At 46.0% G+C, this 230,686-nt stretch carries 238 protein-coding genes, 1 tRNA gene, 1 other RNA gene, 1 pseudogene and 1 riboswitch (2 of these 242 cut by a window edge); of the genes and pseudogenes, 165 read left to right on the forward strand and 76 right to left on the reverse strand.

Going from position 1 to position 230,686, the window contains the following annotated elements; genetic code table 11:
* The 3 genes in view from A8O14_RS03325 to A8O14_RS03335 are tightly spaced (at most 54 nt apart) and all read left to right on the forward strand, a layout consistent with a single transcriptional unit that may run on beyond the window.
* Positions 1–5, forward strand: partial view of a fumarylacetoacetate hydrolase family protein gene (locus A8O14_RS03325; protein ID WP_068948219.1) — the end only. Its footprint begins 925 nt before the window's first position; only the last 5 of its 930 coding nucleotides appear in the window; its start codon lies beyond the left edge, outside the window; the stop codon is at positions 3–5.
* 3 nt (positions 6–8) lie between these two features.
* On the forward strand, positions 9–959 hold the full coding sequence (locus A8O14_RS03330) for a Bug family tripartite tricarboxylate transporter substrate binding protein (RefSeq protein WP_082913084.1): 951 nt from the start codon (positions 9–11) through the stop codon (positions 957–959).
* Positions 960–1,013: 54 nt separating this feature from the next.
* Positions 1,014–2,162, forward strand: coding sequence for an aminotransferase class V-fold PLP-dependent enzyme (locus A8O14_RS03335; RefSeq protein ID WP_068948220.1), 1,149 nt, complete (start codon positions 1,014–1,016; stop codon positions 2,160–2,162).
* 79 nt (positions 2,163–2,241) lie between these two features.
* Here the strand turns inward: A8O14_RS03335 and A8O14_RS03340 are convergent, their stop codons facing one another.
* Positions 2,242–2,871: an FABP family protein gene (locus A8O14_RS03340; protein ID WP_068948221.1), complete on the reverse strand. Its 630-nt coding sequence runs from the start codon at positions 2,869–2,871 to the stop codon at positions 2,242–2,244.
* A gap of 81 nt (positions 2,872–2,952) precedes the next feature.
* On the opposite strand from A8O14_RS03340, the gene A8O14_RS03345 reads away from it, so the two are divergent.
* Positions 2,953–3,228 carry a protein tyrosine phosphatase gene (locus A8O14_RS03345; RefSeq protein WP_068948222.1) on the forward strand — a complete coding sequence of 92 codons (276 nt, stop codon included), beginning with the start codon at positions 2,953–2,955 and terminating at the stop codon, positions 3,226–3,228.
* 25 nt (positions 3,229–3,253) lie between these two features.
* Here A8O14_RS03345 and A8O14_RS03350 read toward each other — a convergent pair whose 3' ends face one another.
* Both A8O14_RS03350 and A8O14_RS03355 read right to left on the reverse strand, forming a co-directional pair.
* On the reverse strand, positions 3,254–4,231 hold the full coding sequence (locus A8O14_RS03350; RefSeq protein WP_068948223.1) for a DMT family transporter: 978 nt from the start codon (positions 4,229–4,231) through the stop codon (positions 3,254–3,256).
* Between the two features lie 6 nt (positions 4,232–4,237).
* Entirely contained in the window at positions 4,238–5,131 is an 894-nt protein-coding gene (locus A8O14_RS03355; protein WP_068948224.1) for an NAD(P)H-hydrate dehydratase, read from the reverse strand.
* 64 nt (positions 5,132–5,195) lie between these two features.
* Between A8O14_RS03355 and A8O14_RS03360 the strand changes: the two genes are divergently transcribed.
* Positions 5,196–6,611 carry an MBL fold metallo-hydrolase RNA specificity domain-containing protein gene (locus A8O14_RS03360; protein WP_068948225.1) on the forward strand — a complete coding sequence of 472 codons (1,416 nt, stop codon included), beginning with the start codon at positions 5,196–5,198 and terminating at the stop codon, positions 6,609–6,611.
* A 5-nt stretch (positions 6,612–6,616) separates the two neighbouring features.
* Here the strand turns inward: A8O14_RS03360 and A8O14_RS03365 are convergent, their stop codons facing one another.
* Positions 6,617–7,354, reverse strand: a complete 738-nt coding sequence (locus tag A8O14_RS03365) for an ABC transporter substrate-binding protein (protein ID WP_068948226.1) — start codon at positions 7,352–7,354, stop codon at positions 6,617–6,619.
* 126 nt (positions 7,355–7,480) lie between these two features.
* Positions 7,481–7,705: a hypothetical protein gene (locus tag A8O14_RS03370; protein ID WP_068948227.1), complete on the reverse strand. Its 225-nt coding sequence runs from the start codon at positions 7,703–7,705 to the stop codon at positions 7,481–7,483.
* Positions 7,706–7,875: 170 nt separating this feature from the next.
* Between A8O14_RS03370 and A8O14_RS03375 the strand changes: the two genes are divergently transcribed.
* From A8O14_RS03375 to A8O14_RS03385, 3 genes are read left to right on the forward strand one after another with little or no spacing between them, the layout of a single operon-like run.
* Complete coding sequence (locus tag A8O14_RS03375) at positions 7,876–8,733, forward strand: LOG family protein (protein ID WP_068948228.1); 858 nt, start codon at positions 7,876–7,878, stop codon at positions 8,731–8,733.
* A 47-nt stretch (positions 8,734–8,780) separates the two neighbouring features.
* Positions 8,781–9,293 (forward strand): hypothetical protein, encoded by a 513-nt coding sequence (locus A8O14_RS03380; RefSeq protein WP_068948229.1) that lies wholly within the window; start codon positions 8,781–8,783, stop codon positions 9,291–9,293.
* Positions 9,294–9,296: 3 nt separating this feature from the next.
* A complete protein-coding gene (locus A8O14_RS03385) occupies positions 9,297–10,514 on the forward strand; it encodes a BaiN/RdsA family NAD(P)/FAD-dependent oxidoreductase (protein ID WP_068948230.1) in 1,218 nt (405 codons plus the stop codon).
* 18 nt (positions 10,515–10,532) lie between these two features.
* Here the strand turns inward: A8O14_RS03385 and A8O14_RS03390 are convergent, their stop codons facing one another.
* A complete protein-coding gene (locus tag A8O14_RS03390; protein ID WP_068948231.1) occupies positions 10,533–11,300 on the reverse strand; it encodes a TerC family protein in 768 nt (255 codons plus the stop codon).
* A 63-nt stretch (positions 11,301–11,363) separates the two neighbouring features.
* Here A8O14_RS03390 and A8O14_RS03395 point away from each other — a divergent pair, with 63 nt between their 5' ends.
* Positions 11,364–12,341: a Bug family tripartite tricarboxylate transporter substrate binding protein gene (locus A8O14_RS03395; RefSeq protein WP_068948232.1), complete on the forward strand. Its 978-nt coding sequence runs from the start codon at positions 11,364–11,366 to the stop codon at positions 12,339–12,341.
* 2 nt (positions 12,342–12,343) lie between these two features.
* Here A8O14_RS03395 and A8O14_RS03400 read toward each other — a convergent pair whose 3' ends face one another.
* Positions 12,344–12,733, reverse strand: a complete 390-nt coding sequence (locus A8O14_RS03400; RefSeq protein WP_068948233.1) for a group II truncated hemoglobin — start codon at positions 12,731–12,733, stop codon at positions 12,344–12,346.
* A gap of 116 nt (positions 12,734–12,849) precedes the next feature.
* Between A8O14_RS03400 and A8O14_RS03405 the strand changes: the two genes are divergently transcribed.
* Positions 12,850–13,377: a hypothetical protein gene (locus A8O14_RS03405; protein WP_068948234.1), complete on the forward strand. Its 528-nt coding sequence runs from the start codon at positions 12,850–12,852 to the stop codon at positions 13,375–13,377.
* 50 nt (positions 13,378–13,427) lie between these two features.
* Here A8O14_RS03405 and A8O14_RS03410 read toward each other — a convergent pair whose 3' ends face one another.
* Together A8O14_RS03410 and A8O14_RS11695 are read right to left on the reverse strand one after the other, a co-directional pair.
* Positions 13,428–13,649: a TIGR02450 family Trp-rich protein gene (locus A8O14_RS03410; RefSeq protein WP_068948235.1), complete on the reverse strand. Its 222-nt coding sequence runs from the start codon at positions 13,647–13,649 to the stop codon at positions 13,428–13,430.
* Between the two features lie 15 nt (positions 13,650–13,664).
* A complete protein-coding gene (locus A8O14_RS11695; RefSeq protein WP_145915329.1) occupies positions 13,665–13,982 on the reverse strand; it encodes a hypothetical protein in 318 nt (105 codons plus the stop codon).
* Between the two features lie 112 nt (positions 13,983–14,094).
* Here A8O14_RS11695 and A8O14_RS03420 point away from each other — a divergent pair, with 112 nt between their 5' ends.
* Complete coding sequence (locus tag A8O14_RS03420) at positions 14,095–15,144, forward strand: fumarylacetoacetate hydrolase family protein (protein ID WP_068948237.1); 1,050 nt, start codon at positions 14,095–14,097, stop codon at positions 15,142–15,144.
* Between the two features lie 42 nt (positions 15,145–15,186).
* Here the strand turns inward: A8O14_RS03420 and A8O14_RS03425 are convergent, their stop codons facing one another.
* Positions 15,187–16,776, reverse strand: coding sequence for a rhodanese homology domain-containing protein (locus tag A8O14_RS03425; protein WP_068948238.1), 1,590 nt, complete (start codon positions 16,774–16,776; stop codon positions 15,187–15,189).
* A 28-nt stretch (positions 16,777–16,804) separates the two neighbouring features.
* Positions 16,805–17,758 (reverse strand): Bug family tripartite tricarboxylate transporter substrate binding protein, encoded by a 954-nt coding sequence (locus tag A8O14_RS03430; protein WP_068948239.1) that lies wholly within the window; start codon positions 17,756–17,758, stop codon positions 16,805–16,807.
* Positions 17,759–17,949: 191 nt separating this feature from the next.
* Here A8O14_RS03430 and A8O14_RS03435 point away from each other — a divergent pair, with 191 nt between their 5' ends.
* Positions 17,950–18,138, forward strand: a complete 189-nt coding sequence (locus A8O14_RS03435; RefSeq protein WP_028819023.1) for a hypothetical protein — start codon at positions 17,950–17,952, stop codon at positions 18,136–18,138.
* Positions 18,139–18,189: 51 nt separating this feature from the next.
* On the opposite strand, the gene A8O14_RS03440 is transcribed toward A8O14_RS03435, so the two are convergent.
* The gene (locus A8O14_RS03440) at positions 18,190–18,483 is read right to left on the reverse strand and encodes a DUF1330 domain-containing protein (RefSeq protein ID WP_068948240.1); all 294 of its coding nucleotides are present in this window, start codon (positions 18,481–18,483) and stop codon (positions 18,190–18,192) included.
* Between the two features lie 56 nt (positions 18,484–18,539).
* On the opposite strand from A8O14_RS03440, the gene A8O14_RS03445 reads away from it, so the two are divergent.
* Both A8O14_RS03445 and mmsB read left to right on the forward strand, forming a co-directional pair.
* A complete protein-coding gene (locus A8O14_RS03445) occupies positions 18,540–18,818 on the forward strand; it encodes a cupin domain-containing protein (RefSeq protein WP_068948241.1) in 279 nt (92 codons plus the stop codon).
* A gap of 11 nt (positions 18,819–18,829) precedes the next feature.
* Positions 18,830–19,708, forward strand: a complete 879-nt coding sequence (mmsB, locus tag A8O14_RS03450) for a 3-hydroxyisobutyrate dehydrogenase (protein ID WP_068948242.1) — start codon at positions 18,830–18,832, stop codon at positions 19,706–19,708.
* A gap of 5 nt (positions 19,709–19,713) precedes the next feature.
* On the opposite strand, the gene selD is transcribed toward mmsB, so the two are convergent.
* The 7 genes from selD to A8O14_RS03485 form a co-directional block, all read right to left on the reverse strand.
* Positions 19,714–20,784 carry a selenide, water dikinase SelD gene (gene selD, locus A8O14_RS03455; RefSeq protein ID WP_068948243.1) on the reverse strand — a complete coding sequence of 357 codons (1,071 nt, stop codon included), beginning with the start codon at positions 20,782–20,784 and terminating at the stop codon, positions 19,714–19,716.
* 28 nt (positions 20,785–20,812) lie between these two features.
* Positions 20,813–21,355: a TlpA family protein disulfide reductase gene (locus A8O14_RS03460; RefSeq protein ID WP_068948244.1), complete on the reverse strand. Its 543-nt coding sequence runs from the start codon at positions 21,353–21,355 to the stop codon at positions 20,813–20,815.
* Positions 21,356–21,382: 27 nt separating this feature from the next.
* Entirely contained in the window at positions 21,383–22,492 is a 1,110-nt protein-coding gene (locus tag A8O14_RS03465) for a transglutaminase-like domain-containing protein (protein WP_068948245.1), read from the reverse strand.
* Between the two features lie 51 nt (positions 22,493–22,543).
* A complete protein-coding gene (locus A8O14_RS03470; RefSeq protein WP_068948246.1) occupies positions 22,544–23,833 on the reverse strand; it encodes a DEAD/DEAH box helicase in 1,290 nt (429 codons plus the stop codon).
* 140 nt (positions 23,834–23,973) lie between these two features.
* Positions 23,974–24,555, reverse strand: a complete 582-nt coding sequence (locus A8O14_RS03475; protein ID WP_068948247.1) for a cysteine dioxygenase family protein — start codon at positions 24,553–24,555, stop codon at positions 23,974–23,976.
* A gap of 20 nt (positions 24,556–24,575) precedes the next feature.
* Positions 24,576–25,007 (reverse strand): YbgC/FadM family acyl-CoA thioesterase, encoded by a 432-nt coding sequence (locus tag A8O14_RS03480; RefSeq protein ID WP_068948248.1) that lies wholly within the window; start codon positions 25,005–25,007, stop codon positions 24,576–24,578.
* A 3-nt stretch (positions 25,008–25,010) separates the two neighbouring features.
* A complete protein-coding gene (locus tag A8O14_RS03485) occupies positions 25,011–25,460 on the reverse strand; it encodes a GNAT family N-acetyltransferase (RefSeq protein ID WP_082913087.1) in 450 nt (149 codons plus the stop codon).
* Between the two features lie 167 nt (positions 25,461–25,627).
* Between A8O14_RS03485 and A8O14_RS03490 the strand changes: the two genes are divergently transcribed.
* Positions 25,628–26,209 carry a hypothetical protein gene (locus tag A8O14_RS03490; RefSeq protein ID WP_068948249.1) on the forward strand — a complete coding sequence of 194 codons (582 nt, stop codon included), beginning with the start codon at positions 25,628–25,630 and terminating at the stop codon, positions 26,207–26,209.
* 79 nt (positions 26,210–26,288) lie between these two features.
* On the opposite strand, the gene A8O14_RS03495 is transcribed toward A8O14_RS03490, so the two are convergent.
* On the reverse strand, positions 26,289–27,113 hold the full coding sequence (locus tag A8O14_RS03495; RefSeq protein WP_068948250.1) for a substrate-binding domain-containing protein: 825 nt from the start codon (positions 27,111–27,113) through the stop codon (positions 26,289–26,291).
* 75 nt (positions 27,114–27,188) lie between these two features.
* Between A8O14_RS03495 and A8O14_RS03500 the strand changes: the two genes are divergently transcribed.
* Both A8O14_RS03500 and modA read left to right on the forward strand, forming a co-directional pair.
* Positions 27,189–28,205, forward strand: a complete 1,017-nt coding sequence (locus A8O14_RS03500; RefSeq protein ID WP_068948251.1) for a substrate-binding domain-containing protein — start codon at positions 27,189–27,191, stop codon at positions 28,203–28,205.
* Between the two features lie 34 nt (positions 28,206–28,239).
* Complete coding sequence (gene modA / locus A8O14_RS03505) at positions 28,240–28,995, forward strand: molybdate ABC transporter substrate-binding protein (protein WP_068948252.1); 756 nt, start codon at positions 28,240–28,242, stop codon at positions 28,993–28,995.
* 3 nt (positions 28,996–28,998) lie between these two features.
* Here modA and A8O14_RS11970 read toward each other — a convergent pair whose 3' ends face one another.
* The 5 genes from A8O14_RS11970 to A8O14_RS11990 form a co-directional block, all read right to left on the reverse strand.
* Positions 28,999–29,133, reverse strand: coding sequence for a hypothetical protein (locus tag A8O14_RS11970; protein WP_262500567.1), 135 nt, complete (start codon positions 29,131–29,133; stop codon positions 28,999–29,001).
* Positions 29,134–29,379: 246 nt separating this feature from the next.
* Positions 29,380–30,666 carry an IS110 family RNA-guided transposase gene (locus tag A8O14_RS03510; RefSeq protein WP_068948253.1) on the reverse strand — a complete coding sequence of 429 codons (1,287 nt, stop codon included), beginning with the start codon at positions 30,664–30,666 and terminating at the stop codon, positions 29,380–29,382.
* 61 nt (positions 30,667–30,727) lie between these two features.
* Positions 30,728–31,216, reverse strand: a complete 489-nt coding sequence (locus A8O14_RS03515) for an FMN-binding negative transcriptional regulator (RefSeq protein ID WP_068948254.1) — start codon at positions 31,214–31,216, stop codon at positions 30,728–30,730.
* 45 nt (positions 31,217–31,261) lie between these two features.
* Positions 31,262–31,915: a carbohydrate porin gene (locus tag A8O14_RS11985; RefSeq protein ID WP_082913088.1), complete on the reverse strand. Its 654-nt coding sequence runs from the start codon at positions 31,913–31,915 to the stop codon at positions 31,262–31,264.
* A gap of 33 nt (positions 31,916–31,948) precedes the next feature.
* Positions 31,949–32,710, reverse strand: coding sequence for a carbohydrate porin (locus A8O14_RS11990; RefSeq protein ID WP_145915330.1), 762 nt, complete (start codon positions 32,708–32,710; stop codon positions 31,949–31,951).
* Between the two features lie 102 nt (positions 32,711–32,812).
* On the opposite strand from A8O14_RS11990, the gene A8O14_RS03525 reads away from it, so the two are divergent.
* Together A8O14_RS03525 and feoB are read left to right on the forward strand one after the other, a co-directional pair.
* Positions 32,813–33,058, forward strand: coding sequence for a FeoA family protein (locus tag A8O14_RS03525; protein ID WP_068948255.1), 246 nt, complete (start codon positions 32,813–32,815; stop codon positions 33,056–33,058).
* Positions 33,051–34,964 (forward strand): ferrous iron transporter B, encoded by a 1,914-nt coding sequence (feoB, locus tag A8O14_RS03530; protein ID WP_068948256.1) that lies wholly within the window; start codon positions 33,051–33,053, stop codon positions 34,962–34,964. The genes A8O14_RS03525 and feoB overlap by 8 nt, the downstream gene beginning before the upstream one ends.
* Positions 34,965–35,021: 57 nt before the next feature.
* On the opposite strand, the gene A8O14_RS03535 is transcribed toward feoB, so the two are convergent.
* Complete coding sequence (locus A8O14_RS03535; RefSeq protein ID WP_068948257.1) at positions 35,022–35,909, reverse strand: fumarylacetoacetate hydrolase family protein; 888 nt, start codon at positions 35,907–35,909, stop codon at positions 35,022–35,024.
* A gap of 110 nt (positions 35,910–36,019) precedes the next feature.
* Here A8O14_RS03535 and A8O14_RS03540 point away from each other — a divergent pair, with 110 nt between their 5' ends.
* The 4 genes from A8O14_RS03540 (at position 36,020) to A8O14_RS03555 (ending at position 39,745) form a co-directional block, all read left to right on the forward strand.
* Entirely contained in the window at positions 36,020–37,006 is a 987-nt protein-coding gene (locus A8O14_RS03540) for a Bug family tripartite tricarboxylate transporter substrate binding protein (protein WP_068948258.1), read from the forward strand.
* Complete coding sequence (locus A8O14_RS03545) at positions 37,003–37,803, forward strand: class II aldolase/adducin family protein (RefSeq protein ID WP_082913090.1); 801 nt, start codon at positions 37,003–37,005, stop codon at positions 37,801–37,803. Before A8O14_RS03540 ends, A8O14_RS03545 begins: the two co-directional genes overlap by 4 nt.
* 19 nt (positions 37,804–37,822) lie before the next feature.
* Positions 37,823–38,644: a hypothetical protein gene (locus A8O14_RS03550; protein ID WP_082913091.1), complete on the forward strand. Its 822-nt coding sequence runs from the start codon at positions 37,823–37,825 to the stop codon at positions 38,642–38,644.
* A 111-nt stretch (positions 38,645–38,755) separates the two neighbouring features.
* On the forward strand, positions 38,756–39,745 hold the full coding sequence (locus A8O14_RS03555; RefSeq protein WP_068948259.1) for a Bug family tripartite tricarboxylate transporter substrate binding protein: 990 nt from the start codon (positions 38,756–38,758) through the stop codon (positions 39,743–39,745).
* A gap of 101 nt (positions 39,746–39,846) precedes the next feature.
* On the opposite strand, the gene A8O14_RS03560 is transcribed toward A8O14_RS03555, so the two are convergent.
* Positions 39,847–40,845: a Bug family tripartite tricarboxylate transporter substrate binding protein gene (locus A8O14_RS03560; RefSeq protein WP_068948260.1), complete on the reverse strand. Its 999-nt coding sequence runs from the start codon at positions 40,843–40,845 to the stop codon at positions 39,847–39,849.
* Between the two features lie 105 nt (positions 40,846–40,950).
* Between A8O14_RS03560 and A8O14_RS03565 the strand changes: the two genes are divergently transcribed.
* The 8 genes from A8O14_RS03565 to A8O14_RS03595 all read left to right on the forward strand — a co-directional run bounded on the left by A8O14_RS03565 (position 40,951) and on the right by A8O14_RS03595 (position 46,010).
* Complete coding sequence (locus A8O14_RS03565; RefSeq protein ID WP_068949690.1) at positions 40,951–41,241, forward strand: SemiSWEET transporter; 291 nt, start codon at positions 40,951–40,953, stop codon at positions 41,239–41,241.
* Between the two features lie 20 nt (positions 41,242–41,261).
* Positions 41,262–41,954, forward strand: coding sequence for a fumarylacetoacetate hydrolase family protein (locus tag A8O14_RS03570; protein WP_068948261.1), 693 nt, complete (start codon positions 41,262–41,264; stop codon positions 41,952–41,954).
* A 24-nt stretch (positions 41,955–41,978) separates the two neighbouring features.
* Positions 41,979–43,031 carry an alpha/beta fold hydrolase gene (locus A8O14_RS03575; protein WP_068948262.1) on the forward strand — a complete coding sequence of 351 codons (1,053 nt, stop codon included), beginning with the start codon at positions 41,979–41,981 and terminating at the stop codon, positions 43,029–43,031.
* Between the two features lie 113 nt (positions 43,032–43,144).
* Positions 43,145–43,303: a DUF5993 family protein gene (locus tag A8O14_RS11740; protein ID WP_161484806.1), complete on the forward strand. Its 159-nt coding sequence runs from the start codon at positions 43,145–43,147 to the stop codon at positions 43,301–43,303.
* Positions 43,304–43,308: 5 nt separating this feature from the next.
* Positions 43,309–43,872 (forward strand): disulfide bond formation protein B, encoded by a 564-nt coding sequence (locus A8O14_RS03580; protein ID WP_068948263.1) that lies wholly within the window; start codon positions 43,309–43,311, stop codon positions 43,870–43,872.
* Positions 43,873–44,919 carry a Bug family tripartite tricarboxylate transporter substrate binding protein gene (locus A8O14_RS03585; RefSeq protein ID WP_228385104.1) on the forward strand — a complete coding sequence of 349 codons (1,047 nt, stop codon included), beginning with the start codon at positions 43,873–43,875 and terminating at the stop codon, positions 44,917–44,919.
* A 146-nt stretch (positions 44,920–45,065) separates the two neighbouring features.
* Positions 45,066–45,524, forward strand: a complete 459-nt coding sequence (locus tag A8O14_RS03590) for a hypothetical protein (protein ID WP_216217801.1) — start codon at positions 45,066–45,068, stop codon at positions 45,522–45,524.
* Positions 45,525–45,548: 24 nt separating this feature from the next.
* Positions 45,549–46,010 carry a glycine zipper family protein gene (locus tag A8O14_RS03595; RefSeq protein WP_068948264.1) on the forward strand — a complete coding sequence of 154 codons (462 nt, stop codon included), beginning with the start codon at positions 45,549–45,551 and terminating at the stop codon, positions 46,008–46,010.
* Positions 46,011–46,026: 16 nt separating this feature from the next.
* Here A8O14_RS03595 and A8O14_RS03600 read toward each other — a convergent pair whose 3' ends face one another.
* From A8O14_RS03600 to trxA, 5 genes are all read right to left on the reverse strand, one after another.
* The gene (locus tag A8O14_RS03600) at positions 46,027–47,418 is read right to left on the reverse strand and encodes an MATE family efflux transporter (protein ID WP_068948265.1); all 1,392 of its coding nucleotides are present in this window, start codon (positions 47,416–47,418) and stop codon (positions 46,027–46,029) included.
* A gap of 3 nt (positions 47,419–47,421) precedes the next feature.
* Positions 47,422–49,140 (reverse strand): ArnT family glycosyltransferase, encoded by a 1,719-nt coding sequence (locus A8O14_RS03605; protein ID WP_068948266.1) that lies wholly within the window; start codon positions 49,138–49,140, stop codon positions 47,422–47,424.
* A 100-nt stretch (positions 49,141–49,240) separates the two neighbouring features.
* Entirely contained in the window at positions 49,241–49,588 is a 348-nt protein-coding gene (locus A8O14_RS03610; protein ID WP_068948267.1) for a type B 50S ribosomal protein L31, read from the reverse strand.
* A gap of 175 nt (positions 49,589–49,763) precedes the next feature.
* Complete coding sequence (gene rho, locus A8O14_RS03615; protein ID WP_068948268.1) at positions 49,764–51,026, reverse strand: transcription termination factor Rho; 1,263 nt, start codon at positions 51,024–51,026, stop codon at positions 49,764–49,766.
* Between the two features lie 276 nt (positions 51,027–51,302).
* Positions 51,303–51,629 carry a thioredoxin TrxA gene (trxA, locus tag A8O14_RS03625; RefSeq protein ID WP_068948270.1) on the reverse strand — a complete coding sequence of 109 codons (327 nt, stop codon included), beginning with the start codon at positions 51,627–51,629 and terminating at the stop codon, positions 51,303–51,305.
* A 110-nt stretch (positions 51,630–51,739) separates the two neighbouring features.
* Between trxA and A8O14_RS03630 the strand changes: the two genes are divergently transcribed.
* Both A8O14_RS03630 and A8O14_RS03635 read left to right on the forward strand, forming a co-directional pair.
* Positions 51,740–54,709, forward strand: a complete 2,970-nt coding sequence (locus A8O14_RS03630; RefSeq protein WP_068948271.1) for a PD-(D/E)XK nuclease family protein — start codon at positions 51,740–51,742, stop codon at positions 54,707–54,709.
* Positions 54,706–58,248, forward strand: a complete 3,543-nt coding sequence (locus A8O14_RS03635) for a UvrD-helicase domain-containing protein (protein WP_228385105.1) — start codon at positions 54,706–54,708, stop codon at positions 58,246–58,248. Before A8O14_RS03630 ends, A8O14_RS03635 begins: the two co-directional genes overlap by 4 nt.
* Positions 58,249–58,267: 19 nt before the next feature.
* Here the strand turns inward: A8O14_RS03635 and A8O14_RS03640 are convergent, their stop codons facing one another.
* Positions 58,268–58,576, reverse strand: a complete 309-nt coding sequence (locus tag A8O14_RS03640) for a helix-turn-helix domain-containing protein (RefSeq protein WP_068948272.1) — start codon at positions 58,574–58,576, stop codon at positions 58,268–58,270.
* Positions 58,573–58,896: a type II toxin-antitoxin system RelE/ParE family toxin gene (locus tag A8O14_RS03645; protein WP_068948273.1), complete on the reverse strand. Its 324-nt coding sequence runs from the start codon at positions 58,894–58,896 to the stop codon at positions 58,573–58,575. Before A8O14_RS03645 ends, A8O14_RS03640 begins: the two co-directional genes overlap by 4 nt.
* 169 nt (positions 58,897–59,065) lie before the next feature.
* On the opposite strand from A8O14_RS03645, the gene A8O14_RS03650 reads away from it, so the two are divergent.
* Positions 59,066–59,884: a tetratricopeptide repeat protein gene (locus A8O14_RS03650; protein ID WP_068948274.1), complete on the forward strand. Its 819-nt coding sequence runs from the start codon at positions 59,066–59,068 to the stop codon at positions 59,882–59,884.
* Between the two features lie 54 nt (positions 59,885–59,938).
* Positions 59,939–60,442, forward strand: coding sequence for a DUF1993 domain-containing protein (locus A8O14_RS03655; protein WP_068948275.1), 504 nt, complete (start codon positions 59,939–59,941; stop codon positions 60,440–60,442).
* Positions 60,443–60,652: 210 nt separating this feature from the next.
* Here the strand turns inward: A8O14_RS03655 and A8O14_RS03660 are convergent, their stop codons facing one another.
* Together A8O14_RS03660 and A8O14_RS03665 are read right to left on the reverse strand one after the other, a co-directional pair.
* On the reverse strand, positions 60,653–61,603 hold the full coding sequence (locus A8O14_RS03660) for a Bug family tripartite tricarboxylate transporter substrate binding protein (RefSeq protein ID WP_068948276.1): 951 nt from the start codon (positions 61,601–61,603) through the stop codon (positions 60,653–60,655).
* Positions 61,600–62,667, reverse strand: a complete 1,068-nt coding sequence (locus tag A8O14_RS03665; protein ID WP_068948277.1) for a tartrate dehydrogenase — start codon at positions 62,665–62,667, stop codon at positions 61,600–61,602. Before A8O14_RS03665 ends, A8O14_RS03660 begins: the two co-directional genes overlap by 4 nt.
* A 217-nt stretch (positions 62,668–62,884) precedes the next feature.
* Here A8O14_RS03665 and A8O14_RS03670 point away from each other — a divergent pair, with 217 nt between their 5' ends.
* The 4 genes from A8O14_RS03670 (at position 62,885) to A8O14_RS03680 (ending at position 66,074) form a co-directional block, all read left to right on the forward strand.
* Positions 62,885–63,388, forward strand: coding sequence for a LexA family protein (locus A8O14_RS03670; protein WP_082913092.1), 504 nt, complete (start codon positions 62,885–62,887; stop codon positions 63,386–63,388).
* Positions 63,385–64,677, forward strand: a complete 1,293-nt coding sequence (locus tag A8O14_RS03675) for a Y-family DNA polymerase (RefSeq protein WP_068948278.1) — start codon at positions 63,385–63,387, stop codon at positions 64,675–64,677. Before A8O14_RS03670 ends, A8O14_RS03675 begins: the two co-directional genes overlap by 4 nt.
* Positions 64,678–64,820: 143 nt before the next feature.
* Positions 64,821–64,964, forward strand: coding sequence for a hypothetical protein (locus A8O14_RS11855; protein ID WP_191904669.1), 144 nt, complete (start codon positions 64,821–64,823; stop codon positions 64,962–64,964).
* A 129-nt stretch (positions 64,965–65,093) separates the two neighbouring features.
* Positions 65,094–66,074 (forward strand): Bug family tripartite tricarboxylate transporter substrate binding protein, encoded by a 981-nt coding sequence (locus tag A8O14_RS03680; protein WP_068948279.1) that lies wholly within the window; start codon positions 65,094–65,096, stop codon positions 66,072–66,074.
* A gap of 57 nt (positions 66,075–66,131) precedes the next feature.
* On the opposite strand, the gene A8O14_RS03685 is transcribed toward A8O14_RS03680, so the two are convergent.
* The 3 genes from A8O14_RS03685 to garD are packed head-to-tail and all read right to left on the reverse strand — an operon-like array spanning position 66,132 to position 69,748.
* Entirely contained in the window at positions 66,132–67,739 is a 1,608-nt protein-coding gene (locus tag A8O14_RS03685) for an MFS transporter (protein ID WP_068948280.1), read from the reverse strand.
* 46 nt (positions 67,740–67,785) lie between these two features.
* A complete protein-coding gene (locus A8O14_RS03690) occupies positions 67,786–68,193 on the reverse strand; it encodes a GlcG/HbpS family heme-binding protein (RefSeq protein WP_068948281.1) in 408 nt (135 codons plus the stop codon).
* A gap of 7 nt (positions 68,194–68,200) precedes the next feature.
* Positions 68,201–69,748: a galactarate dehydratase gene (garD, locus tag A8O14_RS03695; protein WP_068948282.1), complete on the reverse strand. Its 1,548-nt coding sequence runs from the start codon at positions 69,746–69,748 to the stop codon at positions 68,201–68,203.
* Between the two features lie 89 nt (positions 69,749–69,837).
* Here garD and A8O14_RS03700 point away from each other — a divergent pair, with 89 nt between their 5' ends.
* The 22 genes from A8O14_RS03700 to A8O14_RS03805 all read left to right on the forward strand — a co-directional run bounded on the left by A8O14_RS03700 (position 69,838) and on the right by A8O14_RS03805 (position 90,829).
* The gene (locus A8O14_RS03700; RefSeq protein WP_068948283.1) at positions 69,838–70,863 is read left to right on the forward strand and encodes a LacI family DNA-binding transcriptional regulator; all 1,026 of its coding nucleotides are present in this window, start codon (positions 69,838–69,840) and stop codon (positions 70,861–70,863) included.
* 117 nt (positions 70,864–70,980) lie between these two features.
* Positions 70,981–71,892 (forward strand): 5-dehydro-4-deoxyglucarate dehydratase, encoded by a 912-nt coding sequence (gene kdgD / locus A8O14_RS03705; protein WP_068948284.1) that lies wholly within the window; start codon positions 70,981–70,983, stop codon positions 71,890–71,892.
* 15 nt (positions 71,893–71,907) lie between these two features.
* Positions 71,908–72,663, forward strand: a complete 756-nt coding sequence (locus tag A8O14_RS03710; protein WP_068948285.1) for an SDR family oxidoreductase — start codon at positions 71,908–71,910, stop codon at positions 72,661–72,663.
* A 9-nt stretch (positions 72,664–72,672) separates the two neighbouring features.
* Complete coding sequence (locus A8O14_RS03715) at positions 72,673–73,626, forward strand: 2-hydroxyacid dehydrogenase (protein WP_068948286.1); 954 nt, start codon at positions 72,673–72,675, stop codon at positions 73,624–73,626.
* Between the two features lie 14 nt (positions 73,627–73,640).
* The gene (locus A8O14_RS03720) at positions 73,641–74,588 is read left to right on the forward strand and encodes a Bug family tripartite tricarboxylate transporter substrate binding protein (protein WP_068948287.1); all 948 of its coding nucleotides are present in this window, start codon (positions 73,641–73,643) and stop codon (positions 74,586–74,588) included.
* 9 nt (positions 74,589–74,597) lie between these two features.
* On the forward strand, positions 74,598–75,563 hold the full coding sequence (locus A8O14_RS03725) for a Bug family tripartite tricarboxylate transporter substrate binding protein (RefSeq protein ID WP_068948288.1): 966 nt from the start codon (positions 74,598–74,600) through the stop codon (positions 75,561–75,563).
* Between the two features lie 18 nt (positions 75,564–75,581).
* Positions 75,582–76,916, forward strand: coding sequence for a glucarate dehydratase (gudD, locus tag A8O14_RS03730; protein ID WP_068948289.1), 1,335 nt, complete (start codon positions 75,582–75,584; stop codon positions 76,914–76,916).
* Between the two features lie 48 nt (positions 76,917–76,964).
* The gene (locus tag A8O14_RS03735) at positions 76,965–78,530 is read left to right on the forward strand and encodes an aldehyde dehydrogenase (NADP(+)) (RefSeq protein WP_068948290.1); all 1,566 of its coding nucleotides are present in this window, start codon (positions 76,965–76,967) and stop codon (positions 78,528–78,530) included.
* Between the two features lie 19 nt (positions 78,531–78,549).
* Complete coding sequence (locus tag A8O14_RS03740) at positions 78,550–79,524, forward strand: Bug family tripartite tricarboxylate transporter substrate binding protein (protein ID WP_068948291.1); 975 nt, start codon at positions 78,550–78,552, stop codon at positions 79,522–79,524.
* Positions 79,525–79,557: 33 nt separating this feature from the next.
* Entirely contained in the window at positions 79,558–80,541 is a 984-nt protein-coding gene (locus A8O14_RS03745; RefSeq protein ID WP_068948292.1) for a Bug family tripartite tricarboxylate transporter substrate binding protein, read from the forward strand.
* 263 nt (positions 80,542–80,804) lie between these two features.
* Positions 80,805–81,956, forward strand: coding sequence for a branched-chain amino acid ABC transporter substrate-binding protein (locus A8O14_RS03750; protein ID WP_082913093.1), 1,152 nt, complete (start codon positions 80,805–80,807; stop codon positions 81,954–81,956).
* Positions 81,957–81,998: 42 nt separating this feature from the next.
* Entirely contained in the window at positions 81,999–82,931 is a 933-nt protein-coding gene (locus A8O14_RS03755; protein ID WP_068948293.1) for a branched-chain amino acid ABC transporter permease, read from the forward strand.
* 2 nt (positions 82,932–82,933) lie between these two features.
* Entirely contained in the window at positions 82,934–84,076 is a 1,143-nt protein-coding gene (locus A8O14_RS03760) for a branched-chain amino acid ABC transporter permease (RefSeq protein WP_068948294.1), read from the forward strand.
* On the forward strand, positions 84,073–84,870 hold the full coding sequence (locus A8O14_RS03765; protein WP_228385106.1) for an ABC transporter ATP-binding protein: 798 nt from the start codon (positions 84,073–84,075) through the stop codon (positions 84,868–84,870). Before A8O14_RS03760 ends, A8O14_RS03765 begins: the two co-directional genes overlap by 4 nt.
* Positions 84,871–84,872: 2 nt before the next feature.
* Positions 84,873–85,580, forward strand: coding sequence for an ABC transporter ATP-binding protein (locus A8O14_RS03770; RefSeq protein ID WP_068948295.1), 708 nt, complete (start codon positions 84,873–84,875; stop codon positions 85,578–85,580).
* A 44-nt stretch (positions 85,581–85,624) separates the two neighbouring features.
* On the forward strand, positions 85,625–86,773 hold the full coding sequence (locus A8O14_RS03775; RefSeq protein ID WP_082913094.1) for a M20 family metallopeptidase: 1,149 nt from the start codon (positions 85,625–85,627) through the stop codon (positions 86,771–86,773).
* 2 nt (positions 86,774–86,775) lie between these two features.
* Entirely contained in the window at positions 86,776–88,101 is a 1,326-nt protein-coding gene (locus A8O14_RS03780) for an amidase (RefSeq protein WP_068949698.1), read from the forward strand.
* Between the two features lie 48 nt (positions 88,102–88,149).
* Positions 88,150–88,262, forward strand: a riboswitch (SAM-I-IV-variant riboswitch).
* A 123-nt stretch (positions 88,263–88,385) separates the two neighbouring features.
* Positions 88,386–88,748 (forward strand): hypothetical protein, encoded by a 363-nt coding sequence (locus A8O14_RS03785; protein ID WP_068948296.1) that lies wholly within the window; start codon positions 88,386–88,388, stop codon positions 88,746–88,748.
* A gap of 95 nt (positions 88,749–88,843) precedes the next feature.
* Positions 88,844–89,197 (forward strand): hypothetical protein, encoded by a 354-nt coding sequence (locus A8O14_RS03790; protein WP_068948297.1) that lies wholly within the window; start codon positions 88,844–88,846, stop codon positions 89,195–89,197.
* Entirely contained in the window at positions 89,198–89,911 is a 714-nt protein-coding gene (locus A8O14_RS03795; RefSeq protein ID WP_068948298.1) for a DUF3293 domain-containing protein, read from the forward strand.
* On the forward strand, positions 89,908–90,399 hold the full coding sequence (locus A8O14_RS03800; protein ID WP_068948299.1) for an HD domain-containing protein: 492 nt from the start codon (positions 89,908–89,910) through the stop codon (positions 90,397–90,399). The genes A8O14_RS03795 and A8O14_RS03800 overlap by 4 nt, the downstream gene beginning before the upstream one ends.
* Positions 90,392–90,829 carry a hypothetical protein gene (locus A8O14_RS03805; protein WP_068948300.1) on the forward strand — a complete coding sequence of 146 codons (438 nt, stop codon included), beginning with the start codon at positions 90,392–90,394 and terminating at the stop codon, positions 90,827–90,829. Before A8O14_RS03800 ends, A8O14_RS03805 begins: the two co-directional genes overlap by 8 nt.
* On the opposite strand, the gene A8O14_RS03810 is transcribed toward A8O14_RS03805, so the two are convergent.
* Positions 90,807–91,109, reverse strand: a complete 303-nt coding sequence (locus tag A8O14_RS03810; RefSeq protein WP_068948301.1) for a HigA family addiction module antitoxin — start codon at positions 91,107–91,109, stop codon at positions 90,807–90,809. The genes A8O14_RS03805 and A8O14_RS03810 overlap by 23 nt on opposite strands.
* A 4-nt stretch (positions 91,110–91,113) precedes the next feature.
* A complete protein-coding gene (locus A8O14_RS03815) occupies positions 91,114–91,389 on the reverse strand; it encodes a type II toxin-antitoxin system RelE/ParE family toxin (protein WP_068948302.1) in 276 nt (91 codons plus the stop codon).
* Between the two features lie 95 nt (positions 91,390–91,484).
* Here A8O14_RS03815 and A8O14_RS03820 point away from each other — a divergent pair, with 95 nt between their 5' ends.
* The 4 genes from A8O14_RS03820 to A8O14_RS11910 all read left to right on the forward strand — a co-directional run bounded on the left by A8O14_RS03820 (position 91,485) and on the right by A8O14_RS11910 (position 94,397).
* Positions 91,485–92,051 carry an SRPBCC family protein gene (locus tag A8O14_RS03820; protein WP_068948303.1) on the forward strand — a complete coding sequence of 189 codons (567 nt, stop codon included), beginning with the start codon at positions 91,485–91,487 and terminating at the stop codon, positions 92,049–92,051.
* Positions 92,052–92,095: 44 nt separating this feature from the next.
* A complete protein-coding gene (locus A8O14_RS03825) occupies positions 92,096–93,085 on the forward strand; it encodes a sulfurtransferase (RefSeq protein WP_068948304.1) in 990 nt (329 codons plus the stop codon).
* A gap of 363 nt (positions 93,086–93,448) precedes the next feature.
* Complete coding sequence (locus A8O14_RS03830) at positions 93,449–94,078, forward strand: nucleotidyltransferase domain-containing protein (RefSeq protein WP_068948305.1); 630 nt, start codon at positions 93,449–93,451, stop codon at positions 94,076–94,078.
* Positions 94,079–94,202: 124 nt separating this feature from the next.
* Entirely contained in the window at positions 94,203–94,397 is a 195-nt protein-coding gene (locus A8O14_RS11910) for a hypothetical protein (RefSeq protein ID WP_216217800.1), read from the forward strand.
* A gap of 186 nt (positions 94,398–94,583) precedes the next feature.
* Here A8O14_RS11910 and ffs read toward each other — a convergent pair.
* Positions 94,584–94,682, reverse strand: an RNA gene (ffs, locus tag A8O14_RS03840) — signal recognition particle sRNA small type.
* 32 nt (positions 94,683–94,714) lie between these two features.
* On the opposite strand from ffs, the gene dnaX reads away from it, so the two are divergent.
* The 15 genes and pseudogenes from dnaX to A8O14_RS03915 all read left to right on the forward strand — a co-directional run bounded on the left by dnaX (position 94,715) and on the right by A8O14_RS03915 (position 110,869).
* Entirely contained in the window at positions 94,715–96,409 is a 1,695-nt protein-coding gene (dnaX, locus tag A8O14_RS03845; protein WP_068948306.1) for a DNA polymerase III subunit gamma/tau, read from the forward strand.
* An 87-nt stretch (positions 96,410–96,496) separates the two neighbouring features.
* Positions 96,497–96,820, forward strand: a complete 324-nt coding sequence (locus A8O14_RS03850; protein WP_068948308.1) for a YbaB/EbfC family nucleoid-associated protein — start codon at positions 96,497–96,499, stop codon at positions 96,818–96,820.
* A gap of 19 nt (positions 96,821–96,839) precedes the next feature.
* A complete protein-coding gene (gene recR, locus A8O14_RS03855) occupies positions 96,840–97,454 on the forward strand; it encodes a recombination mediator RecR (RefSeq protein WP_068948309.1) in 615 nt (204 codons plus the stop codon).
* 71 nt (positions 97,455–97,525) lie between these two features.
* Positions 97,526–97,822, forward strand: a complete 297-nt coding sequence (locus A8O14_RS03860; protein ID WP_228385124.1) for a ParD-like family protein — start codon at positions 97,526–97,528, stop codon at positions 97,820–97,822.
* A complete protein-coding gene (locus A8O14_RS03865; RefSeq protein WP_068948311.1) occupies positions 97,819–98,091 on the forward strand; it encodes a type II toxin-antitoxin system RelE/ParE family toxin in 273 nt (90 codons plus the stop codon). The genes A8O14_RS03860 and A8O14_RS03865 overlap by 4 nt, the downstream gene beginning before the upstream one ends.
* 219 nt (positions 98,092–98,310) lie before the next feature.
* On the forward strand, positions 98,311–99,726 hold the full coding sequence (locus A8O14_RS03870; protein ID WP_068948313.1) for a carbohydrate porin: 1,416 nt from the start codon (positions 98,311–98,313) through the stop codon (positions 99,724–99,726).
* Between the two features lie 183 nt (positions 99,727–99,909).
* Positions 99,910–101,412, forward strand: coding sequence for a TolC family protein (locus A8O14_RS03875; protein WP_068948314.1), 1,503 nt, complete (start codon positions 99,910–99,912; stop codon positions 101,410–101,412).
* A gap of 9 nt (positions 101,413–101,421) precedes the next feature.
* Positions 101,422–102,681: an efflux RND transporter periplasmic adaptor subunit gene (locus A8O14_RS03880; protein WP_082913095.1), complete on the forward strand. Its 1,260-nt coding sequence runs from the start codon at positions 101,422–101,424 to the stop codon at positions 102,679–102,681.
* Positions 102,682–105,759 carry an efflux RND transporter permease subunit gene (locus tag A8O14_RS03885; RefSeq protein WP_068948315.1) on the forward strand — a complete coding sequence of 1,026 codons (3,078 nt, stop codon included), beginning with the start codon at positions 102,682–102,684 and terminating at the stop codon, positions 105,757–105,759. It begins immediately after the preceding gene.
* A gap of 2 nt (positions 105,760–105,761) precedes the next feature.
* On the forward strand, positions 105,762–106,553 hold the full coding sequence (gene surE / locus A8O14_RS03890) for a 5'/3'-nucleotidase SurE (protein ID WP_068948317.1): 792 nt from the start codon (positions 105,762–105,764) through the stop codon (positions 106,551–106,553).
* 29 nt (positions 106,554–106,582) lie between these two features.
* A pseudogene (locus tag A8O14_RS03895) lies at positions 106,583–107,206 on the forward strand (protein-L-isoaspartate(D-aspartate) O-methyltransferase); the annotation flags it as partial.
* A complete protein-coding gene (locus A8O14_RS03900; RefSeq protein WP_068948320.1) occupies positions 107,203–107,994 on the forward strand; it encodes a peptidoglycan DD-metalloendopeptidase family protein in 792 nt (263 codons plus the stop codon). The pseudogene A8O14_RS03895 and the gene A8O14_RS03900, both read left to right, overlap by 4 nt.
* A 24-nt stretch (positions 107,995–108,018) precedes the next feature.
* Complete coding sequence (locus tag A8O14_RS03905; protein WP_068948322.1) at positions 108,019–108,840, forward strand: 3'-5' exonuclease; 822 nt, start codon at positions 108,019–108,021, stop codon at positions 108,838–108,840.
* Positions 108,833–110,260: a 23S rRNA (uracil(1939)-C(5))-methyltransferase RlmD gene (rlmD, locus tag A8O14_RS03910; protein ID WP_068948324.1), complete on the forward strand. Its 1,428-nt coding sequence runs from the start codon at positions 108,833–108,835 to the stop codon at positions 110,258–110,260. The genes A8O14_RS03905 and rlmD overlap by 8 nt, the downstream gene beginning before the upstream one ends.
* 54 nt (positions 110,261–110,314) lie before the next feature.
* Positions 110,315–110,869, forward strand: a complete 555-nt coding sequence (locus tag A8O14_RS03915; protein WP_068948325.1) for an outer membrane protein — start codon at positions 110,315–110,317, stop codon at positions 110,867–110,869.
* A gap of 365 nt (positions 110,870–111,234) precedes the next feature.
* Here the strand turns inward: A8O14_RS03915 and A8O14_RS03920 are convergent, their stop codons facing one another.
* Positions 111,235–111,936 carry a Bax inhibitor-1 family protein gene (locus A8O14_RS03920; protein WP_068949701.1) on the reverse strand — a complete coding sequence of 234 codons (702 nt, stop codon included), beginning with the start codon at positions 111,934–111,936 and terminating at the stop codon, positions 111,235–111,237.
* Positions 111,937–112,196: 260 nt separating this feature from the next.
* Between A8O14_RS03920 and ndk the strand changes: the two genes are divergently transcribed.
* The 15 genes from ndk (at position 112,197) to A8O14_RS03995 (ending at position 129,170) form a co-directional block, all read left to right on the forward strand.
* Positions 112,197–112,622: a nucleoside-diphosphate kinase gene (gene ndk, locus A8O14_RS03925; RefSeq protein WP_068948326.1), complete on the forward strand. Its 426-nt coding sequence runs from the start codon at positions 112,197–112,199 to the stop codon at positions 112,620–112,622.
* A gap of 31 nt (positions 112,623–112,653) precedes the next feature.
* Positions 112,654–113,862: a 23S rRNA (adenine(2503)-C(2))-methyltransferase RlmN gene (gene rlmN, locus A8O14_RS03930; protein ID WP_071608667.1), complete on the forward strand. Its 1,209-nt coding sequence runs from the start codon at positions 112,654–112,656 to the stop codon at positions 113,860–113,862.
* Positions 113,863–113,872: 10 nt separating this feature from the next.
* Positions 113,873–115,141: a flavodoxin-dependent (E)-4-hydroxy-3-methylbut-2-enyl-diphosphate synthase gene (gene ispG / locus A8O14_RS03935; RefSeq protein WP_068948328.1), complete on the forward strand. Its 1,269-nt coding sequence runs from the start codon at positions 113,873–113,875 to the stop codon at positions 115,139–115,141.
* A gap of 30 nt (positions 115,142–115,171) precedes the next feature.
* Positions 115,172–116,506: a histidine--tRNA ligase gene (hisS, locus tag A8O14_RS03940; RefSeq protein WP_068948330.1), complete on the forward strand. Its 1,335-nt coding sequence runs from the start codon at positions 115,172–115,174 to the stop codon at positions 116,504–116,506.
* A 71-nt stretch (positions 116,507–116,577) separates the two neighbouring features.
* Entirely contained in the window at positions 116,578–117,237 is a 660-nt protein-coding gene (locus A8O14_RS03945) for a YfgM family protein (protein WP_068948332.1), read from the forward strand.
* Positions 117,237–118,391, forward strand: a complete 1,155-nt coding sequence (gene bamB, locus A8O14_RS03950; protein WP_068948334.1) for an outer membrane protein assembly factor BamB — start codon at positions 117,237–117,239, stop codon at positions 118,389–118,391. The genes A8O14_RS03945 and bamB overlap by 1 nt, the downstream gene beginning before the upstream one ends.
* Complete coding sequence (gene der, locus A8O14_RS03955) at positions 118,388–119,752, forward strand: ribosome biogenesis GTPase Der (protein WP_068948335.1); 1,365 nt, start codon at positions 118,388–118,390, stop codon at positions 119,750–119,752. Before bamB ends, der begins: the two co-directional genes overlap by 4 nt.
* 141 nt (positions 119,753–119,893) lie before the next feature.
* Positions 119,894–120,142: an RNA chaperone Hfq gene (gene hfq / locus A8O14_RS03960; RefSeq protein ID WP_068948337.1), complete on the forward strand. Its 249-nt coding sequence runs from the start codon at positions 119,894–119,896 to the stop codon at positions 120,140–120,142.
* Positions 120,135–121,376, forward strand: a complete 1,242-nt coding sequence (gene hflX, locus A8O14_RS03965; RefSeq protein WP_255531366.1) for a GTPase HflX — start codon at positions 120,135–120,137, stop codon at positions 121,374–121,376. Before hfq ends, hflX begins: the two co-directional genes overlap by 8 nt.
* The gene (hflK, locus tag A8O14_RS03970; RefSeq protein ID WP_068948339.1) at positions 121,366–122,877 is read left to right on the forward strand and encodes an FtsH protease activity modulator HflK; all 1,512 of its coding nucleotides are present in this window, start codon (positions 121,366–121,368) and stop codon (positions 122,875–122,877) included. The genes hflX and hflK overlap by 11 nt, the downstream gene beginning before the upstream one ends.
* Positions 122,877–123,746: a protease modulator HflC gene (gene hflC, locus A8O14_RS03975; protein WP_068948340.1), complete on the forward strand. Its 870-nt coding sequence runs from the start codon at positions 122,877–122,879 to the stop codon at positions 123,744–123,746. The genes hflK and hflC overlap by 1 nt, the downstream gene beginning before the upstream one ends.
* A 20-nt stretch (positions 123,747–123,766) precedes the next feature.
* Positions 123,767–124,927, forward strand: coding sequence for an ATP phosphoribosyltransferase regulatory subunit (locus A8O14_RS03980; RefSeq protein WP_068948341.1), 1,161 nt, complete (start codon positions 123,767–123,769; stop codon positions 124,925–124,927).
* A gap of 40 nt (positions 124,928–124,967) precedes the next feature.
* Positions 124,968–126,308: an adenylosuccinate synthase gene (locus A8O14_RS03985; RefSeq protein ID WP_068948342.1), complete on the forward strand. Its 1,341-nt coding sequence runs from the start codon at positions 124,968–124,970 to the stop codon at positions 126,306–126,308.
* Positions 126,309–126,373: 65 nt separating this feature from the next.
* Entirely contained in the window at positions 126,374–128,590 is a 2,217-nt protein-coding gene (locus A8O14_RS03990; protein WP_068948343.1) for a malate synthase G, read from the forward strand.
* A 76-nt stretch (positions 128,591–128,666) separates the two neighbouring features.
* Entirely contained in the window at positions 128,667–129,170 is a 504-nt protein-coding gene (locus A8O14_RS03995) for a hypothetical protein (protein ID WP_068948344.1), read from the forward strand.
* Here A8O14_RS03995 and A8O14_RS04000 read toward each other — a convergent pair.
* Positions 129,167–129,670, reverse strand: a complete 504-nt coding sequence (locus tag A8O14_RS04000) for a hypothetical protein (RefSeq protein ID WP_068948345.1) — start codon at positions 129,668–129,670, stop codon at positions 129,167–129,169. The genes A8O14_RS03995 and A8O14_RS04000 overlap by 4 nt on opposite strands.
* Positions 129,671–129,751: 81 nt before the next feature.
* On the opposite strand from A8O14_RS04000, the gene A8O14_RS04005 reads away from it, so the two are divergent.
* From A8O14_RS04005 to A8O14_RS04025, 5 genes are read left to right on the forward strand one after another with little or no spacing between them, the layout of a single operon-like run.
* A complete protein-coding gene (locus A8O14_RS04005) occupies positions 129,752–130,990 on the forward strand; it encodes an MFS transporter (protein WP_068948346.1) in 1,239 nt (412 codons plus the stop codon).
* 35 nt (positions 130,991–131,025) lie between these two features.
* Entirely contained in the window at positions 131,026–131,709 is a 684-nt protein-coding gene (locus A8O14_RS04010) for a dienelactone hydrolase family protein (protein ID WP_068948347.1), read from the forward strand.
* A 23-nt stretch (positions 131,710–131,732) separates the two neighbouring features.
* Positions 131,733–132,230, forward strand: a complete 498-nt coding sequence (locus A8O14_RS04015) for a hypothetical protein (protein WP_068948348.1) — start codon at positions 131,733–131,735, stop codon at positions 132,228–132,230.
* Between the two features lie 9 nt (positions 132,231–132,239).
* Entirely contained in the window at positions 132,240–132,965 is a 726-nt protein-coding gene (locus A8O14_RS04020) for an AzlC family ABC transporter permease (protein ID WP_068948349.1), read from the forward strand.
* Positions 132,965–133,303 (forward strand): AzlD domain-containing protein, encoded by a 339-nt coding sequence (locus A8O14_RS04025; RefSeq protein ID WP_068948350.1) that lies wholly within the window; start codon positions 132,965–132,967, stop codon positions 133,301–133,303. The genes A8O14_RS04020 and A8O14_RS04025 overlap by 1 nt, the downstream gene beginning before the upstream one ends.
* A 59-nt stretch (positions 133,304–133,362) precedes the next feature.
* Here the strand turns inward: A8O14_RS04025 and A8O14_RS04030 are convergent.
* A tRNA-Leu gene (locus A8O14_RS04030) sits at positions 133,363–133,449 on the reverse strand.
* A 157-nt stretch (positions 133,450–133,606) separates the two neighbouring features.
* Here A8O14_RS04030 and rnr point away from each other — a divergent pair.
* From rnr to A8O14_RS04045, 3 genes are read left to right on the forward strand one after another with little or no spacing between them, the layout of a single operon-like run.
* Positions 133,607–135,988, forward strand: a complete 2,382-nt coding sequence (gene rnr, locus A8O14_RS04035) for a ribonuclease R (protein ID WP_068948351.1) — start codon at positions 133,607–133,609, stop codon at positions 135,986–135,988.
* Between the two features lie 36 nt (positions 135,989–136,024).
* The gene (gene rlmB / locus A8O14_RS04040; protein ID WP_068948352.1) at positions 136,025–136,780 is read left to right on the forward strand and encodes a 23S rRNA (guanosine(2251)-2'-O)-methyltransferase RlmB; all 756 of its coding nucleotides are present in this window, start codon (positions 136,025–136,027) and stop codon (positions 136,778–136,780) included.
* A gap of 39 nt (positions 136,781–136,819) precedes the next feature.
* Positions 136,820–137,005 (forward strand): YgaP family membrane protein, encoded by a 186-nt coding sequence (locus tag A8O14_RS04045; RefSeq protein ID WP_068948353.1) that lies wholly within the window; start codon positions 136,820–136,822, stop codon positions 137,003–137,005.
* 20 nt (positions 137,006–137,025) lie between these two features.
* Here the strand turns inward: A8O14_RS04045 and tal are convergent, their stop codons facing one another.
* Positions 137,026–138,003, reverse strand: a complete 978-nt coding sequence (gene tal, locus A8O14_RS04050) for a transaldolase (protein WP_068948354.1) — start codon at positions 138,001–138,003, stop codon at positions 137,026–137,028.
* Between the two features lie 103 nt (positions 138,004–138,106).
* Here tal and rpiA point away from each other — a divergent pair, with 103 nt between their 5' ends.
* Positions 138,107–138,817 carry a ribose-5-phosphate isomerase RpiA gene (gene rpiA / locus A8O14_RS04055; RefSeq protein ID WP_068948355.1) on the forward strand — a complete coding sequence of 237 codons (711 nt, stop codon included), beginning with the start codon at positions 138,107–138,109 and terminating at the stop codon, positions 138,815–138,817.
* Positions 138,818–139,129: 312 nt separating this feature from the next.
* On the opposite strand, the gene A8O14_RS04060 is transcribed toward rpiA, so the two are convergent.
* Positions 139,130–139,402, reverse strand: a complete 273-nt coding sequence (locus A8O14_RS04060; protein ID WP_062308940.1) for an oxidative damage protection protein — start codon at positions 139,400–139,402, stop codon at positions 139,130–139,132.
* A 32-nt stretch (positions 139,403–139,434) separates the two neighbouring features.
* Entirely contained in the window at positions 139,435–140,799 is a 1,365-nt protein-coding gene (gene argA, locus A8O14_RS04065) for an amino-acid N-acetyltransferase (RefSeq protein WP_068948356.1), read from the reverse strand.
* Positions 140,800–140,864: 65 nt separating this feature from the next.
* Here argA and hrpA point away from each other — a divergent pair, with 65 nt between their 5' ends.
* From hrpA to A8O14_RS04120, 11 genes are all read left to right on the forward strand, one after another.
* Positions 140,865–144,854, forward strand: a complete 3,990-nt coding sequence (hrpA, locus tag A8O14_RS04070) for an ATP-dependent RNA helicase HrpA (protein ID WP_082913097.1) — start codon at positions 140,865–140,867, stop codon at positions 144,852–144,854.
* A 71-nt stretch (positions 144,855–144,925) separates the two neighbouring features.
* A complete protein-coding gene (locus A8O14_RS04075; RefSeq protein WP_082913098.1) occupies positions 144,926–145,939 on the forward strand; it encodes a YVTN family beta-propeller repeat protein in 1,014 nt (337 codons plus the stop codon).
* Between the two features lie 22 nt (positions 145,940–145,961).
* Entirely contained in the window at positions 145,962–146,759 is a 798-nt protein-coding gene (locus tag A8O14_RS04080) for a polysaccharide deacetylase family protein (RefSeq protein WP_068948358.1), read from the forward strand.
* A gap of 3 nt (positions 146,760–146,762) precedes the next feature.
* The gene (locus A8O14_RS04085; protein WP_068948359.1) at positions 146,763–147,734 is read left to right on the forward strand and encodes a sterol desaturase family protein; all 972 of its coding nucleotides are present in this window, start codon (positions 146,763–146,765) and stop codon (positions 147,732–147,734) included.
* Between the two features lie 30 nt (positions 147,735–147,764).
* Positions 147,765–148,637, forward strand: a complete 873-nt coding sequence (locus A8O14_RS04090; protein WP_068948360.1) for an EI24 domain-containing protein — start codon at positions 147,765–147,767, stop codon at positions 148,635–148,637.
* Entirely contained in the window at positions 148,627–149,499 is an 873-nt protein-coding gene (locus A8O14_RS04095) for a competence/damage-inducible protein A (protein WP_228385108.1), read from the forward strand. The genes A8O14_RS04090 and A8O14_RS04095 overlap by 11 nt, the downstream gene beginning before the upstream one ends.
* 206 nt (positions 149,500–149,705) lie before the next feature.
* Positions 149,706–151,121, forward strand: coding sequence for a type I glutamate--ammonia ligase (gene glnA / locus A8O14_RS04100; protein ID WP_068948361.1), 1,416 nt, complete (start codon positions 149,706–149,708; stop codon positions 151,119–151,121).
* Positions 151,122–151,147: 26 nt separating this feature from the next.
* Complete coding sequence (glnL, locus tag A8O14_RS04105; protein ID WP_370623033.1) at positions 151,148–152,269, forward strand: nitrogen regulation protein NR(II); 1,122 nt, start codon at positions 151,148–151,150, stop codon at positions 152,267–152,269.
* The gene (gene ntrC, locus A8O14_RS04110; protein WP_068948363.1) at positions 152,266–153,717 is read left to right on the forward strand and encodes a nitrogen regulation protein NR(I); all 1,452 of its coding nucleotides are present in this window, start codon (positions 152,266–152,268) and stop codon (positions 153,715–153,717) included. The genes glnL and ntrC overlap by 4 nt, the downstream gene beginning before the upstream one ends.
* Complete coding sequence (gene xth, locus A8O14_RS04115) at positions 153,710–154,558, forward strand: exodeoxyribonuclease III (protein WP_191904670.1); 849 nt, start codon at positions 153,710–153,712, stop codon at positions 154,556–154,558. The genes ntrC and xth overlap by 8 nt, the downstream gene beginning before the upstream one ends.
* A gap of 28 nt (positions 154,559–154,586) precedes the next feature.
* Positions 154,587–155,192: a glutathione S-transferase gene (locus A8O14_RS04120; RefSeq protein WP_228385125.1), complete on the forward strand. Its 606-nt coding sequence runs from the start codon at positions 154,587–154,589 to the stop codon at positions 155,190–155,192.
* Between the two features lie 19 nt (positions 155,193–155,211).
* On the opposite strand, the gene A8O14_RS04125 is transcribed toward A8O14_RS04120, so the two are convergent.
* The 4 genes from A8O14_RS04125 to A8O14_RS04140 are packed head-to-tail and all read right to left on the reverse strand — an operon-like array spanning position 155,212 to position 161,443.
* Positions 155,212–157,347 (reverse strand): M3 family metallopeptidase, encoded by a 2,136-nt coding sequence (locus tag A8O14_RS04125; protein ID WP_068948365.1) that lies wholly within the window; start codon positions 157,345–157,347, stop codon positions 155,212–155,214.
* Positions 157,348–157,365: 18 nt separating this feature from the next.
* Entirely contained in the window at positions 157,366–158,220 is an 855-nt protein-coding gene (gene folD / locus A8O14_RS04130; RefSeq protein ID WP_068948366.1) for a bifunctional methylenetetrahydrofolate dehydrogenase/methenyltetrahydrofolate cyclohydrolase FolD, read from the reverse strand.
* 22 nt (positions 158,221–158,242) lie between these two features.
* On the reverse strand, positions 158,243–158,890 hold the full coding sequence (locus A8O14_RS04135; RefSeq protein WP_068948367.1) for a response regulator transcription factor: 648 nt from the start codon (positions 158,888–158,890) through the stop codon (positions 158,243–158,245).
* A gap of 36 nt (positions 158,891–158,926) precedes the next feature.
* Positions 158,927–161,443 carry a PAS domain-containing sensor histidine kinase gene (locus A8O14_RS04140; protein ID WP_068948368.1) on the reverse strand — a complete coding sequence of 839 codons (2,517 nt, stop codon included), beginning with the start codon at positions 161,441–161,443 and terminating at the stop codon, positions 158,927–158,929.
* Between the two features lie 222 nt (positions 161,444–161,665).
* Between A8O14_RS04140 and aceE the strand changes: the two genes are divergently transcribed.
* From aceE to lpdA, 3 genes are read left to right on the forward strand one after another with little or no spacing between them, the layout of a single operon-like run.
* Positions 161,666–164,362 (forward strand): pyruvate dehydrogenase (acetyl-transferring), homodimeric type, encoded by a 2,697-nt coding sequence (gene aceE / locus A8O14_RS04145; RefSeq protein ID WP_068948369.1) that lies wholly within the window; start codon positions 161,666–161,668, stop codon positions 164,360–164,362.
* Positions 164,363–164,376: 14 nt separating this feature from the next.
* A complete protein-coding gene (gene aceF / locus A8O14_RS04150) occupies positions 164,377–165,993 on the forward strand; it encodes a dihydrolipoyllysine-residue acetyltransferase (protein ID WP_068948370.1) in 1,617 nt (538 codons plus the stop codon).
* 9 nt (positions 165,994–166,002) lie between these two features.
* Positions 166,003–167,790 carry a dihydrolipoyl dehydrogenase gene (gene lpdA, locus A8O14_RS04155; RefSeq protein ID WP_068948371.1) on the forward strand — a complete coding sequence of 596 codons (1,788 nt, stop codon included), beginning with the start codon at positions 166,003–166,005 and terminating at the stop codon, positions 167,788–167,790.
* Positions 167,791–167,877: 87 nt separating this feature from the next.
* On the opposite strand, the gene A8O14_RS04160 is transcribed toward lpdA, so the two are convergent.
* Complete coding sequence (locus tag A8O14_RS04160; protein ID WP_068948372.1) at positions 167,878–168,252, reverse strand: hypothetical protein; 375 nt, start codon at positions 168,250–168,252, stop codon at positions 167,878–167,880.
* 228 nt (positions 168,253–168,480) lie between these two features.
* Between A8O14_RS04160 and A8O14_RS04165 the strand changes: the two genes are divergently transcribed.
* From A8O14_RS04165 to A8O14_RS04185, 5 genes are all read left to right on the forward strand, one after another.
* Entirely contained in the window at positions 168,481–169,146 is a 666-nt protein-coding gene (locus A8O14_RS04165; RefSeq protein ID WP_068948373.1) for an RraA family protein, read from the forward strand.
* Positions 169,143–170,093, forward strand: coding sequence for a Bug family tripartite tricarboxylate transporter substrate binding protein (locus A8O14_RS04170; RefSeq protein WP_068948374.1), 951 nt, complete (start codon positions 169,143–169,145; stop codon positions 170,091–170,093). Before A8O14_RS04165 ends, A8O14_RS04170 begins: the two co-directional genes overlap by 4 nt.
* Positions 170,094–170,098: 5 nt before the next feature.
* Positions 170,099–171,064: a tripartite tricarboxylate transporter substrate binding protein gene (locus A8O14_RS04175; RefSeq protein WP_068948375.1), complete on the forward strand. Its 966-nt coding sequence runs from the start codon at positions 170,099–170,101 to the stop codon at positions 171,062–171,064.
* Between the two features lie 124 nt (positions 171,065–171,188).
* Positions 171,189–171,857 (forward strand): transporter substrate-binding domain-containing protein, encoded by a 669-nt coding sequence (locus A8O14_RS04180; protein ID WP_068948376.1) that lies wholly within the window; start codon positions 171,189–171,191, stop codon positions 171,855–171,857.
* 20 nt (positions 171,858–171,877) lie between these two features.
* Complete coding sequence (locus tag A8O14_RS04185; protein ID WP_068948377.1) at positions 171,878–172,897, forward strand: amidohydrolase family protein; 1,020 nt, start codon at positions 171,878–171,880, stop codon at positions 172,895–172,897.
* Positions 172,898–172,959: 62 nt separating this feature from the next.
* Here the strand turns inward: A8O14_RS04185 and A8O14_RS04190 are convergent, their stop codons facing one another.
* A complete protein-coding gene (locus A8O14_RS04190; protein WP_068948378.1) occupies positions 172,960–173,514 on the reverse strand; it encodes a phasin family protein in 555 nt (184 codons plus the stop codon).
* Positions 173,515–173,726: 212 nt separating this feature from the next.
* Here A8O14_RS04190 and A8O14_RS04195 point away from each other — a divergent pair, with 212 nt between their 5' ends.
* Positions 173,727–174,614, forward strand: a complete 888-nt coding sequence (locus A8O14_RS04195; protein ID WP_068948379.1) for a DMT family transporter — start codon at positions 173,727–173,729, stop codon at positions 174,612–174,614.
* A gap of 119 nt (positions 174,615–174,733) precedes the next feature.
* Complete coding sequence (locus A8O14_RS04200) at positions 174,734–175,738, forward strand: serine hydrolase (RefSeq protein ID WP_068948380.1); 1,005 nt, start codon at positions 174,734–174,736, stop codon at positions 175,736–175,738.
* 10 nt (positions 175,739–175,748) lie between these two features.
* On the opposite strand, the gene A8O14_RS04205 is transcribed toward A8O14_RS04200, so the two are convergent.
* The 13 genes from A8O14_RS04205 to A8O14_RS04265 form a co-directional block, all read right to left on the reverse strand.
* On the reverse strand, positions 175,749–176,573 hold the full coding sequence (locus tag A8O14_RS04205; protein WP_068948381.1) for an IclR family transcriptional regulator: 825 nt from the start codon (positions 176,571–176,573) through the stop codon (positions 175,749–175,751).
* 121 nt (positions 176,574–176,694) lie between these two features.
* The gene (locus tag A8O14_RS04210; protein WP_068948382.1) at positions 176,695–177,729 is read right to left on the reverse strand and encodes a quinone-dependent dihydroorotate dehydrogenase; all 1,035 of its coding nucleotides are present in this window, start codon (positions 177,727–177,729) and stop codon (positions 176,695–176,697) included.
* A gap of 9 nt (positions 177,730–177,738) precedes the next feature.
* A complete protein-coding gene (locus A8O14_RS04215) occupies positions 177,739–178,485 on the reverse strand; it encodes an arginyltransferase (protein ID WP_068948383.1) in 747 nt (248 codons plus the stop codon).
* Complete coding sequence (aat, locus tag A8O14_RS04220) at positions 178,482–179,219, reverse strand: leucyl/phenylalanyl-tRNA--protein transferase (RefSeq protein WP_068948384.1); 738 nt, start codon at positions 179,217–179,219, stop codon at positions 178,482–178,484. The genes A8O14_RS04215 and aat overlap by 4 nt, the downstream gene beginning before the upstream one ends.
* Positions 179,220–179,228: 9 nt before the next feature.
* Positions 179,229–179,783 carry an NUDIX hydrolase gene (locus A8O14_RS04225; RefSeq protein WP_068948385.1) on the reverse strand — a complete coding sequence of 185 codons (555 nt, stop codon included), beginning with the start codon at positions 179,781–179,783 and terminating at the stop codon, positions 179,229–179,231.
* Between the two features lie 9 nt (positions 179,784–179,792).
* On the reverse strand, positions 179,793–181,616 hold the full coding sequence (locus A8O14_RS04230; protein WP_068948386.1) for a bifunctional chorismate-binding protein/class IV aminotransferase: 1,824 nt from the start codon (positions 181,614–181,616) through the stop codon (positions 179,793–179,795).
* A 14-nt stretch (positions 181,617–181,630) separates the two neighbouring features.
* Positions 181,631–182,206 (reverse strand): peptidylprolyl isomerase, encoded by a 576-nt coding sequence (locus tag A8O14_RS04235; protein ID WP_068948387.1) that lies wholly within the window; start codon positions 182,204–182,206, stop codon positions 181,631–181,633.
* A gap of 40 nt (positions 182,207–182,246) precedes the next feature.
* A complete protein-coding gene (locus A8O14_RS04240) occupies positions 182,247–182,876 on the reverse strand; it encodes a 2-hydroxychromene-2-carboxylate isomerase (RefSeq protein ID WP_068948388.1) in 630 nt (209 codons plus the stop codon).
* A gap of 18 nt (positions 182,877–182,894) precedes the next feature.
* Positions 182,895–184,208, reverse strand: a complete 1,314-nt coding sequence (locus tag A8O14_RS04245) for a replication-associated recombination protein A (RefSeq protein WP_068948389.1) — start codon at positions 184,206–184,208, stop codon at positions 182,895–182,897.
* A 4-nt stretch (positions 184,209–184,212) separates the two neighbouring features.
* Positions 184,213–184,704: a DUF3429 domain-containing protein gene (locus tag A8O14_RS04250; protein WP_068948390.1), complete on the reverse strand. Its 492-nt coding sequence runs from the start codon at positions 184,702–184,704 to the stop codon at positions 184,213–184,215.
* A gap of 34 nt (positions 184,705–184,738) precedes the next feature.
* Complete coding sequence (locus tag A8O14_RS04255) at positions 184,739–185,593, reverse strand: 3-hydroxybutyryl-CoA dehydrogenase (protein ID WP_068948391.1); 855 nt, start codon at positions 185,591–185,593, stop codon at positions 184,739–184,741.
* Position 185,594: 1 nt separating this feature from the next.
* Entirely contained in the window at positions 185,595–186,302 is a 708-nt protein-coding gene (locus A8O14_RS04260) for a glutathione binding-like protein (protein WP_068949707.1), read from the reverse strand.
* 47 nt (positions 186,303–186,349) lie between these two features.
* Positions 186,350–187,546, reverse strand: a complete 1,197-nt coding sequence (locus A8O14_RS04265; protein WP_068948392.1) for a pyridoxal phosphate-dependent aminotransferase — start codon at positions 187,544–187,546, stop codon at positions 186,350–186,352.
* Positions 187,547–187,643: 97 nt separating this feature from the next.
* Between A8O14_RS04265 and yaaA the strand changes: the two genes are divergently transcribed.
* Positions 187,644–188,420, forward strand: a complete 777-nt coding sequence (gene yaaA, locus A8O14_RS04270; RefSeq protein ID WP_068948393.1) for a peroxide stress protein YaaA — start codon at positions 187,644–187,646, stop codon at positions 188,418–188,420.
* A complete protein-coding gene (locus tag A8O14_RS04275) occupies positions 188,420–189,631 on the forward strand; it encodes a DUF2863 family protein (RefSeq protein WP_068948394.1) in 1,212 nt (403 codons plus the stop codon). Before yaaA ends, A8O14_RS04275 begins: the two co-directional genes overlap by 1 nt.
* Before the next feature lie 67 nt (positions 189,632–189,698).
* Here A8O14_RS04275 and A8O14_RS04280 read toward each other — a convergent pair whose 3' ends face one another.
* Complete coding sequence (locus tag A8O14_RS04280) at positions 189,699–190,076, reverse strand: hypothetical protein (RefSeq protein WP_068948395.1); 378 nt, start codon at positions 190,074–190,076, stop codon at positions 189,699–189,701.
* A 17-nt stretch (positions 190,077–190,093) separates the two neighbouring features.
* A complete protein-coding gene (locus A8O14_RS04285; protein WP_068948396.1) occupies positions 190,094–191,083 on the reverse strand; it encodes a malate dehydrogenase in 990 nt (329 codons plus the stop codon).
* Positions 191,084–191,241: 158 nt separating this feature from the next.
* Here A8O14_RS04285 and A8O14_RS04290 point away from each other — a divergent pair, with 158 nt between their 5' ends.
* The 24 genes from A8O14_RS04290 (at position 191,242) to A8O14_RS04405 (ending at position 213,771) form a co-directional block, all read left to right on the forward strand.
* The gene (locus A8O14_RS04290) at positions 191,242–191,979 is read left to right on the forward strand and encodes a GntR family transcriptional regulator (protein ID WP_068948397.1); all 738 of its coding nucleotides are present in this window, start codon (positions 191,242–191,244) and stop codon (positions 191,977–191,979) included.
* A gap of 131 nt (positions 191,980–192,110) precedes the next feature.
* Complete coding sequence (gene sdhC / locus A8O14_RS04295; protein WP_068948398.1) at positions 192,111–192,530, forward strand: succinate dehydrogenase, cytochrome b556 subunit; 420 nt, start codon at positions 192,111–192,113, stop codon at positions 192,528–192,530.
* A 24-nt stretch (positions 192,531–192,554) separates the two neighbouring features.
* Positions 192,555–192,920, forward strand: coding sequence for a succinate dehydrogenase, hydrophobic membrane anchor protein (sdhD, locus tag A8O14_RS04300; RefSeq protein ID WP_068948399.1), 366 nt, complete (start codon positions 192,555–192,557; stop codon positions 192,918–192,920).
* 4 nt (positions 192,921–192,924) lie between these two features.
* Complete coding sequence (sdhA, locus tag A8O14_RS04305; RefSeq protein ID WP_068948400.1) at positions 192,925–194,703, forward strand: succinate dehydrogenase flavoprotein subunit; 1,779 nt, start codon at positions 192,925–192,927, stop codon at positions 194,701–194,703.
* Positions 194,704–194,719: 16 nt separating this feature from the next.
* Positions 194,720–195,424, forward strand: coding sequence for a succinate dehydrogenase iron-sulfur subunit (locus A8O14_RS04310; protein ID WP_068948401.1), 705 nt, complete (start codon positions 194,720–194,722; stop codon positions 195,422–195,424).
* A complete protein-coding gene (locus tag A8O14_RS04315; RefSeq protein WP_068948402.1) occupies positions 195,421–195,690 on the forward strand; it encodes a succinate dehydrogenase assembly factor 2 in 270 nt (89 codons plus the stop codon). Before A8O14_RS04310 ends, A8O14_RS04315 begins: the two co-directional genes overlap by 4 nt.
* An 82-nt stretch (positions 195,691–195,772) precedes the next feature.
* Complete coding sequence (gene gltA / locus A8O14_RS04320) at positions 195,773–197,086, forward strand: citrate synthase (RefSeq protein WP_068948403.1); 1,314 nt, start codon at positions 195,773–195,775, stop codon at positions 197,084–197,086.
* Between the two features lie 17 nt (positions 197,087–197,103).
* Positions 197,104–198,513 (forward strand): 3-isopropylmalate dehydratase large subunit, encoded by a 1,410-nt coding sequence (leuC, locus tag A8O14_RS04325; protein WP_068948404.1) that lies wholly within the window; start codon positions 197,104–197,106, stop codon positions 198,511–198,513.
* 11 nt (positions 198,514–198,524) lie between these two features.
* Positions 198,525–198,734 carry a hypothetical protein gene (locus A8O14_RS04330; RefSeq protein ID WP_068948405.1) on the forward strand — a complete coding sequence of 70 codons (210 nt, stop codon included), beginning with the start codon at positions 198,525–198,527 and terminating at the stop codon, positions 198,732–198,734.
* Between the two features lie 32 nt (positions 198,735–198,766).
* Positions 198,767–199,414, forward strand: coding sequence for a 3-isopropylmalate dehydratase small subunit (gene leuD / locus A8O14_RS04335; RefSeq protein WP_068948406.1), 648 nt, complete (start codon positions 198,767–198,769; stop codon positions 199,412–199,414).
* Between the two features lie 23 nt (positions 199,415–199,437).
* A complete protein-coding gene (gene leuB, locus A8O14_RS04340; RefSeq protein WP_068948407.1) occupies positions 199,438–200,508 on the forward strand; it encodes a 3-isopropylmalate dehydrogenase in 1,071 nt (356 codons plus the stop codon).
* Between the two features lie 46 nt (positions 200,509–200,554).
* Complete coding sequence (asd, locus tag A8O14_RS04345; protein ID WP_068948408.1) at positions 200,555–201,712, forward strand: aspartate-semialdehyde dehydrogenase; 1,158 nt, start codon at positions 200,555–200,557, stop codon at positions 201,710–201,712.
* A 9-nt stretch (positions 201,713–201,721) separates the two neighbouring features.
* Entirely contained in the window at positions 201,722–203,110 is a 1,389-nt protein-coding gene (locus A8O14_RS04350) for a FimV/HubP family polar landmark protein (RefSeq protein ID WP_068948409.1), read from the forward strand.
* A gap of 9 nt (positions 203,111–203,119) precedes the next feature.
* Complete coding sequence (gene truA / locus A8O14_RS04355; protein WP_068948410.1) at positions 203,120–203,947, forward strand: tRNA pseudouridine(38-40) synthase TruA; 828 nt, start codon at positions 203,120–203,122, stop codon at positions 203,945–203,947.
* A 23-nt stretch (positions 203,948–203,970) separates the two neighbouring features.
* On the forward strand, positions 203,971–204,648 hold the full coding sequence (locus tag A8O14_RS04360) for a phosphoribosylanthranilate isomerase (RefSeq protein ID WP_068948411.1): 678 nt from the start codon (positions 203,971–203,973) through the stop codon (positions 204,646–204,648).
* Positions 204,649–204,678: 30 nt separating this feature from the next.
* Complete coding sequence (trpB, locus tag A8O14_RS04365; protein ID WP_068948412.1) at positions 204,679–205,872, forward strand: tryptophan synthase subunit beta; 1,194 nt, start codon at positions 204,679–204,681, stop codon at positions 205,870–205,872.
* Positions 205,873–205,919: 47 nt separating this feature from the next.
* Positions 205,920–206,717, forward strand: coding sequence for a tryptophan synthase subunit alpha (gene trpA, locus A8O14_RS04370; protein WP_068948413.1), 798 nt, complete (start codon positions 205,920–205,922; stop codon positions 206,715–206,717).
* A 5-nt stretch (positions 206,718–206,722) separates the two neighbouring features.
* Positions 206,723–207,610, forward strand: a complete 888-nt coding sequence (accD, locus tag A8O14_RS04375; RefSeq protein ID WP_068948414.1) for an acetyl-CoA carboxylase, carboxyltransferase subunit beta — start codon at positions 206,723–206,725, stop codon at positions 207,608–207,610.
* Positions 207,611–207,614: 4 nt separating this feature from the next.
* A complete protein-coding gene (folC, locus tag A8O14_RS04380; RefSeq protein ID WP_191904671.1) occupies positions 207,615–208,940 on the forward strand; it encodes a bifunctional tetrahydrofolate synthase/dihydrofolate synthase in 1,326 nt (441 codons plus the stop codon).
* A 3-nt stretch (positions 208,941–208,943) separates the two neighbouring features.
* Positions 208,944–209,747, forward strand: coding sequence for an SPOR domain-containing protein (locus A8O14_RS04385; protein WP_068948415.1), 804 nt, complete (start codon positions 208,944–208,946; stop codon positions 209,745–209,747).
* Complete coding sequence (locus tag A8O14_RS04390) at positions 209,747–210,313, forward strand: CvpA family protein (RefSeq protein ID WP_068948416.1); 567 nt, start codon at positions 209,747–209,749, stop codon at positions 210,311–210,313. The genes A8O14_RS04385 and A8O14_RS04390 overlap by 1 nt, the downstream gene beginning before the upstream one ends.
* Positions 210,314–210,317: 4 nt before the next feature.
* Positions 210,318–211,856: an amidophosphoribosyltransferase gene (gene purF / locus A8O14_RS04395; RefSeq protein WP_068948417.1), complete on the forward strand. Its 1,539-nt coding sequence runs from the start codon at positions 210,318–210,320 to the stop codon at positions 211,854–211,856.
* Positions 211,857–211,916: 60 nt separating this feature from the next.
* A complete protein-coding gene (locus A8O14_RS04400; protein WP_068948418.1) occupies positions 211,917–213,125 on the forward strand; it encodes an O-succinylhomoserine sulfhydrylase in 1,209 nt (402 codons plus the stop codon).
* Positions 213,126–213,147: 22 nt separating this feature from the next.
* Positions 213,148–213,771 (forward strand): class I SAM-dependent methyltransferase, encoded by a 624-nt coding sequence (locus tag A8O14_RS04405; protein WP_068949709.1) that lies wholly within the window; start codon positions 213,148–213,150, stop codon positions 213,769–213,771.
* A gap of 24 nt (positions 213,772–213,795) precedes the next feature.
* Here the strand turns inward: A8O14_RS04405 and A8O14_RS04410 are convergent, their stop codons facing one another.
* Positions 213,796–214,902 (reverse strand): ABC transporter ATP-binding protein, encoded by a 1,107-nt coding sequence (locus tag A8O14_RS04410; RefSeq protein ID WP_068948419.1) that lies wholly within the window; start codon positions 214,900–214,902, stop codon positions 213,796–213,798.
* A complete protein-coding gene (modB, locus tag A8O14_RS04415; protein WP_068948420.1) occupies positions 214,902–215,558 on the reverse strand; it encodes a molybdate ABC transporter permease subunit in 657 nt (218 codons plus the stop codon). Before modB ends, A8O14_RS04410 begins: the two co-directional genes overlap by 1 nt.
* 164 nt (positions 215,559–215,722) lie before the next feature.
* On the opposite strand from modB, the gene soxY reads away from it, so the two are divergent.
* The 12 genes from soxY to mnmH all read left to right on the forward strand — a co-directional run bounded on the left by soxY (position 215,723) and on the right by mnmH (position 224,196).
* Positions 215,723–216,175 carry a thiosulfate oxidation carrier protein SoxY gene (gene soxY / locus A8O14_RS04420; RefSeq protein WP_068948421.1) on the forward strand — a complete coding sequence of 151 codons (453 nt, stop codon included), beginning with the start codon at positions 215,723–215,725 and terminating at the stop codon, positions 216,173–216,175.
* A 67-nt stretch (positions 216,176–216,242) separates the two neighbouring features.
* On the forward strand, positions 216,243–216,551 hold the full coding sequence (gene soxZ / locus A8O14_RS04425; protein ID WP_068948422.1) for a thiosulfate oxidation carrier complex protein SoxZ: 309 nt from the start codon (positions 216,243–216,245) through the stop codon (positions 216,549–216,551).
* A gap of 4 nt (positions 216,552–216,555) precedes the next feature.
* Positions 216,556–217,368 (forward strand): sulfur oxidation c-type cytochrome SoxA, encoded by an 813-nt coding sequence (soxA, locus tag A8O14_RS04430; protein ID WP_068948423.1) that lies wholly within the window; start codon positions 216,556–216,558, stop codon positions 217,366–217,368.
* Positions 217,369–217,378: 10 nt separating this feature from the next.
* Positions 217,379–217,996, forward strand: a complete 618-nt coding sequence (soxX, locus tag A8O14_RS04435; protein WP_068948424.1) for a sulfur oxidation c-type cytochrome SoxX — start codon at positions 217,379–217,381, stop codon at positions 217,994–217,996.
* Between the two features lie 9 nt (positions 217,997–218,005).
* On the forward strand, positions 218,006–219,739 hold the full coding sequence (gene soxB / locus A8O14_RS04440; protein WP_068948425.1) for a thiosulfohydrolase SoxB: 1,734 nt from the start codon (positions 218,006–218,008) through the stop codon (positions 219,737–219,739).
* Between the two features lie 31 nt (positions 219,740–219,770).
* Entirely contained in the window at positions 219,771–220,214 is a 444-nt protein-coding gene (locus A8O14_RS04445; protein ID WP_068949710.1) for a DsrE family protein, read from the forward strand.
* 30 nt (positions 220,215–220,244) lie between these two features.
* Positions 220,245–221,366: a YeeE/YedE family protein gene (locus A8O14_RS04450; protein ID WP_068948426.1), complete on the forward strand. Its 1,122-nt coding sequence runs from the start codon at positions 220,245–220,247 to the stop codon at positions 221,364–221,366.
* A gap of 17 nt (positions 221,367–221,383) precedes the next feature.
* Positions 221,384–221,821 (forward strand): YeeE/YedE family protein, encoded by a 438-nt coding sequence (locus A8O14_RS04455; protein WP_068948427.1) that lies wholly within the window; start codon positions 221,384–221,386, stop codon positions 221,819–221,821.
* Between the two features lies 1 nt (position 221,822).
* Entirely contained in the window at positions 221,823–222,260 is a 438-nt protein-coding gene (locus tag A8O14_RS04460) for a DUF6691 family protein (protein ID WP_068948428.1), read from the forward strand.
* Between the two features lie 71 nt (positions 222,261–222,331).
* Positions 222,332–222,676 (forward strand): TIGR01244 family sulfur transferase, encoded by a 345-nt coding sequence (locus tag A8O14_RS04465; RefSeq protein WP_068948429.1) that lies wholly within the window; start codon positions 222,332–222,334, stop codon positions 222,674–222,676.
* 20 nt (positions 222,677–222,696) lie between these two features.
* Positions 222,697–223,116: an acyl-CoA thioesterase gene (locus A8O14_RS04470; protein WP_068948430.1), complete on the forward strand. Its 420-nt coding sequence runs from the start codon at positions 222,697–222,699 to the stop codon at positions 223,114–223,116.
* A gap of 6 nt (positions 223,117–223,122) precedes the next feature.
* On the forward strand, positions 223,123–224,196 hold the full coding sequence (gene mnmH, locus A8O14_RS04475; protein WP_068948431.1) for a tRNA 2-selenouridine(34) synthase MnmH: 1,074 nt from the start codon (positions 223,123–223,125) through the stop codon (positions 224,194–224,196).
* Between the two features lies 1 nt (position 224,197).
* On the opposite strand, the gene A8O14_RS04480 is transcribed toward mnmH, so the two are convergent.
* Complete coding sequence (locus A8O14_RS04480) at positions 224,198–225,376, reverse strand: acyl-CoA dehydrogenase (RefSeq protein WP_068948432.1); 1,179 nt, start codon at positions 225,374–225,376, stop codon at positions 224,198–224,200.
* A gap of 95 nt (positions 225,377–225,471) precedes the next feature.
* Here A8O14_RS04480 and A8O14_RS04485 point away from each other — a divergent pair, with 95 nt between their 5' ends.
* Both A8O14_RS04485 and A8O14_RS04490 read left to right on the forward strand, forming a co-directional pair.
* Complete coding sequence (locus tag A8O14_RS04485; protein ID WP_068948433.1) at positions 225,472–226,182, forward strand: queuosine precursor transporter; 711 nt, start codon at positions 225,472–225,474, stop codon at positions 226,180–226,182.
* Positions 226,183–226,292: 110 nt separating this feature from the next.
* Positions 226,293–227,900 carry an ABC-F family ATPase gene (locus A8O14_RS04490; RefSeq protein WP_071608669.1) on the forward strand — a complete coding sequence of 536 codons (1,608 nt, stop codon included), beginning with the start codon at positions 226,293–226,295 and terminating at the stop codon, positions 227,898–227,900.
* 44 nt (positions 227,901–227,944) lie between these two features.
* Here A8O14_RS04490 and A8O14_RS04495 read toward each other — a convergent pair whose 3' ends face one another.
* The 4 genes in view from A8O14_RS04495 to A8O14_RS04510 are tightly spaced (at most 3 nt apart) and all read right to left on the reverse strand, a layout consistent with a single transcriptional unit that may run on beyond the window.
* Positions 227,945–228,211 (reverse strand): DUF1289 domain-containing protein, encoded by a 267-nt coding sequence (locus tag A8O14_RS04495; RefSeq protein WP_191904672.1) that lies wholly within the window; start codon positions 228,209–228,211, stop codon positions 227,945–227,947.
* A complete protein-coding gene (locus A8O14_RS04500) occupies positions 228,208–229,380 on the reverse strand; it encodes a GNAT family N-acetyltransferase (protein ID WP_068948435.1) in 1,173 nt (390 codons plus the stop codon). The genes A8O14_RS04495 and A8O14_RS04500 overlap by 4 nt, the downstream gene beginning before the upstream one ends.
* A gap of 2 nt (positions 229,381–229,382) precedes the next feature.
* Positions 229,383–229,769 (reverse strand): lactoylglutathione lyase, encoded by a 387-nt coding sequence (gene gloA / locus A8O14_RS04505; RefSeq protein WP_068948436.1) that lies wholly within the window; start codon positions 229,767–229,769, stop codon positions 229,383–229,385.
* 3 nt (positions 229,770–229,772) lie between these two features.
* A protein-coding gene (locus tag A8O14_RS04510) for an electron transfer flavoprotein-ubiquinone oxidoreductase (RefSeq protein WP_099092302.1) crosses the window boundary here: on the reverse strand, positions 229,773–230,686 show its 3' portion. It continues 757 nt past the right edge of the window; the window shows 914 of its 1,671 coding nt (coding positions 758–1,671); the start codon falls outside the window, past its right edge — the gene reads right to left on this strand; the stop codon is at positions 229,773–229,775.

Raw genomic sequence — 230,686 nt, forward strand, 5'->3', positions numbered from 1 at the left:
AGTAAAAAATGATGAAGCGGATTTGGCGATGGGTATTAATCTTGCTGTATTGCGCGATTCTTGTGCCCTGCATAGCTAACGCAGCTGATATTTATCCATCTAAGCCGATTAAAGTGATTGTGCCGTTTCCACCAGGCGGTGGGGCAGACACCTTAATTCGTTTGATTGCACCAACGGTTGGCGAGTTGTGGAAGCAGTCAATTGTTATTGAAAATCGACCAGGTGCAAGTGGCTTAATTGGCGCTGACTTAGTTGCGCAGTCCCCGGCTGATGGATATACCTTGTTGATGGGTTCTACAGCAGCTGTCACGGAAAAAAATGTGACACAGTTTTCACCAGTGGCTTTAGTCTCAGCCTCGCCATATGTAGTCACTGTGAATTCAGCGTTGAATATCAGCTCCGTCAAATCCTTGATTGCTTATGCAAATGCAAATCCTGGAAAGTTACGCTACGGCTCCTCTGGCCCGGGTTCAGCATCGCATCTTGCTGGAGAATTATTTGCATCGATGGCGGGGGTGACATTGCTGCATGTTCCATATAAAGGAACGGGGCAGGCCTTAACGGATTTGTTGGCAGGACACATTGATTTAATGTTTGCGCCAGCGCAAACCGTGATGCCTCAAATTGAATCTGGAAAATTATTGGCTCTAGCGCAAACAGGGGCTAAGCGTTCAGAAGCATTGCCTAATATTTCAACTGTTTCTGAGGCTGGGTTGCCGGGTTATAACGCAGTAGGTTGGTTTGGATTATTTGCACCCGCCAATACCCCAAAACCAGTAGTGCAAAAGATTAATCAGACCGTCATGTTTGTATTGGGCCAAGAAAGAATTCGCAAGGCAATGTTGGAGCGGGGGAGTGACCCTGCTAGCGGTAGTGCTGAGGAATTTGCTGCTTTTTTGCGTCTAGATCAGTCAAAATGGGCCAAATTGGTCAAGGACAAAAAGGTTGCGGTGCAATAAATGCTTAAATCGGTATCATTTAGGGCTAATCACTGAAATTCCCAGGAAATCACTATGCCAGGCTTACTTCCCAATGTTGATCCAGATGGATTGTTAGAGTTCTCGGTTGTTTACACCGACCGATCTTTAAATCACATGTCTGAAGAGTTCAAACGTGTGATGGTGGATATCTCTAGCGTTCTCAAAGATGCGTATAACGCGAGCTCCGCCGTCATCGTTCCTGGTAGTGGCACTTTCGGTATGGAAGCGGTTGCCCGTCAGTTTGCTAGCAAGCAAAAGTGCTTGGTACTGCGTAATGGCTGGTTCAGTTACCGTTGGACCCAAATTTTTGATTTAGACCATATCTCTGAGGATGTCACCGTCATCAAAGGTCGTCAGCTAGAAAATTCTGCGCAAGGTGTTTTTGCCCCTGCGCCGATTGAAGAAGTCGTGGCTTTTATTAAGAAAGAAAAGCCAGCAGTTGTATTTGCTCCTCACGTAGAAACATCGGCTGGCATCATCTTGCCTGATGATTACCTCAAAGCAGTTGGTGAAGCAGTTCGCTCTGTCAATGGTTTATTTGTTCTTGATTGCATTGCTTCAGGCGCAATGTGGGTTGATATGAAAGCATGCAACGTAGATGTGCTAATCACTGCCCCGCAAAAAGGCTGGAGCAGTTCTCCATGCTGCGCTTTGATCGCCTTGGGTGACAGGGCTCGTGAGCGCATTGATGCAACTCAAAGCAGTAGCTTCTCGATGGACTTGAAGAAGTGGTTGCAAATCATGGAAGCCTACGAAAAAGGTGGGCATGTGTATCACACCACTATGCCTACTGATGCGCTCAAGATTTTGCGCAACGTCATGAAAGAAACTCAGTCTCTTGGTTTTGCTGCTCTCAAAGCTAAACAGGTTGAGCTTGGCACTAAAGTGCGTGAGCTACTTGTTTCTAAAGGCTATCACTCAGTTTCTGCAAAGGGCTTCCAGGCTCCTGGCGTGGTTGTGAGCTACACCAAAGATCCAGATATCCAGTCTGGCAAAAAGTTTATTGCTCTTGGATTGCAAACTGCTGCTGGAGTACCTTTGCAGTGCGATGAGAGACCAGACTTCCGTACATTCCGCATTGGTTTGTTTGGTTTAGAGAAATTGGGCCATGTAGATCGCACCGTTGGTCATCTGGCTGCTGCACTAGAGAAAATTACTGAGGCAGAAGCACAGCCTGCGTAATGCGGTATTAGAAAAACTAAAGGCCATCGAATGATGGCCTTTTTTATTGCCCGGAGAATGTCATTGCCTAGTGAATGCCTTATCGGGCCAGTGGATTTGGAGTCGCTTCACTTATCTTATGTAGCCTGTTGTTATCTACGTGATGAAATAGCTCCGCCTGATCTTTAATCTTCATCACGGTATCTTGTTCATAAGACCAGGTGCCATCATCATGAATATTTACCTGAATGCGAAACTCTACCGTTCTAAAAGCGTAATCTAAAAATGGATTCGATGAGATGCCTGAACATCGATCGTCTTCTTTGGCAATCAATTCAAACTGCCGTGCGTTTGGGATTGCTTTACCCGAAGCCATCGTAATCATTCCGCGTGGAATAGAGAGGGTATGAATAATGCTACCAGTGGCGGGCTCCCATAGCCAATAGCCAACTTGGTCATGATAGGTTTTGACTTGGTCAGGCTTGGTGATATGAGTGTGGTACCTCAAGCCATAAAAGAGTTGAGGCCCATTAGTCTGCGGGTCAATTGGCTGAAGTTCCATGCGCTCTACATAGGCTTGTTTACGGGGGCCATCTGCTTTTGGTTTGACGTCTAAACCACGGACGCCTTCCCAAATCCCCGCCATACCTGTGAGGGGGCCAAGATTGTTGAGGGTATCCACCGAGTAGCCCTGGGGCTCGGTGAAGATATCACTTGGAAAATCACTCATGGCTTACCTTATAAAAATGAAGCATTTATGTCAGATTTTTGAGTATTATTAAATTATCCACAAACCTTCATGGAGAATTGCATGATTTCTCGTATCGCTCGCCTCAGCCTAGTAATGCTTATTTCAGTAACGATTGGTCTATCACCAATCTCTGTAATGGCTGCTGATCCTGCTCCTGCCCCAGCTGCCGCCCCGGCACCAGCTCCAGTAGCTGCGCCAGCACCTGCTGCAGTACCTACCGATAAGGCAGCTGCTAAGAAGGCAAAGAAACAAGCAAAGAAGGAAAAGAAAGCTGAGAAAAAAGCCAAGAAGAAATCAAAGAAAAAAGCTAAAGCTACAGAGCCAGCAGCTCAGTAAGCTTTAATCGATTTCACTTGACCCCTCAGTTGAGGGGCTCAACTTCATCAAAGTCATCTGATTTTTTAAAGTCTGGTGACTTTTTTCTTGGGGCATCATTACGTACTAGCAACCACATGGCAGCCATGACGAGAGCCATCCCAGAAATTTGCATCCAAGTAATTGGCTCAGACAAAATAAAGTAGCCCAGAAAAATAGTGGATACCGGACCTAATATGCCTGCTTGTGCTACCAGTGGAGAGCCAATGCGATTGATGGCAATCATGATTAGCAGCATCGGAATCACTGTGCACAAACTTGCATTGAGAAGGCTGAGCCAGTAGACCTGAGTGGACTGTTCCAATACTGCGCTAGGGTTGTAAAGGGAGGACTGAATCACGCTCAATACTGCAGAAGCAGAGCTGGCATAGACCACGAGACGGACGCTACCAATACGCTTGACCATCTCGCCTGAATCAATCATATAGACGGCGTAACTACATGCGCTGCCAAAGACTAGCAGCATCCCCAACCAAGCATGGATACCAGTCGAGCTCGCATCTTGGATGAATACGACAAATACACCGAGGTATCCGACCACCAGTGCATACCACTGCATCCGCGAAATATTTTTATTTAAAGCAAAGTAGGAGATGAGTAGAACAATTGTTGGGGTGAGATAGAGAACGATGCGCTCCAATCCAACCGAGATGTATTGGAGTCCCAGAAAATCAATATAGCTTGATAAAAAATAACCCAAGAAGCCAAGGAAAAAGAGCTTTCCACGATCAAGCCAAGTAATGGGGTTCATCGGCTTTCTGCGAGACTCCCACCAGTAGACGCCCCAGAACATTGGAAGAGCCATTAACATGCGCAAAGCTAATAACGTTTCTGCATTGGCGCCATATCCAAAAGCCAGCTTGACTAAAACGGCTTTACCCGAAAAAAGCATAGAGCCTATTCCGGCTATCAAAATGCCATAGAGATAAGGTCGGTGATGATGTGCTGCGCTAACAGATTGCATACCGTTTTATAACAGCTTATTAAGTAGGCGTCTCATTTCAAGGATGGTCTCTGAGGGGGTGAGCCCAATAGGACCAACCCCTTTTTGAACCAGGCTATCTGCGGCCATGGCATGGAGTTGAACGGCGATGCAGCCAGCATCCCAGAGATCAAGGTGATGACGTACGCCTTGGGCTGCAATAGCTGTAATGCTACCGGTTAGTACATCCCCCATGCCGCCTGTACCCATTCCGGGATTGCCTGCTTCACATTGAACAGCAGAGTGTAGCGGCCCTGCAATTAAAGTGTGCTGGCCTTTGAGAACAATAATCGACTGTGTGAGGGCGACTAAGTTTTGGAGTGACTGTGAACGGTCTGCTTGAATCTGCGCAGTCGTAGATTTTAATAATCTAGCGGCTTCCCCTGGGTGGGGTGTCAGAATACTTTGACCGGGAAACTGTTGATTGCGCTTTTGTAGTGCATTTAGCAAATCGCCTGAGTCTGCAATCAGATTTAAAGCATCAGCATCAATGATGAGTGGCGCTCTAGGATAGTTTAAGGATGCGATTAGCCATTCAATTGCTAATGCAGAATGACCTAATCCTGGGCCGATCGCAATGACATCAGGCTGACTTTGATTTAATGCTTTTACTGCATCTTCTTTTGCTAGACGAATCATGAGCTCTGCTTGCTCACTATCTGCATGAGCTGATGCGGGGTCAAGCATGTCTATGATGGTCCATCCAGCACCAAGGTAAAGACAAGCTTTGCCAGCAAGTAGTAGAGCACCCGCCATCCCAGGGGCGCCGCCAATTAAGATAGCTTTACCAGCATCACCCTTGTGCTCAGACGGCGCGCGCTTGAGCCGCTCGACTATGTCAGGGGAGTGAAGTACATCTAGCTTGGTAGGTAATGCAGGCATATCAATAGTATCGCTCTGAATCGATGGGGCTTGAGATCATTTTAAGAGAGAGTATGCTCAAGTCATGAAGATTCAATTTCTTGGTGCTGCAGGTGAAGTGACCGGATCCCGACATTCGGTGGTGGTTCATTCGGCTGGAAGGACTCGGCATTTTATGGTGGACTATGGAATGTTCCAAGGAGGGCGTGAGGCCACAAATAAAAACTTAGAGCCTTTACCATTCGCCCCAAAAGATTTGGATTTTATTGTTTTGACGCATGCTCATATTGATCATAGCGGTCTCTTGCCACGTTTGTGTGCACAGGGATTTAAGGGTCCGATCTATTGCACCAAAGCCAGTTATGAGTTACTCAATATTCTGTTGCCAGACAGTGCGCATTTGCAGTTTGCCGATCTTGAGCGGGCAGAACGAAAAGCCAAGCAAGGCAAGTGGCATGGAGAGATGCCGATTGCCTTGTACTCTCGAGAAGAGGTGGAGATGACGCTGACGCAATTTGAGCCCCTTGAATACGGTCAAGTGCTTGAACTTGCACCTGGCATTACTTTGGAGTTTCGCAATGCTGGACATATATTGGGCTCGGCAATTGCGGTAATGGATATTCAAGAGGATGGCGCACAGAAAAAACGCTGTGTCTTTTCAGGAGATATCGGCATGAAAGGTAAGGTGCTTATGCCTGACCCTGATTTAATTTCGCAAGCTGATGTAGTGGTGGTGGAGTCTACTTATGGCGATCGTTTGCATCGCAGCTTAAGCGAGACCGAGGATGAGTTAGTAGAAGTAATCACTTCAACAATGAAGGCCCAAGGTAATGTCATCATTCCTGCATTTGCCGTAGGGCGTACTCAAGAGATTATTTTCTTGCTCATTGACTTGGTGAGAAAGGGCCGTCTTCCGCATTTGGCTATTTGGGTTGACTCTCCGATGGCAACTGCAGCTACCCATTTAACAGAGCGTTACTTCGCCCAACTAGATGTACAAACCCAATCCACCTTTGATTGGTACAAAAATAATCCTAGCGCTGTAGATCTCCGCTTTATTGCAGATGTTGAAGAATCTAAAGCACTCAATAAGATTAAGGGTGGTGCGATCATTATTTCAGCGAGTGGTATGTGTGATGCCGGCAGAATCATTCATCACCTCGCCAACAATTTACCGCGATCCCAAAACGCTATCGTCATAACAGGCTTTCAGGCTTATGGAAGTTTAGGTAGGCGCTTGGTGGATAAGGTGCAAAAGGTAAGGTTGTTTGGTGAGGATGTGCCAGTTAAAGCATCGGTCCATACCATTGGTGGTTTATCGGCCCATGCCGATCAAGCAGGTTTATTGGATTGGTTGCGCGGCTTTCAGTCACCCCCAAAAACCGCCTTCGTAGTTCATGGTGAGCCGGAGTCAGCTTCTGTATTTGCCGAATGTATTCGGGAAGATCTCGGCTGGAACAATGTGATCATTCCTGAGCGCATGCATACTTATGACTGCTAGTTAAATTACTCAGCGACTTTGGCACCCTCAATCTTGTGGCGTTGCATCGCTTGGGCTACAAAACCAGATTGCTTTAATTGGGTAATCACCTCACTTAAGTAGGCATTTGTTTTTTCATATTGAGGTCTTGCTTTCGGAATGCCAATCGCTTGATTGATTACCATAAAGCGCCCTGGCAACATCCGCAAACCATCATACCGTTTGGCATCACTCTCTAACTGTTGCTTCACGCCAGCGGCTACATTGCCTTTGCCTGACATGAAATCATCTATTACCGCTTGAGAACTTGCCGCTCTCAATAGGGTGGCATGTTTGATTTCTCGTGTAAGGTAGAGATCATAGGCGCTACCTTTGCCAACGACGATTTCGTTACTAGCCACATCAACCTGCTCATTATTTTGAATGGGGGAGTTCGCTTTAACCATATAAGCACCTTCAATCTGGATATACGCTGGGGTATAGCTGATATCAGCACCTCTGACTGGATCGATCGCCACAAAAACCAGATCAATTTCACCTGTCTTAACAGCATCAACAGTATTGCCCGCACTTTTAAAGGGAATAAGTTTGATAGGCAGACCAATTCGTTTGCCGATCTCGTTAGCAATATCAATTGTTACACCCTGAGGTTGATGGGTGATGGAATCTTCATTTGCTAAGACGGGGTTGCCTAAATTAATGCCAACACGAAGAGTGCCTGTTGGAGCAAAAGAGGAAATCATTGCAGGGTCAATAGTTTTCATGGGGCGAGAAGTCTGGCTATAGCTAGATTGGGAAATACACAGTATTGCGAGGAGAAAGAGGATCTTCTTCATGAAGCGAGGATAAAAAAACCGCGGCGAACCGCGGTTTTACTTGCTGTCAAATAATTACTTCTTTGCATCAGCCGCAGGAGCTGCTGCAGGTGCAACTGGAGCAGCTGCAGGTGCAACTGGAGCAGCTGCAGGTGCATCTTTCTTGGCTTCTTCAACGTGAGTTGCTTCGGCACCATGTTTTTCGCCGCTCATATCAACGTTGCCGTCGCCCTTGAGGAGTAAATAGGCAGTGGCACCAATTAATACTAGTACCATAATGATGATTGAACGATTGCTCATGGATTTTCCTTCGGTTTAGTTGAAATTCTGCCAATATTAACCCTACTTAAGTCCCCAGTAAATCCTCGCAAGCCCTAGTGCTCCATTCTCTCCATAAAACTAGGTATTAATACTGAGGTTAAAGGTATAAAGGATAAGATGAAAACACATAGATGTTTTAAGGTGTCAATATGAGTCCTAAGCTCCCAACAAATAATGCACAGACAATTACTGAGTTTTTAAATCTTCATAAAACTCAGATGGCTGAGGATGATTCAGCAGACTCTTATAAATTTGCATTTGATGATGAAGCATTTCTCTCTCGTCGAGAAACTATCGGGATTCGTTTTGAGCTGGAGCTATTAAAGCCTGAAATTCTTCTAAAAGAGCATGGTATCGAGCATACTATTACCGTGTTTGGTTCTACTCGCTTCATCAGTCGCGAGCGCGCAGAAGTTCAAGTAAGGGATGCGAAGACTTCAGGGGAGTCGGAAGCTGCTAAGAAGGCATTACTGCATAGTCAGTACTATGAGTCAGCTAGAGAGTTTGGATCCTTAGTGGCTCAGTACAATACAACGCAAAAGCAAGCGGCTGATAAATTACATATCTGTACTGGTGGTGGCCCTGGAATTATGGAAGCAGCTAACAGGGGAGCATTTGAGTCGGGCGATAAAACGATTGGTTTTAATATTAGCCTGCCAAGGGAGCAACACCCCAATCCTTATATTAGTCCAGGCTTGAGTTTTCGCTTTCATTACTTTGCCTTGCGCAAGATGCATTTCATGTTACGAGCAAGAGCGATCGTCGCTTACCCCGGTGGCTTTGGATCTTTTGATGAGCTGTTTGAGGTATTGACCTTAATACAAACTAAGAAGGTAGTGTGTATACCAGTCATCTTGGTTGGCAAGACTTTTTGGAATGAGATGGTCAACTTTAATCAGATGGTGCAATTTGGCGTGATCGATGAGGCTGATATGAAATCAATTCATTTTGTCGAGACTGCCCAGGAAGCCTGGAAAGTTATCCAAGAGTGGTATCAATTGGCTTAGATCTGCCCCTGTCAAAGTAAAATGGCTAAAAGACTATTTATCTATCCATGAATCCGACTCAAGCTAATATCGCTACCGCCCTAGATTTGCCAGGCTACCTCGTAGGTGGCGCCATGTTATTGATAGTCATGATCTTTCATGGCGTTTTGTTGCTGCAGATTGCAAAGCGCTATGAAGTAAAAACTTACTTAGATCTAGCTGAGAAGAAATATCCTGCAGTAGCGCTCTGTTTTTATGCCAGCGTATTTTGTTTATTTCTCACACACATTGCTGAAATTCTGATTTGGGGTATTGCGCTCTTTGTATTGAAACTTATTCCAGGATTGGGTCAAAGCATTCTATTTAGTGGCAGCACCTATACTGCAATGGGTTTTATGAATGACATTCTTCCCGATGGCTGGAAAATGTTAGCAGTCATTATTGCTTTCTCAGGCATGTTCTCTTTTGCTTGGACTGCCTCCGTCATGATTTCAATGACCAAGAATTTTCGTCAAGCCTACACCAAGCTGCATATGAAAAAACTCAATATCTCTTCTGAGATCATTGACCGTTTTGAGTAGGCAATGAGCAAGGCTTGGGATGCCATTGTTGTTGGTGGCGGGGCGGCTGGTCTATTTTGTGCTGGGGTTGCTGGTCAACTCGGCAAAAAAGTCCTAGTCTTAGATCATGCCCCAGTTCTGGGTGAAAAAATTCGCATTAGCGGTGGTGGACGTTGCAATTTCACCAACGTACACAGTAGTCCTGCAAACTTTCTATCTCTCAATCCGCATTTCGTAAAGAGTGCCTTGGCAAGATACCCCTCAAAAGAGTTCATTAAGCTCGTAACGGCTCACGGTATTAATTACCATGAGAAGCATCAGGGGCAACTGTTTTGCGATGACTCTGCAAAGCAGATTATCGAGATGCTGTTTTCTGAGTGCGCTAAAGGTAAGGTAACGATTCGTAATCCTGTTTCTGTTCAAGCCATTGCACACGAAGGTGAGCATTGGCTTCTTCATACTAGCGAAGGAGCTGAGAAGACGAAGACGGTAGTGATGGCGACGGGTGGCTTACCCGTTCCTGCAATTGGTGCTACTGCTTATTCTTTAGATATTGCAAAGCAGTTTGGGCTTGAAGTGGTAGAGCCTCGCCCAGCCTTGGTACCACTCTCATTTACGGCGGAGACTTTCGGCAATCTTAATGAGCTCGCAGGCTTGAGTGTGCCAGTTCGCATTGCTTCGGGGTCTAAAGGGCATCGCTATGGTGCATGCCGCTTTAATGAGGATTTATTGCTTACCCATAAAGGATTGTCTGGACCAGCAGTGCTGCAAGCTAGTAGCTATTGGGTTGAGGGCGAGCCAATCCATATCGATTGGCTGGGTGCAATTGAGCGACCCGGGGGCTTTAATTGTGATGAATTATTTAATAATGAAGAGAACCATCTCAAGCTGACAGAAACTATTCTGGCTTCTGTATTGCCGCAACGTCTAGCAAAGGCGTTTGCAGAACAACGTAATCTCATGGGACGTAAGTGGGCGGAGGTATCTAAAAAAGATCGTCAAGCCCTTAAAGAGCTCATCACCAATTGGAGTGTTAAGCCTGCCGGCACTTTAGGTTGGAAAAAGGCAGAAGTGATGTTGGGCGGTGTAGATACCAAAGAGTTAGATGGTCAAACCATGATGTCACGCAAGCTTCCTGGTTTGTATTTCATTGGAGAGTGTGTCGATGTTACTGGGCATTTAGGTGGTCACAATTTCCAGTGGGCCTGGGCTAGCGGCTACGCTTGCGCTCAAGCCCTATAGTTCGACTACTCAGTAAGCTCAATCCTTTTGCTTGCGCTTTCTCTTCTCGCGCGCACGAATATTGAGTAACTCAACAGCAAGTGAGAATGCCATTGCAACATAGACATAGCCCTTAGGGATGTGCACACCCATGCCCTCTGCAATCAGTACCACACCAACAACGGTTAAGAAGGATAGGGCGAGTACTTTGATCGAGGGGTGGCTTTGAACAAAGTCCCCAATGGGTTTGGCGGCGATGAGCATGATGAGTATGGAAGCAATTACAGCCGCAATCATGACGCTAATTTGATCTACCATGCCTACCGCTGTAATCACGCTATCAAGCGAGAAGATGATATCGAGCAGGCCAATCTGTATTACTGAGCCAATAAATAAGGTGGACATAGACTTTTTAACTGCGCCGATGTTCTCAGTTTCGCTATTCTCACCATGTTCACCAACTTCGACCTCAACATAAATTTCCTTGGAGGCCTTCCAGATCAAAAAGAATCCACCTAATAGTAAGATGAGATCGCGTCCACTAATGGCGTGCTCTGTAAGAGTAAAGAGTGGGGTTGTCAAGCCCATGACCCATGACAGGCTCAGTAGCAATAAGATACGAGTGATTAAAGCAAAAAATAGACCAAAACGACGAACTTGTTCACGAATTTCTGCGGGTAATCGATTCGCGATGACGCTAATGAAAATGATGTTATCTATGCCAAGAACAATTTCGAGCGCAGAGAGTGTAAAAAATGCAATCCAAGCGTTGGGGTCGCTAATTAATTGCAGGGTACTTTCGATCATTGGCTATTTCGCTAAAGTGGCTTTAAGGTAAAGTGTATCTAACTCAAAAAAACGTGCCCATTTATGTCTAAGCCCATACTGATTATCAGGATATTGTTGCTAAGTATTACGCTAGGAGTGTCTTCTGGCTGGGCAATGGCGTCTTACCCGGATAAACCTATCAAAATCATTATTGGTTTCCCGGCGGGTGGTCCGCTTGATGCCCACATTCGTCTGCTGAGCGATAAGTTGCAATCGGTATTGGGTCAGCCAGTGATTGTCGATTACAAAGTAGGCGCAGGTGGCGCAGTTGGTGCGCAGTATGTGATGCAATCTCCAGCTGATGGATATACGGTACTACTCGCTAATACTGGCACGATGGTCATTAATCCGGCGATTTATACAAAATCACCTTACGATACGCTCAAAGATTTTCAACCCATCGCCAGGACGGCGCAGCAACCACTTGCATTGATCGTGAATAAAGATGTTGCTGCCAATACCTTGAAAGAATTTGTAGCTTACGCAAAAGCGAATCCCGGAAAGCTCAACTATGGTTCTGCTGGGAATGGCGGCATTTCACATCTAGTTCCAGAAATGCTCAAAAGCGAAACTGGTATTTTTATGGTGCATATCCCTTTTAAAGGAAGTGCTCCAGCCTTTACTGACTTAATAGCGGGGCATGTGCAATTTATGGCGGAGTCTGTGCCTCAGGCTGCTAACTATGCTAAGCAAGGCAAAGTTAAAGCGCTGGCAGTAACCAGCGCCAAACGTAATCCTGCCTTGCCGAATACGCCTACTGTATTGGAGACGGGGGTCGCCAATTTAGAAGTGGTCGGATTTTATGGAATTCTTGCGCCCAAGGGAACTCCACCAGAGGTCACCAATAAACTGAGTCAAGCATTTAAAGAAACTTTAGAGTCGCCAGATATTCAGAAAAAAATGATTGACCAAGGTGCCGACCCTGCCTATCTCAATGCTGATCAATTTTCTAAATACCTTGCCGCTGAAATGCCACGCTGGGCTAAAGCAGTTAAGCAGGCTGGTGCGAAGCTCGACTAAGATCAGTTAGCTTGATTCCTCATCCAGTCTGCAGTATTAAAGAAGGATTCTTCTAGTTGTTTAGCAACATTACCCTCGATGCCGCATTCCTCCATTGCACGATACATGCATGCTAACCATTGGTTACGCTCCTGGAGACCAATCTTAAAAGGTAGGTGACGAGCCCTAAGCATAGGGTGTCCATACTTAGGCGAATAAACGTCAGGCCCACCCATCCAGCCCGTAAGAAAGAACTTCAGCTTTTCACGAGAGCTTGCAGAATCTTGGGGGTGCATCGCACGCAGTTCTGCAAAATGGGGTTCTAGCGCCATGAGGTCGTAGAAGCGATCCACCAATTCATCGATCTTATCGACTCCCCCAATGGCCTCGTAAATGTTCTGTCTTTCTGTCATATTGTCATTTTAATGCCTTAAATTAATAGGAATATTGGTAGAAATTGGCAGTCGGCCAATTTCGGTATAGAGTGGAAGTAAGAGATTTGATAACCCCCTTTTAAAGGAGCTTAAAAATGGACGCAAAAGATTTGCAAAAGTGGCAACGTGAAAAAGCGAAAGAGCTTTTCGACTACTCGCATACCTTACTAGAAGCTGCGAAGAAGTTAAGTGATCATCATATGGCTGAGATTGAGTGGGGGATGAAAAATGCATTGGATAGCGCAAAATCTGCCGCTAAAAATGATTTATCCAAGTTAAAAGATTTGCAGGAAGAAGCCACAAAAGAAGCTGCTAAGCGTGCTGCTGCTTATCAAAAGAAAGTGAAAGCTGTTTTAAAGGATCTCAGTGAGGGTGCTGCCGATGAAACTGAGAAGCATCTTGAAAAGGTTCGTAGTTCTTTGGTCTCTTGGCTAGAGGATGCGGAAAATAAAATGCCTGCCCACGCTGACAAGTTATCAAAAGTAGTTCATGAGATGTCGACAACTGGTCAGAACATGTTTAAAGAAGGCCGTCGTATAGTGAATCAAGTGGCTGAAGCTGCCGAGAAGAACATTGACGAAATGGTTAAGAAATCATCAGGATCAAAAAAGAAAACAGATTAATTAATCAATTGACTTTTGGTAAAGCCGCCTTGCATTCATGAGGCGGTTTTTTATTGCCAGCCTTGCAACCAAAGCTCACTATTAGTGAGATCACGCCAGGCTATTTGGGTGGTCTTCTTGCTGTAAACGGCCTCAATCTCCACAAACTCTATCTTTTCATTTGGTGGCTCAGGAAGAATCACCTTGCTAACTAAAAAATGTTTCTGCTTGGCAATAGGCTGCACCGCAGTCCATTTAGTGAGCAGAAGTTTCTTAGGGCTGAGTTTATTCATGATGATGCAAGCTATTTATAGGGCTGTGCACTGATACTCTTGCCCATCTTTCACAAGTCCACCAGAAGAGGGGGTAAACACTACGCTTGATTTTTCGGTTTGCGCAGGACATTTTTGATCAAAATAACTCTGATTGCCTAGGCTGCCACAAAAATCCAGTTTATTTTCTTGAAATTCCATTTGCGCCTTGCGCAGAACCATGGGGATTTTTATCTGGGCTACAGAACTGCAGTTCCAGGTAGTGTAGCTATCGCGTTCACAAGCTAGTAAGCCTATGAAGATAGCCGTATAAGTCACTAGGCGAGTGATAGAAATATCTCTTAGGGGCTGCATGCGCTAAGCATAGCGAAGTTTTCAATATTATGCCTAAGTTATAGATTTGGTATTAATATTTACGGCTATAAGACCTAAAACAGATTCAATTAGTTAATTCAAAGGAGACGCTGTGGATACAAATCGTAGAGATGCACTCAAGTTAGGGGCTTCTGCTGCTCTAAGCGGCATGATGATTTCAAATGCAATGGCTGCACCAGATGGACAGCCTCCAATCGTGGTTGAGCCATTGACTGGCAAGGCAGGCTTACGAGTTGCTAACTATTTACCAAAGATGGGCGCTACTTCCCGTTTGGGTTTGGTAACGAACGATGGTTTAGTGGTCGACATTCCTGCTGAGGCTGCGCGCCAAAAGATGCAACTCTCATTTGATCCAACATCGATGATTTCTCTAGCTGCTTCTGGTAATCGTGGACTAGTGGAGTTGGCAGCGATTTTCAAAAACCGTGGTTCAAACTTGCAAAACGTGAACCAGGTTGTGTTGCTATCACCTATCCCAAAACCCCAAAGTAATATTTATTGCGTAGGCTGGAACTATCTTGATCACTTTGAAGAAGGTCTAAAGCACCGTGCTGATAGCGCTGTAAAAGAATACCCAAAAGTTCCTGTGCTCTTTACTAAAGGCACACAGACTATGAATGGCCCATTCGATAACATCCCTTATGACGGCAGCTACTCCACCATGATTGACTGGGAGGCTGAGTTAGCTGTTGTGATTGGCAAGAAGGGAAAAAATATCTCTGAAGAGAACGCTATGGACTACGTCTTTGGTTACTCTGCTTACAACGACACTACGGCGCGTGATATTCAGCAGAAGCGTCACTCTGGCCAATGGTTCAAGGGTAAGAGCTTAGATGGACATGGTCCTATGGGCCCATGGGTTGTCACTGCAGGTGACGTCAATCTGGATGACACTCGTATTATCTGCCGTGTGAATGGTGTTGAGAAACAAAATGCAAGTTATAAGCAAATGTATTTCAAGATCCCAGTGATTATTTCTGAGCTTTCTCGCAGCCTGACTTTATTGCCAGGCGACATCATTGCTACTGGCACGCCATCAGGTGTTGGTGCTGGTAGAACGCCTCAGGAATTTATGAAGCCCGGTGATGTGATGGAAACTCAAATCACCGGTATCGGCATCATTCGCAACAAGATTGCCTAACTAGCAAACACAACAGAAACACAAAAGCAAGGACGAATTAAATTACAGAACCCAGAAGTGATGGGTTCCGTCCTTGCCAAGTTGCTCTACTAAACCAAACTCCCAATCTAAGTAGGCCTGCATTGCTGCAGGATCTACACTTGTTCCTTCGTATGGTCGCTTGTAGCGATCAAGCGGTGGAGAGGCTAAATGGGTTGGACCCTTTTCTAACTCCAAACCAGCTTTAGCCCATGCAGCATTTCCGCCCTCTAGAACCAAGACCTCTGCCTTGGTGAGCGCCTGTAATTCTTGTGCAACAAACTTACCCAATTCCGCTGGAGTGCTTGTCAGAACATAGCGATCTACTTTGGGGATTTTTTGAAGAGCGTCTGCTAATTGAGAGCGCAGGGCATACCAACTACCAGGAATATGCCCCTTCACATAATTAGCATGGGTGCTGAAATCAATCACCAGGGTGTTGCTATCGCTTTTGAGCCAGCTCGATAAAGTGTTTGCGTCAACTGTTTCAACTTGAGGAAGGTTTGGTAAGGGCGCCTGCCATGCACCTTTCTCGCTGAGATCAGATGATTTGACGTCATCGAGAACGAAGACATCCCATGCCATTTGCGCCAACCACGAAGCAGGCATATTAGCTCGCACACCGCCACCACTGGGATCAACTAAGACCATGCGGGCGCCGCGCACTGGGGCCACCATTTCAGTTTCTTGAACCAGTTGGCCACCTGGTACAGAACGAAAGCCTGGAAGATGTTTTGCTTCATATTCTTCTGGAGTGCGAGTATCAAAGAAGTAAGTGGTGCGCTCACTTTGCGACTTCCATTTCTCGACATCCACTAAGCTTGCCCGCTTCACACCGGCGCGATCAGCAACGCTGCGTGCCCTCAGTGCTGCCTCGCTTGTGGTGTTTTCACTAACCTCTTTAAATTTGCGAGTCTGACCTCTGTCCAGTTCTTGTCCAGCAAGAGTCCAGCCAATCGTACCGTTACGCAGAGCATTAACCTCGTTTGGAATACCGGCGTTAATTAAGGATTGCGTACCGATGATGCTTCGAGTTCTGCCGGCACAATTGACAATCACCTTAGTTTTAGGATTCGGGGCTAGTTCTGGTAAACGTAAGACCAATTCGGCGCCAGGCACGCTAATTCCTGTTGGAATGCTCATGGTGTTGTATTCATCAAAGCGACGCACGTCTACAACCACGACATCTTCTTTGTTGTCGATGAGTTGCTTCACCTCTTGAGCGGATAGAGAAGGGGTATGACGTTTAGATTCAACTAGCTCACCAAATGCTTTGCTGGGTACATTCACATCTTTAAATACTTCGCCGCCTGCAGCCTTCCAGGCTTTTACGCCGCCCTCAAAGATGGAAACATTAGTAAAGCCTAGGGCGACCAAACGTTGGGCTGCTAACTCTGCATATCCTTCGCCATCATCAAGCGTGACAATGGGAATATTTCTTTTCGGCAATTTTCCATATGCATCAATCTCAATCCGAGGGAGTGGTAGATTTGCGGCAAATAATGGATGCTCACGTGCATGAGGATCTTCTTCGCGCACATCTAGAAAAGCAATCTCCTCTTTATTCAAAAGTTTGTTGCGAACAAAGGAATGGTTTTTAGTCGAAATGCTCATGCTGTCTCTGTAATGGTTGTCGTTTTAATTAGTCTAATTTAGCGCCGGATTTTTTCACAACTTCATTCCAGCGCACAATTTCTTGATTGATGTAGTTGGCTAATTCGGGGCGTGTCATTTTTGGCACGGTAGCACCCATACCTGCCCAGCGCTCTTTGATATCTGGTGAAGCGAGAGCAATTTGAACTTCGGCACTCATCTTGTCAACAATCTCTTTAGGCGTTCCTTTGATGGCCCACAAGGCATACCAACTAGAGACAACAAAATTACTGATTCCTAACTCTTGGGCAGTAGGTACATTTGGAAAAGCGGCGCTACGTTGATTGCTGGCAACTGCTACTGCAACTAGCTGACCGCTCTTAATAAAAGGCGCTGCACCGGCTAGGGTATCAAACATCATATCCACTTGCCCTGCAACAACGTCTTGTAATGCAGGGCCAGTACCGCGATAGGGGATATGCGTAATAAATAATTTGTTTTGCATCTTAAACAGTTCACCAGTTAAATGTTGTGATGTGCCGTTGCCAGTAGATGCATAGTTGTACTTACCTGGATTTTTGCGTATTACTTCGATTATGGATTTCAAATCATTTTTTGGGAACTTGCTTGGGTTCACCACGATGACATGTGGAACGCTGCCGATAATGGCTATCGGTTCAAAGTCTTTGGTAATGTCATAAGGCAGGTTAGGGTACATACTCGGAGCAATGGAGTGATGGACGGCACCAAGAAGCCAGGTGTATCCATCGGGAGCCATTTTTGCTGCGACTGCAGCACCCAACGTACCGCCAGCCCCACCTCGGTTATCAACCACGATTGAATCATTTAGTTGGACGGAAAGTTGCTTTGCTAGAGGGCGACCAAAGGCGTCTACTGCCCCGCCTGGGGGGAAGGGGTTAATGAAGGTAATTGGCTTGTTTGGACTTGGCCAGGAGGTGTTTTGAGCCCCTACCACCATAGAAACAAGGGAAAGCAGACTCATACTCCCCAAAAGTAGGATTTTTTTGATCAATTTATAGGTCTCCAGGGTATTTTTGCTTTATTAAAGCATTTTGGGGCAATGATCGCTTCTAAGAGTTATCCCTGATAAAAAACCCTATTTCTTGTAGTTTTTATGGGGATATACTGATTTCGCTGTTGGTATGAATATTTATTTGAATAATGGGAGACAAGATGTCACAACACGATACATTGTTAGCCGCTTTTGAAACTTACAAAGCTGAAAACGAAAAGTTTATTGAAAAAGGCATTAAGGCGTCTGCAGCTCGCGCTCGCAAGGCCTTGCAAGAAATCGCTGGTGCTTGCAAAGAGCGTCGTAAAGAAATTACTGCTGCAAAAGAAGCAATGGAAGCTAAGAAGTAATTCTTTTCTGATAGATCAAAAGCCTAGTCTGATCGCTAGGCTTTTTTCTTTTTAGATTGCCACTCCAAAGAGGGTGAGATTCATCGCTTGATTACGAATAGCGACTAGCGATTGATATTCGGGGCTATGAGCCCAAGCACGTGCATCTTCTTTGCTCGGAAAATGCAGCTCCACAAATGCACTAAACGGTTTACAGGCTAATTCATTCCAAAACACTTCAGTGATTACGCCACGGTGCTCAATGCTGCCTTTATATTGGGCAACAGTTTGACCTACTTGACTGCGATATTGCTCAAAAGCTGCTGAATTGGTCAGCTCAATGAGGCCTATTACTTTAATTGCCATATATCCTCGCTCTAACACTCTATGTAAAGAGTGTATATCCACGCTATAGTTAAAGTATGAAGCAAGATCTATTTCTAAAGACCCTTAAGGAGTCCGGATATCCAGAGCCGGTAGAGGTACAGCAACCAGCCAATGGCCATCTCGATCAACACACCCACCCTTTTGTCGTGCAAGCGTTGGTATTAGAGGGGTATATTGAAATCATCATTGCAAATACGAGTCAGAAATATCAAGTGGGTGATGTTTTTCATTTGGGCTTTGAGCAATTACATTCTGAGCGTTATGGCCCGCAGGGCGTCAAATACTTAGCATCACGAAAACAGTTAAACGATTAACGAGGACTGATATGAATATTGGATTTATTGGCTTAGGAAATATGGGTTTGCCTATGGCGATCAATTTATTGAAAGCAGGGCATCACGTAACTGGATTTGATTTAGTGCAAAGTCAATTGGATGCGTTTGCTACTGCCGGCGGTAAGGTTGCCACCAGTGCTAATGCGACTGCAAGCAATGCTGATGTCGTTATCACGATGTTGCCAGCCTCAAGACACGTAGAAGATCTGTATTTGGGCGACTCTGGTTTATTAGCAAATATTAACCCCAAGACCTTACTGATTGACTGTTCCACAATTTCACCAAAGGTGGCGCAAGCAGTTGCTAGTGCGGCCAAAACCAAAGGATTGGTGATGGTCGATGCTCCTGTCTCTGGGGGAACTGCAGGCGCTCAAGCTGGCACTCTCACCTTTATGGTAGGTGGAGAGAATTCAGTAGTGGAATGTATTCGTCCAATACTGGAGAAGATGGGCAAGAATATTTTTCATGCGGGCGGAAGTGGGGCTGGGCAGACGGTAAAGGTTTGCAACAATATGTTGCTCGGCATTCAGATGCTGGGTACTTGCGAAGCATTACATTTAGGAATTGCAAATGGCCTGGATCCCAAAGTGTTGTCAGACATCATGTCTAAGAGTTCTGGACGTAATTGGGCATTGGAGCTGTATAACCCATGCCCAGGTGTGATGGAGAATGTACCTGCTTCTAAAGGTTATGCTGGCGGCTTCGGAGTAGATCTGATGCTCAAAGATATGGGTCTAGCAACAGAGAATGCGCAAGACCTCGCAGCGAGTGTGCCCCTAGGGCAGTTGGCGCAACAGTTGTATGAAGCTCATAGTAAAGCCGGCAATGGTCAGCTTGATTTCTCAAGCGTATTTAATCTCAAGAAATAATCAACTTAAGAAACTACAAGAGGCTTGACTTGGAGTTTGCTCATTTGGCCAATCACACGAGCACCTAAAAAGTGATGTTGATTAAAGATATCCAAGACTTCTTTCACGCTCTCAGGGCTACAAGAGACCAATAAGCCACCACTCGTTTGTGGGTCGGTTAATAAGGCACGTTGTGCTGGCGTGAAATCTGCTGGTATACCAACCTCATCACCATAGCTTTGCCAATTGCGATCAGATGCTCCGGTGATGATGCCTTCATCAGCGAGATTTTGTACATTGGAGAGCATGGGCACCTGGCTCCAGTCAATATGAGCAGTGCAATTTGAGCCACGAGCTAATTCCAGCATATGACCAGCCAAACCAAAGCCCGTGACATCAGTAAGTGCGTGTACTCCAGCGAGCTTAGCTAAGTCTGGACCTGCAGAATTGAGCTTGGTTGTATTAGAAATCATTTCGCGATAACCATCAGGGCCGAGCAGATCTTTTTTCAAGGCTGCCGACAAAATGCCGACACCTAGCGGCTTACCTAAGATTAATACGTCACCTGGTTTTGCGCTCGCATTACTTTTGACGCGCTTAGGATCAACAATACCAATCGCAACCAAGCCATAAATCGGCTCAACAGAATCAATCGTATGACCACCAGCAATTGGAATGCCAGCACTACGACAGGCTTCAGCGCCACCTTCTAGAATGCGTGCAATCGTTTTATTGGAAAGCACCTTGATAGGCATGCCAACTAAAGCGAGTGCAAATAATGGCGTACCACCCATGGCATAGATATCGCTAATCGCATTGGTTGCTGCAATCTTGCCAAAATCAAATGGGTCATCGACGATCGGCATGAAGAAATCTGTCGTTGCGACGATCGCTTGTGATTCATTGATTTGATAAACAGCAGCATCATCCGAAGTTTCAATGCCGATGAGCAATTCTTTGGGGAAGGGTAACTGCGGAACATTCTTGAGAATCTCAGAAAGCACGCCTGGCGCAATCTTGCAGCCACAGCCACCTCCATGAGACAGGGAGGTCAGTCGTGGTTCATTGGCTTCGAGATTGGTCGTTTGTGTGTTCATATTACAAGAGTATCAGATGGATACGTAGTTATTGCCGCAGCAGTGACTGAATTTTCCCAGTGACTTCATCGCTATCCGCGTTTTCAATAGCGCCAATCCAGACGCCTTCTACTTTGCCAGTCCTGCCGATGAGGAATGTAGTTGGAATACCACGGGCTTTCCAAGATTTATAGATTGTGCTGTTGCGATCCATCAAGATCTCGATGGCATTCTCAGCTATGGCATTGCCTTTTAAAAACTGCGTAATGCGTGGCTTCATTTCTGCTAAGTTGACTGCTAGAACTACCAAACCTTTAGAGCCGTATTTTTCTTGTAGTTCAATGAGCTCGCCAAACTCTTCTCTGCAAGGCTCGCACCAACTTGCCCAAAAGTTCACAACAATTACCTTGCCTTTGTAGCTGGCAATATCAATTAACTTGCCAGATATGTTATTTAATTGAAGTGTGGGTGCTTTGGTAAGACCCACTTCAGAGGCAGGGCGCCATTGAGCAATGGCATTACTTGTAAAGCAAAGCAGAATAGAAAAAGCCAGCGTTAGAACTAAGTCTATTGCTGGCTTATTTAATTTCATCAGAATCAATCTAAAGACCGCTACTCATCAACCAATACGGCGACTAGTAATCTTGTATTTAAAGTTATCTGGATCCAAAGAATCAAAACGACCCTCAGTATTCTCAGCTTGTGGATACATTAAGAAAGGAATGTCACCTTTCTTGCCTAGAGCGGAGCCGGGAAGAGCGATATCGTGATCATAGCTATAAGCCATCCAGTTCATTTCCCAATTACCAAAGAGATAATCACGGATTGCTAGTACCTTAGGATCGTTTGCTGTGAGTCCACCTGTTTCTTCCAAGATCACTTTGCGGACATCTGCAGGGTCGACTGGAACCCAGCCGTAGCCAGAAGCATAAAACTCAGCGCGACAGTGTTGTGCTTTGGTGATGTCACCACTTTTGCCCAGGCTCTTGTAGCCACGAGCGGAGTCGGCAATACGAATGCCATAAACGTCACGGGCAGGGACACCTGCTGAGCGAGCTAAGGCAACAAATACGGCATTGATATCAGCGCATTTACCACCAAGGTTATTGGTTTCGAGCATGAGCTTCACATCACCCTGGCCGCAACCACGTGTTTTTGGATCACGATGCGTGTTATCAACCACCCAGTTGTAGATAGCCTTTGCTTTTTCTACATCAGTTGCATTGGCGGGTAAACCAGCGAGGCATTCGCGAGCTTTCGCTTTGACGATACCATCGGTTGGCAGGTACTTTGTGCCGCGAGTCCAAAAGCTTTGCTCTTCTTTGGTTAGTTTTAATGCTGGGTTTGGAGTGGTGATTTCTAGATGACGATTTTGTGTGCTGACCAACATCGAAACCTTCACGCTATGACTCGTTGCGGATTTATCCCACTTGGTCCAAAGCATGCGTGCTTGTTTATCTGGAGTGACATACATTTGATTAACCGCTTTGGGATCACTCGATTCTGATCTGATAGCCAGAGTGCGGAAATAATCCGTATCTAAAACCAAAGGCAATGGAATCCAAGTTTCTGCTGCCCCGTTTGGAGAATCTAAATTTACCTCAGTAACAATTTCATAGGTAGTCCAATTTGGCGCTGACTGAGCAAAAGCAGATGAAATAGGGTTAAAGCTTGGTAGCGCAATTGCACCAGCAATCGTTTTAAGGGCTGAGCGGCGAGAAGTAGTCATATTGAATGTTTGGCTGTAATCAAATTAAGAATGGATATTTTAACGAACCCTTTAGCGACTAAAGCTTCTTTTGGGCGGGTTACCTCGTTTTGCTGATGCCTTTTTAGCAGGTGCACCACTGGAGTTATTACCTCCGGCTGGGCGAGGCTTTCTGGATTGCTGATGCTGTTGACTACGCAGTTGAATCGGTTGGGCAACTGCATTGGGGTCTGGCTCAAATCCAGCAATTACCTCTTGAGGTAACTTTTGCTTAATCAGTTTTTCAATGTCACGCAGCATTTGGTGTTCGTCAACGCAAACTAAGGAGACCGCAACACCATTTGATCCAGCGCGACCAGTACGTCCAATACGATGCACATAATCTTCAGAGACATTGGGTAGGTCGTAGTTCACGACATGTGGCAATTGATCAATGTCGATACCTCGAGCCGCAATATCCGTAGCGACTAAGGCAGTTAACTTACCCGCCTTGAAATCAGCCAGCGCTTTAGTACGGGCAGACTGACTCTTATTGCCATGAATGGCCATGCTGGTAATGCCATCTTTTTCTAATTGAGTTACAAGCTTATTGGCACCATGCTTGGTGCGTGTGAAGACCAGAACCTGCTTCCAGTCATTCGTTTTAATCAGGTGCGCCAAGAGCGGATGTTTCTTGGTTCTATCCACCGGATGAATAAGCTGAGCAATCGCTTCATTGGCGCTATTGCTGCGTGCTACCTCAATTAACTCTGGAGAATTGAGTAGACCATCTGCTAATTGTTTAATCTCAGCAGAGAAAGTTGCTGAGAAAAGTAAGTTCTGACGTTTCTTAGGTAGGGCAGCTAGGATCTTTTTAATATCGCGTAAGAAGCCCATATCGAGCATGCGATCAGCCTCATCCAAAACTAGGATTTCAATATCGCTCAGTGATACGCAGTTTTGTGACATGAGGTCAAGTAAGCGACCGGGTGTGGCAACCAAGATATCTAAGCCGCCAGCAATCGCTTTAATTTGCGGGTTTGCGCCAACACCGCCAAAGATGACGGTGGACTTTAATCCGGTGTACTTGCCATAAGTCAATACAGACTCTTGGACTTGAGCTGCTAGCTCGCGAGTAGGAGTCAAGATTAATACTCGTAACAATCGTTTGCCGCTAGATTTAGGCGTGCTACTTAAGCGTTGCAGAATCGGTAGGGTAAAGCCAGCAGTTTTGCCAGTACCTGTTTGCGCAGCTGCTAAAAGATCGCCACCCTTTAAAACTGCAGGAATTGATTTTGCTTGTATAGGGGTGGGACTTGTGTAGCCTTCTTCAGCGATAGCGTGAAGAATGGATTCGGATAAACCAAGATCTGTGAATAACATAGGGACCAATAATGTATTGACCCGTATTCAACGTAATTAATAAACGACTATTCCCGGTCAATGGGGTGAGCTGCCACACAAGTACGTTTGCAGTAAGAGTCTCTATTTTAAGTCATTGACCACAAACAGCTCTATTTGTCCTATTGAGCAGGGTTCCACAGGTTGGGAACCAGCGTATTGGCATAACCTGATACAAAAGATTTTGGAGTGCCATTGATAGGATCAAAGACTGAGCGATGGATTCTGCCGATATTGCCGCCATACACATGAATGCTGATCGAGGTTTGATCAGCTAGATTATTTTCGACAACGTGAATGTCATGTGTATTGGGAGAGACGGTATCAACATGGCCTGGAGGGCAAACGCAAGCTTTGCCGATCTTAAATCCACCGCCAGCTTGAGGGTAGTAGGGCGTCCCTTTTTCTTCACCACGGAGCTGACCAATCATGCCCCAAACAGTATGGTTATGAATCGGTGTCTTTTGCCCAGGACCCCACACAAAACTCACGATTGAAAAGCGATCCAGTGGATCTGCGTAGAGAAGATATTGCTGGTAATACTGTGGATGTGGTTTGGTAAATTCCGTTGGCAACCAGTCATCGATAGCGATGAGAGTTTCTAAGAGTTTTTTACCCTTAGTAAAAATGATTTCTTCGCTGGGCTTTTGTTCAAGCAACACACTCAGTTCTTTAATAAAGGTGAGTAGTTTTCCCTCGGGCATGATGTGCTCCAATACTGATCTTAGGTATTTGGAAAAAACCAATCAGGCCATGCCTTTGGTTTGAGTGTGATCGTATCTACACAAACAATATGTAAAGTAGCACTGGCAATGACTTGCATCTCTTCGCTATCAGGTAATTTTCTCTGGGCCTGCTGTTTTACTGAAACTTGCGTACGGCCACGATTCTCAATGGTTTGATCGATATACAAAATATCATCCAAGCGGCCCGGCTTATAGAAGTTCATTGTCAGCTCGCGCACTGGCATCACAATATTGTGTTCGTTAATGAGTTTGGTGGGGCTAAGGTCGTATTGCGCCAACCACTCTGCACGGCTACGTTCAAATATTTCGAGATAACGGCCGTGATAGACAAAGCCAGCGGCATCAGTATCGGAATAGCAAACCCGATGTACGTAAATAAAAGGCAAGACCTTATTGGAAGCGGTAGTCATAAATTATTCAATTGAATTGGGCAATATGAGCATCATATTACGATGCAAAATGCCTGCCTCATCGTAGATCGGTCCTTGCGCAATGAAACCCAGCTTTTCATAGAAGGGCATCACACTGAGTTGGGAATGTAGGATTAGGGTAGAGAAGCCTCTTACCTTGGCGGCTAGTAATAGTTTTTCTAGGATCTGCTTACCAATACCTTTACCTCGAAAATGAGCCAAGACAGCCATGCGCCCAATTTGTGCGTGGCCATCACCTAAATCTACCAATCTTGCCGTCCCCACACACAGCTCATCAAAGTAGGCAAGGGCATGGGTTGCTAAAGGATCGTATTCATCCAATTCCAGATCTTCTGGAACTTGCTGCTCTTCAACAAAAACAGTCCTGCGAATACAAAACGCCTCAGTAGAGGCTTTTGCCCAAGGTTTAAGGAAGATCTCTAGGGAATTCAAAGGATTAGGCCGTTTATAAGTAATGTATCAAGACCTAATTTACCAAATATGACTAGTAATAGGGGTTATCGTTCGCAGGCGTGCTGACGTAAGCCAATCCATGTTTACAATGGATCGGAGGCTTCTTATGAAGCCCATCTAAATCCTTCACCTATTTAGGAGTTATCTTGAAGAAATCTTTACTTGCTGGTTTATTCGCAGCTGTTGGCATTGCTTGTGCAAGCTCTGTTTTTGCACAACTTCCTGCAAAAATGTTGCCTTTGGCAGCGGATGTAGTTGTACTTAGTGCAACTGTAGATTCAGTAGATGCTAAAAAGCGCATTGTTGTATTGAAAGATACAAACGGTAATTTGGCGCAAATGAACGTAGCTAAGTCAGTCAATGATTTGGATAAAGTTAAAAAAGGTGACGTGTTCTTGGTTGAGCATGCACAAGCGATTGCAGTTGGTTTAACTGTAGCTCCTAAAGATGCTAAGCCAGGTGTTTCTGGTGTGCGCTCAGTAACAATCGCTGGCAAAGGCTCTGCTAAGCCATTTGAAGAAACAACTGACACGATCTATGCAACTGTAAAGATTGGCACGATTGATCAAAAGACTCGTATCGTGACTTTCACATTGCCATCTGGCGAGAAGCAGAAGGTTAAAGTTGATCAAGCCGTTCTCGGTCTCGAGAAATTTAAAGCTGGTGATGACGTGATCGTTGAGTTTGTTGATGACACAGCAATTGGCTTTGTAACACCTAAGAAGTAAGCATGCATTGCTGGCTCTAGGCCGGCAGGAAGTAAAAAAGCCCGCAGATGCGGGCTTTTTTTATTCCATTGTTGATTCACTATTTCTTGGCATTCGGAAAGAAGAGTTGTTCGCCACCAATTTGGTAGCTGGCAATCACATCCTGACCATTTTTTGAAACTAACCAGTCTATAAAGGCTTGACCCTCAGCCTTTTTCACGGATGGGAACTTTGCTGGATTGACAAGCATTACACCGTATTGATTAAAGAGCTTGGGGTCACCCTGAACCAGAATGGTCAGGTCACCACGGTTCTTAAAGCTCAACCAAGTGCCACGATCTGCGAGGATATAGCCATTCATAGCCGATGCAGTATTAAGGGCGGGACCCATACCCGAGCCAGTCTCTTTATACCAACCCTGACTAGGTGAAACAGTAATCCCCGCACTTTTCCAGTAACGAAGCTCAGCAGCATGTGTGCCGCTCTTATCGCCGCGAGAAACGAATGGCGCTTGAGCAGATGCAATCTTTTGAAATGCCGCCTGAATATCTTTTCCACCACCGACTTTTGCGGGATCGGATTTAGGCCCGATCAAAACGAAGTCGTTGTACATGACTTCATTGCGTTTGGTTGAGTAACCCTCTTGTACAAAAATCTCTTCAGCAGGTTTGTCATGAACAAATACCACGTCAGCATCACCACGACGACCAATATCTAGTGCTTGGCCGGTACCAACTGCAACTACCTTTACATTAATGCCGGTCTTCATCTTAAAAATCGGTAGGATGAAGTCAAACAAGCCCGATTGTTCAGTAGAGGTAGTCGAGGAGACTACGATACTTTTTTCTTGGGCAAATACTTGCGAGCCATTGATAGAGATGGCTGCCAATAAGCTTAGGAGGAAATTGGAAATGAGTTTCTTCATAATGCACGCAAAATAGTTGAATAAGTGGTTATCATCGCATACATTAATACTTATTGAATATGCAAAAAATTACATATGCAGATTGAAGTTCGCCCCTCCCTGATTGTGAACAGCCAAGGCAAAGGCTCGGTTGATCTAATTTGGCTATCCCAGTTTCTAAAGGACATCGAGAGCGGTAGTTCTTTGGTGGTTGCCAGTAAAAAATCGGGAACTTCATACCGGGGAGCCTGGGGAAAGTTGAATGAGGTTGAATCCGCTTTGGGGATGCCGCTCATCGTTCGCACTAAGGGTCATGGATCAAAGCTAACTGAGTTTGGCTCATTCTTATTTAAATTCATTGATGAGATGCAGGCAGGTCATATTCAATATGGGAGCTCTTATCAAGAAACCCTACTGAAGGCTATTAATCAAATTCAAAAATCCGAAAATGCTCGTTGGAAGTTTTTCTCTAGCAGCGATTCCATTATTCAAAAAGTCGTGGGCGAGGTAAAGGGTTTTAGCCTCAAGATCGCGGGCTCGGGTGAATCTTTGGAGCGACTACTAAATCACGAGGCCCATATTGCTGGGTATCACGTCTCAAGCGAGAAAAGTTCAAAGGCAATTCATCAACGCCTATCGAAGAGTGACATACAAATCTTCCCAGTAATGAAGCGCACTCAGGGGTTGATCGTTAAAAAAGGAAATCCGCTTCATATACAGTCCATGGAAGATTTGCTGAATCAAAAGATTCGCTTTATTAACCGCCAGATCGGCTCTGGAACAAGGCTGTTGCTAGATACCCTCTTAATTGAGGAGGGTATTGAGCCATTAGATATTAATGGTTACCTTCAAGAAGAATTTACACATTCTGCGGTAGCTAATGCAATTCTTGCTGGTAAGGCTGACGTTGGGATTGGGGTGAAAAACATCGCATTAGAAAATGGGCTGGGTTTCATTCCGTTAAAGGATGAAATTTTCTTTCTTGCAATGCATCAGGAGATGGTTTCTCAACCAGAATCTTCTAAGTTGATACGTAAGATACGTAGTTATTCTGGTAATACACCTGGTTACAAGGCGATTAGCCTCAATAGGCAAGTCAAAGAATGGCTGTGAGTTAGTTCGATCGCAGACTACAATCCATTTGAATATGCCCATTCGCTTACTTTCTATATTTGCTTCACTTCTGTTATTTGCAAATCTCACATTTGCTCAAGGTACAACTATTGCTGTTGCTGCCAATATGAAAGATGCTTTTGGTGAGATCGCTGCAGCGTTCAAAGCAACTGGCAAGCCAGAGATGAGGGTGGTGTATGGCTCATCTGGAAACTTCACTACCCAGATTATGAATGGCGCACCTTTTAATTTATTTATTGCAGCCGATGAGCATTTCCCGCTTGAGCTATATAAGAATGGCAAGGCGATCAATGAGGGGGCGGTATATGCAATTGGCAGGCTCGTTTTAATTGCCAAGACATCTTCTGGAATCACCCTATCTGATAGCAAGGCTGAAATCACTAAGGCGATTGCTAAAGCAAATAAGATTGCCATTGCTAAACCTGAGCTGGCACCCTATGGAAAGGCGGCAGTGGAATATCTCAAGGCAGAGGGTCTATGGGATCTTGCTAAAGATAAGCTTATTTATGGCGACAATATTGGAGTTTCTACAACCTATGTTGTGAGTGGTGCGGCAAATCTTGGATTTACCGCTTTATCTTTGGCAAAGTCGCCAGAGGTATCAAAAGAAAACCACTTTATCTTGGTTGATAGTAAGTTGTATCAGCCGATTGCACAAAGAATGGTATTGATCAAAGGCGCTCCGCAAGAGGCACAAGATCTATATCAATTTATGCAGGGCTCGCAGGCTAAATCTATTCTGCGTAAGTACGGCTTCACCACGCCCTAGGGCTTAGTTGGACTTCATGTATTTGCGCATCTCTTGCAAGACTTCTTGAGGTGACTTTTCTATAGTCTCAACTACTGCGGCATAGTCCCCAGCAGGGCGGTTCTGACTGAGCTTGAATTTACCCACCAAGCTCTTCACTTCAATGTCAATGCCGATAACGTACTAAATGCAAGAACTTTTTCCAGCGATAGGCAAAGCCATACCGTAACTGCAATTTGCAGTTAAAAAATCAAACTTACTACTTGTCTATACCCGAACGGTCACTTCCACAAATAAATCAGGGGTCCCGATTAACCATAATTAACACAAGATCCGCCACTTCACGTTTTGGTCTTTACCCTACTTAAAACAATCTGAGGTCCCAGTGGAAGGTCCAAACATTATCTACGAGGTCCTTGCGGCCTCTACGGCCCTACAGAGAGGGATCGATCCACTGGGTAAAGCTTTTTCATAGTAACCTTGATACATCTGTTTTGACTTCACTAATCCATACACTACACGCGCCATCTTTGCTGCCACCGCAGTCCTTGCCTTGCGCTGTAAATCTTTATCTTGAGGCGCACTTTTAATATAGCGTAGATATTTTTGCTGGAAACTGTTCTCAGGTTGCTGAATGGCACGGTTGACTGACATCCACAGCGCTAAGCGCAGGCGCGCATTACCCCGCTTGGAGATTTGTTCTTGACCACGGTAGTTGCCTGATTGGTTTTTGGCTAGATCAAACCCGCAATACTTTAAGAACTGACGATGATGGCTAAAGCGACGTAGATCCCCACCTTCCGCCAGAATCGTTAGGGCATTAATCGGACCAATCCCCGGAACACTTTGCAAGATGGCAGAGTCCGGGTTATCGGCCAATACTGCTTGAGCCGTCTCTTCTAATTGCTTGCGACAAGCATTGATCTCTTGATAGCGTCTCAGTTGTATTTGAAAGGTTTTGCAAGCCAAGGAATCTGCCTCAACAGGTAGTCCAATGCTATGCAAGGCGGTCTCATAGAGCTCAATAAGCTTAGCCGCTTTATTAACCTTGCGGCCAATGACAGGGCTGGCAATCTGGCAAAACGCTTCTTGAGAGTGCTTCGTTACTGCGCTAGGGATGGGGAAGTGCAAAAGATAATTAATCCACCAGTCTGCGCGAGTACTGTTCCACCATTTACCCATCTCCGGAAAATACAAAGGCAGGTAATGCGTGAGGATGGAGTGCTGTAAGCGCGTGCGACTCAAGGTCACTTGATAGTAGGTTTTAGATAACTCTTGGAGATCATGATGCCCTGCAATTAATGGGTCAACATAACGTTGAGTAATCCCTTGCTTAAGCAGCTCTAAAAGCACTGCAGCATCCTTGGGATCATTTTTATCCCAGGAGTTGAACATCACCTCCCGATACCGGGCGCTCGCTACCGAGGAAATAAAGCAGACTTCAAACCCCGCCGCTACCAAGCGATGCCCTAATGCGCGGTGGTAATTGCCGGTTGCCTCAAACCCAATAATGCAAGGCGGCGGTAAGCTCTTTAGAAAAGCAATAAAACGATCATGATCGGCAGCAGAATTAGCCATCCGAAAATGCTGCCTTTTACCCGCCTTGGTCTCGCTTAACACGGCATTAAAGTCCTTGGCAATATCGATTGCAATCCATGCCCCAAAGGGTTTATTGTTTAAGTGGTCAGCCATAGCAAATACTCCTTATTGATGATCTCGCAATCACCAGCATGGCTTAAATTGCTGCGGCTGACTACCATTCTGCATGTACTATGGCTTTGAGCATCATTTGTACGTATTCTTCGGGAGCATCGTCTAGCTTCCAGTTTGACTGATAGGTGGGCTCATGAATGTTAGTCATTTGTGCCACGTGATTTCTGAGCCATTGCGGATCTTCAATTAGCTTGAGATTCCCTTGAGCATGAACTACTGCGTAATTCCAAGTGGGAACGACTTTGCCAGTTTCCTTTTTAGAGGGATACCAAGCTGGTGTCACATAAGCTTGAGGACCATTAAAAATTGCTGTCACGGAAGTCTTATTGCTACCCGCAACTTTAACTAAAGGATTTACTCTGGCAATGTGACCGTATAACTTCCTTTTATCTGCACTCAACATTAAGGGCAGGTGATTGACCTCGAGCTGATCATCTAATCTGCCAACAATGGTTGCCAGAGGATATTCGGCAATGAGCTGTGCAAGTAGCGCAGGATCGTCAACAGAAAAGTGTTTAGGTAAGTACATAAAGCCAAACCCTAATAGGTTTTAAATCACATGTAAAAAAACATCTTACATCTCTATATGGGCGCGTAGACCAAAGAAATTGACTGGACCTCGTGCAGCGTTATAGGCTGGATTGGCGATTCTCTGATAGTCAGCTGATAAGTAGAGTTCTTTATAGACTTTTGCGCTATAGAAAGTCTCTAAGATTTGTTCAGTTTTATAGCTGAGGTTGCCATCTCCGATGAAAGGGGACATGCCACCCATTTGCAAATAGGTTCGCTGTATGGGGGCAATGCCGTTCACTGCAAATCCAAAACCTATGGTGTCGCTTGGTCGCGACCAACTGCTACCTTTAATGCTTACACCACCCGATAAGGAGCGGCTAATGTCTACTGTTTGGGTTTCCGTATTTCCTGGGTTCCAACTCCAGCGGCCAAAAATACCAACATCCTCCGATATAGACTGCTCTAAATTTAAGCCATACCCCCATGAGTTTTGAGCGGCCAAACGAGTATTTGTTACATCAGGAGTTGAGCTGTTTTGCTGGCCGATTGCGACCGCACTCTGGTAGTTGCCCATAAATGCGTGTTGTTGATAGTAAAGCGCTCTTATTGCCCCAGGCTTGCCCCATAACTCATGCTCGTGAGTTGCTTCAACTTGATTTGCATAGTCCCGCGTCATGCTGTAATCCAGTTGAGCAGTATTTGGAACGGTTGGCATTGCTAAACGAGCAGCTTTTAGGATCCAATCTCCTTAATACCACTCTGCAACAGCGCCATAGGTATAGCCTTTGGTATCAGCTGCATAGCTGTATGCGCCCATTGAAAAGATTGCAAAGTTTTGGAATTGAGTGCGAGGATCGTGACTGTAGCTGTTCTGATCAAAAAAATCTAAGGTGGCGAATTTTCCATAGCTCACCACAATTCTGTTTTTATCTAAATTCCCTGCTAATTGATTTGATCCTCCCTCGATATGTTCTTTGCCACCACCAAGGCCAAAGGTTTGTCGAATAAAAGCCCGGGCTGTGTAGTAGACGGGTGGAGCATATGAACCTTTTTGTAATTCCCCATTCTGAAATCCACCCAAGCCTACCAGTTGCCCATTAAAGGGAGTGCCCTCAAACATCTCTGGATTCCAGTAAAACTCGGCACCTTCCCAAAGTCTTGCTCCAAGAAATGCAGTTGCGCTCAAGGTGTAGCTCTTCCTACCACCACCTTCTGTTTTATTTAAAAGACTGTTCTGTCCATAGTAGGGTGAGTTGAAATTATTTTTTTGTTGAACAATGTAGGTTGATTGACCATGAATGCTCCATTGCTCAGTTTCACCTTCAAGTGCAGATGTTGTATCAATGACAGGCGCATCACTTACAGGCGATTCTGCATAAACCGGCTGATTAATCCCTAGGCAAAAGAGGGTTATGAGTAGCGTCGGTATGATTCCAAATTTGGCATTTCTATAAAAAATGTCAAATCCTTTGCTATAGGTCAAAACCCATTTTTTTCTATATGAGAACATTCTTTAGTAATACTTTTATGACTTTGTAAATGAGAACTATTATCAATTATAAGGTATATAATGAGAATCGTTCCTATTAATTGATAAAAATGACAAACATCCATGCATTTGGACCAGGTTGATTTAGATTCCACCTACCGTGTTTGCACGGTAAATGCCCCCAAAGGTGCTCCGCAAATTAAGGGGCAGCTAGAGGATATTGGTTTTCTTCCGGGTGAGCAGGTCACATTGCTTCGTAAGGGACTGTTGAAAAAGGGGCCCTACCTAGTGCGAGTGGGCGCATCTACATTCGCTTTGCGTCAATCTGAGGCACGCATGATTGAGGTTGAGTCAGTAGTAAATGTCTGAATCCACCGTTCATTTTTTCCCTAGCGAACCCTTAGTCGCTTTATTGGGCAATCCCAATTGTGGAAAGACCGCATTATTTAATTTGCTCACCGGCAGCCGTCAAAAGGTTGCCAATTATTCCGGCGTCACTGTTGAGCGCAAAGAGGGAAGACTCTTGCTAGAGTCTGGAAAAAATATTCGCATCCTAGATTTGCCTGGTGCCTATAGCCTTTACCCAAGATCACTCGATGAGCGCGTGACTTGCAACGTTCTCTTGGGCAGGGCAGAGGGCGAGAAGCGTCCTGATTTAGTGTTATGCATTCTGAGTGCTATGAACCTGCGTCGCAATCTACGCCTGGTGCTAGCCGCTCAGCGCCTTGGTCTGCCGTGTGTAGTGGTGCTCAACATGCTGGATATCGCCAAACGTCAGGGTCTGCAGATTGATATTGCAGCGCTTTCAAAAGAGTTGGGTTTGCCGGTTATTACTAGTGTAGGCATTCAGTCTAATGGCGCAGATGATATTAAGAAGTTCCTATCAGAATTAGATTGGCGCAATCTCAATAATATTAGCACTGGAACTAGTGATGCAACATTAGAGAATGTGGCCTCTCATATTGCTCATGCTGAATCTGACAATGTTCAAGTGCAGCGCATACTGCAGAACCTTGGGCTTGATCAAATTATTCCTGATCAATTGAGTGATCGATTGGATTCAGTATTGCTACATCCAGTATTTGGCCCCATCATTTTGGTGGCCTTACTCTTTTGTATATTCCAGGCGGTATTTAGTTGGGCAACAGTGCCGATGGAGTTGATTAAGACTTCTGTCGAATATCTTGGGGCTCAAATTACTGAAGTCTTGCCTAATTCTTGGTTACGCAGTTTATTGATTAATGGCATCTTGGCCGGACTCGGTGGCGTAGTGATCTTCCTGCCACAGATTTTGATTTTGTTCTTCTTCATTTTGTTGTTGGAGGAATCTGGTTACCTTCCGCGCGCTGCATATCTATTGGATAGAGTGATGGGCTCAGTAGGTTTATCAGGCCGGTCATTTATCCCACTGCTATCGAGCTTTGCCTGTGCGATCCCGGGAATCATGGCAACCAGAAGTATCTCCAACGCACGGGATCGCTTAGTCACCATCTTGATTGCCCCCATGATGACGTGCTCAGCACGTTTACCGGTGTATGCCTTGCTTATCTCCGCATTTATTCCAGAGCAAAAGTTGTGGGCCGGCATTGACTTGCAGGGTTTGGTGCTGTTCTTGCTTTATCTCGCAGGCATTTTTGGTGCCATGGCCGTAGCTTGGATACTGAAGCGTTTCACTAGTGAGCAGTTCAGAATGAATGCACTGATGATGGAGTTGCCAAGTTATCACTTGCCACGCTTAGGTAACCTCGCGATTAGTTTGTGGCAACGTGCAGAAATTTTCTTGCGTCGCGTAGGCGGCATTATTCTCATCATGACAGTTGGACTTTGGGCGCTCTCTAGCTTCCCTTTGCCTCCAGAGGGTGCAACGCTATCTCCCATTCAATACAGTTTTGCAGGCATGCTCGGACAGGCCTTGGCTCATGTCTTCTCCCCAATTGGATTTAATTGGGAAATCAGTATTGCTTTGGTGCCAGGCATGGCAGCGCGTGAGGTGGTGGTGAGTTCGCTTGCTACGGTCTATGCTTTGTCTAGCTCCAGCGCAGATGCTGCGGAAGCTCTTGTTCCCTTGATCTCAAGCACTTGGTCTCTGGCTACTGCATTGTCTTTGCTCGCTTGGTTTGTCTTTGCGCCCCAGTGCTTGTCTACGATTGCAGCAGTCAAGCGCGAAACGGGTGGTTGGAAGATTCCGGTGATTATGCTGAGCTACTTATTTGGACTAGCTTACATTGCCTCATTCATCACCTATCGCATCGCCATCTTTTTCAATTTGGGTTGACCCATTAGAAAAGCCACCCTACGGTGGCTTTCTTTTTACTCAATGTAAATGGTCACTTTAGACAGCAACAAAAGTATTTTCTAATTTACCAATCCCACCCATCTCAACGACTACCACATCACCATTGACTAAATACTTGGGTGGTTTAAATCCGATACCAACGCCTACTGGTGTACCAGTTGCAATGAGGTCACCAGGGTAAAGGGTAATACCAGCAGAAATAGTTGCAATCATGTTTGGAATATCAAAGATCAAATCTTTAGTGTTGGAGTTCTGCCGCAGCTCACCATTGACCCAGCATTTCACAGAAATATCTTCGGCATTGACTTCGTCGGCAGTCACAACCCAAGGGCCCATTGGGCAGAAGGTATCAAAGCTCTTACCTAAAAACCATTGCTTGTGACGCTGTTGCCAATCGCGCGCTGTGACATCATTGATGGCGGTGTAACCCCAGACGTGTTTCATGGCATCGGCTTCACTAATGCCTTTGCCACCTTTGCCGATCACAATCGTTAACTCAGCTTCGTAGTCGATACAGGTGGATACCGCAATCGGAATAATGACATCGGTATTGGGACCTGTTACAGACTCAGGTGGCTTGGTAAAGAAGATTGCGTGACTAGGAATATCTTCACCAGGTTTTGCGCTGCCATCAAAGCCGCTATTAGAAAACTCTTTAGCGTGTTCATGATAATTTTTACCTACACAGAAGATATTTCGGCGCGGTCTTGGAACGGGTGCAAGTAAACGTACATCGCTAAACGCGTGAGTCGCTACCGGCTTAGGCAATTTACCCACTAGGTCTGATTTAAGGATGGCAACGATGCCATCTTCGCTAACATCAACACCTAAGTCGAGCTCTTGGACGGTGTTGCCGTCAGCCGAAACAATACCCACACGAGTTTTGGATGGGTCTTTTGCTAAAGAAAATGCTGCGTATTTCATGTTGCTATCTCCATTGGGGGTTATGTCTAAGCCAACCCTTGTTTATTGTCTTAATTCTTGTAGTAGGATAAAGAGCATAAATAATAACTAAATTACAAATTAGAGACAAAATGAGACAAAAATCCTACCTTGGTCGTGTGCTGGGCTGTATCGCGGCATCTTTTTTAGCGGTTTCAGCCTTTGCCCAAACACAAGAGCCTTGGCCCACCAAGTCAATTACGATGGTGGTCCCATTTCCACCTGGCGGGGTAGCAGATGCTGTGGGTAGGCCAGTTGCAGAAGCGCTTTCCCGTATTTTGGGTCAACCGGTCATCGTAGAAAACAAAGCAGGCGCTGGTGGTGGCATTGGTATGGCTGCGGTTGCCAGATCAAAGCCTGATGGTTACACCATCTTGATGGCTTTATCATCCATTTCGATTATTCCCGAGGCAGATAAAGTCGTTGGTCGTGAACAATCTTTTCAATTGAACCAACTCAAACCGATTGCACGCTTTACTGCAGATCCAACAGTATTGGTGGTTAGGGCAGATAGTCCCTGGAAGGATTACAAGTCGTTTGTGGCAGCGATGCGCGCTAATCCTGGTAAATACAATTTTGGTTCGTCAGGAAATTACGGCACGATGCACGTGCCAATGGAGATGCTGAAATCTTCTGAAAAGTTTTATATGGTTCATATTCCGTACACAGGTGCGGGCCCTGCAATTGTTGGGCTTTTAGGAGGACAAGTTGACGCTATTGCGACGGGTCCATCTTCCATCGTGCAACAGATCAAAGCAGGCAAGGTTAGAGCTCTAGCACATTGGGGTGATGGCAGGTTGGCCAGCATGCCAGATGTTCCAAGCTTTAAAGAAATGGGCGTCAAGGTTGAGTTTTCACAATGGGCTGGTTTGTTTGTGCCAAGCGCCACACCTGACTACATCACCAATAAATTACGTGAAGCCGCCAAGCAAGCCTCTAGTGATGAGCGGGTACGCTCAGTGATTAATGGTGCTGGTAGTCCAATTCAGTATATGGATGCACCTGAGTTCAAAGTCTATTGGGATAAAGAATCTGCTCAGATGGGTGAAGTCGTCAGAAAGATTGGAAAGGTTGAATGATGAAAAAAATTCTGCTCTCACTGTTAGTGCTTGGGGTAACACATTCTAATGCTGCATCTGTTCAGGAGCAGATGGAGCAAGATCCTAAAGTCAAAGCTGCCGTTGAAGAATTAGTGATTGCCAATCATATTCTGTATGACCAAAATGCAGTAGATGGATATGGCCACATCAGTGTTCGCAACCCTAATAATCCCAATACTTTCTTTCTAGCCAGGAGTGTCGCCCCGTCAGTAGTAAAAGTGGAAGACATCATGGAGTTTGATATGAACGGTAAAGCGCTCAATGGTGATACTCGCGTAGCATATGGTGAGCGCTTTATTCATAGTGGCATTCTCAAAAATCGACCTGATATTAATTCAGTCATTCATGGGCATGCGGCGCCGATCTTGCCTTATGGTTTAACTGGAACCACCCTTAAGCCGGTCTACCACATGAGCTCTTTCTTGGGTGAAGGTGTGCCCATTTTTGAGATTCGCAATTTTGCTAAACCCAACCCCGATACGGATATGTTTATTAGTAATATGGATCTTGGAAATGCACTATCTCAAACTATGGGCCTCCAATACTTTGTCTTGATGCGTGGTCATGGTTACGCTGCAGGCGCAGACTCAATTAAGAAAGCAGTCTTTAGAGCGGTTTATGCGATTCAAAATGCCAGCATTCAGAGTGAAGCAATGAAGATGGGGCAAGTGCAATACCTCACGCCAGGTGAGGCTTCGATTTCTCAAGAGACTATTGAGAAGACCATTGGACGTCCATGGCAACTATGGAGTGAGCGCGTCAAAAAACTGCAATAGTTGTTAAACTCTCTGCATCATGAAGATGCAGTCAATCGCGCTCTTGCCACTGATTCAACGGCCTCTGAAGCGCCTTCTCACCCCAATACTTATCTTGGCATTCCTAGTGGCCATGCCAACGGTGGCTTTGGCCGTTCTGCAAGATGAGATTCAGGTGTATGACGACGAGATTAATGCCAAGGGGGAATCCAGCCTAGAGCTCCACATCAACAGTACGCCACGTGGATTGCAAACGCCCACTTATCCGGGTGAGGTCATGAATAACAATGGAGTGCGCGTTACCCCAGAGTTAGCTTATGGCTTAGGCCACGACTTAGAGGCGGGCCTCTATATCTCTTACGTTAATTACGATAATAAATTTCAGTACGCTGCAACTAAAGTACGTATGAAATGGTTGCCGTTTCGTGAAGAGAAGGGTGATGCATTTTTTGCTGGTGCAAATTTAGAGCTTGCAAATGTACAGCCGCAGTTTGATGAATCCAGATACAACGCAGAAGCCCGTTTTATTATTGGTAAGCACTTTGATGAGTGGTTATTTTCGTTTAATCCCATCATTGATATGCCGCTATCGCAGCCGTATGTGCATCAATCTCCCTACTTCTCAACAGCCACTCGATTATCCCGAGAAGTGATTCAGGATTTAGCCTTGGGTGTGGAGTATTACTCGAATCTAAATCAGTTAGGGCAACCGATTAATTATCAAAATACCCAACAATTGGGTTTCTTGATGATGTACTACGATGGTAAACCGATTTCTTTCCAAGCGGGCGTAGGTAAGGGCTTCTCAAACAGTACAGACTCATTGACGCTCAAGGCCATCTTTTCGATTCCACTTCCCTAGGAAAAACGAGTACAACAAGATTGCATGATCCTGCAATTATGTGGTTAATATTGAACCAATGGGCTTTAGAACCCATACATAAAATTACCTTGACTTAAGTCGGAGACAAACATGTTTAACCTTTATTTTGTAAAGCGTGCGTGCACGCTTGGTGCCAGCGCATTTGCAGTATCGCTCTTAATACACCCAGTGACGAGTGCGCAGCCTTTCCCCAATAAGCCCGTCAAAATTATTGTGACTGCTGCGCCTGGTGGCACAACAGATATTTCTTCTCGTGCGCTCTCCGATATCTTGGGTAAAGAGCTTGGCCAAACAGTAATTGTTGAGAATAAAGCGGGTGGCGCTGGAATCATTGGCTTACAAGCATTGCTTGCTTCACCTGCAGATGGATACACCATGGCGATGGGTAATATTGGTCCAAACGCGATTAACTACAGCTTATATAAAAATCTTCCATACAAAATGGAAGATATGGAGCCGATTACGATTGTGATTGCCAACCCAAACGTCTTGGTGGTGAATCCAGAAGTGCCAGCAAAGACGGTTGCTGAGTTGGTAGCACTAGCTAAGGCTAATCCTGGCAAGTATTCCTTTGCCTCTTCTGGTCGTGGTCAATCGATTCATATGTCTGGGGAGTTATTCAAGACCCAAGCTGGCATTGACATCATTCACGTACCCTACAAAGGTGCGGGTCCTGCATTAGCAGACCTATTGGCTGGCCAGACCAGTATGATGGTCGATAACTTGCCTAGCTCAATGCAATATATCAAGTCTGGCAAATTGCGCGCCTTAGCTGTTACAAGTAAAAACCGAGTGGCAGAATTGCCAGACGTGCCAACCATGATTCAATCAGGCTATCCAAACTTTGAAGTAACTGCATGGTTTGGATTATTTGTCCCCGCAGGTACACCAAAGCCTGTGATCGATAAATTGTATGTGGCGGTGAAGAAGGCTCTCGATTCTCCAGAAATTAAGCAGCGCTGGAAAGACTTGGGTGGTTGGGCTGTAGGAGATACGCCAGCGAACACCAAACTCTTTATTGCGGCAGAGAAGAAAAAGTGGGAACTCGTTGCACAGCAAGCTAAGATCGAAGCTGAATAACTTCGCTGGCATTAGTCAATTGTTATAAAGCATCAGGGGATCTCATTGAGATCCCCTTATTTTTTCTGCAACTTACCTTTATCCCTTACTTTTATTCTTCTTTAATCCGCCTTGATGTTGGCATCTTTGACTACCTTGGCCCACATATTGAGTTCGCGAGTAATGCGTTTGCTTGATTCTGCTGGAGAAAGGTAATTTACATAGACGCCAGCAGCGAGCATGCGCTCTTGAACATCAGGGCGTTGCAAAATAGTTTTGATATCCAAGCTTAATTTATACACAATCGCTTGCGGCGTACCTGCTGGCGCTTCAATGCCGAACATACTTACCACATCAAAATTCGGTAAGCCAGTTGCTTCGGTGATAGTGGGAACATCAGGTAGCTGGCTAATGCGCTTCGCAGTGGTCACAGCTAAAGGTCTTAGTTGGCCAGCTTGAATAAATTGCAAAGCCGCTGGAACAGTTTCAGACATACTGAGGACTTGTCCACCCACTAAATCCGTCATTGCAGGTCCGCTTCCTTTGTATGGAATATGCAGCATGTCCAGCCCAAGTTGATAGCGGAACATTTCCATCGCAAGACGTTGTGGAGCACCAGCGCCTGAAGAGGCAAAGGTGAGTTTGCCTGGATTAGTTTTTGCGTAAGCAATGAACTCCTTCATATTCTTCACGGGAACTGATGGGTTCACGACAAAGACCAGGGGTACCACGCCGACAATGGCGACTGGAGTGAAGTCTTTCTCTAAGTTGTATTTGATCTTATCTTTTTCTAGATTGGTATTGATTGCATGGGAGGTTAAGGCACCCATTAATAAGGTATAGCCATCGGCTGGTGATTTAGCCACCATGTCAGCACCTATATTGCCGCTGTCGCCCGCACGGTTATCGGGAATGACTTGTTGATTTAAGGTCTTTGAGAGCTCTTGCGCCATGATGCGACCAATGACGTCTGTTGCCCCACCAGGAGGAAAGGGAATGACGAGCCGTATTGGCTTGTCCGGATAATTTTTCGGGGCACTATTGCTTTGAGCAAATCCGGGAGTGTTTACTAGGGTAAGGCATAGGGCTACACCAAACCACAAGCTTAGTTTTTGTCTCATTTTGTATTTTTAGTATTAGTTGAACTGCAAGATCCCATTATCTACAGAAATTGTATTTCTGCGCTAGATCAAGGAATTACTAAATTCCCTAATTACAATGGGGAAATGACTATAGAACCCCATCAAGTCGAGATTATTGGATATTGCGCTGCGTTCTTAACGACAGTGGCATTTTTACCGCAGGCAATTCAATCTTGGCGTACCCGAGATCTTTCCGGAATCTCCCTGGGAACCTATTCCTTATTTACAGCCGGACTGAGTCTTTGGCTGGTCTATGGCCTGATTATTGAAAAGTGGCCCCTCATACTGGCTAATGCGCTGACTTTTGCCCTCGCATTCAGTATCTTGTTATTGAAATTGAGTCATACTTCCAAACAACAGAAACAACAAAAATAACTCCTTCAGAAAGGTAAGTCATGAGTTCAGCATTTGTTATTGATCCTCCGGTACAGATCTCTTTGCCAGTCACAAACGATACCCGTCGCTTTGCAGTGAATCGTATCTATTGTGTTGGACGTAACTATGCAGATCATGCACGTGAGATGGGCCATGATCCAGATCGTGAGCCACCATTCTTTTTTATGAAGCCAGCTAATTCCATCGTGACTGATGGCAAAGACATGGCATATCCAACGCTTTCAAATGATGTGCATCATGAAATTGAGATGGTGGTCGCAATTGGTAGGGGTGGCGCTAATATTTCTGCGGATCAAGCGCTAGACCATGTGTATGGATATGGTGTTGGCTTGGATATGACAAGACGTGACCTGCAAGGTGAGGCTAAGAAGATGGGGCGTCCTTGGGATACCGGAAAAGCCTTTGATCAATCCGCCCCTTGTGGTGAGATCACACCAGCAACTCAGTGCGGCCATCCTAGCAAGGGCGCAGTAAAGTTATTAGTCAATGGTGAAGAGCGTCAATCTGGTGATCTCAATCAACTCATCTGGAATGTTCCTGACACGATTGCTTATCTCTCTACGCTATTTACATTAGAACCGGGTGATTTAATTTTCTCGGGTACCCCTGCAGGAGTTGGCCCTGTTAAAAAAGGCGATGTATTAGAAGGCAGCGTAGCGGGTTTGAAAAACCTCAAAACCAAAATCGTTTAATACTTCACTGGATAAACCAAGGCCATGAGATTTTTCAGAATGCTTGCAGTAGTAATTATTTCTTCTGTGTTGCTTGTATCCTGTGCGAGTAATGAGTCGACTGCTCCCGCAGCGGTACCGGCTCCTGCAAGTCTTTATGCGAATGCAACTCCATTAGATTTACGTTTGAGCTCTTGGCCTTATCCATATTCCACCAAAGAATTTAAGACTAGCCTCCAGGGTGCGCCAGCCAGCATGGTGTATATGGATGTCGCGGCGGTGGGTAAGCAAAAAGGCGTAGTACTACTCTTTCATGGCAAGAATTTTTCAAGCGACTATTGGGCGCCGACGATTGCAGGCTTAACTCAAGATGGCTATCGGGTAATTGCGCCTGACCAAATTGGTTTTGGTAAGTCTTCCAAGCCAAACGTTCCCTATCATTTTGACGATCTGGCTGCTAATACCAAAGCTTTACTCAAATCGCTGGGGATCACTCAAGTTTCTGTTATAGCGAATTCCATGGGTGGTATGGTCGGCGTGCGCTTTGCTCGCCTTTATCCAAATACAGTGCAAAAGTTGGTTCTCGAGAACCCTCTGGGTCTTGAGGACTACAGTAAAGATATTCCACCTCAGCAAAACGATAACTTACTCAAGCTCGAGATGGCACAAACAGAAACTAGTTATCGCCGTTTCTTGCAAACCTATTTCCCAAGCTGGCAACCTTCTTATGAAAAGTTTGTAGAGGTCTATGTGCGTGTTCAAAAAGGACCGGACTATCCCGCTTACGCAATGACCTCGGTACTAACCTATCAAATGATTGCTGAAAAACCGGTTGTTCATGATTTGCCACAATTAAAGATGCCAGTCTTACTTGTGATTGGTCAAAAAGACCGTACGGTATTTGGTAGAAGATTTGCGCCACCAGAAGCTGTGAAGACTTTGGGCAACTTTCCGGAGCTAGGTAAAAAAGCTCAGGCAGCGATTCCTAATGCAAAGCTAGTACCAATTGATAATGTGGGGCACGTACCTCACGTTGAGGATCCAGACCTATTTGTGACAACGGTAGTGCAGTTTTTAAATCAGCCTATCAAGAACTGATTTTTTGTTTTCCTAATTCAGAGTGTTTTACTAAAGCATTCTGAAAGACCTTTCCCTGGACTCTGGCTTACTGATTTACCCGACCCCTAAGTATCCTGCGCTAGAATTCTCCTATGTATATGTTCCTACCTTTTATGACGGCATTCATCGGACTTGTCTTAGTCTGGTTTGAGAAGCGCCTTGCGGGCTTGGTCATGCTTGCAGTTACCGTCTTCATCCTGATGGCTTGGTTCCGCTTTCATGCAACATCTCACCTTAACCTGAGTTTTTAATCATCGTGAGCAAGCATTCATTTCCTTCTCTGGCGTCGCTTGGTAATCAGCTTGCCCTGTTGGCAGTCATTGGTGCTTTGTCTTATGCCTTTTTTGATCAACTCTATTTTGGTGAACTGCCTTGCCCGCTGTGTTTAATGCAACGCGTAGGCTTTGTCATCATAGGCTCTGCTTTAGCTCTCAATATTCGTTGTGGTGCACACTCTGCTCACTATGGTTGGGGCATCATGGGTGGCTTAGTTGGCATGATGGTTTCATTGCGCCAAGTGTTTTTGCACATCCTGCCGGGCGATAAAGGATTTGGTACAACCTTTTTAGAGTTGCATTTCTATACTTGGGCTTTTGTTGGTTACCTAAGTTTATTGGCTGGCCTTGCTATTTTATTAATATTGCCCAACCGTGAAGTGCGTTCACGTTCTTGGTTTGCTAATGCACTCATCATCCTTTTTATTCTGATCGTCTTTGCCAACCTAGTATCAACATTATTGGAATGTGGCATAGGTCCATGTGCCGATGACCCAGTCCAGTATGAGGGCTTACTGTGGCTCAGATCCCGATTGGGTTTTTAAGTGAGTTTGCCCATGATGATGGGCTTCAAGAAAATGCAATTTATTCACGTGGCTAAGCGCCCGCTATTACATTCAATTACATTCTTGCTCTTCAGTTTCTGTGCTTTCTCTTCACAAGCGCAAACAAGTCAGAACACTAAAGCTGTTTGGCCCAAGCAAGCGATTCGCATCATCGTGTCTTTTACTCCAGGTGGGGCGCCTGATATCCTAGCGCGAGTCTTAGCGGAAAGTTGGCAACAAAGTTTGGGTGTACCTATCTTGGTTGAAAATCGCCCTGGCTTTGGCGGCAATATTGGCGCGGATTTGGTAGCAAAGAGTGAGCCCGATGGCTATACGCTGCTTATTGGTACTGTTGGTATACATGCGATTAATGGCGCTCTTTATGAAAAGATGTCTTTTGATCCTGTAAAGGACTTTACGCCGATCAGTTTTTTGGCCAGCACGCCAAATGTGCTGATCGTTAACAAGCAACTTGGTGTTGGCAATGTGCATGAGCTTATTGAGCTAGCAAAAGCCAAGCCTAATCAACTGACTTTCGGTTCTTCAGGTGTAGGCACTTCGTTGCATATGTCAGGTGAACTTTTTAAAGAAATGGCTGGCATTCAAATTCGGCACATACCTTATAAAGGACGTGCACAGTCTTTGCCTGATTTAGTCAGTGGACGTATTTCAATGCTTTTTGACAATCTCTCTTCTTCCTTACCATTGATTAAAGCAGGTGAGGTACAGGCTCTTGGTGTCACTACCTTAAAGCGCTCACATGCTGCCCCAGAAATCCCCACTTTGGCTGAGCAGGGCTTGCCTGGATTTGAAGCAGTTTCTTGGTTCTCTCTAATGGCACCAGCAAATCTGCCACCAGCGATTCAAAAACGCTTAAATCAATTGACGCGCCGCACCCTAAATGACCCAGAAGTCAAAAGTCGTCTACTGGCGGGTGGTCTTGACCCAGTCCCAGGAAGCCCCAAAGACCTCTCCAAATTGATCTCCCAAGAGTCCATCAAATGGAGTAGGGTGGTACTGCAATCGGGTGCAAAATTAGACCAGTAGGGTAATGGCAATCTGTGCCCTAATAAATAGTTATTTTCTTGTCAGCTTAGGTGTATTTGAGGCGTTATTGATAGTAAGACGTGAAAAAACTAGAATAGAACTAGATCAGAATAAAAGACCAAGTCGTGCAAATAAGGGGGTCGATCATGAAACAAACCAATCAATTCAGTATCTTAGGTATTGTTGCCGCGGTTGTACTTGCGGTTGCGCCTATGGCCGCTAATGCGGGCAATGTGGGGTGGAATGTTTCAGTCGGTGGTGGTTATGGTGGCGGTTGGCGCCCTGCTGCATACGGACCTTATGGCGGCGGCTGGGGTCATGGCTGGGGTCCAGGTTGGCGCGGTAATTGGGCATATGGCGGTGGATATTACGGCCCTTATGCTGGCTACTATGCTCCGCCAGTGGTTTACGCTCCACCACCAGTAGCTTACATGCCGCCTCCCCAACCCATGGTTTTGGCAGCCCAGCCACAGCCTGCAGTTTGGTATTACTGCGAAGCGAGTGGCAAGTATTTCCCATACGCACAAGAGTGCCCAAGTGGTTGGCAAACTCAGCCTGCAACGCCTCCAACTAGTAACGCCCAAGCAAGACGTCCGCAATATTAATTTAAGAATTTTTAAAGGTTTGTTATGAAACGATTTACTCGTATCGCAGTGTTGACTGCCGCTCTTCTCGCCTCGCTGACTGCTTGTGTGTCTGCACCAACGGGTCCGACCATTGCAATCATGCCGCGCGAAGGTAAGCCATTTGAGGTGTTCCAGCAAGAAGATCAAGTGTGTCGTCAGTTTGCTGCTGATGCAGTAAAAGATACGAGCAATGCTGCTCTCAAAGAGGGTGCAACCAGTGCTGCGATTGGCGCTGCTTTAGGTGCTGCTGCTGGCGCGGTGATACAAGGCGGTAATCATGCCAATGTAGGAACTGGTGCTGGAGTTGGATTGTTGGGTGGTGCGGCAATGGGTGCCATGAACTCTGCCGGAAAACAAAACCAAGCGCAAACTCAATACAACATCGCTTATCAACAGTGTATGTACTCTAAAGGGAATCAAGTGCCTAGCTATGCAGCGCCGGCCTCAGGCCCTAGTTATCGTTAAGACAGCGCTTTCACTTTTAAACTTCAACAGGCGGGTGCGTTTTTTCATAGCGCTCCGCCGTTCTTCTAAACAAGTAGAGCAGTAAGCACGCGGCTAAACCGAGGCTGAAACTATTACTGGCCCAAAATCCATTGGCACCTTGCAAGAAACTTGGTGTATTGCCTAATATATTAAAGCCCATCAAGTAACCACCACCAAGACCAACACCCCAGAGCGACCCTGCGTATATCAGCATAGGCCAAAAGGCGATACGATACGCTCGCAGAATAAATGCTGCAGTCACTTGCAAAGCATCGAAGACTTGATAGAAAGCAATAAATAAGAAGAGTGGGACAGAGAATACCTTTACCGCCTCTGGTGGATCGTATAAGTCCAGTAACTGTAAGCGGAAGATCCAAACAGTGATACCAATCGTGATACATAAAGCGGTGGTGAAGAAAACTGAAGACCAGCCAATCTCTTCAGCGCGTTCCGGCTTATTGGCACCAATCGATTGGGATACCAAAGTCATGGTCGCAATCGATAGTGAGAGCGGCACCATGTAAATCACAGTACCCATGTTTGCTACGATTTGATGGCCTGCCAATGCAGTAGTGCCTAGGCGTGCAATAAATAAAGACATGAAGGTAAATGAAGTGACCTCAATCAAATAACTAAAGCCAATTGGCGTGCCTAGCTTTAATAAAGTCCAGATACGATGCCAATCCGGCAAGCTAAAGCGCTCAAATATCTTGAACGGTCGATAAAAGCGATCTAGCAATACGAAGCCCAGAGTCATTAATAGCCATGACCAGTTAATAATCACGGTCGCCACTGCGCAGCCAGGGCCGCCCATACCTTCAATGCCTAAGCCACCATAAATGAAGAGTAGATTTAAAGGAAGCTTGAGTGCTAAACCAATCAATTGCACTACGGTAATGACAGCAGGGCGCGAGACAGCATTATGTAAGGCCATCAACACGCGCATACCCATGCTCGCAGGTAAACCTAAAGCCAGAATGCTGAGATACAACCTGGCTTTACCTTCAATGTCTGGGCTAATGTGTGAGATTGCCAAGAGATGATCTGCATTGAGCAAAATAAAGCAACCGAGTACGGTTAGGCCTAAGGCTAGCCATGTGGCTTGACGAACTTCTTCACCGATTTCACTAAAGCGTTTAGCGCCAAAGAGTTGTCCAGCAATTGGGGCTAGTGCAGAGACCACGCCTGTGAGCCCAACATAGATGCTAATAAAGATGGCTGAAGCCATCGCTAATGCAGCGAGATCATCGGCCGAGTAACGCGCTGTCATTGCGGTATCTAAAACACCAAATGCAATAACGGCTAACTGACCAATCAGTAATGGACCAGCCAGTTTGAGTAGAGCAGGGATGTCCTCGCGCAGGCGCGAAAGCTTAAAGTGCAGCACGCCTTATTCCGGAATGACTTCGTAAAGACGCAAACGTTCGTCGCGGTCAGCGGCACGACGATCTTCCCAAAGGAGGTGGAGCTTTTTGTTATTGAGTTGCGCGTAAGCTTTTGCCTCAGATTGGTTATGTATTAGCATCCAAGGGCAATTTGGATCGTCACGAAGATTTAACTTGGTGAAGTAATCAAACGAGGCTAACTGAGCCAAACCAATATTGCTAGAGTTAATACAGCCCCCACCCGGAGGAACTACTTGAGATAGGCGTGCAGAAACGAGGCGATAGGTTTTTGCATAGTTAATCGTTGGCAACCACAAAGTCATCAGCAAGACCCACATTAAGGTGGTGCCGGAGGCAGAAATAATTAAGCAGCGCCAGATTTCTTTAGGGGCGCGAGATGTTCTCCAGCGCACTACGGAAAGCCACACACCAGTAATTGCAAGAGCAACGATAAAAGCAAGCCAATTAAATTGGCCTTCAAAGCCAGGTAAGAGGCGAGAGATGTTAGCCGCAGTAGTCTCTGGATAGCCCGTGACCTTAGCCAACCAAATAATCCAAATGGCTAGTGCGATCAGCGTAAAGCTGAACATGGCAAACCAGTCGATAAAACTAATCATGCTGCGCTTGAGAATCGGCAGACTGAATGCAGCAATAATAGATAAACTGGGAATCATGATCATGAGGTCATGTTCGTTGGCTTCAAGGCGAAACAGAATATAGATCAAGCTACCAATAAATAAACTGAGTGGAATACAAAGGTGAGGGGCGCGCCATGCGCCTGCTTCTTTAACGCGACCCCAGTGAGCTAAAGAGATTGCGGCAAGCGGCCATACTGGCCATGCATAAGCCCAGAAGTTCACACTTAAAAAGCCTAGCGATTCAATGGAAGGGGAGGATTGCATCTCTGGCATATTGCGCCAGCCTTCTTCGGCGATATGACGCCACTCCACTGGCAGACCTGTCATATACCAAAGTATTGGCCAGAGTGCGAAACCGATTAAACCTAAAACGGTGCTAGTTAGAGTCCAATGAAAGCGCAATTTTGCATTGCTTGCAAGTACGGCAATGATGGTGGAGCTGACGATAATTAAGCTTAAAGTCAGGTTGCTAGAGAGCGCCACAATCACAATACCGAGTCCAGTCCATAAGCCGCCTTGCCATGGCTTATCTAAACCACGAACGGTGCCATAGAGGACGATGCTAATGCCCATCAGTTGAGCCATCATCGGCGTTGTTTCATGAGCACGCTGTGCAAGACCAACGCAAGCTAAGAAGATGAGCAAAGCACCATCTGCAAGCGTCATGCCGTAACTCTTCATATCGGGCTGACCGCCAACTGCTAAAACCATCGGCTGCACTTCACGACGACGCCCCAATAAATAGGTGGCGTACCAAATTGCCAGAGCAGCTGCAAAGAAACAAATTGCGGAATATAAACGTGCGGCATTGGCAGCACCAATCCAGCCACCAAACAATTTAATGAGAGTGGCACCCATCCAATAAGGGAGCGGTGTACCCAGAGAGACATCGCGACCGGCTAAGTGAGGAACGAGCCAATCAATAGAATTGCCCCTGAATAAAGTCCACATGCCACCAAAACCAATCGCATCTTCGTTCTTCCAGGGGTCGCGGAAGAAGAGACCCGCAAAACCATAAACCAAAGTCAGCACAAAAATAATGATGCGCGGAATGGATTTAGTAGCGGCAGCGGTAAGTTTGACCATGAACTCTATTTAAAAAAACAAGTAATAAAAAAGGCAGCAAACGCTGCCTTGATTATCTCGCAGAGAAGGGCATTGCCATACCCTGTGAATATGAGGTGTATTAGGCCTTCTTCTTAGCTGGCTTTTCAGCGGCTTTAGCTTCTGCAGCAGCAGCTTTTTTCTCGGCCGTTTTAGCAGCGCCATCACCGGAAGCCTTAGCAACCGCTTTGGTACCGAATTTCTGACGGAATTTCTCAACACGACCAGCGGTATCCATAATTTTTTGGGTACCAGTGTAAAAAGGGTGTGATTCAGATGAAGTCTCGATCTTGGCCAATGGATATTCATTGCCATCTTCCCACTTGATTGTCTCTTTGGTAGACATTGTGGAGCGAGTCTTGAAGCTGAAGTTGTTTGAAACGTCTACAAAGACGATTTCACGATATTCGGGGTGAATGCCAGGTTTCATTTTGAGTCCTATTAGCGGGTAGCCGTTTAAGTTATTGACAACTTCTTAACCTAAATACTTTCCCAAGTTAAAAGCAGCTACCGAAGTAGCAAAAGTGAAATTATGCCATGAAATCAACAACAAAGCGCACTTTCGGGGTCGAAAAAGGGCTAAAAGAGCCCTATAGACCCCTAAATTAGCCTCCGCGACGCATGAGGTCGAAGAATTCCCCATTGTTTTTGGTCGATTTGAGCTTGTCGACGATGAAGTTCATCGCCTCAATATCGTCCATATCGGCCAGCAATTTACGTAAAACCCAGATCTTCTGGAGGTTTTCTGGTTTAACCAGTAATTCCTCACGGCGGGTACCAGACTTATTGAGGTTAATCGATGGATAAACACGACGCTCAGCCAAACGGCGCTCAAGATGCACTTCCATATTGCCAGTGCCTTTGAACTCTTCGTAGATGAGGTCATCCATACGGCTACCCGTTTCAATCAGAGCAGTAGCGATGATGGTCAATGAACCACCTTCTTCAATATTACGTGCCGCACCGAAGAAGCGTTTCGGACGTTGTAATGCATTTGCATCCACACCACCAGAGAGAACTTTGCCTGATGAAGGAACAACAGTGTTGTATGCGCGTGCCAAACGGGTAATCGAGTCAAGCAAGATGATCACATCTTTACCCATCTCTACTAAGCGTTTTGCTTTTTCAATCACCATCTCAGCAACTTGCACGTGACGCACTGCAGGTTCATCAAAAGTAGAGGCAACTACTTCACCGCGAACGGAGCGTTGCATCTCAGTCACTTCTTCAGGGCGCTCGTCAACGAGCAAGACGATCAAAATCGCATCTGGATTATTCGCAGAGATTGCGTGAGCAATGTGCTGCATCATCACGGTCTTACCGGATTTTGGTGACGCTACGATCAAGCCACGTTGGCCGTAACCAATTGGAGAGATCATGTCGATAATGCGGCCAGTTAAGTTCTCTTCAGCCTTGATATCACGCTCTAAGCCGATCACGCGGTTTGGGTGCAAAGGCGTTAAGTTCTCGAACATGATGCGGTTCTTGAGGGCTTCAGGAGCCAAACCGTTGATCTTGTCTACCTTTACCAAAGCAAAGTAACGCTCACCATCTTTAGGAGTGCGTACTTCACCTTCCACGCTGTCACCAGTGTGAAGGTTAAAGCGGCGAATCTGTGCAGGAGAGATATAGATATCGTCCGGTGAAGCCATGTAAGAGGCTTCAGGAGAGCGCAAGAAACCAAAGCCATCTGGCAAGACTTCCAAAGTGCCATCACCGAAAACGGTTTCACCTGCTTTAGCGCGTTTCTTCAGAATTGCAAACATCAATTCTTGTTTGCGCATCCTTTGGGTATTTTCAATCTCCAAGCTGGCTGCCATTTCGAGCAGAGCGGATACGTGGAGGACTTTGAGTTCAGTTAATTGCATGTGGTTCTCGGGTGTTGGTAAAGATAAAAATAAATAAGGGGATTGTGTTTTGGGGTATTGCCGCGCTGATTGAGATCACGCAGATGTGGAAAAACAGAATTTTGGAATTTGCTAAAAGAAGGGGAGATAAATTGCTGGAAAGTGCGCGTTTCTTAAAGATCCTGAATGCGCTGAACTGCTGTTCATTGCAATACTACACTAAAAAACAGGTCTGACAAGAACTAGAAACAGGTAAAAACCAGAGGCTCAACTGGTGAACCTGTGGTCTAGGATGATTTACAGATGACTATCAATAAATGCGGTCAACTGCGATTTGGCCAAAGCGCCTACTTTTTGAGCAGCCACGGTGCCATTTTTGAATAGGATCAGGGTTGGAATGCCACGGATATTGAACTGGGCAGGTACGCCTTGGTTCTCGTCCACGTTCATTTTGGCGATCTGCAACTTGTCGCCATATTCGCCGGAGAGTTCTTCCAGGATTGGGCCAATCATTTTGCAAGGACCACACCACTCAGCCCAGAAGTCGAGCAGAACAGGTTTATCGGACTTGAGGACGTCTTGTTCGAAAGAGGCGTCAGTTACATATTTAATGCCGGCACTCATGAAAATTCCTTATTTAGGCTTATTTAGCGACTTGTTTAATTGTTGCGTTACAGCGCTTATATTAGCAATAAGCGAAACATTCTGCTCAAAATAAATAAATTACTCAATTAATGCCTTTTCCGTTCCCCGCCAATTCTGATCAAAAGCAAGTGCAGTCATGGGCAATCACGCCCGATGCCAGCGCGCTTGAGCAGTTGGCCAAAGGTATTTGGGATTGTGCAGTGCAAACTCAGCAACGCCCCTTAGTGGTGCTCAGTACTGCGGGTCCATTAATTGGAGTCAGGGCAGCACTTGAAAAACATCGACCACCAGTTCTTGGTCCCAAAATTGCCTTCTTGCCACAAGTGATCAGTTTTGCGGATTGGTTAGAAGCGGCTCCAGGTGCATGGAAGTTTCCAAAGAAGCAATCTGATCTTGAGAGATGGTTGGGCGTCTATTCCACTTTGCGTAATCACAAAGAACTGCAAGCGTGGTTCAAGGCAGAAAGTGAGACTGGTGCTTGGGGTTTAGCACAAGCAATTGTGGAAGCATGTGACACCTTATCCAAAGCAATTAGTCCGCAGTTACAAAAACAGACTCACACATGGATGGAGGCAGATCAAGTCAAGCAGAGCAAAATCGGCGAGACATCACTTGCTGAGGCGCAAGCGCTATTGGATGCGACGGTTGCCAAAGTCTATTCAGGTATGGCGCGCAAGGTTGTGGATCAGGAGACTAAAGTCTTATTGACCTTCTGGCGATATACCGCGAACTTGAGCGACCCAGTCTTTCGTAATCAGTTTGCAATGGCTGCGCATCTTGAGGCAATTGCACAAAAAGCAAATCAAGCAAGACCATTGATTTGGGTGGAGACGGCTGATCCGACACTCATTGATCAAGAGATTATTGGCAGCTTACTGAATTCCTATGCACAGCATGCCCCTGTGATTGAAGTGAAGATGGATTGGCGCGATGTGGGTTTATGGGCAGAGGCTATTAGCGCTGAAGATGCCCAAGCAAAAGCACTTACGAATGCCAAGTGCGCACAAAGTGCAGAGTGGCGTCTGATCTCAGCCAAGCGTTTCGAAGAATTAGCCTGGGCTGCTGCCAAAACAATTGAACAACATCTCATTAACAATAAAACGAAGTTAGCGCTTGTGGCACAAGATCGCTTGGTAGCAAGAAGGGCGCGCGCTCTGCTTGCAAGACTAGGTCCCGCGTTAAATATCCGCGATGAGACCGGCTGGAAGTTGTCGACCACTCGTGCAGCAGCAGCGCTAAATAGTTGGTTGGAATTAATCAGAGCACCCAAAGATGGCCCAAGTGCAAAAGCATTACTTGAGTTTTTACAAAACCCATTTTTGGATCTAGGAAAAATTCTCAACCGTGATCCAGATACTTGTGTTGGACTCATTGCAGAGCTTGAAGATATTCTAGTGGCTAGCAAAGCAGAGTCTGGTTGGAAAACGTTCCATTTGGCGATTGAGGGTGCACAAGATAATGCTACTAAGACTTCAACTCACTTGCCAAGTACTGCTTTATTAGAGCTCATGCAGTTTTTCAGAGAGCGTCACCATGAGTGGTTAACCCTCAAGGTCGATTGCAAGAAGGCTTACGCGCTGCTGCAGGTCAATCTGCAAGCCACTGGCATGGCACACAGCCTGGATCAAGACTCGGCTGGCAAGCAGTTGTTAGAAGTACTCAAAGCGTTTGATTTAAGTAAGACTGCGTATCAAGAGACGCCGATTCGTTTGAGCGAATGGCTCAGTTTGCTTAAAACGGTGGTTGAGGGTGCAAGCTATCAAGAAGCGGGTAAGGAAGCAAAAGCAACATTGAGTATCTTGCCATTGAGCTCAACACGTTTACGTGATTTTGAGGCGGTAGTGGTAGTGGGTTGTGATGAACAACAACTCCCAGCCTATTCAGAGCCACCATTATTTTTCTCTGATGCGCTCAATCAACTTTTAAGGACTTCTACTATTGCTATGCAGTTTGTGCAGCAGGCGAGAGACCTTTCCCAATTACTGGTGTCTTGTCCTAGTGTGGATTTGCTCTGGCAAAGCAAGAGCAATAACGGCGAACCATTACGACCGTCTGCGTGGATACAACGATTGCAAAACCAAATTGGGTGGGAAGCTGTTCCAACTCAATTGAAAAAACGCGCTTTTGAAGCAAATCCGATGGATATGGCAGTAGCGCAGTTCGAAGAAGAGCTGCCGATGCCGTTATCGATGAGCCCTAGTGCTTATAAGGCTTTGCGGGATTGCCCATATCGTTATTACGTCCGCAGCTTATTGGGCTTGCGCAAGAACAAAGGCTTTGATGAAGGATTTGATGCGTCATTAGCTGGACAAACCTTACACAAACTCCTGAAGCGTTTTTATCAAGCCCTGAAAACTCAGGAGCATACCAATCCTGCTATCAAAACAGATCAAGAGCAAAGACGTGCTTGGATGGAAAAGAGCTTATTTCTTCATTCGGAGCAAGAGTTCGCCTCTTTGATTGAGGGCGATGCCAGAGTGATGGGCACACTAAGGGATTGGCAAAAACAGATTCCGAGTTTTGTAGATTGGCAATTACAGCGTGAGCAAGCGGGCTGGGAATATTTTGATGGTGAAGTTAAAGTAGGTTTTGATTTGCCGTTTGAAGATGCGCAAGGCAATCCTAAAGTCATTCGGATCGAAGGCTTTGCTGATCGCTATGACGTGAATATCAATAACAATAAGCTTGCCTCAGTGATTGATTACAAAAATCAACGCTTTGAGCGAGTCAAAGAGCGCGCACAACATCTTATGGATGATCCGCAACTACTGATCTATGCCCGTGCTGCAAATGAAGGCGCAGAAAACCATAAAATCACTGGCCATCAGGTTCAACAGGCAGAGTGGGTGGCTCTGAAAGCCGACCTTTCTAAGGGCGATCAAAAGGCATTACGCGGTCAAGAGGTGGCAGATATGCCCGCCATGATGCAACAGTTTTCTGACCAAATTACTGAGGATGTAGAGCAACTTTGGGCCAAGAAAACCATGCAAGCTTTTGCGCCTGAGGGTGTGTGCCAGTACTGTGAAGCACGTGGTATTTGCAGGAAGGGTATTTGGTGAGCGATAAGATAAACCTGCTTCCAGAGAAGCAACCCTATTCAGAAAAGCTTGCATGCGATCCACAGCGCTCAGTGATTGTTTCTGCCTGTGCGGGTAGCGGTAAGACTTGGTTATTGGTCGCGCGCATGGTGCGACTCTTGCTGGACGATGTTAAGCCACAAGAAATTCTGGCATTAACCTTTACACGCAAAGCCGCGCAAGAGATGCGCGATCGTCTGTATGGATTGTTGGAGCAGTTCTCAAAAAGTGATGATGACTCTTTAATGAAAGAGCTCACTGCTAGAGGTATGGAGTCAGAGCAAGCGAAGCAATCCTTAACAAGGGCCAGAGCTCTTTATGAGCAGGTGTTGGCAAACCCACAGCCGATTGTGATTGATACCTTTCATGGCTGGTTTGGCAGATTATTGGGCGCAGCCCCAGTGTCCTTGGGCATCCAGCCGGGCTTTATGTTGCGTGAAGATGCCAAGCGCCTGCAAGAAGAATGTCTTGATGACTGGTGGGGCGATCTCACGCCAGAACTCAAAACGCATTACGACGTCTTGCTAAAACATCTTGGTTCTCACGAAACTCAAAAACTCTTAATGGGACGAAGCAGTCTCTTTAAACAAAGAGGCGCTTGGACATTTTTTGCAAAAGAATGCAAGCAAACAGGTATTAGTCCAATTGAGCGTCTAAAGCAAACCTTACAAAAACTCAATTTACCTAATCCATTGCTAGCGCAGTGGAATGCACCAAACGCTTTGGTTGACCTGGAGTTTCTAGAAAGATGCTTTGCTAATAGCAGTGCAAATGATCAAAAACTTTTGCCAAGCTTATTGCCAGCCATTGCATGCAAGAGACGTGGTGGCGATGTGATGGAGATTACTACTACTTTGCAAAATGTTTTTCTAACCAAAGACCCAGTCAAGTACCGAGCAGGTAACGATAGCGCCTTAAGCGTATTGCAAACTTTCTTGACTAATGAGGGCATGGTAGACCGCATTGCCGAGCATATCGCCATCAAACAGACTTGGGGCCGTGCTTTTGAGGACTTTCTCCTCTGGCAAGCGGAGCAAGATGTCCTTGCAATCAATGATGCTTGGTTTGCTTTGAATCAATCCATGATGGCGCATGCCAATGCCGCCAAAGAAAATATGCGCGTGCGTGACTTTGATGATTTGGAGATTGGCGTCAGCATGTTGATGGGCGATTCTGCTAATGCAGCTTATCTCCAGTCCCGCTTAGATGCGAAGTACAAGCAAATTCTAGTTGATGAGTTTCAGGATACCAATCCATTGCAATGGCAAATATTGCGCGCATGGTTGGCGGGCTATAGCGAAGGTGATGAAAAGCCTAAAGTGTTTATTGTGGGTGACCCAAAGCAATCGATTTATCGATTCCGCCGCGCCGATCCGAGATTGTTCGTCAGTGCGAGACAGTTTTTACATCAGAACTTAGGTGCTGCTTATATTGAGCAAGACAAAACACGCCGCAACGCTGGTCAAATTAATAAAGCAGTCAATAAGATCTTTAAGGGCGAGCAGATTCCGCCAGAGTATCCCTATACCAAGCAAGAAACTCTATGGACAAGCCCTGCAGACCATATGCCTGCAGAGTCGTATGCCAAAGAGGGTGAGATCTATTTACTCCCCTTAATACCGTATGCGGAGAAACAGGAAAAAGTGCGAGAAGGCAGTGCGTTTGATAAAGCGATTGCAGACTCAAGTGAGACGGTTTCTGTAGTGCAGCGCCAGCAAGAGGGCGAATTGGTTGCGCGTCTGATCAAGGAAATCATCGCTACGCGAAAAGTAGCAGACAAAGAAGGCGGTAAAGAAATTTGGCGAGAGGCTAGAGCGAGTGATTTCTTGTTGCTGGTAAAGCGTCGCAAATTTTTACCCCAATATGAAAGAGCATTGCGTGAGGCAGACCTTGCATATGAGAGCTCACGCTTGGGTGGCCTATTAAATACCTTAGAGATTGATGATCTGATTGCGTTATTAACAGTGCTGGTAACGCCGCGCCATGATTTGCCACTAGCGCAGGTTCTGCGCAGTCCAATCTTCGGTTTTTCAGAAAAACAAATGCAGCAGTTAGCTGTCGCCATGACTTCTGGTCAATATCGTTCTTGGTGGGATGCCTTGCAAAACAGTCAGGACGCCGGTTTGCAGGTCGCCGCACGGTATCTTAAACACTGGCACCTCTTGGGTGAACGCCTACCGGTGCATGACTTGCTTGATCGCATTTATCAAGAGGGTGATGTACGCGTTAAATACGCCGCCGTCTGTCAAGAGATTGATCGCCCACAAGTGTTGGCAAACTTGGATGCATTTTTAGAGGTCGCGCTGAATCAAGACGGCGGTCAGTACCCAAGCTTAAGTCGCTTTATTCAAGAAATTAATGCTAAGCGTCGTGGCGATGATGATGAAACGCCTGATGAAGGTGATGTAGATGCGGCAAGTGATGACAATCTGGTGGATGTCGATGAAGAAAGTGAGATGTCAGAAGAGGATCGCCACAAACGAGTGCGCCTAATGACGATTCACGGAGCAAAAGGATTGGAATCACCTTTTGTGATCATGTTAGATGCCAATAATACCGATACCAATGTAGACCACAGCGGTGTTTTGATTGATTGGTCACCAGAAGAGGAGGGCCCTTCGCATCTTTCTCTCTTCACATCTAAAACATTAACGAGTCCACGCGTTGAAATCAACGAAGAAGAGAGGCGTATTGGTGAAAATGAAAACTGGAACTTGCTTTATGTTGCAATGACCCGTGCTCGTCAAGGCCTGTGGATTAGTGGTGATGCTCAGAAGCCTACAAAAGCCAACCCTGACGGTCTAGATAAGGCCTCTTGGTATGGCAAAGCCAGTGCTGCTGAATTGGCAATCTATCCAGTTGCGCAAGAGCTGGCAAGCAAAGCCAAGGGTACCAAGGCTAAGCCAAAAAATGCTTCAGAAGGTACGGTCGAAGATTTTGTCTTGGAGTGGAAGCCTGCGCAAGAAAGTCACACTCAATTACTGCATGATATTGAGAGCGGTATCACGGTAGAGGTATTTGCAGGTGAAGAGGATCAAGCGGCTGAGCCCGACCCAGAGATTTTAGAAGAGGGTACGCATTTCCATAAACTGCTTGAGTTCCTCACCCCAGATTCCAATCAATCAAGCAAACCTTCGATGCCAAGCGAACAAGAGCTTATGAATTGGCTAGGCGTTGATCAAGCTCATGCGCAAAAAGTGCTTGAGCGCACAAAGAGAGTATTAGCAGCGCCAGAGCTCAGAAAATATCTCACTTCAGGTCAGTGGATCGCCGCCTGGAATGAGCTGGATATCGCAAACAAAGAAGGTAAGAGCTATCGTATGGATCGCTTGGTTGAGTTAGATGACTATATCGCCATCATCGATTACAAGCTCACTATTCCGGAAGTTGATAGCGAGAAGTACGAAAAATATCGCACGCAGCTCAAAAACTACCAAGCTGAACTCAGCCGTATTCGCAAAGACAAGCCTAATAAGGCCTATTTAATTTCTTCCTTAGGCGAAATCAAAGAGCTTAAGTAATTTTTATCTAGCATGAGGATTACACTAAATGAAGTTCAATCCTTTTGCCTAAAGCAGCCGCATATTTTCTGAGGGTATTTAGACTTGGAGAATGTTTGCCACTAGCTAAGGAGCTTTCTAGTCTTGCAATCGCAGGGGCCTGCGTCCCCATACGTTTCGCAATTTCTGCTTGGGAGAGCCCTGCTTTTTTTCTGGCAGCGAGTATTTCATCTAGAATCGCAAATTCTTCACGATTCAGTTTATCCGCCTCTGCTTTTACGGCAGGATCCTTGAGCATTCTGCTTACTAATTGTTTGTGACTTAAGGGTTTAGTTTTTTTGGTTGTCATTTGTTTAACTCCTTCATTCGCTGCTTAGCAATTTTTATTTCTTTATCTGGTGTCTTTTGAGTCTTTTTGATGAAGCTATGAAGCATTACGATTTCTTGCTTGACCAGGGTATAGAAAAAGACTCTTGCAATACCTTCAGCTCCTTTTAATCGCAATTCAAATAGTCCGCCACCAAAAGCATCTGTGTGTGGTAAGCCTAAATTGGGCCCATATTCCATCATTCGATCAGTCAAACATATATAGCGTGCTTTTAATGTTGAGGGCAGATTCATAATGTCTTCCTGAACCTCTTGGCTGATATAAATAATGGAATATGTCATCACACTAATGATAACAAATTTGTTAATATTGTATCAGGAAAGAGCGTGCAAGTTAAAGGGTTATACATCTTGAATTTCCCTTAAAAGCCCCCATATAACTAGGGAATAGTAAAAATACCTAAACTGGTGATAATAAAAATCGCAGTGAAACATCCTACAAGGAGTCATGATGAAGATGCGTAATGTACTGAAGTCATTTATTGGCGTTGTTGCTAGCGCTCTATTGCTCACAAGCAATCTTGCGTTAGCAGAAGCAACTTTGCCTGAGGTTTCTCAAGCCATTCAATCGGGGCAGCTTGCTAAAGCTGATGCCATGATGAAAGAGGTTTTGCAGAACCATCCCAATAGCGCCAAGGCACATTACATTGCTTCTGAACTCTATTTAAGGGAAGGTAAGTTAGATGCTGCAAGAAGCGCATTCGTGCAAGCAGAGAACTTAGCACCTGGCCTACCGTTTGCTCAACCAGAATCTGTTCAACGATTACAAGCAGAGTTGCGTGCAGGTGCTGTGCCGGCGCATACCAATACGGGTGCAGGTTCAATCTTTAGTAGCCCATTGTTTTGGGTCTTGATTGCGATCTTGATCGCAGGCGTGGTGTTCTTCATGAGAAAGCGTCCTGATCCAGTTCAGGTCTATAACGCACCAACCGCTAATGGGCCATACCCTAGTGCCCCTAGTGCCCCTGGTGCTTATCCTCCTGGTTATCCTGGTGCACCCGCATCAGGAATGGGAAGTGGCTTAATGGGAAGTTTGGCAACTGGCGCAGCACTGGGTGCTGGCATGGTTGCTGGTGAGGCATTAGCAAGTCACCTCATGGGTGGCGGTCAACACGCCAACCCCAATGTCAACAATGACTTTAACCAAGTGGGTGGTCCAGTAGCTGATGCGCCTAACTTCGGAGTAAATGATGCAAGCTCTTGGGACGATGGCGGCTCAAGTTCTTGGGATGACAATGGTAGTGGCGGTGGTTTTATGGACGATGTCTAATCAAGTAATTTAGTAATTAAAAATAACTATTCAATACAGAAAGTAAAAATCCTTATGGCAATGTCAATGTACCAAGCATCTATCCCGCAGCTCACCAAGATGCTGAGCAACCTGTCGAATATTTTGAAGAAGGGTGAAGAGTTCGCCAAGGCCAAGAACATTGATGGCACAGTATTAGTGGGCAGTCGTCTCGCTGTCGATATGTTCCCGCTCGCAAAGCAGGTGCAAATCGCTTGTGATCAGGTGAAAAACGGCATGGCGCGTTTAGCTGGCGTTGAGCCACTCAAGTTTGATGACAATGAAACGACTTTTGCGCAGCTACAAGAGCGTATTGCCAAAACGATCGCCTTTGCCAACGGCATTCAGCCTGCGCAGGTCGATGGCACCGAAGCAAAAGAGATTAAGTTCTCGATTAAAGAGTGGAACTTTGAGTTTGTAGGTGAGCAATACCTGCTGACTTGGATCATTCCAAACTTTTACTTTCATGTGACCACTGCGTACAACATTCTGCGCCACAACGGCGTAGAGATTGGTAAGTCTGACTTCCTAGGGGGTTAAGTAGCCATTACAATAGTGCCATGGAATATTTTTCAGAAATTATTGAGACCGTAAACCCTTGGCTCTTCCGAGTTAGTGTTTACCTCTCCAATGCATTTCTGGATGACCCCGCAATACTGGCATTTGCTTTTTGCTAGACCCAAATAAAAAACCACCGCTTCGTTAAACTAGATTCGGTGGTTTTTTATTAAAGGTACAGAGCAGCAAGATTTATTTAATCATTCCTGCATTCTTAGCATCATCCATGGCCTGCGCTGTTTTCTCTTTCATGAAAGCAGGCATCTTTGCTAATGGCACATCTACCAATACAAATCCAGACTCTTCTAGCTTCTTCTTGGTCTCAGGATCAGCATTGAGCTGCGCAAAGTAGTCAGACATCTTCTGCTGCAAGATCAGTGGGGTGGATTTTGGTACTGCAACACCGCGATAGGCACCATCGACCCAGTTCAGACCTAGCTCTTTAAAGGTTGGCACATCGGGCAGAGCAGGGTTGCGCTTCTCAGTAGCGATTGCCAGTGTGCGCACCTTACCTTTTTGCTGAATGGCTAATGGCAAGTAACCCATCGCGCCGTCAACGTGCATACCAATCAAAGCCGTAATCAAATCACCCGTACCTTTAAAAGGTACGTAATTAATTTTGACGCCAGCCAATTTATTTAAACGCTCCACTGCCATGTGGTTGGCTGAGAACTGGGCTGAGCCTGCTAAAGACATCTTGCCGGGTTCTTTCTTGGCAGCGGCAATAAATTCTTGATAGGTCTTATAAGGGCTATCTGCAGAGACCATTAAGGCATCGGGCGTGAAGTGATAGTAGTAGATCGCATTAATGTCTTCAGTCTTGTACTGAATACCTTCTTGTAAAGGTTGCAAGATCGTGTGCGGAATATTGACACCGACTACCGTTGTGCCATCAGCAGGATAGGTATTGAGCGCGCTCCAGGCTAAAGCACCACCTGCACCTGCACGATTAATCACCACCATCGGCTGCTTATATTTCTTGGCAGAGATCTCTGCTTGATAGCGTGCCACTAAATCAGACTCGCCAGCAGGCGGGAAGGGGATGATGTACTGAATTGTTTTGTCTGGGAAGGGCTGTGCCTGAGCTGTGGATAGCAAACCGAATGCCAGCAGTGCAATGCTTAGTAGGCGAAGTATTTTCATTTGGAAATCTCCTCGATCACGGCATTGGTGACATCGCTCATCATGGCAGTGCCACCTAAATCACGAGTATGCAACTTCGGATTGGCAGTCACTTTTTCAATGGCGGACATTAACTTAGCACCCAAGGCTTTTTGGCCTAAGAAGTCGAGCATCATGACGGCAGACCAGAAGGTGCCAATAGGATTGGCAAGACCTTTACCCATGATGTCAAAAGCAGAACCATGAATAGGTTCAAACATCGAAGGGTAGCGACGCTCTGGATCAATATTGCCAGTCGGTGCAATGCCTAAGCTACCAGCTAATGCAGCAGCTAAGTCACTCAGTACATCGGCATGTAAGTTAGTCGCGACAATCGTATCTAAAGATTCTGGGCGATTGACCATGCGTGCGGTAGCAGCATCGACTAACTCTTTATCCCAAGTCACATCCGGAAAATCTTTAGCAACTTGCACGGCAATCTCATCCCACATCACCATGCCATGGCGTTGCGCATTGGATTTAGTAATGACGGTGAGATGCTTGCGAGGGCGGGATTGCGCTAGCTTAAAGGCATAGCGTTGTACACGCTCAACCCCAACGCGGGTCAAGATGCTCATATCGGAAGCCACTTCAATCGGATGGCCTTGATGTGCTCTACCGCCTAAGCCAGAGTATTCACCTTCGGAGTTTTCACGCACGATGACCCAATCGAGTTGATCGGGCTTGCAATTGCGCAGTGGCGTCTCAATACCAGGAAGAATGCGGGTAGGGCGCACGTTTGCATATTGGTCAAAGCCTTGGCAAATCTTTAAACGCAATCCCCACAAAGTAATGTGATCTGGAATTTTGGGATCACCAGCTGAACCAAACAAGATGGCATCTTTAGATCGCAAAGGATCAAGACCATCTTCGGGCATCATGACGCCGTGTTTGCGGTAGTAGTCACCACCCCAATCAAAGTGTTCAAACTCAAAAGCAATTTCAGGATGTTTTTTGCTTAAGGCGTTTAACACCTTCTCGCATTCAGGAATTACTTCTTTGCCAATTCCATCGCCTGGAATTGAAGCAATCTTAAACAGCGTCATTTGTCTCCCCCACCGTGATCGGTTGTATCGGAATGCCAGTAAATTGCTAGACCTATTATGGGGGTGCTTCCCCATAAAAACAGACTCTAAGGCTTGGGGTTTATGAGTAGACGGGCCCTCTAAAAGCCCCCCAAAACACCCCTTAAAGCATCAAAACAACAAAAACACTCCCATTTTTGCGGTTTTTACATATACTGTATAAACATACAGTATATTAATGACTATGACGCAAGAAATGATCTCCCCAAAATTAACTCTAAGCCAGGCACCACAAGCCTTGGCAGGTCATTTTGCCGCCTATGAGCTCAAGCTTTTAAGTCACCGGATTTCAGCAGGATTTCCCAGTCCGGCGGCAGATTACGCTGAGGATGGCCTAGATTTGAACCATTATCTGGTCCAAAACAAGCCAGCGACCTTCATGTTCACCGTGAAGGGGGATTCGATGTTGGGCGCGGGCATTTGTGACGGCGACAAGGTGGTTGTCGATAAAGCCCTCAAGCCAAAACATAAAGACATCGTTGTAGCGGTAGTCGATGGTGAGTACACCATTAAACGCCTTTATCAATTGCGTGGCCGCATTGAATTGCAACCCGAAAATCCTAGCTATCAACCCATCACTTTTAGTGAGGGTAGTGAATTGCAAATCTGGGGTGTCGTGGTTGGCGTAGTGCGCAAGTACAGCAATGCGAGCACAAGATATGGCAAAGGCAATAAATCATGAACCCATTATTTGCGCTCGTTGACGTGAACAACTTCTACGTTTCTTGCGAGAGAGTGTTTCAGCCAAAGTTAGAAGAAGTGCCGATGGTGGTGCTATCCAATAACGATGGTTGCGCTGTAGCGCGTAGCGCTGAGGTCAAAGCACTTGGCGTGAAGATGGGTACACCTTGGTTTCAGATGGAAGCACTTGCCAGAAAGCATGGCATTCAAGCCTACTCATCAAACTACACCTTATATGGTGATATGAGTAACCGTGTAGTCCAGGTATTACGGGGCTTTACGCCTAATCTGGAGGTCTACAGTATTGATGAGAGCTTCTTACAAATCGAGACGGTCTTAAAGCAATATCAAGATACGATCGAGCTAGGTCAAGGTATTCGGCAAAAAGTCAAAGACATTACTGGCTTGCCAGTATGTGTTGGTATTGGCGCAAGCAAGACCTTGGCTAAGCTAGCGAATCACTTAGCTAAAAAATACAAACAGTTCTCTGGTGTATGTGATGTCAATGTCATGAGTAAAGAAGAGCTCTATCAATGGATGAGTGAGACGGAGGTAGGGGAAGTGTGGGGCGTTGGTAGACAAATTGCCAAAAAACTCAAAGCCCAAGATATTCATAGTGTGTTTGATCTCTTACAAGCATCACCACAGGCTATGCGTCAAGAGTTTGGCGTGGTGATGGAACGCCTCTGTTATGAGTTGCGTGGAACTTCTTGCCTCAAGTTAGAAGAAGTGGCGCCAGCTAAGCAACAAATCATTGCCTCGCGTAGCTTTGGCAAGCTGGTTACCAGCCAAGCAGAGCTTGCGCAATCGGTTGCCACCCACGCAGCACGGGCCGCAGAGAAACTCAGAAGCCAAGACAGTGTGACGGGCGCCCTGACGGTGTTTATTCAAACAAACCCATTTAAGCAGCATGAGCCACAGCATCATCAAAGCATCACTATTCCATTAACAGATGCAAGCGATAACACGCTGACATTAACCAACGCGGCCTTAGCAGGTCTTAAGCAAATCTATCAACCAAACTTTCGTTACAAGAAGGCGGGAGTCATTCTCAATCTCATTAGCGATAAGCCAACGATTCAGCAATCGCTCTTTGAGGATGTGGAAAGCAAAGGCAAGTCAGCCAGCCTGATGAAAGCGGTAGATGTAATCAATACCCGCTTTGGTAATGCCGTGATCAGATCTGCAGCGGCTGGTACCAATAGTACTAAAGAAGTTTGGCAAATGAGATCTAACAATAAATCACCGAACTACACCACCAAGTGGGATGAGTTACCGGTGGCGAGATAAGTAAGGAAGCAAGGAAACATATGAAAAACAACACCAAGCAGCACTATTTTTCACTAGCTCATTTGATGAGCTTTTGACCCACTAACCTTAATACATAGCAGTAATAAATAGCAAATCAGCAATAGCAAACCAGGAGAAAATAAATGAACACATTAAGCAACTTGATGAATAACTTTAACGGCATCTCATTGGCAGTGATCATGGTCCTGTCTTACTGCGCAGTGTTGAAAAACACCAAGCGTCATGAGAGTGAAACAAGACAAGGATTTAATCGTCGCTATCAGTAAAGAATTGGTAGTAGCAGTAAATCGCAGTAGGTTTAAAAAGTAGGAGGGAATAAGGAAATCACGGATTCCTTATTCCCTTGCTCTTTTGGGGTGGCCAAAGCTAACTATATTAAGATGGATAGAAACCTCATGAGAAAGCTAAAAATGACATTACTCAAAATTGCCCTATCAGTTATTTGTATCTTGATTGGCGGCTCAGCATTTGCCGCAGATCCTTGGCCAAATCATCCGATCAAGTTCGTCGTAGGCTTTGGACCTGGGGGCGCAAATGACTTGGTTGCGCGCGCAGTTGCTGAGGGTGTAAGCAAGCAATTGGGCCAACCAGTGATTGTTGAAAATAAACCGGGGGCCGGTTCGGTGCTAGGTGCTGACTATGTAGCTAAGAGTGCGCCTGATGGTTATACATTTTATGTCTCTGCTGCTGGTGGTGTAGTGACCATCCCGATGCTTCGCAGCAATATGCCTTACAAAATTGACGACTTAGTACCTGTTGGCATGATGGCAGTAAGTCCATCAATCATCGTAGTTAATAGTGATTCACCGATTCAGAACTTTAAAGACCTACTTGCAAAAGCCAAAGGCAAACCAGGCGTAACATTTGCAACTGCAGGCTCTGGTAGCACACCACACTTTGTTGCTGAAATGCTCAAGATGTACGCGGGCGGGGGTAATTATGAAATTATTCCTTACAAAAGTGGATCCGAAGGTATGTTTGCCGTGGTATCTAAGCAAGTTGATGCTACATCGGAGGCCAGCGTAGTGGTGCTTCCGCAAATTGAAGGTGGCAAGCTCAGACCATTGGCCTCTACTTGGAATAAACGCATTACCCGTTTACCAAATGTGCCAACGACAAAAGAGTTAGGTTATCCAAACATCTTTATTGGCCACTGGGCAGGCCTCTTTGCGCCTAAAGGCACATCACCTGAAATCATCTCCAAGATGAATGGAGCAATTCAGGCAGCATTAGATACCAATGCACTTAAATCTCGCTTAATTCCACAAGGGATTGAACCAGCGCCTGGCTCACAAGCAGACTTCATCAAATTCTTAAATGAAGAAAGAAAACGTCTGCAGCCAATTGTGAAGAGTGCCAATATGAAGGATGAGTAAGGTAATTACCTAATAATATTCATGGTATCTAGAAAATAAAGCGAGAGTAATCTCGCTTTATTGTTTTAATTGCGTCGCAATTCGTCTAGTGAGTTTGGGTGGACTAGAATCAATATGCAGGCGATGACGTTCTTCTTGCATGGCTAAATCATCTGCAGTGAATCGATCAAAGCGCCTAAGGTAGTCGGCCCAAGTTTCAAATACGAAATACTCTAAAAATTTTCCAGCATGCTCAGCGTCTTCAAATAGGCTCCAAGAAAGAGCGCCTTGTTTTAAACGTGAGCGCCTTGTTTTGGCCATGAGTTTTCTAAAGACATCAGCTTGCTCTTTGCGAATGTGATATTCAATGGAAATCATCACCGGCCCTTCGTGAGGATCAATATCTCTTGAGGGGTGGGGTCTCTCGATAGGGCAAACAGGCGATAGGTCTTCTGCTTCATGACCATGAATGCGGTGTTTGCGAATCAGGAGCAATGCAAGGATTCCAAAGATTGCACTTGCTACTACGCCAGTAGTGACGTCAGTAGAGTTGGTAATCTTTCCCCATACAAAAGCCCCAAGTGCGCTACCGCCCATCAGACTCATCTGGTAGAAAGACATGCCTCGCGCTCTAATCCAGTTTGGTAAAGAGAGCTGAGAGGCTGTGCTGAGTGTATTGCCAACACTAAACCAGGACATACCGCTTAAAACCATGATCGGGGCTGCGTACCAAAGATTTGGCACAAGCACTACCCCTGCAGAGCTAATGGAAAGGAAGATAATTCCAAAGCTTGCCATCTGTTGAGGCGTAAATTTATCGCGTAAGTAGTTCAATTGAGAGCCAACAATGATGGCGCCAAACCCTAAGCAGGACAGCAGTAGGGTAAATGTATTTGCATCTCCATCAAAATGGGATTTTGCGATGACTGGCAATAAGGCAAGCAGACTAGAAGACTGCATATAGAACAAAAATGACCGAATCAAAATCGATCGCATCGGTTTTGATTGGCGAACATATTGCGCACCCACGCGCATAGCGCCAAAGAAGCGCTCGCCCGGAAGGGTGGAAATGTAGCTCTCATTCTTCCAGCGCAGCACTATCGTCGTCATCGCTAATGACAGCACCATGTTTAAGGCAAAGACGTATTCAGTGCCAATTCCAGCAATGATGAGACCTGCAATCAATGGGCCCAAAATGCGCGAGGCATTCATGGCGATCGAATTAAGACCTAAGGCTAAATGTAAGTTGTCGCGCGGAACTAAGTCAGGAACAATCGCAGCATAAACAGGCCATCGCATTGCAAGACCCACACCATTGATAAATGTCAGTAGCAATAAAAAAATGGGATTCAGTAAGTTAAATACAGAAGACACAAACAAGAGGGTTGCATTAATAGCAAGCCATAGCTGCGTAAAGACTAAAAAATGTTTTCGATTCAGAATATCTGCAAGCGCTCCGCTAGGAAGCCCAAGTAGAAGAACAGGTAAATTTGCAGCAGTTTGTACAAGGGCAATTAATGTTGCCGAAGTGGTTAAGGATGTCATCATCCATGCTGCAGCTACATCGTTGGTGTACATGCAGACGTTGGCTACTAGCCAAGTAGTCCAAAGCGCACGAAATACGGGAATTTTTAAGGGCGTAAGCCACAAAGGAATTCTGGAAGGTAGCAGGGGTGGGGTACTCATTGCTACATTATTCCTCAATCTTGCATATTGATTGAGGACCCCCTCATTAAAGAATGGCTGCGATTCCTGCTTTGGCAGTATTACTATCTTCCATATTCTTTACGCCGGATACCCCAACAGCTCCAACGGTATGCCCATCGATCACAATATTGACCCCACCCTCTAGCATCATAGAGAGGTGTGGCACTGACAAAAAAGCTTGTCGACCCTGGTTAATCATTTCCTCGTAAACCAAGGTTTCGCGTCTACCCATTGCTGCAGTCCTTGCTTTCTCTTGTGCAAAATAAGAAGAAAGCGGCTGACAACCATCACGGCGAATTAGCCCAAGAAGATGCCCGCCGTCATCGCAAACTGCTATTGCAACAATATGACCTTTTTCACTCGCATATTGATCTGCGGCATCTAGGATCTTTTGCACATCAACTTGTTTTAAGTAAGGTTTGCTGGGTAGCATACTGATCTTAGGTCACTGGAGCAGGGTTAAATAATGAAATTGCATTGTGCAATTTCCATTGCTCTGCAAAAGTTTTCTTACGACCGCTAGCTACTTCTAGCATCATGTGAAACATTTCCCAGCCGATATCCTCAATCGTTGCAGTGCCATCGGCAATCTTGCCAGCATTGATATCCATTAAGTCATTCCAGCGCTTAGCTAGATCGGTGCGAGTAGCCACCTTAATAACTGGCACAGCAGCCAAGCCATAAGGAGTTCCGCGGCCAGTAGTAAAGACATGTAGATTCATCCCCGCCGCCAACTGTAAGGTGCCGCAAATGAAATCGCTCGCTGGAGTAGCGGCAAAGATAAGCCCCTTTTGTTTAAGCTTGTTTCCAGGTGAGAGCACTCCAGAAATCGGAGATGTGCCCGACTTAATAATCGAGCCCATCGCTTTCTCAACAATATTAGAGAGACCACCTTTTTTGTTGCCGGGAGTGGTATTAGCGCTTCGATCGACCTTACCTCGTTTGAGATAAGCGTCATACCAAGCCATCTCATCAATCATCGCTTGAGCAACTTCTGGTGTAGTGGCTCGCGAGGTGAGTTGATCGATGCCATCACGCACTTCAGTTACCTCAGAAAACATTACGCTTGCGCCAGCGCGAACTAAAAGATCAGTGCAAAAGCCTACAGCAGGGTTTGCTGTCACACCTGAAAAAGCATCACTGCCACCGCACTGAACGCCTACGACAAGCTCACTTGCAGGAACCGTTTCTCGCTTACGTGCATTGAGTCTTTTCAAATGCTCGTTAGCATTTTTCATAATCGAATCAATCATAGACATGAAGCCAACATGAGCTTCGTCTTGAAGACATACGACATCTAAACCATCAGAAGCCGAATTGCTGCTGATCGGAATGCTGCCAGGCGGTAGTAATCTTTGAGGTTGAAGCTTTTCACATCCAAGGCTGACAACCATGACTTCGCCGCCGAAGTTGGGATTTAAGCTAATGTTGCGTAAGGTCCGAATCGGAATATCGGCACCAACTGCATCAATTGCTACTCCACACCCATAAGTGTGCTCAATGCCAATCACGTCATCTACATTAGGGTACTTAGGTAGTAATTCGTTTTTAATTCGCTGTACTGCATAGTCAACTACACCTGATACACATTGAACAGTGGTGGTAATGGCTAATATGTTTCTTGTTCCAACTGAGCCATCTGCATTACGATAGCCCTCAAAAGTGTAGCCCTCAAGCGGCGGCATTGATGCAGGCTTGACTGTGGCGATTGGAAGATTATCTAATCCACGAGCATCAGGCATTTTCAGAATATGCTCGCTAACCCAGCTGCCTGCTGGAATATCTTGAGCTGCATACCCAATCGGTATGCCATACCGAATGACGGGGGAATTATTGGGTAAATCAACTAGGGCAACTTTGTGGCCTTGGGGAACATGCTCACGCAAGGTCAGTCCCGATGGGAGTTTTGTCCCGGCCGGCAAACCCCCGTCGTTAGCAACAATGGCTACGTTATCGCGGTCGGTCATGGTGATTGTCAGCGGTATCATCACTAGGTCCTATGAGTTGGCATGAAATACATTTTGTGAGATTATGGCATAAATGATAGCGCTATCAAATTTAGCTTGCAAGTACCTTTATGAGTGAAAACGAAAGTAAACGCAGTCGCCGTAGCAGCGGAGCCATCACGCTTCATGACGTAGCTCGGCTTGCTGGCGTTTCGCCAATCACGGCTTCTAGGGCTATTAATAAGCCAGAACAGGTTTCGCCTGAGCTATTAAAGCGGGTGGAAGAGGCGGTAGCGCGGACGGGTTATGTCCCCAATAGGATGGCTGGGGGATTGGCATCCTCTAGAAGCAAGCTTATTGCTGCAGTTGTGCCTAGTACAGTGATTTCAGTTTTTAACGAAACAATTGAGGCGCTAAATAACACGCTCTTTGATGCTGGCTATCAACTCATGCTTGGACAATCTGCATACTCAGCAGATCGTGAAGAATTGCTCTTGGATTCGGTCATTGGTAGACGTCCTGATGGCATCTTTTTAACTGGTGTCATGCAACCAGGTAAAGGGCGAACCCGACTCATGGCATCTGGTATTCCAGTGGTAGAGACATGGGATTTAACGCCTACTCCAATCGATATGCTCATTGGTTTCTCCCATACAGATATTGGCTTGGCGGTCGCTAAATACCTTTTGGGTAAGGGCAGAAAACAGTTCGCCATCATTCGCGCTGAAGATGAACGTGCGGATCGTAGAACGCTAGCATTTAAAGCTGCAGTTACTGAGGCGGGGTTACCAGATCCTTATGTAGTAAACGTTGGGGACCAGCGCTCTATTCGCAGTGGTCGTGATGCAATGGCCAAAATTCTTAAGCATGCACCGCGGAGTGATGCAGTATTTTGTAGTTCTGATTTGTTAGCCTTAGGCGCTTTAACTGAGGCTAGGTCGCAAAAAATTGATGTGCCAAAGCAAATCGCAGTGATGGGTTTTGGAGATGTTCCATTTGTAGCCGATATGCTGCCTTCTTTAACTACGGTTCGTATTAATGGCGGGAAAATTGGTCAATTGGCTGCGCAATATCTCATGGATAGAGCAGAAGGTAGGGAAGTTTCGGAGCCTATCGTGAATGTCGGTTTCTCTATTATCGAGCGCGACACAGCCTAGTCCTTAGTAAAAACCCTTAAATAAATCATTTGACAAGATTCTTTGGTATCGCTAACATTTGATCTAAATTGGTAGCGCTACCATTAAACTCAAAAAACATCCATCAAAGGAAAAAGTATGAATCCGCAAGATCTAAAGTCGATTGTTTCCGAAGGTTTGTTGTCATTTCCAGTGACTGACTTTGATCAGCATGGAAATTTCAATGCCAAAGGATATGCGGAGCGACTTGAATGGTTGGCGCCCTATGGTGCAACTGCATTATTTGCAGCAGGCGGTACCGGCGAATTCTTCTCGTTGGATGGAAAAGAATATCCAGAGATTATTAAGACTGCAGTTCAGACCTGTAAGGGAAAGGTGCCCATTATTGCTGGCGCAGGTGGTAGCACGCGTTTTGCAATTGAATGCGCACAAGAAGCAGAGCGTCAAGGTGCTCATGGCATTTTGTTGTTGCCACACTACTTAATGGAAACAGGCCAGGCAGGCTTAATTGCTCACGTTGAAGCGGTTTGCAAAAGCGTGAGGTTTGGTGTGATTGTTTACAACCGAAATGTCACTAAGTTAACTCCGGACTCTTTAGCAATTTTGGCAGATCGTTGCCCTAATCTGATCGGCTTTAAAGATGGCGTTGGAAATATTGAAATCATGTCATCGATCTTTTTAAGAATGGGTGACCGCTTCTCTTATTTGGGTGGATTGCCAACTGCTGAAGTCTACGCAGCAGCTTATAAGGCTTTAGGCACCCCTGTGTATTCATCAGCAGTATTTAACTTCATTCCAAAAACGGCAATGGATTTCTACCATGCTGTGGCTAAAGACGATATGGCTACGCAACACCATTTGTTAAAAGAATTCTTTATGCCTTACCTCCAGATTCGTAATCGTGATCCTGGTTATGCCGTCAGCATCATTAAGGCAGGCGCAAAAATTGTTGGGCATGATGCTGGCCCAGTCCGCGCGCCACTAGTTGATCTCAAGCCAAACGAAGTTGAAGAATTAGCAGCGCTGATTAAAAAAATGGGTCCTCAATAATACGGAGCACTAAACATGTCAAATTCACGAATTGCATTAGTCACTGGCGCTGGAAGTGGTATTGGCAAGGCTGTTGCCTTGGGCTTACTGGCAGATGGATTTAAGGTAGTACTGGCAGGCAGAAGGCTAGAGCCTCTTCAAGAGGTGGCGCAATTGGCAAAAGAGATGGGTCAAGAAGCCTATCCTGTTTCTGTAGATGTGCGTGATCCGATTAGTGTAGAAAACCTCTTTGCTGAAATCGAAAAAAAATACGGTCGTCTCGATGTGGCTTTCAATAACGCAGGCGTTAATGCTCCTGCAGTCACGATTGATGAGCTGCCTTTGGAGAAATGGCAAAACGCGATTGATACGAATGTCACTGGTGTTTTCCTCTGTGCGCGTGCTGAGTTTGGCTTGATGAAAAAACAAAATCCACAAGGCGGCAGAATCATTAATAACGGTTCCATCTCTGCCCACACCCCTAGGCTCTACACAACTCCTTATACGGCAAGTAAGCACGCTGTAACTGGAATCACAAAAGGCATAGCTTTAGATGGCAGAAAGTTCAATATCGTAGCCAGCCAGATTGATATCGGCAATGCCTTAACCGAATTGTCTGCTCGTATGACTAAAGGCGTCCTTCAGGCAAATGGCGAACTAGCGCCAGAGCCAATGATGGATGTAAAGCATGTGGCGGATGCTGTGCGCTATATTGCGGCATTACCGCTTTCAGCCAATGTGCTCAATATGACCGTCATGGCAAGTGCTATGCCATTTGTTGGTCGTGGTTAAGGAATGAAGATGAAGCCAACTGTTTTACAACTCAGTCCAATCTTGATTCCATCTGTTAGTCAAAAACTCAATGAGCTTTATGAGGTTCATAAGTATTTTGAGATTGATGATAAAGAAGCTTTTCTAGCCAAGCATGCTGCAGATGTGCACGGTGTTGTGAGTGGTGGTCATACTGGAATTAGTAAGGCCCTTATGGAAAGACTACCGAATCTGAAGGTAGTTGCTGTTAATGGCGTCGGGACTGATGCAGTTGATATGGCATATGCAAAGAGTCGTGGCATTCATGTCACTGCAACCTTTGGCGCTTTAACTGAGGATGTTGCTGATTTAGCAATCGGTCTTTTGCTTACAAGCTGTCGTGGAATTTGTGCGGGCGATCGCTTTGTACGCGAAGGGAATTGGGTGAAATTTCCATCCCCAACTGCAATACCCTTATCACGTCGCTTTAGTGGTATGCGTGTAGGCATCGTTGGAATGGGTCGAGTAGGGCGTGCTGTTGCAATACGAGCCGCTGCATTTGGCTGTCCAATTCAATATACCGATCTCAAGAAAATGGATGACTTGTCTTATGGCTTTGTGCCAGATTTGATAGAGCTTGCGCATCAAAGTGACGCTTTGATTCTTTGTGCTGCAGCAGATAAAGCTGAAGGTATTGTGAATGCAAAAGTTCTAGACGCGTTAGGAAAAGACGGATTCTTAATTAATATCGCCCGCGGCAAATTAGTGAACGAGGTGGATTTAGTTGAGGCTGTAAAGGCTGGAAAAATTGCGGGTGCTGGTCTTGATGTATTTGTAGATGAGCCCAATGTGCCAGAGGCCTTACTACAGAATGATTCAGTAGTAATGCAAGCGCACAGAGCTAGCGCAACTTGGGAGACGCGTACTGCGATGGGCAATATGGTTCTTGATAGTCTAGCGCAAGCTTTATCTGGCAAGCGACCTGAAATGAGTCTTACTACTTAAAGGCGCACAATCTAATGAAAGTAACATTCTTATTTTTTCTATTTTTAATTTGTGGACTAGCTCAGGCAGAGCCCTATCCAAATAAGCCTATTACGATCATCATCGGCTCCACTCCAGGCAGCACTAGCGATGGATTGGCGCGAGCCATTGGTGCAGAAATTACCAAGGAAACTGGTCAAGCGGTCATTGTAGACAGTAAAGCAGGTGCATTTGGCGGTATTGCAGCTCAATATGTTGCTAATGCTAAGCCAGATGGTTACACCCTCTTTGTAACAACCAATACCACTCAAGCAGCAAACCCACACCTAATCAAGAAGCTGCCATACGACCCGATCAAGGACTTCAGTCCAATTACTAAGCTTGTTCAAGGCTATATGTTGTTGGTCACCAATCCTTCCTTAAAAGTCAATTCAGTCAATGAACTTATCGCGCTTGCCAAAAAAGAGCCTGGTAAATTAACGTTTGGCGCAGGAAGTTCATCGGCCCGTGTTGCAGTTGAGTTATTTGAAAAGATGTCTGGCGCTGAGATGGTTTATGTGCCTTACAAATCCAATCCTCTGGCGGTGATGGATTTGGTTGGCGGACAAGTAGATCTAATGATTGTCGATTTAACGACCAGTCTGCCGCAAGTCAAAAATGACAAACTCAAAGCGCTGGGGGTCAGCAGTTTGACTAAATCCCCATTAGTTCCTAAATTACCCACTATTGCATCTTCACTTCCTGGATACGAGTTCTCGCACTGGAACGCCTTGTATGGACCCGCAGGAATGGACGCAGGTACGATTAAGCGTATCAATGAACTGTTTACATCAGCAATGAAAAAGCCTTCTGTTAAAAAGTTTGTTGAAGAGAATGGCATGGAAGTTTCCGTGAGCACCCCTGATGGATTATCAGTCTTCCAAAATGCAGAGTTAAAGCGTTGGGGTCAAATTATTAAAGATGCTGGTATACAGCCCGAATAAGGAGTCAGTATGAAAAATCAACTAAAGGCAGCACTCATTCTTATATCTACGGTCTTTTGCTTCAAGGTATTGGCAGCATGGCCTGATAGAACCATTACGCTCGTTGTGCCATTTCCACCGGGTGGATCAACCGATCAAATGGCTAGAGCGATTGCTCCTAAGATGCAGGCTTCATTAGGACAAAGCGTCATCATCGACAATAAGCCTGGTGCAACCGGTACCGTTGGTGCTGGATTTGTAAAGCGTGCTGCTCCTGATGGATACACCTTGCTGGTAACCTCCTTGGGTCCACTGGTCATTGCGCCGCACTTGTATTCAAGTGTTCCTTACAATGCTGCCACCGATTTTGATTACATTACCGTAGGCCTACAGTCGCCAAATGTATTGGTGGTGCCTGCAAATTCACCTTATAAGACATTGGCAGATTTAATTGCAGCAGAAAAAGCAAATCCAGGAAAACTTTCTTTTGGGAGCTCTGGAAGTGGATCATCAGATCACCTGGGTACAGAGATTTTCTGGCAGCAAACCAATACGACTGGGGTGCATGTTCCCTATAAAGGCGGCGGCCCAGCAATTACCGATGCTATTGGAGGTCAATTGGACGCACTGTTTGCTAATGTGAACTCAGTGATTCAATACATTAACGCTGGTAAATTACGCCCCCTCGCTATCGCAGGTACAAAGCGCTCACCAGTTTTGCCAAATGTACCCACATTCGCAGAATTGGGCTACAAGGAAGTGGTGGCATATGGTTGGCAAGCGGTTGCTGCTCCCAAAGGTTTGCCTGCAGATGTTAAAGAAAAAATCTATAAATCAGTGATTGCGGCATTAAATGATCCGCAGGTTAAAAAGAACTTTGTTGATCTTGGATACGAGATAGTAGCCAATACACCAGAGCAGTTTGCGCAGTATCAAGCGCAAGAGAATGCGCGCTGGAAAAAGCTCATCGAGTCTCGTCAAATCACTGCAAACTAAGAGAACCAATATAAAAATATGAGCAATGCTGAAACACCAAAGATTGTTGAAGTAAAAGTCATTCCTGTAGCCGGTGAAGACAGTATGCTCATGAACTTGAGTGGTGCGCATGGGCCTTACTTCACTCGTAATATCGTCATTCTCAAAGATAGCTCCGGAAACATTGGGGTAGGTGAGGTGCCGGGCGGCCAAAAGATTGAAGACACACTCAATCAGAGTGCACAGATCGTTATGGGTACATCTATTGGCGCCTATAAATCTGCATTAAATGCGGTCCGTGAAAAGTTTGCTACCTTAGATGCTGGCGGCCGTGGCTTGCAAACCTTTGATCTGCGTACAACAGTGCACGTTGTTACAGCATTAGAAGCTGCTTATTTAGATTTACTCGGTAAGCATTTAGGTGTTCCGGTTGCAGAGTTGCTAGGCGAAGGTCAGCAGCGTGATTCTGTTGAAATGCTCGGTTATTTATTCTTTTTGGGTGATAAGGCTAAGACGGACTTAGCATATCGTTCAGAAAAGGATGCTGACGATGCCTGGTTTAGGGTTCGTAACGAAGTGGCAATGACACCCGAAGCCGTCGTGCGCTTAGCTGAGGCTGCATACGAGAAGTATGGCTTCAAAGACTTTAAGTTAAAAGGTGGTGTTTTGGCGGGTGAAGCAGAGGTAGAAGCAGTCACTGCATTAGCAAAACGCTTTCCTGATGCACGCGTTACTTTAGATCCCAATGGTGGCTGGTTATTAAAAGATGCCATACGTTTAATGCGTGATATGCATGGCGTGTTGGCATACGCAGAAGATCCTTGTGGCGCTGAGGGTGTCTTCTCTGGACGTGAGGTGATGGCTGAATTCCGCCGCGCTACGGGTCTGCCAACGGCAACCAATATGGTGGCCACTGATTGGCGTGAGATGCAGCACTCTATTCAGCTCCAATCAGTAGATATTCCGTTAGCTGATCCGCACTTTTGGACCATGGCTGGCTCAGTACGTGTGGCACAGATGTGTCACGAGTGGGGTCTTACTTGGGGTTCGCATTCCAATAATCACTTCGACATTTCATTGGCGATGTTTACCCATGTTGCGGCGGCAGCGCCAGGCAAGATCACTGCAATCGATACCCATTGGATTTGGCAAGACGGCCAACGTTTAACCAAAGAGCCATTCCAAATCAAAGGTGGTCATGTGCAAGTGCCTAAAAAGCCTGGCCTTGGAGTAGAGCTTGATATGCAAGAAGTAGAAAAAGCGCATCGACTCTATAAAGAGAGGGCATTGGGTGCTCGCGATGACAGCGTTGCTATGCAATACCTTATTCCGAACTGGAAATTTAATAACAAGATGCCATGCATGGTTCGTTAAGAACCCGACCAATCAGAAACATTTAACAGTATTACTAGAAAGAGCAAGATGACAATCGCAGGCAATATGATTATTGGGCAAGAACTGGTTAAAGGTTCTAAAAAAGCAATCTACGGAATTAATCCTGCTACTGGTGAGAATCTAGAGCCAGCCTATTTAGGTGGAAGCGCACAAGAAGTAGAGCGTGCTTGTGCTTTAGCCGATCAAGCATTTGATGTTTATCGTGAAACAGATTTAGAGACCCGCGCTAAGTTCTTAGGGCAAATCGCTGCCAACTTGGCCGCTAATGGTCCCGCTATTATTGAGCGCGCTGGCCTGGAGTCAGGCTTACCAAAAGCGCGACTTGAGGGAGAGTTGGGTCGGACCATGAACCAACTCAAACTATTTGCCGAGGAAGTGAGAGCAGGTCGCTGGTTGGGGGTGAAGATTGACACCGCAATACCAGAGCGCACACCATTGCCGCGCTCGGATTTGCGTTTACGTCATATTCCTTTAGGTCCTGTTGCTGTATTTGGTGCAAGCAATTTTCCGCTAGCATTTTCAGTAGCGGGTGGTGACACTGCCTCTGCATTGGCAGCTGGTTGCCCAGTGGTTGTCAAAGGTCACTCTGCACACCCAGGTACTTCTGAATTGGTTGGTAAAGCCATCCAGGCGGCTGTGAAATCTTCTGGTCTTCCAGAGGGCACTTTCTCATTGTTATTTGGTTCAGGTGCGGATATTGGCTCTGCACTGGTGGCTGATTCCAGAATTAAAGCGGTTGGATTCACAGGTTCACGCTCTGGCGGTGTTGCTTTGATGAAGATTGCTGCAGAACGTGCAGAACCTATTCCTGTATATGCAGAGATGAGCAGCATCAATCCGGTATATCTCTTGCCGGAAGCTCTTAAGAATCGCGCCGAAAGTATTGCAACAGGTTTTGTGAACTCGATGTTGATGGGCTCAGGCCAGTTTTGTACTAATCCGGGCCTACTGATCGTCAAAGAAGCGCCAGAATTGGATGGCTTCGTTAGAAAAGTGGTTGACCTCGTGAGAGCGGCAAACCCAACAACGATGTTGACACCAGGAATTCACCAAGCATTTGAGTCTGGAGTTGAAAAGCTATCAGGTAATGCCAATGTAGATCTACTGGCTCAAGCGCAAGGTAGTAGCGGCCCCAACCAATGTCGTGCTCGCTTATTTTCTACTTCTGCTCAAGCATTCTTAAAAGATCATGCATTGCGTGATGAGGTATTTGGATCATCCTCACTCATTATTCGTTGCAAAACCGACGAAGAAATCCTGGAGTTAACTCGCAGTCTTGAAGGCCAGCTCACTGCCACCGTATTAATGGATCAAGCTGACAACACGGCTTTTGTGAAAAAGCTGTTGAGCATCTTGGAGCGCAAAGTAGGGCGCATTCTCTTTAATGGTTACCCAACAGGAGTTGAAGTTTGTCATGCCATGGTTCATGGTGGGCCATTCCCAGCCACTTCTGACAGTAGAACAACATCAGTAGGAACGGAAGCTATTTGGAGATTCTTGCGCCCAATCTGCTATCAGGATTTCCCAAGCGATCTATTGCCTGAAGCCCTAAAAGATCAGAGCCCTGTGCCTAAGCTGGTCAACGGCAAGTAAATAATCAAGAGGAATTCTCATGAAATCCAAACTACTTACATTCCTCCTGATTGCATTTGCTTGTCTAGGCGCTAATGCTCAGACTACGGCAATCAATTTTCCGGCTAAACCGATCAAAATCATTGTTCCATTTCCCGCTGGTGGAACTTCTGATGTGCTAGCCCGCCTCATAGGGCAAAAGCTAGGAGACGCTTGGGGTCAGGTCGTTGTTGTTGAAAACAAACCAGGTGCTAGCGGTAATCTTGGTGCTGAAATGGTTGCCCATGCAACTCCAGATGGTTACACCTTGTTGCTGATGGATGTAGGTACTTTAGCGATTAGTCAGACGCTCTATACCAGTTTGCCATTTAATGTGCTCAAGGATTTTGCGCCGGTAACGATGGTTGCTTACTCTCCGCATTTATTGGTTGCTAGTAATAAAACATCTTTTAATACGACTGCTGAGTTAATTGCTTATGCCAAGAAGAACCCAGGCAAATTGAATTTTGCATCTGCTGCCGGTAGTGGAAGTGCAAATCATCTTGCTGGAGTGATTTTTGCTAAGCAAGCAGGCATTGAGTGGGCTTACATTCCTTACAAGGGTGGGGCACAAGCTATTACCGACTTAGGCGCTGGTCAGGTAGATGTGACCTTTAATGGCATGACAGCAACCTATCCTCATGTCAAAAGTGGTTTGATTAAGTTAATTGCTGTATCAAGCCCCAAAAGATTGGAAACCTTGCCAGGCACACCAACCGTTGCAGAAACACTTCCTGGATTTTTAACTGGTAGTTGGCAAGGCATCTTGGCCCCAGCTGGAACGCCAGCACCCATCATAGAGAAACTCAATTTGCAGATTTTGAAGATTCTCAAAACACCAGAGATTAAAGAAGCTTTAAAGACTGCAGGAGCTGATGCTGCGCCAACAACTCCTCAGGAGTTTTCACGCTGGTTACAGCAAGAAGTACAGCGCTCTGCAAAAGTCATAAAAGATAACAACATCAAATTAGATTAATAAATTGAATTAAATACAGCAACGGAGACAGCGATGTATCAATTGAGTAAGTTAACAAAATACTTCTGTATTGCAATAATGGGTTTGCTGGCCACAGTTAGCCATGCACAAACTGCATCTTTTCCTGATAGACCAGTAACGATTGTCGTACCGTTTCCTCCAGGTGGTGGAACGGATGCTGGCGCCAGGCTGATTGCGCAAAAACTTTCTACCCGTTGGGGTCAGTCCGTCATCATTGATAACAAGGCTGGCGCTTCAGGCATGGTGGGTTCAGAGTTTGTATCTCGTGCTAAGCCAGATGGCTATACCTTACTCATTGGCAATATTGGTACTTTCTCAATTAATCCATCGCTCTATAAAAAGATGCCTTATGACCCAGACAAGGCATTTGTACCAGTGAGCATGATTGCTGAGTTGCCATACTTTCTGCTGGTGACCCCAAGTATGAAAGCCAATAACGTTAAAGAATTCATTGCTTTTGCAAAAGCGAATCCTGGGGCTGTTACTTATGCAAGCTCAGGTAGCGGTAGCGGACCACATCTTGCTGGTGAGATGTTTGAGAAAGCAACAGGCTTAGACATGATGCATGTGCCGTATAAAGGCGGTGGGCCAGCAGCAGCTGATGTGATGGCAGGGCACGTCAATATGTATTTCTCAACCGTATTGGAATCGATTGGTTCGGTAAAGTCGGGCAAGCTCAAAGCACTAGGTGCAAGCTCATTAGTCCGTTCACCAGCAATGCCCGAGTTACCAACTATTGCTGAGTCAGGTGTTCCTGGCTTTGATGCTGCATCATGGATCGGTATCGCTGCTCCAGCAGGAACTCCTCCAGCACTAGTAGACAAGATTGCGGCAGATATTAAAGCGGTGATCTCTGAGCAAGATACCAAGCAAACACTGATTCAGCAGGGCGCCACACCAATGCCGTTATCACCAACGGCATTTAAAGCCAGAATTGAAAGCGACCGCGTGCGTTATGCAAAAGTGATTAAAGAGGGTAACGTCCAAGTCGACTAAGTTCAGCAACCATTTCCGTCTCTGACTTTGGCCACCTTCGGGTGGCTTTTTTTTGTGACCTTCAAGGCCTAATCATCGACACAAATTCCGCACTTTTTGGAGCATTTGAGCACTTTTATATTGCACTCATGCACTGATTGAGGGTGTCAGTACAAAAATCGAAAAGTATCAATAGTAAATTGACCCCCTAAGGTGGCACCCATGAATTTAAAAGCTTTGCTACACTGAGAAAAAAAGTAGTATCAAAACTAAGGAGATTAAGCATGAAATCACGCATTTCTATGTTGTTAGCTGCATTGGTCATTGGCCTCTCAGCTAATGCATCTGCAAAAGATACTGTCAAGATTGCCTATATTGGGCCCCTGACTGGAGGCGTTTCTGCCAATGGTATTGGTGGCCGAAACTCCGCAGATTTAGCTGTACGTCTCAAAAATCAAGACCCTAATGCTAAATATAAGTACGAATTAGTTGCTGCTGATGATGAGTGTAAGCCTAACGTAGGCGTACAAGTTGCGACCAAAATTGCATCTGATAGCTCAATCATTGCTGGTGTCACGCATTATTGCTCTGCAGTTGCCATGAGTACCGTGGACGTTTATCACAAGTTTGGTTTGCCAGTAATGGTGTGGGGCGCAGTATTGCCAGAGATTACTTATGGCAATGATTACAAAGAAGTCCATCGCGTCAATGGCACGATGATTAACCAAAATGAAGTGGCTGCAAAGTTCTTAACCGGCCTTGGTTACAAGAGATGGGTCATTATTCATGACACTACTGACTACGGTAAAGGTCACAATAAGTACTTCTCACAGTTCTTAACAAAGAACGGTGGCCAAATTCTGGGTACATTTGGCGTTACCGCTGACCAACAGGATTTCACGGCTGAACTAACCAAGATCAAAGAGTTGAAGCCTGAAGTGGTTTATTTTGGTGGCTTGACGCCAATTGGTATTCGTATTCGCACACAGATGGATCGCTTAGGTATCAAGGCGGTTTTCGAAGGTACCTCAGGTATTAAGTCTGATGCCTATATTGAAGGCTTAGGAAAACTCTCTGAAGGCTCGCTGTCATTTATTGAAGGTGCTCCTTGGGAGAAGTTGCCTGGTGGACTCGGATTTATTGCTAAGTACAACCAGCAAAAATATCCTGATGCGCCAGAAGCATATGGCCCATTTGCATACACAGCTGCAAACCTGATCATGGATGCAATTGAAAAAGCTGGCCCTGATCGCAAAAAAGTGATGGCAGTTTTAAATAACACTCAAAACGTAGAGACCATTATCGGCAAAGTGAGTTTTGACGATCACCGTCAGAACGTCGTTCCTTTAATCTCTAAGTATGTTGCTCAAGATGGTAAGTGGGTAGTTTGGGAAGACAGTCTTTATGCCAAGGGACAACGTAAATTAGGTCAATAATCTCTTTTGATTTTTTACAGAGGTCAAAGAGGGTAAGTTTGCATGCCATTTGATATTTTTTTGCAGTACCTGCTCAATGGGTTGATGTTGGGCGTGATTTATGCAATCGTGGCTGTCGGCTTCACCCTCTATTTTGGTGTGCTCGATGTCATTAAGTTTTCACACGGTGACATCTTGATGGTGGGGGCCTTTGCCGGCCTCACCACTTACATTGGTATTGCGGGAACTTTTGAGTCACCCTGGTTGCAATTGTTGGTGCTGGTATTCATCAGCCTTTCAGTGGCAGCATTTTTAGGTGCCGTGATTGCACGCTACCTTATATTGCCTCTACAAAAAGCACCCCCAATTAATACCTTGCTCGTGACCTTAATGTTGGGTCTTGCGCTTCGTGAAATGGTTCGCCTGTTTTATCCCAACGGTTCTAATCCCAAACCATTCCCAAGATTGTTGCCAACCGATGGCATTGCTTTAGGTGAATTTACTTTACGCTCTGACAGCTTGATTCTGCTGGCTACTGGCATCATTACCATCATTGCAGTGCAAAGACTCATTACTAAAAGCAAAATTGGTTTGGCAATTCGTGCAGTTGCTCAAGATAGTGAGACAGCACGCATTATGGGCATTAACTTTCATCAAATTGTATTGATTACTTTTATGTTGGGTTCTGCCTTGGCAGCCTTAGCAGGCTTGATGAATGGCCTGTATTACAACGAAGTGAACTTCAGTATGGGCTTACTTCTAGGGGTCATTGGATTTTCAGCGGCGGTTGTGGGTGGTCTAGGTAATTTTTATGGCGCCATTGTTGGAGGGTTTTTATTTGCCGCCCTTCAGACCGTGGGGGCAGTATTGTTTCCAGCGATCATGCCTAGCGTTCCAAGTGCATACAAAGACGTATTTGCCTTTACCATGATCATCATCATTATGGGATTAAAGCCAACTGGCTTGATTTCTGAAAAATCAAGCGAGCGTGTTTAAGCATGAAGCTGCTAATCTCTACCTTCATTGTCTTCCTCATCTATTGCATCTTATTGCTTGGCGCTGAAAACCAAGTGGAAGTAGGTGCATTAGTCGCCGTTGCTTTTGTTGCAAGCTTAGTTGGTAAAAAGCTTGGCTTTATGGATCGACTAGCGATTGCAGTAAGTCAGCATTCCAGCTTTCCAGCAATTGCTTCTGTAGTTGGTGTCTTGATCATGATGGCGGTGTTTCATAACTCCCACTTTGCACTATTGATGCTAGCAACCGTATTAATTTATGCCATCGTGTGCTTGGGTCTCAACATCCAATTTGGTTATGTGGGGATTGTGAACTTTGCTGGCGCTGCCTTTTTTGGCATTGGTAGCTACACTGCTGCAGTTCTAGCTACGCATACAGCCGTGCCTCATTTATTGGTGCTGTTTATTGCAGCCACCATTTCAGCCTTAATTGGTTCAATCTTGATTTATCCAGTATTGAGAACACGTGGCCACTACGCTGCGCTAGTAACGATTGCCTTTGGTATCTTGTTCCGCAACTTTTTAGAAGTAAATGACACTTTGGGCGGTCCTCAGGGTCTCAAAATTCCACCACTGACTATTTTTGGTTGGAATCTTTCTGAAGGAATCCAGGTTGGAGGTATTGAGCTGTCCTTTTATATTCCTTACTTGCTGATCGCTTTAATCCTGTTGGTTGCTACCTTCCGTATTACCCGAAATTTAGAGCGCTCATGGATTGGCTTGAGCATGGATATGGTTCGCACGGATGAGATTGCTGCCTCTACCTTTGGCGTGAACATTGCCCATTGGAAAATCGTCGCATTTACTCTAGGTAATTTTGTTGCGGGTCTGGCGGGTGCGTTATACGGCATGATGACGGCCTATGTCGCGCCGAATAACTTTACTTTTGCCGATTCGCTGATCTTAGTTTCGATTGTGATTCTTGGAGGCATTGGAAATCCATGGGGAATTATTCCAGCCGCAGCGATTGTCGTCATTCTTCCAGAAAAGCTGCAATTCATACAGGAATACCGTTTCTTGCTGTATGCAATTGTGGTGATTTTGATTCTGCTCTTTAGGCCAGATGGGCTCCTTCCTCGGCGAATTCGTAATTACTTCCCAGGTAAGAAAGCGGGGGAGCAAGAATGAGCAATGTGATGAACTCTGCCAAGTCAAAAATTTTAGAAGCAAGCAATCTCACCATGCGATTTGGTGGCGTTACTGCTTTGGACTCCCTCAATCTGCATGTGAATGAGGGCGAAGTCTTGGGTCTTTTGGGTCCCAATGGTTCTGGTAAGACAACCTTCTTTAATGTCATTACTGGTTTGTACCGTGCCACCGCTGGAAACGTCAGCTTTCGTGGACAAGATTTAACGGATGCCAGTGCTCAAGAGGTATACCTGCATGCGATTACCCGTACGTTTCAGCGTTCACGCTTGTCATTGCCTCTGACAGTCTTTGACAACATCGCTATTGGCGATAACCGAAGACTGAATACGGGTTTGTTCTTTAATTTATTTGCCCGAGATCAGTTTGAAAAAGAGTATGACCGCGTAGTAGAGCAAGTCAGAGCACTACTGTTGACATTTAATCCTCAATTGGCAGCCAAAATATTTGAGCCCGTAGCGAGTTTGCCAATGATTGATCGGCGTCGTATTGAAATTTGTCGGGCCTTAATTAGTGAGCCAGATCTTTTACTATTAGATGAGCCATCTGCAGGTATGACCCATGATGAAACGGCAGAGGTCATGAATGATATTTTGCAGGTACGTAGCAAGATTAAGCCATTTACAATTATTTTGATTGAACATGAAATGGGCTTGATTCAGCGTATGACCGAGCGTTGCATTGTTCTGAATTACGGAAAAAAAATTGCTGAAGGCACTTATGATGAAATCGTCAGCAATCGTGAAGTGCAGGTTGCTTACCTGGGGCAGGAATAATCATGGCTTTATTAGAAATTGACCACATCAATACAGCCTACGATCGTATAGACGTGCTAGAGGATGTATCGATCAAAGTCGAGCGCGGACAAATCACCTGTATTTTGGGCGCTAATGGTGCGGGTAAATCGACCCTCATCCGTTCTATTTTGGGTTTGACCCCAGCCAATCGCGGCAAGATTATTTTTAATGGTGCCGATATCACGCATTTACCAACCCATCGGATTATTGGGCAAGGGATTGCTTGTGTGCCAGAGGGTCGCCGTGTTTTTCCAAGAATGACCGTTGATGAAAACTTATCAGTAGGTGCCTATTTAGTTGGCGATCAAAAGGTCATACAGGAGCGTCGTGATCGAGTGAAGACTTTATTTCCACGTCTTGCTGAACGCGCTAATCAGTTAGCTGGAACTATGTCAGGTGGCGAGCAAGCAATGTTGGCAATTGGCCGTAGTTTGATGAGCTCTCCAGAACTCCTCATTTTTGATGAGCCATCTTTAGGTCTTTCTCCTTTGTTTGTGAAAGAGAATTTCAAGATCATTAAAGAGATTAATGAAATGAGCACTACTGTTCTGCTTGTAGAGCAGAATGTGCGCCAAACTTTGGCGATTGCGCACTGTGGCTATGTAATTGCCAAAGGTCAGGTGGTGGCACAAGGTAGCGCTAGTGAGCTTGCTGAAAATTCAGAAGTACAAGCCGCCTATTTTGGGTAATACTTTTAGGTAGATACCCTTCAAAAAATTCGTTTGAACACAAGATGATGACTACTCCTGATCCCATTGCATTAACCCAAGAGCTGATTCGTTTTAATACAGTCAATCCCCCTGGCAATGAAGACCAGATTTGCAATTACTTGGCAACCATTTTGGAGTCTGCCGGTTTTGAATGTCGCAAGATTGAGTTTGCTCCTCGGCGCATGAGTCTGGTTGCCAAAATTGGTGCTTGTAGCTCAGAAAGAAAAAGTATTTGCTTTACAGGACATGTGGATGTCGTTCCATTAGGCGCTCGTTCTTGGAAGCATGAGCCATTTGCTGGCGTGATTGAGGATGGAAAATTATTCGGTCGTGGCTCTAGTGATATGAAAAGTGGCGTCGCTGCGTTTATCGTTGCCGCAATGAAGACTGCTCAGGCTGCCAAAGATGGCAGTGGTGTGAGCATGATTATTACTGCAGGTGAAGAGACAGGCTGTGAAGGTGCGTTTCATCTTGCTGCTAGCCAAGAGATCTTGGAGTTTTTGGGGCCTGCTGGCTGCTTCGTCGTTGCTGAGCCAACTGCTAACGAGCCACTCCTAGGCCACAAGGGGGCTTATTGGCTTAAAGCTTCTACCGAGGGTATTACCGCTCATGGATCGATGCCAGAACGAGGTGATAACGCTTTCTACAAATTAGCCAAAGCAGCCCTTACTCTGGAAACATTTACTTTTGATACACCAGCGCATCCCATGATGGGGCAGGGCACTTTAAATGTGGGCACTGCTAAAGCGGGATTAAATATTAACTCCGTACCCGATGCTGCAGAAATGACTTTAGATATTCGTACAGTGGCAGGGCAGAGTCACAAACATATCTACGGTTGTCTTTGCAAAGCTCTAGGCCCAATTGTCAAGCTCGATACCATCATCGATATTGAGGGTGTCTATACACCTGCAACCGATCCGTGGATGTCAAGCGTATTTGATTGCTGCGAAAAGGTGAATGGTGTTCGCCCAGAAGAGAAAACCGTTTCTTACTTTACGGATGCGTCCGCCTTAAAGCCTGCTATCGGCAATCCACCTACAGTTATTTTGGGGCCTGGCCAACCAGAGATGGCGCATCAAACCAATGAGTTTTGCTATGTCGACAAAATTACGGATGCGACCAGCATATTTGAAGAGCTAATTACCGATTGGCATCAGACTGGAAAATGAATATGAGTGAGCAACATAAGCAAGCCGAGAAGCAGCACGAGAAACAAGACAGACCTATCGGCTTGACTGCGGCAGTCAGACAAATTGGCGCAAATCAGTTAGACCCAAAAAACTTATTAAAGCAATCATTTGAGTTGGCTAATCAATTAGAGCCTAAGCTAAAAGCCTTTGTCTCCAGAAATTCTTTGGAAGATCTCATCAAAGCTGTTACGCCAGGACCATTGTCAGGTATTCCGGTGGGCATTAAAGATATTATTAATACTCAAGATTTACCAACGACAAATGGTTCGGTGATCTACGCCAATCATCACCCTTCGCAAGATGCGCCGATAGTGCAAAAAATCCGCAGCTTAGGTGGAGTGATTTTTGGTAAGACGGTGACTACACAGTTCGCTTGGAAAACGCCAGGACCAACAGTCAATCCTTGGAACTCTGCACATACACCAGGAGGCTCTTCAAGTGGATCTGCAGCTGCAGTAGCGGCAGGCATAGTGCCTCTCGCCCTAGGCACTCAGACAGTAGGCTCAGTTGTCAGGCCTGCAGCATTTTGTGGAGTAGTGGGCTTTAAGCCTAGCTTTGGGGCAATCTCCAAGGAAGGCGCTCATCCACTGTCATATTCTTTGGATCATATTGGGTTCTTCACTCGTTCGGTGGATGATGTAGCCTATGCCTACCAATTACTTAAAGAGGGCGGCGCTGAAACAAGTGCTGACACAGTCACCACCTTAATCAATTTGCAGTTAGAACATGCACCCAAAATTGCTTTGATCAAAACACCGTTTGATCACCTCATGAGTGCAGAGCAGCAACAGACGATCCAGTTAGCAGTTCAAAAGTTAGAACACGCTGGAGCTAGCGTAAAAACCATTGAGCTATCAGCACAATATTGGGATGGCGTTAATCAAATGCCAACCATCATGTCTTATGAGGCTGCGCAAATCCATCGTGAGCATCTTGAAAAACATCAAGCACTCCTATGTGAGAACATCAAAGAGCTAGCCACCAAGGGGGCGGAATACACCCAAGATCAATATGATGCAGCGCTGGCTCAGCAATCCCAATTGCGTAAATCAGTAAGCGAAGTATTTAAAGACTTTGATGCACTCTTAACAGCGCCAGCTACGGGTGAGGCTCCGAATGATCTCACTTGGACTGGCGATCCATCCTTTTGCGCTCTGGGTAGTTACTTAGGCATTCCAGCAATCAATCTTCCTGCGGGCATGTCAGTAAATGGATTGCCAATCGGAATTCAGCTGATGGGTAACTACAAGGAAGATGAAGCCTTGCTTAAAGTTGCGAAATTTGCTGAGCAATCTTTATCAAGCTAAAAGAACCAGACTTTTTATTGACAAAACACCCTAAAGTCTGCAAAATAAGACCTACATCAAGAGATGGCTTTGTCGCCACAGCAACCTGCTAACGCTAGTAAGGTGCTAAAAAAGATGAGACCGAATACCAATCAAGGTAGAAGGTAATCAAAAGCGACAAACCCACCATTTGGTGGGTTTTTTGTTGGGCAAGCGGATCAAAAATTGACCACTAGCTCATTATTTGAACCTGCCGATCTTGATAATTGAGTTGTAGAGATTAATCAATTGATATTGGAGGTCTTATGCGTGATTACACATACTTAAACGGCGCCCGTTTTTCCATCAACAACCTCTTTCGTAGCTTACGGTTTGATATTGACCGCTTAGATATGAGTTGGGTCGATGGTGAGAAGCCAGAATTTACCAGAGGCTTACGGGTGGTCGATAACGATGCAGCCAATTCGGTTACGGTCGATGGTGAAGATGCCGACAACCTCATCTATAGCCTCACTTATTTGTATAGCAAGGAAGATAACCACGAGTCATTTAGAAATGCTACTGATGCTTACCTCACGGTTGCACTAGAGACCAAAGAGTTCCTGGTCTCAAACCAAAAAAAGAACCCAGAGGGAAAGTCTGAAGCAGTGGAGGCTGTTATCCACTAAGCGAACCTGTAGTAGAAGTAAAAAAGTAAATGGGCGGATTTAAACCGAATTGCCAAGCCCAGACATTTGTCAAATTGGCTAAATAGGAGAGAGCAATGAAGATTACGCAATTAAAAATTGGCTTACATCAATTTAACGATAGTAAGTGGAAGAAACTACTAGACGTCTTTAGAGATCGTTATATTCCGATTGTGTTTGTCAAAGATGAAAACAATTACTTTGCCGAAGCGATTGAACATGAAGGTAAATATTTTTATCGGGTAGATGATGTGACAGTGCAGGCAGAGCAATATGAGTATGAGCGTGTTATCAGTAACCCTCGCCTCTATTATTTTTCCTCTGCATTGAAGTTGCACCACCGCATTCGTAAGGCAATAGAGCTAGGAATTGGTTATCACTGGCCGACTAAACCAGCAGCACCGATCAATATTTTTGAGTTGGGGAAATAAATGGACGAATTAGAGATCAGAACAATTTCTCCCAAATTAATTAAGGCTTATCGCGAAGCGGTCTATGTGGTTCATCTCGGTGATCGAGAAATCGCCCTGCAAGTGAACCAGGCTTCTAGTCAATTGGCAGAGCTAATGAAGGAGTGGGAGGTAACGACGGCAGCCTTTCTGACTGCCTTTAATCCCTACAGCCAAACCTTGGATGCTCAAGAGAATGAGGCGCGGCAAAAAACGATGTGGGCTGATGCTTTACCAATGTGCCCCAGAATATTTCCAGGAATAGGGCGAGATAAAGATGACCAATGGCCTCATGAGCTAAGCATGCTCACTTTAGGTATACATCTAGACGATGTAAAGGTCTTAGCAGATCGATATGAGCAGAACGCATTTCTATGGATATCGAATGAGAATGGGTTTGTGAGTCTGAAGTTGCGGCATCCAATTGGAGAGCCTACTAACCAAGAGTTACACGAGTGGACCTTAGGTCTTTCACAAGCCCATATGCTGGCCCTACTTCGTGGCTCTTACCCGGATGTGAAGTGGCTCATGACGATTTCTGAGGCGGAGTTAGAGCATTGGCTATTTCCTCAATATTGGGACCTCAATCAGCCTTGGCCGCTCGCCACCCCAGATGGCACAGCCATCTCTGCGGGAACAGAAATGGATCGGATGTTTAAGTTAACAGCCTCTGGCTTAGAAAAACTGTATTCATGAGTAGAGACTATGACCGCTCAGGTCTGATTGCTCTGATCAAGTCTGAGTTCAAGCTCGATTGGCAAGGTATCCATGGTGCGAACCATTGGGCTAGGGTACTTCACCATGGCAAGAACGTTGGGCAAATTCGACAAGCAGACTTGCTAGTCGTTGAGCTCTTTGGATTCTTGCATGATAGTTGTCGCTTAGATGATGGTAGAGATCCAAAACATGGCGAACGTGCTGCAGAATTTGCCCACGGTATTCATGGGGACTATTACAGTCTGCAACCCAAGCAGCTCGATGAGCTTTGCTATGCACTACGTCATCACTCTGGTGGCGATATCTCGAGCAACAAAACAATTCAGACTTGTTGGGATGCTGATCGATTGGATCTTGGCAGGGTAGGTATCTTTCCAGCGCCGCAATTTCTGTCGCAAGAAGCCAATCTCTTTATTGATTTAGCGTATGACTGGAGTACTCAGCTTCCTAGGAGGGCTCATGGGTGATTATGATGACGGCAATAACTCCGGCGGAATCATAGGCACCATCATTTCGATATTGATATTAGCCGCCATCTGGCCATATTTATTAACCATCATTGGTCTGTGCATCGCCTATATGGCGGCAATGGCTGTCTTGGAATGGATGGCTCAAAACCCATTCACGGTTGTTCTGATTGTGCTGGGTATCGCTTTTTTCTATGCAATCTTTCACTATCGCTTAATTCCGAAAGCGTGGAGATGGATGATCGAGCAGCTAAAGCCTCAAGCGGTTGAACTAAACCTTCGTCAGCATGACTTAGCAGACAGGAAATTTATTCCCTCGACTAACCTGTATTGCTACTGGTGTACCAAGAAGTTGGGTATCAAGGCCTGGGAAAAGTCAGGCAAGTATTACTGCGATGATTGCCATACTAAGCAGCTAGTAGATCCTTAAATAAGGTAATTTTCGGTAAAACCTTTTTCAACTTAAGCTCCGCCTGCCATAAATCATATTTGGACTGCATCTCAATCCATAGCTGAGGGCCATTTCCCAAGAAAGTCCCAATACGTAAGGCTAGCTCTGGAGTGATTGAACTCTTCTCTGCCAAAACAGCATGAAGAGTTTGTCTGGAGATGCCAAGATGCTTGGCGAATTCTGTAACCGATATTCCAAGGGTAGGGAAGACATCTTCTCTTAAGATGGCGCCAGGGTGTGTAGGTGATCTTTTGCGCATGATATTAGTGATAGTTTTCTAGGTTAAGTCGATAAGCATTCTCATCATGCCACTCAAAGGTGAGGCACCAAGGACCATTGATATGAATGCTATAGCGTTTCGGAACTCCTTCTAAGCCATGAAAATTAAATCCTGGCACCTTAAGATCATCTAGCGACTTAGCGGAATCAATCGCATCCAAGCGGCGAATAATTCTACTAAGCAACGCTTTTTGAATCTTGATACTTTTTCCTTCTTCAAATAACTCTTTTAAGCCTTTGTGAATAAACGATTCAATCATTTACGTATTTTAAAGGCTTAGGGTATAGTGTAAAGCAAAGCCTTACACTTGTAAAGGTTTCATAGTTAACGCTAAATCTACTCTAAAATCCAAAAATGAAATGGATATTGATCTCAATACTAGGCTTGATGAGCGTACAGGCCTTTGCCCAAGATAGCGATAACCCTTTTAATGTTCAGATCAATATCAAACCTGCCAATGGACGCTTTCACATTAATGCGAATTACACCGTTCCCATTACGCCTTGTAACGCCTATGCATTTTTGACCGACTATGAAGCCTCTAAAAACATCGCGGGCGTAGTTGACTTAAAAATTCTTTCTCGGTCTGCCAACAAGGTTCGCGTGAGTAGAGTCTTGGAAGAAGACATCCTCTTTTTTCATATAGAACTCAAAACGGTCGTTGAATATACGGAAGTACCATATCGCCTATTGAACTTTGAGCAGGTAAGTGGTGATGCCAAGTTCTATAAGGGCACCTGGAGGGTAATGCCCGAGAAGGATAAGACGATGGTGAAATATGACGCCGTAGTGGAGCTCGACTCTATGGTACCGATGGTGGTGATTGAGTACTTCATGAAAAATAATTTACATGAGCGACTCGAGTCTATGGCTCAAAAAGCAGCCCAATACAAACCCCCAACAGTGCTAGCCTGTAAATAGACGGTTTGGTGTATCGTTTATTCCATTAACTCAAAGGAATTACCGTGAAATCATTATTAGCCCTTGTTCTGACATCCATTGTTTCGCTGGCATTTGCCCAGCAAAAAGGAACCATCATCCAAACGGATCAAGTGCAGCAGGCAGTAGCTCGTGGCGCGATTATTTGGGATGTACGTGATGAAAAGAGTTACTTAGAAGGCCACATACCAGGGGCAATCAATATTGGCGAGATCGGCAGTACTCTGCGAGACCCCAATAAAGAGGACTACATTCCTACAGAGCAAATTCAAAAGCTGTTTAACAATGCTGGCTTAGATGTCAACAAAGATATTGTGGTCTATGGCGCACGTGGCAATCCCTATACTTATTTTGGTCTGTATACCGTGAACTATTTTGGCGGCAAGAATGCGCAGGTCTACCATGACGGCATTGATGGCTGGAAGCAAGCGGGCTTGCCGATTCAAAAAGAGCGTCAAACTTTAGCCCCAGTATCTGTAGTTCTCGTAGCTCAACCTCAGTTAGTGGTTAGTAATGAAGAGATGCTCAAGATTGCACAATCTAAGTCAGTACAAATTATTGATGCCAGAACTCCTGACGAATATTCAGGTAAAGATGTACGCACGATTCGGGGCGGCCATATTCCCAATGCCATCAATATCCCCTTTGAAGATAATTGGCAAGACCCGGCTACTGCTATTAAGTTAGGCAAGAAGCAGGTTGCCGATAACTCAGGCATGGCGCTAAAAAACCAAACGGATCTCAAAAAACTCTATGCCAACCTTGATCCTGATAAAGAGACTGTGGTGTATTGCCAAAGTGGTGTGCGTGCAGCTGAAACAGCCGTAGTGCTCAAGACTTTGGGTTTTAAGAAAGTCAAAGTCTATGACTCAGCATGGTTAGGTTGGGGCAATAACCTCAAGGCACCTGTAGCAGATGAAACCTTCTTAAACGTAGGTGCATTGAACGCTAAGATGGCAGCCATGCAAAATAAAATCAATCAGCTAGAAGAAGCCCTCAAGAATAAAAATAACTAATACTAGTTTTTGTGGCTCATTATTGCGACGAATAATACCTATAAGACGCTAGGGAAGTGTAGGAAGGCTTACCGCTTTCCTACACTCAAATCATCCTCGATCCCTATTCATCTTCAACTCAATCCTCTACGCTGAATCTTTATATTTAGAGGAGGGTTCGGTTTGCAAGTATCTGTTGAGTGCACCCATAAGACATTGCGTCTCTTTAAGATTCAGCTGGATGTCCGAACTGTCCTAGTAATAGCCATTATTTGGATGATTTGGGGAATATTCAGAATATTGAAGATCTTCTGAATCTTTCAAGTGTTGCTTTAGAAGCTACGATAGTTGCTAATAAAGCAACATTAGGGCAATATTGAGGTAATGTCGACACTCTCATCCGTACTATTTACCGAATACCGTAGCCGTGTGCTGGGCTTATTGTTGCTTCATCCTGAGCGTTCTTACTACTTGCGTGAAATTGCTCGAATCACGGCAACCGTTCCTGGAACGCTTAAGCGTGAATTGGATAAATTATCAGAAGTCGGTTTGTTGACTGTCAAAAAAGTCGGCAATCAAAATCATTACCAAGCAAATCAAGGGTGTCCAATTTACGAAGAATTATCAAATGTGCTGCGAAAGACGAGTGGCTTAAGTGATGTTTTGATAGACGCCTTATTGCCGCTAAGTGAAAAATTACAAAGTGCATTTGTATTTGGATCTGTAGCCAGTGGAAAAGTAAATTCTAAAAGTGACATTGATCTACTATTGATTGGCGAAGTGAGTTATGCAGAAGTGGTTCTCCTAATGCATCCATTGCAAGAAAAATTAGGCAGAGAAATTAGCCCTAAGATCTTTGCTGCTAAAGAGTGGAAGAGGTTGATGAAAGATAATGGAGCTTTCGTCCATGATGTATTGAGTAAGCCAAAACTCTTCATCATCGGGAATGATCAACAGCTCAACTCCACTGAGGCCCCCCATCACACTACAAAACCTAATCGGAATCAGTCTTGATTCAATAGAGGTCGATCACTTTAATATTCGTAGGCTCATTGAAGCCGCACAATCCAGTTTGCAAGATGCCAAATTAAACTCTATTAGTAATGAAAGCCGTTTTGACCTAGCTTATAAAGCCATCATGCAATTAGCTAATGCAGCATTACAAGCCAAGGGCTATCGCGTGCTGACCAGTAAGCCAGGACATCATCAGCTCATGCTGCAAGCTTTGCCTCTTACCGTTGGTCTAGATAAATCCATCTTATCTTGCTCGATCAACTACGCAAACAAAGAAATGCGATTGACTATTCAGGAGATATTGTTTCTGATGCTTTGACTGTCGAAGTGATTGAGCGAGCTGATTCATTATTAAAGCTTGTTCGAACTTGTTTGATCCCGACCTAGCTCCAGAATTAACTGCTGAATATTGAAGCCGTACTTTTTGGCCTATAGGGGGACAAGGTGGCAAAAGGCCCAAGAAAGAGGAAAGTTTCTCTTGAGGTATCTTAAGGGGAGGGGATGGGTGGATGAGCCAAACCCCCGGCACTGGCAGAAATTGGGTTTGGCTGCTTCGTTCCCGACCTGACCAGGTTATCCAACCCACCATGCGGGGAGGCCCATCCAATTCCATTTTAGCTTGTTAGAATGTAAGACATGACAGCATTGGCATTAGCCCGTTCGTGGCGCCCTAAAACATTCTCTGAGCTAGTAGGACAAGACCATGTGGTTAAGGCCTTAACCCATGCTTTGGATCAGGGTCGCCTCCATCATGCATGGCTCTTTACTGGTACTCGTGGGGTAGGCAAGACTACGATTGCCCGCATTATGGCGAAAGCACTCAATTGCACTGGATCTGATGGATCAGGCAAGATGACTTCAGAGCCTTGCGGAAAATGTCCAGCTTGTATGGAAATCGATGCAGGTCGTTTTGTTGACTATATTGAGATGGATGCTGCAAGTAATCGTGGTGTTGACGATATTGCCGCCCTCCTAGAAAAAGCAGCATACGCACCAAGCAATGGTCGCTATAAGGTCTACATGATTGACGAGGTGCACATGCTCACCAATCATGCCTTTAATGCCATGCTCAAAACATTGGAAGAGCCACCAGAGCACGTCAAATTTATTCTGGCGACAACTGATCCGCAAAAGATCCCTGTCACCATTTTGTCTCGTTGTTTGCAGTTCAATCTCAAGCAAATGCCAGTACCACTCATCGTAGAGCACTTAGAAAAAGTACTCGCTGCAGAAAAAGTGGAATATGAAGTCAATGCACTGCGTGTTCTAGCCAAAGCTGCTCAAGGCTCAATGCGCGATGCTTTATCTCTGACGGATCAAGCCATTGCTTATGCTGCTGGCAAAGTGACCGAAGAATCGGTGCGTGGCATGCTCGGTACACTAGATGATGCGTATCTCATTCGCATTCTCGATTGCTTAATTGCTAAAGATGGCGCAAGCCTGCTTGCTGTTGCAAATGAGATGGGTGAGCGCAGTATGTCTTTCTCATTAGCATTGCAAGATTTATCTAGCTTGCTGCAAAAGATTGCAGCAGCGCAAGTCGTTCCAGAATCTGTATTAGAAGATTGGCCAGAAGCAGGTGAGATTCGTCGCTTAGCTGGACAACTGACTAAAGAAGAAGCACAACTCTTCTACCAAATCACGATTACCAGCCGTCCTGACTTATCACTTGCACCAGATGAGCAGACTGGCTTTGCAATGACGCTATTGCGTATGTTGGCGTTTCGTCCAGGTAATGGTGGGGGCGGCAGCACAGCACCTTCACCAGCAGCGCCATCAGCGCCACCAGTAAATACCGCTCGACCTTCATCTGCACCAGCCGCAAGAGCTGCCACACCTACAGCAAAGTCAGCACCAGCATCTGCTCCAGTTAGGGCTGCTGCTCCTGCACCAGCCGCAGCTTTTCCTACTCCTTCCGCCGCTGTTCCTGCTGCTGGTAATCCTGCAGAGCATCCAGATTGGCATGCCTTGATGCGTCAGTTGCCAGTGCGTGGTCTCGTGCAACAGTTGGCACATCAGACCGAGTTACAAGATTGGAATGATTCAGCAGTAGGTGTTAAAGCAACAATCGTGACGCCGATGCCGCAGTTAGCTTCTGAGGCTTCTGTTGGTCGCTTGGCAGAAGCGCTTACAGCGCACTTTGGTAAGCCAGTCAAGATTGTGATTGAGAAGGGTGAAGTAGAAGGTAAGACCGTTGCTAAGGTTGATGCGCAGATTCATCAAGAAAAGAGAATGAATGCTGAGCAAATGATTGCAGCTGATCCTTTTATTCAGCAATTAGAAAAAGAGTTTGGAGCCAAAGTGGTTGGTGGCTCTGTAAAGCCGCTGTAAGGCACTTTTGGTATTCAATAGAAATCAGATATTTAAGAAATTGAATCAATTTCACTCCATATAGATAATCATTAAGGAAAAGAAGCGATGATGAAAGGTGGACTTGCTGGCCTCATGAAACAGGCGCAGCAGATGCAAGAGAAGATGAAAACGGCGCAAGCTGAGCTGGCTGCGCTAGAAGTGACTGGCCAAGCGGCTGGTGGCTTGGTTAAAGTGACTATCTCTGGCAAATACGAACTCAAACGGGTACAGATTGATCCAGGTGCAATGGATGATCGCGAGATGTTAGAAGACTTGATCGTGACTGCCTATACAGAAGCCTTCAAACAAGTAGAAGCAGCAAGCGCGCAATTAATGTCTGGTGCAACGGCTGGCATGCCAATGCCTCCTGGCTTTAAGTTGCCGTTCTAATTTTTCATTCGTTCATTTCATGGCACGTGTAGAAGCACCTCAAGATGCACTCGGTCGATTGATCGAGGCATTGCGGGTATTGCCGGGAGTAGGCCCGAAGTCTGCTCAGCGCATGGCATTCTATTTGTTGCAGCATGACCGCAATGGTGCAGCAGTGCTCGCTCAATCATTAGGCGAAGCAGTAGAGACGGTTGGCCACTGCGCCCGATGCAATACATTCTCAGAAACCCAAATCTGCAATACCTGCTCTGATGGTCGTCGCGATCCATCACTGCTGTGTATTGTAGAAACACCAGCTGACCAAGTGATGGTCGAGCAGACTTTGAGTTTCAAAGGAAATTACTTTGTACTCATGGGTCGCATTTCACCACTTGATGGCATGGGTCCTAATGAAATTCATTTTGATCGTTTACTGACTCGCATTGAGAGCCCTGATACCGGTGTACCGATTCGAGAAGTAGTGCTAGCCACCAACTTCACGAGTGAAGGTGAGGCAACTGCGCATTACATTGGTGAAGTACTGAAGGCCAAAGGCATCAAAGTTACGCGGATCGCTAGAGGTATTCCGGTGGGTGGCGAGCTCGAGTATGTCGATGCCGGCACGCTCGCGAGAGCCTTGATGGATCGCCGGTAGCATTTCCATCAACTTCTAGAGTTAACAAGGTGTTTTAAGTTATCCATTTGGTAAATCTATATTTGTCTCGAATGAATTACAAAAGGTTGCATTTTACAACCTTTTGTGATAAATTAATACCTATTAATGAAACGATGAAAGGTGATGTGATGCCTATAGCTATCAAGTTATCTGATCTTCTGATTGAAGATGCAAAACCTTATGCACAAGCAATGCACAGGTCTGTTCCCAAGCAGATAGAGTATTGGGCTCGCTTGGGAAAGGTCGCGGAGGAGAATCCAGATTTAACTGTTCAAATGCTTCAAGATATGCTGGTGAGCATTGAGGAGGTTAAGGTCGGCAATCTAAATCCTTATAAATTCGGATGATTGTATTAACAACGCCTCGATTTGATCGGGCTACTAAAAAAATATTACCAGCTGAAAAGAAATCCTTAGATACGGCTGTCAAGGCTCTTATTGCCAATCCCTCGCTTGGAGAGATGAAAAAGGGAGATTTGTTGGGCACCCAAGTTTATAAGTTTAGGCACCAAAAACAGCAAATGCTGCTGGCCTACTCTATAAGCCTGGACGGCACAAAAATGGTTCTTGTTGGCTATGGAGTTCATGAGAATTTTTATCGAGATTTAAAGCGCTAGGGCTTTAGATCAATCTTTTTATTCAGCATTTGTCGTCCATATGTCACTCTAGCGACATAAATACTAGGTAAATTACTCCTTTTTGGGGATAATTTGGGCTGCGCCACCCCTGGACTTCAATTCCAGGCTGTGAGTTGCTCGAAATTCCCATCAATCTGTTGCTAGTACCTGTGCGACCTGTACGTCTTGTGCATTTGGCAACCCAATCAGAAATCGTGAATGACCCGCAAACTTTTGCTCATTCTCCTGCTCGGTTTTATGACTGCTTCTGCCTATGCGCAGAGGGCAGGGTCTGGCGCTGACCAAATTGCGGGTTTTGCATCGCCAATTGAAGATCTTCCTACTGAAGGTACTGTGTTTGGCTTGCCGGTGAACGTTCACGGTCAAACGACGTACATCAATCAGCGTTACAACAATTTCACCTCAAGCTATTCTGGTGTAAACAGTTTGAGCGCTCAGAAGTCGATGAGCTATACCTGGTCTGGTACATTATTTTTTGGTGCACGCGTTGCTCCAAACACCGATATTTATTTCAATCCTGAAGTGGTGTCAGGCGTAGCATTTTCTGGGTTGACAGGTTTAGGTGGCTTTACCAACGGCGAAGCAACTAAGGCGAGTGGGGCACAAGCGAAGTTTTATTCTGCGCGAGCATTTGTGCGTCAAATTATTAATCAAGAGGGTGAAAAAGTTCTGCTTGAGAATGAAGCTAATCAAATTACGCAAACAGTCAGTAGTAATCGTGTAGTGGTGACTGCTGGTCAATTTTCTACATTAGATATTTTTGACGATAGTCGCTATGCAAAAGACCCCCGTATTCAGTTTATGAACTGGGGCAATATGACCTATCTAGCTTATGACTACGCAGCGGATGCCCGTGGCTACAGCACTGGCTTAGCGGGTGAGTGGTATCTGAGCAATTGGGTGCTGCGCGCCTCTCGGATGCTTGCCCCAAAGACGCCAAACGGCAGAGACCTGAACTGGCAAATCTTTAATACTTATGGCGATCAAGTGGAAGTCGAGCGTCAGCACAGTATTGGTGACATGCCAGGTAAGGTCAGTGTCTTGGCGTATCGCAATCGTATGATATTGGCGCGTTTTCAGGACGCGACTAATTACGTGATTGCTAATAATGCGCAAGGCACACAAGCAATTAATAATGTGCGCAATAATTATCAATACAAAACCGGTATTGGTATTAATGGTGAACAAGCTTTAACAAAAGACTTGGGTATCTATGGTCGCGCATTCACATCTGATGGTCATACTGAAACCATGTCCTTTACTGAGGCAGATAATTCCATGTCAGTTGGCTTGGGAATGAATGGCACAAGCTGGACTCGTCCACATGACACCATTGGAATCTCGATGATGCAAAACGGACTCTCGAGCTATCGGAAAAACTATTTACAAAATGGTGGTGTGTCTTACTTCATTGGCGATACTGCTTATCCATACGCCGGCCCAAATCAGACAATTAACTATCGCCCGGAGCGCATTGGTGAGGTCTATTACAACGCCATGTTGATTAAGAATGTACTGCTAGGAGTGAACTTTCAGCACATCCAAAATCCAGCCTATAACTCGGCTCGTGGACCGGTAAATATCGCTTCATTTAGGATTCATGCTGAGTTTTAAGGCTTTGGCGGGCTAGGGCCACAATTATTATCTTTAGAATCAATAGGATAGCAATCGTCAATAATTCGACATTTGCGTTTTCTACCCTATAATCCTTTAAACCCCCTGTAACAGGTGGATGCGTGATCAAAATCTGCATCAGGGGCTATAAAAACAGCATTATTGATTTAGAGGCAGCCGCTTTTGTTCATTTTCGGCACACGCAAAATTAGCGCAGTATTTCCAGTCAAAAGAACCGCTTTTGCGCTCTTTGCTTCTGCTTTTTCTGCCGCTACCTTTGCTCAGGCAGATCAAACCCCTCCAGCAAGTGTCACCGTTCAAACCAGCGATGCTTCATTAAGTGCTCTGCCCTCAATTGGTGCTCAGCTCAGTAGCCAAGAAAAACCATCCAGAGCAGCAGAGTTATTTGCTCCAGTGACGAAAGCAAACACACCCAAGATTTATACCAAGCCTGTCGCAAGTGGACCAACTGAAATGGACCTGCGTCAACTTTGGAATGAACTCAAGATTAATAATCCGCAACTCTCATCATTGCGCGAATCCTACTTATCTGCCAAAGCAACTGTGCCACAGATTGCGGCGCCTGCTAACCCACAAGTTGGTTTGGTGTGGTCAGGTATGCCAGTCGGTTCACCACTAGCGCTTGGTACGGCGGGTAGTAATCCCAATGTGAGCAATAACAATGCCATCTCGATTGCGCAGCCGTTTCAGTTTCCGGGCAAGAGAAGTTTGGCGGCCAACATTGCCGATACCAATGCAGAAGCATTGCTAGCGCAATCTGAAGCAACTTACTTACAGTTGGGCGCTCAGCTCTCTAGTCTTTACTACAACGCGCTCGCAGCACAAAAGCAATTGCAGGTCCTCAAAGAGTCTGTGGTTCGCCTAGAAATGATTAAGAACGTCGCTAAAGCACGTTACGCGAATAACGCTGCCGCTTATGTTGAATACCTCAATGCACAAGTAGCACAAAGCGCAGCAGAGGCGGATCAATTTAATGTCGACCGTCAACTGCAAGTAGCGCTCAATAACATCAATACATTAGTGGGCCGTCACTCCCGTGAAAAATTGATTTTGCGAGGTGATGTACGCAAAGCATTAACGGGTGTGCCAACCTTAGTGGAGCTGGAAGACTATGCTGAAAGTAGCCACCCTTCATTAAAGAGTTCAGCATTGCAACTCGATGCTGCACGCAAAGGCGTTGACCTTGCCAAGAAAGCTTACTTGCCAGATTTTCAAGTGATAGGCTCTTCTTACACACCACGTGGTCCATTTTCTGCGAACAACGGCGCCTTGTATTACCAGTTTGAATTGGACCTCATCATTCCTCTGTATTTCTTTACTAAAGAGAAGTACGGAGTAGAGCAGGCGCAACGTAATCAAGCGTCGGCTGAAGCTGGCAATATCTCCAATCGCCAGCAAGTTGTTTTAGCAGTCAATACCGCTTATGCTGCCTATGAGCAGGCTAAAGTACAGACCCAGTTTCTAAAAGATAGACAAGTTCCACAGGCCGATGCAGCATATAAAGTCGGTTTGATTCAGTATTCCAATAATGGCCAAGGTTTCAATGATTTGTTGACTGCCCAGACACAGTTGCGTAATTTAGAGGTGCAGTTGGCTTTGGCGGAAGCAAACCTGATGCAGGCCCAAGCAGTGTTGCTGGTTTCTGCTGGTAAAGAACCTTTTTAAGGAGTCGTTTTGAAGGATAAGTTACATAAGCTCCTAAAGCGAGCTTCTGAAGAGGCTAAAAAGACGAAGGCGAAATTATCTGCCCGTATTGCAGCTAATACGAATGAGATTCATCGCTCCTATTGGGCATTGCCGCGAGAGACACGTGCACGTCTGCGCTTAATCATTATTTGTGTTTCGATTTTGATGTTAGGCATTGTGATTGGTTTGTTTGTGAATGTGAATCGTCCAGTCAAGCTAGAGAAGAATGCAAAAATACTTTCGATTGAAAGTACTGGCGCGATGGAGCTCAAGCTACCTGGCGTTGAACTCAATCCAAACATCTATATATTTCAAGAAGCACAAAAAGTGCAGGTACCTGTTGAACTAAAGGTTCCTGGACGCTTGGCCTTTAACGCTGAAAGATCCAAAGTGCTCTCTGCTAGAGCACCTGGCAGGGTAGAGCGTATTTATGCATTTGATGGCGCGCAAGTGGAAGTTGGCTCACCAATTATTGAGTTGTACAGCCCAGAGTTTCTCTCTGCCCAACAAGAGTATTTGCTTTCTTCTAAAACCGCCAAGGTGCTTGAAGGCAATAAGACCATGAGTGACCTCTTGGGTGATGCACAAATTACACAACAAGCTGCCGCCAACAGAATGCGCAATTTGGGTGCGAGTGATGGTGATATCAAAACCTTAGATAAGAGTGGTAAAACCCAATACAACTTGGTGATGCGCTCCCCATTGCAAGGAGTAGTGGTAAAGCGCTCAGTAGATCCTGGTTCGATTGTCAATGCGGGTGATGTGCTGGCAACTTTAGCTAATCCAAAAGAACTTTGGTTCCTGGGTAACATCTACGAGCAAGATATACGGAGAATTCAGAAGGGTCAGACCATGATTCTGCGCTCTGAGTCTTATCCTGATAAAGAGTTTGTGGCCACCGCTAATTACATTGCCCCAACCATTGATCCAGAGACCCACGCATTGTTGATTCGTTGTGATGTTGAAAATCCAGATGGACTCTTGCGCCCAGATATGTACGTTAACGCCCGCCTTAAAACAGGTGATGCAGAAGCCGTAGTCGTTCCACAGTCAGCGATTGTGCGTGTGCGTGAGATGCGTTACGCCATTATTAAAACTGGTAAGGATAGTTACCGTCGCTTTGCTGTCAAAGGCTATGATATGGATGGCAAGCGCTTTGCAGTAACAGAAGGTCTTGAGCCCGGCATGATGGTGTTGACTGATGGCGCAGTCTTATTAAATGACCGTTTTGCCAAGCAGGAGGAATAATTGAGTTTTGTAACCTCCTTCATTCGGGGAGTTTTAGATAAGCGCATCATTATTCTGTTTGCCGCAGCAGTGCTGTTGGTGCTCGGTGCATTTAGCTTAAAACAATTACCGATTCAGCCATACCCTGGGGTTGCACCACTGACCATTCAGGCAATCTCCCAATGGCCAGGAAGAAGTACGACTGAGGTAGAGCAGCAAGTCACCATTCCGGTTGAAAATGCCTTAGCGGGTATTCCGGGCGTTAAGGCCTTTCGCTCAGTTTCACTCTTTGGTTTATCAGTTGTCACACTCAAGTTCAATGACAACGCTGACCCATTTAAGGTTCGCCAAATCTTTATTACTAATTTAGGTAATGTGGCGTTTCCGCCAGGCGTGAGCTCTAGCGTTAGTCCAGACTCTGATGCAACCGGGGAGATCTTGCGTTATCAGGTCACTTCAGACTATGCATCACCAACCCGACTAAAGACCTTACAAAACTACGAAATTTATAAAGAGCTCAAGCAAACCCCAGGGGTTGCGGACGTCTCTTCTTTTGGTGGTAAGGTGCGCCAATATCAAGTCATCGTGAGCCCTGAGAGTTTGCAATCTAAGGGCATTACTGTTCCCCAATTAATTGATGCTTTATCGAAAGCCAACGACAACACTGGCGGTGGCGTTTTGCCGAGTGGTGAGCAGCAATTTGTAGTGCGTGGTGTAGGTCTCTTAAAGAATATTGATGACATAAAGCAAGTTGTTATTGCAGTAAACAAAGGTGTGCCGGTTCGGATTGGTGATGTAGCCACAGTGCAAATTGGTAATGCACCTCGTTTGGGCCTCTTTCAGTTTGATGACAATCCCGATTCTATAGAAGGCATTGTGTATTTGCGTCGTGGTGAGAACGCTTCAGAGGTCTTGGCCCGCGTTCGAGAAAAAGTCACCAATATCAACAGTCACATTTTGCCCCCTGGAATTCAGGTAAAGCCTTTCTACGATCGCCAGGTTTTATTAGATATCACAGTGGGCACCGTGAAGCACACCATGTTCTTTGGTATCACCATGGTCTTGGCTTTACTCTATGTATTCTTGGGTAACTTCCGCGCTGCAGCAGTGGTAGCTGCAGTGATTCCGCTAGCACTCTGTTTCTCATTCATCATGATGTACATCTTTAACGTGCCAGCCAATTTGATTTCGTTGGGCGCGATTGACTTCGGTGTGATTGTGGATGCGGCGGTCATTATTACCGAGAACGTAATGCGCCACATGGAAGAGGGCGGCAAGCGCGTTAATCAAAGCATTATTTTGGCAACGAGCGAAGTGCAGCGGGCCATGGTCTATTCCACCAGCATCATCATCGTGGCTTATTCCCCGTTGTTCCTGATGGGTGGAGTTGAGGGCATCATCTTCAAACCCATGGCATTTACCATGGGTTTTGCTTTGGTCGCTTCGATTATTTTGAGCTTGACCTTCCTACCCGCATCGATGTCCTATGTCTTTGGGGAAAATTTCCATCACGCGCCGCCTAAGTTCATCACATGGATGCTAGAACGCTATCGTCCTTTGCTGCGGAAATGGATGGATCATCCACGTCATGTGATTGCCATTTCAATTTTCATTCTTGGTCTGACTTTATTGAGCGCAACCCGCTTAGGAACCGCCTTCTTGCCAACCCTAGAAGAAAATAATATTTGGTTGCGTGTGACTTTACCTAATACGGTCGATTTAGACTACTCAATTAAAGTTGCTAATCAATTGCGCGAGAATTTCTTAAAGCAGCCTGAGTTGGATAGGGTAGCAGTGCAGATTGGTCGTCCAGATGATGGCACGGATTCAACGGGTGTATTTAACCAAGAGTACGGTTTGTACTTGAAGTCGCCAGAAGATATGCCAAAAGGTACCAACAAGCATCTCTTAATTAAGCACTTGCAGGCAGAGCTAGACAAGATTCCTGGTGTGAACTATAGCTTCTCTCAGTACATTCAAGATAACGTCAATGAGGCGCTCTCGGGGGTTAAAGGTGAAAACTCGGTCAAGATTTTTGGATCAGATTTGGAAGTTTTAGCTCAAAAAGCGCATGAAGTGGTGACACAACTTAAAAAAGTGCGTGGTATTGAAGATGAAAATACGCTCAAAGAGTTAGGTCAGCCTACCTTAAATATTCAGATTGATCGTGATAAAGCCGCGCGTTATGGCGTGAACGTCAGTGATATCCAAACAGTTGTGGCCAACTCGATTGGTGGTGCACCAGTGACTAACTTTTTAGAAGATGAAAAAACCTTCGGCGTTGCTGTGCGTTTAAATGAAGCTAGCCGTAACGATATTCCCGATGTAACAAACTTACTGATCGATACCCCAAATGGTCAGAAGGTGCCGCTCGGTATGGTTGCTAATGTGCGTTTGACTGATGGACCATTCTTTATCTATCGCGAAGCAGGTAAGCGCTATATCGCGGTCATCTTTAGCGTGCGTGGTCGTGACTTGGGTAGTGCGGTTGAGGATGCCAAATACTTGGTTGAAAAGAACGTCGCCTTACCAACAAACTACACCATTTCTTGGGATGGACAGTTTAATCAGATGAAAGCTGCACAACAGAAGTTGATGGTCATCATCCCATTGACGCTGGTAGCTATCTTCTTATTGCTCGTAACTGCCTTGGGTAATTTCCGCGATGCTGTGATTGTGCTCATCAACGTACCATTTGCTGCTATTGGCGGCATCATTGCTTTGCATCTCGGTGGCGAGACTTTGAGTATCTCCGCTCTATTTGGATTCTTATCCTTGTTTGGTATTGCGATTCAAGACGGTGTGATTTTGATTTCATATATTAATAAGACCGTGGCAGAAGAGCATGCTGCTATGAAAGATGCCATGGTCGATGGTGCAGCATTGCGTGTACGTCCAGTATTAATGACAGCGATGTTGGCTGGCCTAGGACTCTTGCCTGCTGCTTTATCGCACTCAATTGGTTCTGAAGCGCAGCGCCCATTGGCGCTCGTAATCGTAGGTGGTATGGTCACCACCACTATTTTGACTTTACTTGTATTGCCAGTGATCTATGCAGCTATGAGAGCGCGCGGCAAACATAAACCAGGACTCGTTTAAGTATGGCAAAGCAACCTCACATCCTGGTATCCAATGATGACGGCTATTTAGCGCCTGGTCTTTTGGCGCTAGTCAATGCTGTGCGTCCATTAGGCCGCATTACCGTAATTGCTCCAGAGCAAAACCATAGCGGTGCCTCAAATTCACTTACACTATCTAGGCCACTGTCGATTCATCGGGTGGCTGGTGGTGAGCGCGATGGCTTCTTCTTTATTAATGGCACGCCAACTGATTGTGTGCACGTTGCGATGACCGGTTTCTTGGATGAGAAACCAGACCTCGTCATTTCAGGTATCAATCAAGGCGAGAACATGGGTGAAGACGTTCTCTATTCAGGCACTGTCGCTGCAGCAGTAGAGGGCGTCATGTTTGGTGTGCCTGGTATTGCTTTCTCACAAATTGATCGTGGCTGGAATCGTATCGAAGATGCGGCTAAAGCTGCTCATGATGTTGTGGCACAGATGCTGATATCGAGCCTGAATCAAAATCATACCGATGGCAATGCCACGCTCTTGAACGTCAATATTCCCAATCGTCCGTACGCAGATTTGTATCGCTGGCGCGTGACCCGCTTGGGTAATCGCCATCATTCACAGCCAGTAGTGGTGCAAGATAGCCCGCGCGGCGAGAAGATTTACTGGATTGGTGCAGCAGGGGATGTCAAAGAGGGTTCCGAAGGAACTGACTTTCATGCAATTGATGAGGGTTGCATCTCCATTACGCCAATGCAATTGGATTTAACGCATCATGCCCGCTTAGCAGCGATGCGTGCTAACGGATGGACTCGCGGTTGAAGGCGCCCACTGAGCGTTTCGCAGCTTATCGGCAAGCATTAGCAGCAAAAGTTCATGCTGGTGGCGTTAAACACGGTAAAACTTTAGAAGCGATTGCTACCGTTCCGCGCCACGCTTTCATGGATGCTGGTTTACATGCGCAGGCATATGAAGATACTGCGCTACCGATTGGTCATGAGCAAACAATCTCTAAGCCATCGGTAGTCGCGCGCATGATTGAGCTACTTCATAAACCAAAACAGAAACTCGAAAAAGTATTAGAAATCGGTACTGGTTGTGGATACCAAGCGGCAGTACTGAGTCTATTGGCTGATGAGGTCTATTCGATCGAGCGCATTCGGTCGCTACACGATATGGCCAGAGCAAAGTTACGCCCATTTCGGATTAATAATCTGCGCCTGATTTATGGCGATGGTATTTTGGGTTTACCCCAAGCGGCTCCATTTGACGGAATTATTTTAGCTGCCGCTGGTCTGGGAATCCCAGATGCTTTGCTAGATCAATTGGCGATTGGTGGGCGTTTGGTTGCCCCAGTTGCTAAAAATGCAAAAGAGCAGCAGCTCGTTGTCGTCGAAAGAATGAGTTCCCAGCGCTATCAAAGGACTGTGCTGGACGAGGTCTTTTTTGTCCCCTTACAATCAGGGGTAGTATGAAATCTATTTCACATTCCATGACCAATTTATCCAAAAGCCTTCTAGTTGCAATCCTATCTGCATCTTTGGTGTTGATTACGGGATGCTCTACAACGCCTCGTGCTAAGCCAGCGGGTGTAATTGATCGCTCTGGCGGATCTACTAGCAATGAACCAGCGCCTCCTGGATACTATCGCGTGAAGAAGGGTGACACCTTAGCGCGTATTGCCTTGGATCATGGTCAAGGACCGCGCGATGTAGCGCAGTGGAATAAGGCAGAAAATCCTAACTTCAATCCGAATGTGATTGAGGTAGGTGACCTGATTTTGATCAAGCCACCAGCAAGTGCAAAAGCGGCAAAACCAGTTGATAGCAAACCAACTGCAAGTGCGCAGAAAGTTGATGCACCAGCGCCAGCAGAAACAAGTAAACCTGAAGTAGTAGCAGAGCCAGGTATTCGTTTATCTTGGCCTGCTAAAGGCAAGGTTACTGGTGAATTTAACGAAACCAATAAAGGTATCGATATCGCTGGCAAAGTGGGCGAGCCTGTATTGGCCGCTGCCGATGGCAAAGTCGTTTATGCCGGCAATAGCTTGCGTGGTTATGGCAATTTAGTCATTGTTAAACATGACAATACCTATCTCACTGCCTACGCTCACAACAGCAAGCTCTTAGTTAAAGAGGGTGATAGCGTGCGCAAGGGTCAGAAAATTGCCGAGATGGGTGATACCGATACCAACTCAGCAAAACTCCATTTTGAATTGCGCGTCAACGGCAAGCCAGTCAATCCGACGCCGTACTTGCAGTAAAGCTGCGCCCTAACTAAAGTGCCTATGGCCACCGTTCTCGTCTTTGATATTGAAACCATTCCTGACGTAGCGGGTCTGCGTCGTCTCGAAGACTATCCTGATTCCATGACAGATGCTGAAGTTGCTGCCAAGGCAATGGCTGAGCGCGCAACAAAAACCGGTAGTGAATTTTTACCATTGTTCTTACAAAAGATTGTTGCTATCTCTTGTGTGATTCGCAGAACAACAAAAGAAGGTCTGCCACAGATTAAGGTTGGCACTTTAGGTACGCCAGAAGATGATGAGAAAGTATTGGTGCAAGCCTTCTTTGATTTGATTGAGAAGTACACGCCACAGTTGGTTTCTTGGAATGGCAGCGGCTTTGATCTTCCTGTATTGCACTACCGCGCACTTGCCAATCACATTCAAGCGCCACGGTATTGGGAGATGGGCGAGAGTCAAGAAGCCGATAGCCGTGACTTTAAATGGAATAACTACATCAGTCGCTATCACATGCGCCATTTGGACATGATGGATCTTCTAGCTAAATTTAATGGCAGGGCCAATGCGCCATTAGATGGTTTGGCAAAACTCTGTGGCTTCCCGGGCAAGATGGGTATGGATGGCAGTCAAGTTTGGCCAGCGTATCAAGAAGGCAAGATCAATGACATCCGGCGCTATTGCGAGACCGATGTTGTCAATACCTACCTCATGTATTGCCGTTTTCAATTACTGCGCGGCGGTTTCTCATTAGAGGAATACCAAGAAGAAATTGATTTTGTTAAAGCCTATCTAGAAAAAGAAGCCAAAGAGCCAAACGGTGGTCAATGGCAAGAATATCTCCAAGGTTTTACACCGGATGCGTAGAGGCGATAAGCCAGTCAATATAGAAGTGACTGAGCCAGTAAGAGTAGAAGCACTTGATTTAGATGCCCAAGGCATTGCCCGCCTAACTCCGAATGAAGAAGAGCTAGCCGAAGGGCAGGGCGGTAAAGTCATTTTCATCAAAGGTGCGTTACCTACAGAGCTCGTTACTTACACCATCACTAGCGATAAAGCCCGCTTTAGTAAAGCCAAAGTCAGAGAAATCCTCAAGCCCGCAGTGTTCAGGGCGGAGCCCAAATGCGCAGCCTTTGGCGTCTGTGGTGGTTGCACCATGCAGCACTTAGATATTCGGGCGCAAGTTGCCATGAAGCAGCGTGTTCTTGAGGATGATTTGCATCACATTGCCAAAGTGCAGCCTGAAGAAATTTTGCGTCTCATGGGTGGACCCACTTGGGAATATCGTCATCGTGCACGCCTGAGCGCCGTCAATCGTTCGATTAAAAAAGGCACAGTTCTGATTGGTTTTCATGAAGGCAAGAGCGGGTATGTTGCCGACATGCTGGCTTGTGAGATATTGCCTAAGCATGTATCTGATCTGTTGCCTGAAATGCGCAGACTAGTGATGGGTTTATCGATTGTCGATCGCATGCCCCAAATTGAGATTGCTGTTGGTGAGCCAGAAGACCCGAATTCTGATGACCCCAAGAAAAACAAGCCTGTCACAGCGCTAGTATTTCGTAATCTTCAGCCTTTAACGCCAGCTGATGAAGCGTTGATGCGAGCCTTTGCTGATGAGCATCAGGTGTGGATTTGGCTGCAGCCCAAAGGTATTGAGACGGTAGCGCCTTTTTACCCAGAGACTGGCAAGCTTTGCTACCGCTTGCCTGAATTTGAAATTGAGATGCCATTTAAACCTGCCGACTTTACGCAGGTCAATCACATGATGAATCGCGCTCTCGTAAGCAAAGCGATTCGCTTATTGGAAGTCAAGACAACAGATCGTGTGCTCGATTTATTTTGTGGCATTGGTAATTTCACCTTACCGCTTGCCAGAAAAGCAAAACAGGTTTTAGGGATCGAAGGCTTAGCAACGCTAACGACTAGAGCAAAAGCAAATGCTGAACATAACGGCCTACAAGATAAAGTCAGTTTTATGCAGAGCGATTTGTTTGAGGTCACCACCGAAACGATTACATCGTGGGGCAAAGCGGAGCGCTGGTTAATGGATCCACCACGTGAAGGCGCCATGGAAATTTGTAAGTCACTGGCAGATCTACATCTGCAGAAGAGTGATTTGTTGCCAGAGCGCATTGTCTATGTCTCATGCAACCCCAAAACTCTGGCTAGAGATGCCGATATCTTGTGCCACCAAGCAGGCTACACGCTCAAAGGGGCGGGCATTGTGAATATGTTCCCGCACACCTCCCATGTGGAATCCATGGCGGTTTTTGATAAAACCTAACTGTTTGATATAGTGCTTGGAAATAAATATAAATAAGCATTAAGGGGTAATGAGATGAAAAAAATAGCAATTTTTTTATGGGCTCTTTCTGCGCCGATTGCTTATGCACAGTCACAAAACTTTGAGGGCTTTGGATTAGCTGTTGATTATTCTTTGAACTCTATTACCGATGTATCGACACCGGGTGGATCAGCTACTAGTCGAAGTGGTATCCCAAGTATTACTGCTGATGCTTACAAAGCTATTAATAAAGATTGGTTAGTTGGCGTATATGGAACCTATGATTTAGGGACAACAGATACTACAGGCACCGATCCCGACGCACATCATCCAATTGAAGCCGGTGGAAAGGTGGCCTATGCGTTTACTGAAAATATATTGGGTTATATCAAGCTTGGTTGGTCCTGGTCTAAGTTCTCATCACCTGGTTACTATCAGTGGATGAATGGTCCGAGTTATGGCATCGGCGCTGAATACTTGCTCACCAAAAACCTCTTCACAAGGGTAGAGGTATCACAGCAAAACTACAAAACCGTTCAATGGAATGATGGATCCACTGACAAGGTGAATATCAATTCTTACGGCATTTCTTTAGGTTGGCGTTTCTAGTCTCCCAATTAAAGCTTCCAAAAGTAGGAATATTTGCACCAATTTGGCGCTAATTTAGTGCGCTTTTGTTGTTTTACCCACTTCTAGGTGCATAGGATTTTGATGACTGTCTTATAGAAGAGTAGATTGAACTTGTAGGCATATGTTTGGGCCTACAGATTCATTTACCTCTAGGAGAGCATCATGAAAGCCTCAGATAGTTTTGCAATCTTGTTGATTTTGATTGCACTGTCTTATGCGGTGAGCATGTTTGTAGCGAACTAATTTTTCGTCACAAACTAGCAGGCAGGTTGTAAATAAAAAAGGCACCCGCAGGTGCCTTCTGAGAACAACACACTAAAGTTTCTAGTGCGTCTTTATCTCCCTTAATCGCGATTACCACCAACGATACCCAAGAGGGCAAGTAAATTGGTGAAGACGTTGTAAACATCTAAATAGATCGCTAATGTAGCCATGATGTAGTTGGTTTCGCCACCATTAATGACGCGTTGCACGTCAACCAAGATGAAGGCAGAGAAGATCGCTATAGCCAACACCATCACAGTCAACATCAAAGCAGGCAACTGCAACCAGATGTTTGCTAGAGAGGCCACGATCAAGAGCAGTACGCCTACCATTAACCATTTGCCAAGGCCAGCAAAGTCACTCTTGCTCACAGTAGCAATGGTTGCCATGGTTGCAAAGATGGCTGCTGTTCCGCCGAAGGACAGCATGATTAGGGCGGCGCCGTTGCTATAGCTATTGAGCGTGAAGCCTACTAGGCGAGAGAGCATGATGCCCATGAAGAAGGTGAAGCCCAGCAATAGGAGTACCCCTACGCCAGTGTCTTTATTCTTTTCAATTGCCCAGAAGAATCCAAAGGCAATTGCCATGAAAACGATAAAGCCTAAGAAAGGGCTGCCAGAGAAAAGGTCAAGACCCATTGCTACGCCGAGCCATGCGCCGATAACGGTTGGCACCATAGATAGCGCCAACAGGGCATAGGTATTGCGCAGTACGCGATTGCGTACCTGGACGGTACTAATTGAGCCGGATTGGCCAAAGCCGTAAGAGTTCAGATCACTCATATTGACTCCTTCTTTTTCATAGTTGTTACAAGAGCCCATAAAGAGCTGTTGACTCTAAGTATAGACAAAACACCCCAATTTCAAGCCCCCCTATAAAAGACCTACAAATTAAGGGCTTATGTCTTGTAAATTCAAGGGCTTAGCCCTACAGACATAGGGGTAAATACGGTCAAGCAATGTATAATTCGGGGGTCGTTGAGCTAGGGCGGTTTATTGGCCTTAACCAACAAATACCTTTGAAATCACTATTGGAGTCTTGAATGGCAATTGAACGCACCCTTTCTATTATCAAACCTGATGCTGTCGCTAAAAACGTCATCGGCAAAATCTATGACCGTTTTGAATCTGCTGGTTTGAAGATTGTTGCTTCCAGAATGGCGCATTTGTCACAAAACGAAGCGGAGCAATTCTATGGCGTTCACAAAGACCGTCCTTTCTTCAAAGACTTGGTGAACTTCATGATTTCTGGTCCAGTCATGATTCAAGTATTGCAAGGCGAAGGCGCTATTGCTAAGAATCGCGATTTGATGGGCGCTACCGATCCGAAGAAAGCAGAAAAAGGCACAATCCGTGCTGATTTTGCAGACAGCATTGATGCGAACGCTGTGCACGGTTCTGATGCTCCTGAAACAGCTGCTGTGGAAGTTGCATTCTTCTTCCCTGGCATGAATGTTTTCAATCGTTAATCAACAACCTATTTATTGATAAGTAGGCGCATTGACCTCCCCGCGCGTAAATCTCTTAGATTTTGACGCTGACCAAATGGCGGCGTATGTCGCGGGGTTGAATGAAAAGCCCTTTAGGGCAAAGCAACTCATGCAGTGGATACACCAACGCGGCGTGTCTGACATTAATGACATGAGTGATTTGGCAAAAAGCTTTCGAGCCACATTGCTTGATAAAGCAGAAGTACTCTCTCTTCCTGTTATTAAAGATGAACACGCCCATGACGGCACACGCAAGTGGCTATTGGACGTGGGGGCTGGCAATGCAGTTGAGTCTGTCTTTATTCCTGAGGATGACAGAGGTACTTTATGCATCTCTTCTCAAGCGGGTTGTGCAGTCAATTGCCGTTTTTGCTCAACAGGGCATCAAGGCTTCTCTCGCAATCTGACTTCCGGTGAAATCATCGGACAACTCTGGTTTGCAGAACATCTTTTGCGTAACGACCCAGATGCGGTCCGCAGAATTGAAAAATTTCCAACCCCAGGCTGGGAGTACACTGGTCGTGTGATTTCAAATGTGGTGATGATGGGCATGGGCGAACCTTTGCTCAACTATGACAACGTGGTTTCTGCATTGCGTTTAATGCTTGATGACAGAGCCTATGGCTTATCCCGTCGTCGCGTGACTGTATCAACCTCTGGTGTTGTGCCGATGATTGATCGTCTTGCGCAAGATTGCCCAGTAGCATTGGCAGTGTCATTGCATGCACCAAACGATACCTTGCGTGATCAATTGGTGCCACTGAATCAAAAATATCCTTTACGTGAATTACTCGATGCATGTGAGCGTTATTTGCCATTTGCGCCAAGAGACTTTTTGACCTTTGAATATTGCATGCTCGATGGTGTTAATGATTCCGATATTCAAGCAAAAGAATTAGTACGTTTACTCAAGAACATCAAATGCAAAATTAATTTGATTCCTTTCAATCCATTCCCAGAATCTGGTCTCAAGCGCTCATCAGCCCAGCGTGTGAACGCCTTTGCTAGCATTCTCTTGGATGCCGGCATGGTCGCTACAGTGCGTAAGACTCGTGGTGACGATATCGCTGCAGCCTGCGGTCAGCTAGCGGGTGATGTGGTGGACCGTACTCGAGTGCGCGAGCGTGCTGTGCATAAAGCAGAGATTGAGATTGAAGAAGTTGAGTCTGATACTCAGTCAAATGAGCGCCCCATTGAGTGGCTCAAAAAGTTAAATTAATTAGAACCCCATGAGCTCTAATAATTCACTACCGCCATTACCCTTAGGACCATCTCCTAAGCGTGCAACACGTCAAGCAACCGTTGCCTGGAAAACCAACATCATTACTGTGGGTGGTGATGCGCCTGTGCGCGTGCAGTCCATGACCAATACTGATACTGCAGATGCTGTTGGTACTGCGATTCAAGTAAAAGAATTAGCGCGCGCTGGATCAGAGATGGTGCGCATTACGGTGAACACTCCAGAAGCTGCAGCAGCTGTACCTTATATTCGTGAGCAGTTAGACAAGATGGATGTCTTGGTGCCATTGATTGGTGACTTTCATTACAACGGCCATACCTTATTAAACGATTACCCAGAGTGCGCTAAAGCACTCTCGAAGTACCGCATCAATCCAGGTAATGTGGGTAAGGGCGCCAAGCGTGACCCACAGTTTGCGCAAATGATTGAAGCGGCCTGCAAATACGACAAGCCGATTCGTATTGGTGTGAACTGGGGCAGCTTAGATCAAGAGCTCTTAGCATCGATTATGGATAGCAATGCTGCACTTGAAAATCCGAAGACTGCGCAAGAAGTGATGATTGAAGCGCTCATTCAGTCTGCCTTGCAGTCTGCAGAAAAAGCGGTTGAGCTGGGCATGAACCCGAATCAAATTTTGCTCTCTTGCAAAGTGAGCAATGTTCAAGACTTAGTTGCAGTCTATCGTGATCTTTCCCGTCGCTCTGATTATCCTTTGCATTTGGGTTTAACCGAAGCAGGTATGGGAAGCAAAGGCATTGTGTCTTCTACTGCGGCAATGGGTATTTTGTTGCAAGAGGGTATTGGCGACACCATTCGCGTTTCATTGACGCCTGATCCAGGTGCGCCTCGTGAAAACGAAGTCATTGTTGCCCAAGAGATTTTGCAAACCATGGGATTGCGTAACTTCACACCGATGGTGATTGCATGTCCTGGTTGTGGCAGAACGACTAGTACGACTTTCCAAGAGCTCGCTGCCAATATTCAGTCCTATTTACGCCAGCAAATGCCTATTTGGAAGAAAACCCACCCAGGTGTAGAGAATATGAATGTGGCAGTGATGGGTTGTATCGTTAATGGCCCGGGCGAGAGCAAGCATGCCAATATCGGCATTTCTTTGCCAGGCACTGGCGAAACTCCAGCTGCTCCCGTGTTTGTCGATGGCGTTAAAGTAAAGACATTGCGCGGCGAAAATATTGCCCAAGAGTTTCAGGTGATCGTAGATGACTATGTCAAACAAAACTACGCCGCCAAGATTTAATTAAGCAAATAAGTAAAAGAACAATAAAAAATGACTGACCAGAGCAAAGACAAAGTCCAAAAAATGCAAAAGACGCAGAAAATTAACGGCGTGCGCGGCATGAATGATTTGTTGCCAGCCGATGCTGCGCAGTGGGCGCATCTTGAGCATGTCTTGCGCGATTTAACTCGTGCATATGGTTACGAGTTTTTAAGAACTCCCATCGTTGAAGCGACAGCCGTATTTCAGCGGGGGATTGGCGAAGTAACCGACATCGTTGAAAAAGAAATGTATTCCTTCGAGGATCGCTTGAACGGTGAGCAACTTACTTTGCGTCCTGAAGGTACTGCAGCGCTCGTGCGCTCAGTCATTGAAAACAATTTGTTGTACGAAGGACCCAAGCGTCTTTGGTACACCGGCCCAATGTTCCGCCATGAGCGCCCACAACGGGGTCGCTATCGTCAGTTCCACCAATTTGGTATTGAAGCTTTAGGCTTTGCAGGCCCAGATATTGATGCTGAAATTATTCTCATGGGTCAACGCCTTTGGGATGAGCTTGGCTTAAAGGGTGTGCGTCTGGAGATTAATTCTTTAGGTCAAGCCAATGAGCGTGCACAGCACCGTGCCGCTTTAGTGACTTACTTTGAGAAAAATCAATCGCAGTTAGATGAAGATTCACAGCGCCGCTTGTTAACTAATCCATTGCGTATTTTGGATTCTAAAAATCCAGAGATGCAGGCTCTGATTGAAGGCGCGCCAAAGCTATTTGATTTCTTGGGCGAAGAATCACTGAAGCACTTCAATGCCGTGCAAGCAATTCTTAAAGCGAACAATATCCCTTGCAAAATCAATCCGCGTTTAGTGCGTGGCTTGGATTACTACAACCTTACGGTGTTCGAATGGATCACTGATGAACTTGGTGCGCAGGGCACAATCGCTGGTGGTGGTCGTTACGATCCATTGATTGAGCATATGGGTGGTAAAGCGGCGCCTGCTTGTGGTTGGGCAATGGGTATGGAACGTGTTCTAGAGTTGATGAAGGTTTCTGGGTCCTTGCCAGAAGCGCAAGCCCAATGTGATATCTATGTATTACATCAAGGTGGCGAAACATTAACTACGGCCATGATTATTGCTGAGCGCTTGCGTAACGCCGGTATCGATACCATTCTTTTTTGCCCTCCAGATGGCCAATCAGCCAGCTTTAAGTCTCAAATGAAGAAAGCGGATGCCAGTGGCGCAGCCTTTGCAGTCATCATCGGACCAGATGAATTGGCTAAAAATGAGGCAGGGCTCAAAGATCTTCGGGGCACGGGTGAGCAGCAGTCTATTCCCTTAGAGGGTGTGCTGGAAGCTGTAATTGACGCTCTAGTAGGCGCCTCCGAATAGAATAAGAGTTATAGAGTTGCCGGTGCCGAATATCGGTACGCATAAACATTAATTAATTAGCTTGGATTGACATGCCTTTAGATCTAGAAGAACAAGAACAGTTAGACCAACTCAAAGCGTTTTGGCAAAAGTATCGCAACCTTATCACTGGCGTTGTGACAGTTGCCTTGTTTGCATACGCTGCCTATAGCGGTTATCAATGGTGGCGCAATAGCCAAGCTTTGGATGCTTCTAAGCTCTACGAAACAATGGTGAGCGCCATCGCTAAGGGGGATAAGGATCAGACCTTCCGTGCTGCTGATGATTTGCAAAAAGACTTTGCTCGTACACCATATGCGCCAATGTCCAGTTTGATTGCTGCTCGTATTGCTGCAGATGCAGGCGATAGTGCGAAAGCCTTGGATTATTTACGTTGGGCTACTAAGAATGCTTCTAATGATGGTTACCTTGCTTTAGCCAAGATGCGCTTGGTATCTCAATTAATCGAGCAAGGCAGTGAAAAAGATTTTGCAGAAGCGGATCAAATTCTGAAAGATAAGCCGGTTGCTGGTTTTGAAGCTTTGTGGCTTGAGCGCCGTGGCGATTGGTATTTGGCGCAGAAGAAAAATGCGGAAGCAAAAGTCAGTTATCAAGATGCTTGGAAGAAATTAGATCAAGCGAAAGAATTTCCGGAAGAGGCACGTCGCCTCCTGAAGGTCAAATTAGATGCAGTTGGAGGTATTGCTCAGTGATGATCTCAACAAAACGCATAGTAAAGCTTGCCAGTAGAACCCTGATTCTTGGTGTAGCCGCTTTTGCTTTGGTGGCTTGCTCAGGCAACTCACGCGTACGTAAGCCAGCAGAGCTTGTCACCGTCACCAATCAATTTGATTTGCAGCCTGTTTGGTCAACCAGTGTTGGCTCATCCGAGACCTTTAACTTTCATCCGGTAGTGGCTGGTGATGCAGTCTATGCGGCATCCCATCGTGGGAACTTAGCTAAAATTGATTTGGTATCAGGCAATAAAGTTTGGGAAGTATCTGTTCCTGAGCGCTTAGCAATCGGCCCTGGATCTGATGGTCGTGTGACGGTTGCTATCAGCATTAAAGGCAATGTCTATGCTTATGATGATGCTGGTAAGCCCCTTTGGAATGTTAATGTTGGCTCTGAAGTATTAAGTGAGCCAGTAGTGGCTGGCGGTATTGTGGTTATTCGTGCACTCGATAACCGCTTCATTGGTTTAGATGCACGAACTGGCGCGCGTAAGTGGATTTATCAGCGCCAACAATCTGCTTTGTCATTGCGGGTTGGTTATGGCATGTTGCCAATCAATAACGAAGTCATCGTGACTGGATTTGCGGGTGGTCGCTTTGGGATGATTGCGATTGCTAATGGTGGCTTAGTTTGGGAGACGCCAGTTTCCTTTCCAAAAGGCTTCTCTGAGATCGAGCGTTTGAATGACGTAACAGCCAAACCAAGTATGGAAGGTGATATTCTCTGCGCGGTTTCTTATCAAGGCCGTATTGGCTGTGGCCAAGCGCGCACTGGCGCCTTGTTGTGGTTTAAAGATTACTCAAGTTATACCGGTACCGCGCAAAGTCGTGATTTAGTTTTCTCAGCCAATGAAAAATCTTATGTGACTGCATTTGCTACCAAAGATGGCAGCCAAGTTTGGGAGAATACCCAACTCACATTCCGTGACGTCGGTGAGCCTTTAGCTGTTGGTCGCGTGTTGCTCATGGGTGATGCACAAGGTTATGTACATGCATTTTCACAGGCGAATGGCGAGCTGGTTGCGCGGATTCGTCATGACAGCAGTCCAATCTCAGCCGCTCCAATTGCAATAGGCGGCCTCATCTTGATTCAATCTCAGGGTGGAAAAATCGCGGCGTACAGTCCAAAATGAACCCAGTCATCACTATCGTCGGCCGTCCCAATGTGGGAAAGTCGACACTCTTTAATCGCTTAACGCGTTCACGTGATGCCTTGGTAGCAGACTTCTCTGGTTTAACCAGAGATCGTCACTACGGCAAAGGCCGTATTGGTGAGCGCGCTTTCATCTGTGTAGATACCGGTGGATTTGAGCCTGTTGCTAAGACCGGCATTGTTGCCGAGATGGCCAAGCAAACCAAACAAGCGGTTGCTGAATCGGATATTGTGATTTTCTTGGTTGATGGCCGCCTTGGTATGGCGCCACAAGATCGCGTCATTGCAGATTTCTTGCGTAAGACGGGTAGACCTGTCATTTTGGCGGTCAATAAAACTGAGGGTATGCAAGCTGGCGTTGTGACTGCAGACTTTCATGAGTTGGGATTGGGTGAGCCATTTCCGATTTCCTCTGCTCACGGTGATGGTGTTCGTGGCTTGATTGATGATGCGCTAGATTCACTTGGTATTGCTGAGCCAGACGAAGAAGATTTAGCGAACGATCCGAATCGCCCTATGAAGATTGCCGTAGTGGGCCGTCCAAACGTAGGTAAATCAACTCTGATCAATAAGTTAATTGGTGAAGAGCGTGTGATTGCGTTTGATATGCCAGGCACTACACGTGATGCGATTGAAGTTCCCTTTGAGCGCAACGGTAAGCCTTACATCTTGGTTGATACAGCAGGTTTGCGTCGCCGTGGCAAAGTATTTGAAGCTATTGAAAAGTTCTCCGTTGTAAAAACTTTACAAGCGATTGCCGATTGCAACGTGGTCATTTTGATGCTCGATGCACAGCAAGACATCTCTGAGCAGGACGCGCACATCGCAGGATTTATTGTTGAAGCAGGACGCGCACTTGTTGTTGCAGTAAACAAGTGGGATGGTATCGATGCTTACGTAAAAGAGCGTGCCCGTTTAGAGATTGCACAAAAGCTGCGTTTCTTGGATTTTGCAAACGTGCATCCTATTTCCGCAAAAAAGGGCACAGGCTTAAAAGAACTCTTTAAAGATGTGGATGCTGCTTACGCAGCAGCAATGGCAAAGTTGCCAACTCCACGTTTGACTCGCATTTTGCAAGAAGCGATTGAACACCAGCAGCCCAAACGGGTTGGTATGGGTCGTCCAAAATTACGTTATGCACACCAAGGGGGCATGAATCCTCCCATCGTCGTCATACATGGAACATCATTGAGTGGTGTGACGGATAGTTATAAACGCTATTTGGAAGGCCGCTTTAGGGATGTCTTCAAATTACGCGGTACGCCTTTGCGAATTCAGATGAATACCGCCAAAAACCCTTATGTAGATGCTGATAAGGGCAAGAAGGGTAAAAAGCGCTAGTTTTTAGCTAGGGCTTGATTTTTACGAAATTAAGCCCAATATAGAGGGTTCGGAAATACGTGTTTTAAAGGTTTGATTGAGTAAAAAGAAAAAGCAAGACTCCCAAAAAAGTAACTTAAGAAAAAATAAGTAAGGAGCAGTATGAGTACCAACACCAACAAAATCCAATTGCTACAGGATCCATTTCTCAATGCATTGCGCAAAGAGCACATTCCTGTTTCGATCTATCTCGTCAATGGTATTAAGTTGCAAGGCAATATTGAATCCTTTGATCAATATGTTGTGCTTCTTCGCAATACCGTAACGCAGATGGTTTACAAACATGCAATCTCCACGATCGTTCCTGCTCGTGCGATTGATTTCCGCATAGAAGAAGGCAGCTCTGTATAAAACTGGAGTAGATGCGGCACGCGCTGTCCTGGTGGGGGTTGATACCGGGCGCGAAGATTTTGCAGACAGTATGGCCGAGCTTAGTCTCTTGGCTGATAGTGCTGGTTCTATACCCGCAGCTAGCGTTATTGCTCGCAAAGGCAGAACTGATCCAGCGCTATTCATTGGTTCTGGAAAGGCAAATGAATTAAAGCGGGTGATGGAAGACCATGATGCTGAATTGGCTATCTTCAATCACCCTTTATCGCCCACACAGCAACGCAACTTAGAACGTCACATTGGTCGCCACGTCATGGATCGAACCGGTTTGATCTTGGACATCTTTAGTCAGCGCGCGCAAAGTCATATTGGTAAAACTCAAGTGGAATTGGCGCAAGTGCGCTATCGCATGTCTCGCTTAGTGCGTGCTTGGAGTCACCTGGAACGTCAGCGCGGTGGTATTGGTGTGCGTGGCGGTCCTGGTGAAACCCAGATGGAGTTGGATCGCCGGATGTTGGCGACCAAAGCCAAGCGCCTTGAAAACGAATTAGAAAAACTTCAGCGTCAGCAAAGAACGCAAAGAAGAGCTCGCAATCGCAAAGATGTATTCTCCGTTTCTTTGGTGGGTTACACCAACGCAGGTAAGTCCACTTTATTTAATGCGCTCACCAAAGCTGGCAGTTATGCTGCTGACCAGCTCTTTGCAACTTTGGATACGACCTCCAGAAGAGTCCATTTAGAGGGGGTGGGGTCGATTGTGGTCTCTGATACCGTCGGATTTATTCGAGAGTTACCTCATCAGCTAGTTGAGGCCTTCAGAGCCACTTTGGATGAAACCATCCATGCCGACCTGATTTTGCATGTGATCGATGCCTGTAGCCCAGTTGCTAGAGAGCAAAAGGCCGAAGTCGAAGCCGTTTTGGTAGAAATCGGGGCTGACGACATCCCACGGATTGAGGTCATGAATAAGATCGATTTAATGCCCCAAACCTTCACCCGTGGGGCTGTTTTGGAGCGCGATCAGCAAGGCATCCCAAACCAGGTTTTCCTATCCGCCCAAACGGGCTTAGGCCTTGATTTGCTGAGGCAAACCTTGGCGGAATGCTCTCAAATGACTGATAAAATGAGGAGTGAACAAAACCGTGCCAAGACTCAAATGGCCCCGGACGAGTTTTTAGCCCCTTTACCAGAACGACCAGAATCATCCGAATTTAATCCGATTCCTAACCGAAGCTACCTTGCGAATGATGCGTAAATTTTTAGACCTGTTTTCGGTCAATGACCCAGGTTGGGGCAATAGCCACAATAATGGATCAAAAGATGCTAAAGACGGGCAGGAGAATGAACAAGCTCCAAAAGTAGATCCGGAGCAGGGTCAGCCTAAGAGCCCACAAATAAACCAACCCACCAATAAGCCAGACGGTCCACCGGATTTGGATGAGCTGTGGCGTGATTTCAATGACAGAATCGCCGGTATCTTTGGTGGCAAGAAAAAGCCAGGAGCCAATCCTGGTCCTGCCGCAAACAAACCTAACAGCAGCGATATTCCGCCACCATCACAGCGTGGCAATGGTGGTGGTAACGGTGGTGGCCCTACTGGACCCAGCTTTAATTTCACAAATCCATTTAGTTCGAAGAGTGGCCCATTAGTTGCTGTTGGTATTTTTATCTTTATCTGGGTGTGTAGTGGTTTTTTCATTATTCAAGAAGGTCAAGCTGGAGTTGTAATGACCTTTGGTAAGTACGATTACACCGCTAAGCCTGGTATTAACTGGCGTATGCCGTGGCCGATTCAGTCAGATGAGACCGTTAATCTATCTGGCGTTCGCTCTGTCGAAGTAGGTCGCCCTGTATTGATTAAGGCGACTAATCAAAAAGACTCTTCGATGTTGACCGAAGATGAAAACATTATTGATGTGCGCTTTGCCGTGCAGTACCGCTTAAAAGATCCAACCGATTATTTATTTAATAATCGTGATCCTGATGCGGCAGTGGTGCAGGCTGCTGAAACAGCAGTGCGCGAGATTGTCGCTCGTAGCAAGATGGATACTGTGCTGTATGAGGGGCGCGAGAAGATTGGTATTGATCTCGCAAATTCTATTCAGAAGATTTTAGATAGCTATAAGACTGGCATCTATGTCACGAGTGTCACAGTGCAAAACGTACAGCCACCAGAACAGGTGCAAGCTGCGTTTGATGATGCGGTAAAAGCTGGTCAGGACCAAGAGCGCTTGAAGAGCGAAGGTCAAGCCTATGCGAATGACATCATTCCGCGCGCCAAGGGAACTGCAGCTCGCTTAATTCAGGAAGCGGAGGGCTACAAAGCCCGCGTAGTTGCTACTGCAGAGGGTGATGCCGCTCGCTTTAAGCAGATCCAGCCAGAATATGCCAAGGCACCACAAGTCACCCGTGATCGGATGTATATCGACACCATGCGTGAAATGTATAACAACGTGACCAAGATTTTGGTGGATACAACCAAGAGCAATAGCCTCTTATATTTACCTCTCGATAAGATCGTTGCGCAAGTGAGTGCTGAGAGTGCACAAGCTGCTGGCGCTCAACTCAATTCGGGTAGTGCAGCATTAACTGTGACGCCAACAGGTTCAGTTACCGTAGGTGGCGCAACTGGAGTGAATAATCCTGCGCCAAGCACTAGCCCTGCACCTACAACACCAGCAGGGCCAAGTAGCGCTAATGACAGAACAATAGATAAGCGCGATGGTTTGCGCAGTCGCGATCGGGATTCACGCTAATGAACGCTAATCGCCTGATTGTTGCAGCAATTGCATTTATTGCACTCATTTATGTGCTCTCTTCAAGTATCTTTGTGGTGGATCAGCGTAAGTTTGCTGTGGTCTTCTCATTTGGGCAGATCGTCCGCGTGATTGAGAAGCCGGGCCTACAGATTAAGTACCCAGCTCCATTTGAGAGCGTACGTTTTTTTGATCGCCGCATTCTCACAATCGACAATCCAGAGGCAGAGCGCTTTATTACTGCCGAGAAGAAGAATCTCTTGGTGGATTCTTATGTGAAGTGGCGTATTGTAGATCCTCGTAAATTCTTTATCAGCTTTAAAGGTGATGAGCGCTTGGCGCAAGATCGCTTGACGCAATTGGTGCGCTCTGCGTTAAACGAAGAGTTCACCAAACGCACTGTCCGTGAGTTAATTTCTGATCAGCGCGAAGAAGTCATGCAAGGCATTCGCAAGAAAGTGGCCGATGACGCATCTGATATTGGCGTGGAGATTGTCGACGTACGCCTAAAGCGCGTTGACTTACTTGCAGAGATCAGTGATTCCGTTTATCGCCGTATGGAAGCAGAGCGCAAGCGTGTAGCTAATGAATTACGTTCTACTGGCGCTGCTGAGTCTGACAAGATTCGCGCCAATGCCGAACGTCAGCGCGACACGATTTTGGCAGAAGCCTATCGTGATGCTCAAAAAATTAAGGGGGCAGGAGATGCGAAGGCTACTGCGCTCTATGCTGAAGCATTTGGACGTGATCCCCAGTTTGCTCAGTTCTACCAGAGCCTAGAGGCTTACCGTAGCTCTTTCAAGGACAAGAAAGACATGATGGTGATTGAGCCTAATGGTGAGTTCTTCAAGTTTCTGCACAAAAAATAAGAAAGCAAATAATCCAAATCATGAATCGTTGGTTACTTCCTGAAGATATTGCAGACGTATTGCCGGCTGAGGCTCGCAAGGTGGAGACTTTACGTCGTGCCATTTTGGATCTCTATCAATCCTATGGCTATGAACTTGTTGCCCCTCCTATTTTAGAGTTCTTAGACTCATTACTGACCGGCACGGGTTCTGATCTCAATTTACAAACCTTCAAATTGGTGGATCAGTTATCAGGGCGTACCTTAGGTTTGCGTGCAGACATTACACCTCAAGTGGCTCGTATTGATGCGCACTTACTGAATCGTGCTGGTGTGACTCGTCTTTGCTATGCTGGCTCTGTGGCACACGCGCGCACACCAGCTGGTAGCTCATCACGTGAGCAATTGCAATTAGGTGCAGAGATCTATGGCTGTGCCAATTGGGAGGCTGACTTTGAGGCCATTACTTTATTGCTCAAGACCTTGGAGTTAGCAGGCCTCAAAAAGGTTTACCTGGATTTGTCACACGCTGGCATCTTGACGGGTATTTTGGCTGACCAAAGGCTAGATAAAGAAACCATCGAATCTTTGTATGGCCTATTGCAAAGCAAAGATCGCCCGCGTTTAAAGCAGTGGTCTACTTGTTTTCCGGCCAAAGTTGCTGATGCATTGCTGGCCTTAACTGAACTGAATGGCCCTTGTGCTGAAGTATTAGTTAAGGCAAAGAAAGTATTACCTCAGCATGCTGCAATTGATCAAGCCTTAGCTGACTTGGATCATATTGTGACTGCTGTAAATGCGAATGCTGGACTAGAACTCAGCATTGACTTGGCTGATCTACGTGGCTATCAATATCACAGCGGTGTGATGTTTGCTGCCTATGTCGATGGCTTGCCACAGCCGATTGCGAGAGGTGGACGCTATGACCAAGTAGGTCAGGCTTTTGGTCGTTCACGCCCAGCAACTGGCTCCTCATTAGATTTGCTGACTTTAGCTAGCCTGTCACCTTTAAATGTTCGTAAGCTCGCTATTTTGGCGCCTTGGGTCCAGGATGCATCATTAGAAAAAGTGATTACTGAGTTGCGTACTCGTGGCGAAGTGGTGATTCAGGTACTCGCTGGCGAGTATGTAGAAGCAGCCGAATATGAATGTGATCGAGAGTTGGTAAAGCAGGGCAACTCTTGGGAAGTAAAGAAGAAGTAAACACTTAACCTATTTTGTAATTATCTTTTTGGATTTCACTATGTCTTCAAAGCAGCAAGCACAAGGTCGTAATGTAGTCGTCATTGGCACCCAGTGGGGTGATGAAGGCAAAGGAAAGGTAGTTGATTGGTTAACGGATCATGCTCAAGCGGTAGTGCGCTTTCAGGGTGGTCATAATGCTGGTCATACTTTGATCATTGGCGATAAGAAAACGATTTTGCGTTTGATTCCATCAGGAATCATGCATAAAGATGTGATCTGCTATATCGGTAATGGCGTAGTGTTATCACCAGAGGCGCTCTTTAAAGAAATTGGCGAACTTGAGTCTGCTGGCTTAGATGTTCAATCCCGTTTGAAAATCTCCGAAGCAACAACTTTGATTCTGCCGTATCACGTCGCAATCGATCATGCGCGCGAGAAGAAGCGTGGCGAAGCAAAGATTGGTACAACTGGCCGTGGTATCGGACCAGCATACGAAGATAAAGTAGCACGCCGTGCATTGCGCGTACAGGATTTGTTCTACCCGGAGAAGTTTGCAGCGCAACTGCGTGAGAACTTGGAATATCACAACTTCATGCTCACTAACTACTATGGTGCAGAGCCCGTGAACTATGAGAAGACACTTGCTGAAGCGATGTCTTATGCAGAGCGTCTCAAGCCAATGGTGGTTGATGTCTCCAGCGCCTTATATGCTGCTGAGCAAGCAGGTCAGAACCTCTTGTTCGAAGGTGCTCAAGGAACTTTGCTCGATATCGATCACGGCACTTACCCATACGTCACTTCTAGTAACTGCGTAGCGGGCAATGCTGCTGCTGGCTCTGGCGTAGGCCCTGATTCACTCCAATACATCTTGGGTATTACTAAAGCTTATTGCACTCGTGTTGGTGCTGGTCCATTCCCAAGCGAACTATATGACCACGACAACCCAGCAAGACAAGATCCCATTGGTGTGCGTCTTGCTGAAGTTGGTAAGGAGTTTGGTTCTGTTACTGGCCGTCCACGTCGCACTGGTTGGCTAGATGCGGCGGCATTAAAGCGCTCTATTCAAATTAATGGTTTATCGGGCCTGTGTATTACAAAATTAGACGTTCTTGATGGTCTAGAAACGATTCGCTTGTGCGTTGGCTACAAGCTTGATGGTAAGAAATTGGACGTATTGCCGCGTGGCGCTGAGTCAGTAGCCCGCTGTGAGCCTATTTATGAGGATTTCCCGGGTTGGAAAGGCACTACTTTTGGGATTCGGGAGTGGGACAAGTTACCCCTAAAAGCGCAAAATTTCCTGCGTCGTATTGAAGAAGTGGCTGGTAAACCGATTGCGATGGTCTCTACAGGCCCTGAGCGCGATGAGACTATCCTGCTTCAGCATCCTTTTCAGGATTGATGGAAAATATTTGACACAGTATTGAATCGCCCCTATTTTTAACTTTTGCATAAGAAATCAACAACATGACTGCGCGTACTACCTGCAATAGCCTTCAAGTGGCAACCCCTCTATACCGTTTCATCGAAGACAAAGTGCTTCCAGGAACTGGCATCAAGAGCGCTGATTTTTGGAAGGGCTTTGATGAGATTGTTAAAGACTTAACTCCAAAAAATGAAGCATTGCTTGCAAAGCGTGATCGCATTCAGCTTGATTTGGATAAATGGCATCAAGCCAATCCAGGCCCAATCACAGACATGCCTGCATATCGAAAGTTCCTTAAAGAGATTGCTTACTTGGATGAAGTTCCAGGTAAGGTCGTAGGAACAACCAAGAATGTTGACGATGAGTTGGCATTACAAGCTGGTCCTCAGTTGGTCGTTCCAGTTCTCAATGCTCGCTATGCCTTGAATGCTGCTAATGCCCGCTGGGGTTCCTTATACGATGCCTTGTATGGCACCGATGTACTGTCTGAAGAGGATGGCGCTACTAAGGCTGGCGCATACAATCCAATCCGTGGCGCAAAAGTAGTTGCTTATGCCCGTAATTTCTTGGATCAAGCTGCGCCATTGGCTAAGGGTTCACATAAAGATTCAGTTACTTATTCAGTAGATGGCAATAAGCTGTCAGTAAAACTTAAGGATGGCAGCACTACTGGCTTGGCTGATGAGCAGCAATTTGTGGGTTACCAAGGCGATGCAGCAGGTCCTAGCTCTGTACTCTTGCGTAACAACGGCGTCCATATTGATATCGAGATTGATAAGAGCAAGACCATTGGTTCTGGAGACCCTGCAGGTATCAATGACGTTGTGCTTGAGGCAGCACTGTCTACTATTTTGGATTTAGAAGATTCAATTGCTGCAGTTGATGGCGATGACAAGGTCCTTGCTTATGAGAATTGGCTTGGCATCTTGAAAGGTACTTTGGTTGAAGAGGTCCAAAAGGGCGGTAAAACTTTTACTCGCACCTTAAACCCAGATCGCAAATACAAAGCCGGTATTGGGGCGGTCAATGCTAAAGATGGTGTAGTGACTTTGCATGGTCGTTCACTCCTGTTCCTTCGTAACGTTGGCCACTTAATGACCAACCCAGCCATCATGACTGGTGAAGGCAAAGAGATCTATGAAGGTATCTTGGATGCCGTAGTGACTGTATTGATCGCTTTGTATGACATTAATCGTCCTGTGACTCAAGCAATCGGCAACACTCGTAAGGGCTCTGTTTATATTGTTAAACCAAAAATGCACAGCCCTGAAGAAGTGGCATTTGCTGCTGAGCTCTTTGGCCGTGTTGAGAAATTACTTGGCTTGCCAGCTGACACAGTCAAATTAGGCATCATGGATGAAGAGCGTCGTATGAGTGCCAACATCAAAGCCGCAATTGCTTCCGCAGGTGCACGCGTGGCCTTTATTAATACTGGCTTCTTGGATCGCACTGGCGATGAAATGCACACCTCTATGTACGCAGGTCCAATGATCCGCAAGGGCGATATGAAAACCAGCAAATGGTTGTCAGCCTATGAGCGTCGTAACGTATTTGCAGGCTTAGATTGCGGCTTGCGTGGTCGCGCTCAAATTGGTAAAGGTATGTGGGCAATGCCAGACATGATGAAAGCTATGGTTGAGCAGAAGATCGTTCATCCAAAAGCGGGTGCGAACACTGCTTGGGTGCCATCACCAACCGCAGCTACATTGCACGCACTTCACTACCATCAAGTGAACGTTGCAGAGCTCCAAAAAGAAATGGAAAAGCTCGATACAGCAGCTGAAGCAGAAGCCTTAATCAATGATTTATTAACAATCCCAGTAGCTGAGAAACCAAACTGGTCTAAAGAAGAGATTCAGCAAGAATTAGATAACAACTGTCAAGGTATCTTGGGTTACGTTGTACGTTGGATTGATCAAGGCGTTGGTTGCTCTAAGGTTCCTGATATTCATAACGTAGGTTTGATGGAAGACCGCGCTACATTGCGTATTTCTAGTCAGCATATTGCCAACTGGTTGTTGCACGGTATTGTGACTGCTGACCAAGTAAATGAGACATTACAGCGTATGGCCAAGGTCGTAGACGGTCAAAATGCTGGCGATCCTTTGTACAAGCCAATGATGCCGAACTATAAAGACTCTTATGCCTATAAAGCAGCTAGTGATTTGATCTTCAAAGGTCTCGAGCAGCCTAATGGCTACACAGAGCCGCTACTGCATGCATGGCGCCTAGAGGTAAAGAAAGCGCAAGCGAAGTAATTCAATCTGAGTTACAAAAAGAAATGGATTTGTCGAAAGGTAAGTCCATTTTTTATTTGCTACTCCCATAAAACACATGTTTAGCTTCCTTAATCCATTTGCCCGCTTACAGCGATCGAATCAAACCTTTCCATTTCAATTAAATGATGGCGGTAGGGAGGCGGCTGGCTTTAAGGGTGGGGCAGGTGATTGTGTAGTGAGGTCGATTGCGATTGCAGCCAATCTGCCTTATATGCAGGTCTATGAAGATTTGCGCGATGCCAATGCTCGATACGCCAGCGAGCGTGATAACAAACTATCAAGGCATCTCACGCGTAGAGGCTCATCACCACGCAATGGCAATCATCGCAATGTCTTTCATGATTACATTGTGGCCCTTGGTTTTGAATGGGTAGCGACCATGAAGGTGGGGGCTGGCTGTCAGGTTCACCTCAGACCTAGTGAATTGCCAGGGGGCACCTTGATCGTGAAGGTCTCAAAACACCTGACTACAGTGATTGATGGGGTGATTCACGACACTCACAACCCTTCAAGAGATGGTACTCGCTGCGTATACGGGTACTACCTTAAGCGAGTTTAATTAACTCGGCTGTATTTTAATCTCCAAGCCTTCTTGTAGGTATCGGTCATACCGATCATCACAGAGGTAGTCCAGGCGATTGAGAATAATCCAGTAAACGCGATAAAGAACGCTAAGCTTTTCCAGCCAGCGGGCAAAGAGTCAGCTGCAAAGCCTACAGTGGTGTAGCAGCTACCTGCAAAAATTAATGCTTCAATGCCGTTAGAAATGAGACCAAGTGTAATGAGGTAAATAGACCAAATTACAATTTCGCAAATATGTACACAGGCAATCAAAATAAATGCAGTGTAGAAATGAAAAAAAACTCGGTTGTATTGGGCAAGACTATGGTTTTGCTCAGTCTTTTTGTCAAAGCGCATGATGATGTGGTTAATAAATGTGCCATGAAAAAAAAGAATCACAATGAGACCCAAGATTCCAAAGAAAACATCCGTGATAAGCGGAATGACAGGTATGCCCAGCACAGCTGTTTGGAGAACGGGTTCGGCGATATTGGTCATGATCTATAGGTCAGTGGGGGTCAGCAGGATTAGGATTCAAGGGTGATAATGTCATATTGATCAGTACGTGTAAAGCAGACCTTGAGCCAGCCATCCAATCTATTTGAATCCCCCAAGCAAGAGCGCTTCTTTCTATTTGCTTTGGCTGGAATTCAGTTCACCCATATTTTGGATTTCATGATCATGATGCCTTTAGGGCCTCAGTTCATTAAAGCGCTCTCGATTAATACCCATCAGTTCGGTTTGTTGCTGTCCTCCTATACTTTTGCCGCTGCGATTGCAGGCGTATTTGCAACTTACTACGTAGATCGCTTTGAGAGACGGCAGTTGCTATTGCGTTTGTATGTTTGCTTCATTGTGGCAACAGTAGCTTGCGGCTTTGCACCTAATTACCACTCACTCTTTATCGCTCGCGCTTGTGCAGGAGCATTTGGCGGAATTCTTGGATCATTAGTCCAAACTATTGTGGCTGACTCCATTCCATTTGAACGCAGAGGCAAGGCTTTAGGAACAGTAATGGCAGCATTCTCGGTCTCAACAGTTGCTGGCGTGCCATTGAGTTTATTTTTGGCTAACCATGTTGAGTTGCTTGGATGGCGTGCACCATTTATCTTTATTGGTTTGATCTCAACCCTGATCCTCTATATAGGCTATCGCAATATACCTAAGATCTCGGGGCATTTGCATCATGTGCAAGAGGGTAGTCGCCTTAAGCAGATCTATGACATCTTGATTGCCCATCATCATTTACGAGCCTTTCTCTTTATGGGCTTAATTATGTTGACAGGATTCTCTGTTATTCCGTATATCGCCTTGTATTTAACTTCCAATGTGGGTGTGGCAGATTCATACATTTCGTTGATCTATTTATGTGGCGGAGTGGCGACCTTAATGAGCTCACGCCTGATAGGTCACATGGCAGATAAGTATGGCAAGGTCAAAGTATTTAGAGTCTTAGCTATTGTGAGCTTGATTCCGCTGATTGTGACTACCAATTTAGTGCCCGTACCTTTATGGGTGGTACTGATTAACTCAACATCTTTCTTTATTTTGATATCGGGTCGAATGATTCCGGCAATGGCGATTGTGAGCCAGTTAGTAGAACCGAAAATTCGGGGAACCTTTATGAGCTTGGTTGGCTCGATTCAGATGCTTGCCTCAGGCATTGCTTCGGTATTGGCTGGGTTAGTGGTGACTATTAGTACTGACGGTAAGATGGAGCATTACAACTTGGTTGGTTACGGAGCAGTAGCTTGTAGCCTGCTTACATTTTGGCTGGTAGGATATATCCATTCAGACGCCAAGACAAAAGGCACATAAAAAGACAATCCAAAGTAATAAACAGAGGAGTAGAAATGATTGAATATAAAAGACCCGATGGGCAAGAAATTAAAGGTTACCTAGCTGAGCCTGCCGATAAATCAAACGCCCCTGGTGTAGTGGTAATTCAAGAGTGGTGGGGCTTAGATGATGAAGTGAAGTCTGTGGCGGATCGTTTAGCTAAAGCAGGCTATCGCGCACTAGTGCCCGATCTCTATCGTGGCAAGCTGGCGCTTGAAGCAAAAGAAGCAGAGCATCTGATGGGTAATCTGAACTTTGGTGATGCAGCGGGTCAAGATATTCGCGGCGCCGTTCAGTACCTCAAAGCGACTGGCAGCAAAAAAGTGGCGGTTACTGGTTTTTGTATGGGCGGCGCATTAACAGTGCTATCTGCATGTAATGTTCCTGAGCTCGACGCTACTGTAGTTTGGTATGGATACCCTCCATTGGAATATGTCGATGCCAAAGCGATTACTAAGCCAATGATGGCGCACTGGGCAACGCATGACGATTTCTTTGCGATCTCTGGCGTAGATCAGTTAGATGCAAAGTTGACTGAAGCAGGGGCAGATCATGACTTCTATCGTTACGATGCCAAGCATGCCTTTGCCAACCCCAAATCAGATGCTCGCGGTCTGCCACCATTGGCATACAACGAGACAGCAGCGAAGCTGGCTTGGGAGAGAACTATGGAGTTCTTCAATAAGAACTTGGCTTAATTAAATCGATTAGTGAATTTGTAATGCATCTCTTTTCAGAAAACCTCGCTGTAGAAGTCTCTTCTTATTACCGTAACCTGGTCTTAGGGCACGGTGTGACACCTAAGGTTTTTACTTTGGTGAATGCTGATGGCGATCAATACCTCTTTTTTATTGATGACCTTCAGATGGAGAGGGTAGAAGAAGATCAATTCTTGGCCTATATCGTTGAGCAGCATGATGCGGTGACCTATGCACGCGGTACTTTAGTCGTCGTCGATCAGTCTCAGCAATTTATTGAATTTGCCGTCGTCGATAAAGATGATGAGCAGGCGATTGTATGTTCAGCAGAACTTACCCGTGATATGGAGGATAAGCCTGTTGGTCTGACCGAGTTTGAAAAAACCCTAGTCAAACGGAAATCAATTGTCTTTGGCCATCTTTATGACCCCGTAAAACTCTCTGAAGAAAAAACGGAAGACTTTGAAAGCCTTTGGGAAGAAATGAAGCCCAAGATTCTGCATAGAAATATGGGGCTTTAATATCTGAGTATGACTCCTCAGCAGCAAAGGCACTTTATTGACGGCTTTAAAGAGATGTCACGATTTGGCGTGACAATCTTAACTTGGGGATTTGTCACTGGCATAGCGATGGCCAAGTCGACATTAACCGTGCAACAAGCTTTGGCGATGAGTCTCTTGGTTTATGCGGGATCATCACAGCTGACAGCGCTTCCGCTGATTGCTTCTGGCTTGCCAATTTGGATGATATTAGTCACATCATTCATGGTGAACTTGCGGTTTGTGATTTTTAGCCTCGGACTGCAAAGCCATTTCTCTTACTTATCTACATGGCGCAGAGTTCTGTTGGGATATTTCACGGCAGACTTTAGTTATCTTTTCTATGTCAGGCGTTATCCTAAGCCAGAAACCACTGCAGAACGTCATGCTGATAAAGAGCGGCTCAGGTTGTATTGGTTGATGGGCATGCAATTCTCAAACTGGCTCTTATGGCAACTGGGTTCTATCTCCGGAATTCTGCTTGCAAGTCAAATTCCCAATAGTTGGGGTCTTGAGTTTGCTGGAGCAATTGCTTTATTGGTGATTATTGTTCCCATGCTTGATCGTGCAGCTGCACGATGGGCAGCAGTAACGGCGGCAGTAGTGGCCGTAGTAACTTATGGCATTCCATTTCGACTCAATATTGTGATTGCAATCGTAGCAGCCTTGTTTGTGGGGATGATGACTAATAAGTCTTCTAGAGAGAGCACGCCTTGATGCAGATTGATTGGAATATTTCTCTGCTCCTAATTGGGATGGCATTTGTAACTGCTTTGTCGAGAAGCTTTTTTCTGATCTTGGGCGAGCGCGTGAAAGTTTCTGACTGGATTCTTGATGCAATTCGCTTTGCGCCATTGGCAGCCATGGTTGCTATTTTGGCTCCTGAAATTTTCTTATCTACAAATGCAACAAGCGTGGCCCAATTTGATTTGAGATTGCCCAATATTTGGGGTGGGTTAGCAGCCTTAGGGACTTTTTATCTCACCAGAAAAATGCTCATTACCTTGCTTGTTGGGATGACCGTTTTTACGATTGCCAGATTCTGGCTTGGATAGACCTGATTCAGACTTGTAAATCGGCTTTTTGACCCCATATAAGGTCTATTTAGAGAGTTTGGTGCCCAGGAAGGGACTCGAACCCCCACAACCTTACGATCGCCAGCACCTGAAGCTGGTGCGTCTACCAATTCCGCCACCTGGGCATGCCTCTATTATAGGGGGATGGGCGTTTTTAGGTTTTTTAACCCCCATTCTGGCTTTTTCCCTTCAGACGTGGTGGTTTGATACAGTAGCCTTATTCATAACAAAAATAGATATCAGTAGATATATAGATAGGGCATGTATTGCCGAAGGAATTAAATGCGTAAAGCAAAAGACTTGATGCCCCGTGAGGCTGATCGTTTGGGTACGATTCAAGGGCATCGAGATGGATTTGGGTTTGTTATTCCCGATGATGGTGGTGAAGATATTTTTCTCTCTGAACGAGAAATGTCCCGCGTCATGCATGGCGATAGAGTCAATGTTAGAGTATTAGGAACTGATCGACGTGGTCGCCCAGAAGGGCAGATTGTTGAAGTAGTTCTCCACGCCAATAAGGTCGTCATCGGCCGCCTCCTAAATGAAAACGGTGTTTTGATTGTTGCGCCTGAAGATAAGCGTATTGGTCATGACATTCTTATTCCACCTAAAGGCCAAGGACAAGCAAAGCTAGGCCAAGTAGTTAGTGTTGAAATTATTGATTACCCAGATAGCTATCGTCAAGCAGTAGGACGTGTTGTTGAAGTCTTGGGTGAGATCGATGATCCTGGTATGGAAATTGAAATCGCGGTACGCAAGTACGGTGTGCCCCATGAATTCTCTGTTGCTGCAATGAAAGAAGCTGCAGCATTACCTGATACCGTTCAGCAAGAAGATTTAGAGGGTCGAGTAGATTTACGCGATGTGCCGCTAGTCACGATTGACGGTGCCGATGCCAGAGACTTCGATGATGCGGTCTATTGCGAGCCAGTGATGTACGGCAAAACTAAGGCATGGCGTCTGATTGTGGCGATTGCGGACGTTTCGCACTACGTTAAACCAGGTCATCCTTTAGATGATGAAGGCTTGTTACGCGCAACCTCGGTGTATTTTCCAAGACGGGTAATCCCAATGTTGCCAGAGAAGATCTCGAATGGTCTTTGCTCGCTTAACCCCTATGTTGATCGCCTCTGTATGGTGTGCGATTCCGTAGTCGATAACAATGGTATTGTATTGGCGTATCAGTTCTATCCAGCAGTGATGCATTCTGCACAACGCTTCACCTACGATACGGTTTGGGAGATTCTCTCAAATAGCAAGGGTCCTGAAGCGGCACGCTTTGCTCAGTTCCGCCCACTACTCACCAATCTGTATTCTTTGTTCAAGATTCTCTTGTCTGCTCGTGAGAAGCGAGGTGCCATTGAATTTGAAACAACAGAAACCCAAATTATTAGCAATGAGCTTGGTAAGATTCTGCGGATCGAGCCGCGCCTACGTAATGATGCTCATCGCTTGATCGAAGAGTGCATGTTGACAGCCAACGTCTGCGCAGCTGACTTTATTGATAAGAACAAGCATCTGAGTCTATACCGTGTCCACGGTGAGCCTTCTGAAGAGAAACTCGTTACGCTGCGCCAAGTATTAAGAACCTCTGGTTTATCTCTGGGTGGTGGCGAGAAACCAAAGCCTCGTGATTTTGCAAAGTTGATGCGCGAGATTAAAGATCGACCAGATGCCAATATGTTGCAGTCTGTGGTTCTGCGTTCAATGCAGCAGGCTATGTATCAGCCAGATAATGAAGGTCACTTTGGCTTAGCGTATCCAGCGTATTCACACTTCACTAGTCCGATCCGTCGCTATCCAGATTTATTGACTCATCGAGTCATCAAATCGATCTTGCAGAAGAAGCCCTACACACCTGTTCTGCCACCAAAAGTTCCCCTCAATCTGACTTTGCCACGCAAAGGTAAGGGCAGGGAGAATGCCGTCAATGCCAAGAAATCACAAAACGATGCAAGGGCTCCAGCGAAGGGCGCTAAGTTGCCAAAGGGTGCTAATGCGGCATTACCTATCTGGGGTCAATTAGGTGTTCACTGCTCCTCTAATGAGCGTCGTGCTGATGAGGCATCTCGTGACGTAGAGGCATGGCTCAAGTGCTATTACATGCGCGACCACCTCGGTCAGGAATATGCAGGCACCATCACTGGTGTTGCCAACTTTGGACTATTTATCCAGCTAGAGAATCTCTTCGTTGAAGGCATGGTTCACGTCACTGAATTGGGTGGTGACTACTTCCAATACGATGAAGCTCGCCAAGAGTTGCGTGGTGAGCGTACTGGCATTCGTTATCGCTTAGGCGATCGCTTGCATGTCTTAGTGAGTCGAGTTGACTTAGATGCTCGCAAGATTGAATTTAGTCTTGTGAAGAGTTCGGGCGCTGAAGGTGTAGGATCATCTAGCCGCCGTCAATTGATATTGGCTGCAGACACTGGTCGACCAAATAAGAAGGCCGCTCCTAATAAGAGTAGGCCTACTCACAAAGCGCCTCAAAAGCCAAGTGGTATCAATGTGAATGCTGCGAAGTCTGCTGGCACTCTGGGTGCTACCCAATCGAAGAGCAAGGCGAGTCGTAAAAATGGTAAAGCGAATAAGCCTGGCCGATCTGTTGGTAAGCCTACTGGCACAAAACCGCCAGTACGAAATACCAAAGCTAGAAGAAAATAAAAAGTAAATAAAGAGCAAAAAGAGTAAATACGAAAGATGAAGCAAATATTAGTTGGATTTCATGCAGTTCAAGCGCGTTTACGTGTTGATCCTGATAGCCTGAAATCGGTTTACTTTGATCCAAGTCGTCGTGATCGACGGATGGGTGATTTTTTAAAGCATGCAGAAGAAATTTTGGGTGAGCGCTTGCATGCTGCTGACGCAGAGCGCCTACAAAAACTAACTGGCCATGATCGTCACCAAGGTGTTGTTGCCTTGGCTGAAAAGATGACCATAGCCCGCACGATCACTGAAGTCATTGAAGATGTCGAGGGCGCAAAAGAGAAGCCATTGTTCTTAGTGCTCGATGGAGTCACTGATCCCCATAATTTTGGAGCCTGCCTTCGTGTAGCCGATGGAGCAGGAGTAGGTGCCGTCGTGATTCCGAAGGATCGCTCAGCCTCAATCAATGCTACTGTCAGCAAAGTTTCTAGCGGTGCCTCTGAAGTTATGCCAGTCATTACCGTTACCAACCTTGTGCGCAGTATGAAAGAGATGCAAGAAGCGGGTGTTTGGCTGATTGGTACTGACGATGAGGCTACAAAATCGATTTATGACATCGATCTCACGGGGTCTATCGCAATCGTCATGGGTGCAGAGGGTAAGGGCATGCGTCGCCTGACAAAAGAAACCTGTGATGAGCTCATGCGCATCCCTATGCAGGGTGTGGTATCAAGCTTGAATGTCTCAGTAGCGAGCGGCGTATGCCTGTATGAGGCATTAAGACAGCGCCTTGCTAAAACCTCTAAATAAGCCTAAGCTGGGATCAGTAAAACAACCAAAGGGGTTTATATGAAATGCAATATTGGTCATACTGATCGCGTACTTCGAATGACTGTTGGTATCACCCTGATGGGATTAGCAGCCTTTGGCATCACTGGCCCGTGGGCCTGGATCGGCATTGCTCCATTGCTAACAGGGATGATGGGATATTGCGGAGCTTATAGTTTATTAGGCATTAGCACCGCTAAGAAGTAAATGAAAAAACTACTAGTCGATTACTTGGCTAGTAGTCCTTCTAGCTTCTCTGTATCAATACAGAAATTCCGAATACCTTCAGCCAACTTCTCAGTGGCCATTGCATCATTATTCAGTTGCAATCTAAAGCTAGACTCATCTAGCTTGAGCGGCCTTATATTCTCAGCGCTCAAAGCGCCTTGAGCATTCGCTGCATCTAACTTCTTGCTAACCGCTGCAGTGCCTGCACTCAGTTCGGCCAATAGTTCTGGACTAATCGTTAAGAGATCGCAACCCGCTAACTCCAGGATCTGGCTGGTATTGCGAAAGCTTGCGCCCATGATCTCTGTAGCAATTCCAAAGTGTTTGTAATAGTGAAAGATTCGTTTGACTGAAGTCACGCCGGGGTCATTGGCGCCGCCGTTATCGACATCACTCCAATTGGCGCCTAGTTTGGCTTTGTACCAATCAGTAATACGACCTACAAATGGTGAAATCAACTTCGCATTGGCAGCGCCACAGGCTGCTGCTTGAACGAGCGAGAAGAGTAATGTCATATTGCAATGAATACCTTGCGCTTCTAATTCTTTTGCAGCAGCAATACCCTCCCAGGTTCCAGCTAACTTAATCAAGATACGCTTGCGATCAATCCCATGAGATTCATAGAGTGCAATTAAGTGCTTGGCTTTAGCAACCGTTGCTTTGGTATCAAAAGACAGGTGAGCATCAACTTCAGTAGAGACGCGGCCAGGAATGATCTTCAAAATCTCAAGACCAAAAGCCACCAAGATGTAATCGACCAAATCAGTAGGGCTGATGCCTGGGTGAGCTGCTTTAACCGAGTTCACTAAAGACTGGTAATTGCTTTGCTGGGCCGCCTTAAGAATAAGGGAGGGGTTGGTTGTGGCATCTTGAGGCTGAAACGCCTGCATACGCTCAAAGTCACCGGTGTCGGCAACGACCGTGGTCAGTTTCTTGAGTTGCTCCAGTTGGCTAGAGGCTGAGGGGGCGCTATTCATGGCTGAAAATTTCTAAAAAAGGCTCTGATTGAGGAATTTCTTGTGAATATCATATGATAGATGCATTGATTACTCAGTTCCAGTAAAGGCATTTGGCAGATATATGAATCAGGATCAACTCAAGCAAATGGTAGGCGAAGCGGCTCGAGACGAGGTACTTAAGTTACCTGCTGGGCAAATCCTGGGTGTGGGTACTGGCTCTACTGCCAACTGCTTCATTGATGCTTTAGCAGCTCACAAAGATCATTTTGGCGGAACAGTTTCGAGTTCCAATGCTACAACTGAGCGATTACTCAAACATGGCTTTAAGGTGCTCGACCCAAATGATGTTGTTAATCTTCCAGCTTATGTGGATGGTGCCGATGAAATTGATCCGGCTGGTCATATGATTAAGGGTGGGGGTGGTGCGCTGACTCGCGAGAAAATCATTGCGTCGATGGCCAAGCAATTTATCTGTATTTGTGATTCTTCTAAGCAGGTTCCTGTACTTGGCAACTTCGCGCTTCCAGTGGAGATCATTCCACTAGCTAAAGGTGTAGTGAGTAGAGAACTTGAAAAGTTGGGTGGCAAAGTGACTTTGCGCCTAGCGAAGAGCACTCGCACAGACCTTAATCAAACCCCAAGCGAACCCTTTGTTACGGATAACGGTGCTTGGATATTAGATGTAGCAGGCTTACAAATTGCCAACCCTGTCAAAATGGAATCTCAGATCAATCAAATCGCCGGTGTGATTACCGTTGGATTGTTTGCTAAAGAAAAAGCCAACGTATTGCTGGTGAGCAATGCCTCTGGCGTGAGCCGTATCGCTCTCTAATCATCAAAACAAACAAAAGCCGAAACAAAAATATAGGCAACAGTAGTAATAAAAAACCCGACGGGGTATGCCCATCGGGTTGTTTGCCATGGTTTGCATGGCGCAGGCGCTCGGAAGGTATTTAGTTCCTTAGCCTATAAGCGCATAGATGCACTTATTGATATTGGCTTTCGCCAATGTAGCGGGGCACCATATCTGCCTCACTACGATTACATCCTATGCTTGTGCTTTTATCGTGTCAACAGCAGAAACTTGGTTTATAAAAATATATTTTTGCTGTGTTGCAATACTTATTGAGAGAATGAGCAGTAATTACTCCGCAGGCGGCACATAGCCCTGAGCCATGTCAGCGCCACCTTCAAAGAAGTATTTTTCAACTTGCTTTAAAAGGTACTGGCGAGCTCGGGGATCAGCCATATTGAGGCGATTTTCATTAATCAACATGGTTTGTTGCTTTAGCCAAGCGGCCCACGCTTCTTTGGAAACTTGATTCCAAATCTTTTTGCCCAATTCACCAGGAAGTGGAGCGAAATCCATACCTTCTGCTTCTTTATTGAGTTTGATGCATTGAACCATCCGTGCCATCTGTAATACCTTTCTAATGTATTTCTTTTTACTTAAAGATCTTTGGTTAAAACCATGGACTTACGGTCCCAGTTATAAATTTGTTTTCTTTCTTCTGGCAGGTCATCTACCGTAGCCCGTTTAAAGCCACGCTTGAGGAACCAATGCTCAGTTCTTGTAGTGAGAACAAATAATTTTTTGATTCCTTCTTGTTTAGCTCTCATCTCAACGCGTTTGAGCAAACGCTCACCGTCACCAGAACCTTGGACATCAGGATCAACTGCAAGGCAGGCTAGTTCACCAACACCATTAGGGAACGGGAAGAGGGCAGCACAACCGAAGAGAACGCGGTCATGCTCAATTACCGAGAAGCGATGAATATCCCGCTCAATCACATCTTGTCCACGGGCTGCCAAGATGCCTTCTTCTTCGAGTGGCATCGTGAGTTGCAAGATACCGCCCACATCATCCTGATTGGCTTCGCGTAAGTTCTCTATATCCGAAGAGGCGAGCATCATACCAATGCCGTCATGGGTAAAGAGTTCCTCTAAGAGAGCGCCATCTTGATTGCAAGGCAAGAAGTGAACTCGGCTTACACCAGCCCGAATTGCTCTGCCAGCAATGTTTAGAAGACCCTTCATGCCCAAGTCGATATCTTTATTCTGCGCAACATACTCTTGTAGTTGAGGCATCGAGAGTTCAGTGATGAAGTCACCTTCAGCATCCCTGAGGCCAGCATAAGGACTCAAGAAAATTAACTTATCTGCTTTAAGAGCGGCAGCAGTAGAGGCGGCCACGTCTTCATAGGCTAAGTTAAATGCTTGACCAGTAGGCGAGAAGCCCAATGGAGAGAGCAACACAATCTTGTTGCTATCGAGCGATAACTTAATCGAAGTGGAGTCCACCTTACGGACTAAGCCAGTATGGATGTAATCAACACCTTCTACTACACCAACTGGCATCGCGGTGATGAAGTTACCTGAAATCACAGAGATGCGTGATCCAGCCATTGGGGTATTTGGAAGACCACGGCTAAACGCCGCTTCGATATCCAGACGTAATTCACCAGCGGCTTCTTTTACGCACTCAAGTGCTGCAGCATCGGTGATCCGATAGCTGTGCAATGCGCTCTTGCCAAACTTGCTCTTAATCTTGCGCAGCATGAGCTGCTCTTCAATTTGTGGACGAATGCCATGAACCAAAACAATCCGCATACCCATGGCATGCAACATTGCAATGTCTTCGATCAGATTCTCAAGACCGATTTCTTGTACGAGCTCACCAGCAAAGGCGATAACAAAGGTCTTTTCGCGGAAGCTATGAATATAGGGCGCAACATCGCGTAACCACCCTACAAAGGGGAAGTTGGAGGTAGTTTCTTCGGCGCTTGAGGCCAGGTTCGGTGCATTTGTCGGCATAGTGAGAAAATTATAGGGTGCAAGAGCCTATAAACCAACAAAAACCCAAAGCATCTACTCCGTCTGTGCCTGCTTCCAACACCGGACGCAGTCTTAAGATCCGCTTTCCGGAAGAATTGCCGGTCTCTAGTCAGCGCCAGCTAATCAAAGATGCCTTGCAGAGCCATCAGGTGGTCATTGTGTGTGGCGAGACAGGTTCAGGTAAGACTACCCAGTTGCCAAAGATCTGTTTAGATCTAGGGCGAGGCACGATCAATGGCGGCAAGTTAATTGGCCACACCCAACCACGACGAATTGCTGCCACCGCTACTGCTAAGCGCATTGCTCAAGAGCTAGGCTCACCAATTGGTCAAGATGTGGGTTATCAAGTGCGCTTTGCTGATAGGACTAGCAATACAGCCTCAGTCAAATTAATGACAGATGGTATTTTGCTGGCTGAGACGCAGCGAGAGCCGCAACTCAAAGCCTACGACACACTGATCATTGACGAGGCGCACGAACGTAGCCTGAATATCGATTTCTTATTGGGTTACTTGAGGCAGTTACTACCCAAGAGACCTGATCTCAAGCTGATCATCACTTCAGCAACGATTGATGCCCAGCGCTTTGCCGAACACTTTGCTATCAATGGCAAAGTAGCACCCGTCATTGAGGTCAGTGGTCGATTATTTCCGGTGGAGCAGCGCTACTCACCACTTGAGCCCGATGCTAAGCCTGATGGAAAGAAAGAATCTAAGACTGCAAAAGAAATCCCCGATGCAGTCGCAGAAGAAATTGCTAAGGTGTGGCGAGAGGGTGCTACAGGTGCTGGCGATGTTCTCGTCTTTTTGCCTGGTGAGCGTGAAATACGGGATTGCGCAGAAGCGTTGCGCAAAGACCATGTATTGCAGCAACGCTTTCATCCAGAAGTACTGAGCTTGTTTGCGCGCCAATCGGTAGCCGAGCAAGAGCGAGTCTTTAGTCCTGGAAATGGCCGCCGTATTATTTTGACGACCAACGTTGCAGAGACCTCTCTTACCGTTCCCAATATTCGCTATGTAATAGATAGTGGTTTAGCAAGAGTGAAACGCTACTCTTATCGTAATAAGGTTGAGCAGTTACAGATTGAGCCAATCTCTCAAGCTGCGGCCAATCAAAGAGCGGGTCGCTGCGGCCGCGTTTCTGATGGCATCTGTGTGCGCCTTTATAGCGAGCAGGATTACCAAAGTCGTCCCAAATTTACTGATCCAGAAATTCTGCGCAGTTCACTGGCGGCAGTGTTGTTGCGAATGAGCTCATTGCGCTTATCTAAGATTCAGCATTTCCCATTTATTGATAAGCCATTAGGTAGAGCAATTGCTGATGGTGTGCAGCTACTTGATGAGTTGGGCGCGATTGAGTTTGATGAAGCGCAAGCCGGCAATGGTAAAGATATTAATAATAGTTTTAAGTTAACGCAGATTGGTAAGCAACTAGCTGACTTACCCTTAGATCCTCGTATCGGTAGAATGCTGCTCGCTGCAAAAGAGCAGAACGCATTAAAAGAGGTCACCATCATCGCCTCAGCATTAGCGACACAAGATCCGCGGGAGCGGCCCATGGATCAGGGGGCTGCTGCAGACCAAGCACACTTGCAATTTGCAGACGAACGTTCCGAGTTCCTCAGTTTCGTAAAGCTATGGAATTGGTATCAAGATGCCTTGCAACACAAACACAGCAATCGTCAGTTAGAAAATCTGTGTCGCAGCAAATTTTTATCACCAAGAAGGTTGCGCGAGTGGCGTGATGTGCATGGCCAGTTGCACACCATGCTCGGTGAAAAGGGCTGGAAAGAAAATGCTAGCCCAGCTACGTATGAGCAAGTCCATCTCTCATTGCTTACTGGTCTACTAGGTTACGTTGCCAAAAAAGAGGAAGACGAAAAATCTCAAGACCGTAATAGCAAGACAGGTGGGTATGTGGGTGCTAGGGGTATTCGCCCCTTCATCTGGCCAGGATCGACGATTGGTAAGAAAGCAGGCGCATGGATCTTAGCGGGTGAATTGCAAGAGACCAGTCGTATGTATGCCCGGACGATTGCTAAGATCGAGCCACAATGGGTGGAGAAGGTTGCTGCTCATCGTCTGATCAAGTCCTTGAGCGACCCGTTCTGGGATAACCGCCAGGGCGAGGTCTTGGCTTTTGAGCGGGGCACCTTATACGGCCTGCCGATTTATCACGGACGCCGGGTACGTTATGAGCCGCACAATCCAGAAGAGGCTCGTGAGCTATTCATTCGACAAGCATTGGTCCAAGAAGAAATGTTTGGTCGTATGGATACACCAGCACTTCAACGTGAGACTGAAGCTGATGCCAAGAAAAAATATCCTGGCAGTTTTGGATTCTTTTGGCACAACCGCCGCCTGATTAAAGAAATCGAAGCGCTTGAGCATCGCTCACGCCGTCCCGATGTATTGGTCGACGATGAATTACTCTTTGCTTTTTATGAATCTCGCATTCCGAAGGGGGTCTGCAATCGAGAAGATCTCAAAGCCCATCTTAAGAAATCACCAGATCTAGATCCACAGCTGCGTCTAGAGAAGGCTGACCTCATGCGCCATGAGGCCGCAGGCATTACGGTAGACCGATACCCTAAGGTGATGAGGGTTGGTGGAGCAGAGCTTAACCTGACTTATCACTTTGAGCCAGGGAGCCCTAAGGACGGTGTCACCCTGGTCGTGCCTCTGGCACAGCTCAATCAAGTCGATGGCCGTCGCTGTGAATGGTTAGTGCCAGGGATGTGTGAAGAGAAGACTCTGTTGCTGCTCAAAACTTTGCCGCAGAAATTACGCCGTCATTGTGTGCCACTACCTGATTACGCTAAATCCTATTTAGAGCGAAAACTCGACTCCAATCAATTTGGCATTGGTGATTTTCTTGATAGTTTGATTGTTGACATTCGTAAAGAGCGCGGCTTAGAAATTAAGCGTACAGATTTCCGGCCAGAAGCATTGCCTTTACATTCATCAATGAACTTCAGGCTCATCGATGAACATGGTCGTCAATTAGAAGTCGAGCGCAACTTAGCACGCTTGCGATCGGAGTATGGTCAGACAGCGCGTGATGCCTTTCAAGCCGTTGCTCAAGAGCTTGCTCAAGCGGAGCTGGGAATTGAACCCAGCACCCAGGTCAACACGCAATCTCAAAGGCCAGATCAGGTCAGAAAAGTCGAGCAGGGTGGCTACCGCTCTTGGGAGTTTGGTGAATTACCTGAAACCCTGGAGATTCAAAAGGGTAGCAAGACTTTATTTGGTTACCCAGCACTGATTGATCGGGTTGACTATTGCGACCTAGAAGTCTTTGATGATTTGTTAGAGGCCCGCAAACAACATGCTTTAGGTTTACGTCGTCTATTTGCCTTAGGTAATAAAGACACGCTTAAGGCCTTACAAAAACAATTACCCGGTATTCGTGAACTGGGATTGCTCTTCATTAATGTGGGCTCAGTTGAAGGTTTGATTGATCAGATACTCAACCTATCGATTGAGCGTGCTTTCTTAAATGAACCATTACCAAATAATGCTGAGCAATTTGCACAGCGTATGCAGGCAGGTAAGCCGAGATTGGCGTTGATTGCTCAAGAAATCTCACGCCATGCCTTGGCTGCATTAGAGGCTTATGCTGATCTCCAAAAGAAGATGACTCAAGCAAAAGCGGCATCGCCCAGTGCCTATGCAGATATTCAGTCGCAAGTTCAGGGATTAATCTTCCCCAAATTTGTAGCGGATATTCCCTATGCCCAGTTAGTGCATTTACCGCGTTACCTCAAAGCAATTGCAATGCGGATCGATAAGATGCGATCCAACCCTTCACGTGACGCGCAATGCCAAAAAGATTGGGAGTCTGTTGCAAGACCTTGGCAAAAGCTCATGCAAGGCAACAAAGGTTCTTCCTATGCCATGACAGAGGACCAGGCTTTGTTGGATTTTCGTTGGCAACTGGAAGAGTTGAGGGTGGCTCTGTATGCCCAAGAGTTGAAAACCCCGACCCCAATGTCTTTAAAGCGCTTGGAAAAAGTTTTGGCCAGCTTGCGCTAGGTCAAATCCATCGGTATTTAGAGGGTCATTCGGGGCTCAGCTAAGCCCTCCGCATTGCTTACAATGTAGATATGTACACATTTACCAAGATTAGAGCTTTTTGCACTATTGCCTTCTCAGTCACATTTGCTTCAATAACGCATCAAGCGCTTGCTCAGGCTCCGGCAGCTCCGGCCCAGCCCAAATTAGCTGTGATTCTCAATTCAGGTCAAGCATCTGTCAGCTTGATTGATATGCAAACTCGCCAAGTGGTGAAAACTATTCCGGTTGGTAAAGAGCCGCATCACTTGATGATGACTCCAGATCAAAAAACTTTACTGATTGCCAATGCTGCAGGTAACGATGTTGTGTTGATGAACCCAGTTAGCGGTGAGATCACTGGTCGCGTCCCCAACATCATTGATCCTTATCAAATTGGCTACTCGCCAGACCACAAATGGTTTGTGGCAAATGGTAATCGCTTAGATCGCGTAGATATTTATTCAGCGAATGGCGCTGATCTGAAATTAGCAAAGACGGTGAAGTTAGCAAAGACTCCAAGTCATATTGCATTTACCTCCGATAGCAAAATTGCTTTTATTACTTTGCAAGACTCTAGTGAGCTCGCAGCAATTGATTTGGAAACCCAAAACGTATTGTGGGTCATGCCCACAGGTAAAGTGCCAGCGGGCTTATGGATGACACCTGGCGATCAGTATTTATTGCTTGGTATTACTGGCGAAGATAACGTTCAAGTAATTGATTGGAAGAATCGCAAAGAAGTTAAACGTATCTTTACGGGTAAAGGCGCTCACAACTTCCGCCCACTGGGTGATAAGAAGCATGTCTTTGTAAGTAATCGCATTGCTTCAACGATCAGCCTTATCAATATGCAAACCCTGGAAAAGGTCAGTGATATTGCTGGCTTGCCTTCAGGCCCCGATGATATGGAAATTACACCTGATGGCAAAACGATGTGGGTGACTTTCCGTTTTGCTAAAAAGGTCGGCGTGATTGATATCCCGACCATGAAATTAGTCACTGTGATACCGGTCGGCAAGTCACCACATGGCGTGTTCTTCTATCCAAGAGCGCCATGGGAGTGAGCGGGCATAGAGCAATCAAGTGATGAAGCACAATACGATCATTCATTTAGCAGCCGTGCTCTTGCTCGGCTGTTTTTCATTAAACGGTAATGCGCAGACAGCAAGTTGCAATAAGACCGTTTACTTAACTTTTGATACCGGCAATATGTCGGTTGCTAATACCGTTGCGGAGATCTTAAAACGACAAGATATCAAAGCCACTTTCTTTCTCGCGAATGAAAAGACCTACCGTGGTGATTTTGCATTAGATGAAACGTGGAAACCTTTTTGGCAAGAGTTGGCTAAAGAGGGTCATCACTTTGGTAGTCACACTTACGACCATACCTACTTCGTGAAAGACGGCCCCAAAGGGCAGGTTTTTGAAAAACCGCAATTTGGATCAAAAGCTGGAGAAACGATTCTGTATAACGAAGTAGCCATGTGTAAAGAAATGTACCGGGTTGATCAACGTTTTCAGGAGATGACCAATCAAACCTTGCAGAAAATTTGGCGTGCTCCTGGAGGAAAAACTTCTCCAACCTTAATTCGGATGGGGGATATGTGTGGGTATCAACATATTGGATGGCCGACTACTGGTTTCTTGGGCGATGAGCTCAATTCGGACAAGCATCCCAATAAGCTCCTTTTAGAAAAAGCCAGCCGAGACATTAAAAATGGCGATATCACAATGGCGCATCTCGGTATTTGGTCCAGGAGAGATCCTTGGGCACCAGCGGTATTAGAACAATTGATCCTTAATTTGAAGCAGCGAGGCTTTTGTTTCGGTCTTTTGCCAATACAAGTTAATGCGCACAAAAATTCTGCAGATCAGTCAAAATAAATCATGGACTTCAGCTTAATCACCACTGCAACATCTAATGCCTATGGCAGTGCACAAGAGTGGATCTTCTCAAACGTCGTTGGACCCTTGCTATATCAATTGGATTTAATGTCATGGGCCGAAGATGCTTTTGATGGCATAGATTGGTTTTTGTTTGGTTGCATTCAGATTTTCTTAATCATCGTGGTGCTACGTACTTGGGAGCGCTTCAATCCAGCGGAGAAGCAGGAGCGCCTTGCGCCCGCTACCAAAGCAGATATTTTCTATACTTTGTTTCATCGCTTAGGTATTTTTCATGGTCTGATTTTTATTGTGCTATCGGGATTCTTTTTTGAGATTGATTCTGTGCTGCATGATTTTCGTTTTGATCGCCTCAATGTGGAAAATTGGTGGCCAGGCGTCACAACCATTCCATGGGTAAGCTTTTTGTTTTATCTCGTCTTACTCGACTTTGTAGACTATCTATACCATCGCGCATCGCACGCCATTAATTGGTGGTGGCAGTTACATGCCTTGCATCACAGTCAAACCGTTATGACTGCATGGTCAGATAATCGCAATCATTTTTTAGATGACATCATGCGTGCGGTAGTGATGGCATTTTTTGCACTTTTGTTTGGTGTTTCACCGGGGCAGTTCATTGCACTGGTTGCATTAAGTCAATTTATTCAAAGTTGGCAGCACGCCAATATCAAGGTGCATTTAGGACCAGTTCGTTATCTTTTGATTTCCCCGATGTATCACCGCATGCACCATGCAGTGGGTTACGGTCATGAAGCCATTGGGAAGCCTGGAGTATTGGGTGGATGTAACTTTGGAATCTTATTTCCATGGTGGGATATGGCTTTAAAGACAGCCATCTTCCCGCAGGCAGTCTATCCCACGGGCGTGCGAAACTTAAGTGTTTCTCAAAACATTATCACTCAGCAGTGGCAGGGCTTGGTGCATGCATTTAGGGAGTTATTGCCCAAGTAGACATCTCACTTGGCATCTCATAGGAGTCTTATGGTCGTATTACAGCAAGTATTTAAATCGTTTGGACTTGCCTTAGTCGGTGCGATGCATCCCCGCATGTTGTGGCTCAGCTTGCGACCATTTTTGATTGTCTCCGTTTTATGGGGTTGCTTAATTTGGTTGACCTGGACTCCAGCTATTGAGGCCTTGAGTATTTTTCTCACCACTTCGATGTTTACAAGTTGGATTCAAGAGGGCCTTATTTGGGCTGGCTTTGAAAATGCGCGAGCTTGGATTGCGCCACTCTTCTTTGTGATGCTCATCATTCCTTTGATCACGATTAGTCTTTTAGTGTTTATTGCCTTCTCAACTGTGCCCGCCATTGTGAATATCGTGGCTCGTCAACCTGCATATCAAGGTTTAGAGCGTAAGCAGGGCGGTGGCTTTTTTGGCAGCTTGGTCTACACCTTATGGTCTGCGTTGATTTGTTTGGTATTGGTGATGCTGACATTGCCGGTGTGGTGGGTTCCACCCTTGGTTGCAGTGTTACCGCCACTACTATGGGGTTGGTTAACAATGCGTCTCATGTCCTATGACGTCTTAGCAAAACACGCCAGCACCGAAGAGCGTGATCTGCTCATTGAGAAATATCGCTGGCCATTGCTGACCATGGGCATTGTGTCTGGCATGCTCGGCGCAGTCCCTACATTCTTCTGGGCAACTTCTGCCTTAGCATTGGTTTTGTTTCCTGTAGTGAGCTTTGTAGCACTTTGGATTTATTCTTTAATCTTTGTGTTCGCAGCGCTTTGGTTTAGTCATTTCTTATTAGATGCTTTGCAGACACTCAGGCAAGACGAGTTAGAAAAGTCCTTAACAGTTGAAACGCGCATAGTAGATCCGGAGCTTCCCTATCATGGCCAATGAGATGGTTGATGCAGTGAAAAAAGTTGAAGTGGATGCACCATCAAAAGCAGGTGCTACAAGGCGATTTGGATTAATTGTGATTGGCGATGAAATCCTATCGGGCCGTCGTCAAGATAAGCATATGAGCAAGCTGATTGAGCTTCTGAATGAACGGGGATTGAGTCTATCGTGGGCGAAGTATGTCGCAGATGATCCTAAGCAAATCACGGCAACCTTATCTGCAAGCTTTGCAAGTGGTGATGTGGTGTTTAGTACTGGTGGTATTGGTGCAACACCGGATGATCACACACGCCAATGTGCTGCCTTAGCACTCGGAACTAAAACTGAATTACATCCCACTGCACAAGAACTGATTGCAGGACGAATTCAGTCGATGGCGGAGGGCGATCCGATTAAAGCGGATCTCAATACTCCAGAGAATCAACACCGCTTCAAGATGGGCGAGTTCCCGATTGGTAGCGAGATTATTCCCAATCCCTATAACCAAATCCCCGGATTTCGGATTAGAGAGCACCATTTCGTTCCAGGCTTTCCCGTCATGGCGGCGCCGATGATGGCATGGTGTTTGGATACCCATTACAAAGATCTCTTTCATCAAGAAAACTGGGCGGAGCAAAGTTTCATCGTGCCCATGGGGATTGAATCTACTTTGACTCCCTTAATGGAGCGCATAGAAGCGAATTTCCCTGGAGTGAAGGTCTTTAGCCTGCCTTCTGTAGGTGATGCCACTAAGGGCGGTGTCTATGCCCAGCGGCATATCGAATTAGGTATTAAAGGAAATGCCAATCTACTAGAAAGCGCTTGGATTGCCCTAAGAACGGGCACTCAAGAGCTCGGCTATGAAATCCACGACATTACCTAGATCAATATTGCACTAAAGTAGTGCAATTCACCATTTTTTAGGGTGTAAAAGAGGTAATTGAGCACTTAATTAGTGCAATAATGGCTATTCCCCGTTGTTTGCTTCAGTAAATTAGATGCATCCATTAGGCATGTTGAATGCCTGGAATGAACAAGGGTGTATGCCTTGAGTTTGAATTCCGAGTTTTGTTAATAGAGGAGATTTGCATGACGAAGACCGTCGCTGATGTGATGAAGTTAGTTAAAGAGAAAGAATGTACTTTCGTTGATTTCCGCTTTGTAGATACAAAGGGTAAAGAGCAGCACACGACAGTTCCTATTTCTGCTTTTGACGAAGATAAATTTGAGAGCGGTCATGCATTTGACGGTTCATCTATTGCTGGTTGGAAAGGTATTGAAGCATCAGACATGTTGCTCAAACCAGATCCAACAGCTGCTTACATTGATCCATTCTATGAAGAGCCAACTTTGGTTCTCACATGTGACGTTATCGAGCCAGCAGATGGCAAAGGTTACGACCGTGATCCACGCTCTATCGCTAAGCGCGCTGAAGCGTATTTGAAGAGCACAGGCTTGGGCGATGCTGCTTACTTTGGCCCAGAGCCAGAATTCTTTATTTTTGACGGCGTTCGTTGGGGTGCCGACATGCAAGGTTGCTTCGTGAAGATTGATTCTGAAGAAGCTCCATGGTCATCTGGTGCAGAGATCGAGGGCGGCAACACAGGTCACCGTCCAGGCAAGAAGGGCGGTTACTTCCCAGTTGCTCCAGTCGATACATTCCAAGATATGCGTTCTGAAATGTGCTTGATTCTCGAATCACTCGGCATTCCAGTTGAAGTTCATCACCATGAAGTTGCTGGTCAAGGCCAAAACGAATTGGGTACAAAGTTCAGCACATTGGTACAGCGCGCTGACTGGACTATCTGGCAGAAGTATGTAATTCAAAACGTCGCACATGCTTATGGCAAGACCGCAACCTTCATGCCTAAGCCAGTTGTTGGCGATAACGGTTCTGGTATGCACGTTCACCAATCTGTTTGGAAGAATGGCGAGAACTTGTTTGCTGGTAATGGTTATGCAGGTTTATCAGAGTTCGCTCTCTTCTACATCGGCGGCATCATTAAGCACGCTAAGGCATTGAACGCGATTACTAACCCAGGTACAAACTCATACAAGCGTTTAGTTCCAGGCTTTGAGGCTCCAGTGAAGTTGGCCTACTCTGCACGTAACCGTTCTGCTTCTATTCGTATTCCACACGTTCCAAGTCCCAAGGGTCGTCGTATCGAAACTCGTTTCCCAGATCCATTGGCTAACCCATACTTGGCATTCTCTGCCTTGTTGATGGCTGGTTTGGATGGCGTACAGAACAAGATTCATCCTGGCGATGCTGCTGACAAGAACTTGTATGACTTGCCACCAGAAGAGGATGCAAAGATCCCAACTGTTTGCGCAAGCTTGGAAGAAGCATTAGATGCATTGAAGAAAGATCACGAGTTCTTGACTCGCGGTGGAGTATTTACTGAGTCCATGATTGATGCATATATCAATTTGAAGATGGAAGATGTCACACGTTTCCGTATGACAACTCATCCAATCGAATTTGATATGTACTACTCCCTGTAAGCGAAGGAGAGAACTTGAGCGCAGGTTTGTTGCGCAATTCGTTCAAGGGAGCAGCTTCGGCTGCTCCTTTTTTTCCGACATTGCTCGATCAGATGCCCAATGCCATCGTGGTTTTTGAGGCGGAGAACCAACAATTGGTTTATGTGAACCCAGCTGCTGAGTCAGCCCTGGATCTTTCACGTAAATCACTTGAGGGTCAATCTGTGTTTGATTTATTTGGTGATAACAATGCATTAAACAGCATGATTAGCGAGGTCAAACAGGGTCATGTATTGGCGCAACGCCAAGAGATGGTCCTGCACTCCTTGCCGGGAAGCATTCATCAGGATTCAATTCCTGCACACGTAGTGATCGCTGCGCTTGAAGATCCCGCATTGATCATGATGGAATGGTTTCCAATTGATCAGCAACTGCGGAGTGAACGCGATGAGCGCGTGACGCAGCAAGTTGAGGCAAATAAGCAGTTAATGCGTAATTTAGCGCATGAGATTAAGAACCCATTGGGCGGTATTCGTGGGGCAGCTCAGCTATTGGAGTTTGAGTTACCCGAAAAAGGTTTACGTGAATACACGCAAGTCATTATCAAAGAGTCTGATCGATTGCAAACGCTAGTAGATCGTCTGCTTGCACCGCATCGTAAGGCCCATGTGATTGAGTCGTTTAATGTACATGAGGCATTAGAGCGTGTCCGCAGCTTAGTGTTAGCCGAGTTCCCTAAAGGCCTGCGTATCATTCGTAACTACGACACCAGCTTGCCCGATATCATGGGTGATCGTGAGCAACTCATTCAGGCAACCCTTAATATTGTGCACAACGCTGCACAAGCTCTTTCAGAAGAAATTAGCCGGGGTGTTGCTCAAATCGAATTAAAAACCCGCGTGGCAAGATCGGTCACGATTGCAAAGCATCGCTATAAGTTAGCCATGGATTTGCATGTGATTGATAACGGCCCCGGTATTCCAGAAGAGATTATTGAGCGCATCTTCTTTCCATTGGTTTCTGGGCGAGAAGGGGGTAGTGGCTTAGGTCTTACCTTGGCCCAAACCTTTGTTCAACAACACCAGGGCTTTATTGCTTGTGATAGCCGCCCTGGACGTACCGATTTCCATATTCAAATTCCATACCGTAGGCAGGAGAAAACATCATGAAACCAATTTGGATCGTCGACGATGACCAATCTATTCGTTGGGTTTTAGAGAAGGCCTTGGCGCGCGAAAAAATTCCGCACAAAAGCTTCTCTAATCCAAATGATGTACTCAATGCTTTAGAGAAAGAGACTCCGCAGGTATTGATCTCTGATATTCGGATGCCGCGCGGCAATGGCTTGGATTTATTGCAGCACGTTAAAGCCAGCCATCCCAATCTACCAGTCATCATTATGACTGCCTATTCTGATTTGGATTCTGCAGTTTCCTCATTTCAGGGTGGCGCATTTGAGTACCTTACTAAACCATTCGATGTAGAAAAAGCAGTCGAGTTGATTCATCGTGCGGTAGAGCAGGGCATTCGTAGCGAGTCGGGTGCAAAAGAGTTGGTAGGCCTCAGACAGGAGTCGACCGAGATCATTGGTCAAGCTCCAGCAATGCAAGAAATCTTTCGTGCCATTGGTCGTTTAGCGCAATCCCATTCCACGGTTCTCATCACTGGTGAGTCTGGTGCTGGTAAAGAGTTGGTGGCGCATGCTTTGCATAAGCACAGCCCTAGAGCAAAAGGCCCCTTTGTATCGCTGAGTACCTCTGCCGTGCCAAAGGATTTACTAGAGTCGGAGCTCTTTGGTCATGAGCGTGGCGCTTTCCCAGGTGCACAGACTCTGCGTCGTGGTCGCTTTGAACAAGCGGATGGCGGGACACTCTTCTTGGGTGAGGTTGGTGATCTACCATTTGATCTGCAAACCCGTTTGCTGCGTGTTTTAAGTGACGGGCATTTCTACCGTATTGGTGGACAAGATCCGATCAAAGCGAATGTGCGCATTATTGCTTCAACTCACCAGAATCTAGAGCAACGTGTTGTAGCTGGATTCTTCCGTGAAGATTTAATGCATCGCTTGAATGTGATTCGTTTGCGCATGCCTGCCTTGCGTGAGCGTAGCGAAGATATTCCGATCCTAGCAAGACACTTCATGCTCACTTGTGCAAAATCTTTGGGAGTGGAGCCCAAAAAACTCTCTGATGAAGTGCTTAAAGAGATGAGTGCTATGCCGTTCCCGGGTAACGTACGTCAACTTGAGAACTTGTGCCATTGGTTGACGGTGATGACGCCGGCAAACATCATTGGCGTTGGCGATCTTCCAGCTGATATTGTTGCTGAGGCAGGCGAGCAGACAGTCATTCTGCAAGGCGAATCAGCGCCCATCAATCCAATTGCTTTCAAAGGTAATGCTAGCGATTGGGAGAGTGGACTTGGTCGCCTAGCTGTCAAAATGCTGCAGGATGGTGACAAAGAGGTTTACGATGCACTATGCGCACGTTTTGAGAAAGCTGTATTGCAGGCTGCGCTAGAAGTAACGCGTGGTCGTCGTGTCGAGGCAGCGCAACGTCTTGGTATTGGTCGCAACACGATTACTAGAAAATTGCAGGAACTGGGGATAGATGACTGATTCAATTCGAATTGCGGCGTGGAATGTGAATTCCTTAAAAGTTCGCCTTCCACACGTACTTCGTTGGTTACAGGATCAGGAAAAAAAGAAAGAGCCAATTGATGCCTTATGTTTACAAGAACTCAAGCTCACGGATGATAAGTATCCCCATTCAGAACTAGAGGCCGCTGGCTATCTCAGCCTAGCAGCAGGGCAAAAGACCTATAACGGTGTTGCCATCATCGTTCGTAAAGTCGCTTTAGCATCCATTGCATCAGATGCTGCCACCACTTTTCTGAAACCAATTAGAAACATTCCTAATTACGAAGATGAGCAGCAACGCATCTTGGCTGCGACTGTTCCATTTGCTGGCATGCAGCCCATTCGATTGGTCTCTGCGTATTTCCCCAATGGGCAGTCTCCTGATAGTGATAAGTTTGCCTATAAGCTTAATTGGCTTAAATCACTTCAGCGCTGGTTAGCAGAGGAGCTAGTACAAAGCCAACGTCTTGCGCTCCTTGGTGACTTTAATATCGCACCAGAAGATCAAGACGTGCATGACCCAAAGGCTTGGGAGGGTCAAAATCTTGTGTCACCACCAGAGCGCAATGCCTTTCAAGAAATATTACAACTTGGAATGACTGACTCTTTCAGAATGTTTGAACAATCACCAAAGACTTTTAGTTGGTGGGACTATCGCATGATGGGCTTTAGAAGAAATTCTGGCATGCGTATCGACCATATCCTCTTGAGTGAAGCGCTCAAAGAAAAATGTAGTGCCAGCATCATTGACAAAGAGCCGAGAACTTGGGAGCAGCCCTCTGATCATGCCCCAGTGATCGCTACTATCAAAAAATCTTAGGCTAACTTAATCCAATCGCGCATTCATGATGCCTATTTTGTATTCGTATCGGAGATGTCCTTATGCCATGAGAGCCCGCATGGCATTAAAGTACGCAGGCATCCAAGTAGAGCACCGAGAGATTGCTTTAAGAGACAAGCCCAAGTCTATGCTCTTGGTATCGCCCAAGGGGACTGTGCCCCTTCTCTGCTTGGGCGATCAAGTTCTAGACCAAAGCTTAGATATCATGCAATGGGCATTGACTCAGTCTGATCCAAATGGATGGAGTAATGCTGACCCTAGCAATGCGCAAGACTGGATTGAGAAAAACGATGGGATATTTAAGAAGATATTAGATCAATACAAATATCCCAATCGACATCCAGAGCTCAATCCAGAAGAGGTGCTCAATACCGCAATGGATTTCATGCTCAAACTTATGGAGCAATCACTGAATGCAACTCAATACCTATTAGGAAATCACATCACTTGGGTTGATATCGCCATTTTTCCATTCATCAGGCAATTCTCTATGGTCAATCCTGATCAATTTACAGAGTTGCCATTACCAGCAACCAAAAAATGGCTAGCCAATCATCTTGAATCTGAATTATTTAAGTCGGTAATGGAAAAACACCCCACTTGGTTAGAGTAAGCGGGGTGTGATTTGTTACTTATGCCAAGCCACCATGCCTTAATAGCGCATCAATGCTCGGCTCTCTACCGCGAAAAGCTTTAAAGGACTCGGCAGCAGGGCGACTGCCACCCACTTCCAGAATCTCTTCTCGATAGCGAGACCCCGTCTTAGGGTCAAGTACTGAACCAGTTAATTTAGCAGCCTCCTCGAAAGCGGAGTAGGCATCTGCAGACAAAACTTCAGCCCATTTATAGCTGTAGTAGCCAGCCGCATAACCACCTGCAAAAATATGGCTAAAGGTATTAATCCAACGTGAGATCTCTGGCTGTGGAATGACATTAAACTCAGCGGCCATTTTTCTGGAGAGATCGAGCACTGCCTGACCTTGTGCATTCTTTGGATCAAAGTGCGAGTGTAATCTCCAGTCGGTGAGTGACATTACAATCTGACGCAAAGTCATAAGACCGTTCTGAAAATTTTTGGCTGCCAAAATTTTGTCGAATAATTCACGGGGTAATGGCTTGCCAGTATCAACATGGGCAGTCATCTTTTCCAGTACCTCCCATTCCCAGCAGAAGTTTTCCATAAATTGGCTTGGTAACTCGACTGCATCCCATTCCACACCGTTAATGCCTGAAACACCCAGGGCACTCACTTGTGTTAACAGGTGATGCAAACCATGACCACTCTCATGGAAGAGGGTAATCACATCATCGTGGGTAATTGTTGGTTGACGTAAGACCCCATCGACTTTGACTGGTGGAGCAAAATTACATACGAGATATGCAACCGGGATCTGAATCTCACCATTAGGCAGCTCTCTACGACCACGGGCATCATCCATCCATGCTCCACCACGCTTGCCTGGACGGGCATAGGGGTCTAAGTAAAAATACGCTCGGATTTTTCCAGCTTGATCTTTAACAGCAAAAGACTGCACATCAGCGTGCCAGGTTGGCAAGTCTGCAGACTCAATCTTGACGCCAAACAGGGTTTGGATCACGCCAAACAATCCATCCAATACTTTGGGTAGCGGGAAGTATTGCTTCAGTTCATTCTCTGAAAAAGAATAGCGCTCCTGTTTCAAGCGTTCAGCAGCAAAAGCCGTATCCCAAGGCTGAACGCCATCGGTTAGTCCAAGCTCTGTTTTAGCAAATTGACACAATTCATCCCAATCTCTTTGGGCAAAAAGTTTTGCCTTGTTGGCAAAGTTCGTTAAGAAGAGATCGACTTCGTCAACGGTATTAGCCATCTTTGGAGCTAGGCTCAGCGCAGCAAAATTTGCAAAGCCAAGCATGCGCGCTTCTTCATCACGCAGGCGTAATTGATCAAGCATGTTCTGGCTGTTATCCCAATCAAGCTTACCATTGGCAAATTGAGGTCCAAGCTCAGACGAGCGGGTTACATAGGCCTCATACATGAGGCGACGTAGCGCTCGATTCTCACAGTACTGCATCACTGGGTAGTAAGAGGGGAAATGCAAAGTAAAAGCCCAACCTTGCAAGCCTTTTTGCTGCGCGGTATCGGCAGCAGCGGCTTTGACATCCTCTGGTAACCCAATCAGATCAGCTTCATTGCCAACGAGATGAACAAAGCTATCGGTTGCATCGAGCACATGATCAGAGAATGCTTTTCCTAAAACGGCTTGTTCATCCTGAATTGCTGAAAAGCGGGGTTTGTCAGCATCGCTTAATTCAGCGCCACCAAGACGGAAGTCTCTTAAAGAGTTCTCAATCACCTTTTTCTGTGCACGATTGAGTCTGGCAAACTCAGGACTCTTACTGAGCTCTTTGAACTTTTTGTACAGAGCTAGGTTTTGTCCAAGACTAGAAAAGAATACAGTGACTTCCGGAAGCATTGCGCCATAAGCAGCCCGCAACTCAGGGGTATCGGCAACACTATTGAGATGGGAGATGACACCCCAAGATCTGCCTAAAGCTTCTGTTGCATCCTCTAAAGGTTCGGCCAGAGCATCCCAGCTTGGTGGCGTCTTAGCGTCAGTCGCAACATCCACCGCTTCTTGCGCATGCTTAAGTAAAAACTGAATAGCGGGAGTGATGTGCTCAGGCTTAACTGCTGAGTAAGCAGCCAATCCTCGACCAAAGGTCAACAGAGGATTGTTTTGTAATGCAGGGGGTAAGTTATTTAAAGCGGGTGAGAGAGATGTATTCATCCCTCTAGCTTAATGGATCTATGGTTTGGCTGCTTTTTCAGCGGCTTCCAAAGTATTCATCAAGAGCATGGTGATGGTCATTGGTCCAACCCCACCTGGAACAGGGGTAATCCAGCCGGCCACATACTTAGCGGCATCAAAATCGACATCGCCACAAAGCTTGCCATCCGGCAGGCGGTTGATGCCCACGTCGATAACAACAGCGCCATTCTTTACCATGTCACCGGAGATCATTTTTGGCTTTCCAGTTGCTACCACCAAAATATCAGCATCTTTAGTGTGGTGAGCCAGATCACGGGTTTTACTATTGCAGATCGTTACTGTTGCACCAGCTTGCAGTAACAACATTGCCATTGGCTTGCCCACAATATTGGAGGCGCCAACAATCACAGCACGAGCGCCGCGAATAGGGTAGTCAATGCTTTCGAGAATCTTCATACAGCCATAAGGTGTGCAGGGCTTAAATTCAGGCTGGCCTACCATTAAGGCGCCAGCATTGGCGACGTGGAAACCATCCACATCTTTTTCTGGGGCAATAGCTTCGAGTACGCGCTCAGAGGCAATATGCTCCGGCAAAGGGAGTTGCACCAAAATCCCATGAATCGAGGGATCGGCATTGAGAGTAGCAATCCGAGCGAGCAATTCTTCTTCGCCAAGCTCCGCAGAGTAACGTTCTAGTACTGAATGAAAGCCAACATCTTCACAGGCTTTCACTTTGTTGCGCACATACACTTGGCTGGCAGGATTTTCACCAACAACGATAACTGCTAAACCTGGTCGAACCCCTTTTGCAGTAACAATTGCACCACGGGCAGCAATTTCTGCGCGCAGTTTTTTAGAGAGGGCGTTTCCGTCGAGTAGTTGAGCGGGCATTACAGGTCAATCTGGATGAGAATTAATTGGGCTGTGGGTCAGATAAGGCGAGGCGTAGCAGGTCTGCGACAGTATTGACGTTGAGCTTTTCCATAATGTTGGCACGGTGAGCTTCAACAGTTTTGATAGAGATGCCAAGGTCATCCGCAATTTGCTTGTTTAAACGTCCAGCAACAATGCGCTCGAGTACTTGACGCTCACGACCAGTCAATTTGCTCAGTAAGCTCTGAGTAATTTTGCGTTGGCTCGCTTGTGAGTAATCCACACGAGCTTTAGCTAGCATACGATCAACTAAACCACAGAGATCATTTTCTTTAAAAGGCTTTTCAATAAAATCAACAGCACCACGCTTCATGGTGGAGACTGCCATCGATACATCACCGTGACCTGTAATGAAGGCCACTGGCATTGGTAAATTTTCACTAATCAAACGTTCTTGTAATTCGAGGCCAGACATACCCGGCATACGAACATCCAGAATGGCGCAAGAGATAGTGGACTTATCTGTGCTTTGGAGGGACTGTAAGAATCTTTCAGCGCTTGCATGGCAACGCACGACATAACCATTGCTTTCTAAAAGCCAAGTGAGGGAGTCGCGAACTGCTTCGTCATCGTCAACGACATAAACAACTTCGGCCTGGTTGGGTTTGGTACTCGCGTTCAAGTTCATATCGGATCTCACAAGGTGATTCAGTCGGTATTGCTATTAAACATTACCCGCTGCTTCCGGGGAAACTAGGGGTAAGAGTATTGTAAAGGTGCAGCCAGCCAGCTTAGTATGTTCGGCATCCATACGATTGACCGCCCATAGACGGCCTTGGTGGGATTCAATAATGGAGCGACAAATATTGAGCCCCATGCCCATTCCATCAGATTTAGTGCTGAAAAAAGGCTCAAACATGCGCTGGGAGACCAATTCTGGGATTCCAGACCCACCATCACTCACCTGAATGCGAAGCATGGCTGGGAAGATGCTGGTATCGAGGTCAGCGGAGATATTGACCGCAGGGGCCGACCAGCGAGAAGAAAGCGGGTAGGCCTCGCGCGTGCTGTCTAGGCCATTTTTGAGGAGATTAACCAATACTTGCAATATCAATACTGGATCAATATCTACCTCGGGGAGATTCTCGGTTATGTTCGATGTCATGGTGAGGCGATGTCGGTGCGCCTCAATCTCGACCAATCCCACTGCATCATTGATGATCTCGCTAATGGCTGTAGATTTTCGTTGCGGCTCGCTGCGTTTAACAAATCCACGAATACGCTGAATGATCGTACCGGCACGGTGAGCCTGTTCAGATGCTTTTTCAAGAGCAGGCAAGATATCTTTTGTAAGCGCAGGATCTAAATTGCCCTCTAAACGTTTAGCCACACCCATGCAGTAGTTAGAGATCGCTGAGAGCGGTTGATTTAATTCATGTGCAAGAGATGAGGCCATCTCACCCATAGTGGTTAAACGACTAGTAAATTGCATGCGCTCCTCTTGTAGCCGCGCTGATTCATCCGCCTCCTTACGAGCCGTAATATCAGTAGCAATTAATAGTTGAGCTAAGTGGCCATCGACCCAAGGAATGAAACGGCGCCTAACCTCATACCACTTATTGCTGCCATCACTCAGTTGAATTTCTTCAGACTCGGACTCTTGATATAAAAAGGAGGTAGGGATACCGGGAGGAGAGTCTTGCAGATCTTCCGCAACATCATGCAGGGTTTCTAAGTTATTGGCATTGCCAGCCAGTTGGAAGTGACCTTTCGAATCGTCTCCAAAATTTTCTCGATAGAAGCGATTGGCAAATAAAAGCTGATCGCTTTCCAAATCCACTACAGACACTGCAGCGTCTAAACCTTCGAGCACGGTAATAAAGCGCTCTTGTGATGCTGCCAGCTCTTCTCGAATTTTTTTAGGCTCAGAGATATCAATTAAAGAAGTGACCCAGCCAGTTTGCTTGCCCCGCTCATTAATTAAGGGAGCAATAAAAGTACGGGTCTGAATCAAGGAGCCATCGCGTCGCAAAATAGCCCCCTCAATACCAGTCTTCGATCCCGTGTCTGATAAAAGAGCGCGGTTCATTTTGTCGACAAGCTCATCACGCCTGGCATCAGGCCAGAAGGGGAAGGGGGGCAAAAGACCTACCAGCTCTTTTGCCGACCACCCAGTCATTTCACAAAAAGCGCGATTTACATAAGTAATGCGCTTTTGCATATCGTGTGCACGAATACCCACCGGAGTAGAGTTTTCCATCGCATTACGAAAACTGGTTTCTGTGCTTAAGTTAGCTTCGGCCTCTTGTCGCACTTGCATCTGCTTTAGTACTGACCATAGACTCCAAATTACAAAAGCGGAGAGTCCAATCACCACACCAATCAACATGCGGAAAGTCAAATTGGTTGGGGGTGGATAGGTGTCGATGCGTAATACTAAATTTGGACTTAATACGCCAATATCCAAACTGGTTTGATTGCTAAAAGCCCGCTTGGGTGTATCGCGATCGGAGGAGATGGAGAGAACTCTCTCCTTGTCAGTGAGGAGGGTGAAGCGGTAATGGGCTTTGAGCTCTCCCGGAATGATGTCTAAGATGCCTTGCGTTGTGTACAGAGCCGCTAAAAAACCAATAACTTGGCCGCCTACAATATTGGGAGCGACTTGCCAGAAGACTGTTCTTCTATCCTTTACTAGAGGTTCTTCATCCGATAGATTGAGTGAAATGAATTGACTAAAAGCTGCTCTACTTGTAGCGCGACTTAGCTCAATAGCTTTGTTAAGACCCTCATTGACCGCTTGATCATTCTGGGTTTTGCTAATCCAATCGGTTTTGGCATTATTGACAGGAACTGTCCATTGTTTTGTATTTTCTGCATTGAGCCAAATGATTTTGACAATTTCATGGTTATTTAAAACCAAGTCATCTGCTTGCTCGCGAACAAGTTGCCTGAGTTTTGTATCTTCACTACTTGCCGCGATTTCGCGATTAATCGTATTTAATGAATCGGCATTATTGGCAAAGCGTAATTGAATGCGTTGCTTAGCAAATGACAGTTCTCTAAATAGAGCCGCCTCTTGTTGCCCCTTTTCCTGCAAGTGCAGGGTGCCCAAAATAATGCCCATGACTACGGTAAACAACACAATCGCAAGAAGCGGGGTGTAAACGAGCCTAAATCCGCGAATTTTGCGGAGCCAGTTAAAGGGCTTAATGACTAAGCCGAATAAAGCTGTTGATTTCATAGGAATAAGGTCATTTTGCCTTATCGGAGCCTATAAATCGCATTTTTGACCTGATCCCTAAATTCTATTTGCATCGCAATAAAATACCACATTATGAGAAATATTATCATTATGTGGAAAATTGCTTGTTTACACCCATATACCTTTCTAGAATGTTGCCTATAGAGTGAACGACAAATGTTGAATTAATGAAATAACTGAAATATCTATTGGAGACAAGTTATGGCTGCGGTTCCAGACCAAGTATTAGGCAAGCAAAATCTACAGGATGCGGATCCTGGTGAAACACAAGAATGGTTACAGGCCCTTGATGGCGTTATTCACAATGAAGGTCCGCAGCGTGCTGCTTACTTAATTGATCAGCAGATTTCTCATGCACGTGTGAATGGGGTAGATCAACCCTTCCATGCAGAGACCCCTTATATCAATACGATTCCAGTAGAGAACCAAGCACGCTTGCCTGGTGATCAAAACGTGGAACACCGCATTCGTTCATACACTCGTTGGAATGCCATGGCCATGGTGCTGCGTGCAAACAAAGATACCAATGTGGGTGGACATATTTCCTCATTCCAGTCTGCCGCAACTTTGTATGACGTTGGTTACAACCACTTCTGGCATGCACCATCTCCAGAACATGGCGGCGACTTGATATTTGTTCAAGGTCACTCAGCTCCAGGTGTCTACGCCCGTGCCTATATGCTGGGGCGCCTAACCGATGACCAATTAAATAACTTCCGCCAAGAGGTTGGTGGTAAAGGTATTTCTAGCTACCCACATCCTTGGTTGATGCCAGACTTTTGGCAGTTCCCAACGGTATCGATGGGTCTTGGTCCAATCATGGCGATTTACCAAGCTCGTTTTATGAAGTACTTAAGAGACCGTGGCTTTATTCAAGAGCAAGGTCGTAAGGTTTGGGCTTTCTTGGGTGATGGTGAAACTGATGAGCCAGAATCTTTGGGTGCTATCGGTATGGCTGGTCGCGAGAAGTTAGACAACTTGATCTTCGTGATCAACTGTAACTTGCAGCGTTTAGATGGACCAGTACGCGGTAATGGAAAAATTATTCAAGAGCTCGAGAGCGAATTCCGCGGCGCAGGCTGGAACGTCATTAAGGTGGTATGGGGCGGTCAGTGGGATGCTTTGTTTGCCCGCGATAAGAAGGGCATCTTGATGCAGCGTCTTGGAGAGATCGTGGATGGTCAATACCAGACCATGAAGGCCAAGAATGGTGCTTACGTTCGCGAGATCGTATTTAACACCCCAGAACTCAAAGCCCTAGTAAGTGACTGGAGTGATGAAGAGATTTGGCAACTGAACCGTGGCGGCCATGATCCGCACAAAGTGTATGCAGCTTTTCACGCGGCAGTGAATCATAAAGATCAACCAACCGTGATTCTGGCGCACACCATCAAGGGATACGGTATGGGTGGTTCTGGTGAGGCAATGAACATTGCTCACCAAGCTAAGAAGATGAATGATGATGATGTTCGTCGTTTCCGTGATCGCTTCGAGATTCCAGTAAAAGACGAGCAACTCGATGACATGCCTTTGGTGAAGTTTGCGGAAGGTAGTCCAGAACTAGAGTACATGAAAGCGCGTCGCCAAGAGTTAGGCGGTTACTTGCCACAACGTCGCGCTAAAGCAGAAAGCTTGCCCGTACCAGCATTGGATGCATTTGCACCATTGCTAGAAGCCACCAGCGAAGGTCGTGAGATTTCTACAACGATGGCCTTTGTGCGCATGCTCAATACTGTTGTCCGTGACAAGACTATCGGTAAGCGCGTAGTTCCAATCGTGCCAGATGAGTCACGTACTTTCGGTATGGAGGGCATGTTCCGTCAACTGGGTATTTGGAATCAGTTGGGCCAGCTTTACACCCCAGAAGACCATGATCAATTGATGTTCTACAAAGAAGACAAAACTGGTCAGATTTTGCAAGAGGGTATTAATGAAGCGGGCGGTATGTGTGACTGGATCGCGGCTGCAACTTCATACTCTACTCATGGGGTACCCATGTTGCCGTTCTACATCTTCTACTCTATGTTTGGTTTCCAGCGGATTGGCGACTTAGCTTGGGCGGCAGGTGATATGCGTAGCCGTGGCTTCTTGCTTGGAGGAACCGCTGGTAGGACTACTCTGAATGGCGAAGGCTTACAACACGAAGATGGTCATAGCCATCTGTGGAGCGCTGCGGTACCAAACTGCATTAGCTATGACCCAACTTTTGCATTTGAATTGGCAGTAGTAATTCAAGATGGTATGCGTCGTATGCTTGAAGTTCAAGAAGATGTTTATTACTACGTGACTTTGATGAATGAGAACTACGCTCATCCAGCAATGCCAAAAGGCGCTGAAAAAGACATCATTAAAGGGATGTACAAACTCAAGTCTGTAGGTGACAGCAATGCGAAGTTACGCGTCCAACTCTTAGGTTCTGGAACGATCTTCCGTGAGGTCATTGAAGCGGCTGAGATGCTACAAAAAGATTGGGGCATTGCCTCTGACCTATGGGGTTGCCCAAGCTTTACTGAGTTAGGGCGCGATTGGAATGCGGTACATCGCGCTAACCTGCTCAACCCAACTGCAGCACCAACACTTTCTCATGTAGAGAAGTGCTTGAAAGACACTACTGGTCCAATCGTTGCGGCCACTGACTATGTTCGTATGTTTGCTGAGCAGATTCGTCCAGCGATTCAGCACATGGGTCGTCGTTATGAAGTTTTGGGTACAGACGGTTTTGGTCGTTCCGATACTCGTGAAAAACTCCGTGACTTCTTTGAGGTAGATCGCCGCTGGGTAGTGATTACTGCTTTGAGATCTTTGGTTGACGCAGGTCAGCTTGATCGTCAGAAATTGGCTGATGCTATTAAGAAGTATGGCATCGACACTACTAAACCAAACCCAATGACGGTTTAAAGCGAGATTAATTCATGAGTCAAACTATTGAAATCAAAGTACCGGACATTGGCGACTATAAAGATGTGCCAGTCATTGAAGTTCTTGTTAAAGCGGGTGACAAGGTCGAAAAAGAACAGTCAATTGTTGTTCTGGAATCTGATAAAGCCACGATGGATGTTCCTTCATCGCACTCTGGTGTAGTGAAAGAGGTTAAGGTAAAGGTTGGTGACAACCTTTCTGAGGGCTCAGTTGTCATCACCTTAGAGGGGGGCGCAGCATCTGCAGCGGCTCCAGCTCCAGCAGCTTCAGCTTCTGCACCTGCGCCAGCCCCGGCAAGTGTTGGTGGTGCACCAATCGAAATCAAAGTGCCTGATATTGGTGACTATAAAGATGTGCCAGTTATCGAAGTCTTGGTTAAAGCGGGCGATAAGGTTGAAAAAGAGCAATCAATCGTTGTGCTTGAGTCCGATAAAGCAACCATGGATGTACCTTCATCACACTCGGGTGTTGTAAAGGAAGTGAAAGTAAAAGTTGGCGACAATCTTTCTGAGGGATCAGTTGTCGTGATTTTAGAAGGCGGATCTGGTTTAGCATCAGCGCCTGCTCCAGCAGTTACATCAGCACCAGCAACCCCAGCAACCTCAGTAACTAAGCCAGTTGAGCCTCCAATCGCTCGAGCACCGGCTCCTCCTCCGATTAGCAGCACTCCTGCGCCAGCCGTTGATGCAACATTAAGTCATGCTAGCCCATCAGTGCGTAAATTTGCGCGTGAACTTGGCGTGACGATTACGCAAGTTAAAGGCTCTGGCCCTAAGGGTCGCATTACTCAAGAAGACGTTCAAGCATTTGTCAAAGCAGCCATGAGTGGTGGCGCAGGCAGTCCTGCTGCAGCCTCAAGTGGCGGCAGCTTAGGCGGTCTCAATTTGATTCCATGGCCTAAAGTGGATTTCACGAAGTTTGGTGAGATTGAGCGTCAACCTCTTAATCGTATTAAGAAGCTCACAGCTGCTAATCTGGGACGCAACTGGGTAATGATTCCTGCCGTGACTTATCACGAAGATGCAGACATCACTGACTTAGAGGCATTCCGCGTCCTCACTAATAAAGAGAATGAGAAGAAGGGTGTGAAGATCACCATGCTCGCGTTCTTAATGAAGGCTGCAGTGGCTGCGCTGAAGAAATATCCGGAGTTCAATAGTTCGCTTGATGGCGATGATTTGATTCTCAAGAAGTATTTCAATATCGGCTTTGCTGCTGATACTCCAACCGGTTTGGTTGTGCCAGTCATTAAAGATGCTGATAAGAAAGGTATCTTCGAGCTCGCTAAAGAAACCTCTGAATTGGCTGCACTTGCTCGTGATGGCAAATTGAAGCCAGATCAAATGCAGGGTGCCAGTTTCACGATTTCTTCATTGGGTGGTATTGGTGGCACTTATTTCTCACCAATCGTCAATGCTCCTGAAGTTGCCATTCTGGGTGTTAGCAAAGCTGCAATGAAGCCCGTGTGGGATGGCAAGCAATTTGTGCCACGCCTGATTTGCCCATTGTCTCTTTCTGCAGACCACCGCGTGATTGATGGTGCTTTAGCGACACGCTTTAATGTATACATCGCTCAACTCTTAGCCGACTTCCGTCGCGCTTCTCTGTAAGGAGGATCTATGGCTAAGCAAACGATCCTCGTTCCTGATATTGGCGATTATTCAAATGTACCCGTCATTGAAGTATTGGTAAAAGTCGGCGATACGATTGAGAAAGAGCAGCCATTACTCGTTCTCGAATCTGATAAAGCGACGATGGAAGTTCCTGCGGACGCTGCTGGAACTATCACAGCTATCTCGGTGAAGTTGGGAGATAAAGTTAGCAAAGGAACGGTCATTGCTGAGATTGAGGCAAGCGCAGCAGCGCCCGCTGCAACACCTGCACCTGCGGCCACTCCAGCTCCAGTCGCTACCCCAGCACCAGCTGCCATGGCTCCTGCTCCAAAGGCAGGGCAGTACAGCGGCAAGGTTGATCACGAGTGCGAAGTATTGGTTCTAGGTGCTGGTCCTGGTGGTTATAGCGCGGCATTCCGTAGTGCTGACTTAGGTATGAACACCGTTTTGGTGGAGCGCTATGCAACTTTAGGTGGCGTTTGCTTAAACGTGGGTTGCATTCCATCTAAAGCATTGCTGCACACCACTGCAGTCATGGATGAAGTCAAGACGATGGCTAAGCATGGCATCACCTTTGGTGCGCCGAAGATTGAGATTGATCAATTGCGTGGTTACAAGGAATCTGTCATTGCCAAGCTTACAGGTGGTTTAGCTGGTATGGCCAAAGCTCGTAAAGTCAAAGTTGTTCGTGGCTTGGGGCGTTTCTTAGATGCAAACCATGTCGAGGTTGAGCTCACCAGTGGCGATGGCCAAGACTTAACCGGTCAAAAAGAAGTAGTGCGTTTTCAGAAAGCCATCATTGCAGCTGGTAGTCAGCCAGTGAAATTGCCTTTCTTGCCAGAAGATCCGCGCATTGTAGATAGTACGGGCGCTTTATTGCTCAAAAGTATTCCAAAAAGAATGCTCGTGATTGGTGGCGGCATCATCGGTTTAGAGATGGCGACTGTCTACAGCACTCTAGGCTCACGCATTGATATTGCTGAGATGATGGATGGCCTCATGGCTGGTGCCGATCGTGATTTAGAAAAAGTCTGGGAGAAGTTCAATGCCGGACGCTTCGAAAAGATCATGCTCAAGACTCGTGCTGCCAAAGCAGAAGTGAAGCCTGATGGCATTCAAGTGAGCTTTGAGGGTGAAAATGCACCTGCAGAACCACAGACTTATGACTTGGTGCTGGTAGCAGTTGGTCGCACGCCAAATGGTAAGAAGATTGCTGCCGATAAAGCAGGCGTTCAAGTTGATGAGCGTGGCTTTATTCCTGTAGATAAACAAATGCGTACTAATGTACCGAACATCTTTGCGATTGGTGACTTAGTAGGGCAGCCGATGTTGGCGCATAAAGCAGTGCATGAGGGTCATGTGGCGGCTGAAGCGGCAGCAGGCGAGAAGTCATACTTTGATGCCAAGCAGATTCCATCAGTTGCCTATACAGATCCTGAGGTGGCTTGGGCCGGCCTTACTGAAGAGCAGTGCAAAGCCCAAGGCATTGCATATGAAAAAGGTTTGTTCCCGTGGGCAGCAAGTGGTCGCGCGATTGCCAATGGTCGTGATGAAGGTTTCACCAAGCTCATTTTTGATGCAAAAACGCATCGCATCATCGGTGGCGGCATCGTGGGCACTCATGCTGGCGATCTGATTGGTGAGGTTTGTCTTGCTATTGAGATGGGTGCTGATGCAGTAGATATTGGTAAAACCATTCATCCACACCCAACTTTAGGTGAGTCCGTCGGCTTAGCTGCTGAAGCAGCTCATGGTCATTGCACAGACTTGCCACCAGTGAAGAAGAAGTCTTAAGCAATACCATTGCTATTGAAGCGCTTCAAATACAAAAGCCCCGAGAGATCGGGGCTTTTGAGCTTTTTGCGCAGATGAAAATATAGATTATGAAATGAGTTCAGCTTTAAGCTCGCGAATGCGTTCATCTACGTAATAGCCACCACATTCCGTATAACGAAGGTACTTGCACTCGCAATGCTTGCATTTATAAACGTCAGACTTGTTATAGGGGTGAAAGGGGATAGAGATAGGGGCGTCCTTGGACCACATATCAGTACCATTGGGATGATCTTCGTCCCAGCAATCAGGGGCGTCCTCTACTCTTAGGGTAGCAATGCATTCCAGAGAATTCGTTGTAAAGCCGCCCGGGATACTTTCCCAGCCAGCGCAGCTGAGCGACTGGCAGTCCGGACACTTATCTTTAGAGTCAAAAGACTTGGCGATCGATAGTAATTCGTCTCTATTCAGGCTTTTGGTCATTTCAACTGTTTTTGTATAAAAGTGCGCTGAGTAAGGTATATTTTTACTAAAGAATAAATCTTAGCTTATGCCTTATGCGGATAGGCGAAGAAAGAGAGAATATTAATAATGAAGAGACAGCTATTGCTTGGAGTAGGGCTTTGCGTATTCCTAGTCATGACCAATGCAAATGCTCAAGGTGCTTATCCTTGCACAACAGTCGATTAAATATTTAAAGAGGAATGCAATATGAATAATGGTTACGAAATCAATCCAAGAAAAGAAGCCTTCAAAGAGGGTATAACCGCTTTAACAGAGTTGGCTACTTCGGTGGTGAGCGATGTTCTTGGAAGAACTATTGGGGCAGTAGATATCTTGCCAGTTAATAAGTCACCAGTATCCGTTTGTGGTAACGCAGTGACGGTCAGTGTTCGATCAGGCGATAACCTCATGCTTCATAAGGCGCTGCAGATTCTCAAACCAGGTGACGTCTTGGTGGTGGATGGTGGTGGCGATATATCTCGTGCCTTGTTTGGAGAAATCATGATGACGGTTGCCAAATCCAGAGGGGCGATTGGCGCTGTATTTGATGCAGCAATTCGTGATGTGGAGGCTTTTGAAAAGCATCGCTTCCCTTGCTGGGCACGTGGCGTCAATATGCGCGGCCCTTATAAAGATGGCCCAGGCAGTATCAATGTCCCAGTATCTATTGGTGGCATGGTGGTCAATCCAGGCGATATCATTCTAGGTGACTGTGATGGCATCATCGCCTTATCTCCTGCAATAGCATTAGAGGGTGCACGCTTAGGTAAAGAAAAAGAAGCTGTTGAGCGCAAAACCATTCAATCGATTTTGGATGGTCAATATGATGATGCTTGGATTGATATCACCCTCAAGCAAAAAGGCGTCATATGACACTGCGTTTACTCATTGCCAGTGTATTGAGTATCGTTGCTTTTCATGCTCAGGCTGCATATCCAGATAAATCGATTAAATTTTTAGTTCCATGGCCACCGGGTGGGGCAACTGATCAGGTTGCTCGTATCTTGGTGCAGCCGCTGACTAAAGAGTTGGGCGTTTCGGTATTTGTTGAGAATAAAGGGGGTGCTGGTGGCAATATCGGTACCCAAGCCTTTCTTCAGGATAAGCCTGATGGCTATTCGATTTTGATGGCAACTAGCTCAACCAATGCTGCCGGACCTCATCTATTTGCCAATCAAGGTTTTGATGCTGCAAAGGATTTCACGCCGGTGGTGTTGGTGTGCACGATTCCAAACATCATGGTTGTTCCAGCATCGTCACCATGGAATAGCCTCAAGGATTTAATGAATGATGCGAAGCAAAATCCTGGAAAATTCACGTATGGCTCTGCTGGCATTGGCGCGTCACAACATCTAGCGGGAGCCCAATTTAAAACAGTGACGGGTCTAGATATTCGCCATGTTCCCTATAAAGGTAGCGGTCCTGCAGCAGTAGATTTAATGGCAGGCCACATCGATATGATGCTCGATACTGGCTCCATGGCAAATATTAAAGGTGGCAAGCTAAAGGCTCTAGGCGTTGCATCTGACAAGCGCATCCCTGAGCTGCCTAATGTTCCGACCATGAAAGAAGCGGGTGTACCCATGGTGGCAAACGCCTGGTATGGCGTGATGCTACCAGCTGGTGCTCCAAAAGATGTGACTGAAAAGCTTAATGCTGCATTTAATAAGGTGCTTAAAGATCCAGAAGTGAGAAAAAATCTTCAATCTATTGGTGCGCAAGTGGATGGCGGCTCTGTTGCGGAATTTACTAAATTCTCACAATCAGAAATTAAGCGTTATGAAGGCATTGTCAAAATGTCTGGCGCTCCTAGGGAGTAAACCAAATGAAAAAAATCATCTTCGGCATCTGTATTGCTATCAACTTGCTATTTGCAGGCAACCTATTAGCCCAAGACTATCCTAATAAGCCCATCAAAGTTTTAGTTGGTTATGCCCCGGGTGGAGCTGTTGACCTAGTTGCCAGAACATTGGGGCAAAGCCTGTCCGCTTCAATGGGGCAGCCAGTCGTCATTGAAAATAAACCAGGTGCTGGTACTAATATCGCCGTTAAGCAATTGATTGATAGTCCACCAGATGGCTACACCTTGATGGTTGCTGCCAATGCATTAGCGGCTAATATGTCTTTGTACAAGCCACAACCCTTTGATATTGATAAAGACATTACCCCAATCGCGTTGATTGGACGTGTGCCAGTGGTCATTGCTACATCAGCTGATAGTAAATACCAAAAGTTATCTGATCTGATTAAGGCTGCGAAGGCAAATCCTGATTTCATCACCTATGGCACTCCCGGTAATGGAGCAACGCCCCATATGGCCATGAAATTTTTTGAGCAAGCCGCCGGAATTTCTTTAAAGCATGTTCCATATAAGGGTGGGTCTCCTGCGATTACGGATTTGATTGGTGGCCAACTGGATTTGGTCGCAGTGAATATGTTGGAAGTGGCTCCCCATGTAAAAAGTGGCAAGCTCAAGATTATTGCCGTCATGAGTGCAAAGCGTTCACCGTTATTTCCGGATGTACCGACAGTGGCAGAGTCTGGTTTCCCAGGCTTTGAAGCTTCCGTTTGGTATAGCTTGATTGCGCCTGCTAAGACTCCAGCTTCAATTGTCAAGACACTTCATACTCAGGTAGAGAAAGCATTGCAATCTAAAGAGATGATGGAGCGATTGGGTTCTGTTGGCGGAGAGGTTAGCCCTGGAACAACGGCGCAATTTACTGCTTACTTGAATTCAGAGCGTAAGCGTTATGAAAAATTGGTGCGCGAAGCCAATATTCAGCCGGATTAGCAAAGGGCATTGAATGAAATTGTGGCTAAGCGCTAAGCGAGTTCTCTCAACGCTATTTTGTTTGGCGTTATTTGCTTGTGCAAACACGCCAAACAATGTACTAGCACCTCAGGGTGGCTTGTGAATGGGCTTATATAAGGTTACGCCTACATCTATTCTTCCTGCAGAGGGCTCAAAACCGACCCGAGGTATTGGATACGATCTTGGTGAGATTCTTGCCGCCCAAATTGGCAAGCAGTACACGCCAGTAGTATTTGAAAAAAACGCTGATGTTCTATCTGCCGTAAAAAATAATGAGGTTGATCTAGTTTTTACTAATGCCAGCGCTGATCGTGCGAAATACATTACGTTTTCAAAGACGGTTATCCGAATTGAAAAGGGATTTTTAATCAGCCCTAAGAGTTCACTAAAGTCACAAGCAGAAATTAATCGTCCGAAAATCAAAATTGGTTATAGCGTAGGCAGCAATTCTCAGGCCGAGTTACCAATTTTGATTCCAAACGCTACTTTGGTTCAGACCAGCTCAACCAAACAAGCTATTACGATGTTGAAAACAGGGGAGATCGATGGATTTTCTACCAATAAAGCCATTCTGTTTGAGATGGCTTCCTCCGTTCCGGGTTCGAGAGTATTGCCCGATGTCATTGGATATGAAAATCTGGCTTTAGGGACGCCGATTGCTCTCCAAGGCTCAACTACCTACCTCAATGAGTTCGTAGACCAAATGATTGCAAGCGGAAAACTCAAGATATTTATACAGCGTTCAGGCATTCAAGGCTTGGCCCCGAATTAACCTATCCAAGAAAGTAATAGATGATTATTGATTGTCATGGCCACTACACAACAGCCCCTAAGGCCCTCAAGGCTTGGCGTGATGCTCAGGTAGCAAATCTCAACACACCTGAATTAGGGCCTAAGGTATCTGACTTAAAAATCACTGATGATGAAATTCGAGAGTCGATTGAATTAAATCAACTTGCTAGGATGAGAGAGCGCGGTATTGATGTCACCATTTTCTCCCCTCAGGCGAGTTTCATGACTCACCATATCGGTGACTTTAATACCTCGGCGACTTGGGCAGCCATCTGCAATGAACTTTGCTATCGAGTAACGCAGTTATTCCCCAAGAGCTTTGTTGGGGCTGCAATGCTTCCACAGTCACCCGGTGTCGATACCAGTACTTGTTTGCCTGAAATGCGTAAATGCATTAATGAATATGGATTTGTTGGCATTAACCTCAATCCAGATCCTTCTGGGGGTCATTGGCGAGACCCCCCACTGAGTCATGCCTATTGGCACCCAATCTATGAAGAGATGATTGCCTTAGATGTGCCAGCCATGATTCATGTGAGTACGAGTTGTAATGATTGCTTTCATACAACGGGGGCTCATTATTTAAATGCTGATACCACTGCGTTTATGCAATGCCTCACTTCTGATCTGTTTGCTCGGTTTCCAGCGCTGCATTTCTTAATCCCGCATGGGGGTGGAGCAGTGCCTTACCATTGGGGTCGGTTTAGGGGGCTCGCCAAGGATATGGACATCCCAGATATCAATCACAAGCTCTTAAACAATATTTATTTTGATACCTGCGTGTATCACCAGCCTGGAATCAATCTCTTAACAGAAGTCATTCCAGCAAAAAATATTCTATTTGCATCAGAAACTTTTGGGGCAGTCAAAGATATCGACCCTGATACTGGCTTTTACTTTGACGATACCCGTCGTTATCTCAATGCTGTTGATGGATTAAGCAAGCAAGAAAAGGAAATGATCTTTGAGGGCAATGCTCGTAAAGTCTTCTCCAGAATCAACAACAGAATTTCTGTTTAGCGGTAAGTCAAATAAAAAGCCCCGATCTCTCGGGGCTTTTGCATTCCAAGAAAACCTTGCCATTATTTTTTCTTAGATGCTTTGCTTGCAGCGCTAGCTGTCTTTGATACAGCATCAGCTGCAGTGTTGATATTAGTCTGCGCAACTTCAACTGCATGCTTAACTGCTTTTTGGCTAGTTTCAAAAACGTTGTTTGCAGAAGCAATCGCCTGTTTGAGCGCTTGTACAGCAGCATCAGATCCAGCTGGAGCACTCTTAGTCCACTCTTCCACTAAAGCATTCATTTTCTTTTGGCCAGCAGCAAACTCTTTTTCTGCAGACTTAGTAAAACTGTCTTGAGTTTCATGGGCTAACTCGTATAAATGACGGCTATAAGAAATAATTTTTTCAGCGATTGGCTGAACAGTCTCGGCTTGATGGGCGAGGAGCTGTTGAATATCCTTTACTTCCAAAGCTTTCTTAGCGTTGTTGACGCTGTCGCTTAAGCTTTGCTTAGCAATTGCTAAGTTCAACTCGACTAATTTTTCAATGCTTTGCAGTGCTTGGCTAGTAAGACCACTCAAAGTTTCTAGATTTGCTTTTTGTGCTGCTGCAATTTGTTCTGGCGTTAAGTTCATCTCAATCCCTTTCTGTGGGTTCGCTGTGTTCACTATGATCTCGCTGACCCTTTGGGTCAATCAATGATTTATGCACCATTATATGGCTTCAATATTGCAATGCACCATAAATATTGGCTATTGGGCTAATTTCATGGCTGGAGGGGCATCTGTAAAAAGAGCCTAAAATCATGGATTACATTAAAAATCCCAATAATTTCAGCTAGTTACCTATGAAGCTTAGTTTAGACAACGTAATTGCACCCATCTTTGTATTGATTTGGAGCACTGGGTTTGTGATTGCGCGTTTAGCTATGCCTTATGTGGAGCCGGCTACCTTTCTGTTCTGGCGCTTTGCAGGCGTTATTGCAGCAATGGCAGCCCTGAGTCTGGTTTGGCGTATTACTTGGCCTAGTTGGTCCCAAATCAAGCATATTGCTGTGGCTGGGATGCTCTTGCAGTTTGGTTACTTGCTTGGAGTCTGGTTTGCGGTCAGATTGGGTATGACTGCAGGTTTGGTGGCGATCATTGTTGGCTTGCAGCCTATCTTGACCGCCTGGTTTGCTGCCTGGATCTCTGAGAAGGTAAGTCCGCGTCAGTGGATTGGATTGTGCTTTGGCTTTGCCGGCGTTGCCTTAGTAGTTGCAGAGAAGATTGGCTTCAATCATATCCCCTTGGTAAGTTACATCCTTGCATTTATCGCTTTGCTTTCCATTACCTTTGGCACGCTGTATCAAAAGAAATATTGCCCAGTATTTGATCTGCGGGCAGGCTCTTCTATTCAGTTTGGTATTTCAGCAATACTGTGTTTCTTCTGTATGTATTTCTTTGAAACCGGTGTCATGGTTTGGAATGCCCCCGTGATTACCGCCTTGTTGTGGGCTATCTTCCCTTTGTCGATTGGATCCATCAGCTTGTTATTCATGATGATCCGTAAAGGGGCTGCTACCAAAGTAACGAGTTTGCTGTACTTAACTCCGCCAACAACAGCGGTGATGGCTTGGTTCTTATTTGATGAGCCCTTTACACTCTTGATGGCTTTGGGCCTGTGTTTGACTATGACTGGCGTAGTGCTGGTCAATGCCCGTCAGGCCATTACCGTTGCCACTATTGCGGAGTAGGGGTGAGGCAGGGGTGGAGTGAGTGAAGTGGTTTAACCAAGATGGGGCTCAGAAATCGGGTTTGTCTTGGGAAATTAATTATCATTCCGTATGTTGAAAGTTTTGGAAGGTATTTTGGGATGCGTTTGAATCGTTTTTGGCTCTTTGCCGTAACCTTGGTTTTTGCCTGTGGTGCACTCAATATTGCGCCGGCAATTGCCGCCAGCAAAGATAAAGACAAGCAAACCAAAGCTACAAAAGTTGTCGTTAAGTCTCCTAAGAAACCAAAGACTGTTCGCGTTACTGTTACCCGTTCTGCTGCACCAGCAGTTGCTGCGCCTCCATCACTGGCTACTGCATTAGGTTTGCGTGGTCAACACGATGATCTGAGTTTGAAGTCTAGTGTTGCAATGGTAGTCAACCAAGACACCAAAGAAGTCTACTTTGAAAAAAATCCCACAGTAAGTTTGCCTATCGCATCTATTACAAAGTTGATGACCGCGATGGTGGTGCTTGATTCCAAATTGCCTTTAAATGAAACCATCGTCATCAATGAAGAAGACGTGCATATTTACAAGCATTCTCGCTTGGCAGGTGGTACCGCTTTAAGTAGAGAAGACGCATTGCATCTTGCTTTAATGTCCTCTGAGAACCGCGCTGCATATACCTTGGGAAGAAATTACCCAGGCGGTGTTCCAGCTTTTGTCGATGCCATGAATCGCAAAGCAAAAGAGTTGAATATGGATCACTCGCACTTTGCTGACCCTACCGGTTTGCTTAGTGAGAATGTGGCGAGCGCTGAAGATTTAACCCGCATGCTCAATGCTGCCTATCAATATAAATTGATACGAGAGTTTTCTACTTGGCCAGACTTAACAATGGTCATTGCTAAACGCCCACAAAAATTCTTGAACACAAATCGTTTAGTGCGCTCGGGTGATATGGATATTGGCTTGCAAAAAACTGGCTTTATTAATGCAGCAGGCAAATGCTTAGTAATGCAAGCCCGAGTGAATAACACACCACTATTGCTAGTATTTCTAGATTCAGTCGGAACCCAATCGCGTTTTGCTGATGCGGTGCGGGTGCGTGATTGGTATGAGCGCATGCCTGCTGGTGCGCAGCCGATTCGTCGCTTAATGTAATGTAAAGAGGCTAGGCTGTAGTGCCTGGCTCGGCCGACTTGGGTTTGTAGCCCATGCCTTTGGAGATTTGCAGGGCAGTGTCCTGCAGTGAACGTAGCCAATCCGCCTGAATACGGTCTGTAGGGGCGCTTAAAGATAGGCCTGCAACTAATTTTCCGGTGTCATCCAAAATAGCTGCAGCAATACAGCTCACACCCAACTCTAATTCTTCATCATCTCGTGCGTTACCAACTCTACGAACATGATTGAGCTCAGACTCTAGCTTGGCTAAATCGGTAATGCTGTTACGAGTGTGTCCTGAGAGTCCTGTACGAGTCACATAGGCACGAACTTGATTGGCATCATCACTGGCTAGAAATAATTTACCCACCGAGGTGAGATGCAAAGGAGCGCGTCCACCGATTGCACGCACAACTTGCATTCCGGAGCGTTCACTGTAAGCGCGATCAATGTACACAATCTCATCGCCTTGACGCACAGATAGATTGACAGTTTCACCAGTGAGCTTATGCAAGGTGCGCATAGGCACTTGAGCAGCTTCGCGAACTGAGAGGCGCGCCTTAACCAAATTGCCCAACTCCAAGAGCTTGAGTCCAAGGCGATAAGTGCCACCATCGCCACGCTCAACCAATCTGCAGGCAACCATGTCATTCAAAATACGGTGAGCGGTAGAAGGGTGAAGACCCGTTTCTTCAGCTAAGTTCTTTAGACTGCTAGATTCTTCATGAATAGCTAAGGCATCGAGCAAATTCATCATGCGCTCCACTACCTGGATTGCTGTTTTAGCAACTTCCCCGGTGTCTTTAGAGGTTTTGGCTGTTTTGCTTGTGCTCATAGGGGTTATTGTAGCGATTTCAGGCCATATTGCATATTATGAAATGCAATTTTATAAGCCTATTGCGCATTTACCCCTAATTTGGGCAGCAGAACTGGGAGAAAAAGTCCTTAAAAGGCTTTTAGCCGTGCCTCAGTGCTCTGGCACATTCATTCACCAGATCGGGGCCTCGATAGATGAGTCCGCTGTAAATCTGAACCAAGCTGGCGCCAGCAAGAATTTTTTCTCTCGCATCAGCACCAGAGAGGATGCCACCAACTCCAATAATGGGCAGGTGATTACCAAGTCTTGCTTTGAGTGCTTTGATAACAATATTGGATGCAACGCGAACGGGCGCTCCAGATAAGCCACCAGTTTCTTGACCATGCTCCATCCCTTGGACAGCATCACGGGCAATCGTCGTATTTGTTGCAATCACTGCATCAATGCCAAACTCCATCAAGAGATCAGCAATGAGATTGATGTCGCCTTGATCAAGGTCGGGTGCAATTTTCAAAAAGAGGGGTTTGCGCATACCAAAGCGATCGCTTAAGCGCTTGCGTGCATCGTCTAGGCTAGTGAGTAATGCGCGGAGCATTTCTTCGCCCTGTAAGGCGCGAAGGTTCTGTGTATTGGGGGAAGAAATGTTGACGGTAATGTAGGTGGCGATTTCATAAACCGCTTCCATGGCGAGAACATAGTCACTGGCAGCCTCTTCAATCGGTGTACTGGCGTTCTTGCCAATGTTTAATCCCAATACTCCGCCGTCTTGCCAAAAGCGTGAACGACGAACCCTTGCGACACAGGCATCAACGCCATCATTGTTAAAGCCCATGCGATTAATAATTGCTTGAGCCTGGGGCAGTCGAAACATCCGTGGCTTTGGATTGCCAGGTTGAGGGCGAGGGGTGACGGTACCGATCTCTAAGAAACCAAAGCCTAATGCAGCTAGAGCATCAATATGTTTCCCGTCTTTATCTAAACCTGCAGCAAGGCCAACAGGATTGGCAAAGGTGATACCGCATAGTGTTTGAGGATCAGCAACTGGCTTAGTGATGAACTTTTCTAATAAACCCCAGCGCTGTGCACGATCTAAGTTGCTCAGCGTGAGATTGTGGGCTTGCTCAGGATCTAAACAAAATAGCCAAGGGCGTAAGAGGGAATAGCGATCGATCATGGATAGATATTATGAACCAGCCAGCGCTTGCCAATGATCATCAATTAAACCTTCCATGGGCTGATACTTGATCTTATAAGACATCTTCTCGCTCTCCTTGATGTAGTAGCCAAGGTAGAGGTAAGGCAGGCTCAATACTTTGGCTTGCTCTATTTGCCACAAAATGCTGTAGCTGCCAAAGCTAGCTGTCTGATCGGAGGTGTCGTAAAAGGTGTAGACCGAAGAAATGCCTTGTTCCAGGATATCGATCATGCTGACCATGCGCAGTCTTCCTGGGTGTGGATCGTGAGCTCCGTCTCTAAATTCAACAATACGAGAGTTCACTCGGCTTTGCAGTAAAAATTGCATGTACTGGTCTTGATCATCACTATCCATATCACCACCAGCATGACGATCATTTTGATAGCGTTGATACAGCTCATAGTGCTCTTCTTGATATCCTAAGTTCAGCACAAATGCCTCTAGTCCTGAATGTTTTTTCCAGGCGCGACGTTGGCTACGGTTCGGCGTAAATTGATTTACCAAAATACGCGTAGCAATACAGGCTTTACAGGCATCGCAATAAGGGCGATAGGTGTACAAACCACTACGACGAAAACCTGCATTGAGTAATTCGTTATAGATATCTGCATGAATGAGATGTGATGGGGTGGCTACTTGTGAGCGTGCAGTTTGATTGGGCAAGTAACTGCAAGGATAGGGTGCAGTTGCGTAAAACTGAAGTGCCGTTAAGGGAAGTTCTTTAAGCCGAGTCATAGCCAGTGGGTTAGGATGTTCTTATCAAAATTCCAAGGTTTTTCAATATTAGATTGATTTAGAGATGTTTGCAGTTGATGCAAAAATTCCGTTCTAGAGATAGGCGCAGCCCCTAAAGAGGATAGGTGGGCAGTTTCCTGTTGGCAATCAATCATGACCACCTCATTTTGAATGCACCAGGCACTCAGGGCAGCGAGTGCCATTTTGGAGGCATTTGGTTTGCGGCTAAACATTGACTCTCCAAAAACCATGCCACCTAAAGCAACACAGTAAAGACCGCCAATCAGCTCACCATTTTCTGCCAAGGCAATGCTATGGGCATGACCTTGCTCATGAATGGTGGTGTAAGCATCCATAATTTCATGGGTAATCCAAGTGCCGTCTTGATCTTTGCGCGAACTGGTCGCGCAAGCGCGAATCACTTCACCAAAATTCTGATCGACCAATAGTTGACTTTGGGTATCTTGGCAAAAATGGCGAATGTTTTTTCTAAGGGACTCACTGCACTTAAAGTGATTAGGCTTTAAAACCATGCGCGGATCTGGAGACCACCATAAAACGGGTTGCTTATCTGAGTACCAGGGAAAAATTCCTAGTCGATAGGCCTGGAGTAATTGACCTGGATAGATGCGCTCGCTAACCACAATGAGCCCAGGAACACTGGAATCTGGATCGGCGCAAAGCAAAGGATTTGGAAAGACATCGTGCGGTCCTAGCCAAGTAATTTGACTCATGTGAGGCGATCAAATTCTTTCGGAGGGCAAAACATCCCGACTCCGCACGTGAAACTCACCACTCAATACACCTGCAGCGCGATCAGCAAAAAACCACTCTAAGGTTTGCTTCACTGTTGGGAAGGCTAATTCCCCCCAAGGAATTTCATGTTCATGAAAGAGGGCAACTTCAAGACTTTCTTCGCCAGCACTAAATTCTGGGTAAGCCATGGTGGCTAGATAGAACATGTGAACTTGTTCTGCATGTGGCACATTGAGCAATGAGTAGAGCGGACCAACCCTTACAACCGCGCCTGCTTCTTCAAGAGTTTCTCTGGCAGCGCCATGACTAGTGCTCTCACCCAATTCCATAAATCCCGCAGGAAGGGTCCAATAACCATGGCGAGGTTCTATTGCACGACGACATAACAACACTTGATCGCCATATACCGGAATGCTACCCACAACATTTCTTGGGTTTTGATAATGAATGCTGCCGCAGGCTTCGCAGACATGACGCTCGCGAGAATCATCCGCGGGAATTTTGATAGTTAAAATGGCTGCGCAGTTGGGGCAAAACTTCATGCAAGCTTTCTAAAAGTGGGCTTTGATAGCGCCTCGTAAGGCATTGCTAAGCATAATCTCATCAGCAATTGAAACATCTTTAATAGTCAGGTTGGCTTCACGGGCATTAAATTTTGGGTCGGCTAGTAATGCGGCGCGCATCACCCCAGGTAATAGACCTGCAGATACTGGTGGGGTGAGCCATTTGGAGTCCCCCTTAGGCTTAATGAATACGCTGGTCCTGCCACCTTCTGTCACAAAGCCTTGCTCATTGACAAATAAGGCATCAAAGCCGCCGAGTTTGACTGCTGCTTGCCAAGCAGCATCGTAAAGACTGCGATGACTCACTTTATGACGAAGCAAGGGGTTACCAGATTGCATTGTGCAGTCGCCAGTGAGGATATCGTTGGCCCAAAAAATCTTTACTGAATCTTCTAAGGGATCCAGAACCCCAGTCGAGGTAGCAAGCCCACCATCTTGCGCAAGATCAAGCCGTAATCTGTATGCAAAGCTTTGTTCAAGAGAGTTGCAAGTTTCAAGAACGATTTTTTTTGTCTTGGCTCTATCAAAAGCAATTCCTAAAGCCAGGGCCGATGACTGCAAACGATCTAAATGTTGCTCTAATCGCTGTGGTGAACCATTTATTACTGCAATCGTTTCAAATAAACCTGTGGCGCTTGGAAGATTCATTAAGAATGCAGATTTAATTTGACATTCCTGCCACTCTTGCTGCGCATTTGAGTCAATCGTAATACCGGCGCCAACCCCCAGCGTAAAGGTGAGGGTATCTGTAGCCTCTTTAGCTTGAATTTCAACAGTCCTAATGGGTACGCTAAATGCAAAGTCACCATTAGGATCAAGCCATCCTAAGGCGCCACAATAATAGCTGCGATCTTCCGGTTCAAGTTCCTGAATAATCTCCATACTGCGCTTTTTGGGAGCTCCGGTTACTGAGCCACACGGAAATACTGCGCCCAAAACATCGCTTAAGGTGATCTCTGGTTTTGCTTGCCCTTGCACAGTAGAGGTCATTTGTAAAACATCACCATGTCTTGCTACTTCAAATAAATTGGGAACAGTGACGGTATTGGGTAATGAAATACGGCTCAGATCGTTTCGTAACAAATCCACGATCATGACATTTTCAGCCTGATTCTTTGGATCATCTGATAAAGAGCTAGCGGCATCTGATAGTGCGCTAGCCGTACCCTTCATTGGCATTGCCTTGAGTAGATCACCTTTACGCTCAATAAAAAGTTCGGGCGATTGTGACAGCAGGTAATGTGAGTCTTGTTCTATGTATGCCCCAAAGCGACCAGGCTGGCGCTCGCGTAGCCTGTTGTAAAGGGCTAGTGGAGCGCCGTAAGTTTTTCCAGTTATACGATAAGTATGATTGATCTGATAGGTATCGCCATTACGAATATATTCCTGGATCTTGGCGATATCAGCAACAAACTGTGCCTTTGTAATAGATTCGTGTAGATCAGATATGCCAGCTATTTTTTCGAAGTCCTTAAGCTTGTTAAGCTCTTGAGTAATGCATTGCTCAACATCTTCCTTGGATAACTTCTGAAAACTGTTAAATGACCAAGCCTCAATAAGCGCATGAGGGCTACCCTTTACCGTTCTTTGGGGAAGTTTGTGAATCAATCTACCCATTTCATAAGCAAAGGCAGCAACAACATACTGACCTTTGTTCAGAGCTTGGGATATCTCATCTAAACATTTTTGAATAGAAGAGCGATCAACTAATTCATTGCCGCTCGGCAATATGTACCAGTACTGCAGTGGTGCTTCATACAGTCGACTGGTTGGAGTGGCCGCCGTGCTTTGCGCGTCATCGAGCAAAATCATGGCGGCTGGTCTAATTATTTGAGAATGGAGGCAGATTCAATCACAACTGCCTTGGTCGGCACATCAGCCATTCTGCCCATACGTGGCGCAGGTGCAACCATGGTCGGCACTTTGCGAATGGCATCAATCGTTTGTGTACCAGAGATGACTTTGCCAAATACAGTGTAGCCATTGCCCATAGCATTAGGATAGTTAAGGCCCTCGTTATCTTTTACGTTAATGAAAAACTGCGCGGTAGCAGAATCTGGGTCGGAAGTGCGCGCCATCGCAATGGTGTAAGTATTATTCTTAAGACCATTGTTAGCTTCTGATACAACCGGTGCATCGGTTGGTTTTTGCATGAGGTCGGGAGTAAAACCACCACCTTGAATCATGAAGCCATCAATCACGCGATGAAAAATAGTGCCGTTATAAAAACCGCTTTTTACATAGTTCAAAAAGTTGGCTGTTGTTTTAGGTGCCTTGACATCATCGAGCTCTACAACAAAACTACCCATATTGGTCTTAAATTCGACTTTAGGGCCTGCCATAACAGCTTGGCAGGCAAAGCAGCTGGCGATGAGAACGATACTGACAAAAAGTTTACGCATGATGGCTCCTGGATCTATTGTTATTAAGAAGATTGTATTGCTAGGGAATTAAGCCGTTAGGGATGCTGCCAGCATAGGCGTAAGAAGCTTCCTCAAACATCCCTGGTCTAGCGAGATAGTCGAGAACCCAGTCAATCGTATCAACGCCCCAAAAGCAATGTTGATGAACGATCAAGGCTGGCACACCAAATGCACCCGCAGATTTTGCTTGATTGGTATTGTTAATGAGTTGTGCCTTGACCTCGGGACAGTCTGGTTTAGCGGTGTCGGCCGGTAACCCTAAGTAGAGACAAAACTCAGACCAAGACAGGTTGGGATCTTTGCCTTCTACCCAAACATAATCAAAAGCGCGTTCAAGCATAGACCAATCAGCATTTTTCTCTACGAGTAATCGTTGGGGTGCAACCGTCATGAATGGGTGGTGCTCTGGAAGCCGAAAGGGGATGCCTAACTTTTCTGCTTGCCATACACAAAACTGATAAGTATGAGGACGTTTTGCAGCAACTTCACCGGGCCCTTTATTCTCTGCAGCCCTGAGTAGTCCACCCAATAGGATGGGAACGGGGGTGATCTCTAATTTTTTCTCAAGACGTTGGCGTTGCTTAATGTATAGGTAAGCAAATGGAGAAACGATGTCGTAATAAAAGGTAGCTGGTATCTTGGCGCTCATTTTGAATACCTCTAGGATCTATTTCTTTTGATGCTCAGCATCAAGTTGGCGCAAAAAGGCCATCTTTTCTTTTATCTGAGTCTCTAAGCCGCGCTCAACTGGCTCATACCAATGCGGCTGCGCCATGCCCTCAGGCAAATAAGATTCACCAGCAGCATAACCATGAGGCTCATCATGCGCATAGCGATATTCTTTGCCGTGACCAAGCTCTTTCATGAGTTTGGTTGGTGCGTTGCGAAGATGGTTGGGTACGGGTTTAGATTGGTCATTGGCAACATACGCGCGCGCAGCATTAAACGCTTTGTAGCTAGCATTGCTTTTGGATGCTACTGCCAAATAAACAACCGCTTGTCCTAAAGCAAGCTCACCCTCTGGTGAACCCAGTCTTTCAAAGGTGAGGGCAGCATCGTTGGCTAACTGCATTGCACGCGGATCAGCAAGACCAATATCTTCCCAGGCCATCCGAATAATGCGACGCGCTAAATAGCGTGGATCGGCTCCACCATCGAGCATGCGGCAAAACCAATACAGTGCTGCATCAGGGTCAGACCCCCTGACGGACTTATGTAGGGCTGAGATTTGGTCATAGAACTGATCGCCACCTTTGTCAAAGCGCCTTGCTTGCACGGTGAGCGCATTTTCAATAAACGCTTGATCAACCACTTTGACTGATGAGTTAGGTGCGAGGACTGCATTACGTACCTGCTCAACTAAATTCAGGAGACGACGTGCATCACCATCAGCATTGTTAATGAGTGCATCAATCGCTGTTGCATCAAACTGAATATCTGGCATAGCATATTGATGAGCGCGCTCAAATAATTGCTTCAATTCATCAGCATTGAGAGACTTTAGGACGTAAACCTGTGCACGCGAGAGTAGAGCAGAGTTCACTTCAAAGGAGGGATTTTCGGTGGTAGCTCCGATGAAGGTGAATAAGCCTGACTCCACATGAGGCAATAAGGCATCTTGCTGGCTCTTATTAAAGCGATGGATCTCATCCACAAACAAAATGGTTTGTTTGCCGTATTGCGCCATATTTTGTTGGGCTTGTTCTATCGCTTCCCGAATTTCTTTTACACCAGCCAGAACTGCAGAGATGGCGAAGAATTCACGGTCAAAGGCTTTGGCAGAGAGGCGAGCAAGGGTGGTTTTACCAACGCCTGGAGGCCCCCACAAGATCATAGAGTGTGGCTTACCAGAGGCAAAAGCTAGGTTGAGAGGTTTACCTGCTGCTAATAAATGAGTCTGCCCAATGACTTCCTCAATCAATTTTGGGCGTAGTGCTTCCGCTAAAGGTGGCGGTGGAGTGCTATCAAAGAGACCGCTCATTCAATTAGGCTTGAATGAAAAGAATCACAATGGCAGCCCAAGCGAGACAAGCGCCTGCAACATACGTTAAGCGATTACGCATCACCATAAATGCCAAACGTGCAGCTTCATCAGAAAAATAGTAGTTATAAGTATTTTGATCAATATTGCGCTGAATGATTAGGGTAGACGCCATGATCAATAAACCCAGTGGAATATAGATATGTAAAGCTACCCAAGCTACTAGGGCGGGGATAACGCCCCAAATCCATGCATTGCGATCAATCCAACGATCTCCACTAGGCGCTTTACCAAGAGTTTGCAAACTTGCACCCCAATGTAATGCGCCCATGAATGAAGTGATTACTGCGCCGTAACCAGCCAAAGACTCTGCGCTGAGGTAATTCAAGGGTGTAGGAGCAAGCTGAACTAGTAGTGCCAGTCCCACAAAAGGAATGAGACCTGCATATCCAAGCTTAAGGACAAGTGGTGTAATAGGATTGGTACTTGAGTTCACGTGAGCTTTGGGTGTTGAGTTGAATCAATAGAAATTATTTATCGTAGGTGTAAACGCCGCGACCTGTTTTGCGTCCCAGGTAGCCTGCTGCAACCATTTCGCGCAAGAGTGGGCAAGGGCGATATTTAGAGTCACTGAAGTTCTCAAAATATACTTCCATCACTGCGAGGCACGTATCCAAACCAATGAGGTCGGCTAAAGCGAGTGGGCCAATCGGTTGGTTACAGCCAAGTTTCATCCCGGCATCGATATCTTCTGGACTGGCTAAACCTTCTGAGAGCACAAAGAAGGCCTCGTTGATCATCGGTAACAAAATACGGTTCACCACAAAGCCTGGTGAATTTTTCACAGTAATAGGCTCTTTACCAACGCGTTTGGCCATTTCAATAATGGCGGCATGTGTTTCATCGCTAGTTTGTAAGCCGCGAATCACCTCAACCAGCGCCATCAAGGGTGGCGGGTTAAAGAAGTGCATACCAATAAAGCGCGCTGGATTTGAATCGAGTGCCGCCAACTTGGTAATGGATAGCGATGAGGTATTAGTAGCAATGATGGTGTCTTTGCTCACAATCTCGTCAACTTGCTTGAGAATTTTTTCTTTGATAGCTTGATTCTCAGTGGCAGCTTCAATCACAAGACCTAGCCCTTTGAAATCCGCGTAAGAAGTGCTCCCTTTAATGCGCTTGAGGGTGTCCTCCTTAGCTTCTGGTGTAAGCGTTTCTTTTTTCACAAGGCGATCTAAGCTTTTGCTAATTTGATCAAGACCGCGTTGCACGGTAGCTTCATTGATATCAACCATGACAACATCTAGACCAGCAACAGCGCACACTTGTGCAATGCCATTACCCATGGTGCCTGCACCAATTACACCAACTGACTGAATCTTCATCTTATTTCCTTCTTTGATACTGGGTTGATCCAAATAACTGCTCTCTAGCCTTGTCATCATGCAAGGGCTTGCGTAATGCGGTTAATACTTCGCACCCGCGTATTACGGCAGGGCGCTTACCAATCATTTCAAACCAACGTTTAAAATTGGGGTAATCGTTAATCTCAATTCCTTGATTCTTCCAATTACGGGTCCAGGGATAAATTGCCATATCGGCTATCGAATACGTTTTACCAGCCATGTAGGAATTATCTTTCAGTTGGGTATCCAGCACTCCATATAGACGTTTTGCTTCATTGGTGTATCGATTAATAGCGTATTCAATTTTCTCAGGAGCATAGAGTCGGAAATGGTGGTTTTGCCCAAGCATGGGGCCTAAGCCGCCCATTTGGAACATCAGCCATTGCAAGACTTCGTATTTACCTCGGGTGGTCTTTGGCAGAAACTTTCCTGTTTTAGCGGCCAAGTACAACAAGATGGCGCCAGATTCAAATACGCTAATGGGCTGCCCATCAGGCCCATGAGGATCTACAAGGGCGGGAATCTTATTATTGGGGCTAATTTTTAAAAAGGCTTTAGCAAATTGATCACCCGCACCAATATCAATGGGATGTGCGAACCAATCTCTGCCTAAACGATAGCCACATTCTTCAAGCATGATGTGCACTTTGTGGCCATTTGGAGTGGGCCAGCTATAGACATCAATCACGTCTTTCGCTGAATGCAATTTTTTAGTAGTCATAGGTCTCAGATCTTTTATAGAGGCTGCAAACGTTGCAGGGCGGAGGATAGTGTTTGTTCTTGTTTGGCAAAGCAAAAACGAATGACGCCAGACTCGGTGGTGTTTTCGTAAAAGGCAGACACGGGAATTGCGGCAACGCCAACTTCAGTGGTTAACCATTTACAAAATTCTGCCTCTGGTAATTTAGCTTCAGGAATTTTTAGGGCAGAGTAGTCCACACACTGAAAATAGGTTCCTGGTGTTGGCAACAATTTGAATTTTGTCTTCTCTAAGCCTGCTCTAAAGAAATCCCGTTTGGCTTGATAAAAAGCAGGCAGGTTTAAGTAATGTGATGCATTGGACAAATAAGATGCCAAGCCATATTGCATCGGTGTGTTTACTGTAAACACATTGAATTGATGAACCTTGCGAAACTCAGCAGTTAATGAGGCTGGGGCAGCTACATAGCCTACCTTCCAGCCTGTGACGTGATAAGTCTTGCCGAAACTTGAGATCAAGAAACTGCGCGCAGCCAATTCGGGGTGCGAAGCTACGCTGTGATGCTTTGCGCCGTCGTAGACCATATGTTCGTAGACTTCATCACTTAAGATCAAGGTGGAGGTATTTCTGACGATGTTTGCGAGCTGATCTAAATCAGACTTTTGCCAAACCATACCCGTTGGGTTGTGCGGCGTATTGATAATGAGTAAGCGCGTCTTTGGATTGATTGCTTTTTGAAGGGCATCCCAAGGAATATTGTACGAGGCAACTTGTCCATTTATATCGCGCACCGCCTCTAGGGATACTGCGATCGTTTTTCCACCTGCTAATTCAATGGAAGGTCTATAACTATCATAAGCAGGCTCAATGATGATGACTTCATCGCCAGGGCTTACACAGGCCAGAATAGTGGTGAGAATTCCTTGGGTGCCGCCTGCAGTGATGGTGATCTCAGATTCAGGATCGTAATGGTGACCATATAAATTTTGAATCTTCTTCTGAACACCGTTGCGTAAATCCGCAACTCCAATCATGGGTGGATATTGATTGTGATCTGCCAACATTGCGTCATTGACTTTGGCAATCAAATGGCGATCGCATGGAAAGTCAGGGAAGCCTTGCCCCAAATTAATCGCTTGATGTTTGGTTGCTAGCGCAGACATCACCGTAAAAATCGTTGTACCCACATTGGGCAGTCTACTTGGGAATGATGGGGTCCTGTGGGCGCTCATAAATGAAATCAAAAGGGCAAAATGAGCCCTGTAGGGCTTTTAGGCGGATAAATTCCGTAGTCGCTAGAATGGAACAAATACATATACAAATTGTGCCATGCTGATCGTACTTTCACCCGCTAAATCCCTCGATTACAAGACCCCCGCCAAGGTCAAGTCTTTTACCTTGCCTGAGTTTGTCTCAGAATCAGCCAAGTTGATTGCTGATCTCAAGAAATTAGCCCCCCAAGACGTAGCAAAACTGATGGGTTTGTCTGACCAATTAGCTACCTTGAATGTTGGGCGCTACCGAGATTGGTCTAAGAAGTTCACCGCAGAAAATAGCAAGCCCGCAATCTATGCCTTTGATGGTGATGTCTACGATGGTTTTGACGTCAAAACTCTCAATGCCAAGGCAGTTGACTTTGCGCAAGATCACGTGCGCATTTTGTCTGGCTTATACGGTGCTTTAAGGCCACTCGATCTGATGCAGGCCTATCGCCTAGAAATGGGTACATCCTTTAAGAACGCCAGAGGTAAGGATCTTTATGCCTTTTGGGGTAGCAGGGTGACCGACTCTTTGAAAAAGGTCTTGGATAAGCAAAAGAAGCCCGTCCTACTGAATTTAGCATCCGAAGAGTATTTCAAGGTCTTGCAACCAAAGGAGTTGGGTTGCCCGGTAATTGCGCCAGTCTTTCAGGATGCCAAGGATGGTAAGTACAAGATTATTTCCTTCTATGCCAAGCGAGCCCGTGGCTTAATGGCAAGATATGTCGTAGAGAATCGGATTACTGATCCGGCAGATTTAAAAGGGTTTAATTTGGACGGTTATAAATACTATGCAACAGAATCTAAACCCGATAAGCCTATTTTTAGACGGGCAGAGAAAAAATAATGGCCGTACATCGCACTAAACCCTCTCAGCGCAGCTCCCCAGAAGTCGAAAAGCTGGTAGCAGATGCTATTTCTTTGGCAGCCTCAGGCAGTCAAGTTGAAGATCGTTTTTGGGAAGAGCGTCTGAATGTACGCTTGATGCGTTTGCTTAAAAGTCAAAATCAAAATGTGATTGATGCAGCCCTAGATCAAACCTTTCGTATCAACACGGTTGCCTTTGAAGTCTTGGCTGACATTGCCGAGACTTTGGCGGAGTCGCTCAAGATGGAGCATGAGGGTCAGCAGTGGGATGTCTTGCTATTGGCTATGCCCATCGTCGCGCATACTCGTTACCAAATTCCGTCTGGACCATTGCCTGCCAGTTTGATTGAGTCCACGGCAGGCGCTTTACATGCCGCTATTGCTGCGACTGATACGCGCTTGGCGATTGTTCCTTGGCTTTACAGTATCGACCAGATGCCACATTCACATTGTCAAACGCGTGTTCTCACAGAAGCCCTAGCGACCGCTGCGATCTCAGGTAAAGATGTCAAGCTTGAGCTGCGCGATATGTCTGAGACGATTGCAGTGTTAGCCGATCCTCGTTTTGTTATTGCCGCATTAAGTGCGCCTAGTGGATCACCGATTTTTAAATGGCAAGAAGAATCCCCTGCGCGACAAGAACGCGGCGTGAGTTTGATTGGTTGGCAAAATGCTATGCAAGAACCTATCGCCTCAATGCTTCCCGGTTGCGAATTTGAACTTCTTTTGCCGGAGGCGTATTTCACAAATTGCCGCTTGGCAGATAAGCATGTGCGCCCATTAAGTATTCGCGCAGCCGTAAATTTCCTAGAAAGCACGCTAGGCATTCTCCCTGCCGGCCTATCTTGTGTGGTTGGCGCCTTTGGTGAAGAGCAAGCTGATGAATACCGTATCTCCTTTAGCGCTAAGGGATCATCAGAGATCATGTACGGTGTGATCTGGCCTTTATATGATCGCGAGAGCGTTGCGAGTGATGCACTCAATGATTTATCGGATGACGAGAGCCCAATTAAGAAAATCTGTGATGCTTTGCATGATGCTGGAGTGGAGGATGTCTTCCGTCATGCAATGTTATTTGATCCAGAGCTCTGTGATGACTGTGGTGCACCGCTATTTCCGGACCGCTCAGGCGAGGCTGTGCACGCAGAGATGCCTGAAGACACGCCAACCCAGCAACCACTCTTTCATTGAGTGATGCAGTGAAATAAATAAAAAAGCCGAGGATCTCTCGGCTTTTTTATTAAGTACTACTTAAATCTTAGTTTTGTACAAAAGGCTCTGCGCCTGCAAACAAATGCGGTAATTTACCTGACTTCATTTCTGCCGTTTGACAGAAATCCGCTAGGCGATTACCCGTTTTGATATTGAACAACATTGCCTTGTTACCAAGCACTACCAGGTCATGGCCAGTATCAGTATTTTTGTAGCGAAGGCTACCCGGCAATGAATTCTGACGATCTAAATCGTAGGTCTTTGTTTCCCAAGTCAGACGAATTTTTTCCATTGAGCCAGTAGTTTTGAACTGTTTGCTTTCGCTGCAGGTCCAAGTAAATACTTCTTCATTAGCCGCAGATACATGTGCAGCACCAAAGAGAGCTACAACAGTGAGGCTAATACTAAGAAGAAATTTGTTCATGTACTGTCCTAATTTAATTAAGAGAGCAAGTGCTTAACGCCAGCTTGCTCTTCAAGCAATTCATTCAAAGTATGAGTCATACGCTCACGTGAGAACTCATCGATCTCTAAGCCTTCGATCATTTTGTACTCGCCGTTTTCACATGTTACAGGGAAGCCATAAATCACTTCTGCAGGAATGCCATATTCGCCTTTAGAAGGAATGCCCATGGTGACCCATTTGCCATTCGTACCAAGAACCCAGTCGTGAATGTGGTCAATTGCAGCATTAGCCGCAGAGGCTGCAGAAGAAAGACCGCGCGCATCAATAATTGCTGCACCACGCTTACCAACAGTGGGAATGAACACGTCTTTGTTCCATGCCGCATCGTTGATTGAATCTTTAACAGACTTACCGTCAACAGTAGCAAAGCGATAGTCCGGGTACATCGTTGGGCTGTGGTTGCCCCAAACAACCAACCTCTCAATCCCAGCAACTGGCTTGTTTAGCTTGGTGGCCAATTGTGAGAGGGCGCGGTTGTGATCAAGACGTAACATCGCTGTAAAGTTTTTCGCAGGAATATCTGGAGCAGATTTCATTGCAATGTAAGCATTGGTGTTTGCTGGGTTACCAACAACTAATACTTTGACAGTCTTCTTTGCGACGGCATTTAATGCTTTACCTTGAGCAGTAAAAATTTGCGCGTTAGCGGAGAGTAAATCTTTACGCTCCATGCCAGGACCACGAGGACGTGCGCCAACCAAGAGGGCAACATCAATATCTTTAAATGCGGTCAATGGATCAGAGTGAGCCGTAACGCCAGCCAATAATGGGAATGCGCAGTCCTCTAACTCCATGATCACGCCGGCAAGGGCCTTTTGAGCTTTTTCGTCTGGAATTTCAAGCAATTGCAGAATCACGGGCTGATCCTTGCCCAAAAGGTCGCCATTGGCGATGCGGAATAGAAGGGAATAACCGATTTGACCGGCTGCACCGGTTACGGCGACACGCATTGGGGCTTTTGCCATTACTAATAACTCCAGAGGAAGGTTAAGAGGGTTGATTAATGAAAACTTTTCTATTATCCATTCAAGTGTAGGGACTTTAGCTTTACACTGTCAATGACGTCTTATATAAGACTAGAATTACTCAGAATTTTATCCAATTGAAGTCCTGTGGAGTTAATTTGTCAGAAGTAAATTTGCCTATCGCCTCATTTAGCCCTCTGTATGAACAGATTAAGGTAATGATTTTGGCTAGTCTGCAAGCGGCCGAATGGTTGCCGGGGGCACCCATTCCCAGTGAAATAGAGCTTGCGGCACGCTATGCGGTGAGCCAAGGTACTGTTCGTAAGGCAATTGATGAACTGGCTGCTCAAAATCTCCTAGTAAGACGTCAGGGTAAGGGCACTTTTGTTGCCACCCATCAAGAAGATGACTGGCAGTATCGTTTCTTACGCCTGGCGCCAGACTCAGGAGAAAAGTTTCATCTAACTAATCAATTTTTGGTCTGCCAAAGGACCAAGGCTAGTGCCTACATAGCTAATTTGCTTAAATTAAAGGCAGGTGACCCTGTCATTTATATTGATCGAATTCAGAGCTTTGCTGGCCAACCCGTTGTTTTTGAAGAGATTTGGCTTCCCTGTACGCGATTTAAGGATCTTGATCTAGAAATCTTGAATGAGTGGCATGGGCCGGTTTATGCCCTCTATGAGAGTAAATACGCCACCCATATGGTCCGGGCAGAGGAAAAAATCAAAGCCGTTGCTGCTGATGAGGCGTTGGCAAAGCATCTTAAGCTGGCGGTTGGTGCACCGCTACTTTCAGTAGAGCGAGTGGCCTTCACCTACGGGAATAAACCAGTAGAAATTCGGCACGCAAGATACGACACTTCTGAGCAGCATTATGAAAATAAATTGAACTGAACTTATCCGTAAAACCCCTTTTTAACCCCTATAAACCCTTAAAAACCCCCACTAGCCTCAAGGTTTCCAATAGAATATGTTGCGACACAACAAAATCACACTGAACCTCCACCCAAAGATAGAGATTACCCATGGTTGAAGCACAGCAAAATGTAAAAAAAGATAGACCGGTTTACCGCAATATTGGTCTAGCCCAGTTGATTAAATACCGCCTTCCTTGGGCAGGAAAAGTTTCGATTCTTCACCGCATCAGCGGTGCAGTATTGTTCCTTCTACTGCCATTTATTTTGTATCTCTTTGATCAGAGCTTAGCTTCAGAGCTTAGCTACCAAAAATTTCAAGCCTTTACTGGCAACATCTTGGTAAAAATTATTTGCCTAGGTTTGATCTGGTGTTTCTTGCACCACTTCTGTGCTGGCATCCGCTATCTCTTGCTCGATTTGGAAATTGGTGTAGAGAAGTCAGAGTCCAATCGTTCGGCCATCATCGTGTTGATTGTTGGTATCGCTCTGACTGCAGTAGTCGGTCTTAAATTATTTGGCTTGTACTAAGCGCACATCACTTAAGGAAATTTCATGCCTATTTATCAAATTGGACCAAAGCGCTTAGTTGTAGGTGCTCATTACGGTCTTAAAGAGTGGATCATTCAACGCGTTACTGCGATTGTGATGGTGGTATTTACCGTTGTATTGCTCGTTGACTATTGCATTACCGGCAGCGCTACCTACGAAGGCTGGTCTAGCTTGTTTAGCAATCAATTCATGAAGTTGCTGACGTTCTTGGCCTTGTTTAGCTTGTTCTACCACGCTTGGATTGGCGTGCGTGATATCTGGATGGATTACATCAAGCCGGTAAGTATTCGTTTGACACTTCAAGTGTTGACCGTTTTGTATCTCGTAGCCTGTGCGGCCTATGCCGTACAAATTTTGTGGAAAGTGTAATTCGATGACTGCGATTCAAAAATCATTGCCACGCCGCCGTTTTGATGCGGTGATTGTTGGTGCGGGTGGTTCAGGTATGCGTGCTTCATTGCAGTTGGCTGAAGCTGGCTTGAATGTTGCTGTATTAACTAAAGTATTCCCAACCCGTTCACATACAGTTGCAGCGCAGGGTGGTATTGGCGCTTCATTGGGTAACATGAGTGAAGACAATTGGCACTATCACTTTTATGACACGATCAAAGGATCTGACTGGTTGGGTGACCAGGACGTGATCGAGTTCATGTGTCGTGAAGCCCCAAAAGTGGTTTACGAGTTAGAGCATTTTGGTATGCCGTTTGACCGTAACCCAGATGGCACGATTTATCAGCGTCCATTCGGCGGCCACACTGCAAACTATGGCGAGAAGCCAGTACAACGCGCGTGTGCTGCAGCAGACCGTACTGGCCACGCGATGTTGCATACCTTGTATCAACGTAACGTGCGCGCAAAAACCAACTTCTTCGTGGAGTGGTTGGCACTTGACTTGATCCGTGATGATGAGGGCGATGTCGTTGGTGTTACTGCTCTCGAAATGGAAACTGGCCAGGTTTATATCTTGGAAGCCAAGATTGTGATGTTGGCTACTGGTGGTGCAGGTCGTATTTGGGATGCATCGACTAACGCATTTATTAATACCGGTGACGGCATGGGACTTGCAGCCCGCGCAGGCATTCCATTGGAGGACATGGAGTTCTGGCAATTCCACCCAACTGGTGTAGCTGGTGCCGGTGTGTTGTTGACAGAGGGTTGTCGCGGTGAAGGCGGCATCTTGCGCAACAAAGATGGCGAGCGTTTCATGGAACGTTATGCACCAACATTGAAGGATTTGGCTCCACGCGATTTCGTATCACGCTCAATGGACCAAGAGATTAAAGAAGGGCGCGGTTGCGGTCCTAACGGTGACTATGTGGTGCTCGATCTGACACACATTGGTGCCGATACGATCATGAAGCGTTTGCCCTCTGTGTATGAAATCGGCATAAACTTTGCGAACGTTGACGTAACCAAAGAGCCAATTCCAGTAGTGCCAACTATTCACTATCAGATGGGTGGCATTCCTACCAACATCAATGGTCAAGTAGTTGTGCCTGCAAATGGCAAGCCTAATGAAATTGTTAATGGTTTGTACGCGATTGGTGAGTGCTCATGCGTTTCTGTACACGGTGCAAACCGCTTAGGTACTAACTCATTGCTCGACCTTTTGGTATTCGGTCGTGCAGCAGGCAACCACATCGTTGGTTTGAACTTGAAGAACCGTGAGTTCAAGAAGTTACCTGCGAATGCTGGTCAGCAAACCTTGGAGCGTATTGCAAAGTTGGATAGCTCTTCTTCTGGTGAATACGCACAAGACGTTGCAAACGATATTCGTAAGTGCATGCAGAAATACGCTGGTGTGTTCCGCAATCAAGAGTTGATGGACGAAGGTGTTCGTCAAATGGCTAAGTTGACAGAGCGCGCGAAGAATTTGTGGGTTAAAGATAAGTCTGAAATTTTCAATACCGCACGTATTGAAGCTTTGGAAGTTGCTAACTTGGTTGAGACTGCAAATGCAACCATGATTTCTGCGGCAGCTCGCAAAGAAAGTCGTGGTGCTCACTCACACGACGATCACCCACATCGTGATGACGACAACTGGATGAAGCACACGCTTTGGTATAGCGAAGGCAACCGCTTGGACTACAAACCAGTTCAACTGAAGCCATTGACTGTTGATTCAGTTCCTCCAAAAGAACGTACTTTCTAAGTAAGAGAGATAGAGAATGAGTGATATCCGTATATTTGAAATTTACCGCTACGATCCAGATGTCGATGCAGCTCCTCGCATGCAGCGCTATGAGTTAGAACTGACTGGCGAACGTATGTTGTTAGATGCGTTGATTTCTTTGAAGAAACAAGACGAAACGATTTCTTATCGTCGTTCATGCCGTGAAGGTGTCTGCGGTTCAGATGCGATGAACATCAACGGTAAAAATGGCTTGGCTTGCTTGACTAATATGTTGACATTGCCTAAGGTCATCACATTGCGTCCGCTACCTGGCTTACCAGTCGTGCGTGATTTGATCGTTGACATGACTTTGTTCTTCAAACAATACCTGTCTATCAAGCCTTACTTGGTGAATGACAATCCACCTCCAGAAAAAGAGCGTCTCCAGAGTCCTGAAGAGCGTGAAGAGTTGAATGGCTTGTATGAGTGCATCTTGTGCGCATCTTGCTCCACTTCATGCCCATCATTCTGGTGGAACCCTGATAAGTTTGTTGGCCCAGCCGGTTTATTGCAGGCCTATCGTTTTATTGCTGATAGCCGCGACGAAGAAACCAATCAACGCTTGGACAACTTAGAAGATCCGTACCGTTTGTTCCGTTGCCATACCATCATGAATTGCGTGGATGTATGTCCTAAGCATTTGAACCCAACGAAGGCGATTGGCAAGATCAAGGAGCTGATGGTTCGTAGGGCAGTATGACCCTCGGCAACGCAGAACTATATCGTTTAAAGAGTGATGCTCGCAGGGGCTTACTAGAGAACGATTTAATTCTGCAACGTTTCTTTGAGCGTTACGGTGCTCAGTTAAGCGTAGAAGATGGAAAAGTATTAAGTCAGCTATTGGCGCTAGATGACAACGACCTGATGGATTTGTTGATTGGTCGTAGGGATTCAGTGGTAGGGCATGAAAAGGAGATGGAGTCTGACTCTTTTAAAACAGTTTTACAAAAGCTAAGAGAAAAGTAATTCCATCTTTTGGTGCATTAGTGGTGTAAGCGTGTGATCGAATAGTGTATTAATCATAATTTTGAATGACTAAGGATTAGAAATGATTGAATCGGACATCAAGGCAAAACTCTCGTTTTCGGATGGAACACCAGATATTGATCTGCCAATTTACAAAGGGACAGTCGGTCCTGATGTAATCGATATTCGTAAGCTCTATGGTCAGACTGGTAAGTTCACTTATGACTCCGGTTTCCTTTCTACTGCCTCATGCAATAGCAAAATTACCTACATCGATGGTGATAAGGGTGAGTTGCTCTATCGTGGCTATCCCATTGAAGACTTAGCGCATAACTGCGACTTCTTGGAAACTTGCTATCTCTTGATCAATGGCGAGTTACCAAACGCGACTGAGAAAAAAGATTTTGAAAATATGGTCATGCACCACACCATGGTTCATGAGCAAATGCAATTCTTCTTGCGTGGCTTCCGTCGTGATGCACATCCAATGTCTGTATTGACAGGCTTAATTGGCGCAATGGCTGCTTTTTACCACGATGAAATTGATTACAGCGATCCACATGCTCGTGAAGTAGCGCAAATACGCTTAATTGCGAAGATGCCTACCTTGGTAGCAATGTCTTACAAGTATTCCGTCGGACAACCATTTATCTATCCCGATAACTCTTTGTCATACACCGCAAACTTTATGCGCATGATGTTTGCAACACCGTGTGAGCCATACAAAGTGAATCCAGTATTGGTTCGCGCATTGGATCGCATCTTCATATTGCATGCTGATCATGAACAAAACGCCTCTACTTCAACGGTGCGTTTGTGTGGCTCCTCTGGCACAAACCCATTTGCGGCTATCTCAGCTGGTATCGCTTGCCTTTGGGGGCCAGCCCACGGTGGTGCAAACGAAGCTTGCTTAGATATGTTGAATCAAATCCAAGCAAATGGAGGAGTGGAGAAAATTGGTGAGTTCATCGCTCAAGTCAAAGATAAGAACTCTAGTGTTCGCTTAATGGGCTTTGGTCACCGCGTCTATAAGAACTTTGATCCACGCGCAAAACTCATGCGTGAAACTTGCTATGAAGTATTGAACGAACTTGGTCTGCAAGATGATCCATTGTTTAAATTGGCAATGACACTTGAAAAGATTGCTTTGGAAGACGAATACTTCGTTAGCCGTAAACTCTATCCAAACGTAGACTTCTACTCTGGTATCGTTCAGCGCGCGCTTGGCATTCCAACAGAAATGTTCACTTGTATCTTTGCATTGGCAAGAACAGTGGGTTGGATTGCGCAGTGGGAAGAAATGATTACCGATCCTGAGTACAAGATTGGACGTCCACGTCAGTTGTATGTTGGCGAAACTTCACGCAAGGTTCCTAATATTGCCGCTCGTAAATAAAGGTTTTAAGGTCTCTCATGTCTCGTACGCTTTATGACAAATTGTGGGATGACCACGTTGTTTACTCTGAAGAGGATGGCACAGCCACGATTTACATCGACCGTCAATTACTGCATGAGGTAACCAGCCCTCAGGCATTTGAAGGTTTGAATCTGGCTGGTCGTCCAGTATGGCGCATCTCTGCCAACTTAGCGGTTTCCGATCACAACGTTCCAACGACGGATCGTTCCCAAGGCATCACTGACCCGATTTCTAAGTTGCAAGTTGATACCTTGGATCAAAACTGTGATGCATTTGGTATTACGCAATACAAGATGAACGATACCCGCCAAGGGATTGTTCACGTCATCGGACCAGAGCAGGGTGCGACCTTGCCTGGTATGACTGTGGTTTGTGGTGATTCGCATACCAGCACACACGGTGCTTTCGGTGCTTTGGCTTTTGGTATTGGAACATCGGAAGTTGAGCATGTTCTAGCAACCCAAACATTGCTCATGAAAAAGAGCAAAAATATGTTGGTACGCGTAGACGGTCGTTTGCAGCCAGGTTCTACTGCAAAAGATATTGTCTTAGCGGTCATCGGCAAGATTGGAACTGCAGGCGGAACGGGTTACACCATTGAGTTTGCTGGTGAAGCGATTCGTAATTTATCTATGGAAGGTCGCATGACCCTCTGCAACATGGCGATTGAAGCGGGCGCACGTTCTGGCTTAGTCGCAGTTGATGAAACCACAATTGAATACATTCAAGGTCGTCCATATGCACCGAAAGGCCCAGCACTATTGCAAGCAATGCAGTACTGGAGAACCTTGCATTCTGATGCGGACGCGAAGTTTGATGCTGTAGTCGAATTGCGCGCAGAAGAAATTGCGCCACAAGTAACTTGGGGAACATCTCCTGAGATGGTGCTTTCGATCAGTGACCGTGTTCCTGATCCAGAAAAAGAGCGCGATCCAAATAAACGTTCAGCTATGGAGCGTGCTTTGGAGTATATGAATCTCATTCCAAATACACCGCTGAGTAGTATCTCTGTAGACAAAGTATTTATTGGCTCATGTACAAATAGTCGGATTGAAGATATTCGTGCTGCTGCCAAAGTGGTCGATCGCATTGGTAAAAAGGTAGCAGCTAATGTGAAGTTGGCATTAGTAGTACCTGGCTCTGGTTTGGTAAAAGCCCAAGCTGAGCGTGAAGGTTTAGATCGCATTTTTAAGGCCGCTGGCTTTGAATGGCGTGAGCCTGGTTGCTCCATGTGTTTGGCGATGAATGCTGATCGCTTAGAGCCTGGTGAGCGTTGTGCGTCCACTTCTAACCGGAACTTTGAAGGTCGCCAAGGTAATGGCGGTCGTACCCATTTGGTGAGTCCAGCAATGGCAGCTGCTGCTGCAATTGAAGGTCACTTTGTTGACATTCGCAAGATTTCATAAAGGTAAGCAAGATGAAATTTTCTTCAGTCTCATTGATTTCTAGATTAGCCCTTGTTGCTATTGCAGGTTTGATTATTTCTGCATGCACTAGCACTATGGAGGGTATGGGAAAAGATTTGCAAACCATGGGTAATGCGATGGGCGGATCTGGTGCAAATTCAACTCAGCAGAATCAATCTCAAACGAAGGGTAAGGACGTTGTCGTTACTCCTGTGAAGTAAACCAACAGTACATTTAGAGTCAAAGCAGAATCATGGAAAAATTTACGGTATACAAAGGTTTGGTTGCTCCGTTAAATCGTGAGAACGTGGATACCGACGCCATCATCCCAAAACAGTTTTTGAAGTCGATTAAGAAGACAGGTTTTGGTCAAAACTTATTTGATGAATGGCGTTACTTAGATCATGGCGAGCCTGGTCAAGATTGCAGTAATCGCCCAATTAATCCTGACTTCGTGCTGAATCAGCCTCGCTATAAAGGTGCCGGCATTCTTTTGGCCCGCAAAAATTTTGGTTGCGGAAGTTCCCGTGAACATGCCCCTTGGGCATTGGATCAGTTTGGCTTTAGAGCGGTAATTGCTCCGAGTTTTGCTGACATTTTCTACAACAACTGTTTCAAAAACGGCCTTTTACCGATCGTTTTGACGGAAATTCAGGTTGACCACCTTTTCAATGAAACCATGGCATTTAATGGCTATCAGTTGACTATTGACCTGGAGGCACAGCAGGTCATCACCCCCGATGGCACCGCTTATAGCTTCGATGTAGCCCCATTTAGGAAGTATTGCCTCCTCAATGGTCTGGACGATATTGGCTTAACTCTGCGCCATGCAGATAAAATTAAGGCTTATGAAGCTGAGCGCATCCTCAAGATGCCTTGGCTTGCAACTCAATTGCCGTAATTTTGTAGATTTAAAGGCCTTTCATGAAAATTGCAGTTCTCCCGGGCGATGGGATCGGCCCGGAAATCGTTGCTCAAGCCGTTCGCGTACTTCAAGCGTTAGGCCCAAAGTTTGACCTAGAGGAAGCCCCTGTCGGTGGAGCTGCTTATGACGTGGCTGGCCATCCTTTGCCACCAGCAACTTTAGAGTTGGCCAAAAAAGCAGATGCGATTTTATTTGGTGCTGTTGGTGACTGGAAATATGACACGCTTGCTCGTGAACTTCGTCCTGAGCAAGCGATCTTAGGGTTGCGTAAACACTTAGAGTTATTTGCTAACTTCAGACCAGCGATTTGCTATCCAGAACTCACAGCGGCTTCAAGCTTAAAGCCTGAAATTATTGGTGGGTTGGATATTTTGATCGTGCGTGAGCTCAACGGTGATATTTACTTTGGACAACCACGTGGTATTCGGACTTCAGAGTTGCCATTATTCAAAGGTGCGCGCGAAGGTTATGACACCATGCACTACAGTGAGCCAGAAGTAGAGCGTATTGGACGGGTTGCCTTTGAAGCAGCTCTCAAGCGCGGAAAAAAAGTGTGCAGCGTCGATAAAGCCAACGTATTAGAGACTTCACAGCTATGGCGTGAGGTGATGATTCGGGTTTCCAAAGACTATCCAGACGTGGAGTTATCCCATATGTATGTAGATAACGCCGCAATGCAATTGGTTAAAGCGCCCAAAGCCTTTGACGTGGTTGTAACTGGTAATCTCTTTGGCGATATTTTGTCTGATGAAGCAGCTATGTTGACCGGCTCAATTGGAATGCTACCTTCAGCCTCATTGGATAAGAACAACAAAGGCTTATATGAGCCAAGTCATGGATCTGCACCAGACATTGCTGGCAAAGGGGTTGCGAATCCTTTGGCAACCATTCTGTCTGCTGCAATGATGTTGCGTTATTCCTTGGGAATGGCTCTTGAGGCAGATCGAATTGAAAAAGCTGTGCAGAAAGTGCTGGCGCAAGGATTGCGTACTGCTGATATTTATACCGAAGGTACTCAAAAGGTATCTACCGTACAAATGGGTGATGCAGTAGTTGCAGCACTCGCTTAAATAACAGATGCAAATACAGAACATAAATTCACTAGATAGTTAAATCATGGCAAATACAAAGACACCATTGGTAGGTTTAGTTGGCTGGCGCGGTATGGTTGGTAGCGTTCTGATGGAACGCATGCTCGCCGAGAAAGACTTTGATCTCATCGAGCCCGTTTTCTTCAGCACTAGCCAAGCAGGTGGTGAAGTGCCTTTGCTGAACGGCAAAAAAGTCACCAAGAGTGAAAGCACTTTGCAAGATGCCAATGACGTCAAGGCATTGTCCCGTTGCGACATTATTTTGACTTGTCAGGGCGGTGACTATACCAATGAGATCTTCCCTAAGCTGCGCGTTGCGGGTTGGGCTGGCCACTGGATTGATGCTGCTAGCGCATTGCGCATGAAAGAAGATGCCGTATTGGTTCTTGATCCGGTCAATCGCCCGGTGATTGATAAAGCATTGGCTGCTGGTGGCAAAAACTGGATTGGTAGTAATTGCACAGTCAGTTTGATGATGATGGCCATGGGTGGCTTGGTGAAGGCTGACATGGTTGAATGGATTAGCGCCATGACCTATCAAGCAGCTTCTGGTGCTGGTGCACAGAATATGCGTGAGTTACTTTTGCAAATGAGTGCCTTGCGTGACAGCGTAGCTACAGAGTTGGCAGACCCATCATCATGGATCTTGGATATTGATCGTAAAGTGACTGAGACATTACGTTCAGCTGATTTTCCGAAAAAGAATTTCCGCAACACTGCTTTAGCTGGTAGCTTGATTCCGTGGATTGATGTGCCGGTTGAAAATGGTCAAACCAAAGAAGAGTGGAAGGGTGGCGCTGAGTTTAATAAGATCTTGGGACGTCCTGCATTCCGCACACCTGGCAGTATTCCAATTGATGGATTGTGTGTTCGTGTTGGCGCAATGCGCTGCCACTCACAAGGTTTGACAGTGAAGCTCAAGAAAGATATTCCTCTTAAGGAAATTGAAACCATCTTAGCCAATGACAACCAGTGGGTCAAAGTAGTCCCTAATGATCGCGAAACTACAGAGCGTGATTTATCTCCTGCAGCGGTGAGTGGCACTTTGACAGTACCGATCGGTCGTTTACATAAATTGGCGATGGGTCCTGAGTACCTTGGCGCATTTACCGTTGGCGATCAATTGCTATGGGGTGCTGCTGAGCCATTACGCCGTATGTTGCGCATCTTGCTCGAGCACTAAAAACCACTAATGTCACGTTCTACCCAACTTTGCTTCTTAAAAGTACTTTGCTTTGTCTGGCTAAGTTGGGCATGCACAGCTTGGGCGGTATCGCTAGGTTCACCTCAACTACAGTCACGCCCTGGCGAGCCACTACGTGTAGAAATACCGATCCGCATTACTGCGGACGAGAAGAGTGCACTAGAGTCTCTAAAGGTTTCCTTACCAAGCAAAGGGTCCTACGAGCGATTGGGCGTTTCACAAAAGATTCTGGATCTCAATCCGCAGGCGATGGTCTATCGTAATCGCGCTGAGCAACTCATGGTCTTAGTAGAGACTGTTAATTCTGTGCCGATGACTGACGATCCATTCTTGGATCTCTTGGTTACTCTCAATTGGTCTAGTGGCAGCATTACCAAAACCTTTACATTATTGGTTGGTGATGCGCAAAAGGTTGTTGTGAAGCCTGGTGAGACACTATCTGAGATTGCTGCACTGATGGCTCCTCAACTAGAGGGTGCAACCCTTGATCAAACCATTATGGCTTTATATAAGGCAAACCCAGATGCCTTTGCAAGTGGCAGTATTAATCGCTTAGCGGCAGGAGCGGAGCTTAATAAACCCAGTCAAGCACTCTTGCGCTCTATCAGTCCAGCCGAAGCAAATCAGTTTGTAGCTGACGCTAATGAACAGTGGCGCTCTGAGCAGGATGCTAAGGGATCCCGTTCCGAAGGTTCTAAATCAGGAGAAACTAAATCAGCTGAATCTGCTGCCAAAGATCGCTTAAAGATTGGTTCTAGCGCTGAGGGCAATGAGCAAGAGCGTCGCTATACCGAAAACTTGGTGGCTCAAGAAAAAGAATTAGAACAAGCTAAAGCCAGAGTTGCAGAGCTTGAAAAGAATATTGCTGACTTGCAAAGCCTCTTGGAAAAATCGAAAGAGAAAAAAGCAGTTGAAAATAATTTTGGCTTAGGTGGTTTTGGTCCGGCAATCTTGGCAATTGGCTTGATTGGATTAACGGGGCTTCTGTTGTGGGGATTGGCACGCAACGCCCGTCGTTCAGAGGCGCCCTCATTTGAAGCTAATGGTCCGGTAACTACTAAGGTGGCTGCATCTCCTGCATTAGAAATTCCTGAGCGTACTAAGGCGCTTTTTGCTGGCATTGACCTTGATCTCTCGAAACCGGCTAAAGAAGTTCCAATTGAAGTTGCAAAATTTATTCCAACAGCAGATGGTAATCCATTAGCAGACACATTGCGCGTGAAACTCAACCTCGCGCGTGCCTATATCACGATTGAAGATTTTTCAGCGGCCAAGAAATCTTTAGAAGAAGTCTTGCGTGTAAGCAATTCAGTTGATCCAGCAATCACCATTGAAGCTCAGGGCTTACTAGCGGAGCTCTCGCACCGCAATGCCTAGGAGTGAGCGATGCGAATAGCGCTCGGTCTCCAATACGACGGTAGTCCCTATGCTGGCTGGCAAGTTCAGCACAATCAAAATACTGTTCAAGCAGAATTAGAAAAAGCGATTACCGCTTTTATTGGCGAGGAAGCTATCAAGCATCCCGTCCATACGATTACTGCTGGCAGAACTGATGCAGGGGTTCATGCTCTAGGGCAGGTTGTTCATTTCGATACCCATGTAGAGCGCGAAGATTTTTCTTGGGTAAGGGGTGTCAATTCTTTTTTGCCTGGCTCAATTGTTGTTAACTGGGCAAAAGTCGTTCCCGAAGAATTTAGTGCACGCTTCTCCGCATTTGAGCGCACATATATTTATGCCTTGCATGCGGGACCGTGTCGCTCGCCACTGATGAATGAGCGCGCAGGCTATGTATTGCTACCACCCAATCAATGGTTCGATGTGGATACCATGAGGCAGGCCGCACAGTGCCTGATTGGCGAACATGATTTTTCTTCATTTCGGTCTTCTGAGTGTCAAAGCAAGACGCCAGTGAAAACGATGTATACGATTGACATCATCTCAGATGAGCCATGGCTTTATTTCCGAATGAGAGGCAATGCATTTTTGCATCACATGGTGCGCAATCTCGTTGGTTGCTTTTTGCAGATCGGACGAGGAAGGCAAAACCCTGAGTGGATGGCGCAATTATTGGCTGCCAAGGACCGCAAGCTCGCTGCACCAACATTCATGCCTGATGGCCTGTATTTAGCCAAAATCGCCTATCCAGAGCAATTTGCTATTCCGGCGCCCTGGTTAGCAAACTCCTGGATCCCTTCCGAGATCATTCGGACCTAGGCTTAAGGCCTTATCATTCATTTATGGGCTTACTGACATATTCTCCGGGGCGAACCCGGGTCAAAATCTGCGGTTTAAAGACCTCAGCAGACATTGATGCGGCCGTTTCGGCTGGTGTGGATGCGGTGGGCTTTGTCTTTTATCCACCCAGTGTTCGGGCGGTTAGCCCTAATATCGCTGCCAAGCTAATTTCTAGGTTGCCAGCCGGGGTAGATGCGGTTGGATTAGTTGTAAACGCCACAGATGAGGAGTTTGCTGCTATTCGTGCCGCTGCTTCGATCACTTTATGGCAGTTTCATGGGGATGAGATCCCCCAAAGATGCGCCCAATTAGCCCAAGGCGAGCCATGGATGAAGGCTGCACGTGTAGGTGCAGGCTTCGCTTTTGACGATTTTTCCCTACAATACAGGGATGCAAACGCTTTTCTGCTGGATGCCCTCGTGGAGGGATACGGTGGCGGAGGCGTCCCTTTTGATTGGCAAGGAATTCCACAGACATGGGTAAGCGAAAACGCGCCTCGGGTCGTTTTGAGTGGTGGATTGAACACGCACAACGTGGGCGAGGCAATTGCACGCCTGCATCCTTGCGCAGTTGACGTCAGTAGTGGCGTAGAAAGCAGCAGGGGTGTTAAAGATTCTGCGCTCATGGATGAATTTGTTAAAGCAGTGCGCGCAGCAGATGCCAAAGCATCATCCCAATAATTTGCTGTAGATAAATCAAAAGAGGTAGCTATGTACGACAAGCCAGATGCACGAGGACACTTCGGTCCTTACGGCGGTGTGTTTGTTTCTGAGACGTTGATGTATGCATTGGAAGAACTCAAAGAGGCCTATGCAAAATATCAATACGATCCAGAGTTCATTGAAGAGTTTCATTACGAGCTCAAACATTTCGTTGGCCGTCCTTCACCGGTTTATCACGCCAAGCGTTGGAGCGAAATGCTCGGCGGTGCACAGATCTACCTCAAGCGTGAAGACTTAAACCACACGGGTGCCCACAAGATTAATAATGTGATTGGTCAAGCAATGCTTGCCAAGCGCATGGGTAAGCCTCGCATCATCGCTGAGACCGGAGCAGGGCAGCACGGTGTTGCTACGGCAACGATCTGCGCGCGTTTTGGTTTGGACTGTACGGTTTATCAAGGTTCAGTGGATGTAGCCCGCCAAGCACAGAACGTTTTTCGCATGAAGCTTTTGGGTGCAAAGGTTGTTCCAGTGGAGTCTGGCACGAAGACCTTAAAAGATGCCCTCAATGAAGCCATGCGCGATTGGGTAACCAACGTAGACAACACTTTCTACATTATCGGTACAGTTGCAGGACCTCATCCATATCCAATGATGGTGCGTGATTTTCAAAGCGTGATTGGTGAAGAGTGCAAAGTACAAATGCCAGAGATGACAGGTCGTCAACCTGACTACGTATTAGCATGTGTTGGTGGTGGCTCAAATGCCATGGGTATTTTCTACCCATATATTGATTTTCCGGAAGTGAAATTGGTTGGCGTTGAAGCAGCAGGTCATGGCCTTGGTAGTGGATTGCATTCTGCCGCACTGTGCGTTGGTAAGCCTGGCGTATTGCATGGCAACCGTACATACCTCTTGCAAGATGAAAATGGTCAGATCTCTGAAACCCATTCCGTTTCTGCTGGTATGGACTATCCAGGTGTTGGTCCTGAACATGCATGGCTAAAAGACTCTGGTCGTGCTGACTACGTTGCGATTACTGACGAGGAAGCCTTAAAAGCGTTCCATGATTGCTGTCAAATTGAGGGCATCATTCCAGCGCTGGAGTCTTCTCATGCGATTGCCTATGCCTGCAAGCTTGCTAAGACCCTACCAAAAGACAAGACCATCTTGGTAAACCTGTCTGGTCGCGGTGATAAGGATATGCATACTGTTGCCCAAGCAACAGGATCAGAAGGCTAGGCCAAAGAAAAGCAATAAGAAAAATAAGAATAGAAAAACGAAATAGTATGTCCAAAATTACTGCACTCTTTAAAGAATTAAAAGCAACTGGCAAAAAGGGATTGATTCCTTTTATTACTGCAGGTGACCCTGATCCAAAAATGACGGTTGAGTTGATGCATGCATTGGTGCGTGGCGGCTCAAGTGTGATTGAGTTAGGTGTACCGTTCTCTGATCCGATGGCTGATGGTCCTGTGATTCAAAGATCATCAGAGCGTGCATTGACGCATGGCGTCACTTTGCATTCCTGCTTGGAGATGGTCAAAGAGTTTCGTAAAAAAGATTCGACAACTCCCGTAGTGTTAATGGGTTATGCCAATCCTGTTGAGCAAATGGGTGCAGAGCGTTTTGCAACCGAAGCAAAAGCAGCGGGGGTTGATGGTGTATTGGTAGTCGATTACCCGCCGGAAGAGTGCGTTGATTTTGCAGCACGTATGCGTGTTGCTGGAATTGATCCCATTTTCTTGTTAGCACCAACTTCATCACACGAGCGCATTAAAGAAGCAGCCAAAATTGCTTCTGGTTATATTTACTACGTATCCATGCGCGGGGTGACTGGCGCATCCCACCTCAACACTCAGGATGTGGCCAGCATCATCCCTAAAATCCGCGAGGAGACTGATATTCCGATCGCGGTAGGCTTTGGTATTAGCGATGCTGCTAGCGCTAAAGCGGTCTCTACTAGCGCTGATGCGGTGGTGATAGGCAGTCGAATTATTCGTCTTTTGGAGGATGCGCCCCCAGGGCAGGCAGTACAATCATTGGAAAACTTCATTCGTGAGATTCGCGACGCATTGGATAGTTAAAACTAATGAGCTGGATAGATAAATTACTCCCACCCCAAATTCAACATACTGATCCTGCGAACCGCAAATCGGTACCAGAAGGATTATGGGTTAAGTGCCCAAGTTGTGAGACGGTTCTCTACAGCACCGACATCGAAGCAAACCTTTCCGTTTGTCCCAAATGCAGTCATCACATGCGCATTGGTGCGCGTCAGCGCTTAGACAATTTGCTCGATCCAAAAGGTCGTTATGAAATCGGTGCTGATATCTATCCAACCGATCCGCTGAAGTTTAAAGATTCAAAAAAATATCCTGATCGTATTAAAGAAGCGAATGATGCTTCAGGCGAAACAGAAGCCTTGATCGTGATGGGTGGAAAAATTGAGACCATTCCGGTAGTTGCTGCTTGCTTTGAGTTTCAATACATGGGCGGCTCTATGGGTTCTGTAGTGGGTGAGCGTTTTGCGCGTGGCGTGCAAGAAGCCATTGATAAGAAATGCGCTTTCATTTGTGTAACGGCTACTGGTGGCGCCCGGATGCAAGAAAGCTTGCTGTCCTTGTTCCAAATGGCCAAGACCAATTCTATGTTGACCTTGCTTTCTAAAAAGGGCTTGCCTTATATCAGCGTATTGACTGACCCAACTATGGGTGGTATCTCAGCCAGCTTCGCCTTTATGGGTGATGTCGTGATGGCTGAGCCAAAGGCTTTGATTGGTTTTGCTGGCCCACGCGTGATCGAGCAAACCGTTCGTGAAAAATTGCCTGAAGGTTTCCAGCGTTCTGAGTTCTTGATGCAAAAGGGCGGTATCGACATGATTGTGGATCGCCGCCAAATGCGTGGAGAGATTGCTCGCTTACTCGCCTTGCTCCAGAAACTTCCAGAGCCTGCGATTGCGGGTAGCTCAGCCGTTTAAACGCTTGAGCACAGCACACCAAGCCCCAATTCTGTTTACTAGCCTCGAGGCTTGGCTCAGCCACCTCGAAACGGCGCACCCTGTCGGCATCGATATGGGTCTTGATCGAATTAACCGTGTCAAGGCCGCGCTAAATCTCCATTTTGATTGTCCGGTAATCAGTGTTGCCGGTACTAACGGCAAAGGCTCCACCTGCGCTTATCTTGAAAGTATTTTGTTGGCTTCTGGTTATCGAGTCGGTTGTCATACATCGCCACACTTGCTCAGCTTTAATGAGCGTGCGCGCGTGAATGGTGAAGAAGTAAAAGATGCGCTCTTGCTAGAACATTTTGCTGCCGTAGAAAATGCTCGTGTCAGTTTGGTTGACGCACCAACGCTAACGTATTTTGAGTTCACCACTTTGGCAATCATGCATTTGTTCGCTAAATCGAATTTAGATGCAGTGGTATTGGAAGTTGGGATGGGTGGTCGTTTGGATGCTGTCAATATTGTCGATGCAGATTGCGCAATCGTCACTAGCATCGATATTGATCATGCGGATTTCTTAGGTGGCACGCGTGAAGCGATTGGCTTGGAAAAAGCTGGTATCTTTCGCCCTCGGCACATTGCTGTGTGCGGAGACCCAGTGCCGCCACAATCCTTAATTGATTACGCAGAAAAGTTAGGCTGTGATCTTTGGTTGCAGGGTCGTGATTACAACTTTCAGGGCGATAAACAGCAGTGGGGTTGGGCGGGACGTAATAAGCGCTTTAGTGGCCTTGGTTATCCCGCATTGCGTGGCGCGAATCAGATTCTGAATGCTTCGGCGGTGATTGCTGCCTTAATGGCATTACATCAGCGTTTGCCTGTGAGCGCGCAAGATATTCGTAATGGCTTTGCCTTGGTTGAATTGCCAGGGCGCTTTCAGGTTCTACCTGGCCAGCCTACAGTGGTCTTGGATGTGGCACATAATCCCCATGCTGCCGCTACCTTGGGCCAAGGTCTGGAAAAAATGGGCTATCACCCCTATACCTATGCCATTTTTGGGGCTATGGCCGATAAGGATATTGAGGGAGTGATTAAACCCCTTTTAAATATTGTGGATTTCTGGTTTTGCACCGATTTGCCAACCCCAAGGGCAGCTACCGCAAAGGCGTTGGCTGAGAAGCTAGAAGTTATGGGGGTGAGGCCTAAAAATGGGTCAGATGGGGGTATTGAAATCTTCGAAAACCCTACTTTAGCGTATCAAAAAGCGCTTTCTCAGGCTGGTGAGGGTGATAGAATTGTGACCTTCGGATCCTTCTATACCGTTGCAGGCGTAATGGCTTATCGAAACAACCAGGCGCATTGATCCATGATTCGTTTACCGAGCTTTTTTAAGCGAAAAACTCAGACTGATGACCTTGATTTAGGTCCGGTAGGTCGTCACACTTCTAAACGGGTTGCTCCTCGCAGTTTTCAACGCGCAGCTGAAGCAGAAGAGCTTGCTCTTACCGAAGATCCAGAGCAACAACGTGCACGCCATCGCTTAATTGGCGCTGCAGTGCTAATCCTCATCGCTGTCGTTGGCCTCCCGCGTATTCTTGATAGCAGACCCAAGACTGCTCCTAATGATATCGCCGTTAATATCGTGACAAGTCTGCCAATTCCAGGAACAGAAACAAAACCTGAAGTGAAGGCAGAAGATAAACCAAAAGTAGAGGCGCCTGTAGAAGCTCCTAAAGTGCTTACACCTTCGCCTGAAGTGAAGGCAGAAGCAAAATCAGAGCCTAAGCCAGAACCTAAAGTAGAAGCGAAGCCCGCACCAAGCAAGACTCCTGCGCTTGGTTTGGCTGCTGGGGAAGAAGTGGTGGCGGCCTCAAGTGCAAAACCTAAAGCGGATGATGTTGCTAAGACTAATCTTGTCGCTAATAGCTCCGGCAAGTACGTTATTCAGATCGGCGCCTTTGCATCCGAGGATAATGTCAAGGCTTTGGTAGCTAGATTGAAAAACCAAAAGATTCCCAGTTTTGTTCTAAATAAAACAGGTGCGGATAACGGCAAGATATTCCTAGTGCGTGCCGGTCCTTACACAGATAAAGATGCTGCCGAAGCAGCCGAAAAAAAAATTAAGGCGATGGGTCTCTCACCAAGACTCGTTGAGACTGGTAAACAGTAATGGAATACTTATCCACCTTAAAGCTAACATCGGTGGATTACTTCACCCTAGTTGTGCTCTTGGTGTCTGCCTTGGTGGGTATTTCTCGAGGTTTATTTAAAGAAGTGCTTGCACTTGCATCTTGGTTTGTAGCTGCCTGGGTGGCTTATCACTACAGTAGCTATCTTTCTACTGAATGGATATCCACCTTCCATCTGGATGAATTGCTTAGCCTTGGTCTCAGTTGGCTAATCCTATTTGTATTAACACTGGTTATTTGCGGTTTGTTTGGCGGAGTAGTACAAAAGATTATTTTGTCAGCTGGTTTGAGCTTGACAGATCGATTCTTGGGCCTAGTCTTTGGATTGTTGCGTGGTGGCTTGATTGTGGTGGTGCTGGCTACCTTGGCTGCTTTAACTCCGATACCCCAAAGTATGGCTTGGAAAAATGCTATCACCAGACCAGCAGTTGATATGGCTACTGGATTAATTAAAGGTTGGTTGCCAGCCGATTGGGCAAAGCAGTTGAGTGATGCGATGCCTAAAGTTACCCCTACCATTACTCCTAAATTAACAATAGGAATCTAGAGATATGTGCGGCGTCGTCGGAACCGTTTCCCACTCACCAGTGAATCAACTTCTCTATGATGCGTTGTTGCTCTTACAACATCGCGGCCAGGATGCAGCCGGTATTGCGACGATGAACGGTAATTCGTTCACAATGCATAAAGCCAATGGCTTAGTACGAGACGTCTTTAGAACCCGTAATATGCGCAGTTTGGTTGGTAGCGCAGGTATTGGCCAAGTTCGCTATCCAACTGCTGGCTCAGCAAGCAGTGAAGAAGAGGCACAGCCCTTTTACGTGAGCGCTCCATACGGAATTATCTTGGCGCATAACGGCAACCTTACCAATGCACCAAGCTTACGTGTAGAGATGGCTTACCGTGATCGTCGTCATATTAATACCAGCTCTGACACTGAAGTACTGTTAAACGTTCTAGCTGACGAGCTTCAAAAAGAAACCAATAGCACTGCCTTAGATGAGGGCGCAATGTTTAATGCAGTTACTGGAGTTACCAGTCGTGTTAAAGGTTCGTATGCAGTGGTCTCTTTGATTGCTGGCTATGGCTTATTAGCCTTCCGTGATCCGTTTGGTATTCGTCCTCTGTGTATTGGCCGTATTGACACACCACAAGGTCCTGAATGGATGGTGGCCTCCGAGTCTGTTGCCTTAGAAGGTCTTGGGTTTACCTTTGTGCGTGATGTGAACCCTGGTGAAGCTATCTATATTGATCTTGATGGTAACTTCTATGCTCGTCAATGCGTACCGAATGCTGTGCTCACACCTTGTATCTTCGAATACGTTTACATGGCTCGCCCAGACTCCACGATTGATGGCGTTACCGTTTACAACGTACGCATGCGCATGGGGGATTACTTGGCGGATAAGATTCGCAAAGAGACAAACGTTGATGAGATCGATGTAGTCATGCCGATTCCGGATTCAAGCCGTCCTGCAGCAATGCAAGTGGCTAAAAAATTGGGCGTTGATTATCGCGAAGGCTTTTTTAAGAACCGTTACATTGGTCGCACCTTCATCATGCCTGGTCAAGCAGTGCGCAAGAAGTCTGTTCGTCAGAAGCTCAATGCTATGCGCATTGAATTTAAAGACAAGACTGTTTTAATTGTGGATGACTCTATTGTTCGTGGCACCACCTCATTTGAGATTGTGCAAATGGCGCGTGAGTCAGGAGCTAAGAAGGTGATCTTTGCTTCTGCAGCGCCTCCTGTGCGCTTCCCGAACGTCTATGGCATTGATATGCCTACGCGTAGCGAGTTAGTTGCTTATGGTCGTACTGATGAAGAGATTAATAAGATGATTGGCGCAGACCAACTCATCTATCAGAGCGTCGAAGATATGAAGCAAGCCGTAAGAGATATCAATCCGAATATCAAGAACTTTGAAGCCTCTTGCTTTGATGGCAATTACATCACTGGCGACATTAATGACTCCTATTTGGATGCTTTGGAAGCGCAACGCAATTCATCTGCTGCCAAGGCAGATCGTCAACGCGATTCCAGCGACTTTGCACGCTCTCAGTTGCATCTGCATTTGGCTACCGAAGACTAAAAAGCGACAGGAAATTGCCTCACTAGAGGCAATTCTTCAATTCGGTGTCAAAATAGCAACATGAAGAGCAAAACTACCCGCAAAAAACCCGATTTTTCTAAGCTAGCGCTAGAGACCTTAGCGGTTCGCGCTGGTACACGTCGCACCGCCGAATATCAGGAGCATTCAGAGGCGCTGTTCCTCACCTCTAGTTTCTGTTTTGATAGCGCTGAGTTGGCGGCCGATGGTTTTGCACATGCCGATCAAGGTTTTATCTATTCACGCTTTACCAATCCAACAGTGAGCATGTTCCAAGATCGCTTGGCTGCATTGGAAGGTGGGGAAGCTTGTATTGCTACTGCATCTGGCATGTCAGCGATTTTGACAATGGCGATGGCGCATTTGCAGGCTGGTGATCATGTGGTTTGCTCCCGCTCAGTGTTTGGTGCAACGATTCAGTTGTTCACCAATATTCTCGGTCGCTTCGGAATTACAACAACATATGTTGACTTGGCAGATACCAAGTCCTGGCAGGCTGCCGTTCAGCCAAACACCAAATTGTTCTATTTGGAGACGCCATCCAATCCATTAACTGAGATCGCGGATATCAAAGCGATCTCAAAGATTGCTAAAAAAGCAGGCGCCTTATTTGCAGTGGATAACTGCTTTTGCACTCCTGCCTTACAAAAACCATTGGCTTTAGGTGCTGACGTTGTCATACATTCAGCAACCAAGTATTTAGATGGCCAGGGTAGAGTGGTGGGTGGCGCAATTGTTGGTAGTAATGACTTTGTCATGGGCAAAGTATTCCCATACGTTCGTACTGCAGGACCTACATTGTCTGCCTTTAATGCTTGGGTTTTCCTCAAAGGACTTGAGACGCTAGAGCTTCGTATGAAGCAACAGAGCCAGAATGCTTTGGCTCTTGCGCAATGGTTGGAAAAACAACCTGGCATTGAGCGTGTTTATCATCCTGGCCTCAAATCACATCCTCAGCATGCATTAGCAATGCGTCAACAAAAAGAGGGCGGTGCAATTCTGTCTTTCACCTTAAAGGGCGGTAAGAAGTCTGCATTCAAACTTATTAATCAAACCAAGCTATGCTCAATCACTGCAAACTTGGGTGATACTCGCACAACCATTACGCATCCAGCGACTACGACTCATTGCCGTGTCAGTCCAGAAGCTCGCAAAGCTGCGGGTATCTCTGATGGCTTGGTGCGCATTGCCGTTGGCCTTGAGAACATCAATGACCTAAAGACTGATCTGGTTGGCGGACTCAAAAAGTAAACAAGTACACCAAGATAAGCCCATGGGTTTTGCAGATGCTACTCAATTCTGGAATGAGCGCTTCGATAAGAAAGAGTTCATTTTCGGAAAAGAGCCTAACGAATATCTGGTCGAGAAGACCCATCAATATCTCAAGCTAAATGACAAAGTTCTTTGCATAGCTGATGGTGAAGGGCGCAATGGGGTTTGGCTAGCTAAACAAGGCATGCAAGTTGTTGGCTTTGATGCCTCTGATATTGCCCTAGCCAAAGCAAATCAATTTGCAAAAGACAACCAAGTTGCAGTTGAGTATTTATTCTCCGACACCGATAGCTACGCATGGCCTGCAAATACTTATGATGCAGTTATTGGAATCTTTATTCAGTTTGCTGATCCGGCAATGCGGGAGCGTATTTTTCAGCAAACTTATCAATCACTTAAGCCAGGTGGAATCTTTATTCTGCAAGGCTATACACCTAAGCAGTTGGAATACAAAACCGGTGGCCCCTCTTTAATTGAACATCTTTATACCGAAGAGTTGATTCGCGATCTAACTAAAGATTTCAAGATTTTAGAGCTTCGATCATATGAGCAAGAGCTCTGTGAAGGCCCAAGACATACCGGCATGTCTGCATTATTGGGTATGGTTGCCCAAAAGCGGCTTTAAAGAGATTGCCTTAGTTAATCTAAATTAATTACTAAAGCGCCTTGGATCATTGATGGGGCGCAATGGCATGATGTGAATCTTGCTGCCATTCATTTCAAGATGAGTCACTTTTCCTGACTCTAAGCCTAAGCGCTTCACCTCCGCTGCGGAAGCTTCCCAGGTAATGACATGGTTACCGTCTACAGTGCGAAGTTGAATCACGGCTATTTGACCTAAGGCGCTGATGTGTTCAACACTTGCCTGCATTGTTAACTTACTAGCTTCTGCATGCAGACTTAAGCCTTCAGCAGGAATTACCCAAGCAACAGGAGTGTTGGGGGGTATCTTGCCTTTATCAATCACATCAAAGACGCGCTCACACCCATCCCAAATGAGTTTTCCTGATGAGAAGATGCCTTCAAACTTATTGCTGATACCAACAAGTTCTGCAACTCTAGAGTTTCTGGGTCTTTCAAACAAGACTTGAGGAGGGGCGGTTTGCAGGCCGACGCCTTGATCGATCACAGTAATTCGGTCGGCCAATAAATCTGCTTCACGTAGATCATGGGTTACCAGCAGAATTGGAATATTTAAATCTTTACGTAGTTCAGCAAGTGTTTTGTATAGACCCTGGCGCGTTGGCGCATCAATGGCTGAGAATGGCTCATCAAGCAAGAGAATTTTCGGAGATCGTGCTAATGCTCTAGCTAGGGCAACCCGCTGTTGTTGACCACCTGAGAGTTGGTTAGGCATACGATTTGCGAGCTCGCCTATACCCATACGCTCTAACCATTGTTGAGCTAATTTTTTACGATCACCCAATCTTGGTACTGAGTTGTATAAAGGAATGCATACATTCTCAAGCGCAGTAAGGTGCGGAAAGAGTGCGTATTGCTGAAATAAAAATCCACAGGAGCGCTCAGCAGGGCTCAGAGATGTACTAACCCCACTAATTTCGTTTGCCTCAAACCATAACTGGTCATTGCATTCAATTTTTCCAGTGTGAGCATCGTTTAGGCCAGCAATGGTACGCAAGGCAGTTGTCTTGCCGCTACCTGATGGGCCTACTAAGGCATGCAGTTCCCCAGGGATGCACTCAATATTGAGTTGCAATGGATTGGGGATGGTCTGAAAGAGTTTTACCTTAAGCATCAACTAGCCCATCTCTTAGAACGTGATGGATAGCGACTAAAGATGCCATATGAGAGTGCAATTGCAACTAGCGAGGTGCCAAGTAATATCAAAGATAGGATTCCAGCGCCAGACGTATCAAAACTTTGTACTTTGTCATAGATGGCAATCGATACCGTTTTGGTTTCACCTGGTATTGCGCCGCCGACCATGAGGATCACACCAAATTCACCTAGGGTATGTGCAAAGGTGAGAACAGCAGCGCTGGTGATGCCTCGCCAAGCCAAAGGCAATTCGATGAGGCGAAATATTTGCCAATGAGACAAGCCGCTAACTTGTGCTGCTTCCAAGATTTCAGGTTGAATTGCCTCAAACGCTCTTTGTATGGGCTGAATGGCAAATGGCAAATTAACAATGAGGGAGGCTATCAGGATGCCAGTAAAAGAAAATACTAGTGGAATTCCAAAGAAACTCTTTCCACCTAGACCCACAAGAAGGTAGTAACCCAAGACAGTAGGCGGTAGAACCAAGGGCAGGGCAAGTAATGCCTCAATCCAAGAGCGCCCTTTGCCCATTTTTTGAAGCTTGTGGGCTACCCAAATCCCAAAGGGAAGTATCAGGACCAGGGTCCAGATGGCTAGCTTCAATGAGAGGATAAGCGCCTCTAGGTCAAACATCGGATCTAATTGCCTTTGGGTGAGTAATCCTCCTATTTTCGCCTATCTTTGCTTGGATTGGGCTCTGGGCATATTAGGTTTGCGACAGAATGGGAAATCCCCTTTAAAGTAGAGGTTTGCAGCATTTTTTACTGACTTGGTTTAAGGTTTTCAAAGGGATTGATATGAATCAACAACGTCGCGATCTATTGAAATATACGACGGTATTTGGGCTTATGGCATCAGCAGGTTTAATCACAACTGCTCAAGCTGAAGAGTGGAATAAAGCGGCCTTTGAGGGCAAAAGTCTCGATGAGGTATTTAAGGCTTTGGGTGCGGGCACTCCTGACAAGTCTGGTGCAGTGGTAATTAACGCACCGGATATCGCTGAAAATGGCGCTGTTGTACCCGTCGGTATTACTACTAACTTAAAGGCAAATCAATTTGCTATCTTGGTTGAGAAAAACCCAAGTCCATTGGCGGCAGAATTTTTTATTCCCTCAGGCACAGAGCCTTTTGTCACTACCCGCATCAAAATGGCGCAGACATCTAATGTTTATGCTTTAGTGAAGGCAGATGGAAAGTGGATGATGGCCGTTAAAGAAATCAAAGTGACTTTGGGTGGTTGCGGCGGCTAATAAGCCGTCTCAAAAAGTACGCAATCATTTAATAAGATAAAAAGACAAAGAAGATAAAGGAAATACGATGGGTGATCCAATGCGCATTCGGGCTGCCGAATCAAATGGAACTGTGGATGTCAAAATTTTGATGAAGCATGATATGGAATCTGGTCAACGTAAGGATGCCTCTGGCAAATTGATTCCAGCGTGGTTTATTTCTACAGTGTCAGTAAAAGCTCAGGGCAAAGAAGTATTTGCAGCAAACTTCGGTTCAGCGATCTCTAAGGATCCCTTTTTGAACTTCAAATACAAAGGATCTAAGGGTGACAAGTTAGTTGTGAGCTGGGTTGACACCAAGGGCGATAAGCGCTCTGATGAAGCTACGGTTTCATAATAGTATGCAAATCAAGTCCCGGCTCTTTGTGAAGTTTGTTGTTGCTAGTGGCATCTTAATTGGCGCTACTACTGTATTTGCTCAATCAACAGCTGATGAAATCGCTAAGTATCGTCAGATGATTGCTGATGGAAATCCATCTGAGTTATACGAAGATGCTGGGGCGGAATTATGGAAGAAGCCGGCAGGGCCGAAAAATGCAACGCTTGAGAAATGCAACTTAGGTCTTGGTCCTGGCGTTATCAAAGGGGCTTCAGCTCAACTCCCGAGATATTTTGCTGATACTAATAAAGTACAGGATTTAGAGTCTCGCCTTATTACCTGCATGTCTACATTGCAGGGTATTTCTGCACAAGAGATCATTGGTGCGCCATTTCAAAAAGACCTCAAGAAGGATATGGATGCACTTGTTGCTTATGTAGTAACGGCATCTAAAGATCAAAAAATTAAAGTAAGCACAAAGCATCCCAAAGAAAAAGAAGCTTATGAACTGGGTAAGCGTGCTTTTTATTTCCAAGGCGGGCCAATGGATTTCTCTTGCGCTACATGCCATGGATCTGACGGCAAGAGAATCCGCTTGCAAGATCTTCCGAACTTAACTAGCCAAGCTGGGGCTGCTGCAGGTTGGGGCTCATGGCCGGCGTATCGCGTATCGAGCGGTCAGTTTTGGACGATGGGCCTGCGTTTGAATGACTGCTATCGCCAGCAACGTTTCCCATTCCCTATATATGGCTCTGATTTACTGACAGCAGTCTCAATGTATATGGCAGTCAATGCTAACGGCGGTACGATGCAAACCCCTGGTTTGAAACGTTAAGGGGAACGACATGAGAACAAAATTATTTTTATCTTTTGTATTGTTGGCGGGCCTTAACTCATTCGTTATAGCTCAAACCAGTTTTGATACTAAATTTCAAAAAATGATGTCTGAAGGCTTTAGGGCTGAGGGTATTGCTGGCCTTGATCGTATTAGGCAAGATGAAACCCAAAAGTTTTGCTCTGATCCAAAACAAATTAATACCAAGCAGGGTGCCGCTAAAGCTATTGAGATTCAGAAAATCAATATGGCATCCATCATGCAACCAACTGATGGTAAATATATTGGTGATTGGAAGAGTGGAGAGGCTATTGCGCAAAGTGGACGTGGTGCCACCTGGACGGATAAAGCAGATACCGTGAATGGTGGTGGTTGCTATAACTGCCATGAAATCAATAAAAAAGAGATTTCATATGGCAATATTGGCCCGAGCCTTTGGAATTACGGTAAAAATCGTGGCTATTCTCAAGAAGTATTGGTGTATACCTGGAATCGCATTAATAACTCCAAGGCTTATAACGCCTGCAGCAATATGCCACGTTTTGGCCATTTCAAATTGCTCACGCAAGAGCAAATGCAAGATGTGATGGCTCTACTATTGGACCCACAGTCTCCTGTTAATCAGTAGACGCTCGTTATGTCGCTAAATCGTAGGGAGTTTATTCAGGCTTTAGCTATTGCTTCAGTCGGTGGCATGAGCTTACATTCGGAATGGGCCTCTGCACAAGCAAAGGCGCACTCTTTTTACGATTTGCCAAGATTTGGTAATGTGCACCTATTGCACTTTACCGACTGTCATGCCCAACTTCTCCCAGTTTATTTTCGTGAGCCTAATGTCAATATTGGCGTAGGTCCGCAGGCAGGTAAGATACCTCATCTGGTTGGCGATTATTTTCTGAAGGCCAACAGAATTGCTTCTGGCACACGTGATGCCCACGCATTTACTTATTTAGATTTCACAGCTGCCGCTCATCAATATGGGCAAATGGGTGGATTTGCTCATCTATCGTCATTGATTAAGCAATTGAAGGTATCAAGACCCGGTGCTCTTTTATTGGATGGCGGCGATACATGGCAGGGTTCCGCAACAGCGCTTTGGACACAAGGTCAAGACATGGTGGATGCGGCCTTAACTCTTGGCGTTGATGTCATGACAGCTCACTGGGAGATGACATTAGGCGAGAAGCGCGTAATGGAGATTGTTCAGAAAGATTTTCAAAACAAGATTTCTTTTGTCGCTCAGAACATTACCACCACTGATTTCGGTGATGAAGTATTCGCACCCTACGTCATTCGGGAGATGAATGGTGTGCCGATAGGCATTATTGGTCAAGCCTTTCCATACACACCGGTAGCAAACCCAAGATACTTCACGCCAAATTGGACCTTTGGCATTCAAGAACAGAACCTCCAAAAAACAATTGATCAAGTTCGTCAAAAAGGGGCCAAGGCTGTTGTCCTGCTTTCCCATAATGGCATGGACGTTGATCTCAAGTTAGCTTCCAGAGTGAGGGGCTTAGATGCTATTTTAGGTGGCCATACTCATGATGGTGTGCCGGTACCTGTAAAGGTGAAGAATGCTGGCGGCATTACGCTGGTCACGAATGCAGGATCAAACGGTAAATTTTTGGGTGTTTTGGATTTTGATGTCAAAGGCAATAAGGTAGTAGATTTTCGCTATAAGTTGCTTCCAGTATTTTCCAATCTGATTGCGCCTGATCCACAAATGAGTCAGCATATTACCCAAATTCGTAAACCCTACGAAGGGCGCCTAAGTGAGAAGCTTGCGGTGACTGATGACCTTTTATATCGCCGTGGAAATTTCAATGGCAGTTTTGATCAGGTTATCTTGGATGGTCTTATGGCGCAAAAGAATGCCGAGATTGCATTCTCGCCAGGCTTTAGATGGGGCACATCTTTATTGCCTGGACAAGCAATCACGATGGAGCATTTGATGGATCAGACGGCCATCACCTACCCATATACAACGGTCTCTAATATGACCGGTGAAAATATCAAGACTATTCTGGAAGACGTTGCCGATAATTTATTTAACCCAGATCCTTATTATCAGCAGGGCGGCGATATGGTTCGGGTCGGTGGTTTGCAATACACCATTGATCCAAATGCCACCGTGGGTAAGCGTATTTCTGAGATGAGGCTAAACGGCTCTCTTATTGACGCAGATAAAAGTTATCGAGTTGCTGGATGGGCCCCGGTGAGCGAAGAGACGAGAAGCTCAAATTCAGAACCCATCTGGGATTTGATGTCTAGGCATTTAAAAGAGGCCAAATTGATTAAGCCCAAGAAGCTAAATGAACCCATCATTAAAGGGGTTGCCAATAATCCTGGTATTGCACCAATCAGTTAATTTTTTGATTTTGAATCGATTGCTAAAACAGATGAATCTTCTTACTTCCTTTAAAAAAGCCTTAATATTTTCTGCCATTGCTTTTGCTGGCATGTTCATCAGTGAGTCTGTGTTGGCTCAAACCAAAGCTGTCTATCACATTGATGATGCACAAGCTCAAGGTTTAAAAGGATTGCGTAATATCCGCAATCATCTTGATACTGCGCCACGGACCAAGATCATCGTGGTAACTCATGCTGCTGGTGTTGATTTGCTAATGGAGGGTGCTAAAGATCAGAAAAATAATATTGAGTATGCCCCTTTGGTATCTGCACTCAAATCCCGTGGTGTGGTATTTGAAGTTTGTGAAATTACCCTGAAAAACCGTAACCTTAATAAAAATCAATTCATATTGGATGCCGATTACACGCCGTCAGGGGTGATGAAGATTGCTGATCTTCAATACATCGATCATTACGCTTATATAAAACCCTAGGCTTATCGAGTAGACACGTAAAATAAAGCCATGAATACAGTTGATATCTCCTCCCTGAGTCATCAGGCACTGTGGATCACTTTTTTTGTGACCGTATTGCTTGGCGCCATCATGCAGCGCACTAACTTTTGTACGATGGGTGCAATTGCCGACTTGTTTGTGATGTCTGATTTATCCAGATTGCGCCAATGGTCCTTGGCTATAGGGGTTGCTATCTTGGGAGTGACATTATTTTCTACGGCTGGTCTGATCGACACCTCAAAATCTATCTATACATCCAGTAAATTGATGTATCTCTCTATTTTGGTTGGTAGTACGCTATTTGGCATGGGCATGGTCATGGCTTCTGGTTGTGGCAGCAAGACGCTAGTGCGTATCGGCGGTGGAAATCTCAAATCACTGGTGGTGTTTCTGGTCCTAGGTCTCGTTGCTTACATGACCCTTCGTGGCTTTTTGGGTGTTATTCGTATTAATACCTTAGACGCTTTCTTTATTACCTTAAATACGAATCAAGACTTACCAAGCATTGTGGCTGAGGAACTTAGCCAGCCTCGCACTAATGTGCATATTCTTTTGGGGCTGATTATTGGTGGTGCTTTTATCTTGTTCGCGCTTCTTAATAAATCTTTTTGGACTATCAAGAATCTACTCGCTGGTTTTGGAGTCGGCTTAGCAATTTGTGCTGTATGGTGGATATCTGGTTACCTTGCGTTTGTGGCTGAGGATCCAAATACTTTAGAAGAAGTCTTTTTGGTCACTAATTCTGGAAAGATGGAAAGTCTCTCCTTTGTTGCTCCTTATGCATATTCATTAGATTGGTTAATGTTTTATAGCGATACCTCCAAGGTTCTCACGATTGGCATAGTGGCGGTATTGGGCATGGTTTGCGGTTCAGCAATTGTTGCTTTACTCACTAAAACCTTTCGCTGGGAATCCTTTGTAAATGCAGAAGACATGGCTAATCACATGATCGGTGGCGCTTTAATGGGATTCGGTGGTATTGCAGCTCTAGGCTGCACCATTGGGCAGGGTCTTAGTGGGATTTCTACATTAGCAATTGGTTCATTTTTAGCTATCCCCGGATTTTTCTTGGGAGCATATCTAGGTTTGCGTTACTTGCAAATGCGACTTGCCCCAAATCCATGCGCTTAACTCTGCAGGAATAAACCATGCAAATAGATTGGCTCACATTTACCCCCATTCCTTCTTTGTTGGGGGGAATCATTTTGGGTATCGCAGCCGTTCTCTATGTTTTGCTTCATGGTCGAATTCTGGGCATCAGTGGCATAGTCTCTGGCTTGATGCATCCCAAGCAGGGAGATTGCGCTTGGCGCATTGTCTTGACATTAGGTTTGCTGACTGCGCCACTATTGGCAGCTCTGTTTTTTGAAATTCGTCCGATAGTAGAGATTGATGCAGATTGGTTTGCTGTCATTATTGCGGGCCTATTGGTAGGCTTTGGTGCTCAATATGGATCTGGCTGCACAAGTGGCCATGGCATTTGCGGTCTATCTCGCTTATCGCCGCGCTCATTAGTGGCCACGCTCTCATTCATGGGTGCTGGCTTTTTAACAGTCTTCGTATTGCGTCATATGATCGGACTCTGATATGAAAAAGCATATTGGTTTATTCAGTCAGTATTTCATCGGCGTACTCTTTGGTTGGGGTCTGATTATTTCCGGAATGAGCAATCCGCAGAAAATCCTCGCATTTTTAGATTTGGCTGGCTCGTGGGATCCTTCTCTAATTTTTGTGATGCTTGGTGCCGTATTAGTAGGACTGGGGGGCTTTTATGTTGTTAATAAAAGAACCGAAGCTTTCTTTGGTGGGGCTATGCATATTCCCAAACGCCGTGATATCACTAAGCCATTAATCATCGGTAGTCTGATATTTGGTACTGGCTGGGGTATTGCTGGCTTTTGCCCAGGACCTGCAATCGTTGCTCTGGGTGCCGGGCATCTAAAGGCCCTCGTATTTCTGGTGGCCATGTTGGCAGGCATGGAAATCTGCGACAGATTCTTCAGCGCCCATAAAAAGTCAATCTAAGGCAGTCAAGTAGCGCCTGATTTAGAATCACTCCTATTATTGGTGATTAATTCTGAATCAAAGAGGGTGCAATGAGTCTTCCTATAACTTGTCATAACGATCAATTTGGAACACTTGGACAAATCGATCCAAGTCATTTGGCTGAAATCGCTCAGCAAGGCTATAAAAGCGTGATTAACAATCGCCCTGATGGTGAAGGCGGCCCTGACCAACCAACTAGCGCAAGCATTCAAGCAGAGGCTGAAAAATTAGGCTTGAACTATGCCTATTTACCAGTAGTACCAAGTGCAATGACTGTAGAGCAAGTGAGGGAGATGGCGCGCTTATTGAAAACGATGCCTGGCCCTGTGTTGGCTTTCTGTCGTTCAGGCGCACGTTCCACTAATTTGTACCAGCTTGCTTTGCAAGTTCAGTAAGTAGACAGTAATTCGTCAGCATGCGCATTGTTATTCCTGAAGAACGCAAGCTTGTTCACGAGATGATCTTGCCAATTCGTTGGGGTGATATGGATGCGTATGGCCATGTCAATAACACGGTGTACTTTCGCTATATGGAGCAAGCACGGGTAGAGTGGATTACGTCCCTCGGTTATGAAGTAGCTCCTGGTCGAGAGTCAATGTTGATGATGAACGGTTTTTGCAATTTCTATAAGCAACTGTCCTATCCTGGTGATCTGATACTCAAAACTTCTATTGGCACAATCGGTAGAACCAGTATGGATGTCTATACCAGCATGGCTTTAAGCACTGCTCCAGATGAAGAGGCTGCCATCGGTGGAGCCACCATGGTTTGGGTTGATCTCACCACTAACAAATCAGCTCCTTGGCCTGAGCATGTATTAGAGAAGTTGCGCTAGTTCATCGTGCAACCTAGTAACCCCCACATTCTTAAATTAGATCAATTTCTATCACAGTTAGATCGTTTTGATCTTGTGATTGATGTGAGATCTCCGGCGGAGTTTGCACTTGACCATATTCCGGGTGCAGTCAACTATCCCGTTTTAGATAATGATGAGCGCGCCCAAATCGGCACTCTTTACAAACAGGTTTCACCATTTTCTGCGAAGAAACTTGGCGCCGCATTGGTATCTCGCAACATCGCTACTCATCTTGAAAATCATTTCCTAGAATTTCCTCGTGAGTGGCGTCCATTGATTTATTGCTGGCGTGGTGGAGAGCGAAGTGGGGCGTTTACGCATATCCTCAATCGCATTGGTTGGAAAGCCATGCAGCTAGAAGGCGGTTATCAGGGATTCAGGCGAACCGTTATTGATGGCTTAGATAAGGCTGCAAAGCAATTTTCTTTCCAAGTGATTTGTGGCATGACCGGTAGCGGTAAGACTAGGGTACTGCAAGAGGCGCAAAATTATGGTGCCCAGATCTTGGATCTCGAGGCTCTAGCGATTCATCGTGGATCCGTGTTGGGTAATGAGCCAAATATTGAGCAGCCTTCGCAAAAAGGCTTTGAGACGCAGTTATGGAATGCATTGCGCTCCTTAGATCCATCAAAACCTGTACTTGTCGAGTCAGAGAGCAAGAAGGTAGGCGGTGTACACATACCTGACGCTCTGATGGAAAAGATTCGCAATGGCGCTTGTATTGAATTACGCTCGAGTGCTCAAACACGAGTGTCATGGCTCATCCGTGAGTACCATCATTTCTTAAGTGATACGAACAACTTCAAAAGTAAACTCGCTTTGCTAACAGCGCATTACGGAAAAGTACAGATTGCTAAATGGAACGATGCGATTGATGCTGGGCAGTTTCCGGAATTGGTAGAGGAGTTGCTAGTAAAACACTATGACCCATCCTATCAGTCCTCCATCGTGCGCAATTTTCCTCAATATAAGATTGAGAATTTTGTGCAATTAGAGAATGATAGCGATGAGGCTTTTGCTAAAGCAGCAAAGACCATTGTGACAAAGCTAAAAGCCTAGACTAGCTAAAAGCCTGAATCCCGGTTTGTGCGCGACCTAGAATAAGCGCGTGAATATCGTGTGTTCCCTCATAGGTATTCACAACTTCTAAGTTCATCATATGACGCACGACACCATACTCATCAGAAATGCCATTACCACCGTGCATATCACGGGCCATACGGGCAATATCTAAAGACTTGCCGCAGGAGTTGCGTTTCATGATGGAGGTAATTTCTGGGGCAGCGATGCCTTCATCTTTCATGCGACCCAAACGTAAGCAACCTTGTAAGCCGAGAGCAATTTCTGTTTGCATATCAGCCAATTTCTTTTGAATGAGTTGATTTGCCGCTAAAGGCTTACCAAACTGTTTGCGATCCATAGTGTATTGACGCGCTGCTTGCCAACACCACTCAGCAGCACCTAATGCACCCCAAGAAATCCCATAACGTGCAGAGTTCAAACAGGTAAATGGACCTTTGAGACCGGTGACTTCTGGGAATTCATTTTCAGCAGGAACAAATACCTCGTCCATCACGATTTCACCTGTAATAGAGGCTCGTAGACCCATTTTGCCGCTGATCTTCGGAGCGCTCAAGCCCTTCATGCCTTTCTCTAGGATGTAGCCGCGAATGATGCCTTCATCATTCTTAGCCCAAACCACAAATACGTCAGCAATTGGCGCATTAGAGATCCACATCTTGGAGCCTGTTAGTGAAAATCCACCAGGGACTTTCTTGGCACGGGTGATCATACCTCCAGCATCGGAACCATAATTAGGTTCAGTTAAACCAAAGCAGCCAATCCATTCACCAGTAGCTAATTTAGGAAGGTATTTTTGTTTTTGTGCTTCGCTGCCAAATTCATTAATCGGAACCATCACTAACGAGGACTGCACACTCATCATGGAGCGATAACCAGAATCGACACGCTCGATTTCACGAGCGATTAAGCCGTAAGAAACATAGTTAAGATTGGCGCCACCATATTGTTCTGGAATCGTGATGCCTAAAAGACCAAGCTCACCCATTTCGCGGAAGATAGAAGGGTCTGTAGTTTCATTGCGGTAAGCATCCAAAATGCGCGGCATGAGACGACCTTGGGCGTATTCAGCTGCAGCATCTCGAATCATGCGCTCTTCTTCAGTGAGCTGGGTATCAAGTAAGAGGGGGTCTTCCCAGTTAAAGCTGGCTTTACTCATGGTTCTCGTCGTCCTATAGATTGTTTTCTGCTTGATTCCTGCGTAAGTTCAGGAATACGGATATTCTTCTTTCTATTATCCATTTTTCTAGGCTTATGGACACGCAGAGACGACACCATCGCTATTACGACCTAATTCTGGCTGCCTTTGTGGTCGTACTCCTTTGTTCGAACTTTATTGGGGCTGGCAAAGCCGCTGTCGTGACCTTGCCATACTTTGGGGAATTGCCTTTCGGAGGCGGGATTCTATTTTTCCCCATCTCCTACTTTTTTGGTGACATCCTCACAGAGGTCTATGGATACGCCTATGATCGTAGAGCGGTATGGGCAGGTTTTGCAGCCCTAGCTTTTGCAGCCATCATGGCACAGATCGTGATTGCTTTGCCAGTTGCGCCTGGTGCTTATATGGCGAACTATCAGCAGGGATTGGAAACGGTTTTTGGTAACTCATGGCGGATTGCTCTAGCTTCCATGTTTTCGTTTTGGTGTGGCAGTTTGACCAATAGTTTTGTGTTGGCCAAGATGAAAATTTGGACGGAGGGTCGTTTTTTATGGATGCGGACTATCGGTTCAACTGCAGTAGGCGAGTTAGTAGATTCATCCTTTTTTTACATGCTGGCCTTTTATGGCATTTGGCCAACCCATGAAATTATCCAAGTTGCATTGGCCCAATATTTCCTTAAAACTGCCTGGGAGGTCTTAGCAACGCCATTGACCTACTGGGTCGTCAATTTCCTCAAGCGTAAGGAAAATGAGGATTACTACGATATTCATACGAATTTCACCCCATTTCGGGTCAAAGTCTAATCAGGCCCCGATTTAGAGCTATTCCCGCCCTAAACCGTTAAAATAACGGTCTTTGCCCCCAATGCTGGGGGTATCTATTGAATTGAATTTCAGAAAGCTAGAAAACATCCGTGCTGTCCGCATCCAATATCACCATGCAGTTTGGGGCAAAGCCTCTGTTTGAAAATATTTCCGTGAAGTTTGGCGGTGGTAATCGTTATGGCCTTATCGGTGCGAACGGTTGCGGCAAGTCCACCTTCATGAAAATCCTTGGCGGTGAGTTAGAGCCTACCAGTGGCAACATCAGCTTAGATCCTGGTATTCGGTTAGGTAAGTTGCGTCAAGACCAGTTTGCTTATGAAGATGTACGCGTACTGGATGTTGTGATGATGGGTCACGAAGAGATGTGGAAAGCCGCAGCAGAGCGCGATGCAATCTATGCCAATCCAGATGCAACTGATGAAGACTACATGAAGGCTGCTGAGCTTGAAGGGAAGTATGCCGAGTATGGCGGCTATACCGCTGAAGCAAAAGCAGGTGAGTTGTTATTAGGTATTGGCATTCCAATTGAGCAGCACAACGGTCCGATGAGTAACGTAGCACCAGGTTGGAAGTTGCGCGTCCTGCTGGCTCAGGCTTTGTTCTCAGATCCAGACGTCTTATTGCTCGATGAGCCAACCAATAACTTGGATATTCACTCCATTCATTGGTTGGAAGATATTCTCAATGAGATTAAGAGCACCATCATCATCATTTCCCATGATCGCCACTTCCTCAATGAAGTCTGTACGCACATGGCTGATATGGATTATGGAACGCTCAAGGTCTACCCAGGTAACTATGATTCCTACATGCTTGCTTCTGTGCAGGCGCGTACACAACAGTTAAGTAATAACGTCAAAGCCAAAGAAAAAATTGCTGAACTAGCAGCTTTCGTTGCACGATTCTCTGCAAATGCCTCTAAAGCACGCCAGGCAACTTCACGTCAACGTCAGTTAGAGAAAATTGAAGTTGTAGAAGTGAAGCCTTCCTCACGTCAAAATCCATTTATTCGTTTTGATACCGAGAAAAAACTCCACAATATGGCTGTTGAGTGCAATGCACTGACTAAAGCCTATGACCGCGTGATCTTCAAGAACTTTAAGCTGGGTGTTCGTGCTGGTGAAAAGATTGCCATCATTGGTCAGAACGGTGCCGGTAAGACTACCTTGCTAAAAACTATCCTCAGTAAACGCTTTGAGGGTATTGCTGCTGACAGCGGTGATGTGAAGTGGGCTGAAAATGCCAACGTAGGCGTGATGCCGCAAGACAATACCGACATGTTTGCTAAAGATGAACTGCTGATGGATTGGATGAATAACTGGCGTAACACGGGCGATGATGATCAAGTCATTCGTGGCACCCTGGGTCGCCTCTTGTTCTCGGGTGACGATATTGGCAAGTCAGTCAAAGTGCTATCCGGTGGTGAAAAGGGCCGCATGATATGGGGTAAGCTCATGCTTCAGAAATACAACGTACTCGCAATGGATGAGCCAACCAATCATATGGACATGGAGTCGATCGAGAGCTTGCAGATTGCACTCGAGAAATTTGATGGCACCTTAATTTTTGTTTCTCACGACCGCGAGTTTGTTTCTGCTTTAGCAAACCGTATCTTGGAAGTGAAGATGGACGGCACTGTAGTGGATTATTCAGGCACTTACGAAGAGTATTTGCGTAGCCAGGAATTGACTGGCTAAGTAATTGGCCAAAGATAAAGTTTTACAAACAATAAGCCTGCAAATTACGCAGGCTTATTTTCTTTAGCTTGGCGCTGAAAGCGGGTTGCAGTCCCATCTTCACGAATGCGCTTCCAGACAGAAGCCTTTTCCTCGTCAGAGAAAAACACCCAATTACTCACTTCGTTTAAGGTGCGACCGCAGCCCTGGCAGATTTCATCGTATAAAGTAGTGCAAACGCCGATACAAGGGGAATCAGACTCATCATCTCCAGTAGAGAGTGAATGTGAGCCATCTTGAGGTGCTGGATTGTTAGTACTTCCTGAATTCATGGAGGTACTTTAGTCGATTTCAGCGGACTATGCTCGGAGAGCTCATCAACATAGGCTCCAATCCCTTGGTGTTCACGTTCTAGGAAGTGTGCAACAGCCTTAGAAAATCTAGGGTCTTGTATTAAATGCGCTGATTGAATAGTAGTCGGCAAAAATCCTCGGGCCATTTTGTGTTCACCCTGTGCGCCACCTTCAAAAGTTTGAATGCCTTGAGTAATACAGTATTCAATGGCTTGGTAGTATGCAGTTTCAAAGTGCAAACAAGGGATGTGCATAAGTGCACCCCAGTATCTGCCATAGGCTTTCGATGATTCTTTATCTACCACCAGCAAAGAAGCAGCAATGGGAGTGCCATCGCGTTGCGCAATGATCAGGTGAAGGTTTTCTGGCATCCCTTTTGCCCATAGCTTAAAGAATTCCTCGCTTAGGTAAGGGCTTGACTGGTGCTCAAGATAGGTGTTTTGATAACAAGCAAAAAAGAATTCCCAATCTTGATTGGTGGATTCATCTCCAGGAACATGCCTAAAGGAAATAGATTCTCTTGCCACTTGCTCGCGTTCACGGCGGATATTTTTACGACGCTTCATCGTTAGCACAGATAAAAACTGTTCAAAGCTCTGAAAGTCCTGGTTGTGCCAATGAAACTGCACCGAGTCTCTTAATAAAAAGCCCTGTTCTTTGAGATACTCGGCTTCAGCACTCATTGGAAATAGGATGTGCGCTGATGACAGTTGGTTATCTGTTAATAAAGACTTTAATCCGCTAATCAGTGTGCTCTGAACTTCAGTCTGATTGGCGTCAGGTGAGCACAAGAACCGCGAGCCCTGTACGGGGGTAAATGGAATAGCGCAAAGCACCTTCGGATAATAGTTGAGTCCTTGTTGCTCATAAGCCTGCGCCCAGGACCAGTCAAAGACAAACTCACCATAGGAGTGCTGCTTTAAATACAGGGGCATTGCCCCGATTAATTGACCGGCTCGCTTTAATACCAAATGGGCAACTTGCCAACCGGTGTTGCCACCAACGCAGCCCGTCTCTTCTAGGGCGCTTAAAAATTCATGTTTGAGAAAAGGGCCTGCATCAGTGCTGAGTAGGGCGTTCCAATCTGCTGCAGATACATCTGAGAGACGCTCTAGGATTTCTAAATGGAGCTGATCTGTGCCTGACACTATTAACGCTGAATCAGTTCAATTTTGTAACCATCAGGATCGGTTACAAAGGCGATGATAGTGTCACCACCTGCAACAGGACCGGCTGCACGAGTGACATTACCACCAGCGGCTTTAATCTTGTCGCACGCTGCGTAAGCATCTGGTACGCCGACAGCAATATGCCCATAGGCTGTGCCTAATTCATAGGAGTGAACACCATAGTTATAGGTCAACTCAATCTCAGCCTGGCCATCGCCATTGCCTTTGCCAAAACCAACAAATGCTAACGAGTACTTTTGCTCGGGGCGCTCAGTCGTGCGCAAAAGATTCATACCCAATACCTTGGTATAGAAATCAACAGAGCGTTGGAGATCGCCAACACGCAACATGGTATGCAACATCATCATGACTTACATTGCTCCGTAATTTGGACCGCCACCACCTTCAGGTGTGACCCAGACAATATTTTGGCTTGGATCTTTAATGTCACAGGTTTTACAATGCACGCAGTTCTGTGAGTTAATTTGCAGTCGTGGTTGTCCATCAGCCTCAACATATTCGTAGACGCCAGCAGGGCAGTAGCGTTGCTCTGGACCAGCATAGGTTTTGAGATTCAAAGCCACCGGTATTGCTGCATCTTTTAAGGTGAGATGAATGGGTTGATTCTCTGCGTGGTTGGTATTGGAAATAAATACCGAGGAGAGACGATCAAAACTGATCTTGCCATCTGGTTTTGGATAATCAATTGGCTTGTGCTGCGCTGCTGGTTCTAAGCACTCATGATCAGCGTGCTTGAGGTGAACAGTCCATGGCATGTTGCCGCCCAAGACCTTTTGCTCAAGACCAACCATGAGAGTGCCTACATAGAGCCCTTTAGACATCCACGGTTTGAAGTTACGCGCTTGATTGAGTTCAGTATGTAACCAGCTATTTTGGAATGCAGTTGGGTAGCCAGCCAAAACATCAGCAGAGCGATTGTCATTCAGTGCTGAGACTGCAGCTTCAGCAGCAAGCATGCCAGTTTTGATTGCGGCATGGCTACCTTTAATGCGTGAGGCATTTAAGAAGCCTGCATCACAACCAATGAGTGCGCCACCTGGGAAAACAGTTTTAGGCAGACTATTTAAGCCCCCAGCAGTCAGTGCGCGAGCGCCATAGGCAATACGCTTACCACCCTCAAAAGTATCACGAATCTTGGGATGCAATTTGTAGCGTTGGAATTCTTCAAAAGGCGAGAGGTAGGGGTTCTTATAGGAGAGACCAATGACTAAGCCAACGGCAACCTTGTTATCACCTAAGTGATAAAGGAATGAGCCACCATAAG

This window comes from Polynucleobacter wuianus, from assembly GCF_001659725.1.
Lineage (GTDB): Bacteria > Pseudomonadota > Gammaproteobacteria > Burkholderiales > Burkholderiaceae > Polynucleobacter > Polynucleobacter wuianus.

Coding starts and splice junctions, on each gene's coding strand:
- A8O14_RS03330 (WP_082913084.1), top strand. CDS start 9: ATGATGAAGCGGATTTGGCGATGGGTATTAATCTTGCTGTATTGCGCG.
- A8O14_RS03335 (WP_068948220.1), top strand. CDS start 1,014: ATGCCAGGCTTACTTCCCAATGTTGATCCAGATGGATTGTTAGAGTTC.
- A8O14_RS03340 (WP_068948221.1), bottom strand. CDS start 2,871: ATGAGTGATTTTCCAAGTGATATCTTCACCGAGCCCCAGGGCTACTCG.
- A8O14_RS03345 (WP_068948222.1), top strand. CDS start 2,953: ATGATTTCTCGTATCGCTCGCCTCAGCCTAGTAATGCTTATTTCAGTA.
- A8O14_RS03350 (WP_068948223.1), bottom strand. CDS start 4,231: ATGCAATCTGTTAGCGCAGCACATCATCACCGACCTTATCTCTATGGC.
- A8O14_RS03355 (WP_068948224.1), bottom strand. CDS start 5,131: ATGCCTGCATTACCTACCAAGCTAGATGTACTTCACTCCCCTGACATA.
- A8O14_RS03360 (WP_068948225.1), top strand. CDS start 5,196: ATGAAGATTCAATTTCTTGGTGCTGCAGGTGAAGTGACCGGATCCCGA.
- A8O14_RS03365 (WP_068948226.1), bottom strand. CDS start 7,354: ATGAAAACTATTGACCCTGCAATGATTTCCTCTTTTGCTCCAACAGGC.
- A8O14_RS03370 (WP_068948227.1), bottom strand. CDS start 7,705: ATGAGCAATCGTTCAATCATCATTATGGTACTAGTATTAATTGGTGCC.
- A8O14_RS03375 (WP_068948228.1), top strand. CDS start 7,876: ATGAGTCCTAAGCTCCCAACAAATAATGCACAGACAATTACTGAGTTT.
- A8O14_RS03380 (WP_068948229.1), top strand. CDS start 8,781: ATGAATCCGACTCAAGCTAATATCGCTACCGCCCTAGATTTGCCAGGC.
- A8O14_RS03385 (WP_068948230.1), top strand. CDS start 9,297: ATGAGCAAGGCTTGGGATGCCATTGTTGTTGGTGGCGGGGCGGCTGGT.
- A8O14_RS03390 (WP_068948231.1), bottom strand. CDS start 11,300: ATGATCGAAAGTACCCTGCAATTAATTAGCGACCCCAACGCTTGGATT.
- A8O14_RS03395 (WP_068948232.1), top strand. CDS start 11,364: ATGTCTAAGCCCATACTGATTATCAGGATATTGTTGCTAAGTATTACG.
- A8O14_RS03400 (WP_068948233.1), bottom strand. CDS start 12,733: ATGACAGAAAGACAGAACATTTACGAGGCCATTGGGGGAGTCGATAAG.
- A8O14_RS03405 (WP_068948234.1), top strand. CDS start 12,850: ATGGACGCAAAAGATTTGCAAAAGTGGCAACGTGAAAAAGCGAAAGAG.
- A8O14_RS03410 (WP_068948235.1), bottom strand. CDS start 13,649: ATGAATAAACTCAGCCCTAAGAAACTTCTGCTCACTAAATGGACTGCG.
- A8O14_RS11695 (WP_145915329.1), bottom strand. CDS start 13,982: ATGCAGCCCCTAAGAGATATTTCTATCACTCGCCTAGTGACTTATACG.
- A8O14_RS03425 (WP_068948238.1), bottom strand. CDS start 16,776: ATGAGCATTTCGACTAAAAACCATTCCTTTGTTCGCAACAAACTTTTG.
- A8O14_RS03430 (WP_068948239.1), bottom strand. CDS start 17,758: ATGAGTCTGCTTTCCCTTGTTTCTATGGTGGTAGGGGCTCAAAACACC.
- A8O14_RS03435 (WP_028819023.1), top strand. CDS start 17,950: ATGTCACAACACGATACATTGTTAGCCGCTTTTGAAACTTACAAAGCT.
- A8O14_RS03440 (WP_068948240.1), bottom strand. CDS start 18,483: ATGGCAATTAAAGTAATAGGCCTCATTGAGCTGACCAATTCAGCAGCT.
- A8O14_RS03445 (WP_068948241.1), top strand. CDS start 18,540: ATGAAGCAAGATCTATTTCTAAAGACCCTTAAGGAGTCCGGATATCCA.
- mmsB (WP_068948242.1), top strand. CDS start 18,830: ATGAATATTGGATTTATTGGCTTAGGAAATATGGGTTTGCCTATGGCG.
- selD (WP_068948243.1), bottom strand. CDS start 20,784: ATGAACACACAAACGACCAATCTCGAAGCCAATGAACCACGACTGACC.
- A8O14_RS03460 (WP_068948244.1), bottom strand. CDS start 21,355: ATGAAATTAAATAAGCCAGCAATAGACTTAGTTCTAACGCTGGCTTTT.
- A8O14_RS03465 (WP_068948245.1), bottom strand. CDS start 22,492: ATGACTACTTCTCGCCGCTCAGCCCTTAAAACGATTGCTGGTGCAATT.
- A8O14_RS03470 (WP_068948246.1), bottom strand. CDS start 23,833: ATGTTATTCACAGATCTTGGTTTATCCGAATCCATTCTTCACGCTATC.
- A8O14_RS03475 (WP_068948247.1), bottom strand. CDS start 24,555: ATGCCCGAGGGAAAACTACTCACCTTTATTAAAGAACTGAGTGTGTTG.
- A8O14_RS03480 (WP_068948248.1), bottom strand. CDS start 25,007: ATGACTACCGCTTCCAATAAGGTCTTGCCTTTTATTTACGTACATCGG.
- A8O14_RS03495 (WP_068948250.1), bottom strand. CDS start 27,113: ATGAAGAAACTCATTTCCAATTTCCTCCTAAGCTTATTGGCAGCCATC.
- A8O14_RS03500 (WP_068948251.1), top strand. CDS start 27,189: ATGCAGATTGAAGTTCGCCCCTCCCTGATTGTGAACAGCCAAGGCAAA.
- modA (WP_068948252.1), top strand. CDS start 28,240: ATGCCCATTCGCTTACTTTCTATATTTGCTTCACTTCTGTTATTTGCA.
- A8O14_RS03510 (WP_068948253.1), bottom strand. CDS start 30,666: ATGGCTGACCACTTAAACAATAAACCCTTTGGGGCATGGATTGCAATC.
- A8O14_RS03515 (WP_068948254.1), bottom strand. CDS start 31,216: ATGTACTTACCTAAACACTTTTCTGTTGACGATCCTGCGCTACTTGCA.
- A8O14_RS11985 (WP_082913088.1), bottom strand. CDS start 31,915: ATGCCAACCGTTCCAAATACTGCTCAACTGGATTACAGCATGACGCGG.
- A8O14_RS11990 (WP_145915330.1), bottom strand. CDS start 32,710: ATGTTCTCATATAGAAAAAAATGGGTTTTGACCTATAGCAAAGGATTT.
- A8O14_RS03525 (WP_068948255.1), top strand. CDS start 32,813: ATGCATTTGGACCAGGTTGATTTAGATTCCACCTACCGTGTTTGCACG.
- feoB (WP_068948256.1), top strand. CDS start 33,051: ATGTCTGAATCCACCGTTCATTTTTTCCCTAGCGAACCCTTAGTCGCT.
- A8O14_RS03535 (WP_068948257.1), bottom strand. CDS start 35,909: ATGAAATACGCAGCATTTTCTTTAGCAAAAGACCCATCCAAAACTCGT.
- A8O14_RS03540 (WP_068948258.1), top strand. CDS start 36,020: ATGAGACAAAAATCCTACCTTGGTCGTGTGCTGGGCTGTATCGCGGCA.
- A8O14_RS03545 (WP_082913090.1), top strand. CDS start 37,003: ATGATGAAAAAAATTCTGCTCTCACTGTTAGTGCTTGGGGTAACACAT.
- A8O14_RS03550 (WP_082913091.1), top strand. CDS start 37,823: ATGAAGATGCAGTCAATCGCGCTCTTGCCACTGATTCAACGGCCTCTG.
- A8O14_RS03555 (WP_068948259.1), top strand. CDS start 38,756: ATGTTTAACCTTTATTTTGTAAAGCGTGCGTGCACGCTTGGTGCCAGC.
- A8O14_RS03560 (WP_068948260.1), bottom strand. CDS start 40,845: ATGAGACAAAAACTAAGCTTGTGGTTTGGTGTAGCCCTATGCCTTACC.
- A8O14_RS03565 (WP_068949690.1), top strand. CDS start 40,951: ATGACTATAGAACCCCATCAAGTCGAGATTATTGGATATTGCGCTGCG.
- A8O14_RS03570 (WP_068948261.1), top strand. CDS start 41,262: ATGAGTTCAGCATTTGTTATTGATCCTCCGGTACAGATCTCTTTGCCA.
- A8O14_RS03575 (WP_068948262.1), top strand. CDS start 41,979: ATGAGATTTTTCAGAATGCTTGCAGTAGTAATTATTTCTTCTGTGTTG.
- A8O14_RS11740 (WP_161484806.1), top strand. CDS start 43,145: ATGTATATGTTCCTACCTTTTATGACGGCATTCATCGGACTTGTCTTA.
- A8O14_RS03590 (WP_216217801.1), top strand. CDS start 45,066: ATGAAACAAACCAATCAATTCAGTATCTTAGGTATTGTTGCCGCGGTT.
- A8O14_RS03595 (WP_068948264.1), top strand. CDS start 45,549: ATGAAACGATTTACTCGTATCGCAGTGTTGACTGCCGCTCTTCTCGCC.
- A8O14_RS03605 (WP_068948266.1), bottom strand. CDS start 49,140: ATGGTCAAACTTACCGCTGCCGCTACTAAATCCATTCCGCGCATCATT.
- A8O14_RS03610 (WP_068948267.1), bottom strand. CDS start 49,588: ATGAAACCTGGCATTCACCCCGAATATCGTGAAATCGTCTTTGTAGAC.
- rho (WP_068948268.1), bottom strand. CDS start 51,026: ATGCAATTAACTGAACTCAAAGTCCTCCACGTATCCGCTCTGCTCGAA.
- trxA (WP_068948270.1), bottom strand. CDS start 51,629: ATGAGTGCCGGCATTAAATATGTAACTGACGCCTCTTTCGAACAAGAC.
- A8O14_RS03630 (WP_068948271.1), top strand. CDS start 51,740: ATGCCTTTTCCGTTCCCCGCCAATTCTGATCAAAAGCAAGTGCAGTCA.
- A8O14_RS03640 (WP_068948272.1), bottom strand. CDS start 58,576: ATGACAACCAAAAAAACTAAACCCTTAAGTCACAAACAATTAGTAAGC.
- A8O14_RS03645 (WP_068948273.1), bottom strand. CDS start 58,896: ATGACATATTCCATTATTTATATCAGCCAAGAGGTTCAGGAAGACATT.
- A8O14_RS03650 (WP_068948274.1), top strand. CDS start 59,066: ATGAAGATGCGTAATGTACTGAAGTCATTTATTGGCGTTGTTGCTAGC.
- A8O14_RS03655 (WP_068948275.1), top strand. CDS start 59,939: ATGGCAATGTCAATGTACCAAGCATCTATCCCGCAGCTCACCAAGATG.
- A8O14_RS03660 (WP_068948276.1), bottom strand. CDS start 61,603: ATGAAAATACTTCGCCTACTAAGCATTGCACTGCTGGCATTCGGTTTG.
- A8O14_RS03665 (WP_068948277.1), bottom strand. CDS start 62,667: ATGACGCTGTTTAAGATTGCTTCAATTCCAGGCGATGGAATTGGCAAA.
- A8O14_RS03670 (WP_082913092.1), top strand. CDS start 62,885: ATGACTATGACGCAAGAAATGATCTCCCCAAAATTAACTCTAAGCCAG.
- A8O14_RS03675 (WP_068948278.1), top strand. CDS start 63,385: ATGAACCCATTATTTGCGCTCGTTGACGTGAACAACTTCTACGTTTCT.
- A8O14_RS11855 (WP_191904669.1), top strand. CDS start 64,821: ATGAACACATTAAGCAACTTGATGAATAACTTTAACGGCATCTCATTG.
- A8O14_RS03680 (WP_068948279.1), top strand. CDS start 65,094: ATGAGAAAGCTAAAAATGACATTACTCAAAATTGCCCTATCAGTTATT.
- A8O14_RS03685 (WP_068948280.1), bottom strand. CDS start 67,739: ATGAGTACCCCACCCCTGCTACCTTCCAGAATTCCTTTGTGGCTTACG.
- A8O14_RS03690 (WP_068948281.1), bottom strand. CDS start 68,193: ATGCTACCCAGCAAACCTTACTTAAAACAAGTTGATGTGCAAAAGATC.
- garD (WP_068948282.1), bottom strand. CDS start 69,748: ATGATACCGCTGACAATCACCATGACCGACCGCGATAACGTAGCCATT.
- A8O14_RS03700 (WP_068948283.1), top strand. CDS start 69,838: ATGAGTGAAAACGAAAGTAAACGCAGTCGCCGTAGCAGCGGAGCCATC.
- kdgD (WP_068948284.1), top strand. CDS start 70,981: ATGAATCCGCAAGATCTAAAGTCGATTGTTTCCGAAGGTTTGTTGTCA.
- A8O14_RS03710 (WP_068948285.1), top strand. CDS start 71,908: ATGTCAAATTCACGAATTGCATTAGTCACTGGCGCTGGAAGTGGTATT.
- A8O14_RS03715 (WP_068948286.1), top strand. CDS start 72,673: ATGAAGCCAACTGTTTTACAACTCAGTCCAATCTTGATTCCATCTGTT.
- A8O14_RS03720 (WP_068948287.1), top strand. CDS start 73,641: ATGAAAGTAACATTCTTATTTTTTCTATTTTTAATTTGTGGACTAGCT.
- A8O14_RS03725 (WP_068948288.1), top strand. CDS start 74,598: ATGAAAAATCAACTAAAGGCAGCACTCATTCTTATATCTACGGTCTTT.
- gudD (WP_068948289.1), top strand. CDS start 75,582: ATGAGCAATGCTGAAACACCAAAGATTGTTGAAGTAAAAGTCATTCCT.
- A8O14_RS03735 (WP_068948290.1), top strand. CDS start 76,965: ATGACAATCGCAGGCAATATGATTATTGGGCAAGAACTGGTTAAAGGT.
- A8O14_RS03740 (WP_068948291.1), top strand. CDS start 78,550: ATGAAATCCAAACTACTTACATTCCTCCTGATTGCATTTGCTTGTCTA.
- A8O14_RS03745 (WP_068948292.1), top strand. CDS start 79,558: ATGTATCAATTGAGTAAGTTAACAAAATACTTCTGTATTGCAATAATG.
- A8O14_RS03750 (WP_082913093.1), top strand. CDS start 80,805: ATGAAATCACGCATTTCTATGTTGTTAGCTGCATTGGTCATTGGCCTC.
- A8O14_RS03755 (WP_068948293.1), top strand. CDS start 81,999: ATGCCATTTGATATTTTTTTGCAGTACCTGCTCAATGGGTTGATGTTG.
- A8O14_RS03760 (WP_068948294.1), top strand. CDS start 82,934: ATGAAGCTGCTAATCTCTACCTTCATTGTCTTCCTCATCTATTGCATC.
- A8O14_RS03765 (WP_228385106.1), top strand. CDS start 84,073: ATGAGCAATGTGATGAACTCTGCCAAGTCAAAAATTTTAGAAGCAAGC.
- A8O14_RS03770 (WP_068948295.1), top strand. CDS start 84,873: ATGGCTTTATTAGAAATTGACCACATCAATACAGCCTACGATCGTATA.
- A8O14_RS03775 (WP_082913094.1), top strand. CDS start 85,625: ATGATGACTACTCCTGATCCCATTGCATTAACCCAAGAGCTGATTCGT.
- A8O14_RS03780 (WP_068949698.1), top strand. CDS start 86,776: ATGAGTGAGCAACATAAGCAAGCCGAGAAGCAGCACGAGAAACAAGAC.
- A8O14_RS03785 (WP_068948296.1), top strand. CDS start 88,386: ATGCGTGATTACACATACTTAAACGGCGCCCGTTTTTCCATCAACAAC.
- A8O14_RS03790 (WP_068948297.1), top strand. CDS start 88,844: ATGAAGATTACGCAATTAAAAATTGGCTTACATCAATTTAACGATAGT.
- A8O14_RS03795 (WP_068948298.1), top strand. CDS start 89,198: ATGGACGAATTAGAGATCAGAACAATTTCTCCCAAATTAATTAAGGCT.
- A8O14_RS03800 (WP_068948299.1), top strand. CDS start 89,908: ATGAGTAGAGACTATGACCGCTCAGGTCTGATTGCTCTGATCAAGTCT.
- A8O14_RS03805 (WP_068948300.1), top strand. CDS start 90,392: ATGGGTGATTATGATGACGGCAATAACTCCGGCGGAATCATAGGCACC.
- A8O14_RS03810 (WP_068948301.1), bottom strand. CDS start 91,109: ATGCGCAAAAGATCACCTACACACCCTGGCGCCATCTTAAGAGAAGAT.
- A8O14_RS03815 (WP_068948302.1), bottom strand. CDS start 91,389: ATGATTGAATCGTTTATTCACAAAGGCTTAAAAGAGTTATTTGAAGAA.
- A8O14_RS03820 (WP_068948303.1), top strand. CDS start 91,485: ATGAAATGGATATTGATCTCAATACTAGGCTTGATGAGCGTACAGGCC.
- A8O14_RS03830 (WP_068948305.1), top strand. CDS start 93,449: ATGTCGACACTCTCATCCGTACTATTTACCGAATACCGTAGCCGTGTG.
- A8O14_RS11910 (WP_216217800.1), top strand. CDS start 94,203: ATGCAATTAGCTAATGCAGCATTACAAGCCAAGGGCTATCGCGTGCTG.
- dnaX (WP_068948306.1), top strand. CDS start 94,715: ATGACAGCATTGGCATTAGCCCGTTCGTGGCGCCCTAAAACATTCTCT.
- A8O14_RS03850 (WP_068948308.1), top strand. CDS start 96,497: ATGATGAAAGGTGGACTTGCTGGCCTCATGAAACAGGCGCAGCAGATG.
- recR (WP_068948309.1), top strand. CDS start 96,840: ATGGCACGTGTAGAAGCACCTCAAGATGCACTCGGTCGATTGATCGAG.
- A8O14_RS03860 (WP_228385124.1), top strand. CDS start 97,526: ATGAATTACAAAAGGTTGCATTTTACAACCTTTTGTGATAAATTAATA.
- A8O14_RS03865 (WP_068948311.1), top strand. CDS start 97,819: ATGATTGTATTAACAACGCCTCGATTTGATCGGGCTACTAAAAAAATA.
- A8O14_RS03870 (WP_068948313.1), top strand. CDS start 98,311: ATGACCCGCAAACTTTTGCTCATTCTCCTGCTCGGTTTTATGACTGCT.
- surE (WP_068948317.1), top strand. CDS start 105,762: ATGGCAAAGCAACCTCACATCCTGGTATCCAATGATGACGGCTATTTA.
- A8O14_RS03900 (WP_068948320.1), top strand. CDS start 107,203: ATGAAATCTATTTCACATTCCATGACCAATTTATCCAAAAGCCTTCTA.
- A8O14_RS03905 (WP_068948322.1), top strand. CDS start 108,019: ATGGCCACCGTTCTCGTCTTTGATATTGAAACCATTCCTGACGTAGCG.
- rlmD (WP_068948324.1), top strand. CDS start 108,833: ATGCGTAGAGGCGATAAGCCAGTCAATATAGAAGTGACTGAGCCAGTA.
- A8O14_RS03915 (WP_068948325.1), top strand. CDS start 110,315: ATGAAAAAAATAGCAATTTTTTTATGGGCTCTTTCTGCGCCGATTGCT.
- A8O14_RS03920 (WP_068949701.1), bottom strand. CDS start 111,936: ATGAGTGATCTGAACTCTTACGGCTTTGGCCAATCCGGCTCAATTAGT.
- ndk (WP_068948326.1), top strand. CDS start 112,197: ATGGCAATTGAACGCACCCTTTCTATTATCAAACCTGATGCTGTCGCT.
- ispG (WP_068948328.1), top strand. CDS start 113,873: ATGAGCTCTAATAATTCACTACCGCCATTACCCTTAGGACCATCTCCT.
- hisS (WP_068948330.1), top strand. CDS start 115,172: ATGACTGACCAGAGCAAAGACAAAGTCCAAAAAATGCAAAAGACGCAG.
- A8O14_RS03945 (WP_068948332.1), top strand. CDS start 116,578: ATGCCTTTAGATCTAGAAGAACAAGAACAGTTAGACCAACTCAAAGCG.
- bamB (WP_068948334.1), top strand. CDS start 117,237: ATGATCTCAACAAAACGCATAGTAAAGCTTGCCAGTAGAACCCTGATT.
- der (WP_068948335.1), top strand. CDS start 118,388: ATGAACCCAGTCATCACTATCGTCGGCCGTCCCAATGTGGGAAAGTCG.
- hfq (WP_068948337.1), top strand. CDS start 119,894: ATGAGTACCAACACCAACAAAATCCAATTGCTACAGGATCCATTTCTC.
- hflK (WP_068948339.1), top strand. CDS start 121,366: ATGATGCGTAAATTTTTAGACCTGTTTTCGGTCAATGACCCAGGTTGG.
- hflC (WP_068948340.1), top strand. CDS start 122,877: ATGAACGCTAATCGCCTGATTGTTGCAGCAATTGCATTTATTGCACTC.
- A8O14_RS03980 (WP_068948341.1), top strand. CDS start 123,767: ATGAATCGTTGGTTACTTCCTGAAGATATTGCAGACGTATTGCCGGCT.
- A8O14_RS03985 (WP_068948342.1), top strand. CDS start 124,968: ATGTCTTCAAAGCAGCAAGCACAAGGTCGTAATGTAGTCGTCATTGGC.
- A8O14_RS03990 (WP_068948343.1), top strand. CDS start 126,374: ATGACTGCGCGTACTACCTGCAATAGCCTTCAAGTGGCAACCCCTCTA.
- A8O14_RS03995 (WP_068948344.1), top strand. CDS start 128,667: ATGTTTAGCTTCCTTAATCCATTTGCCCGCTTACAGCGATCGAATCAA.
- A8O14_RS04000 (WP_068948345.1), bottom strand. CDS start 129,670: ATGACCAATATCGCCGAACCCGTTCTCCAAACAGCTGTGCTGGGCATA.
- A8O14_RS04010 (WP_068948347.1), top strand. CDS start 131,026: ATGATTGAATATAAAAGACCCGATGGGCAAGAAATTAAAGGTTACCTA.
- A8O14_RS04015 (WP_068948348.1), top strand. CDS start 131,733: ATGCATCTCTTTTCAGAAAACCTCGCTGTAGAAGTCTCTTCTTATTAC.
- A8O14_RS04020 (WP_068948349.1), top strand. CDS start 132,240: ATGACTCCTCAGCAGCAAAGGCACTTTATTGACGGCTTTAAAGAGATG.
- A8O14_RS04025 (WP_068948350.1), top strand. CDS start 132,965: ATGCAGATTGATTGGAATATTTCTCTGCTCCTAATTGGGATGGCATTT.
- rnr (WP_068948351.1), top strand. CDS start 133,607: ATGCGTAAAGCAAAAGACTTGATGCCCCGTGAGGCTGATCGTTTGGGT.
- rlmB (WP_068948352.1), top strand. CDS start 136,025: ATGAAGCAAATATTAGTTGGATTTCATGCAGTTCAAGCGCGTTTACGT.
- A8O14_RS04045 (WP_068948353.1), top strand. CDS start 136,820: ATGAAATGCAATATTGGTCATACTGATCGCGTACTTCGAATGACTGTT.
- tal (WP_068948354.1), bottom strand. CDS start 138,003: ATGAATAGCGCCCCCTCAGCCTCTAGCCAACTGGAGCAACTCAAGAAA.
- rpiA (WP_068948355.1), top strand. CDS start 138,107: ATGAATCAGGATCAACTCAAGCAAATGGTAGGCGAAGCGGCTCGAGAC.
- A8O14_RS04060 (WP_062308940.1), bottom strand. CDS start 139,402: ATGGCACGGATGGTTCAATGCATCAAACTCAATAAAGAAGCAGAAGGT.
- argA (WP_068948356.1), bottom strand. CDS start 140,799: ATGCCGACAAATGCACCGAACCTGGCCTCAAGCGCCGAAGAAACTACC.
- A8O14_RS04075 (WP_082913098.1), top strand. CDS start 144,926: ATGTACACATTTACCAAGATTAGAGCTTTTTGCACTATTGCCTTCTCA.
- A8O14_RS04080 (WP_068948358.1), top strand. CDS start 145,962: ATGAAGCACAATACGATCATTCATTTAGCAGCCGTGCTCTTGCTCGGC.
- A8O14_RS04085 (WP_068948359.1), top strand. CDS start 146,763: ATGGACTTCAGCTTAATCACCACTGCAACATCTAATGCCTATGGCAGT.
- A8O14_RS04090 (WP_068948360.1), top strand. CDS start 147,765: ATGGTCGTATTACAGCAAGTATTTAAATCGTTTGGACTTGCCTTAGTC.
- A8O14_RS04095 (WP_228385108.1), top strand. CDS start 148,627: ATGGCCAATGAGATGGTTGATGCAGTGAAAAAAGTTGAAGTGGATGCA.
- glnA (WP_068948361.1), top strand. CDS start 149,706: ATGACGAAGACCGTCGCTGATGTGATGAAGTTAGTTAAAGAGAAAGAA.
- ntrC (WP_068948363.1), top strand. CDS start 152,266: ATGAAACCAATTTGGATCGTCGACGATGACCAATCTATTCGTTGGGTT.
- xth (WP_191904670.1), top strand. CDS start 153,710: ATGACTGATTCAATTCGAATTGCGGCGTGGAATGTGAATTCCTTAAAA.
- A8O14_RS04120 (WP_228385125.1), top strand. CDS start 154,587: ATGCCTATTTTGTATTCGTATCGGAGATGTCCTTATGCCATGAGAGCC.
- A8O14_RS04125 (WP_068948365.1), bottom strand. CDS start 157,347: ATGAATACATCTCTCTCACCCGCTTTAAATAACTTACCCCCTGCATTA.
- folD (WP_068948366.1), bottom strand. CDS start 158,220: ATGCCCGCTCAACTACTCGACGGAAACGCCCTCTCTAAAAAACTGCGC.
- A8O14_RS04135 (WP_068948367.1), bottom strand. CDS start 158,890: ATGAACTTGAACGCGAGTACCAAACCCAACCAGGCCGAAGTTGTTTAT.
- A8O14_RS04140 (WP_068948368.1), bottom strand. CDS start 161,443: ATGAAATCAACAGCTTTATTCGGCTTAGTCATTAAGCCCTTTAACTGG.
- aceE (WP_068948369.1), top strand. CDS start 161,666: ATGGCTGCGGTTCCAGACCAAGTATTAGGCAAGCAAAATCTACAGGAT.
- aceF (WP_068948370.1), top strand. CDS start 164,377: ATGAGTCAAACTATTGAAATCAAAGTACCGGACATTGGCGACTATAAA.
- lpdA (WP_068948371.1), top strand. CDS start 166,003: ATGGCTAAGCAAACGATCCTCGTTCCTGATATTGGCGATTATTCAAAT.
- A8O14_RS04160 (WP_068948372.1), bottom strand. CDS start 168,252: ATGACCAAAAGCCTGAATAGAGACGAATTACTATCGATCGCCAAGTCT.
- A8O14_RS04165 (WP_068948373.1), top strand. CDS start 168,481: ATGAATAATGGTTACGAAATCAATCCAAGAAAAGAAGCCTTCAAAGAG.
- A8O14_RS04170 (WP_068948374.1), top strand. CDS start 169,143: ATGACACTGCGTTTACTCATTGCCAGTGTATTGAGTATCGTTGCTTTT.
- A8O14_RS04175 (WP_068948375.1), top strand. CDS start 170,099: ATGAAAAAAATCATCTTCGGCATCTGTATTGCTATCAACTTGCTATTT.
- A8O14_RS04180 (WP_068948376.1), top strand. CDS start 171,189: ATGGGCTTATATAAGGTTACGCCTACATCTATTCTTCCTGCAGAGGGC.
- A8O14_RS04185 (WP_068948377.1), top strand. CDS start 171,878: ATGATTATTGATTGTCATGGCCACTACACAACAGCCCCTAAGGCCCTC.
- A8O14_RS04190 (WP_068948378.1), bottom strand. CDS start 173,514: ATGAACTTAACGCCAGAACAAATTGCAGCAGCACAAAAAGCAAATCTA.
- A8O14_RS04195 (WP_068948379.1), top strand. CDS start 173,727: ATGAAGCTTAGTTTAGACAACGTAATTGCACCCATCTTTGTATTGATT.
- A8O14_RS04200 (WP_068948380.1), top strand. CDS start 174,734: ATGCGTTTGAATCGTTTTTGGCTCTTTGCCGTAACCTTGGTTTTTGCC.
- A8O14_RS04205 (WP_068948381.1), bottom strand. CDS start 176,573: ATGAGCACAAGCAAAACAGCCAAAACCTCTAAAGACACCGGGGAAGTT.
- A8O14_RS04210 (WP_068948382.1), bottom strand. CDS start 177,729: ATGATCGATCGCTATTCCCTCTTACGCCCTTGGCTATTTTGTTTAGAT.
- A8O14_RS04215 (WP_068948383.1), bottom strand. CDS start 178,485: ATGACTCGGCTTAAAGAACTTCCCTTAACGGCACTTCAGTTTTACGCA.
- aat (WP_068948384.1), bottom strand. CDS start 179,219: ATGAGTCAAATTACTTGGCTAGGACCGCACGATGTCTTTCCAAATCCT.
- A8O14_RS04225 (WP_068948385.1), bottom strand. CDS start 179,783: ATGAAGTTTTGCCCCAACTGCGCAGCCATTTTAACTATCAAAATTCCC.
- A8O14_RS04230 (WP_068948386.1), bottom strand. CDS start 181,616: ATGATTTTGCTCGATGACGCGCAAAGCACGGCGGCCACTCCAACCAGT.
- A8O14_RS04235 (WP_068948387.1), bottom strand. CDS start 182,206: ATGCGTAAACTTTTTGTCAGTATCGTTCTCATCGCCAGCTGCTTTGCC.
- A8O14_RS04240 (WP_068948388.1), bottom strand. CDS start 182,876: ATGAGCGCCAAGATACCAGCTACCTTTTATTACGACATCGTTTCTCCA.
- A8O14_RS04245 (WP_068948389.1), bottom strand. CDS start 184,208: ATGAGCGGTCTCTTTGATAGCACTCCACCGCCACCTTTAGCGGAAGCA.
- A8O14_RS04255 (WP_068948391.1), bottom strand. CDS start 185,593: ATGAAGATTCAGTCAGTTGGTGTAATTGGTGCAGGCACCATGGGTAAT.
- A8O14_RS04265 (WP_068948392.1), bottom strand. CDS start 187,546: ATGAGCGCCCACAGGACCCCATCATTCCCAAGTAGACTGCCCAATGTG.
- yaaA (WP_068948393.1), top strand. CDS start 187,644: ATGCTGATCGTACTTTCACCCGCTAAATCCCTCGATTACAAGACCCCC.
- A8O14_RS04275 (WP_068948394.1), top strand. CDS start 188,420: ATGGCCGTACATCGCACTAAACCCTCTCAGCGCAGCTCCCCAGAAGTC.
- A8O14_RS04280 (WP_068948395.1), bottom strand. CDS start 190,076: ATGAACAAATTTCTTCTTAGTATTAGCCTCACTGTTGTAGCTCTCTTT.
- A8O14_RS04285 (WP_068948396.1), bottom strand. CDS start 191,083: ATGGCAAAAGCCCCAATGCGTGTCGCCGTAACCGGTGCAGCCGGTCAA.
- sdhC (WP_068948398.1), top strand. CDS start 192,111: ATGGTTGAAGCACAGCAAAATGTAAAAAAAGATAGACCGGTTTACCGC.
- sdhD (WP_068948399.1), top strand. CDS start 192,555: ATGCCTATTTATCAAATTGGACCAAAGCGCTTAGTTGTAGGTGCTCAT.
- sdhA (WP_068948400.1), top strand. CDS start 192,925: ATGACTGCGATTCAAAAATCATTGCCACGCCGCCGTTTTGATGCGGTG.
- A8O14_RS04310 (WP_068948401.1), top strand. CDS start 194,720: ATGAGTGATATCCGTATATTTGAAATTTACCGCTACGATCCAGATGTC.
- A8O14_RS04315 (WP_068948402.1), top strand. CDS start 195,421: ATGACCCTCGGCAACGCAGAACTATATCGTTTAAAGAGTGATGCTCGC.
- gltA (WP_068948403.1), top strand. CDS start 195,773: ATGATTGAATCGGACATCAAGGCAAAACTCTCGTTTTCGGATGGAACA.
- leuC (WP_068948404.1), top strand. CDS start 197,104: ATGTCTCGTACGCTTTATGACAAATTGTGGGATGACCACGTTGTTTAC.
- A8O14_RS04330 (WP_068948405.1), top strand. CDS start 198,525: ATGAAATTTTCTTCAGTCTCATTGATTTCTAGATTAGCCCTTGTTGCT.
- leuD (WP_068948406.1), top strand. CDS start 198,767: ATGGAAAAATTTACGGTATACAAAGGTTTGGTTGCTCCGTTAAATCGT.
- leuB (WP_068948407.1), top strand. CDS start 199,438: ATGAAAATTGCAGTTCTCCCGGGCGATGGGATCGGCCCGGAAATCGTT.
- asd (WP_068948408.1), top strand. CDS start 200,555: ATGGCAAATACAAAGACACCATTGGTAGGTTTAGTTGGCTGGCGCGGT.
- A8O14_RS04350 (WP_068948409.1), top strand. CDS start 201,722: ATGTCACGTTCTACCCAACTTTGCTTCTTAAAAGTACTTTGCTTTGTC.
- truA (WP_068948410.1), top strand. CDS start 203,120: ATGCGAATAGCGCTCGGTCTCCAATACGACGGTAGTCCCTATGCTGGC.
- A8O14_RS04360 (WP_068948411.1), top strand. CDS start 203,971: ATGGGCTTACTGACATATTCTCCGGGGCGAACCCGGGTCAAAATCTGC.
- trpB (WP_068948412.1), top strand. CDS start 204,679: ATGTACGACAAGCCAGATGCACGAGGACACTTCGGTCCTTACGGCGGT.
- trpA (WP_068948413.1), top strand. CDS start 205,920: ATGTCCAAAATTACTGCACTCTTTAAAGAATTAAAAGCAACTGGCAAA.
- accD (WP_068948414.1), top strand. CDS start 206,723: ATGAGCTGGATAGATAAATTACTCCCACCCCAAATTCAACATACTGAT.
- A8O14_RS04385 (WP_068948415.1), top strand. CDS start 208,944: ATGATTCGTTTACCGAGCTTTTTTAAGCGAAAAACTCAGACTGATGAC.
- A8O14_RS04390 (WP_068948416.1), top strand. CDS start 209,747: ATGGAATACTTATCCACCTTAAAGCTAACATCGGTGGATTACTTCACC.
- purF (WP_068948417.1), top strand. CDS start 210,318: ATGTGCGGCGTCGTCGGAACCGTTTCCCACTCACCAGTGAATCAACTT.
- A8O14_RS04400 (WP_068948418.1), top strand. CDS start 211,917: ATGAAGAGCAAAACTACCCGCAAAAAACCCGATTTTTCTAAGCTAGCG.
- A8O14_RS04405 (WP_068949709.1), top strand. CDS start 213,148: ATGGGTTTTGCAGATGCTACTCAATTCTGGAATGAGCGCTTCGATAAG.
- A8O14_RS04410 (WP_068948419.1), bottom strand. CDS start 214,902: ATGCTTAAGGTAAAACTCTTTCAGACCATCCCCAATCCATTGCAACTC.
- modB (WP_068948420.1), bottom strand. CDS start 215,558: ATGTTTGACCTAGAGGCGCTTATCCTCTCATTGAAGCTAGCCATCTGG.
- soxY (WP_068948421.1), top strand. CDS start 215,723: ATGAATCAACAACGTCGCGATCTATTGAAATATACGACGGTATTTGGG.
- soxZ (WP_068948422.1), top strand. CDS start 216,243: ATGGGTGATCCAATGCGCATTCGGGCTGCCGAATCAAATGGAACTGTG.
- soxA (WP_068948423.1), top strand. CDS start 216,556: ATGCAAATCAAGTCCCGGCTCTTTGTGAAGTTTGTTGTTGCTAGTGGC.
- soxX (WP_068948424.1), top strand. CDS start 217,379: ATGAGAACAAAATTATTTTTATCTTTTGTATTGTTGGCGGGCCTTAAC.
- soxB (WP_068948425.1), top strand. CDS start 218,006: ATGTCGCTAAATCGTAGGGAGTTTATTCAGGCTTTAGCTATTGCTTCA.
- A8O14_RS04445 (WP_068949710.1), top strand. CDS start 219,771: ATGAATCTTCTTACTTCCTTTAAAAAAGCCTTAATATTTTCTGCCATT.
- A8O14_RS04450 (WP_068948426.1), top strand. CDS start 220,245: ATGAATACAGTTGATATCTCCTCCCTGAGTCATCAGGCACTGTGGATC.
- A8O14_RS04455 (WP_068948427.1), top strand. CDS start 221,384: ATGCAAATAGATTGGCTCACATTTACCCCCATTCCTTCTTTGTTGGGG.
- A8O14_RS04460 (WP_068948428.1), top strand. CDS start 221,823: ATGAAAAAGCATATTGGTTTATTCAGTCAGTATTTCATCGGCGTACTC.
- A8O14_RS04465 (WP_068948429.1), top strand. CDS start 222,332: ATGAGTCTTCCTATAACTTGTCATAACGATCAATTTGGAACACTTGGA.
- A8O14_RS04470 (WP_068948430.1), top strand. CDS start 222,697: ATGCGCATTGTTATTCCTGAAGAACGCAAGCTTGTTCACGAGATGATC.
- A8O14_RS04480 (WP_068948432.1), bottom strand. CDS start 225,376: ATGAGTAAAGCCAGCTTTAACTGGGAAGACCCCCTCTTACTTGATACC.
- A8O14_RS04485 (WP_068948433.1), top strand. CDS start 225,472: ATGGACACGCAGAGACGACACCATCGCTATTACGACCTAATTCTGGCT.
- A8O14_RS04495 (WP_191904672.1), bottom strand. CDS start 228,211: ATGAATTCAGGAAGTACTAACAATCCAGCACCTCAAGATGGCTCACAT.
- gloA (WP_068948436.1), bottom strand. CDS start 229,769: ATGATGATGTTGCATACCATGTTGCGTGTTGGCGATCTCCAACGCTCT.